This window comes from Solirubrobacter ginsenosidimutans, assembly GCF_027587205.1.
Map to the genome: position 1 here is coordinate 1 of NZ_JAPDOD010000018.1, position 162,853 is coordinate 162,853.

Below are 162,853 nucleotides of genomic sequence, written 5' to 3' on the forward strand. Positions count from 1 at the left end.
GGCCGCACCTGAGGGCCGCGGGGGCGCGGCGCGGCTCGTCCCGGCGGCGCGGCTCGTCCCGGCGCGGCTCATCCCGGCGCGGCGCGGCTTTGTCCCGGCGCGGCTCGTCCCGGCGCGGCGCGGTGTGGCACCCTGGGCCAGGCCGGGCGCAGAGCGGCCCGCCCCGACCCGGCGAGGCGCGGTGCGCCATGACGCGGCTCGTTCCGGGCGCGGCGGTGCGCGGTTCACGGCGCCAGTCCCGCGTGGGCGAGCGTCGCGAGGACGGAGTCCGGCTCCAGCACGATCTCGTCGGCGTCGATGTGCACGACGCGCCAGCCCGCGGCGGTGAGGAGGCGGTCGCGGCGGGCGTCTTTGCGTTTGACGTTCGGTCTTCGGTGCCCGGCGCCGTCGACCTCGACGATCAGCCGGCGGTCCGGCCAGTGCGCGTCGGCCTCCTCGCCCTCGATGACCACGTTGACCCGCGGTCTCGCGATCCCGGCGGCCTTGAGCAGCTTCAGAAACGCGGATTCCTTGCGGCTCTTCGACCCCTTGCTGCCGTCGAGGTACTCGGCGATCGCCTCCTCGAGCACGTGCAGGCGATGGCGGCCGTTGGCTCGGTCCATCGCTCGGCGGGTGGCGTCGAGGCTGAAGCGATTGTGGAACGCCGCCTCCCCGATCGCGTACGTGAGCTCGTCCGCGGTCCAGGTCTCGGAAAGGTCGACGAGCGTGCGCGCGACGTTCGTCATCGGGATGCCGCGGTAGACGATGAGGTCGAGTGGGTGGAGGGTGGCGCGGTGCACCCGGACGCCCGGCACGGTGCGCCGCTTCGGCACGACGACGTGAATCTCGGGCGAGGGTCCTCGCTGCAACTCGAACAATTCGGCGACGGAGTCGTGGCCGAGCGCGGCTCCGTCCCTCGCGGCGAGGACCGCCGCGAACATCTCACCCTCGCGAGAGAGCGCGGCATGCCCGACCGAGTACACGCCGCGATGGTGGCGGTGCAGGACGCCGGGCTTCACCCGATCGCTCAGCGCGCTCGTGCTCAGACCCGCGGCGACGATCTGCGCCTTGGTCACAAGCCCGTGCTGCCCGCCGGCGAGGGCCGCGAGGGCGATATCGACAGGGGGTCCGTACTCCTGTTCCGGTCTGACCGGACTTTCCGTACTCACCCCCCGAACCCTGAACGGGAGCGCGTTACGGATCTACACGCAAACGTGAATTCTCTGTGCCGAAAGCGTCACGATTCTTCGGCGAGGGCGCGAATCGTCTCCAACCGCTCGTCCCACGACGCCGCGAGGCGCGCCATCCACGCCGCGGTTTCCTGCAGCGGCGCGGAGCACACGACGTAGCGCACCTCGCGGCCATGACGCCGCGCGGCGACGAGGCCCGCGCGGTCCAGCACCGCGAGGTGCTTGATCACTGCCGGGCGGCTCACGGGCAGTTCGGCGGCGAGCGATGTCGCCGTGCCGTGCCCGTGCTCCGCCAGCAGGTCCAGGACCCGCCGGCGGGTCGGGTCCGCAAGTGCGGTGAAGACGTCCTCGGTCACACCGCCACGTTGTGCGCGTAGCGCTCCAAGTCGGCCATCTCGTGCTCCCACCCGCCGACGTTGCCCTCGCGCAGGCGGGTCTGCTCCTCCGCGCTGGTGCGCAGCTTGGTCCAGCCGGATTCGACGACGGTCACGCGGGTGCGATCGCCCTCGGTGGAGAGCGTGAATTCGACGAGCGTGTCACCGATGCCGGCGACGTTCGCGTCCCAGCGGTAGGCGAAGTCGGTCGGCGCGTCGCTGCGCACGACGCGCAGCTCAGCCTCGCCGTGCTCCTCCCAGCGCATCTTGATGACGTCTCCCTCGCGCTCGGCGCCGGCGTCGCCGAACCAGCGACCGATGTGCTCCGGCGTCGTGACGATGTCCCACACGCGCTCGATCGGCGCGGCGATGAGGATGGTGCGTTCGATGGAATCGTTCATGTCACCCGCAGGTTACACGTAACTCACGGGTTACGCAAGGTCAACAGGTAGACCTCGGGCGGTGCGAGGAAGCGGATCGGCAGCCCGGAGGTCCCGATTCCGCTGGTCACGAGCAGGTGGCGCCCGTGCTCGACGATGTGCCCACGCGCGTACCGTTCGCCGTAGTAGGACGGGAGCATCGGGCGGCGCAGGAGCGGGATCGCGATCTGCCCGCCGTGCATGTGGCCCGCGAGCGTCAGCGAGACCCGGTTCGGCACACCCGGGAACAGATCGGGGTCGTGCGAGAGCATCAGCGTCGGCGCGTCGGCCGGGACGTCGCGCAGCGCGCCGCCGATGTCCGGCCGGCGATGCCGGAGATCCGCCAGCCCGGCGACCCAGAACGGCCCACCCGGTGCGTGCAGCTCGACCGCGCGGTCCTCGAGCACCGTGATCCCGACCGCGCTCAGCGCGCGCCACATCCGATCACCCGAGTTGCGCCAGTCATGGTTGCCGATCACCGCGATCGTGCCCAGCGGTGAGCGCAGCCGCGCGAGCGCCTCCGCGACCTGCTCAGGCGCCAGATCCCGACGCCACTTCTGGCTCGCGTCGAGATAGTCGCCGAGCAGGAGGTGCACGTCGGGCTCGCGGGCGTTGAGCGCGTCGACGGCACGTCCGATCGCGTCGAGCCCCGCATGCGGAACCCCCGCGTGCAGGTCCGACATCACGCCCGCCCGAAGCCCGTCGAGCCGCGCCGGCCAGTGGGGAAGCGCGAGCTCGAGCTCACGGACGACGAGCCGCCGCGGCTCGACCCACCCGGCGTACGCCGCGAGCCCGGCGACGACCCCGGCCGCGGCGAATGAGGCGGAGAGGCGCGGCACGTCAGGCAGTGCCGCGCGAGTGGGGCGGCGACGCGGTGGCGGGTGGCGAAGTGGCGGCGGCGGGCGGCGACGCGGTGGTGGGTGGCGAAGTGGCGGCGGCGGGACGCGGCGTGGTGGCGGGTGGCGAAGCGGCGGCGGCGGGACGCGCCGTGGTCGTGGGCGGCGAAGTGGCGGCGGGCGGCAACGAGACGACGCGGGTCATCGTGGGCGTGGCGAGGGTGGTCACGTGGTGGCCTCGACCGCGGCCCGGGTCGGCATGCCGCCGCGGGCGCCCTCGGCGGTGGTGGAGAGCGCGGCCGCGCGCAGGGCGAACGTCGCCGCGTCGGGCAGTGGGCGGCCCGCGGCGAGCTCGGCGGCGAGGGCGCCGTTGACGGTGTCGCCGGCGCCGGTCGTGTCCACGACGTCGACCTTCGATGCCGGAAGGCGCAGCGGTTCGCCGCCGGGTTCGAACAACAACGCGCCCTCGCCGCCGAGGGTGATGAGCACCGCCGCGCCGGACTTCGAGGCGAGTGCGCGGGCGGCGTCCGACGGGTCGTCGCGGCCCGTCAGCTCGGCCGCCTCGGATGCGTTCGGCGTGAGCACCGCGATCGCGACGTCGGGGAGCTCGCGCGCGGGTGCCGGATTGAGCACGACCGGCCAGCCGGCGTCCGCGGCGGCGCCGGCGGCGGCGGAGACGACCGCCTCCGACACCTCGTGGCCGAGGAGGACGACGCCGGCCGGAGGCGACGCAGACGGCGAGGCCGCGGGGGCGGGCGGCGACACCGCGGCGGCGGACGGGGACACCGCGGCGGCGGACGGGGACACCGCGGCGGCGGACGGCGAGGCCGTCGAGAGCCCCGGCGCGGGCGAAGCGGCCGCCGAAGTGGAGAGCGTGGCCGCCGGCGCGAGAAGCGTCTTGAGGGCGGTGGTCACGTGGGCGGGGTCGAGGGCTGCGTTGGCGCCGGAGGCGACCGCGATCTGGTTCTCGCCCGACGCGTCGACCACGATCAGGGCGACGCCCGTCGGCGCACCCACCCGCGCGACGCAGGACACGTCGATGCCCTCGCTCGCGAGCTCGGCGACGGCCTCGGCGCCCATCTCGTCCGACCCCACCGCGCCCACGAAGGACACCAGGGCCCCAAGGCGCGCGGCCGCGACGGCCTGGTTGGCCGACTTCCCGCCGCCGTAGCGCCCGAAGACTCCCCCCGCCACCGTCTCGCCGGCGACTGGCAGCCGCGAAACCGCGACGACGAGGTCGACGTTGATCGACCCCACGACGACCACACGAGGCGAAGGCACGGATGATCAGCCTACGCGGCTGATCAGCGCCTCGACGCCGTCGAGCACCCGCTCGAGCCCGAACACGAAGTCGTCCTCCGGGGTCGTGCCGTCCTCGAAGATCCCGCCGGACACAGCACGGGCGAGCGACGGGTACGCCGCCATGTCGAAGTCGGGCGGGATGACGTCGGGCCCTTCCTCCGGGACTTGGAAGCGCAGCCGCGCGGCCCAGAACACGTAGCCGTTGAGCAGCAGGACGATCTCCGCCTTCGAGCCGTCGTCCAGCGTCGTCCCGGCCATCGCCTCCAACCCGCGGTCCAGCCAGGACAGCTGCGCGTGGGTGCCGAGCATGCCGGTGATCGGAACGTCGATCCCCCAGGGGTGCTCGTCGAGGATCGCGAGCATCGCGCGCGACCACTGGTCGAGCCCCGCGCGCCAGTCCGAAGAGACGAGCGCCGGTGCGGTCCCCAGCGCGACGTCGAGCATCCGCCGCACCAGCTCGTCCTTGCTCGCCACGTGGCGATAGAGCGACATCGTCGTGAACCCGCAGCGCTTCGCGACCGCGGCCATCGTCACCGCGCTCAGGCCGGACTCGTCCGCGAGCTCGATCGCCGACTGCACCACCAACTCCACCGACAAACCTCTTGGCATGCGGCAAGTGTATGTGGTACACATTGTGTATGCCATACACAATCGAGGCGCAGGGCCTCACCAAGGCGTTCGGGAGCACGCGCGTGCTCGAAGGGCTCGACCTCCAGATCGAGGCCGGCGAGGTGTTCGCCCTGCTCGGCCCCAATGGCGCCGGCAAGACCACGACGGTCCGCATCCTCAGCACCCTGCTCGCCCCCGACACGGGCGCGGCGCGCGTCGCCGGCCACGACGTCGTCAAGGACCGCATCGCCGTGCGCAGGGCCATCAGCCTCACCGCGCAGGAGGCGGCCGTGGACGGCGTCCTCACGGGCGCGGAGAACCTGCGGATGATGGCCCGCCTGCGCAAGGTCCCCAACGGCACGATGCGCACCCGCGAGTTGCTCGAGCGCTTCGATCTCAGCGACGCCGCCGACCGCCGCGTCGCAACCTACAGCGGCGGGATGCGGAGACGGCTGGACCTCGCGATGAGCCTCGTGAGCCGCCCCGAGGTGATCTTCCTCGACGAGCCGAGCACCGGGCTGGACCCGCGCAGCCGCCTCGCGGTGTGGGAGGCGGTGCAGGCGCTCGCGAGTGACGGCGCCACGATCCTCTTGACCACCCAGTACCTCGACGAGGCCGACCGCCTGGCCGACCGGATCGCGGTCGTCGACCACGGCCGGATCGCCGCGCTCGGCACCGCACACGAGCTCAAGGCGCGCGTGGGGGAGGAGACGCTCGAGCTCTTCTTCGCCGACGGCGAGACCCTCGAGGCCGCGCGACAAATCCTCGACGGCCACGTCACCGACGAGAGCCTGCGCGTCCCCGCGGCCGGTGCCGAGGACGTGCACCGCGCCCTCGACACGCTCGCGACCAACGGCCTGCACGCACAGCGCCTCGAAGTCCACCGCCCGACGCTCGACGAAGTCTTCCTGGCCCTGACCGACTCGACCTCGACCGGAGCACGCGCATGACCGATCAAGTCACCTTCATCCAGCGCAGCCTGCGCCACAGCGTCCGGAGCATCGACGCGCTGGTGACCGCGATCATGCTCCCGGTCGCGATCATGCTGATGTTCGTCTACGTCTTCGGCGGGGCGATCGATACAGGCGGGCGCTACGTGGACTACGTCGTGCCCGGGATCATCGTGCTGTGCGCGGGCTTCGGCTCGGCCGGCACGGCCGTCGCCGTCGCGCTGGACATGACCACCGGCGTCGTCGATCGCTTCCGGACGCTGCCGATCTCCGCCGCGGCCGTGCTGACCGGGCATGTCACCGCGAGCGTGATCCGCAACGTCGCCTCGACATTGCTCGTGCTCGGCGTCGCGCTGATCGCCGGCTTCCGCCCGGTCGCGGACCCGCTCAACTGGCTCGCGGCCGCCGGCCTGCTGCTCGCGCTGATGACCGCGATCTCGTGGCTGGCCGCGTGCTTCGGCCTGATCGCCCGCAGCGTCGAAGCCGCCAACGCGATCACGTTCGTCGCCGCGTTCGCGCCCTACCTCTCCAGCGCGTTCGTCCCGGCCGACACGATGCCCGCCGGCCTGCAGTGGATCGCCGAGCACCAGCCGGTCACGCCGGTCGCCGACACGCTGCGCGAGCTGATGTTCGACCTGCCCGTCGGCAACGAGGCGATCGTGGCCATCGCGTGGTGCGTCGCCGGGATCGCCGTCGGCCGGCTCGGTGCGGCGTACCTCTTCGCCCGCCGGTAATACCCTCACGCGGTGCACAAGGTCGACCCAGCCGCTATCCGCCGGCTCGCGATCCGCAACCAGCGGCTCGACGGGCCGGCCCCTCGCAAGCAGGCCACCGCGGACGACCTGCTCGAGACGGTCAAAGCGCTCCGCTGCCTGCAGCTGGACCCGACCGCGATCGTCGCCCGCAACCACCTGCTGGTGCTCTTCTCCCGCCACGGCGCGTTCGACGAGGCCACGTTCGAACAGATCGCCTACCAGCGGCGCGACCTCTTCGAGTACTGGGCGCACGAGGCCAGCTACGTGCTCAGCGACGACCTCCCGATCCACCGCTACGCGATGAAGGCGCCCGAGGGCGGCGCCTGGCGGGCCAAGCAGAACCGGTGGTGGGACACCGAGGCCGACTTCCGCACGCACATCGTGGAGCGCCTCGAACAGGAAGGGCCGCTGCGCGCCCGCGACATCGAGGACCGGGCGCAGGTCGGGTGGGAGTCCACCGGCTGGACGCACGCGCGCAACGTCGCCCGCATGCTCGACCTGATGTGGGTGCGCGGGCACGTCGGGATCAGCCGCCGCGAGGGCGCGCAGCGCGTCTGGGACCTGATGGCGCGCTGTCTCGCCCCGGCCGCCCCGCGCGAGGAGCTGAGCGACGAGGAAGTGACGTACCGCGCGGCCCCGTACGCGATCAAGGCGCTCGGCGCCGGCCGGATCCCGCACATCCGCGCCCACTTCACCCGCAATCGCTACCCGCACCTCGCAAGGGTGCTCGCGCGGCTGGAGAGCGAGGGCACGCTCACACGCATCGAGGTCGACGGCCTCGGCGACGACTGGTGGATTCACAGCGAGGATCTGGAGACGCTCGAGTCGGCGGACTTCAAGCCGCGGACCGCGCTGCTGAGCCCGTTCGACAACCTGCTCTGCGACCGCGCGCGCACCGAAGCCCTCTTCGGCTTCACCCACCGGCTCGAGATCTACGTCCCCAAACCCAAGCGCCGCTGGGGCTACTTCGTCCTCCCCGTGCTCGACGGCGACCGCCTGGTCGCCCGGATCGACCTCGCGATGGATCGCAAGCGCGGCGTGCTGCAGGCGATCGAGGTCCATAAGGAGCCGCGAACGCCGCGCGGGAAGCGCCTCCCGCAGGCGATTCGACGAGAGTTGGAGCGCCTGGCCGCCTGGCGCGGAGCGACAGGGATCGAGGTCGTCAAGGCCCCGCCCGAATGGCTAGCAACGCTCGCCGCGTAGGCGCGAATTCATCGTTATCTCATCCGACCGATGATCTCTTTCCGGGCCACTGGGTCTCGGGCCACGTGCCCACATGAAGAGGGGTTAGACATGGATGTTGGAAGAGTGCGCGCCGTCGGCGTGTCACTGGTCACGCTGGCTTTGGCGGGGCTTGGTGCCTCGCCGGCGCTTGCGGCAGGCGGTGTCTCCGTATCGGCGGTGAGCTCGCTCCAAGCGGGCGCGAAGGCCGGCACGCTGACCGGCACGGTCGTCAACGACTCCTCGCGCTCCACCACCGCGAAGGTCTCGATCCGGGCCATGCGCCGCGGCACGAAGGCGCCGGTCATCGGCGCCACGACGGTAAACGTCGGGGCGCACGGCTCCGCGGCCTACACCGTCGCCGTCAAGCTGCCGTCAGGCCTGACCAAGGGCAACTACTACCTGTCCGCGTGCACCCCCAAGGGCACGGGCGTCGGTGCGCTCGGCTGCGCGACGGCGGAGCAGGACGTGCTGATCAAGGGCGGCATCCCGGTTCCCGGCGCCCAGCCCGCGGCTCCGACGCGTGCCAAGGCCGCGCAGGCTCCGGTCTGCACCTCGGGCGGGCACTCGCTGCAGCCGGCCGGCTCCAAGCTGTACCCGGAGACGGGCAACACGGGCTACACGAGCGTCCACACCGACGTCAACCTCGTCTATGACGCGCCGTCGAACCTCTTCCTGCCGGGCACGCACGTCGACCTGACGCAGCGCGCGACGCAGTGCCTGTCGGACTTCAGCCTCGACTTCGAACGTTCCAACACGGTCACCAGCACGACGGTGCCGGGCCCGGACCTGACCGTGCAGTCGGTCACGATCAACGGTCAGCCGGCGACCTTCACGTTCAAGCAGCCGACCTACCCCGGCGACCCGAACGGCCAGGACGATCCCAATCCGCTGGCGCACGCGGCGTCGAACTCCAACCCGGTCTCGGCGACCAACCCGAACCCGCCGGCCTGCGCGCCGACGGGCACGAGCGCGGCGCTCCAGGGCCTGCAGTGCCCCGCGACCAAGCTCGTCATCACGCCGTCGGCGCCGATCCCGGCAGGCAGCGACTTCAAGGTCACCGTCAACTACACGGGCCGTCCCGGCGTGCTCGCCGACGGTGACGGTGCCACCGAGGGCTGGTTCCGCAACAACAGCCCGGCCGGCGACGGCGGCTTCGTGACCACCGAGCCCGTCGGGACGATGGCCTGGATGCCGATCAACAACCACCCGACGGTCAAGCCGACGTACGACTTCTCGACGACGACCAACTGGGACGCGGCGACCGGCACCGGCCGCACCGCGATCTCCAACGGCCGCCCGGTCGGCTTCACCAACAACGCCCCGGACGCGAACTTCCCCGGCGGCTCGCGCACCTGGCAGTGGAAGTCGTCGGAGCCGATCGCCAACTACCTCGTCGAGAACAGCGTCGGCAACTACGACCGGGACGAGTACCTGGCGCCCAGCGGCGTCCTCTTCTCCCACTTCCAGGCCTCCGGCATCGCCGCCGCCACCAAGGTCACCAACCTGGCGACGATGAACATGCAGGAAGACATCATGAACTTCCAGACGCAGTTCAACGGGCCGTTCCCGTTCAACGCGGACGGCGTCATCATCGGCCTGCCCACGGTCAGCTTCGCCGAGGAGATGCAGACCAAGATCACGTTCCAGGGCGGCCGGATCAGCCTCGGGACGCTCAACCACGAGAACATGCACCAGTGGTGGGGCGACAACGTCTCCGAGGACAAGTACGAGCGGACCTTCTTCAAGGAGGGCATGGCCGACCTGTCCGAGGGCTACGCTGCCGCGCGCACCGCGGCCAACGCCGCAGGCGGACAAGGCACGCCGGCCGGTGACGCGGCGTTCGACAACAGCCTGATCACCCGCTTCAACTCGACCTACAACAGCACCAGCGCGAGCAACTGGAACGTCGCGCCGTCGGACCCGACGAACGCGAACCTGTTCGGCAGCCAGACCTACACGCGGTCGGGCCGTGCCTACATCGCGCTGCGTCAGATCCTCGGCAAGGACAACTTCAACAAGGCCGGCCAGGAGATCCAGACGATGTACGGCGGCAAGTCGATCACGCAGCCGCAGCAGATCGCGATCTACCACAAGTGGATGCCGAACAAGTCGGCCGAGTGCTCCGCCAAGCTCGACGACTTCTTCAAGCAGTGGTGGGACACGGCCTACGTCGGCTCGCCGGCGGCGGGCAACAAGCCGCAGATCACGGGCCCGGGCCTGGCCGGCCGCGGCTTCTACGACGCCAGCGGCGGGTGCGGCGAGTACGGCGTGCAGCCGGTCGGCGGCACGGTGCCGGCGACCCTGTCGCTGACGCTCGGCACTCCGGCGACGTTCGGCTTCTTCACGCCGGGCGTCGGCAAGACGTACACGGCCGGCACCACCGCCAACGTCATCTCCTCCGCGGGCGATGCGGCGCTGTCGATCTCCGATCCGAGCACGACCGCTCCGGGTCACCTCGTCAACGGCGCGTTCTCGCTGCCGGCGGCGCTGAAGGCCTCGGCCTCCAGCCCGCTCGGCGCTTCGGCTGGGGCGGGCGCCGTCTCCGGCTCGCCGCTGACGCTGCTCACGTACTCCGGCCCGGTCGCCAATGACGCGGTCGCGCTCAACCTCGCGCAGGACATCGCCGCCGGCGACGCCCTGCGCACCGGGTCGTACAGCAAGACGCTGACCTTCACGCTCAGCACCACGACCCCGTAAGGGACCCTTCGCCCGGGTGTGGATTTCGCTCCACACCCGGGCGTTTGTCATTGCGCTTCGTTCCCCGGCTTGGGAGGGTGGGAGCCTGCACAGGGTCTAGGACGTGCCAGTCGCGTCCGCACAAGAGGGGTGTAAGACATGGATCGACGTTCAAGGCGCGCCGGAGGCGCGTCTTTGGTTGCGCTGGCGGTGCTCGCTCTAGCACCGGCCGCGCAGGCAGCAGGCGTGGGGGTCACCTCGCTGAGCTCACTTCCCGCCGGAGCCAAGGCCGGCAACCTGACCGGTCTGGTCACGAATGAGTCCGACAGCGCCACCAACGCCGCCGTCAGCGTGCGCGTGATGCGCCGCGGCACCGGCGGCGCGCTGATCGGCAAGACGTCGGTCGCGGTCGCCGCGCACAGCGCCAAGAGCTTCCTCGTCAACGTGAAGGTGCCGGCGAGCCTGAAGAAGGGCACGTACTACGTCGCCGCCTGCACGCCGCAGGGCGGAGCCGACAAGGGCGCGCTCGGCTGCGCCACCAGCGCCGCCGACCTCAAGATCAAGGGCGGCGACCCGTTGCAGGGCAAGCTCGCCACGCGCGCGTTCGACGTGCAGAACGGGACGGTCGCCGCGTCCGGCAAGGCCCACGCGTCGCAGGCGCCCGCCTGCACCCCCGGTGCTCGCACGCTCTCCGAGCCGGGCAACCGCGTCTGGCCGGAGCTCGGCAACGGCGGCTACAAGTCGTTGCACACCGACGTCTTCACGGTCTACGACGCGGTCACGGACAAGTTCCTGCCCGGCAACCACGTCGAGCTCACGCAGCAGTCGACGCAGTGCCTGTCGGAGTTCAGCCTCGACTTCGACCGCAAGAACAACATCTCCAGCACGGCGACCACGCCCGGCCCGGACATGACGATCTCCTCGATCACGATCGACGGCGTTCCTGCGACGTTCGCCCACAAGCAGCCGACCTACGCCGGCGATCCCAACGGGCTCGACGATCCGGACCCGCTCGCGCACCAGGCCTCCAACACCAATCCGGTCTCGGCCACCAACCCGAACCCGCCGGCCTGCGCCCCGATCAACAACAACGCGTCCTCGCAGGGCGCGGCGTGCGGTGACACCAAGCTCGTGATCACGCCCGCCCAGCCGATCCCGGCCGGCACGACGTTCAAGGTCGTCATCAACTACACGGGCCAGCCCGGCATCCGCTCGAACCCGTCGCTCGGCAACGAGGGCTGGTTCAAGAACAACAGCCCCGCGGGTGAAGGCGCCATGGTCACCAGCGAGCCGTCCGGCACGATGGCCTGGATGCCGCTCAACAACCAGGCGTCCGTCAAGCCGACCTACGACATCCACACCACGATCAACTACGACCCGGCGCTGGTCGTCGGTGGCGTCGACCCCAACCGCGTGGCGATCGCCAACGGCCGCCTCGTCTCGAAGGTCATCAACCCGCCGGACGCGAACTTCCCGTCGGGCGGCTCGCGCACGTTCAACTGGCACTCGGCCGAGCCGGTCGCGTCCTACCTGGTCGAGAACAGCGTCGGCCACTTCGACGAGAGCGAGCGCACGGCGACCGCCGGCGACGTCCTCTACTACGAGTTCCAGAGCTCGAACATCGCCGCGGCCAAGAAGCTGAGCAACAAGGCCATCATGGACCAGCAGGAAGACATCACGCACTTCCAGGAGCAGCAGGTCAACGGCCCGTTCCAGTTCAACGCGAACGGCATCATCGTCGCGACGCCCTCAGCCTCCTTCGAGGAGGAGATGCAGACGAAGATCGTCTTCGTCGGCGGCTCGATCACCGCGCAGACCTTCGCGCACGAGAACATGCACCAGTGGTGGGGCGACGCGGTCTCCTACGCGCAGCCGAAGTACACGTTCTTCAAGGAGGGCTACGCCGACATGTCGGAGTACCTCCACATCGCCAACCTCGCCGGCCTGGCCGCCGGCCCGGCGGGCTCGGACGCGTACAAGGCCGCGTTCGAGGCCTCGATCGTGAGCCGCTTCAACGGCACCGGCAAGTACCTCACCACCAGCACGTCGTTCTGGGGCGTCGCCCCGGCGAACCCCACCTCGGGCAACCTGTTCTCCAACGCGAACACCTACAGCCGCCCGGGCATGTCCTACATCGCGCTGCGCGCCATCCTCGGCCCGGACAACTTCCGCAAGGCCAGCACGGAGCTGCAGACGACGTACCGCTACGGCTCGGTCGTGCCGCAGGACGAGATCGCGGTCTTCCACAAGTACATGCCGAACCAGTCGGCCGCCTGCTCCGCCAAGCTGGACCAGTTCTTCCAGCAGTGGTGGTTCACGTCGTACACGGGCTCGCCGGCGGCGGGCAACCGCCCGCAGCTCACGGGCCCGGGCCTGGCCGGTGGCGGCTTCTATGACGCCAGCTGCCCGGAGATCACGACGGCCAACCTCCCGGCGGGTGGCACGGTCCCGGCGACGCTGTCGCTGACGCTCGGCGTTCCGGCGACGTTCGCCCCGTTCTCCCCGGGCATCGCGAAGACGTACACGGCGTCGACGACGGCCAACGTCATCTCCTCCGCGGGCGACGCGGCGGTGTCGGTCACGGACCCGAGCTCGACCGCCCCGGGTCACCTCGTCAACGGAACGTTCTCGCTGCCGGCGGCCCTGAAGGCCACCGCCACGAGCGCGGCGGGCACGGCCGGCGCCGGTGGCGCCGTCTCGGGCTCGCCGCTGACGCTGCTGACCTACAGCGGCCCGACCGCCAATGACACCGTGACGGTCAACCTGGCGCAGGACATCGCCGCCAACGATGCCCTCCGCACCGGTACCTACAGCAAGACGCTCACCTTCACGCTGAGCACCACCACGCCGTAAGCGCAGCACCTCGCCCCGGTCGCGGACTCCGCGGCCGGGGCGTTTTCGTCTCGAGGGGATGAGAGAGGGGCTAGGACCATGCGAGATCGCCGGGTGCGCGCCATGAGCGCGTCGTTGATCACGGTCGGAATGCTCGGTGTCACCGCCGCCTCGGCGGTGGCCGCACCCACGGTGTCGGTCTCGGCGGTGAGCTCGCTCAAGGCGGGCGCGAGAGCGGGCACGCTCTCGGCCATGGTCGTCAACGAGACCGCCCGGGCCCGCGTCGCGAAGGTCACCGTGCGCCTGATGCGCGGCGGGATGAAGGCGCTCGTGGTCGGCACCGCCACGGCCCGCGTCGACGCCGACAGCTCCGCCACGCGCCGTGTGCGGGTCAAGCTGCCGGCGGGTCTGCACAAGGGCAACTACTACCTCTCCGCCTGCACCCCGCTGGGCGTGGCGGACGCGGGCAAGCTCGGCTGCGCCACCGCGCGCAAGGACGTGCTGATCGGCGGCGGCATCCCGGTCCGCGGGCCGGAGGCGATGAAGCCGTTCCTGAAGGCCAAGGCCACCGCGCACGCGGCGCAGGCGCCGGTCTGCAGCTCCGGCGCGCACACCCTGTCCAAGCCGGGCACGCGTGTGTACCCGGAGGTGGGCAACGGCGGCTACCTGAGCCTGCACACCGACATCTTCACCGTCTACGACGCCAACACGAACCTCTTCCTGCCGGGCAACCACGTCGACCTGCTGCAACGCTCGACGCAGTGCCTGAGCGACTTCAGCCTAGACTTCGACCGCAAGAACTCGGTCACGAGCACGACGACCCCGGGCCCGGACATGACCGTCGACTCGATCACGGTCAACGGGCAGCCGGCGACGTTCAAGTTCGTCCAGCCCACCTACCCGGGCGATCCCAACGGGCAGGACGATCCCGACCCGCTCGCTCACGTCGCCGCCCTGACCAACCCGGTCAGCGCCACCAACCCGAACCCGCCGGCGTGCGCGCCGACCGGCACGGGCGCCGCCGCGCAGGGCGTCCAGTGCCCGGCGACCAAGCTCGTGATCACACCGAGCGCGCCGATCCCGAGCGGCACCGACTTCAAGGTCACGGTCAACTACACCGGCCGCCCCGGAATCCGCCCGCAGGGCTCCGGCTCCGCCGAGGGCTGGTTCCGCAACAACAGCCCGGCCGGCGACGGCGCGATGGTCACGTCGGAGCCGCTGGGCTCGATGACCTGGATGCCGCTCAACGACTACACCGCGAGCAAGCCGACCTACGACATCCACTCGACGGTCAACTACGACCCGACGCTGACCGCCGACCAGAACCGCGTGTTCATCGGCAACGGCCGCCTGGTCTCGACGACCGTCAACCCGCCCGACGCCAACTACCCGACCGGCGGCTCACGGACCTTCTACTGGAAGTCGGCCGAGCCGATCGCGGCCTACCTGGTCGAGAACAGCGTCGGCCACTTCAGCCTCGCCGAGCGCGTGGCGACCTCCGGCGACGTCCTCTACTACGAGGCCCAAGCGGCCAACATCACCGACACCCGCAAGGCGTCCAACAAGGTGATCATGGACCAGCAGGAGGACATCACCCACTTCCAGGAGCAGTTCAACGGGCCGTTCCCGTTCAACGCCAACGGCATCCTGATCGCGCTGCCGAGCGCGAGCTTCGAGGAGGAGATGCAGACGAAGATCGTCTTCGTCGGCGGCTCCATCGGCAACAACGCGAGCACGTTCAGCCACGAGAACATGCACCAGTGGTGGGGCGACAACGTCTCCTACTCCGAGCACCGGTTCACGTTCTTCAAGGAGGGCTACGCGACGACGGCGGAGCACTACTTCGCGGGCAACACGGCCGGTCTGGCCGCGGGCCCGGTGGGCAGCGCCGCGTACAACACGGCGTTCGAGGCGACGCTCGTCACCCGCTTCAACGCGCAGTACAACACGACCAGCACCAGTTACTGGACCGTGGCGCCCTCGAATCCGACCTCGGGCAACCTGTTCGGCCAGTCGAACACCTACGCCCGCCCGGGCGCGTCCTACCTGGCGCTGCGGGCGATCATGGGCAAGGACAACTTCAACGCCGCGAGCAAGCAGATCCAGCACGACTTCGGCGGCGGCTCGGTCTCCGAGGCGCAGCTGATCGCCGTGTTCCACAAGTACATGCCGAACCAGTCGATCGGCTGCGCGAACAAGCTCGACGCGTTCTTCAAGCAGTGGTGGGACACGGCGTACAGCGGCACCCCGGCGGCCGGCAACCGGCCGTCGATCACGGGTCCGGGCCTGGCCGGCGGCGGGTTCTATGACGTAAGCGGCGGCTGCTCGGACTACGGCACGGACGTGACGGCTCCGGCCGGTGGGAGCGTTCCGGCGACGCTGTCGCTGACGATCGGCGCTCCGGCGACGTTCGGCCCGTTCACGCCGGGCGTCGCCAAGGACTACACGGCGTCCACGACGGCGAACGTGATCTCCTCGGCGGGCGACGCGGCGCTGACGTCCTCCGATCCGGGACACCTGATGAACGGCACGTTCGCGCTGCCCTCGCCGCTGGAGGTGTCCTTCTCGAAGTCGGCCTGGACCGGGCCGACGGCCAACGAGTCGGTGAGCATCAACTTCAAGCAGCACATCGGCGCGACCGACGCCCTACGCACCGGTGCGTACAGCAAGACGCTGACGTTCACGCTGTCGACAACCACTCCGTAGCTGCGCTTTAGGCCCCGTCCTCTACTCTCGCGGGATATGAGTGAGGACGGGGCCGCCGCGCCGCGAAATTCGGCGCAGCTGCCCTGGGGAGAGGGAAAGCCCGAACGGCCCGACCTCTTCATCATGGGCGCGATCACGCTCAGCGGGCTCTACCTGCTGATCCTGATCCCGCTGACACCCGCGCTGGTCGCCGACCATCCCGTCTGGCTCGAGCTGCTCAAGGGCTCGATGTCGGGGATGATCACGATGGGCGCCAAGGCCCGGATCGGCGACGCGTCGCTGGTCGTCGCGGTCCTCGCCGCGATCCCCGGCCTGATGCTCTTCGACTGGATCTACTGGTGGGCCGGGCGGCGCTGGGGCCGCAACGCGATCGAGCTCTTCGTGGGCAACCACCCCAAGGCCGCGGTCCGCATCGCGCGCCTGGAGAAGATCATCCACCGCTTCGGCTGGCTGGCGATCGTGATCGCCTACTTCCAGCCGGTCCCCAACATCCTCATCTACGCCGCCGCCGGATGGACGCGGATGCGGCTGCGCACCTTCCTGCTCCTGGACCTGATCGGGTCGCTGCTGTGGGTCGCGCTGTGCGTGGGCCTCGGCTACGCGATCGGCCAGCGGGCGGTGGACGTCGCCAAGGGCGTCTCGCGCTACGCGCTGTACGTGACGATCGCGCTGATCGCGGTCGTGGTCTTCCGGCAGTGGCTCGTCGCCCGCCGGCGCCCGGCCGTTTAGCCGACGATCGTCCCGCGCACCTCGCCGAAGGAGACGCTACCCGCCGACCCGGTGATCGCCACGGTGTCCCCGTCGGCGAGGAACGGGCGGGCAAGTTCGATCAATGACCCCTCGCTGCCCGGCGTGGCGCCGGAGATGGTGCCGCTCGCGAACAGGTCGCCGGCACGCACCGCCGCGCCGTTGACGGTCGCATGAGCGAGCTGCTGGGGGAACGTCCAGTACAGCCCCCGGGCGTTCATTTGACTGACGACCTCGTCGTTGACAGCCAGCTGCAATTCCAGGTCGAGGGCCCAGTTCCCCGTCGTACGCAGGTAGGGCAACGGCTCCGGGTCCTGCTCGCGGGCTTGGACCAGGTACGGCTCCAGCGCGCCGAGCGGGACGATCCACGGCGAGATCGAGGTCGCGAACGACTTCGCGAGGAACGGGCCGAGCGGCTGGTACTCCCAGCGCTGGAGGTCGCGGGCGCTCCAGTCGTTGACCAGCACGAACCCGAAGACGTGGTCGCGGACCTCGTGGGTGGCGATCGGTGCGCCCAGCGGCTTGCCCGCGCCGGTCACGAAGCCGAGCTCGACCTCGACGTCGAGCTTCTGCGTCGGGCCGAAGTCCGGCCGCTGGCCGTGGGGGCGGACGATCGGCGTGCCCGAGACCACGATCGAGCCCGCGCGGCCGTGGTAGCCGATCGGCAGGTGCCGGTAGTTGGGCAGCAGCGGTTCCTCGGGGCGGAACATGCGGCCGATGTTCGTCGCGTGCTCGATCGACGAGTAGAAGTCGACGTAGTCGCCGATCGCGATCGGCATCTGCGGCGCGGTGGTGAGCGGTTCGAGGTCCGCGACGCCCGCCTCCAGCAGCCCGACGATCCGCTCGCGTACCGCCTCCCACTTGGGGCGCCCCGCCGCGAGGAACGGGTTCAGCGTCGGTGCGTCGAAGACCGGGTCGAGGCGCGCGAGCGGCAGGACCTGGTCACCGAAACGCACGACGCAGCGCCCGTCCACGACCCCGTACGGGAGGTTGTCGAGGCCGAAGCCGCTCATGCGTGGCGCCCCCTGACGCGTCCGGCCGCGGCCTCGCGCAGCGTGTGCTCGAGCGTCGGCAGCTCGACCGGCAGCTCGACGTCGATCTCCAGCGTCGGGCCGTCCCGGCGGGTGACGCTGACGGCCCCGAGGCGGTCGAAGAGCGTCAGCATCGCGTCATTGGACGCCAGCAGCGAGGCCGTGAAGACCTTGATGCGGTTCTCGGTGGCGCGGGCGGTGAGGCGCCGCAGCAACTTGCTTCCGAGCCCGCGGTGCTGCCAGGCGTCGACGACCGTGACCGCGGCCTCGGCGACGTGCGGGCGCTCGAGCTCACGCACGTAGCGCGCCACGCCGACGCCTTCGCCCGACGCCGTGTCCATCGCGCCGATCGCCTCATGGTCGACGTGGTCGATCTCGGTGAAGAACGCGAGCTCGTCCACCGTCAGCCCCGGCCGCGAGGCCAGGAAGCGCCGGTAGACCGACGCGTCGGAGAGGTGCGACCAGCCGGCGACGAAGAGCGGCTTGTCCTCCGGCCGGACGGCTCGCACGATCACCTCGGCGCCGTCCCTGAGCACCACGTACTCGCCGACGTCGCGGCGCTCGAGACCGCGCTGGTAGGCCGCGGCGGCGGCCTCCGCCTCCTCCTCGGTGTCATGGCGCGACAGCGGCGCGGCCTCGCCGCGCAGGCGCACGAAGTATCCGCCCGCGGGGCTCGGCTCGACGTAGCAACGCACGCGAACATGATGCCCACCCGCACGCGAAGCGCCGTTCGGCGACCCCGTCCACGCGTCCAGGGCGACTTGACAGGGACACACCGACTGCAAGACCATCGCGGTGGTTTGCGCACACGAGGCGGCATCCAGGTTCGATTGGCGGCCGCTCTTGCGGGTCTCGCCCTGCTCGCGACGCCCACGGGCGCCCAGGCTCAGGGCGGCCTGATGATGGACGGCACGCCGCTACATGTCTTCGCGGACGGCCTCGGCGCGATCCAGGTCCGCGTCGACGGCGTCGCCGCCGGGCTGTTTTATGACCCCGCGGCGAACCCGGGACACGCCGGGTTGGAGATCAAGGAGGGCGACTCCGTCTATCCGCTCCAGGACGGCTTCTCGACCGCGCCGGGCCGCGTCCCCGCCGAACCCCTGACCATCGTCGACAACGGCGCGGGAACCCGCACGCTGCACACCGCCTACCTGATCGGGCCGAACCTGCGCGTCAGCGAGGACCACGTCTACACCGACGGCACGACCCAGATCAACGTCCACTACGGGATCACGAACGTCTCTGCCGCGCCGACGTCGCTGCGGGTGGGCGCGCTCGCCGACCTCTACGTGGGCAACAACGACAGCGGCACCGGGGTCATCGCGCCGGGCACGCCGCTCTTCGTGGGCGGGCGCGACGAGGCGAGCGGGCTCGTCTACGGCCTCCAGGAGGTCACGCCCTGGAGCGGCTACCAGGAGAGCGACTTCGAGCAGGTGTTCGACAACTTCGCGGGCGACGGGCTCAACGGCACGGTCGACTCCACGGCGCCCGACAACGGTGTCGGCGCCACCTGGCAGCTCGACAACCTCGCCCCGGGCGAGACCCGCGGCATCGACGTGCGCTGGCTGCTGGCCGCCGCCGCCCCGCCCGGGACGATCGTCCCGCCTCCGCCGACCCCCGTCGCGGACGAGCTCGGCGTCATCCACGCCGGCCCCGACGGCGTCCTACCGCCGCCCGTGACCGGCAAGTCCGTCAACATCAAGCTCCTGCGCGGCACGGTCTGTTACACGCCTCCGAAGAGCAAGAAGTGCATCCCGCTCACCGGCCCGGTCCAGATCCCGGTCGGCAGCCTGATCGACACCACCAAGGGCCGGATCGCACTCGAGTCGACCTCCGACGCCGCCGGCGGCACGCAGAGCGCGTGGTTCTACAGCGGGATCTTCAAGATCGGCCAGACCAAGGGTTCCAAGCCGGTCACCGAACTCGCGCTGGCGGGGCCGAAACTCAGCTGCCCGAAGGGCAAGAAGGCGAAGGTCTCGGCGGCCAAGCCGAAGACGAAGCGGCTGTGGGGCGACGGCAAGGGCACGTTCCGCACCAAGGGCCAATACAGCTCCGCCACGGTGCGCGGGACGAAGTGGGTCGTCATCGATCGCTGCGATGGGACGCTCACCCAGGTCAAACAGGGCTCCGTCCTCGTGCGCGACGTCAAGCGCAAGAAGAACGTGATCGTCCGAGCCGGTAAGCAGTACCTCGCGCGCAAGAAGTGAGCTGGGTCTCCGTCTTCGCAGGCTTCCTCGTCGCCCATATGGTGGGGGATTACCTGTTCCAGACCGACTGGCAGGCGCTCAACAAGCGCGGCGGGCTGACGGCCGGCGGGGTCTCGCGCCGGGCGCTCGTCTCCCACGTGACGACCTACACGCTCGCGTTCCTGCCCGCCTTCATCTGGATCGGGTCCGAGCTTGATGCCGTGTGGGCGATCGTGGCCGCCGTCCTCGTCTTCGTCCCGCACCTGATCATCGACGACGGGCGCCTCGTCGCGCTCTACCTTGCCCGTGTGAAGGGGGTTGAAGGACTCAATCTCGGGCTCGCCGCGTCGGTCGACCAGACGTTCCACGTGCTCTCGCTGTTCCTCGTCGCCCTCCTGCTGGGCACGGCATGAAGCACCGGCGCCGGATGCTCATGGTGTTGGCGGCGGCGATCGTCGCCATCGGCGCCGGAGCGCTGGCGAAGGCCGGCCACGTCTGGAGCGGCCTCGAGCGCTCGACGGTCGACGCCCGCTTCAGCATCCGCGGCGACCGGGTCCCGGACGACGTCGTCCTGGTCGGGATCGACAAGCGGACCGTCGGCAACGAGACGTGGCCGATCAGTCGCTCGCACTACGCGCGGGGCATCGAGCAGCTCAGCCGGGCGGGAGCGAAGGTCGTCGTGCTGGACGTCCAGATCACCGAGCCCGGCGACGACAAGAAGGCCGACAGCGCCCTGATCGACGCCGTCCGCCAGTCCAAGTCACCGGTCGTCATGACGACCACCGAGGTCGCCAGTGACGGCACCACGAGCATCTTCGGCGGCGGGCCGGAGCTCAAGGACTCCCGCGCGATCCCGGCGAGCTCGAACTTCCGCGCCGACAAGGACGGCGCGCTACGTCATGTCGCGTACGAGGTCGAAGGCCTGCAGACCGCGGCGATGGCCGCGGCGCGCGCGAAGCTCGGGCGACCGGCCGGCACTCCCGGCGGCACCCAGGCGCTGGTGGACTATCCCGGGCCCTCCGGGAGCGTTCCGGAGGTCAGCCTCGCCGACGTCGAGTCGGGCAAGTTCAAGGCCGACGCCGTTCGTGGCAAGGTCGCCGTCATCGGCCTCACCGGCTCGGTCGCGCGCGAGAACGGCGACACCCACGTCACGCCGGTGGACAAGGCGATGCCGGGACCGGAGGTCCAGGCCGCGGCGATCACCAGCGCGCTGCACGACTTCCCGCTCCGCACCGCCCCGGCCTGGGTCACCTGGCTCGCCATCGTGCTGCTCGCGTGCGCGCCGCTGGCGCTCGCACTGCGGTTCGGGCCGTTCATCGGCGTTCCGCTGGGCCTGGCGGTGGGCGGCCTGTACCTCGTCGTGGCCCAGTTGGCGTTCGGCACCGGGACGGTCCTGGCGATCGTCCCGCCGATGGTCGCCCTCGTCGTCGGGATGGTCGGCGCCGCCGTCGTCGTGCACGCGAGCCGTCCGGCGTGGCTCGACGGCTTCCTCGACCGCCTCAGCCCCGCTCGCGGCTCCAACGCCCGCACACACCGCCTGCGCACGCTGCTGCTGGTCAGCGCGGCGATCTCCGTCGTGACCGTCTCGGTCGTGCTGGAGGCGACGCACGCCCTCCAGCGCGTCGAGCTGTCCACCGTCGACACCCGCTTCAGCGTCCGCGGCAGCACCGGCCCGCCGCCCGACGTCGTCCTGGTCGGCTTCGACGACAAGACGTTCGGCGACCTCGAGCAGCAGTGGCCGTTCGATCGCAAGTACCACGCCAAGGCGATCCGGGAGCTCAAGAAGGCGGGCGCGAAGGTGATCGCGTACGACGTGCAGTTCACGGAGCCGAGCGAGAACGAGGAGTCCGACAACAAGCTGATCGAGGCCGTGCGCGGCGCGGGCAACGTCGTGCTCTCGACGACCGAGGTCGGCGCGGGCGGCACGACAGGGATCTTCGGCGGGTCCGAGGGCCTGAAGTACAGCCGCGGCACGCCCGCAACCACCAACTACGCCGCCGACGCCGACGGGCGCCTGCGGCGGATGCGCTTCGACATCGAGGGGCTGCAGACGTTCCCGCTGGCCGCGGTCCAGGTCGCGCGCGGCAAGCGGGTCACGCCGCCCTCCGGCAGCAGCGCCTGGATCGACTTCGCCGGCGGCGGGCGCACGGTGCGGACCTACAGCTTCAGCGACGTCATCAACGAGAAGTTGCCGCCCGACACGTTCAAAGGGAAGATCGTGGTCGTCGGCTCGATTGCCACCTCGCTGCAGGACTATCACCGCACCGCCACCTCGGGTGACGCGCTTATGCCCGGCGCCGAGATCCAGGCCAACGCGATCCAGACCGTCCTCGACGGCTTCCCGCTGCGGTCCTCGAGCACCTGGCTGAACCTCCTGCTGCTGTTCGTCCTTGGCGCGACGGCGCCGATCGCGGCCCTGCGGCTGCGCATGCTGCTGGCGATCGGCGGCGGGGTGGTGGTGCTCGCCGCGTTCATCGTCGGTGCCCAGATCGCGTTCCAGAACGGCACGATCGTGACCGTCGTCTATCCGATCCTCGCGTCGCTGGCGGGAATCCTCTTCACCGGGGCGATTCACGGCGTGACCGTCGCGTTCGAGCGCGAGCAAGCGCGCGACGCGTTCGCGCGGTTCGTCCCCGAGGCCGTCGTCGACCAGGTGCTCGCCGACGCCGACGGCGTGCGGCTCGGCGGCGTGCGCGGCGAGGCGACGGTCATGTTCAGCGACCTGCGCGGGTTCACGAGCTTCTCGGAGACGCTCGAGCCGGAGCGGGTGATCGAGTCGCTCAATCGCTATCTGACCGAGATGAGCGAGGCGATCCTCGACCACGGCGGCACGCTGGTGGCCTACATGGGCGACGGCATCATGGCCGTCTTCGGTGCACCGCTGAAGCAGGAGGACCACGCCGATCGCGCGCTGGAGGCCGCCCGCGACATGCTCAGCCGGATGGACGGGTTCAACGGCTGGCTGCGCGAGCAGTCGTTGCACGACGGCTTCAAGATGGGCATCGGCCTCAACAGCGGGCCCGTGATGTCCGGCAACGTCGGCTCCGAGCGTCGCCTCGAGTACACGGCGCTGGGCGATACGACGAACACCGCGGCGCGCCTGGAGGGGATGACCAAGGGCACGCCGCACCAGCTCTACATCTCAGACACCACCAAGCAGACGCTCACGCGGCCCGCCGACGACCTCGTCGCCGTGGGGGAGGCCGAGGTGCGTGGCCGGAAGGCCAAGGTCCTGCTGTGGTCACTGAAGGACGCGCCGCCCGCGCCCGGCGAGCAGCCCGCTCCGGAGGCCACGATCGAGGCCTGAAGGTCGAGGTGTGCAGGCATCTCGACGAACGTCTCGTTGACCTCCACAGCGGCTTCTGGAAGTCTCGCCTTCTTGGAGCTCCGGGTCAGAGGGAGCTCCTGACGTCCATTGGGTCTGCGTCAGGAGAGGGGAACTACTACATGCGAGCAATGACTCGCGCGGCGGTGTTCGTTGCCACCGCTGTGTTGTTGGGGTCGGCTACGGCCTCTGCGGCTGAGTTGCCGCGAGGGCCGGTGACGGCCGCTACGGTCGCGTCCGCCCAGGCGGAAGCCACGACCGCGAAGGCCGCGTCCACCGAAGCCGCGCGCCAGGCCGCTGAAGCCGGCGTCGCGCTCGACGCCGCCAAGGCCGCCGCAACTGCCGCGGCCGCCGCGTCCGCCGCGAACCCGACGCCTGAGAACCTGGCTGCGGCTGCCGCTGCCTCCGCCGCGCAGGCGACGGCCCAGCAGGCGTTCGACGCAAAGACCACCGCCGCCGCCACGGCGCTGAAGGCGTCGACCGACGCCCAGGACAACGCCACTCGCGAGGCGGCGTCGTTCGCCGGCCTCAACGGCGGCACGTCGACCGAGGGCACGACGGAGATCCCCGAGCCCGACGTGCAGCCGGACAACTTCCTGCACAGCGACAACGTGTCGCTGGTCGGCCACGTCCGCGGCCTCTACAGCACGTCCACGGCCGGCAAGTCCTGCCCCGCGTTCAACCCGACCAAGTGCCCCGGGTACTCGTCGCTGAACTTCCTGCACTTCGACAACCTCGGCTACGACGTCATGGTCGCCAACGGCACGGCCGGCCTCTCGATCTGGTCGCTGAAGAACCCGGCCAGCCCGAAGTGGATCGGCCAGGTCACGCTCGACGACCTCAAGAACGGCACCAAGGCGGACCCCAACGATCCGACCAAGACCGTGCCGATCATCCCGGACGGCGCCACCGCTCTGGCCCAGTTCTGGGAGGGCGAGAACATGACGGTCGACAGCCGCCGCAAGCTCGTCTTCATGTCGCGTGACAGCGGCCAGAAGGGCCAGATCATCATCGACGTCAAGGACCCGTGGCACCCGAAGCTCATCAACTTCTCGAAGAACTACCAGGGCCACACGTCCACCTGCCTCAACGACTGCCGCTTCATGTGGTCGGTGGGCGGCACGCAGAGCCCGCCGCCGTCGACGCCGGCCAAGGCCTCGGCGGTCTCCGTGACCGACATGCGTGATCCGATGCACCCGTACGTGTACCCGTCGCTCTTCGGCGCCGACGTCCAGCGCACCGGCACCAACTCCGGCTCGACGCACTCCGTCGACGTCGACTTCGACGGCGTCGCCTGGGTCTCCGCCCAGAACGGCGTGCGCGGCTACTGGACCGAGGGCCTGCACAAGGACCCGAAGACCGGCCTGGACCGCTACGCGACCCCGTATGACCCGATCGGCTACGCCGGCGGCCGCATCGGCGGCGGCAGCGACAGCTCGTTCATGCACAACGCGTACCACGTGCCGACCTCGATCGGGGGCCGCCCGGCGGGCGACGTCCTGCTCGTCACCAACGAGAGCAACAACACGAACTGCGCCAGCGCCGGCCAGTTCCTGATCGCGTCGCTGGCCGGGAGCTACGACGCCACCGACAACCCGACCTCGGCCACGCGCATGACGCGCCTCGCCGCGTACCGCACGGCGGGCAAGCCGGGCGAGTTCCACGGGACCGTCACGACCACCAACCCGACGACCGGCGCTCCCGTCACCACCACGGTCGGCGACTGCTCGGCCCACTGGTTCACGGTCAAGGGCAGCATCGTCGCGCTCGGCAACTACGAGCAGGGCACGCGCTTCGTCGACATCTCCGACCCGACGAACCCGCAGCAGGTCGGCTGGTTCCGCGTCCCGGCCCGTGCCGCGGCCGGCGACTCGCCCGAGATCCTCTCGAGCGACACGGCGGGCTCCTACTGGCACGGCAAGTACGTCTACATCGCCGACTACCAGCGCGGCATCGACATCATCAAGCTCGACGACTCCGCCAACCGCGGCAAGATCCTGCCGACGGCGTGCTGGAACTCGTGCGAGCGGGCCGGCCAGACGGTCGATCCGATGACGACGAGCACCGACGGCGGCGCCGGCGGCACCGTGGCGGCGACGCTGGCCCTGACGCTGGGCACGCCGGCCACGTTCGGCGCGTTCACGCCGGGCGTCGCGAAGGACTACACGTCCTCGATGACCGCCAACGTGATCTCGAGCGCGGGTGACGGCACGCTGAGCGTCGCCGATGCGTCCGCGACGGCGACCGGCCACCTCGTCAACGGCACGTTCACGCTGCCGTCGGCGCTGCAGGCTAAGGCCACGAGCGCCGCGGGAGTGGGTGCGGCCGCGCTCGCGAACGTCGGCTCGTCCGCCGCTCCGACGTCGCTTGTCACCTACTCGGGCCCGACGTCCAACGACGCCGTGACCGTCGGGTTCTCGCAGCACATCGGTGCCGGCGACGCGCTCCGCACGGGTGCGTACAGCAAAACGCTCACGTTCACGCTGTCGACGACGGCGCCATAAAGGGGCCAAGCGCGCTACACCGTGTGTGAGTGATGGTGAAGTTGAAGTCATGCATCGAGGGCGCCGGCGTTGCCGGCGCCCTCGTGGTTCTCACGTTGACCGGCTGTGGTGGCGGGTCGGACTCGCCGAAGCCGTCGGCGACGCCGAGCAAGGCCGTCGGCGCCATCTACCAGCCCGGCGACGTCTCGTTCGGCGTGCTCGCCCCGACCTCGGGGGAGCAGGAGCAGCGGGGGCAGGATCTCATCGACGGCGCGCAGTTGGCGATCGCCGATCTCAACGTCCGCGGCGGCGTGAACGGGCATAAGGCCGCGCTCGTCACCTACGACGATGGGTGTGACGCCAAGACCGCGCGCGAGCGCGCCGTCGCGCTCAAAGCGTCCGAGGTCGCGGGAGCGCTCGGCGGCATCTGCACGAGCGCGGCGGGCGCAGCGGCGCGCACGCTCGGCTCCGAGCTGCCGTTCCTGGTCACGTCCGCGAACGCGCCGAGCATCGTGTCGGCGAGGCGCACGCCGACGGCGTTCCTGACCAACGGCACGCCGTATCAAGCGGCGCTGGCCACGGCGCATTGGCTCGCCTTCCAGCGGGCACAGCGGATCTCGGTGGTGACCGAGGACGACCGGGCGTCGAAGTTCCTCGGCGCGCAACTGGTCAAGCTCGCGTCACCGGTGCCGAAGCCGCTGTCGCAGCAGACCGTACCGGCGGGCGTGACGGATTGGGATGCGTACGTGAAGACCGCTCTGGCTGGGGGTCCCGACGTCGTCTACTGGGCCGGCTCGGCGGCCGGCGGTGGAGCGCTGGCAGCCGCGCTGAAGGCCGCCGGCTATGACGGCAAGTTCGTGGCCTCGGCGGAGTCCGCGAGCCCGGAGTTCCTGTCCGCGGCCGGCGCCGGCGCCGACGGCGCGTTCGTGATCGCTCCGGCGAGCCCGCAGTACCTCCCGGCGGCGACCGCGTGGGCGAAGCGGTTCGAGGCCCGCTTCAAGCGCGCACCAGGCTTCGACGCGCTGCAGGCCTACGAAGGCGTGCGCGCGCTCGCGCAGGCGGTGACGCAGAGCGGCAAGGTCGATCGTGCGCGCAACAGCCGGCAACTCGCCATCCTCGACGGGTCCTACAAGACGCTGCTGGGCGACGACGGCCTTTCGTTCGCACCCGACCACACGATCAAGTTCGACAACAACATCGCGCTGAAGATCAACGGCGGGAAGTTCGTCGTCGACAACATGCTGCGCTCGGGCGCGGAAGGCTGAGATGCGCGTCGTCGCCCTCGTGTGTGCGCTCGCCGCGGTCCTGGCCGGGTGCGGCTCGGAGGGCAAGTCGACCTACACGAGTGCCGACATCACGGCCGCGTACTTCAAGGCGTCCGACGAGAGCGCGACGGCGCGCCCGCGCGTCGAGGGCTACTGGGCCGACCCCGACGACCACCAGCACACCAACTACGTGCCGCGTGAGGGGATAGAAACGTGCCCGCAGGCGCAGCGCGCGAACGCGAGCACCCCGGTCGACGGCAACAGCGTCACGCCTGACGCCGGGGAGCCGGTCAACCAGTTCGTCGTCGGCCCGAAGGACGTGGACGACATCCGCACGCCGCAGATCACGCAGGGCGCGCTGGTCTTCGGGACGAGCGCGATCGCCGGCGCGGGCATGAAGGCGGTCGCCGGCGCGCTGGCCAAGTGCCCGGGGAATTACGAGGTCCGCGGCGGGCCATCCCCGATCCTCGGCACCTACAGCGTCTCCAGCCGGGAGATCGAGTCCGGCGGCTGGAAGGGCTACGTCCAGCAGATCGCGCACACCAACCCCGCCGACGACGTCTACTACGAGGACGCGGCTCACGTCGTCGTTCAGCGGGCGAACGTCATCCTGTATCTCGACGTGACCCACAGCAAGATCATCGGGGAACGGTCGGACTCGTCGGTCAAGGCCGAGTCCGTCCTGCGCACGGTGCTGACGCGCCTCGGATGAAGACGCTCGCGCGCGGCCTGATCGCCGCGCTGCTCTGCTCCCTGGTGTGGGCGCCGATCGCGTGGGGGCACGCGACGATCGTCCGCACCTCACCCGCGGACGGGGCCGTGGTCAAGACCCAGCCCGCGTCGGTGAAGCTGCGCTGGAGCGAGGCGGTCGATCTCGGGCCCGGCTCGGTCCGGCTGCTCGACGCCTCGGGCAAGCTCCTCAAGACGGAGAAGGCCCGCCACGACGGGGGCGACCAGACGACCGCGGTGATGGCGCTCCCGAGTGGGCTGGCCAACGGCACCTACGTGGTCGCGTGGCGGGTGACGTCGGCCGACTCGCATCCGGTCTCGGGTGCGTTCTCCTTCTCCGTCGGCGCGCCGAGCGCGCTGGTCACCGCGGGCGAGTCGGGCTCCTCGGGCACGGCGGTCAAGCTCGCCGACGGCATCTTCCGCGCGGTGGCCTTCATCGGCTTCGCGCTGGCGGTCGGTGGCGCGTTCGTGCTGCTGTTCCTGTGGCCCCAAGGGCGCTCGAGCGCGCGCGGGCGAACGTTCCTGGGCGCCGGGCTCGGGGCGCTCCTGCTGGGGACCGTCGCGGTCCTGCTCCTGCAGGGCCCGTATGCGACCGGCGGGTCGCTGGTGGACACCTTCAAGCCGTCGCTGCTGTCCTTCAGCGTCTCGACGCACTTCGGGCAGGCGCTGATCGCGCGCATCCTGCTGGCGCTCGCGTTCACCTGGCTGATCGAGCGCGCGCTGCGTCCGGGCGGCGCGGTCAACCGGCTCGGGCTGGCGGCGTGCGTCGTCGGGCTCGTCCTGACGTGGACTTTGACGGACCACTCGCGCACGGGCGTGCAGGTCTGGCTGGGCATCCCCGCGGCGAGCGCGCACCTGCTCGCCATGTCGCTCTGGCTCGGCGGGCTCGCGCTCCTGTTGTTCTGCGTGCTGGTGCGCGAGGTGTCGCTGCTCCCGGTGGTCCCGCGGTTCTCGCGGATGGCGCTGCTCTGCTTCGGCGTGCTCGGCGTCACCGGCGTCTATCTCAGCTGGCGGCAGTCGGGCGAGCTGGCGGCGCTCCCGGCGACGGAGTTCGGGCGGCTCTTGTTGATCAAGAGCGGCATCGTGCTCGTGATCATCGGGCTCGCCGCGCTGTCGCGTCGTGCCGTGCAGCGCGGTGGCGAGGACCTCGGGAGGCGGCTGCGCCGGACGGTCGCGGTCGAGGCGGTGCTGGGAGTGGTCGTGCTGGGCGTGACCGCGACGCTCGTCAACGCCGCGCCCGCCCGCGTCAAGTACGCCCCGCCGTACGACATCACCGTGCGGGGTCCGGAGGGCGGGAAGGTGCAGGTGCACGTCGTGCCGGCCAAGCAGGGTCAGAACGTCACCGACGTCTACCTCGTCCAGCGCGACGGCCGCCTCCTCGTCCCGCCGGAGATCACGGGACGCCTGAAGCCACCGAGCGGCACGAAGGATCTCGGGCCGCTGCCTGTCGATCTCACCGCGGCGGAGCCCGGGCACTACGTCGCCACGGCCATGAGCGTGCCGAATCCCGGCCACTGGACACTGGAGTTGAGCGTGCGGACCTCAGACATCGACGAGAGCGTGATCGACGTGCCGGTGCGCATCCGATGAGGCTCGCGCTGGCGCTCGTCTTCCTCGCGCTGTTCCCGGCGAGCGCGCTCGCGCACGTCACGATCCTGCCCGAGACCTCGCGGCCGGGGCAGACCGGCGACTTCACGTTCCGGACGCCGAACGAGCGCGAGGACTCCGCGACCGTTCGCCTGGAGGTCTACCTCCCCGCGGGTGTGAGCGCGGAGATCCTGTCGCACGACGGCTGGACTGCGGGGCGGATCGCGGGCGGAGTGCGCTGGACGGCGGACGGTGAGAACTCGATCAAGCCCGGGCGCACGGAGGACTTCAAGCTTGCGCTCGGCCCGTTGCCGGACCAGCCGCGCCTCATCTTCAAGGCGCTGCAGTACTACGCCGACGGGCAGGTCGTGCGCTGGATCCAGGAGCCGACCGCGGACGCTGAGCGGCCCGCCGCGGTGCTCGACCTCGGCGGTGGCGCCGTCGTCGGCACGGATGCCACGGTCGACGACCAGACCGGTGGCCCACCGTGGGCGCTGATCGTCGCCGGCGCGATTCTGCTGCTGATCGTCGGGCTGCTCGTGGCGCTGCGGCGCGTGCGCCTGTAACGCGACGGCGCTCTCGCATCATCTGATGGGCGTGAGAAGCGACGCCGCACTGCTCGCCGCCGCCCGGAGCGATCCGGGCGCGTTCCGCGAGCTCTACGACCGCTACGCCGAGCGCGTACTGGCCTACCACCATCGCCGCTGCCGCGACGAGGACGCCGCCCACGACCTGACCGCCGAGACGTTCGCGCAGGTCTGGCTCGTCCGGGCGCGCTTCCGTGACGAATGCGACGGCTCGGCCGCGCCGTGGGTGTTCGGGATCGCCCGCAACGTGCTGCTCGTCTCGGTGCGCCGGCGAGCGTTGGAAGCCCGCGCCCGCGAACGGCTGGGCGTGCTGGTTTCGCCCGTCTCCGTCTCGCCTCAGGACGCGTGGCTCGAAGGCCTCGACGACGAGCTGGTGCCGGAGGCCGTGCGGATGCGCGTGGTCGACGAGAAGGACTACGACGAGATCGCGCGCGAGCTCGGCACCACCCCGGGCGCCGCGCGCGTCCGTGTTCACCGCGGCCTGGCCGCCCTGCGCAAGGAGAGGACCCGATGACCGCCCGCCTGTCTTCAATCGGCGACGAGCTCGAGCGCGCCGCGCGTGGCGACCTGCGGTCCCGCCGGGTCCGCCGCCGCCGGATCATCGGCGGCGCGGCCGCGCTCGCGGTCCTGCTGCCGGGCGGGGCGCTCGCGGCGAACCTGCTCAGCACCGAGGACGTCGCGCGCTCGATGCCCGCCGGCACGAGGTTCCTCGTCGGCACGACGCCGACCTGCGAGGTCGTGCGTGACGGGGTGGAGTACACGTGCACGATCAAGGGTGACTTCAAGTCCGAGATCGACGGCTCCTTGAAGGGCACGGTCGAGCCGACGGTGGACGCGTCCAAGCACGTCAACGGCGGGTGCCGCTCGGAGAGCGCGGACGGCCGGACGTGGACGTGTTACGTGGGTGAGGAGGCGGTGCGGCAGAAGATCGTCGGGCCCGACTTCCTCGGCGAGTACGCACCCTCGCCGGGCGTGGGCTGATCTCAACGCCCACCGGTCGAGACGGCTTCGACCGGTGGGCGGTTTCGGGGTCGTGGCAAAGCCGGTTGGATGACGCTCGTCATGTCACGACTTCTCGTCCGGGCGGTCGCGGTTGCGGCCGTGACGACCTCGGTTGGCCTGGTTGCGGCCGGCACGGGGTCCGCGTTCAACTACGTCTCCGACAGCAACGGCACGTTCTGGGGTTTCCAGGACGTCGCGCCGCCGCGCGTCGACACCGGGAGCATCCGCGCCACGCAGGTCGGCGCGGGGCAGAATCCCGCCTACAGCACCACGATCAACGGCTACGGCGGGATCAAGGTGTGGGTGTCGAGCACCCCCGCGCCGCGGTTCAACGGCGAGTTGATGCGGGGGTTCGGGCTGACGTTCGACGGGACGGATCGCTTCACGACCACGCAGGCGGTGCCGCTCGGCGGCGTCGCGATCACGCGCAGCGTGTACGTGAAGAAGGACGTGCCGGCCGGGCAGGCGAGCTGGTCGCGCTGGCTGGACACGTTCCGCAACACGACGGGCGCGCCGATCACGGTTAAGGTCGCGTTCGGCGGACAGACGGGCTACTCGGCCTCGGGGGCCAACTCGAGCGCGATGGTCAAGAGCTCCTCCGGCGACGCGACGGTGAGCGCCACCGACGCGTGGGCGGAGGTCGCGACGCCGCTCTCGGGCACCACGTTGGTCGGCGGCCCGCAGGCGACGGTCACCGGCACGCCGGCACCGTTCGGCGGGGCGATGACCTTCACCGGCAACTGGCTCTACAACACGTTCGACAACCCGCTCGCCTACGGCGGCCACGAGGGCAACTTCCAGGCCTACATCAACACGCTCACGCTGGCGCCGGGCGAGGTGAAGTCGCTGCTGCACTACGTGGTCCTCGGCCAGCGGGTGATGGCGACGACGTCGGACGCCGAGCGCCTGAAGGTCGAGGCCACGGCGTCGACGCTGGCGACGACGCCGGACCTCGCCGGGCTCAGCCCCGCCGAGGTCTGCAGCGTCCAGAACTTCAGCGGGCTGACGTGCACCGGATCGGCGACGATCCCGCCGGTCGCCACGCCCGAGCCCGTGAAGCCGGTGACGACCTCGGGCTACGACGTGGTCGAGAAGACGATCGGGCAGATGCGGGCCGACATGGAGTCCGGCCTGACCACCTCGCAGGCGATCACCCAGGCGTACCTGGACCGGATCAAGGTCTACGACCAGGGCCAGTTCGGCTTCAACGCCTACGAGATCGTCGCCTCGGACGCCATGGCGCAGGCCAAGGCCGCCGACGTGGCGCGGGCGGCGGGCAAGAAGTCGCCCGTCCTCGGCATCCCGATCGCGATCAAGAACCTCTACGACACCAAGGACATGGCGACGACGAACGGCAGCCTGACGTTCGCCGGCTTCCGCCCGAAGGCCGACGCCTTCCAGGTCGCCAAGCTGCGCGAGGCGGGCGCGGTGATCATCGGCAAGGCCGCGCTCGAGGAGTACGCGACCTCGGGCAACTACTCCAACGATCCGTGGGGTCAGGTGTGGAACGCGTTCGCGCCGTCGAAGTCGGCGATCGCGTCGAGCGGTGGGTCGGCGACGGCGGTGGCCGCGTCGTTGGCAGGTGGAGCCTTGGGCTCGCAGACGGGTGACTCGCTCTACGGCCCCGCGTCCGGCGCTTCGCTGGTCACGCTGCGCGGAACGGACGGCCTGGAGAGCGGGAGCGGGATCATGCCGCTGTCGTGGTTGACGGACTTCGGCGGCGTCATGACCCGCTCCGTCAGCGATCTCGCTGACATGCTCAACGTCGTCACGGGCACCGATCCGGCCGATCCGACGACGGCGCCCGCGGACGCCGAGCGGCCCGCCGACTGGCGCTCGACGCTCGACCCGAACGCGCTGCGCGGCAAGCGGATCGGCTACATCCCGTCGGTGTGGGAGGACCCGTTCGGCACCACCGGAACGACTGATGCGTCGAAGGCGGCGCTGAAGTACCTGACCGACGCGGGCGCCACGATCGTCGAGATGGGCTCGACGGTGGGCGGGGCGAACACGCCGACCGCGCCGTCGGTCAACCCGAGCGGCAACACGTCGCAGGAAGGTTGGATGCAGTACATCGACGCGCACCCGGAGCTGGCAGAGCAGGGCTTTGCCATCCGCAACGCGGTCGACGTCAGCTGCTCGCAGAAGAAGGTCTGGTACACGCGGCAGGACGCTTCGGCGTGCGCCGTCGCGCCCGCTCCGCGGATGACGGCCGACGAGCTCACCGCCCGCCGCAACTACCGCCTCCAGTACAAGGCGAACTCGAAGACCTGGCTGGACACCGCCGGCGCCGATCACCTCGGGGTCGACGCGGTCGTGTACCCGGGCCTGCTTTCGGACATCACGCTCAACGACGGCGGTGGCGGCAAGGCGAGCTTCGGCCGCCGCGACACGCCGGGGGCCGGCCCGGGCATCCCGACGGTCGTCTTCCCGGCGGGGGTCAACGATCACGGGCAGCCGATCAACCTGCAGCTGCTCGGGCGGGCGTGGGACGACGACAAGCTCGTGGGGATGGCGTACGCGTTCGAGCAGCTGGCGACCAAGGACGGCAAGGGCCATCAGGCGCCGACGACGGCGCCGCCGTTGAAGGTCGTCACGGAGGCCGGTGGCACGGTCGGCGGGTCGGTGCCGGCGACGCTCTCTCTGACGTTGGGCGCTCCGGCCTCGTTCGGCGCGTTCACGCCGGGAGTGGCGAAGGACTACACGGGGCAGACCTCCGCGAACGTCATCTCGACCGCCGGTGATGCCGCGCTGACGGTGAGCGATCCCGGCCACCTGACGAACGGCACGTTCGCGTTGCCGTCGCCGCTGGAGGTGTCGTTCTCGAAGGCGGCATGGACGGCGCCGGTGTCGAATGACCCGGTGACGATCGCGTTCAAGCAGCACGTGGGGGCGACGGACGCGCTGCGCACGGGGGCGTACGCGAAGACGTTGACGTTCACGCTGTCAACCACGACGCCGTAGAGCATCGGGGGCCGCTAGTGTAAAGGCGCCTTTACATCAACCGCCCCTGTCATTTGACAGGGGCGGGGTGACCTTTGAAAGGCAAGGCCCCCTCTTGCGCGTCCAGGCATTCCTCGCCGCGGTGGCGAGCTCGCTGCTCCTCGCGGCTCCCGCGTTCGCGGACCCGACCGCCACCGGCCCATCCGGCGCCTACCCCGCCGGGGACGCGCAGATCAACCTGCCGAGCGCCCCGACGAGCAAGACGTGGACGCTGAGGAACACGGGCACCGATCCGGTCTGGGTGGTGTCGAGCGTGCTGAGCGGCGCGGACGCGTCGCAGTTCGCGGTCAGCGGGACGTGCGCGACCCGCGGGCAGGCCAACCCGCTTGCCCTCAACGAGACGTGCACCGTGGTGACCGGGTTCCGGCCGACCTCCACGGGCGCGAAGTCAGCCGTGTTGACGACCGTCACGAACGGGCCGGCGTTCACGACCGGCGCGATCACCGGCTTCGGGCGCAACCTGACGGGCGCGCTGACGGACTTCGGCGACATCCACGTCGGCGCGACCCCGGTCAAGCGCACGCTGCATCTGACCAACGCGGGTGCGGAGGAATTCCCGCTGGGCGCGATCTCGGCCCCGGCGGGCTTCGTCAAGGGCACCGACGGGTGCGGCACCAAGACGCTCGCCGCCGGCGCGTCGTGCGACGTCGACTTCACGTTCACGCCGACCGTTGCGGGGCCGAAGACGGGTGTCATGACGATCGCGGGCTTCACGCCGACCGGTCTCTTCGGGCTGGCCGGCATGGGCACCGAGGCCGCCGCCGCGCTCTCGCCCGTGGTCGCCGACACGAGCGACGGGCAGGCGACGTTCACGCTGCGCAACCCGGGCAACGAGGCGCTGCGCCTGGGCGCGGCGCGCCTGGTCGGCGCCGGGTTCGCGATCGTGGCCGACGGCTGCTCGCGCGCGACGGTCGCTCCGTCGGCGACGTGCACGGTGGGTGTGCGGTTCGCGGCCGATGAGCTCGGTTGGCGCAACGCGCGCCTGGAGCTGCCGGTGACCAACGTCCCCGGCCCGCCCGTCGTGGCCCGTGTCACCGGTCGCGGCCCGGGCCTGGGCGGCACGGACACCGACCCGTTCGCCTCGCCGTTCGCGCTCGAGGAGCAGCCGCTCGCCCGCCTCGTCGGCGATGGCGGCGACGCCCTCGGCGGCGCCCTCACCAACGGTGCCGCGTGCGACCTCAACGGCGACGGGTACGACGACGTCATCGCGGGCGCCTCGCAGTGGTCGGTGACGCCGGCCACGCTCTCGTGGGAGGGCGCGGCGTACGTGACCTTCGGCGGCCCGCGCTTCGGTTCGTCCGACCTGGCGGCGCCCGTGTCCGGCAAGACGATCCGGATCGAGGGCGAGAAGGAAGGGGCCCAGACGGGCACCGGCGTGGCGTGCGGGGGCGACGTCAACGGCGACGGCATCGACGACCTGGTGGTCGGCGCCTGGGCGTATGAGTACGACGGCCGGCCGTCCGGCACCGCGGCGGTGCGCGGCGACGCCTACGTGGTCTTCGGCGCGAAGGACCTGCCGGCCGCCGGCCCGCTCGACCTCGGCCTGCTCGGCACGCGCGGGTACCGGATCGTCGCGCCGAACGGGGTGGAGTACGACCACTTCGGCTACCAGGTGGCGGGGCTCGGCGACGTCAACGGCGACGGCTACGACGACGTCGCGGTGATGTCCAACGTCGCGGACAGCCCGGAGACCGTCCCGCCGCGGACGAACAACGGGCGGATCTACGTGCTCCCCGGCAAGGCGACGACCAGCGCGCAGGACGCGAGCACCGCCACGCTGACGACGATCCTGGGCCCGGCGCCCGGGCAGTTGTCGATCGTGACCCCGGCGGGTGACGTCAACGGCGACGGCACGCCGGACGTCGCCGTCGGCGTGTACACGGCGGTCTACGCGGGGCGCTCGACGGCCTCGGGCGAGGTCTTCGCGGTGAGCGGCAGCACGCGCGGCGTCGTCGACCTCGCGACGCCGTCCTCGTCGCTGTTCGCGGTCGGTGGCGCGTTCGCCGGGCATCGCCTCGGCATCGGCGTCGCGAGCGCGGGCGACGTCAACGGCGACGGCGCGGACGACCTGGTGATCGGCGCGGACTCGACGGCGGCGGCCAACAGCGACGCGGCGTACGTCGTGTACGGCGCGAAAGCCGATCCCGCGGGAACCGCGCGCGACACGGCCGGCGCCGGGGCGCCGCGCGAGACGGCGCCCGACGCGGCGGACACGGTGCTCGACACGGCCGCGCTGGGCACGCGCGGCTACCGCATCCTCGGCGCGCCGGGCTCCTCGACGGGCTACGGCGTGGCGCCCGCGGGCGACGTGAACCGCGACGGCGTCGGCGACGTCCTCGTCGGCGGCTACGCGCTCGGGAACGGTCGCTCGTGGGTCGTGTTCGGCGTCAAGGACCCGACGACGCTCCCGGCCAACAACGACGGCGGCGTGTCGGCACTCGTGCCGGCGAACCTCTCCGACACGACGCGCTACGTGTCGCTCGCGACGCTCACCGCCGCCCAGGGCACGTCGCTGTCGGGCGTGAGCGCGGGCGAGCGCTTCGGCCGCCAGATCGCCAATGTCGGCGACGTCGACGGCAACGGCACCGACGATCTCGCGATCGGCGCCGACTTCGCGTTCCGCTACGGGCGCACGAAGACCGGTGAGGTGACGGTGGCGCTGGTGCCAGGCCCGGTCCCGGCGGCGCCGACGCCGACGCCCACTCCGACCGCCACGGCCACGCCGACCCCGACCGCCACGGCGATCCCCGAGCCGACCGCCACCCCGGCGCCGTTCGCCTCGCCCGCTCCGACCCCGGCTCCCCCGGCGGCCAAGCCGGTCCCGGCGCTCGCATCCCGCAGGCTCGCGGCCGACGCCCACGGCCGCGTGGCGCTGACGGTCCGCTGCGCCGGCATCGCTGTCGCGTGCCCGGGCCGGGTGACCTTCACGCTGGCCGGCGTCCGCCGCACCGCGTCGTTCACCGCCGCGCCGGGCAAGACCGCCGCGCTGCGCGTGACGCTCACAGCGGCCCAGCGCCGCTCCCTCACCCGCCACACCCGCCTGCAGGCAAGGCTCACCCTCGCCGTGACGATCGACGGCACCACGACCACCCGCGCCCTGCTCGTCACCGTCCGAGAACCGAAGCGATGACCCCTTGCATCCAAGTCGTACACACCGCGTATACCGGGGTCAGACCCCGGTATACGCGTGGTATGCATGCGGGCGGCGGCGACACCTCGTCGTCATCGAGCCCGGCGAGAGCAAGGTTGATCGTGTACAGCACGATCAACTTGACGTTCGCGCCGCAGGTCGGCGCGATTCGTCGCGCGCGCCGCACGGGCCTCGCGCTCGTGGCGCTCGTTCTGGCGGGCTTCTTCGCGCCCGGCGCCGCGCTCGCCGCGCGCGAAACCGCGTGCCGGACGACCACGGTCAGCGTCGTGGCCGGGGCGAGCGCGACGCTGAAGCTGGACTGCCGCGTCGGTTCGCGCGACCGGGTCGCCGGCAGCCGCGGGCGCAAGGCGACGACGATCGCGGTGAAGCCGGCGCGCGGGTCGCTGGGCAAGCTCACGGCGAAGACCGGGCGGGTGGTCTACACGGCGAAGACGGTGGGGCGGGACGTGGTCCGCTACGGGCTGACCGCTCGCGACGGGGGGCGCTACCGCGGGGCGATCGTGATCCGCGTGACGGGCAGGCCGGTCGTGCCCGCGCCGTTCCCGGCTCCCGCACCGTTCGCCACGCCTGAGCCCACCGCGACACCGACACCGACCCCGACGCCGACGGTCACGCCCGGCGACGGCCTGCCGGAGGTGCTGCCGCCCGTACCCGCCTCGGTCGCCTCGACCACCCGAGCCTGGGTTCCCACCGCCTATGACACGTGCCCCGCCGCGCTGCACGATCGCTTCAGCGTCATCGGCCCGGACGGCAAGCGCTACCCCACCTGGCACCCGCCCACGATCACCAACCCGGCGACGGGCAAGCCCTGCACGTTCGGCCACGAGCACGGCGACGATCCGCGCACCTCCGACATCGCGCAATGGACGAGCGAGCACCTGGCCGCCGCCGGCTACGAGCCGTTCGCAGGGATCCCGTTCGGGCTCGCCGCGGAGGCCCTGAACGCGTGGGCCGACCAGCACCCCGGGACGGCGAAGCGCAGCGAGGACCACGTCGGCTACAAGGTCGACGTCGCCAACGACGTCCAGTTGCTCGGGGAGGACGGCGGCGCGCTCGGCGTCACGTGCGACTACCTCACGGTCGTCCATCAGGGCAGCCACTCACCCGACGCGCTGTCCAACAACGCGCACGAGCTGCTGTACGCGACGCGCTGCACAGACGGCACAGAGCTGATCTCGACCACGCTCAGCCGCTTCGGCGACCCGGGCCAATACGAGCGCTCGTGCGACCCCGCCACCCGCATCCAGACAACGGACAACGGCTATCCGGACGGCGACGGCGAGCGGCTGATCCCGGACCGGACCTGCGTCGAGCGCAACGTGCTCGTCCCCGCCGGACGCACGACCTCGGTCTGGGCGCTGTACGAGAAGTGGACGTCGGCCAACACGCTCACGACCGCGCAGGGCGACACGCTGGCCCGCTTCGACTCCGGGTTCGGCGTCTTCAACCCAAGCCGCTACGCCAACGCCGACAACTCGATCTCGCGCACGCTGCCGCTGTGCCGCGAGACGGCCGCCGACGGCGACCGGGCGGACGGCGTCGACTGCACGAACGCGAACCTGCTCGGCGTCACCGCCTTCGACGACCCGCGCTCGCCGTTCGACGGCACCCGCCGGGACCTCTATCTCGCGGGCACGACGGTGACCAACACGGGCGGGAACCGGCGCTACTGGACCGATCCGTACGGCGGCAACGCTTCCACGACGCCGTTTGCCGGAGGGGTCTGCCAGCTCGTCTCCAGCACCGGGAACCCGGGCCAGAAGACGAGCGGGCAGGTGTTCGGACGCAACAAGAGCTTCGACGCGGACGGGGTCCACGCGCCGAACTGACGCTCAGCGACGGAGGCTGCGGCGGCGGCGCTCGGCGTCGATGGCTTGGGCGAGGTGGACGGTCAGGAGGGAAGTCATGGCGCCGAGCTTGCGCGGCACCGCTGACAGCGCGCTTTCACCGTCCTGACACCCGCCTGCCGGATAGGCTGACAGGGGAGCGGTGGCGGTCGAATTCCTCATCCTGGGGCGTCTTGAGATCCGCCATGACGGACGCTCGCTGGCCGTGTCCGGCGCGCGCCGGCGGGCCCTGCTCGCCGCGCTGCTGCTGCGTGCCGGCGCGCCGCTGAGCTCGGACTGGCTGATCGAGGCGCTCCGTGGCGACGGTCCGCCCCTCAGCCCCAACGCCCTGCAGGTGACCGTCTCGCGGGCGCGCCGCGACCTCGGCCCGCTCGCGGATCGCCTCAAGACGGAGGCGCGGGGCTACCGGCTCGTGGTGGAGCCCGGGGAGCTCGACGCGGAGTGCTTCGCCCACGGCGCGGAGGAGGCGCGGGAGCTGCTCGGCGCCGGACAGGCGGCCGAGGCTTCCAAGCTGCTGGAACACGTGCTCGCCCTCTGGCGCGGGCCGGCGCTCGCCGACATCGGCGACGAGTCGTTCGCGCAGCCTGAGGTCCGCCGTCTGGAGGAGATGCGGGTCCAGGCGCTCGAGGACCGCGTCGAGGCCGAGCTCGAGCTCGGGCATCACGCGGACGTCGCGAGCGAGCTCGAAGCGCTCGTCGCCGAGCACCCGCTCCGCGAGCGCCTGCGCGGCCAGCAGATGCTCGCGCTCTACCGGCTCGGCCGCCACACCGAGGCGCTCGCGACCTACCGCGACCTGCGCGAGCGCCTCGCGGACGAGCTGGGCCTGGAGCCCGGCGGCGAGCTGCGCGAGCTCGAGCAGGCGATCCTCACCCACCAGGTCCCGAGCCGCAGCCAGGCGCTTCCCGCCTCGCCGACGCCGACCTTCGGACGCGAGCTCGACCTGCGCCGGATCGCGGAGCTGTTGCACACCGACGGCATCCGCCTGCTCACGCTCACCGGCCCGGGCGGGGTGGGCAAGACGCGGCTCGCGGTCGAGCTCGCGCGGGCGCTGGACGCCCGCTTCGTCTCGCTCGCGTCCGTCGGCGGCGCACAGCAGGTCGCGCCCGCCATCGCCGACGCGCTCGACATCGCCCGCGTCCCCGGCGAGCCGGCCGAGGAGGCGCTGCACCGCGCGCTCGCCGCGTCCGAGACACGCGTCGTCCTCGACAATCTCGAGCACCTCCCGGACGCTGCGCCGGTCATCGCCGGCCTGCTGGAGCGCGCGCCGCGGCTGACCATCCTCGCCACGAGCCGCCAGCCGCTCGGCCTCAGCGCGGAGCATCGCTTCCCGGTCGGCGCGCTCGAGCTGCCCGCCGCGATCCGGCTGTTCGAGAGCCGTGCCCGCGCGCGCGGCATCGCCCTCACCGAGGCCGACGACGCGGCGGTCGCCGATCTCTGCGCGCGCCTCGGCGGCCTCCCCCTGGCGATCGAGCTCGCCGCCGGGCGCCTCGGCGTCCTCGACCCGGCCGGCCTGGTGGCGCGGTTGGGCGACGCGCTCTCCCTGCTCGGCCCCGGCCCGTCGGACGCGCCCGCCCGCCAGCGCACCGTCCGCGCCACGCTGGATTGGAGCTATGACCTGCTCTCGGCGCAGGAGCGCGACGCCTTCACGGCGCTGGGCGCGGTCGCGGGGAGCTGCGACCTGGCCGCCGCCGAGGCGATCACCCTCGCCGACCTCCCGGTCCTCGACGCGCTCGTCGACAAGAGCCTCCTCACCGCGTCTCGCGGGCGGCTGGCGATGCTCGAACCGGTGCGGCAATACGCGGCGGCGCGGCTCGACAGCCGCGACGACGCGGGAGCCGTCCGCAAACGGCATTTCGAGCACTACGTCGCCCTGCTCGAACGCACGCGCCGCGAGCTGTGGGGGCGCGGACGAGCCTCGGACTCCTTCGACGAGGTCCACCGTGAGCGCGACAACTTCCGGCTCGCTCTCGCGGCGGCCGGCGCGAGCGCGGACGGCGTCAGACTGGCCGGCGCGCTGGACACCTACTGGTGGGTGGTGAGCGCCGAAGCCGAGGCGCGCGCAGCGTACGAGTGGGTGCTGGCGGCGCCGCCACACGGCACCCCCGAGGACATCGCGCGGGCGCGGCTCGGGTGGGCGCGGCGGATGCATCCCGACGCGCCGGAGGCGCTCGCCGAGGCGACACTGGCGCTGCAGACCTACCGCGCGCTCGGCGACGAGGAGGGCATCGCCCAGGCGCTGCTGCGCCTCAGCAACTCGCACGGCATGGCGGACGATCGCGACGCCGCCTTCGCGGATGCCCGCGAGGCGCTCGAGCACGCGCGGGCAGCCGGCGACGAGACGCTCGCGGGCTTCGCGCTGACCCACATGGCGATCGCCACCGTGCGGATCGAGGACGCCCTGCCGCTGCTCGACGAGGGCGTCGCGGCGCTCCGTCGCGGCGGCGCCATCAGCCGGATTCCCGGCGCCCTCTCGACGGTCGGGTTCTACGCGACCCTGTCGGGGGAGCACCAGCACGCGCGCCGCCTGTTCGCCGAGGCGCTGACGGCCGCGCACGAGGTCCGCAGCCCGTACCTGGAAGCGCTCGTCCAGGGCAACGCCGCGCTCAACGCGCTGGTCAGCGACCGCTACGACGAGGCTCGTGAGGCGTTCAGCGCGCAGCTGCACGTCGCCTCGGCGAACGCCTTCGTGACGTTCTACTTCGAGAGCTTCCTCGGCTTCTCCGCGCTCGCCGCGCTGGAAGGCCGGCCCGAGCTCGCCGCCGCGCTCGACGCGGCGGCGTGGGAGCACACCGACCGCCCGGTCGCCCCGAGCGAGCAGCCGATCTACGACGCCATCGACGCGAAGTACCTCGCACCGCTGCGGGAACGGGTCGGCGCGCCGGAGTGGGAGCGCCTCGCCTCCCGCGGGCGCGGGCTGACCGTCGCCGAGGCGATCGAGCTGGCCGCGCCTGAAGCGTTCACACCTGTGGCGATCCCGTAAAGCGGGGTTGTGGGCGGCGGCGGCCGCGTCCAGAGTGCCGATCCGGCCGGTCCATGTGCGGCGGGCCAGCCTCTGCCTCGGTCGGAAGGACCCGTCGTCATGCGTCTCGTCGCACTCTGGATCGCCTGCTTCTTCGCCCTCGCGGTGCCCGCGGCCGCGGCGCCCGACCCCGGGCGCTGGGAGCGCGTCGGGTTCCTAGAGCGCCCCGCCGAGATCGAGGGCGGCTCGAGCTTCGTGCCCGAGATCGTGGACACGAGCCCCGACGGCAACACGCTCGTGACCACGTTCGGCGAGGCCGGGTTCGCGTGGATCGACATCACCGACCCGACGAAGCCGAAGCTGACCGAACGCGAGACGCCCGGCGGCTACATCACCTCCGTCAACGTCACGCCGGACGCCAAGTACCTGCTGGTGACCGCCAAGCGCGCGGGCTCGACGGGCTCCTTCCTCGCGGTCTACGACATGGCGACGCACGCGCGCATCCGCGCCTTCACGCTGCCGGAAGGACCCGACGGCGTCGCCATCTCCCCGGACGGCCACTACGCCGTCGTGGCGATCGAGAACGAGAGCGACCGCGCGACGCCCGGCTCGCTGGTGATCTTCACGCTCTCCGGCGCGCCGGCCACGTGGACGCAGGAGAACGTGCCGGTCGTGCTCGACGCGACGTTCGCCACCAACACCGACCCGCAGCCGGAGTTCGTCGACATCGCGGCGGACAACACCGCGATCGTGAGCCTGCAGGAGAACAACGGCTACGCGGTGCTCGACATCCCGCACGCGCGCATCACCCGCACGTTCGGCGCCGGCGACACCGACCAGCTGACGCTCGGCAGCGGGACCGACACCGCGTTCGACGTGCCCTTCAGCGCGCCGCGCGAGCCCGACGAGGTCGCGTGGACGCGCGACGGCCGGCACTTCCTCGCCGCCAACGAGGGCGAGGGCGGCGACGGCGGTCGTTCGGTCACCGTGTACGACCGCGACGGCAACGTCACGTGGGACTCGGGCAACGGCTTCGACAAGGGCCTCGCCGAGCGCGGGCAGTACCCGAGCTTCCGCAGCAAGGGCTCCGAGCCCGAGGGCGTCGACATCGCCACGATCGACGGGGTCGACTGGGCGATCGTCGGCTCCGAGCGCGGGTTCGCCGTCCAGTTCTACGACATCACCGACCCGGCGGCCCCGGTGCTGCGCCAGTCCGTGACCTCCGGCGGCCCGGAGCCCGAAGGCGTCATCCTGGTGCCGCAGCGGCGCCTGGCGATCTCGCCTGACGCCAACGCCGGCCCCGGCGGCTGGTCGATCTACCAGCTGCGCCCGCGCGACTCGGCTCCGGGCCCGCATCGCCAGGTGCGCGTCCCCGGCGCGTACTTCCACGGCACGCAGGCGCTCGGCACCGGCCCCGACGGCAGCTTCACGATCGCGACCGCCGACGAGACGGTTCGCCTCGCGTCGGTCGATCCGACAGCGGGCGCGGACCTCGGCGAGGCACGCGGCACCACGATGCGCTCCGTCACGCTCAACGGCGACCCGGTCTTCGCCGACGGCTTCTCGCTCGACGCGACGTACGACGCGCTGACCGGCGGATCGTGGGTCGTGAAGGGCGGCCAGCCGAGCCAGCTCTGGCGCGTCAGCCGCAGCGGTGCGGCGAAGCCGGTCGCGCTTCCCGATCCCGCCGGCCCCTGGGCGATCTATGCCGGCGTCGTGGCGAGCCCGGACGGCAGGACGGTCTATGTCTCCGCCTGGGACCAGGACCGCGACACGACCCGGCCGACCGGCACCGGCCGCATCTACGCGCTCGACGTCACCAGCGGCGCGGTCCGCACGCTCACGCGCGACGTGGGCGAGGACATGCCGGCCGACGTGGCGCTGACGCCGGACGGCGATCTGCTGTTCCTCGACATCGCGGCCGGCAATGTGGGCCGGTTGCGGCTCGCCAAGGTCGCGGGCGTGCCGGACGGCACGAAGGTCGCGACGATCGACGCCGGCCAGCTGGCGCGCCTCGCGGGGGACGGCGTCGACCCGCGGCTGTCCGTCGACGGCGTCGGCCGCGTGTGGACGCTGAACCGCTGGGGCGAGCTGTCTGACTCCGGGCGGCGCTTCCCGCGCACGCAGGTCGAGCCGGGAGCGGCGACCGGGCTGCCCGCGCCGGCGCCGATCCACGAGCTCGACGGCCTCGTGCCCGTCTTCCGCCCAGACGTCGGCGTGCGTGACGGCGACCGGCTCTACGTGACCGGGCTCGACGCGTTCGGCGGCCGCGCGGTCTGGGCGCGGGCATCCCGCGGCGCCGCGCTGTTCACTACAGGGACCGGGGTGCCGGTGGGTCAGGCGCCCGCGGTCGAGGGAACGGTCAGCGAGGCCGTGCCGGACGGCTCCGGCGGCTTCTTTCTCGGCGGTGAGAACCTCGCGCATCTGCGCGCCGACGGGACGGTCGATCCGGCCTTCGCCCCGGCGCTCGACGGGCCGGTCACCGCGCTCGCGGTGGACGGTGGGCGGGTGTTTGTCGCCGGCGCGTTCGGCTTGACCGCCCTGGACGCGTCGACCGGGGCGCCCGTGGCGGCCTGGGCCGGCGCGGCCCAGCCCGATGGGCCGGTGACCGCCCTGGTCGCCGGCGGCGGCTTCGTCTATGCCGCGGGCAGCTTTGCGACGCTCGGAGCGGGCGCGCACGCCGGCGTCGGGCGGGTGAGCGCCGCGAGCGGCGAGGTCGATGCCGGCTGGACGCCGCAACTCACCGGCTCGGCCGCGGCGGGCGACGTGCTCGCGCTCGGTTCCGACGGCCTCTACCTCGGCGGGCGCTTCACCGCGGTCTCCGGCACCGCGCGCCAGGGCCTCGCTCTGCTGCACACCGATGGCAGCGTCGACACGGCGTTCGTCCCGGCGTTCCGCGGCAACAACCCGACGCGCATCGGCGGCATCGCGTTGGGCGGCGGGCGGCTCTACGTCGCCAGCCAGAACGTGCTGCTCGGCCAGCCGGACAACAGCATGCGCCTCGGCGCCGTCGATGCGGCCACCGGCGCGTTGGACACGGGCTTCGCCGCGCCGACCGGCTTCGTGAGCGCGCCCTCGCCCGGTGGAACACCGATGGCGTATTCCGACGGTCAGATCTATGCCCGCACGACCGGCGGCGATCTCGAGGTCTCGCGCTTCGACGGTGCGACGGGCGCGTTCGACTCGCGCTGGCGGCCGGCGGTGCAGGGCTTCTACGGCGAGGGCGCGGACGTGACCGCGCTCGCCGTGGGCGACGGCGCCGCGTTCGTCGGCGGCGTCTTCGAGATCGCCGGGGTCGAGCGGGCGATCGGCGCGATCGACCTCACCACCGGCAAGCTCGATCCGGACTTCAACGCGGGCGCGGCCCGCGGCACGAAGCTGGCGGCGGCCGCCGGGTGGCTCTACTACCTCGACGAGACCGCCGGCCGGCTGCGCCGCGTCGACGGCCGCACCGGCGCTCCGGACGGCAGCTACTCGCTGCAGGTCGTGGGCGGCGTGTCCGGCCTGACCGCGGTCGGGGACCGGATCTACGTCGCGGGGACCCTGAGCTTCATCGGCGGCGAGCCCGCCGACGGCGTCGCGGCGCTGGATGCCGCGACCGGTGCGGTCGACCCCGCGTTCAAGCCCACCATCTCCGGCGGTGTGAGCGCCGTCGTCGCGCGCGGCGACTCGGTCTGGCTCGCGGGTGCGTTCACCAGGGTCGGCGGGGTTGATCGGCCCGGGCTCGCGCAGGTGTCCGCAGCGACCGGCGCCGTGCGCGCGGCCTTCAACGCGCCGAGCGCAGGAGCCGGCGTCAGCTCCCTGGTCCTGGCCGGCAACCGGCTCTACGCCGGCGGGGACTTCACGACCGTCGCCGGCACCCCGCACGCGGTTGTCGCCGCCTTCGACGCGACGACCGGTTCGCTCGACCCGCGGTTCGCGCCGAAGCTGCGCACCGGCTACGGGCTGCTCGTCCACGGCGGGCGGCTGATCGTCGCCGGCGCCACGGTCGAGGGCGACGCGACGGTCGACGGGCTCGCGGCGCTGGACCTCGTCACCGGCGCCGTCGATCCCGCGTTCCTCCCCGACCTGCCGCAGTTCGCCGAGCCGACCGCCCTCGCGAGCTACGGGACCAAGCTCCTGACGGTCGGCGCGTCGGGCGCGTTCGAGATCGGTTCGCTGGCCGTGCTCACGTTCGACGTCGCCGCACCGGCGAACATCAGTGCGCCGAAGATCACCGGCACGGCGGTCGCGGGGCAGACGGTCACGTGCGAGCCGGGCGTCTGGCGCAACTCGCCGACCGCCTTCGCGGTGCGCTGGCTGCGCGACGGCGTCGCGGCCGGCGCGGGCGAGCAGCGCACGCTGACGGCCGGCGACGCGACCCACACGCTCGTGTGCGAGGTCGTGGCGAGCAATGCCGCGGGCGCGAGCACGGCGGTGGTGAGCGCGGGCGTGGGGGTCGCGGCCGCGCCGGCGGACGTCGCCGACGACGATCCGCTCCCGCAGCACGAGCCGGTCCCGGCCGCGACACCGACGCCGATGCCCGCGCCACTCGTCGTGCTCGACGGAGGTCGCGGGAAGCCCGCGCCGCGCGGGGTCACGTCGATCCGCTCGGCGCGGCGCAAGGGTGCTCAGCTGACCGTCGCGCTGCGCTGCGCGGCGGGTGGGTGCGCCGGCCGGCTCACCGTCAGCTGGCGGGTGCACGGACGCACGACCCGGATCGCCGCGAACGTCAAGTCGGCGCAGGTCACGCTGCGGCTCTCACGCGCGCAGTCGCGCGCTTTGACGGGGGTGAAGAAGGTGACGGTGACGGTGGGCCGGGTCCACCGCACCGTCGCCGTGGGGCGGTAGCTCGGGTCGCACGTCGCTCGATCAGGTTCGCGCTCGCGACGCGAGCGTCGAGTTTCTCGCGCTCTGCCCACGAAAGTCAGCTCCCGGTCACCGACCGCGCCGCCTGAGCTCCGCCAGGTGGCGCAGGCCGGTCATCGACGGCTGGAAGAGGTAGTCGCCGCCGCGCAGCGTGACGAAGCGTGGCTGGGGTTTGAGGAAGAAGGGCGGGCGGCCTTGGATCGTCATCTTGCCCTGCGTGCCGTGCGGCTCGCCGACCAGGAAGTCCTTGTCGCGCCCGAGGCCGAACGGGTCGCCGTCGTCGATCCAGAGCGCCTGGATCGTCTCGAACTGGCGCCAGAGGTCGGCCTGGAAGCAGACGAAGATCAGGCCGCGCTCGACCCCGTCGTCCTCCAGCACGCCGGGCGGGAGCGGTGGGCCGTAGGGGCGGCCGCGCCGGACGATCCGGTGGCGGTTGGTGAGCCGGCCACCGAAGAAGCCTTCCGCGTCGCGTGGGTTCGCGCGGCGAATGTGGGCGCCGAGCGGGCAGCGCTCACCGAGCGGGTCGTCCGCGTAGCCGAAGTCGTTGATCCGCCGCTGGTCGGAGGCGACGGCGGCGTCTGGATGGTCGGGGGAGACCGCGAGCGGGGTGCCGTCCGGCCAGCGGCCGACGATCTTCGCCGCGAGCTGGAGCGGGCCGCCCGGATACCCGGCGCCGGCGACATAGCGGCGAAACGCGGCGGTGTCCATCGCCAGCTTGCGGTAGACGACGAACGTGCCGTTGCGGTCGAACGGGGGAGCCGGGGCGGCGGGCACGCGGCCGTCCTCGTCGACGTAGCCGAGCACGATCTCGCCGGTGGCCAGCTCGCGCCACCCGCCGGCGCCGTCGGGCTGACCGTCGCCCGGCCGCGGCTCGACGCCCGCGCCGGCGACCGCCGGCTGCGCGATGCCGTCGAAGAAGCCGAAGTGGTCGGTGCCGCCGAGCAGCGACTCGGCGCGCTGCAGGTGCACCAGTTCGACGCCGTTCTCGACGTCCGCCGCCAGGATCGAGGCCAGCGCCGCCCGCAGCCGGTCGGCGTCGACGGCGTGCACGGTCACGAGCACGTGCGCGTCGGAGAACTCCCACTGCGAGGGCGCGCTCGGCCCGCGGTCGCCCAACCGTTCGGCGCGCGCCGCCATCCCTTCGCGGAACGCCTCCGGAAAGGACGCCAGCACCGGGTCGGAGAGCCCCAGCGCGGACAATCCGGCGAACGTGAACGCGACGTTCATCGCCGCTTCCGGCCGCGACGTCCAGGGCTGCGCGGTCATCACCTGCGGCAGCATCCGCGTCATCAGCGCGCACGCGCGCTCGACGTCCACGATGCGCAGCCACAGGTAGGCGGCGGCCGGCATCGTGTACCCGCGCAGGACGTTGCCCTGGATGTCCGCAAGATCGATGCGCGCCGCCTGACCCGCTCGGCGGGGGACGTTCGTTGGCCGCCGCGGCATCAGAAGGTCGAGCGGAACCGGGCCTGCAGCGCGGCGGCGTCGAGACCCTGCGCCTCGACGGCGAAGTCGATCACGCGCTCGCGCAGCTCGACCGCGGAGCGCACGTCGGCGACCGTGGCCTCCGGGATCGCCGACTGAAAGAGCCCGGGTCGCGCTTGGAGCGAACGCACGTAGGCGCGGAACGCCGCGGTGTCCGCCCGCCCGGGGTAGCCGGCGCAGCGCCCCCACCACTCGTCGCACTCCGGCACCACCGACGCCAGCGCGTCGAGGTACGGATCCAGCGGGCCGTCGATCGTGCTCGTGAACACCAGATGAGCATTTTGCAGCACGTCGGTGTGCCGCTGCTCCGGTCCCTGGTGGACGAGCTGCCGGAAGAGCTGCACGCGGGCGGTGTGCAATGTCGGCAGGCGGGCGAACGGGCTCTCGGCGCCGCGCGGCAGCGCCGCCAGATACGCCTCCAGCTCATCGGCGCAGCCGGGCAGCACGCGCGCGAACGTCGTCAGCGCGTAGGCGCCGCCGACGCGATGCCCGCGCTCAGAGATGCGCCTGCGCATCCGACAGGAACGCCTCCCACGCGGCCTTGAAGGCCTCCGGGCTCAGGTGCTCGGCGTCGCGCCGCAGCGCCTCGATGCGCTCGCGGACCGCCAGCGCGTTCAACACGTCGCGTGTGGACACGTCGGAATGCGCGCAGTAGTAGGTCCCGCCCTCCATCGAATTGCAGGCGATCCACGCCTTCAACGGCTCCGACGGCGGCGGCGCCGGAAAGCCCGGCCCGCGCCCCCACGTGAGGCGGATGTCGTGCGGGATCACGTACGCGAAGGCGTCGATGTAGTCCTGCCACGGCCCGTCGAAGTTGCTCTCGAAGAACAGGTACGGGTAGTGCAGCGACTCGCCGTCGAGGCGTCCGACGACCGTCCAGCGCACGAACTTGATGAAGTCGAACTGCAGGATGTGGCGCCGCATGAACGGCAGATGGCGCGTGACGGGGAGCCCGATCCTCAGCAGCCACAGCCACTGACGGCGGATCGGGGTGAACAGGGTGAGCCCGGTCATGCGACCGAGCTCATTGCCTGCGGGCGGAGCTATTTGCGGTCCCAGATCTCCCGGCCTTCGGCCTGGCGCTTGATGTGGCGCTCGGACGCGTACTGCTCGTAGTACTCGATCTCCGGGTGCGAGAACTGCACCCAGATGCCGGGCAGGTGGAAGGCGTCGGTGTGCGCGGGGAAGCGCCCGTAGGTCTCCACCAGGTAGCGGCAGATCTCCTTCGTGTACTCGATCGCCTCGGCCGGCGGGTGGCCGGCGTGCTTCATGTACGTCTGCGCGGTCGCCTCGTCCTTGTAGGCCTGCGCGAACACCTTCGCGTCCGCGTAGGTCCCGCCCGGGCCGAACTTCTCCTCGAGCACCTGGTCGACGGCCGCGTCCATGTCGGTCACGTAGGGCGGGCACAGACCCTCGAGCACGCCGTCGATGCCGACGTAGTTCGGCTGCGACGCCGGCACCGGCGGCCAGCGCTTCCAGCGCGAGTCGAAGGTCTTGGCGCTGTACTGCCGGAACCCGAGGCCGAGGATGCCCTTGGCGGGATCGCGCTCCCACACGTGCGGGATCATCGGCGCGCCGTGCACCCACCCGCCGAGCCGCAGCGCCTCGCCGGTGAGCATCAGGTTCTGGAAGAGGAAGTGCGCCTCGTAGTCGGTGCGCACGGTCGTGATCGAGCCCATCGGGGCGGGCGTGTCGACGCTCGCGAAGCCGCCCCGCGCGCGCTTGAGGCCGCCGATCGGCTGATACGGGATCGGATCGACGAGGCCGATCTTCGCCGCCGCCCACGCGGCCCACTCCATCGCGTTCGACGGCCGGAACGGCTGCCAGTCGTCGATGAACAGCGGGACCTTGCCGTGCGGCTCCGACAGCAGGATCAGCATCACGTTGATGTACTGGCGCGTGTTGTCGACCACCGGCAGGAAGCACGTGGTGCCCGGCGCGTTGGTCATCTGGCCGTTCCAGCCCAGGAAGTACGGCCACTGCTTCTCCGGGAACGCGAAGCGCCCGTCGTAGACCTTGCGCTTGACGGCGTTCGCGAAGGAGAGCCAGTCGTCCTCCGTCCGGTCCTCCCAGCGCGGCGGGATCTGCGTGAAGAGATCCACCGCCGCCTGGCCGCGCGGGCGCTCGATCAGCCACACGCCCTCGTCGTTGATCATGAAGAACGACGTCGCCTGCGCGTTGTCGGCGCTGGAGGCGGCGCGGCCGGCGACCTCGAGGAACATCGTGCCGAGCTCGGCGGAGCCGTCGGGCTTCTGGGTCGGACCGTCGTGCATGACCGCGCCGGTGACGCTGGTCGAGGCGATCAGGATCGCCTCCTCCAGCGGCGTCAGCGGCGACGGCTGGTTCGAGCTCTTGTAGGGCTGTGCACCGTGCTCGAGGGACACGCCCTGGGCCACGCGGCGGGTGCGCCGGTCCTGCAGGGCCGAGGTCAGCGGGTAGCTGAAGAGGTCCTGCAGGCCCTTGTGGCCCGTGCCCGCGGCGGGGGAGTCGTCGGCGGTCGTGCTCATCTAGTTGTGCTTCTCCAGCTCGGCGAGGGCGGTCGGCCACACGTCGCGTTCGGCATTGGTGCCCAGCCACAGGTCCAGGTGGGCGTAGTCGGAGATGACGTGCTGCGTGTAGTTCCCCGGGCCATGGGCACGCCGCAACGTGTCATAGGTGCGCTGCAAGCCCTTCGGGACGAACATCTTGTTGTGCTCGCCGGTGATGAAGTTGATCGGGAACTTGAAGTTGTCGAGGTTCGCGAGGTAGGCGTCGCGGCCGCGGGCGTCGCGGGCGGCGCCGGCGCGGATCATCAGTGAGATGTGCTCGAAGAACGTGATGTTGCCGTTGCCGAAGAAGCTCGGCACGGCCTGCTCCATCGTCGGCTGGTTGATGTTCTCGTAGTCGAACACGTCGCCGTAGATGAAGTAGATCCGCCGCGCGACCGGGTTGTCGTAGACGTGGCGGAACGGGACCACCTTCATGACCCGCTCGATCAGCTTGCCGTCCCACGCCGTCGGGTCGTAGTCGGTGTTGAGGCCCTTGATCCCCAGCGTCTTGAAGATCGTGGCCATGCGGGCCCAGGCGCGCGCCTGGTTGCCCGGCGTGGGGATCGGGTGGCCAGCGAGCGAGCTGAACGTCGCCGAGCGCAGGCCCTGCATCCCGCCGCCGACCGCCATGAAGAGCGAGAGCCCGCCCACGCAGTGCCCCATCGCCTGGACCTCGTCCTGCCCCGTCTCGCGGCGGACGGTGTCGACCGCGGCCGGCCAGTCGCGCATGGCGATGTCGTCGACCGTGAACTGCGTGAAGCTCGACGGCAGGTCCGGGCTGGCGCGGTAATCCAGGAGCCAGACGTCATAGCCGTGCTCGCCGAGGTACTGGACCCAGTTCTTCGGGACAGTGTCGATGGCGAACGCCCGGGCGGCGTTCCCATACCCGGGCGCGAGGATCAATGGACCCTTGGTCCCGAACTTGTAACGGGTGAGCCGAACCGCCGTGCCGTCGGAGGTGGGCACGGAGTGCACCTCGGCCGGGGGCAGCGGGGCCGCAACGGTCGCGGACTGCATCTCAGGTTCCTTCGCTCGCGTGCAGAGATGCGTGTTCTACCGGCCGTTCGTTCAGAAATGCAAGCCCGAAGGGTCAGGAGGGGTGTACAACACGCACATGCAAGCCGCCATGGACCGGCTCGAGCGCCTCGTGGCTCGCCGCCGGCGTCTCGTCCTCGGCATCTGGATCGGCCTCCTCGTCGTCGCCGTGCCGTTCGCCTCCCAGCAGACGAAGAACCTCACGGGTGGTGGTTTCGAGAACAAGGGCTCGGGTTCGCAGCTGGCCGCGGAGGAGCTCAAGGACATCCCGGGTGCGCAGTCCGAGACGCTGGCGGTGGTGTTCGACAACCGCAAGCTGCAGGCCGGCGAGCTCGCCGTCGCGCTGGCTGAGGTGCGGCGCGAGGCGTTCAAGGACGTCGAGGGCGTCAAGCTCGACTACCCGGCCTATCTGAAGGCGCGGGGCGAGCAGGATCAGCCGATCGTCGTGATGCCCCTCAAGGTCACCGCCTCGCGTGACCAGGCCGTCGACGACGCGGCCCAGATACGGCTCAACCTGGGCATCGACGACCAGAAGGACGCGACGGTGCCGCTGCACCTCGTCGGCCAGGGCGCGCTCTGGGCGGGCATGCAGGAGCTCTCCAAGCAGGACCTCGAGCAGGCCGAGTTCATCGGCCTGCCGATCGTCCTGATCGTGTTGCTGGTCGTGTTCGGCTCGCTGGCGGCCGCCGCGCTCCCGCTGGCGCTCGGCGTCGTCTCGGTGACGCTCACCGGCGCGGTCGTCTACTTCCTCTCGCAGACGATGGAGATGTCGATCTTCGTCACCAACATGGCTTCGATGCTCGGCATCGGGGTGGCGGTCGACTACTCCCTGTTCATCCTGGCGCGCTACCGCGAGGAGCTGAAGGCCGGGCTGACCCACGAGGCCGCGCGCGAGACGGCGATGCGCACCTCCGGCATGGCCGTCGTCTTCTCCGGCGTGACCGTGATCGTCGCGCTCTCGGGCCTGTTCCTGATCGACGCCAAGGTCGTGCGCTCGATGGCGATCGGCGCGATCGTCGTGGTCGCGATCGCCGTGCTGGCCGCGGTGTCGTTGCTCCCGGCGCTGATCACGATCCTCGGCCGGCGGGTGAGCGAGCCGGGCAAGATCGTCGGCAAGCTGCGGCGCAACCGGGTCGCCAAGACCGGCCCGGGCTTCTGGGAGCGCTGGACGGCGACGCTGATGAAGCGCCCGCTGCCATTCGCGATCGGCGCGACCGTGCTGATGTTGCTGATCGCCTCTCCGGCGCTCTCGCTCAAGCTCGACAACGCCGCGATCGCGCAGTTCCCGAAGGACTTCGAGACCCGGGTCGGCTTCGACCTCGCCGCGCAGGCGACCAGCGCGGGTGCGATGGGCCCGATCCAGTACGTGGTCACCGGCGCGAGCCCGGCCGAGCTGGCGCAGATCGGCGCGACGCTCAAGCAGCAGCGGGACGTCGCCCAGGTCTTGGCGCCGCTGTCCTCCAAGGACGGCCGCAGGACGCTCTTCACGATCGTGCCGGCCAAGGCGCCGGAGAGCGCCGAGACCTACGCCCTCGTCGATCGGCTGCGCGACGCGCCGCTGCCGGCGGGCGCCACCGCCGTGGTCGGCGGTGCGGCGGCGCAGAACCAGGACTTCTCCGCGCTCGTGAACGGCTCGCTGTGGAAGGTCGCCGTGTTCGTCATGGTCCTCTCGTTCGTCGTGCTCTTGCTCGTCCTGCGGTCGGTGATCCTCCCGATCAAGGCCGTGCTGATGAACGTGCTCTCGGTCGCCGCGGCGTACGGCGTGCTGGTGATGGTCTTCCAGTGGGGCTGGTTCGACTGGACCGGCTTCGAACACCTCGGCTACGTGCAGGCGATCACGCCCGCGCTGCTGCTGGCGATCGTCTTCGGGCTCTCGATGGACTACGAGGTCTTCATGCTCAGCCGCATCAAGGAGCGCTACCAGGCCACCGGCGACAATCGCCAAGCGGTGGCGCAGGGCCTGTCCGCGAGCGCGAAGACGATCTCCAGCGCCGCGCTGATCATGGTCGCCGTGTTCGCGATCTTCGCGGGCACGGGCGTTCCGCAGATCAAGGAGATCGGCGTCGGCCTCGCCGTTGCGATCGCCCTCGACGCGACGGTCGTGCGCCTGATCCTCGTGCCCACGACGATGGAGCTGATGGGCAACTGGAACTGGTGGCTGCCGAAGTGGCTGGACCGGATCCTCCCGGACATGGACTTCGAGTCCTCCGGCTCCGGCGCCGCGCCCGAGGAGGCGCAGGAGGAGCCCGCCCTGGCCGCGCGGTAGCCTCGCGGGGTGGACCCCGTCGTCATCGCCGGTGGTGCCCGCTCGCCGATCGGGCGCTTCAACGGCGCGCTCTCGAAGGTCGATGCGGTGACGCTCGGCGCGCACGCCGTGCGTGCCGCGCTGGAGCGGACGGGGATGGAGCCCGACTACGTCGCGGTCGGGAACGTGCTGCAGGCCGCCAACGGGCAGAACCCCGGGCGGCGGGCGGCGCTGGAGGGCGGGGTGGAGCGCACCGTGCCCGGGATCACGCTCAACGATGTGTGCCTGGCGAGCATGAGCGCCGTCGGCCTCGCCGCCGCGATGCTTCGCGCCGAGGAGGCGACGACCGTGCTGGTGGGCGGCTTTGACTCGATGACCCGCGCGCCGCACGCGCTGCGGACCCGCCCGCCGCTGCGCATGGGCGACGCGCCGATGATCGACGTGATGGTCCACGACGGCCTCTACTGCTCGATCGCCGACGCCGGGATGGGCGCGATGTCGGACGCCGAGAACGCGCGGCTCGGGATCAGCCGTGAGGCCCAGGACGACCTCGCGGCGCGGTCGCATGCCAACGCCGCGGCCGGCGCGGAGCGGCTGGCGGAGGAGATCGCGCCGCTCGGCGACTTCGCGCTGGACGAGGGCGTGCGCCCGGAGACCACCGTCGACGTGCTCGCGCGCCTCGCGCCCGCCTTCACGCGCGAGGGGACGATCACCGCGGGCAACGCCTCGCAGGTCTCCGACGGCGCCGCCGCGGCGATCGTCACCACGAAGGACCGCGCGACCGACCCGCTCGCCGAGGTTCTCGGCCGCGCCGTCGTCGCCGGCCCGGACTCGACGCTGCACCTGCGGCCGGCCGAGGCATCCAACAAGTTGCTGGCCAAGCACGGCCTCAAGCCGAAGGACATCGCCGTGTGGGAGATCAACGAGGCCTTCGCGGGCGTCGTGCTGGCGTCCGCGCAGGCGCTCGAGATCGACCTCGACCGCATCAACGTCAACGGCGGCGCGGTCGCCCTCGGCCATCCGCTCGCCGGCTCCGGCCTGCGGCTGATCCTCACGCTGGCCTACGAGCTGCGCCGCCGCGGGGGCGGACTCGGCGTCGCGACGCTGTGCGGCGGTGGGGGCCAGGGCGAGGCCGTCCTGATCCGCGTTGCTTGACGTGCTCGTCATCGGCGCCGGGCCCTACGGCCTCGCCGCCGCCAAGGCCGCCCGCGACAAAGGGCTCGAGACCCGCGTCCTCGGCCGTCACATGTCCTTCTGGCGCGAGCACATGCCCGCGGACATGTTCCTGCGCTCCGGCCCCGACTGGCACCTCGACCCCGCGTACGAGCTGACATTGGAGCGCTTCCTGCAGCTTCACGGCGAGACGCCTGACCCGCTGCCGGTGGGCCTCTTCCTTCAGTACGCCGACTGGTTCACGCAGCAGGCCCAGATCACCGTCGAGGACGAGCGAGTGACCACGCTCAAGACCGGCTTCGAGGCCGAGCTCGAAAGCGGCGAGACGATCCGCGCCCGCCACGTGATCGCCGCTCCCGGCATCGCGCACTTCAGGCACACGCCCGCGTGGGCCGGTCCCGACGACGTGCACACCTGCGACCTGGTCGACCTCGGCGAGCTCGCCGGCGCCGACGTCCTGATCGTCGGCGGCCGCCAGAGCGCCTACGAGTGGGCCGCGCTGCTCGGCGAGCACGGCGCGCGGCGCATCGACGTCGTCCACCGCCACGCCGCGCCGCGCTTCGAGCGCGTGAGCTGGCGCTTCGTCGACCCGCTGATCGACCAGACGCTCGCCACCGACGGCTGGTGGCGCACGCTCGAGCAGGCCGAGCGCGACGCGATCGCCCGGCGCTTCTGGGAGGTCGGCAGGCTGACCCTCGAGCACTGGCTCACCCCGCGGCTCGAGCGCGCGCCGCTGCACGTGCACGAGCACACCGACGTCGTCGACCGCACCCGGCTGTCCGACGGCACAGTGATCAGCCCCGACCGAGTGGTGCTCGCGACGGGCTACAAGGCGGAGCTGGCGAAGGTCCCGTACCTCGCCGGCCTCGCGATCGAGACCCGCGACGGTTTCCCGGTCCTCGACGCGCACATGCAGACGAGCGTCCCCGGTCTCTACATCCCCGGCTTCGCCGCGACGCAGGACTTCGGACCGTTCTTCGGCTTCGTCAAGGGCGCCCCGGCCGCCGCCGAACTGATCGCTGGGAATATCGGCTGACGTTTCGACGTCACCCGCTTCATGCCCAGCGAATCTCATTCCGTCCTCATCACCGGCTGCTCTTCCGGAATCGGTCGCGAGACCGCGAAGCTCCTGGCGAGCACTGGGCGGCCCGTCTACGCCACCGCCCGAAACCGGGACTCGATCGCGGACCTCGAAGCACTCGGCTGCCGTCTGCTGGAGCTCGATGTCACCGACGAGACCTCGGCACGACGCGCTGTAGACCACGTGATCGCGAAGGAGGGCGCCGTCGGGGTCCTCGTCAACAACGCCGGCATCAACGACCTGGGCGCGATCGAGACGCTGCCGCTGGACCGCGTGCGCGCGATGTTCGAGACCAACCTGTTCGGGATGATGCGGATGTGCCAGCTCGTGCTGCCGGCCATGCGCGAGCAGGGGTGGGGACGGATCGTCAACGTCGGCTCGATGAACGGGCGCCTGACGTTCCCGGGCATGGGCAGCTACTGCGCGACCAAGCACGCGATCGAGGCCACGAGCGACGCGCTGCGCCACGAGCTCCGGCCGTTCGGCGTGCACGTGGCGCTGATCCAGCCCGGGATGGTCAAGACGGGCCTCGGCCGAACGGCGGTCGAGCGGCGCGCCGATGACCACGATGGTCCGTACACCGACTACATGGACGCCGTCGTGGAGACGACGATGACCTACCAGGACGGTCCGATGGCGCGGCTTGCGTGCGAGGCGTCCGACGTCGCCGAGACGATCGCGAGAGTGCTCGACGCCGGCGACCGCCCGCGCGCCCGCTACCGCGTCGCCGCTTCGGCCCCGCTCATGCTCGCCACACGCAAGTTGCTGCCCGATGCGGCCTTCGACGCCTTTCTGCGCACCCAGTTCCCGTCGCCCAGCCCCTCGACAATGGGCTAGCGCACGCCTTGGGGACGAGGTTATGCTCGCGCTCTGAGTTCCCCTAGACAGACAGTCGTGCGCCCAGGAGGCCTAGCGTGCAATCCGCGATGAATCGACTTTCCGGCTTCGTCCGGACGCGTCGAAAGCTCGTCTTCGGGATCTGGATCGCCTTGCTGGTGGTTTCCGTGCCGTTCGCGTCCCAGCAGACCAAGCACCTCAGCGGCGGCGGGTTCGAGGTCCCGGGCTCCGGCTCGGACAAGGTCGACAAGGAGATCGCCCGCTTCAAGGGCCTGAGCACGGAGCCGCTCGGCATCGTGTTGCAAGCGAAGGGCGACGGCGACCTCGACGCGGCCATCGGTCGCGTCCAGCAGGCCGCGGCGGGCATCGATCACGTCGAGCTGACCCCGCAGGACGTCGAACAGGCCAAGCAGATCGCTGCCCAGGCCAAGCCGACGGCGAGCGACGGAACGGTCATCGTCTTCCCACTGACCGTCACCGGCACCCGCGACGAGGTCCTCAAGGCTGCCGTCGACCTGCGCGACAACATCAAGGTCGGCGAGGTCACCGACGGCGTGCAGCCCTTTGTGGTCGGCCAGCAGGCGCTGTGGGCGGGCATGCAGAAGCTCCAGCAGGAGGACCTCGCCAAGGCCGAGAGCACCGGCTTCCCGGCGATCCTGATCGTCCTGCTCGCGGTCTTCGGCTCCGTGCTCGCGGCGCTGCTGCCGGTCGGCCTCGGGGTCGCCGCGGTGATCATCACGGGCGCCGCGGTGTTCTTCCTCTCGCTGGTGCTCACGATGTCGGTGTTCGTGACCAACGTCGCCTCGCTCCTCGGCATCGGCGTCGCGGTCGACTATTCGCTCTTCGTCCTCTCGCGCTACCGGGAGGAGTTGCACGCCGGAAAGTCAGAAGCCCAGGCGCTCGATGTCGCCATGCGGACTTCCGGTGCGACGGTCGTCTTCTCGGGGATCACCGTCATCGTCTCGCTCGCGGGCCTGTTCCTGATCAACTCGACGGTCATGCGCTCGCTGGCGATCGGCGCGATCACCGTCGTCGCGATCGCGATCGTCGGTGCCGTCACGCTGCTGCCCGCGCTGATCGCCATGCTCGGCCGGCGCGCTGACGAGCGCGGCAAGATCGTCACCTCCATCGCGAGGCAGTACCGGCGCGTCCGGCCCGAGAAGCCCAAGCCGGCGGGCGCCCCGACGTTCTGGGAGCGCTGGTCGAACGCGGTGATGAAGCGCTCGGCGCTCTCGGCGGCGCTCGCCGCCGCCGTCCTGCTCGCGCTGGCGATCCCGGCGCTCTCGCTGGCGTTCGGCAACGGCGCGCTGAAGCAGTTCCCGCAGGACAACGAGACCCGTGTGGGTGTGACGTTGGCCTCCCAGCAGGTCAAGCCGGGCGAATCGGCACCGACACTGATCGTCGCCAACTTCAAGGGGCCGGTCTCCGACCCGGCGAACCAGGCGGCGCTGGAGAGCTACATCACCGGCCTCAAGGCCACCGCGGGCGTCGCCGACGTCCGTGAGCCGGTCACGTCCGACGACGGCAAGGCCGCGCTGATCACGGTGGTCTCGGCGACCGACCCGGAGGCGGACTCGACCTTGAACCTGATCGAGCGCCTGCGCGCCGAGGGCGGACGGGCGTCGGGCATCGACAAGCTCGCCGTCGTCGAGGTCGGCGGCCCGTCGGCGCAGACGCGTGACTTCACGCACCAGATCTCCGGCGGGATGTGGAAGATCTTCGTCTTCGTGCTGATCTGCAGCTACCTCGTGCTGCTGGTGGTGCTGCGCTCGGTCCTGCTGCCGCTGAAGGCCGTCCTGATGAACCTGCTCACGGTCGGCGCCGCGTACGGCGTGCTCGTGATGGTCTTCCAGTACGGCTGGTTCGACGGCATCACCGGCTACAACTCGCTCGGCTACGTCAACGCGATCACCCCACCGCTGCTGCTGGCGATCGTGTTCGGCCTCTCGATGGACTACGAGGTCTTCCTGCTGAGCCGGATCAAGGAGCGCTACCACGCCACCGGCGACAACCGCCAGGCCGTGGCCGAGGGGTTGCAGGGCTCCGCCAAGGTGATCTCGAGCGCGGCGATCATCATGGTCGTCGTCTTCGCCGTGTTCGCACTCACCGGCGTCCCGCAGATCAAAGAGATCGGTCTCGGCCTCTCGGTCGCGATCGCGCTCGACGCCACGCTCGTCCGGCTCGTCCTCGTGCCGGCGACGATGGAGCTGATGGGCGACGCCAACTGGTGGCTGCCCAAGGCTCTGGACCGCGTCCTGCCCAACATGGACTTCGAGTCCGACACCGCACACGACGAAGACCGCGCCGCGGCCGCGGTCGTCTGAGAAAGGAACCCTGGTGACCAGCCCGACGTCCCCCGAGACGACCCCGGACAGCCGGAAGCAAGAGCAACTTGCCTTCCTGAAGACCTATTGGGACTGCCTGATGGTGGGCGACATGGAGAACTTCGCGCCGATCGTCGGCGAGAACTGCATCGTGCACTACCCGGGCAACCACTTCCTCTCCGGCGACCACGTCGGTCGCGAGGCGATCGTGCGGCTCTACTCGAACCTCTACAAGCTGGGGATCGAGCAGGGCACGTTCATCGGCGAGTTCCATGATGCGACCACCTCCGACGATCACGCCTGCGCGCTGATCAAGTACCGGATCGTGGTCGGCAAGGGCATGGAGATCCCCGGCGAGGCGATCGGCGTGTTCCACATCGAGAACGGCCAGATGGTCGAGTACTGGCTGCTCGAGCGCGACCAGAAGATGATCAACGACATCATGAAGATCTCGGGCAAGGCCTCGCTGGCCGGCGGCTCGAAGGCGCAGATGGCGCTCGGCGCGCTCAAGCAGCCCGCCCCGCTCGCGCGGACCATCCGTCGTGTCCTGCGCGTCAAGCGCGGCAATACGAACAAGATGCTCTAGCGGGTGGCCACTCAGAAACTGGCGGACCTGGCGCGCAGCGCGCCCGGGGCCGCGCGCGGCCTGCGCCCGATCACGACCTGGCGCGAGGACATGACGACGATGGCGATCGGCGTCTGGCCGATCACCGCGATGTTCTTCGACGGCCGCGGCCACAACAACAAGACCGGGCAGGAGTCGTTCTTCTCGATCGCCCACCTGTTCCTGTACGCGGGGCTGACCGTGCTCGGTATCTGGGTGGGCGTGCTCGTCACCCGCTACCAGGGCCTGGAGCACCGCAAGACCCTGATGCCGGACCTGTCGCTGATCCCGGTCGGCTACGGCGTCGCGATCCTCGGCCTGATCACGCTGGCGATCGGCGGCCCGACCGACTTCATCTGGCACAGCGCGTACGGCTTCGAGGTCGGCGTCGACGCGATCTACTCGCCACCGCATCTCGCGCTGTTCTTCGGCGGCCTGCTGTTGTGCTCGACGGGCATCCGCTCGATGTGGGCCAAGCAGGACATCGCGCTGGACTTCAAGCGCTTCCTGCCCGTGTCGGTCTCGACGACGCTGTTCATCGGCGTCGCGGGCTTCATCACGATGTACCTGTCGGCGTTCATGACCAACGTCACGCCGACGAGTGACTTCGTCCACGACTACCAGACGCACTTCAAGGACGACTTCAGCGACCAGACGATCAGCCTCAACGGCGGGCTGACCGGCTACGGCGACGACCAGTGGCCGTACTACTACTACTCAGCCAGCCACGGCATGGCGTCGATGATCATCACGACGCTCGTCCTGTTCGGGCCGATCCTGCTGAACATGCGGCGCTGGCGCGTGCCGTTCGGCGCCACGACGATGATCTTCACCGGCTACGGCCTGCTGGTGAACATCATGACCGAGTACCGCGACATCGTCCTGATCATCCCGCTGATCGTCACCGGGCTCGCGATCGACGTGATGGCGCGCCGTCTCGGTGGCGCGCGTGAGGACGGACGGGTCTCACTCGGCGGCATCCGCACGATCGGCCCGGTCGCGGCGCTGATCCTCTGGGTCACCTATTACGCGGTGCTGGCGCTGGACAAGGGCATCGGCTGGGAGCCCACGCTGTGGGTCGGCGCGCTGATCATCGGCACGATGACCGGCTTCGCCGTCGCCTTCCTGGTCGCGCCGCCGTCCTACGGCCCGCGTCTGGTCGAAGCCGACAACTAGAGGTTGTGGTCGAAGAACGCGACGACGTCTTCGGCGCGTTCTGAGATGTACTGGTAGCCCGAGTAGCGCTCGGTCGAGGGGTAGCTGATCACGGGGCCCGCGGTATGGGGCGTCGCCGCCGCGAACTCCTCGACCACCGCCAGCTCGCCCCACTGGTCGCCCGTGCCCTGCACGTACTGGACGACGGTGCCGTTGAGCCCGCGGGCGGGGATCGCGGGGTCCTGCCGGCTCGGCAGCGGCGCGCGCATCAGCCGGTAGAGCAGGTCGACCGGCTTGATCAGCGCCGGGCCGAGCGGCCCGAGCTCGGTGCGGGCGAAGTTGGTGTTGAAGCTGATGAGGCGCGTCGGCTGGACAGCCAGCACGGCCTTGATCGGCTGCGCCGCGTCGACGCCGTAGAGGACGATGTTGCCGCCGGCGGACATCCCGATCGCGCCGATCCGCTCGCCGTCGACGTCCGCTCGCGTCCGCAGGTATTGCACCGCGCCGACGAAGTCCCGCGACTCCATCGGGCCATAGGTCTGCGGGCCCTTGCCCGCTTCGCTCTCACCGTGCCCGCGCACGTCGAACAGCAGCACGTGGTAGCCGGCGTCGTGCAGGGCCTTCACCGCGGGCAGGAAGTCGACGTCCTTGTCGGGCACCGGCGTCTGACCGGCGACGTTGCCCAGGCGGTTCCACATCCAGCCGTGGACGAAGACGATCGCCGGCCCGGGCGAAGCGCCACCCGGGACGAACCAGCCCTTGAGCCCGACCCCGTCGGTCGCCGCGAAGGCGACGTCCTCGAAGCCCAGGCCCACCGCCCCCGGCGTGCGCGTCAGCGGCGCTCGGTGCGAGCGCAGCATCAGCTTGGTCATCAGGAACGGATGAAAGGCCATTGCGTCGACCATATGCGCCGACGCGTGTGAAACGAATGAGGGATTTCCCTAAAGGTGCGCGCGGAAGAACGCAACCACGTCGTCGGCGTGCTCCGAGATGTAGCCGTAACCCTCGTAGCGGCCGGTCGACGGGTACTTGGTCACCGGGCCGGCGTTGCCCGGCGTGACCGACGCGAATTCCTCGACGATGGCCATCTCGCCCCACGGATCGCCGGTGCCCTGGACGTACTGGACGACCGTGTCGCCGAGCTTGCGGGCCGGCACCGCGGGGTCGTGCTTGCCCGGTCGCGGCGTCCGCAGGGCGGCGTAGACGAGCTCCATCGGCTTTGCCATCGGCGGGCCGAGCGGCCCCATCTCGGTCCGCATGAAGTTCGCGTTGAAGACCGCCAGCCGCGTCGGCTGGATCGCCATGAGCGCCTTGATCGGCTGCACCTCCGGCGTGCCGTACATGACGATGTTGCCGCCCATCGACGTGCCGATGGCGCCGATCCGCTCGCCGTCGACCTCCGGCCGCGTGCGCAGGTAGCGCACCGCGCCGATGTAGTCCTGCGCCTCCAGCGGGCCATAGGACAGCGGCTTGGAGCCGCGCTCGCTCTCTCCGTGCCAGCGGACGTCGAAGAGCAGCACGTTGAAGCCGGCGTCGTGCAGGCCCTTGGCGGCGGGCAGGAAATCGACGTCGGCGTCCTTGAGGCCTTTGACCTGGTGGGCGATGTTGCCGTGCCGGTTCCACATCCAGCCGTGGACGAACACGATCGCCGGGCTCGGCTCCGCCGCACCGCTGGAGATGAACCAGCCCTTCAGCCCGACGCCGTCGGCGGCCGCGAACGACACGCTCTCGAACTCGAGCCCCACGTCCGACGGCGTGCGCGTCAGCGGCGAGCGCCGGGCGTTGACCATCAGCTTGGTCATCACGAACGGGTTCAGCACTAGGCCACCTCCGCCTCCGCGTCTTCGACCGCCGGCAGCGCCGGCGGGAACATGATCAGCGAGATCCCGTAGCCGACGCCCATCGACGTCGTGAGCACGCCGGTCCACATCGTGGGATGCCAGCCGAGGCCGCCGTCGCCGAACAGCGCCACCGCGAGCTCCCATGGGCCCCAGACCAGCAGCGGGACGAGCAGGGCGAACCCGCGGATGCGCACCCGCGAGGCCGGGTCCTCGACGATCAGCACGCGCGCCGCGATGTCGACCAGCAGGCCGACGATGATCAGCGTGGGGATGAACTCGAGGTTCGTGAAGCGGGTGAAGAACGGGAACAGCACCGACAGCAGCGTGCACATCAACGTGACCGCGCCGAACGGCAGCACCCAGCGCCGCCGCACGTAGAGCACGGTGGCCACGAACGCGGCGGTCCAGATCAGCACGCCGCCGATCGAGGCCATGTTCCCGAACAGGTAGTAGGGGAACACGTCGCCGCTGTAGTTGATCGAGGCGTTGTAGAGGCCCTCGACGTGCTTGACCGAGTCGCCGGAGCCCGGGGCGTAGGCGTCCTTGAACGTCAGCAGGTTGTCCTGGAAGGCCCCGGTCGGGACCATCGTCCAGAACCACGGCAGCAGGTTCATGAAGGTGAACGAGACCATCGCCAGCACGGCGGTGGCCGAGAGCACGGCGGGCCAGAGCTGGCTCAGCGGCAGGACGCGGCCGGGCCGGTGCCAGGTCGAGGCGAGGCCGATCCCCCCGAGCAGCCCGCCGGCGAGGAAGAGCATCTGGTGCGTCGGGCTGAACGGCGCGTCGATCTGGTTCTCGAAGCCGTAGGCCGCGTGCCAGGCGAAGTCGCCGGGGCCGCCGAGCGCGGCGAGTGGCAGCGCCACCAGGGCGAGCCCGTAGCCGTACGGCACGGCCTCCATGCTGAGGTTCAGCTTGGTGCCCTTGCCCCTGGGCTGGCGCTTGACGAAGACGACGCCGATCCACGCGCCGAGCGTCGTCAGCCCCGCGTACATCGCGATGTGGGCGTCCGACCAGAAGCTGTCGAGCGTGGTCGAGTTGTTGTGCAGCCAGCCGTCCCAGAAGACGGCGAACAGCGTCGCGACGGCGAGGCCGACCGTGACTCTGTCCTCCCACGGCTCCGTCTGCGGGCGGTTCTTCGCCTGGAGGATCTGCCGGGCGGTGAGCCTGAAGTCCGCCGAGCGGAGCGTCTTTGCCATTTCAGAATCCCTTCTGTCTTACAAGCCGATGCCCGGAACTCCGCCGGAGCTCATCTGGAGGTCGTCCCATGCCTTGGCCGCGAGTTCCCAGTCGGTCTCGGAGTCCTGCGCCCCGCCTTGGCGCAGCATGCGGATCAGGTACGCCATGGCGGAGAGCATCGCGATCGCCGCGAACGCGATCTGGACGCTGAGCACGCCTTCCTCGGTCCAATAGACGTCGTCGAGCTCGAGCAGCAGCGCCGTCTCGTCCAACACGAGCGCGACGCCGACGCCGAACGGGAACGCGAGGTACTTGTCCAGCTTCTCGCCCTTGGTGCCGATCGCCACCCCGCCGGCCGCCAGGGCGAGGATGCCGCCGGGGAGGAAGTGGTGGATGTGGCGGTCGCCGACCTTGACGTCCTTGATCGGGCCGATGCCGCCGTGCTCGCGGATCGTCCACGTGATCGCGCGGGTGATCCCGAACGCGACCGTGAACGAGGCGAGCATGTTGAACAGCGAGTTCTCACGCGTACGGCTGACGCCGTAGCCCTCTTTGAGGGTCATGACCGCTTCGATCGGCTTGGCGCGCCGATCGTCCTCGGACGTGATCTGGCGGCTGCGCGGGAGCGTCCCGAGCTTCCAGACCCGCGCGACCTCCGCGCCGAACACGGTGATCACGGCACCGCCGGCGAGGACGCCGAGCAGGTGCGTGCGATTGGAGGTCGAACTGCTGCGCGCCGCCTCGGCGGCGGCGAGGCGCCTCGCCTTACGCGCGGACGCCATCTCGACCTCCCCGGCGACCCTTGCGCAGGTAGGCCTCGGCGAGCTGCTGCACGAAGATCACGCCGAACTTCGTCAGCGCGCCGAGCTGGTTGGGAACGCTCGGCCCGCCCGCCCGGAAGGTCGTCAGCTGCTTGGCGAAGTCGCGCGCCCGGATGATGATGATCCCGGACGCGATGACGGTCGCCGTGGCGTCGTCGCCCTCCTCGACGTGTCCTTGTAGGACGCGCGTGAACAGCGTCGTGGTGTCCTTCCAGACGTCGAAGCCCGCGTCGTCCTTGACCAGCTTGAAGCCGGTCATGGTCAGCGGGTGGCCGACGCCGTCGCGGAACCAGAGCCGGTAGAGCATGTGCTTGACGCCCGGCTCGACGTCCACGAAGAGGTTGAACCAGCCGCGCTCGACCGGCAGCTTGCCGCCGAACGCGTCGCTCTCGATCCACCCGACGGCGGTCGCGGGCCGCAGCGGGTCGTTGCCGAAGGCCTCGATGTCTTCGACCTCGATGGTCAGGTGGAACTTGAACGCTCCTGACCCGTCGCGGTTCGGCTGGGCGCCACGGGCGAAGTCGAGCTCGCCGAACGTGACGTGCCCGAGCATCTCCTCGGTGAAGCGAACGCTTGAGGTCATGAGGCCGCCGCCTCCGCGGCGCGTCGGTCGGGATCGATGATCTGGTCGGCGAAGCGGTCCGCCAGCGCCGCGATCGTGAAGCTTGGGTTCGGCCCGGTCGGACCGGGCATGACCGAGCCGTCGGCGATGTGCAGGCCGGGGTGACCGAAGACGTTGCCATACGCGTCCACGACGCCCTCGCCGGCGTGGCGGCCCATCGGCGCGCCGCCGAGCGGGTGGACGGTGATCACGCGCTTGAGGAACCACAGCGGGTTGTCCGCAAAGCGACCACCGAGCGCCGTGGCGAAGTCGCGCGACGTGTTGCGCAGGCGGTTGAAGTACTCGTCCGAGCCCGACGCCTTGCGCCAGTCGATGTCGAGGTGGCCGTTGCGGAGGTACATCCGCCCGTCGGGGACGTCGCGGCCCATGCCGAGCAACGGCAGCCCGCCGGAGGAGAGCTCCGACGGCAGCATCAGGTCAGCGATGTGACCGGTGACCTCGGAGTCCGGCGTCCCCTGGATCCAGTTCTTGAGCAGGTACGTCGCGCCCTCACGCCAGCGCCACAGCTGCTTGGGCGCGCTGATCACGTGCAGGATCCAGGCCAGGTGCTGCGGGAAGCCCGCGTCCTGGAGGTAGAAGCCGCGCCCGGAGCCGCCGGGATCGGACGCGTCGGGCATGCGGGCCGTGGAGGTGATGACCGGCCCGTAGCCCGGGTCGACGATCCGCGGCTCACGCACGCCGTCGGTCACCTTGGTCGTGTTCAGCGCGAGCGTCAGCAGGTCGCCGTTGCCGCAGAACCGGCTCCCCAGCTTGCGCGAGAGCCCCGGGAACGCGCTGCGGTTCTTCAGCAGCAGGTTCGTCGTGCCGAGCGTGCCGGCGCTCAGGATCAGGTGGTCGCAGGTCAGCTCGAACGTCGTCGGCTGCTCAGGGTGCTCGCCCAGGTCGGCGTACACCACCTCGTAGCCGTTGCCGGTCGCACGCGGGCCGATCCGGCGCACGTCGGCGAGCGTCCGGATCTCCGCTCCGTGGTGCTTGGCGTGGGTCAGGTAGTTGTAATCGAGCGTGTTCTTGGCGCCGTAGTTGCAGCCGACGTCGCACTCCCCGCACAGCTGGCAGGTCGTCCGCGTACGTCCGTGGAGGTTGACCAGGTCCTCCTGGATCACCTCGCCCGGCACCGGCGGCCGGTCCTTGTTGGCGAAGGTCACGGCCAGTTGGGGAAGGAACCACTCGAGGCCGTTGGCCTCCGCGGCCTCCTTGAAGGCGATCGTCTTCGGCGTCGAGGCGTACGGCTCGTGGTCGAACGGATAGCGCTGCAGATTGAGCATCTGCTCGACGCGGTCGTAGTGCGGGTCCAGGTCCTCGCGGTTGACCGGCCAGTACTCGTAGCCGCCGTCGGACATGTCCTCGTGGACGAACCAGTTCTCGTCTTTGCGGATGAACACGTTCGCGTAGATCAGCGAGCCGCCGCCCAGGCCCGCGGAGACCAGGGCGTCGATGCCCTTGAACGACCAGTAGTGGTACATCCCCACGAGCCCTCGGGGCGGGTCCCAGAAGCTCTCGCGCGCCCGGTACGGGCTGCGGGTGAAAGAACCCGGGGGATAGGGGCGCCCGCGCTCGAGCACGAGCACGCGCTTGCCGGCCTCGGCCAGCCGGTAGGCCGTCACCGAGCCGCCGAACCCCGACCCGACGATGATGGCGTCGTAGTGGCTGTCCAAGCTCATCAGGCGCAACCTAACGCGGTGCTCACGCTGTGAGCAAGTACGGATGGTCCAGGACTCGGTGAATCCGAGCGGCGCCCGCTACGCCAGGAGCGTGCGGCCGCCGGTGCTGGACAGCGGGAACGTGTCCAGATCGAGCGCCACGACGGCCAGATCCGCGAACAGCGCGACCTTGCCGAGATCCTCACGCAGGTACGGCCCGCCGTCGCGGCGATCCAGCACCGAGAGCACGCCGATCGTCTTGCCGTCACGGATCAGCGGCGCGACGACCATCGTGTACGGCACGTAGCCGGTCCCCGCGGCGACCTGGCGGGCGAAGCGCGGGTCCTTGCGGCACTCGGGGACGAAGACGCCGTCGCCGGAGGCCACGACCGCGCCCGCGAGGCCGACGCCCGGCGGCAGCCGCATCCCCACGACCTCGGACGCGCCCGCGCCCCACGCCGCCTCGTAGACCAGTTCGCCGTTCTTGGGATCGGTGAGCGCGATCGAGCAGGCCGCGGCCTCGAACATGCCGGCGGCGGTGCGGACGATCGCCTCCATGACCCGCCGGCGCGTGGTCGGGCGGCCCAGCGACTGCGCGAGCGAGTGGCCGCGATCGCCGGTGAGCGGGACGCCGACGGCCTCGGCGAACGCCGACGCGCTGGAGATCCGCTGCTCGGGCAGCATCTCCAGGCCGCCGGCGAGCGCGGTCTGCAGCTCCGGCGGCAGGCCGGGCGCCAGCTTGTCGAGCTTGAGCACGTCGCCGTAGCGCGGCGGCGAGCCGACGAGCAGCGTCCAGAGCGTCGCGGCGAGGCTGAAGATGTCGCTCGCGGCGCTGACCGTGCCGCCGGCGAACACCTCGGGCGCCATGTAGCGCGGGGTGCCGACCGCGATCGTGCCCTGGTCCTCCTCCGCGCCGAGCGCGCGGGCGACGCCGAAGTCCACGAGGATCACGCCGTCCTCGCCCAGGATCATGTTCTGCGGCTTGACGTCGCGGTGCACGATCTGCTGGCTGTGCACGTAGGACAGCGCCTCGCAGCCGTGGCGCACGTACTCGATCGCGTCGCCGAGCGTGAGCCCCGGATCGCCGGCGCGCTTGAGGATCGCGCCCAGGTCCACGCCGTGGACGAGGTCCATGACGATGTAGAGGCCCTGATCGTCGCTCGAGTGGTCGAGCACCTTCACCACGCGCGGGTGACTGAGGCTGGCGAGCAGGCGCGCCTCGATCTCGAAGCGGGCGGCGTGCCGGACGTCGAGCAGGCGCTTGACCGCGACCTCGACCCCGCTCTGGCGGTCGAAGGCACGGTAAACCGCACCCATCGCCCCGCTGGAGATGGGCGCGACTATTTCGTAGCGCCCGTTGAGCGCCTCCCCCCCGACGGCAGTCGCCTGCTGATCCGGTCGCGTCAAGTGCTCGGTTCTTCCTCCACGTGGACGCCTCCACCAGTACGCCGCATTCCGGCGGGCCCCGCCCGCCGCTGCCGGGCGGCGGCCGCCGCCCACGTACCACCAGTATGCAGCCGGCGACCGCCGCGGGCAGCGACGACCGGTGATCTGGCCGGGCGATGCGCCGTACTCGCGGACACGTCCACTACGCCGCTTCTGCCAGGCAGGAAGGAGCCGGCATGCCCATCGCTTCGAGCATCTCGACGACGAGGCCTCCCGCAGAGGCCTGCCGGTCGTCCGGGTCCTTGGCCATGCCGGTGGCCAGCACGTCGTCGAGCGCCTTGGGCAGCTCGGGCCGGCGCTCGGAGACGCTCGGCGGGGGTTCGACGATGTGGGCGTACATGGTGGCGGCGTCAGTGTCTCGCAGATAGGGGACGGTACCGGTCAGCGTCTCCACTGCCAGGCAGGCCAGGCCGTAGATGTCGGTCGCCGCTCCCACGCGCTCGCCGTCTAGCAGCTCCGGCGCCATGTAGTCGATCGTCCCCAGCACCTGCCCCGGCATCGTCAACGCCTCGCCCTCGGGGTCACGCGCGAGGCCGAAGTCGCCGAGGAAGACGTCGCCCGGACCGGGGTCCACGAGCACGTTGGCGGGCTTGACGTCGCGGTGCACGACCCCGATCGCGTGCGCGGCGTCCAGCGCGCTGGCGACGCACGCCAGCACGTTCATGGCCTTGTCCACCGGGATCTCGCCGCTGACGATCGAGTTGCGCAGCGTCGAGGAGACGAGCCGGCTGGCGATGTAGAGCTCGCCGTCGACCTCGCCCATCCCGTGGATCGGGATGATGTGCGGGTGGCTGAGCGCGGTCAGCAGTCCGCCCTCGCGCCGGAAGCGCTCCCGGTAGACGGGATCCATGCTGATGTCCTCACGCAGGACCTTCAACGCGACAGCGCGTCCCGTGATGCGGTCGATCGCGAGATATACGACGCCCATGCGCCCCACACCTACGATCCCCTCGATCCTGTAGTCACCGAGCATTGGCTTGTCCATGCGAGATCGGCACCTAGTGTCTCGGCTTGAAGGTGATGGCGCAAGTATCGGCTGACCAGAAGTCGGGTACCTGCGCTGGACTCCAGGGCGGAGCCGTTATGCTTCCGACGCTCGTATGCCTGAGATCGCACTGGAGCCCCGGCCCGGCGATTCGGTGGGCCCCTACCGAATCACCAGGACCATTGGGCGTGGCCGGATGGGAGTCGTCTTTGAGGGCGTCGCTGATGGCGGCGACCCCGTGGCGATCAAGGTCGTCACCACCGAGCTGTCCCAGGACGAGGTCTTCGTCCGGCGCTTCCAGCGTGAGGTCGCCGCTGCGCAGAAGATCTCGCACCCGAACGTCGTGCCGGTGCTCGGCGCGGGTGAGGAGGGCGGCCTGCCCTACCTCGTACAGGCGCTGATCGCCGGCGGGTCGCTGCACGACCGGCTCGTCAAGGACGGCTCGCTCGACCTGGCGACGACGATCCGCCTCCTGCGGGGCCCGGCCGAGGGCATCGACGCGCTGCACGCGTCGGGTCTTGTCCACCGCGACATCAAGCCCGGCAACATCCTGCTCGACGGCGAGACGGCCTACGTCACGGACTTCGGGCTGGCCAAGGACAGCCAGGCCTCGAACCTGACCCGCCCGGGTCAGGCGCTGGGTTCGCTTGATTACATGGCGCCCGAGCAGATCCGCGGCGAAGAGGTCAGCGCGGCGACCGACATCTACGCCCTCGGGTGCATGATCCACGAGTGCATCACCGGCACGCCGCCGTTCGGCGGGCGCCCCAGCATGCGCGTGCTCTTCGCCCACCTCCAGGAGGATCCGCCGGACCTCTCGGAGGCCAACAAGAACATCACGCCCGCCGTGGCGAAGGCGATCAACAAGGCGATGGAGAAGGAGGCGGAGGACCGTCCCGCCTCCGCCGCCGGTTACATCGCGTCGATCGCCCGCGCCGCTGGTCTCTAACCGAGGATCTGCTTGATCCACTTGGTGGCGTCGGTTGACGGCTTCTTGGCCGTCACCGCGCCCGCGTGGTTGACGCCGGCGTAGGTCTTGTAGGTCACCTTCGCCTTGAGCTCGGTGCTGAGCGCGGTCGTGAAGTTCGGGAGCACCGTGGTGTCGGCCTTGCCCTGCTCGATCAGGACCGGGCCGGCGATCTTGAGCTTGTCCGGGTCGTCGAGCTTGGCCAGCGCGGCGGTGACCGGGGCCACGTCGGCGCCTTCGCGCACGAGGCCCGCGGGCGAGATGCTGCCGAACGAGTCGGGCTGCGACAGGCCGTCGAGGCACTTCTCGTCGATCTGCGGGTACAGGGCCTTGGCGGCGTCGGACAGGTAGCCCTGGACATTGAGGCTCGGGTCGCCGATGTCGACCCCGCGCAGGATCATCGCCGCGAGCGGGGCCAGGCCGCCCGGCTGCGTCAGCGCGCCGAGCAGCGTGGACTGCTGGCTGAGGTGGCTGACCGGGGCGAACGCGACCGTGCCGTTGAGCTTGAGCTCCGGCGTCCACTTTTTCGCCAGCGACGCGGCGAAGAGCGCGGCCTGGCCGCCCTGGGAGTGGCCGGCGATCACGAGCCGGGAGCCGATGTCGGGATTGAGCTTGCGGGCGGCGCGGACCATGTCCAGCGTGCTCCGGCCCTCGGAGGAGCCGATCAGGTACGGATGCGGCCCGGGCGTGCCGAGGCCCTCGTAGTCGGTGCGCACGACCGCGTAACCGGCCTTCAGCCAGCTGTTGAGCATCGGGCTGTCGTAGTTGGCCTGGGTCCCGATCTTGCTCGGCGCGCAGGCGTCGGCGATGCCGACCGTGCCGTGCGCCCAGCTGATCACCGGCCAGCCGCCCTTGGGCGCCTTGCCCTTCGGGATCGCGACGTCGCCGGAGACCGCGACCGGCTTGTTGTCGAGCCCGCTCGACGTGTACAGGAGGAGCGTGTTGGACTTCGCGCTCTTCAGGACCGGCGCGCCGGTCAGCTTGCGCTGCCAGATCGGCGTGCCGTGCGCGCCGCTCGGTAGGGCGGACGGCGGCGTGTAGAACGCGTCGCCGGCCGGGCCCTGCTTTACGGCGGCGTTGGCGGGCGAGACGGCGAGGACGGGTGCGGCGAGGATCGTCAGGATCCCGGCGACAAGGGTGCGCTGCATTTGTCAGACGCTAACGATTTGTAAATGAGAGCACTGCACTTTCGACGGGTTCTGCACCGGAAAGCAGTTCGAAGGTGCCGTGCACGGTGTTCTCGGCGAAGAGGCACTGGTAGAGGACCAGCGCGACGTCGTCGCGGGGGATGTTGCCCCAGCGGCCGAGGACCGGCGCCAGCTCGACCATCCCCGACCCCGGCTCGTTCGTCAGTGGGCCGGGGCGCACGATCGTCCAGCGCAGCCCGGAGTCCGTCAGCGCGAGGTCGGCATCGCGCTTGGCCTCGAGGTAGGGCTTCATCGGCCCGTCGTCGGGGATGTCGCGCGTCCCCATCGAGGAGACCATCAGGAAGCGGTCGACGCCGAGCTCCTGCGCGGCCTCGATGCACTTGACGGCGCCGCCGAGGTCCAGCGTCCGCTTGCGCGCGTCGCCGCTGCCCGGGCCCGCGCCGGCGGCGAACACCAGCGCGTCCGCTCCGCGCACGTGCGGGCGCACGTCGTCGCGCTCGAGATCGCACAGCACCGGCAGCGCGCCGTCGGCCTCGAGGTCCTTGGCGTGGTCGGGGTTGCGGATCAGGCCACGCGCGGTGTGTCCGTGCTGGACCAGCAATCTCTCAAGGCGACGGGCGATCTGTCCGTGGCCTCCGGCGACGAGGACATCCATTCCCCGAGGCTAAGGGATCAGCGTGCCGATGGGCGAAACGTACCCGAGTCCGGGCCTCATCCTCGGCCCATTGTGGCGAGGTGCTGCTAGAACCGGACAGGTGAGTGACCCGGTCAGTGTGCTCGAAGTCGATCCCGCACTGGCTGAGCTCATCCCGCTCGACCAGCGCGCGCAGGCGCGCCAGGCGACCGGCGCGGCCACGCTGGAGCTCGACGTCGGCTCCTGGCAGACGCCGATCGACTCCGACTCTTTCCGCGGTGGCTTCGGCCTGCTCGTCTACGAGGGCCTGCTGTTGCGGCGGGCGGGAATCGAAGGCCGTCACGCGGCCGAGCTGCTCGGCCCGGGCGACCTGCTGCGGCCGTGGCAGCACGACGGCGGTGACGCGACGCTCGAGGTCGAGTGGGCGTTCCGCGTCGTCGCGAACACGCGCGTCGCCGTGCTCGACCCGCGCTGGACCGCCCGCGCCGCGGCCTGGCCGCAGCTCGGCGCCGAGCTCGCCGGCCGCGCGCTCGGCCGCTCCGTCCGGCTCGTGGTGGCGATGGCGATCGCGCAGCAGCCGCGCTTGGACGAGCGGCTGTGGATGCTCTTCTGGGACCTCGCGGATCGCTTCGGCAAGGTCCACCCCGACGGCGTGCACCTCGACCTGCCGCTCACCCACGAGGTGCTCAGCCACCTGGCGGGCGCGCGCCGCCCGTCCGTCTCCGGCGCCCTCACCCGCCTGTCGGAGGAAGGCCGGCTGCGCCGCTCCGGCCGCCACTGGATCCTCTCCGGCGACCCGCCGGTCCTGGATCACCACCGCAACGGCTCACCCGTTTAGCACCGGCTCGCCCTTCTGGAGGCGGTCGAGGGTCTCCTCGAGCGCGGCCATCAGGTCGGGGACGGGCGCGGCCGCCTGCGTGTCCTCCTTGGGCGCGGTGATCTCGCCGCCCTTTCGCTTCTTGCGGACGATCGCCTGGAGGCGCTTGCGGTATTCGTCCTCGTAGCCGGCCGGGTCCCACTCGACGGTCATCGCGTCGATCATCTTCAGCGCGCGCTCCACCTCGGCCTTCTTGGTGCGCCCGCCGGCGCCGGGAATGCCGTCGGTGGGGCGGACCTCGTCGTGGAAGCGCATGGTCGAGAGCGTCAGCGCCTGCTCGCGGGCGCGGATCGCGACCAGGTACTCCTTGGTGCGCAGGACGAAGCGGCCCAGCGCGACCCGGTCGGTGCGGCCCATCACCTCGGCCAGGAGCCGGTAGGCGCGGACGGTGCCGTCGGTTTCGCCCGCCGGCACGAGGAAGTACGGGTGATCGAAGTAGATCGGGTCGATCTCCTCGAGCTTGACAAAGGCCTCGATCTCGATCGTCTTGGTCTTCTTGGGGTCGGCGGCGGACAGTTCCGCGTCGGTGAGGATGACGCCGTCGTACTCGTTGCCGATGTCCTCGTAGGCGACCTCGACGTCCTCCTCGCTGCACATCCGCCGCGTCTCGACCGGCGTGTCGTCCTTGGCATGGAGCTGGCGAAAGTGCAGATCGAGGTCGCGGGTCGCGCTCAGCAACCGCACAGGGACGTTGACGAGGCCGAAGTTCAGCGAGCCGGACCAGATCGGGCGGGGCATCGCCTACAGGCTCGCTTCCAGCGCCGCCATCAGGTCGTCGGTGTCCTGCTGCTTGGTCTCCTCGGGCTCCTCCACGATCTCCTCGCCCTTGGCCTTGCGCTTGATCACGGCGAGGACGGCCTCGCGGTAGGTGTCCTCGTAGGTCTCCGGCTCGAACTTGGCGGCCAGCGACTTGACCAGCTTGCCCGCCATCTCGATCTCGCGGTCGGCGGGGTTGCGCTGCGGGCTCGGCAGGTCGAGGTCGTCGACCTCCACGACCTCGTCGTGGAAGTTCATGGTCTGCAGCGAGAGGATCTTGCCGAGCGGGCGGACGGCGACGAGCCGCTCGCGGTCGTGGAACGTCCAGCGGGCGATCGCGACCTTGCCGGACGTCTCTAGCGCCTTGCGCAGCAGGCGGTAGGCGTCCTCGCCGTCGTCGCCGGCGCCGAGGTAGTAGGTCTTGTCGTAGAACGCCGGATCGATCGCCTCGCCCTCGACGAAGTGCTCGACGTCGATCAGCTTCGAGCGCTCGCCGGCGGCGGCGGCGATCTCGTCCTTTGCAAGTTCTACGAACGAGCCGTTGGACAGTTCGTAGCCCTTGACAATCTCATCGCGGGGGACCTCCTTGTCCTCCTTGGGGCAGACGAGGCGATGCTCGATCCGCGCGCCGTCGGACAGGTGGACCTGATGGAAGTGGATGCTCTTGGACTCGGTCGCCGAGTAGACCTTGACCGGGACGTTGACCAGCCCGAAGACGATCGTGCCGTTCCAGATCGAGCGCGGGGCCATGCGCCAAGGGCTACCCAATCATTCGAGGAAGAACGCGATCTCGCTCACCGGTGCGCGGTCGGGGATGCGCTGCTCCTGGCGCGGGTCGCCGAGGTGCAGCAGCCCGATCGGCAGCTCGTCGCCGGGCAGGCTGAGCGCGGCGCGGCCCTCCGCGCTCTCCATCACCGGCACGGTGCGCCAGTAGCCGGCGAGGCCCCGGGCGTGGGCGCCCATCAGCACGATGTAGGCGGCGACGGCGGTGGCGAGCACGTCCTCCTGGTCCTGGGCGGCGTCGCCGGTCTGCTTGGCGCTGACGGCGATCAGCGTGGGGGCGCGATCGAGCTTTGACCCGCTCCCCGGTTTCGCCGCCTCGGCGACCCGTTTGAGGCTCTCGCGAGCGTTCGGGCCGAGCACCCGGAAGCGCCACGGATCCGTCAGATGGTGGTTCGGCGCCCAGCGCGCCAGCTCGAAGAGCTCGAGCAGCACGTCGCTTGGAACCGGGTCGGGGCCGAACGCCTTGTGCGTGCGGCGGGTGCGGATCAGGTCGTCGAAGGCGGTCGTGTTCACCCGGGCGATGCTACGAGCCGCCGGACCGCGGCCAGCGCCTTGCGGTCGCCCTGGTCCTGGACGTCGTGCCCGGCGCCCTTGACGATCATCAATGTGCCCCCCGGTGCGTGCTTGACCGCCTGCTGCGCCCACTCGTACGGCGTCGAGAGGTCGCGGTCGCCGTTGAGCAGCAGCGTCGGCACGTCCGGGAGGTCTCGCGGGCCGTCGGGCTTGGGCACGGCGACCGGTGGCCAGTACAGGCATTGCAGCGCGAAGCCGTTCTTGGTCGCGGTCTCGCGGTCGTACGGGTAGAGGTCGGCGTCGGTGAGCTTGGCGGCGGCGTCGTCGAGCGCCTTCTGGCGGCCTTCCAGCGGCGTGGCGGCGTCTCCCCACGGCCCGGGCGAGTCCGCGCACAGCGTGCTCGCGTGCAGCCCCTGGCTGAGCTGCTTCGCCGTCCACCCGTGGACGTACTTGCCGACGCCGGCGATCCAGCGCTTCAGCGAGGCGTCGTCGCCTTTGCTCGCCGCGTCGATCGCCTTCAGGTAGCCGTCGTCGCGGGGCTTGCCGACCGAGAGCGACGTCAGCAGGTCGAGCAGCTCCGGGCCGTTGCCCTGGTCCTTGACGACCTTGGCCAGCGCCTTGGTGCGCTCCGGGCCGAGCACCCGCCGCGTCGCCTGCATCTGGGTCAGCGTCAGCAGGCTCACGCCCTCCGCCGGGACGACGCTGTCGAGCACGAGCGCCTTGACCCGCTGCGGGTACGCGAGTGCGTAGCGCTGCGCGACGTAGGTGCCGTAGGAGATGCCGTCGAGCATGAGCTTGTCGGCGCCCAGCGCGACCCGCAGCGCCTCGAGGTCGTCGACGGTGTCGGCGGTCGTGAAGAACTGCCGCTTCTCGCCGACCTTGGACGCGCAGGACGTGACCGCGTCCTGCGTCGGCGGCGACAGATCGGACGCGCCCATCTCCCGCTGCAGCGCCGGGCAGTCGAGCGCGTCCGCGCCCGTGCCGCGCTGGTCGACGGCGACGATCCGGACCCGCTTCGCCACCGGACCGAGCCACTTGCGGGCGCGCGCCAGAAACGGCACGCCCGGCTCGCCCGGGCCACCGCTGAGGAACACGAACACCGGCGCATCCGTCGGGCCTTCGACCGCGACCTTCAGCGCGAGCATCTCGCCATCAGGACGCGCCCGGTCGAGCGGGACCCGCAACGTTGAGCACGTCGCCTCCCCGCACTTCGCCGCCCCGGTCAGCACAGGTGTGGCGGTGGGGGCCGCCGTGGCGCGCGGATTCACCGGCGCCGCGACTTTTGACCCGCCGCACCCGGCGACCAGCACGACCAGCACGAGAAGGCGGCGCACACCCCTTCATGTCCGCTGCGCCCGTCTTCCGTCGCCCTCCCGAAACCTAAAGAGGGTCTGACCCCATTTATGTAAAGGGGGTCAGACCCCCTTTATGTTCAAGCGGCGGCGGGGACTGCGGTGGGACCGCAGGCAAGGAGGTCGGCGGCCAGTTTGTCGACGCGTTCCTCGAGCCAGCGGCCGCTCGCGAGCAGGTGCTCGGCGAGGTCGCCCATGTCGCGCAGCGCTTCTCGAACCTCGTCGAGGTCGCTGGCGAAGATGAGGATGTCGGCGGCGTCGCGAATGCGAGCCTGCTCGGCGGGCAGGAGCTTGGTAGCCCCGATCTCGTCGAGTGTCTGTACAACGCGCCCGTAGGCCTGTGTGCGTTCGTTGGTCATGACACGTGGTCCCTGGCCGGAGTCTTCGTCACATGAGGAACGAAACTGAAGGGCTGAACTGGCCCGTATAAAGCCGGACTCCACAAGTGTTCGAGGGCGGTTCGACGGGTACGCAAAAGTTCAGGTTGCTCGAATCGCGCATTGGGAGCCGAATTCCTGAACTGGCGGTGATCGATCCGGCAAGCGGCGAGCCGATCGGCCACATCCCCGCCGGCGGAGTGCCCGAGGCCAACCACGCGGTCCTCTCGGCTCGTGCCGCGCAGGGCGCGTGGGGGCGGACCACGCCGGAGGCGCGCGGCTCGCTGCTGAAGGCCGCGGCGCGGCGCCTGCGCGAGCACGCCCGCGAGCTCGCGGCGATGCAGACGCTCGAGGCCGGGACGCCGCTGGCGGACTCGCTGGGCGGCGTCGAGGCGGGGATCGGCGCGCTCGAGACCTACGCCGAGCTCGGGCCGCTGGAGCGCGGGCGCCCGCCTCGCGGAGACCTCGTGCTCCGCGACCCGCGCGGCGTCGTGGCGATCCTGATGCCCTGGTGCGACCCGCTCGCGGCCGCCTGCGGCGTGATCGGCGCCGCGCTGGTGATGGGCAACGCGGTCGTCCTGAAGCCCTCGGCGAAGGCGCCGCTGGCAGCCGAGCGGATGATCGAGCTGCTCGACCTCGGCCCGATCCTGCAGCTCCTGCACGGCGACGAGCGCGCCGCGCGGCCCCTCAGCACCCACATCGGCGTCGATCTCGTGATGCGCCCGGGCGAGGAGGCCGCGGGCAGCCATCTCGCGATCGTCGACGCGGGCGTCAACGCCGGCTGGGCGGCCGAGCAGGTCGCCACGAGCGCCTTCGCCGGCGCGGGCCAGTCCTGCGGCTCGGTCGAGCGGGTGTACGTCCACCGCTCGCTCGCCGAGCCCTTCCTCGCCTCGCTGACCCTGCGGGCGAGTCACCTCCGGCTCGGCCCGGGCATCGACCCCGAGACCGAGCTCGGGCCGCTGATCGACGGCGACCACCGCCAGTGGGTGCACCGCCAGGTCCAGGACGCGGTCTACGCCGGGGCGGAGCTGCACGCGGGCGGCGAGCCGCTGAACCGCGTGGGCTTCTTCTATCCGCCGACCGTTCTCTCCGGCGCCCCCGACGACGCGCTGGTGCACTGCGGGGAGACCCGCGGACCGGTGGTCACGATCCGGGTCGCCGACGAGTTCGACGCGATGCTCGGCGCGCAGCGGCTCGGCCTCGTGAGCGTGCTGACGCCGCTCCAGACCCACGCCCGCCGCGCCTGGCGCGAGCTGACCGCCCGCACAGTGTCGATCAACACGGTCTTCCGCGCGGGTCGAGCGGCGGCCGAGCCGGAGCTGCTCGACGCCGTCACGCGCACCAAGGTCGTCCACCTCGCGTAGAGCGCGGGCGTGGGCTGGCCAGTGTTTCCCGCGCTCGCGCTGTCCCGGGTCGCCGTGGTTGACCGTGCGCGTTTGACAGACAGATCGCGGGTTTCGATCAGGTTCGCACTGGTCGAGTTGGCGCGCTGGTGGGGTGCGTCCGGAATGTTTCCCCACAGGCAACATTCCGGACGCACCCCCTTCGCGCATGACTTCGTTGCTCGCCGAAACCGATCACCGCAAGGCCCGGCGCGGATCGGGGTGTCAGCACCACGCCCGTAACTGTCGGTATCCCAGCACGGCGATTCGAGCCAACAGAGCCGCGCACCGAGCGGGTCCACGGCGAGTCAGACCCGGAGGGCGCGCCACTCCCCCTCCCCCACCCGGCGCAGTTGACGTTCGTCCCTAGGGCGATTCCTTAGGGTCACCTAGGGTGATCCCCAATGGTGGGATCGACCCGCGACCGGCAGCCTGTGGACCATGCCCGCCACAGGTGACCCCGAGCCCCAGATGGTCCCGCAGGACCCGCTTCCCGGCCCCGAAGACTTCGTCGAGCGCAAGCTGACCCGGTCGACGACCGACAAGCACGTGTGGGGCGTCGCCGGCGGTCTCGGCCGCTACTTCGGGATCGATCCGGTGATCTTCCGCGTCGCGTTCGCCGCCGCGACCCTGGTGAGCGGCATCGGCATCCTCGCCTACATCGCCCTGCGGCTGTTGCTGCCGACCGACACGGGCGAGCCGGCCTGGATGGCAGGCCGTTCGCGCGTGACGACGATCGTCGTCACCGCCGTCCTGGCCATCGCCGCGGTCTCGACGCTGAAGCCGTCGGCCTTCCTCTTCGGCCCCGGCCTGTTCGGGGTCGCCGCGTGCACCGTCCTCATCCTGCTCGTCTACCGCGGGTGGGGCAGCAGCATCAAGGACGACCCCGCGAAGGCGATCGCGCGCGCCACGCTGGCCCTGATCGCCACCGCCGCCGCCTTGGGCGCGGCGACCGGCGTGGGGCTGATCGCGGCCATCGGCGGCGGCACGGCGATGGCGATCATCGCGATCGTCGCCGGCTTCGGCCTGATCGCCGCCGGCCTGTTGGGCGGGCCGCGATGGCTCATCCTTCCGGTCGTGGTGCTGATCATGCCGCTCGCCGTCGTCTCCGCCGCCGACATCGACCTGCGCGGCGGCGTGGGTGAGCGCAAGTACGCCCCGCGCACCGTCGCCGACCTGCGCCCGGAGTACAAGCTCGGCGTCGGGCAGATGGACCTCGACCTGCGCCGGATGGACCTGTCCGATCAGACGGCGCAGGTCAACGTCCGGCTGGGCATCGGCGAGGCGCGGCTGCGCGTTCCGAGCGGCACCTGCGTCACCACGGACGCGCAGATCGGCGTCGGCGCCGCGGATATCCCGCACCGCGCCGGACAGGGCTTTGACGTCGTCGTCGATTCCGCCGCTCCCGCCTCGCGTGCCCGCCTGCACGTCAACGCGGACATCGGCGTCGGCCACCTCCAGATCGACAACGCGGCGGTCTGCGCGTGAAACGGCGGCGTGCCGACCGCACCCTGATCGTCGCCGGCCTGGTGACGATCGCCCTCGGCACGCTCCTGTTGCTCGACCGCACAGGAACGATCGATGTCCGCTTCGACTACATGGCGCCGGCGGTGCTCGCCGCGATCGGCGCCGTCCTCGTGGCGGCGGGATTCAGCGGATGAGCGCCGCGCCCGTCCCTCTGCGGCGCGACCCGACCCACGGCTACATCGCCGGCGTGTGTTCCGGCTTCGCCGCCCGCCTCGGCATCGATCCGATGCTGATCCGGATCGGGTTCGTGCTCACGCTCGCCGCCGGCGGCGTGGGCATCCCGCTGTACATCATCGGCTGGGCGCTGATCCCCGCCGAAGGGCCCGAGCGGCCCGTCGTGTCGCGCCTGCTCAACCGGCGCGACACCTGGTTGGTGGCCGCGGGCATGGGCTGCCTGACGCTCGCGGCGGTCCTCGTGCTGCGCAACTGGGGTCTGTGGTTCGGCGACAAGATCATCTGGCCCGCGGTGATCGCGGCGGCCGGCGGCGCGCTGATCTGGCGCCAGTCGCAGCTCGCGCCCGAGGCCAAGGCGCAACGGTCCGCCCTCCCGCGCGAGGCGGTCAACCGGGCCGGTGCCGGCGCCGCGCTGGTGATCGGCGGCGCGCTGCTGTTCCTCTCGCTCAACGACTCGCTCGCCACCGCCCGCGACGTGGTCCTGCCGGTCGCGGTCGTCCTGGTCGCGGTGACGATCATCCTCGCGCCGTGGTGGATCCGCCTCGTGCGCGGCCTGGCGGCCGAGCGCGCCGCCCGGATCCGCTCGCAGGAGCGCGCCGAGGTCGCCGCCCACCTGCACGATTCCGTGCTGCAGACGCTCGCGCTGGTGCAGAAGCGCGCCGACGACCCGCGCGAGGTCGCCGCGCTCGCCCGCCGCCAGGAGCGCGAGCTGCGAGCGTGGCTGAACAACACCCGCCCCGCCGGCACCGCGACGCTGGCCGGCGCGCTGGAGGCCGCCGCGGCCGAGGTCGAGGGCGATCACCACGTGCCGATCGAGGTCGTGACCGTCGGCGACGGCCCGCTCGACGAGCGTTCCGCCGCGCTCGTGGCCGCCGCCCGCGAGGCGCTCGTGAACGCGTCGAAGTTCGCGGGCCCGGAGCCGATCTCGCTCTACGCCGAGGTCGAGGACGGCCGTGTCGAGGTCTTCATCCGCGATCGCGGCCCGGGATTCGACCCCGAGACGTCGCCCGGCGACCGCCGCGGCGTGCGGGACTCGATAATCGGTCGCATGGAACGCCACGGCGGTCGCGCGACGGTGCATTCGAACCCCGGCAACGGGACCGAGGTCGAGCTGGTGCTGGAGCCATGACCAGCGTCGTGATCGTCGACGACCACTCGCTCTTCCGCGCCGGCGTGCGCGCCGAGCTCGACGGCCTCGTCGACGTGCTCGGCGACGCCCCGACCGTCGAGGACGCGGTCACCCGGATCCTCGAGCTCGAGCCCGACGTCGTCCTGCTCGACGTCCACATGCCGGGCGGCGGCGGCCTGGAGGTGATCCGGCAGGTGGGCGAGAAGCGGCCCGCCCAGCGGTTCCTCGCCCTGAGCGTCTCCGATGCGCCCGAGGACGTGATCGCGATCATCCGGGCGGGTGCGCGCGGGTACGTGACCAAGACGATCTCCGGCACCGAGCTCGCCGACGCCGTCAAGCGCATCGCCGACGGCGACGCGGTCTTCTCGCCGCGCCTGGCGGGCTTCGTGCTCGACGCCTTTGCCACGCTCTCCCCGGCCGAGGTCGACCCGGAGCTGGACCAGCTCACCGCCCGCGAGCGCGAGGTGCTCAGGCACATCGCCCGCGGCTACCTCTACAAAGAGATCGCGGCCCGCCTGGGCATCTCGACCAAGACCGTCGAGGCCCACGTTTCGGCCGTGCTGCGCAAGTTGCAGCTCTCCTCGCGGCACGAGCTCTCGCGCTGGGCGGTCCAGCGCCGCCTCGTCGACTGAGTACTCCGGCTCTCATCTTCTTGACATCTTTGGGACTTCTGGGGGATAGTGCTCCGGAAGAAGTTCTCATCTGGTTCTAACGGTGCGCGCTTAGGACCAGGTACAGACCAAAGGGGGAGAAGTCCTAGATGGGTCGTAAAACCTGGCGGCGTGCCGGGCTGGCAGCGGCATGCGCCGTCCTGCCACTCGTCGCCTCAGTCGACGCTGCGTCCGCGAAGGCCGCGGACCCCTACAGCGTCCTCGTCTTCACCAAGAACGCGACTGTAGGGGCCACTGAGGGTGTGGCCGCCCTGCAGGCTTCGGCTCCGCCCGAGGCGACGTTCGACGTGTCGGCCGACGCGAGCAAGTTCACCGATGCGGGCCTGGCCCCGTACAAGGCCGTCGTGTTCCTGAACACGACCGGCGACGTGCTCGACGCCTCCCAGGAGGCGGCGTTCGAGAAGTACTTCCGCGCCGGGGGCGGCTTCCTCGGCATCGGCTCGGCGATCACCACCGAGCCCGGCTCCGCGTTCTTCACGAACATCCTCGGCACCCGCGCCAGCGGCGAGCCGACGAACGCGCAGCTCGCGACCGTCAAGGTCGCCGACCGCGGACACGCCGCCGGCGGCAAGGCGCTGCCGGAGCGCTACCAGCGCACCGACCGCTGGTACAACTTCGCCGACAACGTGCGCGGCATCTCGCACGTGATCGCGACCGTGGACGAGAACACGTACACGGGCGGCAACACGATGGCGCTCACCACGCCGCTGACCAACGACCACCCGGTCGTCTGGTGCAAGGACTACCAGGGCGGCCGCTCGTTCTACACGGCGCTGGGCAACACCGCCGAGGGCTTCGCCGACGCCGACTTCCGCAAGCACCTCAGCGGTGCCGTGCAGTGGGCCGCCGGCAAGGCCGACGCGGTCTACAGCGACTGCGGCGCGACCGTGCTCGCCAATTATCAGCAGACCAAGATCTCGGCCCCGCCGAACCTGCAGGAGCCGATCGGCTTCGATCAGCTGCCCGACGGCCGGATCATCCAGACCGCTCGCGCGGGCACGGTGCGCCTGCACGACCCGGCGACCCAGACGACCAAGGTGATCGCGACGATCCCGGTCTACACCAACTCCGAGGACGGCCTCTACGGCCCGGCGGTCGACAACGACTTCGCCACCAACAAGTGGGTGTACCTGTACTACGCGCCGCCGACCGTCCGCATCAAGAAGTGCGACGGCACGATGGCCGACGTGACGACGCCCACGGGCTCGGCCCCGACGACCGCGGCCGACCCCTGCGTCTGGACCGACACCTGGGCGGGCTACTTCCAGCTCTCGCGCTTCAAGTTCGTCGACGGTGAGAACCCGTCGTTGGACCTCGCGTCCGAGCAGAAGATCCTCCAGGTCGCCAACAACCGCGGCGCGTGCTGCCACGTCGCCGGCGACATCGACTTCGACAAGAACAACAACCTCTGGTTCGTCACGGGCGACGACACGCCCGCCGGCGGCGGCAACTCGGGCGGCTTCTCGCCGCACAACGACATGAAGACGTCCGAGACCCAGACGGTCCGCGTCAACAACGCCACGGGCGGCACCTTCACGCTGACCTTCAACGGCCAGACCACGGCGCCGATCCCCTACAACGCGACCGCCGCGCAGACCCGCGCCGCGCTCGAGGCGCTGAGCAACATCGGCGATCAGGACATCAACGTCACCGGCAACGCCATCAACACGGCGAACCAGACCGTCATCTTCGACGGCGTCTTCGCCCAGCAGGACGTGGCGCTACTGACGGCCGACATCAGCGGCCTGACCGGCACCGGCGCGGCCGTGGCGGTCGCCACCGCGCAGCTGCCGAACCTCTACCAGGCGCCGTTCGTCGACGCCCGCCGCACCTCGCAGAACACCAACGACCTGCGCGGCAAGATCAACCGCATCAAGGTCAACGCGGATGGCTCGTACTCGATCCCCGCGGGCAACATGTTCCCGGTCGGCACGCCCAAGACCCGTCCCGAGATCTACGCGATGGGCTTCCGCAACCCGTACCGGATCCAGGTCGACGAGAACGACGTCGCCTACATCACGGACTACTCGCCGGACTCCAACGTCCCCGAGAACTTCCGCGGCCCGGCCGGCACCGGCCGTGTGGAGATCGTGACCAAGCCGTCCAACTACGGCTGGCCGCTCTGCTACAGCCCGAACCTGCCGTACTACCGCTGGAACTTCAACACCTCGCGTCCGCTCGACGCGACCCCGCAGGCCTACGAGTGCGGCAACCCGGCACAGGGCCCGCAGAACACGTCGCGCTGGGTGCGCGACGGCGGCCCGACGGTCGAGCCCGGCCTCGAGTACGCCCCGCCGATCGTGCAGCCGGACCTCTGGTACTCCTACCGCGACAACACGGTCGGCTCGCTGCTCGGCACGCCGTGCCTGGCGTACTACAACGGCTCCGGGACCACCCAGTGCCCGCGGCTGTTCCCCGAGCTGTTCACCGGCGGCGTCGCGCCGCACGGCGCGGCGAAGTACCACTTCAACGCCGCCAACACCAACCCGAAGAAGTTCCCGCCCTACTACGACAACTCGATGTTCCTGGGCGAGTTCGGCCAGGACACGCTGCGCGAGGTCAAGCTCGACTCGCAGGGCAAGGTCTTCAAGATCAACCAGCTGCTCAACTGCGGCGCGGTGCAGGCCAATCGCACCCAGCCGTTCGAGTGCGACAACCCCAACGACATGCAGTTCGGTGCCGACGGGGCGTTCTACCTGCTGACCTACGGTGACGGCTTCTTCGCCGCCAACCCGGACGCGGGCATGTACAAGTGGGAGTACGTCAAGGGCCAGCGCGCGCCGAGCGCCGTGCTGACCGCGGACAAGACCGACGGCCCCGCTCCGCTGACGGTGCAGTTCTCCTCGGCCGGGACGACGGACGCCGACCCCGGCGACGCGCTCACCTACGCGTGGGACTTCGACGGCAACGGCACCACCGACGCCACGACGCCGAACGCCACCCACACCTACACCGCCACGGGCGTCTACACCGCCAAGCTGACCGTGAAGGACTCAAGCGGCGCACAGGACGTCAAGACGACGGTGATCACGGTCGGCAACACGTCGCCGGTGATCACGATCCAGATCCCGACCGACGGTGACTTCTTCGAGTGGGGTCAGCGGATCCCGTACCGCGTCACGGTCACCGACGCCGAGGATGCCTCGATCGACTGCTCCAAGGTCAAGACCACGTTCGTCCTGATCCACGACCAGCACGGTCACGGCGAGGACGAGAAGCTCGGCTGCTCGGGCTGGCTGGACACGCTCGCCGAGGACGCCTCGCACGGCGGCTACATCGCCGGCGGCGTGAGCGTCGAGTACACCGACAAGGGCGGCGCGGGCTCGACTCCGCCGCTGACGACGGTCAAGCAGCACGTCGTGCAGATCAAGCGCCAGCAGGCCGAGTACGTCCAGCAGGAGTCCGGCACCACGGTGGCCGCGGTTCCGGCGGGCGAGGCGGACCCGGGTGGCGGACAGGTGCGCTCGAGCCTCGATCCGGGTGACTGGATCGCGCTCAACCGCTCCTACAACCTGCAGAACGTCGACAAGAAGATCACCTTCCGCTTCGGCGGCGGGTCGGCCACCAACCCGGCCGGCGCGGACCGCGCGGCGGTCGAGATCCGCACGGGCAGCCAGACCGGCCCGATCGTGCAGACGGTGACGCTGAAGTCCACGGGCAACGTCAACAACAACACCTACACGAGCCAGACCTTCGACCTCAACTACTCGGGGACGCAGCGGCTGTTCTTCGTGTTCCGCGCCGTGGCCGGGGCGGGCGCTCCGGCGAACGGCTTCGGCAACCTGAGCTGGATCGAGTTCAGCGGCGCGGGTGTCGGCATCGACCCGGGCTTCTTCCCGACGGTGCCGGGGACGGTCGGCGGCAATGTGCCGGCGACGCTGGCGCTGACGCTGGGTGTGCCGGCGACGTTCGGGGCCTTCACGCCGGGCCTGGCGAAGGAGTACACGGCGTCGACGACCGCCAACGTCATCTCGACGGCGGGTGACGCGGCGCTGACGGTCGCGCCGGCCCCGGCGTACCTGACCAACGGGACGTTCTCGCTGCCCGAGCCGCTCCAGGTGGCGTTCTCGAAGTCGAGCTGGTCGGCACCGGTGTCCAACGAGGCCGTGGCGATCACGTTCAAGCAGCAGATCAAGGCGACCGACGCGCTGAGAACGGGGGCGTACTCGAAGACGCTCACGTTCACGCTGAGCACGACGACGCCGTAGCGATGGCTAAGGTCGGCCTCCTTCGTGGAGGCCGACCTGCTCATCCTGCGTGACGAGATCCTCGCCCATCGTGGGTGCGGCTTCGAGCCGTGCGAGACGGCGGCGCGGATGGTCCCCGGAGAAGGGAACCCCGCGGCGCCGCTGATGTTCGTGGGCGAGGCTCCCGGCGCCACCGAGGACTCGCTGGGGCGCCCGTTCGTGGGGCGCGCGGGTCGTCTGCTGGACGAGTTGATCGGCGAGGCGGGGCTGGTGCGGGAGGACGTCTGGATCACCAATGTGGTCAAGGCGCGCCCGCCCAAGAACCGTGACCCGAAGGCGCCCGAGGTCGCGCACTGCATGCCCTGGCTCGAGCGCGAGCTCGCGATCATCCGGCCGCGGCTGGTCGTCCCGCTGGGGCGCCACGCGTTGAAGCACTTCGCGCCGGAGGCGAAGATCGGCGAGGTGCACGGGCGCGTCCTTGAGGCCGGCGGCCGCCGGCTCTTCCCGCTCTACCACCCGGCCGCCGCCATGTACAACCAGACGCTGAAGGCGACCCTGTTCGAGGACGCCCGCGCGCTCGGCGCGAGGCTGCTAGACCCCGAGTTCGTCGAGTGAGCTCTTGAGCTCGGCGGCGTCGCGGTAGACGCGGTAGGCGCCGGCGCCCATGAGCTCGTCGGCGCCGTAGCCGCCGGAGAGCAGGCCGATGCTGAGCATCTTCGCGCGGCGGGCGGCGAGCAGGTCCCAGACCGCGTCGCCGATCACGTAGCACTCCTCCGGCTCGACCCCGAGCTGGCGGGCGCATTCGATGAACAGGTCGGGCTCCGGCTTGGCGCGGGCGACGTCACCGCGCTGGACGACGACCATGTCGTCGGGCACGCCCAGGGCCGCGAGGCTCGGCTCGATCCCGGGGCGGCGGCCGGAGGTGGCGATGCCGTGCGTCACTCCGCGCTTGCGCAGGGTCTGGAGGATCTCCACGGCGCCTGGGAGCGGGCGGCGCTCCTCGGGCGGCAGCAGCTCGCGGAAGAGCCGGTCGTGGACGTCCTGCAGCTCGCTCGCCTGCTCGTCTGAGAGGTCGTGGCCGATCTCGCGGCTCGCGGCGCGCGTGAACAGCCCGCCGCTCATCCCGATCTTGCGGTGGATGCGCCACCCGTCGATCGCCAGACCGCCCTCCTGGAACGCCTTCTGCCAAGCGAAGACGTGGGCGTACACGGTGTCCACGAGGGTGCCGTCGAGGTCGAAGATCAGTGCCGGCATCAGGCCTGCCACGCTAGCGGGTGATGAATGCGGCGATGCGGGCCTACTACGAGAAGCGGGCGGCGGAGTACGACGACTGGTGGTTGGGAGCGGGGCGCTTCGAAGAGCGCGAGCGGCCCGGGTGGTACGAGGACATGTCGGCGCTGATCGACATGGTTCTGGCGCTGACGCCGGCGCGGACGCTCGACCTGGCGTGCGGCACGGGGTTCCTCACGCGTCATCTGCCGGGAGAGGTGTCCGGTGTCGATCAGAGCCCGTCGATGATCGAGATCGCCGCGGCGCGTCGCAAGGACGGCGCCTTCGAGGTGGGTGACGCGCTGGCGCCGCGACCGGGCTTCGAGCGCATCTTCTCGTCGCACTTCTACGGGCATCTCGATGCTGACCAGCGTGAGGCCTTCCTGGCGCTGCCCCGTGACGAGTTGGTGATCGTGGACTCGGCGCTCCGGCCCGAGAGCGTGGCCGAGGACTGGCAGGAGCGGGTGCTCGACGACGGCTCCACGCACTCCGTCTACAAGCGCTGGTTCACCGCCGCCGGGCTGCTGGACGAGATCGGGGGCGGCGAGGTGCTGCACGACGGGCCGTGGTTCGTGGCCGTCAGAAGTTCGATCCCGCGCTTCTGAACGAGGTGCCCTTGGCGCGCTCGCCGAGGGCGAAGTGGGCGGGGAGCTCGGCCTTGCCGCTCCAGGCGCCGGCGATGCGCTCGGCCAGCGCCGGGCCGTGCTTGAAGCCGTGCCCGGACCCGCCGCCCACCAGCCAGACCGACGGGTGCTCGGGGTGGGGCGCGACGATGAAGTGGCTGTCGACGGTCAGCTCGTAGCGGCAGGTCCGGCTCCCGACGAGCGGCGCCTGCGCGAGGCCAGGGAAGCGCGCGGCCATGTAGCCGCGTGCGAGCGTTTCGGTCTCCTCGGTGGCGGGCGGGAGGTCGGCGTCGGGCTCGATCGGCGGGCCCTCGTGGTCCCAGGCGATCTTCACCCCGCCCTCGTCGATGTCGGGCGTGCCGTAGGTCGCGCGGTCGTAGTCGACCCACGCGGGCGCGTTACGCCAGCCCGCCCCGCCGTCGTAGAAGAACAGCTCCTGCAGCGTCACCTTCAGCTGCACGAGCGCGGGGAAGAGCTGGCGCAGCCAGGGACCGCAGCTCCAGACGACGCGGTCGCCCTCGAGCGCCGCGCCGTTGACCACGGCGTACTCGCCCTCGGGGATCGCCCGGCCCTGGACGAGCTGCGCGCCGCGCGCCTGCGCCTGCGCGACCAGCGTCCGGATCGACTTCTGCGCGCGCAGCACACCCGCCTCGGGCTCGTGCAGCACCCACGCCAGGTCGCTGCCGTCGAAGCTCGTGAAGCGCCTTGACGCCTCCTCGACCGACCAGCGCTCGGTGGGGATGTCGAGCGCCTTGAGCGTGCGCTCGGACTCGGCCTCCCAGCCGTCCTCGCCGTGCGCGAACCAGCTCACGCCGGTCTCCTGGAGCAGCTCGACGCCGGACTCGCCCTCGAGCTGCTTCCACAGCGTCCGCGCGCGCCGGGCCATCCCGGCGTAGTCGGGATCCGCCCCGTGCGCGGACCGGATCAGCCGCGTCTCCCCGCCCGACGTCGCCCGCCGATCCCCCGGCTCGAACTGATCCACCAACACGACCTCGTCGCCGCGGCCGGCGAGCCACCACGCCAGCGAAGCCCCGAACGTCCCCGCTCCCACGATCACGACGCGTTCCATCGGCGGGACGCTACAACCCGCTCGTGCTCGCCGTCGCCGCCCTCGCCTCGCTCGTGATCGGGCACTCCGTCCAGGGGCGTGAGATCCGGGCGACGCGGGTCGGGGATGAGGGCGCGGCGGTGAACGTGCTCGTGGTCGGTGATGTCCATGGGAACGAGCCGGCGGGTGAGGCGATCGTCGCCGCGCTGCGCAAGCAAGACGTCGACGGCGTCACGTTCTGGCTCGTGCGGACGGCGAACCCGGACGGGCGGGCGGCGGGGACGCGGCAGAACGCGCGCGGGGTCGATCTCAACCGCAACTTCCCGTGGCGGTGGCGCCCCGGGGCCGAAGGCACCTACTTCCCGGGACGCAAGGCCGGGTCGGAGCCGGAGACGCGGGCGATCATGCGGCTGGTGCGGCGGGTGCGGCCGCAGCTGGCGATCTACTACCACCAGCACCTGGGGATCACCGTCCGGGCGCGTGGGGCCGACCCGGCGGTGCAGCGCGAGTACGCGCGCCGGACCGGGTTGCCGCTGCGCTCGCTGCCCGACTACCGGGGGACGGCGATCGGCTGGGAGAACCACCTGGTGCGCGACGGCAGCGCGTTCGTGGTGGAGCTGAAAGCGGGCGCCGCGCCGGTGCGCAAGCATGTCGCCGCGGTGTTGGCTCTCGCGCGGAGGTATCGATGATCGTCCTGGCTCGTCACGGCGAGACCGAGTGGAGCGCCTCCGGGCAGCACACGTCGCGCACCGACCTGCCGCTCACGGAGCGTGGGCGGGAGGCGGCGACCCGTCTGGGCGGGGGGATGAAGGGGCGCGAGTTCGCGCTCGTGCTCGCCTCGCCCCGCCGGCGGGCGATCGAGACCGCCGAGCTGGCCGGCTTCACGCCCGAGATCGATCCCGACCTCGCCGAGATCGACTACGGCTCCTACGAGGGCCGCACGACCAAGGACATCCGCGCCGAGCGGCCGGGCTGGTCGCTGTGGGTCGACGGCTCGCCGGGCGGCGAGACGCTCGCGCAGGCGGGCGCGCGCGCCGACCGCGCGATCAAGCGGGCGCTGGCCGCCGACGGCGACGTCGCGCTGTTCGCCCACGGCCACATCCTGCGCATCCTCGCGGCCCGCTGGGTCGGCCTGCCCCCCGAGTACGGCGCCAGCTTCGCGCTCGACACCGCCTCGCTCTCAGAGCTCGGCTTCGAGCGCGAGAACCGCGTCCTGCTTCATTGGAACTCGGCGATCAGCGGGGCGTGATCGGAGGGCTTGGGGCCCTTGCGGAAGTTGCGGTCGATCCCGCACTCCGTCAGCCGCCCCGCGAGCGCCTGAGACGCGAGGATCGCGTCGATCCGCAGCCCCAGCTTCTTGTGGAAGTGCCCGGCGCGGTAGTCCCACCACGTGAAGCCCGGCTCGTCGGTGTGCAGCTCGCGGAAGCTGTCGACGGTGCCTGCGTCGAGCAGCGCCTGGAAGCGCTCGCGCTCGGCGGGGGTGACGTGGGTCTCGCCCACGAAGGCCGCCGGGTCGTACACATCGAGGTCGCTCGGACAGACGTTGAAGTCGCCGGCGACCACCAGCTCGCCGGCTGAGAGGGCGCGGACGCGCTCGGCCGCGGCGTCGAGGAAACGCAGCTTGCCCTCGTAGAACGGTGTGTCGACGGCGCGGCCGTTGGGGACGTAGGTGGTGATGACCCGAACCGTTCCCGCCGTCGCCTCCAGCCAGCGCGCCTCGTCGGCGTCCGGCTCGCCGTCGAGCCCGGTGCGGACGTCGGTGAGCTCGGTCGCCGCCGGCGCGGCGATGGCGACGCCCGCCCAGCGGCCGGCGGAGTGGTGGACGGCGTGATAGCCCGCCTCGGCGAACGCGAGGTCGGGGAACTTGTCGGGGTCGACCTTGGTCTCCTGCATCAACAGCAGGTCCGGGGCGTGCAGGTCGAGGAACTCGAGCACGCGCGGCATCCGCACGTTGAGCGAGTTGACGTTCCAGGTGGCGATCTTCATGGAGATCCACAGAGTTTCCACAATCGGCGCGACGAGGCTCCTCCACCTGCGCCACGTCGTGTTCGAGACCACGGCTAACGCGCGGACAACATCACCCTCACCGGATCCCAAAGCATCGTGGCGACGATGGAATCGAACGATCCCTGTCTGGAGGGGGTTTCATGATTTCACGTTCCATGGCGGCCTCAGGCTGCCTCGTAGTCATGCTCGGAACCGGTGTCGCAGCCTGTGGCAGCGATTCGAGCGACAAGAGCGGCGCCCCTGCGGGAACCGCCGCGGCTCCCAAGTCGGTGACCATCTATTCGTCGTATCCGCTGCAGGGCGCAGGACGCGCGCCGTCGGTGGCCGCGGTCAACGGCGCCAAACTCGCGCTCGAGCAGGCCGGTGGCAAGGCCGGGAACATCTCGGTCACCTACAAGCCATTGGACGACTCGACCGCCCAGGCCGGCACCTGGACGCCGGAGCAGACCTCGGCGAACGCTCGCACCGCCGCGCAGGACAAGTCGACCGCCGTCTACCTCGGTGAGTTCAACTCGGGCGGCAGCGCCGTCTCGATCCCGATCCTCAACGAGGCCGGGATCGCACAGATCAGCCCGTCGAACACCGCCGTCGGTCTGACGACCAACGAGCCGGGCGCGACCCCCGGCGAGCCGGACAAGTACTACCCGACGGGCCAGCGGACGTTCGCCCGCATCGTGCCCAAGGACACGATCCAGGGCGCGGCGCTGGCGACGCTGATGAAGCAGGACGGCTGCACCAAGGTCCAACTGCTCAACGACAAGGAGGTCTACGGCGCGGGCCTGGCCAGCAACATCGAGTCCTCGGCGAAGGCGCAGGGCCTGACGATCTCCTCCAACGAGGCGATCGACAAGAACGCGCCCAACTACCGCTCGCTCGCGCAGAACGCCAAGTCCGCGGGCGACGACTGCATGGTCTTCGCCGGGATCACGGCCAACAACGCGGCGCAGGTGTTCAAGGACTTCGCGGCGGCGCTGCCCACCGCGAAGCTCTATGGGCCCGACGGCGTCGCCGACACGACGTTCGCCAGCACGAAGGACGGCCTGCCGACGGCCGTGGCCAATCGCACCAAGGTCACGATCGCCACGCTCTCGCCCGACGAGTATCCGGCGCAGGGGCAGGAGTTCTTCAAGGCCTACACCGAGAAGTACAACGAGGCCAACCCGGATCCGTACGCGATCTACGGCTACGAGGCGATGGAGCTCGCGCTGGACTCGATCAAGCGCTCCAAGACCGGGGATCGCGCCGACGTGATCAAGGCGCTGTTCGCCACCAAGGACCGCAACTCAGTGCTCGGGACCTACTCGATCGACAAGAACGGCGACACCTCGCTGTCCGACTACGGCGTCTACTCGATCAAGAACGGCAACCTGCAGTTCGACAAGACGATCAAGGCCCAGGCCGGCTGAGCCTGCGGCACAATGCGCGGGTGAAGGTCTCCGCCAAGGCTGACTATGCGGTGCGTGCCGCTGCCGAACTCGCCGCCGCCCAGGACACGGGCGCGCCGGTCCGCGCCGAATCGATCGCGACTGCCCAGGGGATCCCGCAGCGGTTCCTCGAGAACATCCTCTCCGACCTGCGCCACGCCGGACTCGTCCAGAGCGTGCGCGGGGCGGAGGGCGGGCACAAGCTGAACCGCCCCGCGAGCGAGATCACCGTCGCCGACGTGATCCGTGCCGTGGACGGCCCGCTCGCCGCCGTGCGCGGCGAGCGACCAGAGGGCGTGAGCTACGCCGGGCCCGCCGAGCCGCTGCAGCGGGTGTGGATCGCGGTGCGCAAGAACCTGCGCGACGTCGTCGAGCACGTCACGCTCGCGGATCTCGCGCATGGGGCGCTCCCAGAGAGCGTCGACGCGCTCGCGGACGATCCCGACGCCTGGCACACGCGCTGAACATGATCTAATAGATAGAAATCCCATCGGGTTAGTGGTCTTCGTCTAATATGGCGAACCCTTGTCGGGTTTTGCCATATTCGAAGGAGCTCTTTCGTGAAGACCCCTACCACCCTGGCGGTCCTCCTCCTCGCCCTGGTAGTGGCGGCGTGCGGCGGTGCCAGCGATGAGGCCGGGACCAGCAGCGACGCTCCCAAGGCCGCCGGCGGCGGCGCGTCGGCGAAGCTCTCGCTCGTCGCCTACTCGGTGCCCAAGCCGGGCTTCGACAAGGTGATCCCGCTGTTCGAGAAGACTCCCGCGGGCAAGGGCGTCACGTTCAGCGCGTCCTACGGCGCCTCCGGGGACCAGTCGCGCAAGGTCGAGAGCGGCCTGCCCACGGACGTCGTCAGCTTCTCGCTGGAGCCCGACGTCACCCGCCTCGTGAAGTCCGGCCAGGTCGACGACAACTGGAACCAGAACGAGCACAAGGGCATCCCGTTCTGGTCGGTCGTGACGATCGTGACCCGCAAGGGCAACCCGAAGCACATCACGACGTGGGACGACCTGCTCAAGCCCGGCGTCGAGGTCGTCACCCCGAACCCGTTCTCCTCGGGCAGCGCCAAGTGGAACCTGCTGGCGCCCTACGCGGACAAGTCCGACGGCGGCAAGAACCCGCAGGCCGGCCTCGACTACCTCTCCAAGCTGATCGGCGACCACATCAAGGTCCAGCCCAAGTCCGGCCGCGAGGCGACCGAGACGTTCCTGCAAGGCACCGGCGACGTGCTGCTCTCCTACGAGAACGAGGCGCTGTTCAACGAGCGCGCCGGCGAGGACATCGAGCACCACACGCCCGCCCACACGTTCAAGATCGAGAACCCGGTCGCCGTGGTCAACACGAGCAAGCACAAGGCGCAGGCGCAGGCCTTCCTGGACTTCATGTACTCGCCCGAGGGTCAGACCGCGTGGGCCGAGGCGGGCTTCCGCCCGGTCGACACGACGGTGTTCGACAAGTTCACCGCGGACTTCCCGGCGCCGGAGAAGCTCTGGACGATCGACGACCTGGGCGGCTGGAGCAAGGTCAACGACGAGCTCTTCGACCCGGACAACGGCTCCGTGGCCAAGATCTACAACAAGGCGACGAGCTAGCCCGATGGCGGCGCTCGCGCTCCCACGGCGCAGGGCGAAGTCGACGACCGGCGGCGGCGTCGGGCCCATCGGGCTCGGCGTCGCGTCGTTGTGGTTGAGCCTGATCGTCCTGCTGCCGCTCGCGGCGGTGCTGACGAAGGCCTTCAGCGACGGGCCGGGCGCGTTCATCGACGCCATCACCGCTCCCGCCGCGCTCGCGGCGCTGATCATCACCGTCGTGATCTCGGCGATCGTCGCCCTGATCAACGTCGTCACCGGCACGCTGATCGCGTGGGTGCTGGTGCGCGACGACTTCCGCGGCAAGAGCTTCGTCAACGCGATCATCGACCTGCCGTTCGCGCTGCCGACGATCGTGGCGAGCATCGTGCTGCTCAGCCTCTACGGGCCGCGCAGCCCGATCGGCCTGGATCTCTACGCCACCCGCCCGGCGCTGATCATCGCGCTGGCGTTCGTGACGCTGCCGTTCGTCGTGCGCTCGGTGCAGCCGGTGCTGATCGAGGTCGACCGCGAGGCCGAGGAGGCCGCCGCCTCGCTCGGCGCCGGCGGCTGGACGATCTTCCGCCAGATCATCCTGCCCGCGCTCTACCCGGCGCTGCTCGGCGGCGCCGGCCTGGCGTTCGCCCGCGCGGTCGGCGAGTTCGGGTCGGTCGTGCTGATCGGCGGCGGCATCCCGAAGCAGACCGAGGTCGCGTCGCAGTACATCGCCCAGCAGATCGAGATCGACCGCCCCGCGAGCGCCGCGGCGGTGTCGGTCGTGCTGCTGCTGATCTCGTTCGCCGTGCTCTTCTCGCTGCGGCTCCTGACGACGCGGAGGAACGTGACATGAAGTACGTCCTGCGCTACAGCGCGCTCGCATACCTCGGCGCGCTGGTCCTCGTCCCGCTGGCGATGATCTTCTACCGCACGTTCGAGCACGGCTTCGCCGCGTTCTGGGAGTCGGTCTCGACCCCGGCGAGCATCTCGGCGATCAGCCTGTCGTTGACGATCGTGGCGATCGTCGTGCCGCTCAACGTGGTCTTCGGCCTGGTGACGGCGCTGGCACTGGCGCGCGGGAACTTCCCCGGCAAGGGCCTGCTGCAGGCGGTCGTCGACCTGCCGTTCGCGGTCTCGCCGGTGATCGTCGGCGTCGCGCTGATCCTCTTCTGGGGCAACGACGGCTGGCTCGGGGGCGCGATCCCGGTGATCTTCTCGCTCCCCGGCATGGTGCTCGCGACGACCTTCGTGACGCTGCCCTTCGTCGTACGCGAGGTCGAGCCGGTGCTGCACGAGATCGGCACCGAGCAGGAGGAGGCCGCGGCCACGCTCGGCGCCTCGAAGTGGCAGACGTTCTGGCGGATCACGCTGCCCGCGATCCGCGTCGGCGTCGCCTACGGCGTCGTCCTGACGGTGGCGCGCTCGCTCGGCGAGTTCGGCGCGCTGACGGTGGTCGCCGGCGGCGTGGCCGGCGAGTCGCAGACGCTGACCCTGCTCGTGCACGCGCGCTACATCGACGATCACAACGCCTTCGGCGCCTACTCGGCCTCGACGGTCCTGATGTTCCTGGCGGTCCTGACCTTAATCTTGATGACCACGCTTCAGAGGAGGCGAGCATGATCACCGTGTCCAATGTGACGAAGCGCTTCGGTGACTTCGTCGCCCTCGACGACGTGTCGCTGGAGATCCCCGACGGGTCGCTGACGGCGCTGCTCGGCCCGTCGGGCTCGGGCAAGTCGACGCTGCTGCGGATCATCGGCGGGCTCGAGCACGCCGACACCGGGACGGTCACGATCCACGGCGACGACGTCACCAACCTCGCCCCGCAGAAGCGCGGCATCGGCTTCGTCTTCCAGCACTATGCCGCGTTCAAGCACATGACCGTGCAGGACAACGTCGCGTTCGGGCTGAAGATCCGCAAGACGCCGAAGGAGCGCGTGGATTCGCGCGTGGACGAGCTGCTGAAGATCGTCGGTCTCGCCGGCTTCGCCACGCGCTACCCGCAGCAGCTCTCCGGCGGCCAGCGGCAGCGCATGGCGCTGGCGCGGGCGCTCGCGGTGGAGCCGAAGGTGCTCTTGCTCGACGAGCCGTTCGGCGCATTGGACGCGAAGGTCCGCGCCGAGCTGCGCGAGTGGCTGCGCCGTCTGCACGACGAGGTCCACGTGACGACGCTCCTGGTCACCCACGACCAGGAGGAGGCGATGTCGATCGCCGACAACATCGCGGTCATGGACAACGCCCACATCGAGCAGGTCGGCGGGCCGCGCGAGCTCTACGACCGCCCCGCGAACCAGTTCGTCATGGGCTTCCTCGGGCCGGTCGCGCGCTTCGACCGCACGCTCGTGCGCCCGCACGACATCGCGATCGACGCCGACCCGGACAGCGGCGGCCGCGAGGCCCAGGTGCGCCGCGTGAGCTATCTCGGATTCGAGGTCCGCGTGGAGCTGGTCCTGCCCGAAGGCGAGCCGGTGTTCGCGCAGCTCACCCGCACCGAGGCCGAGGAGCTGGACCTCACCGCGGGCGACATCGTCTGGCTGCGGACCGCCGGAGGCACGGCGCTGGCGGCCTAGCGGATAGGTCAGGGTTTCTCCATAAAAGTCAGATAACCTTGCCGGCCATGGGGTTGTTTGACGGATCGAGCGTACGTATGTGCCTGCAGTGCCGCGGGCTGGGAAAGGTCATCGTCCACCACAGCAAGACGTACCGGGAGACGTCGCACTGCTACGTGTGCGACGGTGCCGGCCGCGTCAAGCTGATGAAGGACGGGCGGCCAGAGCCCGGCTTCGGCTGGGGCGTCGGGACGTCCGTCGCGCCCCCCGGGCGAGGCGAGTCGGCCAAGGTGGCTTAGCTCTTGCCGGGGACCGCGATCCCGGACTCGTAAGCCAGCACCACGGCCTGGACGCGGTCGCGGATCCCGAGCTTCATCAGCAGCCGTGCCACGTGGGTCTTGACGGTGGTCTCGGAGACGATGAGCTCCGCTGCGATCTCGGCGTTGGAGAGCCCGCGCGCGACGCAGCGAAAGACCTCCAGCTCGCGCGCGGTCAGCTCGCTCAGCCCAGGCGGCGGCGTGGGCGGCGTGGGGGAGGCGGCGGCGAACTCCTGGATCAGCCGGCGGGTGATCGACGGCGCGAGCAGCGCCTCGCCCTGCGCGACGACGCGGATTCCCGCGGCGAGCTGCTCCGGCGGCACGTCCTTGAGCAGGAAGCCGCTGGCGCCGGCGCGCAGTGCCTCGTAGACGTATTCGTTGAGGTCGAAGGTCGTGAGCATCAGGACCCGCACCTGGTGCTCGCCGGCCTCGGCGAGCAGGCGGCGCGTGGCCTCGATCCCGTCCAGCTCGGGCATGCGGATGTCCATCAGGACGACGTCGGGCTTCAGGCGGCGGACCTGCTCGACGGCGTCGAGCCCGTCGGTCGCCTCGCCCACCACCTCCAGGTCGTCCTCGGCGTCGAGGATCATCCGGAAGCCGGCGCGCACGAGCGCCTGGTCGTCGGCGATCAGGAGGCGGATGCTCAAGCTGGGCTCAGTTCTCTCATCGTCATGGGAAAGGTCGCGCGGACGCGCCAGCCGCCGCCGTCGGCGGGGCCGGTGTCGAGTTCGCCACCGTAGAGCTTCACGCGCTCACGCATGCCGACGAGGCCGTGGCCGGCGCCGTTCTTGGGTTGCGGCGTGCCGCCGTGGTCGCGGATCTCGAGCGTCAGCGCCTGCTCGTCCGACCAGTCGACGATCACGGTCGTGGGCGCTCGGCCGGCGTGCTTGAGCGCGTTGGTCAGGGCCTCCTGGACGATCCGGAACGCGGCGAGGTCGAGGCCGGCGGGCAGCTCGCGGCGCTCCCCGCGGAACTCCAGGACCGTGGGCAGCCCGGCCGCGCGGGCGTGACCGACGAGCTCACCGATCTCGGCCAGCTTCGGCTGCGGCGCGAGCGCCGGCGGCTGGTCGGTGCCGTTGAGCACGCCGAGCAGGTGGCGCATCTCACCGAGTGCCTCGCGGCCGGCGCGCTCGATGCGGGTGGCGGCCTCCAGCGCGCGGGCCGGATCGCGGTCCAGGATGCGCCGCGCGCCGCCGGCCTGCACGACCATCACGCTCATCGAGTGAGCGACGAGGTCGTGCATCTCGCGCGCGATCCGCCGCCGCTCCTCGGCCGCCGCCTCGCGCTGCGCGTCCTCGTTGGCCTCCGCGAGCCGCGCGGCGGTCTCGTGCAACTGCGCGCTGAGCCGCGTCCGCGAGCGCACGACGCGACCGGCGAGCCAGGCGAGAACGCCGATCAGCGGCGGAAAGAGGTAATCGCCGGCGGTGTGTTCGTCGAACGTGGCGACGATCGCCGGCATCGCCGCGACGATCAGCACCAGCGCCGCGTAGGCCTCGAGGCCGTCGCGGTAGGCCGCGGCGGCGTAGACGAGCGAGAGCGCGACGAGGAACGGTGCGAAGAGGTGATTGACGGGCGTCAGCGCGACCGACATCGTCAGCACCGCGGCGATCGTGACCGCGACGGCGGGGATCGGCGCGCGCCGCCGCCACGCGAGCGGCAGCGTGTAGCCGAGCGCGAGCACGACGTTCGCGAGCAGCGACCCCTCGCGATGCGGCGCGATCACGACCTCGACGACGCCGACCAGGGCGACCATGGCCGCCGCGGTCGCGTCGAAGAGATCCGCGCGGGAGAGGCGGCGCAAGAAGCGTGAGGAGAAGACGACGCGCGGTGTTGCCGTGCGCAGGCCGCGGAGTGCGCGGTCGCGGCGCTGGGACAGCTCGCAGGACGGTTCGGACGGCTCGTCGGCCTGCGGCACCGTGCCGCCGTCAAGCGGGAGCGTCGCGCGGACGACGTGGCCCCACGTCGTGCGGCGGGCGCCGGAGGAGAAGCGGCCGCCGTGGAGGGTGACCCGCTCGCGGATGCCGATCAGCTCGCGGCCCGCGGCGGCCGGCCCGTCGTCGCGGACGGTGATCTCCAGCGTGCCCGGCATGAAGCGCAGGCGGACCTCCGCCCGGCCCGCGCCGCCGACCTCCAGCGCCGCGGCCAGCGCGTCCTGCACGACGCGGTAGGCGGTGACGTCGATGCCCGCGGGCAGCTCGCGCTCCTCGCCCTCGACGTTGAGGGACACGGGGAGGCCCGCGGCGGCCGTCCGGCGCACGAGCGAGTGGACGTGCCGGAGCGACGGCTGCGGCGCGAGTGACCGCTCGCCATCCTCCTGACGTAGGACGCCAAGCAGGCGGCGGAGCTCGTCCAGCGCCTCGCGGCCGGCGCTCTCGATCGCGCTGAACGCCGCGCGGGCGAGCTCCGGCCGCGTCAACGCCAGGCGGCGCGCGCCGGTGGCCTGCACGGTCATCGCGCTCAGCGCGTGGGCGACGACGTCGTGCAGCTCACCCGCGATCCGCGTGCGCTCGTCCAGGACCGCGCGGCCGGCGGCGTCCTCGCTGTGGCGCTCGAGCAGCGCGGCCTTCTCGCGCAGCGCGCGGTTGAGCGCCGCGCGCGAGCGCAGCAGCCGGCCGACCACGATCGGCGCGACGAGCGAGATCGCGACGGTGAAGAGTCCGCCGGTGAGGGTCGCGTCATCGTCGTAGGGCAGCGTCCCGGCCAGGCACAGGGCGGTGCACGGGGCCAGCGCGAGCGTGACGGCGCGGCGCGAGCCGTGCGCGCCCAACCAGTAGGCCGCGACGAACGGGCTCGCGAACGGCAGGAACATCTCCTCGTAGTAGGTGGGCGAGAGCACCGGGAGCAGCGCGAGCGCGCCGAACGTCACCAGCGCGCCCGCGAGCGGCGCGCGGCGGCCGCCGACCAACGCCAGCGCGAGCGCACCCAGCAGCAGCGCGGCGAGCCCGCGGTACGGCGTGCCGGCGGGCACTGCGAAGGCGAGCTCGGCCCAGAACTCGAGCGCCAGCGCCACCCCGATCACGACCGGGAGGCGCGATCGAAGGCGGGCGAGCATCCGGGGAAGTCTGACGTGCGGCTACCCGTATGTCCTCGTCAAACGGGACGATCTCCGCGTCATCCCTGAGGATGACCCGCCGTCGTCCTCGTGCGGATCGACAATCCTCACTGGGGCCGACGACGCGAGACCTTCGGCCTGGGAGCTTTCTCGTCAATGACCGCTCTCGCCTTCCTCCCCGAAACTGAGCTCGCCGCCGTCTCCGCCACCGCCCTCACCCGGACGTACGGTGAAGGCGGCAGCGCGGTTCGCGCGCTGCGGGGCGTTTCGATCGAGGTGCCGCAGGGCCAGTTCGCCGCCGTCATGGGTCCGTCGGGTTCGGGCAAGTCCACGCTGATGCACCTGCTCGCGGGGCTCGACACGCCGGACGCCGGCGCCGTCCACATCGCCGGCGAGGACATCACCCGCATGTCCGACCGCGAGCTCACCCGCCTGCGCCGCAAGCACATCGGCTTCGTCTTTCAGTCCTTCAACCTGCTCCCGACGCTCTCCGCGGAGGAGAACGTGCTGCTGCCGCTGGCGATCGCCGGCCGCAAGCCCGAGCGTGACGTCGTCGACGAGCTGATGGAGAAGATGGGGCTCGCCGAGCGCCGCGACCACAAGCCCGCGCAGCTGTCCGGCGGCCAGCAGCAGCGCGTCGCCGTCGCCCGCGCGCTGATCTGCACCCCGACCGTGCTCTTCGCCGACGAGCCGACCGGCAACCTGGACTCCGCGGCGGGCGCGGGTGTGCTCGAGCTGCTGCGCAGCGCGTCCGACGTCGACGGCCAGACCACCGTCATGGTCACGCACGACGCCCGCGCCGCCGCGACCGCCGACCGCGTCCTGTTCCTCGCCGACGGCCGCGTCGTGGCCGATCTCTCCGGCCCGACCGAGGAGCAGATCCTCGACGCGATGAAAGATGCCGCGCGCGCATGATCCGCGTCGCACTGAAGGGACTGGCCGCTCGCCCGGTGCGAACGGCGCTGACCACGCTCGCCATCGTCGTGGGCGTCGCGTTCGTCTGCGCGGCCTACACGCTGACCGACACGATGAGCGGCGCGGCGGATTCGCTCACCCACGCCGCCTACGACGGCACCGACGCTGTCGTGGTCACCAAGACCGCCTTCCGGGGGTCCCAGACCGCCGACGTGCGCGCGCAGGCGCCGACGATCTCCGCCGGCGCACTGGAGCAGGTTCGCCACGCGCAGGGCGTCGCCCTCGCGGTCGGTGACATCACCGACACCGCCCAGATCATCGGGACCGACGGCAAGCCCGTGGGCACCGGGCCGTACTTCGGCGTCGGGTTCGACGCCAAGACCCCGGGGGCGGAGCGGTTGACGCCGTTCCGCCTGTACGACGGCGCGTGGGCGACCGGGCCCGGCCAGGTCGTGATCGATCGCGCGACCGCGTCGTCGGAGCACTATGCGGTCGGCGACCGCATCAAGGTCGCGGCCCGCGGCGACGCGGAGACGGTGACCGTCACCGGCATCGCGAACTTCGCCGACGTCAAGTCGCTCGGCAAGGCGAGCGCGGCGATCTTCGACCTCGAGACCGCGCGGACGCTGTTCGTCAAGGACGGCTACGACCGCATCCTCGTCGGTGCGCACAAGCGCTCGGACATCCGCGCGTCGATCCACGCCGCCGTTCCGACCGCGGAGCTCCGCAGCGCGGCCGACGACGACCGCTTCACCTTCGACTCGCTCGAGCTGTTCGTGGACATCATCCGGACGGTGCTGCTGGCGTTCGCGGGTGTGGCCGTGCTGGTCGGAGCGTTCACGATCTTCAACTCGCTCTCGATCACCGTCGCGCAGCGCACGAAGGAGTTCGGGCTGCTGCGGATGGTCGGCGCGACCCGTCGCCAGGTGCGCTTCGGCGTGTTGCTGGAAGCGCTGCTCGTGGGCCTGCTCGCTTCAGCTTTGGGGATCGGCGTGGGCCTCGGGCTCGCCGCCGGCCTGAACCAGATCTTCGTCGCGCTCGGCATGGACCTGCCCGCGGAAGGCCTCGAGCTCGCGACGCGCACGATCGTCGTGTCGTTGCTCGTGGGCACGCTCACGACGATCCTCGCCGCCGCCATTCCCGCACGGCGCGCCACGCGGATCGCCCCGGTCGCCGCGCTGCGCGACAGCACGGCGCCCGTCCGGGTCCGCCTCTTCGCCCGCGCCGTGCGCGGCGTGGCGGGCGTCGTGGGTCGTCCCGCCGCCGGTCTCGGCGGGGCGGCCGGCCGGCTCGCCCGCGACAACGCCATGCGCAACCCCGGCCGCACCGCCGTCACCGCCAGTGCGCTGATGATCGGCGTCGCGCTCGTGACCGCGGTCACCATCGTCGCCCAGGGCCTGCAGGACCAGGGCCGCGGCCAGCTCGCGGACACGGTCCAGGCCCGCTCGATCGTCACCGCGTCCGACGGCTGGTCGCCGATCGATCCCAAGGTCGAGCAGGCCGTCAAAGCGGCGCCCGGTGTGGAAAGTGTCAGCTCGCTGCGCCAGGACGGCGCACTCGTGTTCGGCAAACAGGAAGGCATCAACGCCGTCGATCCGGCATCGATCGCACGGCTGTTCAACTACGACTGGAAGGAGGGAGGCCCAGAGGCACTCTCAACTCTCGGAGGTGACGGGGCGATCGTGAACGACGGCTTCGCCAAGGAGCATGGCCTCGGCGTCGGCTCGTCGTTCGCGATCACCTCTATGCGCGGGAAGCAGCTGCAGCTGACCGTGCGCGCGATCGAGCAGTCCCCGGCGTTCGACGTGCTCAGCCTCGGGCCGATCACGATCTCGCACGCCGCGTACGACACGGCGTTCGACCAGCAGCGCAACCGCCTCACGTTCGTCGACGGGCCGCCGGATGCGGTCGCCAAGGCGCTCGCGGCCTTCCCGAACGCCAAGGTCGAGGGCAAGGACGCCTTCATCGACTCCCAGACCGCGTGGATCGGGCAGATCCTGGCGGTGCTGTGGGTGCTGCTGGCGCTCGCCGTGATCGTCTCGCTGTTCGGCATCGTCAACACCCTCGTGCTGTCGACGTTCGAGCGCACGCGGGAACTCGGCACCCTGCGCGCGCTGGGCTTCAGCCGCCGCCAGGTGCGCCGGATGGTGCGCCACGAGAGCGTCATCACGGCCCTGATCGGCGCGGTGCTCGGGATCGCCGCGGGCCTCGTGCTCGCCGCCGGCGTCGTGGCCTGGCTCGGCCAGTACGGCCTCAGCTACGCGGTCCCCGCCCCGAGCCTCGTCGCCGTGGCGATCATCGCCGCCCTCGCGGGTGTGATCGCTGCCGCCCTACCCGCCCGCCGGGCCGCACGGATCGACATCCTCAAGGCCCTGGCCTACGAATGACAACTTAAACCCCACCTAAGGGGTCTGGCCCCATATCTCGCGCTTAGGTTTCAAACGGCCCGTGTAGAGCCGTTTCGACCTAAAGGCAACCTAAGGGGTCTGACCCCTTAGGGGCCCTTTAGGCGCTGCGGGTGCGGGCGCCGTCGAGCGTGGAGCGGACGGCGCGGAGGAGGTCGTCGCCGTCGAAGGGCTTCGCCAGGAACGCGGTGGCCGGGTCGTCGGAGCCGGCGATCGTCGTGTCTCCCGTGTAGCCGGAGACGAAGACCACGGGTAGGTCGGGGCGGCGCTCGCGGGCGGCCACGGCCAGCTCGACGCCGCTCATCCCCGGCATCACGACGTCGGTGACGAGCACGTCGGCGGCGTCCAGGCGTTCCAGCGCCACCGCGCCGGACTCGACCGACACCACCTGATAGCCGGCGGCGTAGAGCAGCCGGCCCGTCAGCACCCGCACGGCGTCGGCGTCCTCGACCACCAGCACGGTTTCGCCGCTCCCGCGCGGGGCGGAGGACGAAGGCTCGTCGTCGCTCGCCCGCCGCACCGCGGGCAGCAGCACGGTGACGGTCGTCCCCTCGCCCGGCTCGGACGCGAGCTCGATCCGCCCGCGGGCGTTGGTGACGATGCCGTAGACCGTCGCGAGCCCGAGCCCGACGCCGTGGCCGGAGACCGCCTTGGTCGTGAAGAACGGCTCGAAGGCGTGGGCGGTCACCTCGCGCGCCATCCCGCGGCCCGTGTCCTGCACGGTCAGCCGAACCGCGCGCGAGGACGGGCTGGTCTGGTCGCGCATGACGGCGTTCTCGGCCTTGATGATCAACTGCCCGCCGTCGGGCATGGCCTCGCGGGAGTTCAGCGACAGGCTCATCAGCACCTGTTCGAGCTGGCTGCGGTCGGCCTCGACGTCCCACAGCCGGTCGTCGCACTCGACGGTGAGGTCGATCTCGTCGCCCAGCGTGCGCTGCAGCAGCAACTCGACGCCCTCGATCACCCGCCGCAGGGAGAGCACCTCGGGCGTCCCGGACTGGCGACGGCTGAAGAGCAGCAGCCGCCGCGTCAGCTCGCTCGCGCGCCGCGACGCGGTGATGATCTGGTCCATGTCACCCGCGGGGCGCGAGCCGTCGGTGAGCTCCTTGCGGACGAACTGCGCGTAGTTGGCGATCACCGCGAGCAGGTTGTTGAAGTCGTGCGCGACGCCACCCGCGAGCTGCCCGACCGCCTCTAGGCGCTGCGCTTCCCGCAGGCGCGCCTCCAGGCGGCTGTGGTGGGTGATGTCGGTGGCGACGCCGCCGATGCCGTAGAGGTCGCCCGTGTCGTCGTCGATCAGCGGGAACTTGACCGAGAGGAACGTCCGGGTCGTGTCGCCGTGGCGGACCTCCTCCTGCAGCTCGATCGGCCGCCGGTCGGACATCACGCGCAGGTCGTCGACGCGCATGCGCTCGGAGATGTCCGGCGGCAGCACGTCGCGGTCCAGCCGGCCGACGAGCTCCACCGCCGGGCGGCCGTGGAGCATCTCGAACGCGCGGTTGACGAGCAGGTAGCGCCCGTCGGGGTCCTTGAGGAAGATCGCTGCCGGCGTGTTGTCGAGCACCGCGCGCAGCGCCCGCGGGTCGGCGTGGCGCAGGACGACCAGCTCGTAGTCGCCCATCGGGTGCGTCGTCACGTCGAGGCCGGCGGGGAGCTCGCCGAGCGGCTCACCCACCGGGTCGCGACCGAGGATCGCCCGTGCCCGTTCGTTCGCGAACACGGCAACGCCAGAGGCATCCGTCCCCACCATGGCGTCGGGAGCAGCCTCGAGCAAGTCCTCGAACTTCGGGGGGCCGATGGGCATCTGTGCCAGTTGCGGCCCTAGTGTAGGCGGGGAATCACGCCCTGAGACGACGGGCTTCCCGGACACGCTCGACCTGTTCCAGCACGACCTTGCGCATTCGTACGGAATGCGGCGTGACTTCGACGCACTCGTCCTCGCGGACGAACTCCAGCGCCTGGTCGAGCGAGAGCTTGCGGGCGGGGACCAACCGGATCAGGACGTCGGACGTCGAGGAGCGCACGTTGGTGAGGTGCTTCTCCTTGATGGCGTTGACGTCGAGGTCCTCCTGGCGCGCGTTCTCGCCGACGATCATGCCCTCGTAGACGTCCTCGCCGGGTTCGACGAACAGCGACCCGCGCTCCTGCAGGTTGAACAGCGCGAAGCTCGCGGTCTTGCCGGTGCGGTCGGCGACCAGCGAGCCCGTCGGGCGCAGGCGCATGTCGCCCGCCCACGGCTCCCACGCCTCGAAGACGTGGTGCAGCAGGCCCGTGCCGCGCGTGTCGGTGAGGAACTCGGTGCGGAAGCCGATCAGCCCGCGCGCGGGGACGAGGTAGTCCATCCGGACCCAGCCGGTGCCGTGGTTGATCATCTGCTCCATGCGGCCCTTGCGCAGGGCGAGCATCTGCGTGATCACGCCCACGTACTCCTCGGGCACGTCGATCGTCATGCGCTCGACGGGCTCGTGGCGCTTGCCGTCGATGTCGCGGATGACGACCTGCGGCTTGCCGACGGTGAGCTCGAAGCCCTCGCGGCGCATGATCTCGACCAGGATCGCCAGCTGCAGCTCGCCGCGGCCCTGGACCTCCCAGACATCCGGGCGTTCGGTGTCGAGCACGCGGATGGAGACGTTGCCGATCGTCTCGGCGGTGAGCCGGTCCTGGATCTGGCGGGCGGTGAGCTTGGTGCCGTCCTTGCCGGCCAGCGGGGAGAGGTTGATGCCGATGGTGACGCTGATCGACGGCTCGTCGACCGTGATGACCGGCAGCGGCCTCGGGTCGGTGAGGTCGGCCAGCGTCTCGCCGATGGTGATGTCGGCCATGCCGGCGACGGCGATGATCTCGCCCGGACCGGCTTCGGCGGCGTCGACGCGATCCAGCGCCTCGGTGATGTAGAGCTCGGAGATGCGCGACGAGGTGATCGTCCCGTCGGCCTTGCACCAGGCGACCTGGGAGCCCTTCTTGATCGTGCCGTTGCGGACGCGGCAGATCGCGAGGCGGCCGACGTACGCCGAGGCGTCGAGGTTCGTGACGTGGGCCTGCAGCGGGTGGCCCTCTTCGTACTCCGGCGCCGGGATCGTGTCCAGCAGCGTGTCCATCAGCGGCTTCAGGCTCGTCCCGGGATCGGTCGTGACGAGCGAGGCGCAACCGGCCTTGGCGTTCGTGTAGACGATCGGGAACTCGATCTGGCTCTCGGACGCGCCGAGGTCGATGAACAGCTCGTAGACCTCGTCGACGACCTCGGAGATGCGGGCGTCGGGGCGGTCGACCTTGTTGACCACGAGGATCACCGGCAGCTTGTCCTCGAGCGCCTTGCGCAGGACGAAGCGGGTCTGCGGCAGCGGGCCCTCGGAGGCGTCGACGAGCAACAGCACGCCGTCGACCATCTTCAGCCCGCGCTCGACCTCGCCGCCGAAGTCGGCGTGGCCAGGCGTGTCGATGATGTTGAGCTTCACGCCCTCGTAACGGACCGCCGTGTTCTTGGCGAGGATCGTGATGCCCTTCTCGCGCTCGAGATCCATCGAGTCCATCACGCGGTCGTTGACGTCCTGGTTGTCGCGGAAGGCGCCGGACTGCCAGAGCATGGCGTCCACCAGGGTGGTCTTGCCGTGATCGACGTGGGCGATGATCGCGACGTTTCTGAGGTCTGAGCGGAGAGCCATGAGCGGCGAAGGAAGATAGAAGAGTCACGAGTATGCGCTGTGCGTATACGTCGTGTGTATAGTTGGTCTTCATGGGCATCGGATCGACCTTCCTGGGGCTGCTCGAGGGCGGCCCGCGCCACGGCTACGACCTCAAGCGGGCCTACGACGAGCGGTTCGGGGCGGACCGTCCTTTGAGCTACGGGCAGGTGTACGCGACGCTCGCCCGGCTGTTGAAGAACGGGCTGGTGGAGGTCGACGGGGTCGAGCCGGGGGCCGGGCCGGAGCGCAAGCGCTACGCGATCACGGACGCCGGCGTGACCGACGTCGAGCAGTGGCTGAGCGAGCCTGAGAAGCCCGAGCCGTACCTGCAGAGCGTGCTCTATTCGAAGGTCGTATTGGCGCTGCTGACGGGGCGCAGCGCCACGGAGTTGCTCGACGCGCAGAGTTCTGAGCACCTGCGATTGATGCGCGAGTTGACGGCGCGCAAGCGCGGTGGGGACATCGCGGATCAGCTGATCTGCGACCACGCGCTCTTTCACCTGGAGGCCGATCTGCGCTGGCTGGAGCTGACCGCGGCGCGGCTGGACGCGCTGGCGGGGGAGGTGGCGGCATGAGCCTGTTGAGCGCGCGGGGATTGTCGAAGACCTATGGCGCGACGCCGGCGCTCGTGGGCGCGGAGTTCTCGATCGACGCCGGCGAGGTCGTCGCCGTGATGGGCCCGAGCGGGTCGGGCAAGTCGACGCTGCTGCACGTGGTGGCGGGGATCGTGCCGCCCGACGCCGGCACCGTGATGTACGACGGACGCGAGCTGTCGGCGATGTCCGACGTCGAGCGGTCGGCGCTGCGGCGCTCCGAGTTCGGGTTCGTGTTCCAGTTCGGGCAGCTGGTGCCTGAGCTGTCCTGTCGCGAGAACGTCGCGCTGCCGCTGCGGCTCGACGGGGTGTCGCGGCGCTCGGCGGAGGCGCGGGCGGACGAGTTGCTGGCGTCTTTGGAGGTGTCGGGCGTGGCCGGGCAGCGGCCCGGGACGGTGTCCGGCGGCGAGGGCCAGCGGGTGGCGGTGGCGCGGGCGCTGGCGACCGACCCGCGGGTGCTGTTCGCCGACGAGCCGACGGGCGCGCTGGACTCGTTGAACGGCGAGCGGGTGATGGATCTGCTGACGGGCGCCGCGCGAGAGCGCGGAACCGCCGTCGTCCTCGTCACCCATGAGGCGCGCGTGGCCGCGTACTCGGATCGCGAGATCGTCGTCCGCGACGGGCGCACGCTCGGCGTCGAGCGCGTCTCGTCATGAGGGACCTCGCCCTCGGCGCCCGCCTGACCCTCGCGGGCGGGCGAACGGGCCTGCTGCGCACCGCGATCACCGCACTTGGCGTCGCGCTGGGCGTCGCCGTCCTGCTCGTCGCCGCCTCGATCCCCTCGATCCACGACGGCCGCCAGGCCCGCGGGGCGGCGCGAAGTGATGTGGGGTACGACGCGGCCACGGACGCGGGGCTGGGCGGTGGCGCTGCGGCGGGCGGTGGCGCTGCGGCGGGCGGTGGCGCTGCGGCGGGCGGTGGCGCTGCGGTGGGCGGCGGCGTGGCGGGCGGCGCGACCGGCTCCGCCGGCTCCGGGGTGCTTGTCGCCGAGGCCAATACGCGGTTCCGCTCGCGCGACATTCGCGGGCGGCTGCTTCAGGGCGACGGAGACCGTCCGCCCGTCCCGCCCGGGCTCTCGCGGCTGCCGCGCGTGGGCGAGGTGTTCGTCTCGCCCGCACTGCGCGACCTGCTCGCCACCCCCGACGGGCGGCGGCTGCTCGCGCCGCGCATCCCCGGGCGGGTCGTCGGCGAGATCGCGGACGTCGGGTTGATCGGGCCGACGGACCTCGCGTACTACGCGGGCGCGAGTGACCTGGTCGCGGGCGGCAGCGTGCGCCGGCTCACCCACTTCGGCGCGGCCGCCCCGAGCCAAGGGCTCGATCCGATCCTCACGCTGCTCGTGGTGATCGTGCTGGTCGCGCTGCTGCTGCCCGTCGCGGTGCTCGTCGGCGCCGCGGTGCGGACCGGCGGGGAGGACCGCGATCGGCGGCTCGCCGCGCTGCGGCTGATCGGCGCCGATCAGCACATGGCGCGCCGGATCGCCGCGGGCGAGGCGCTCATCAGTGCGGTCGCGGGGCTGCTTCTCGGCGCGCTGGCGTTCCTCGTCCTGCGCGCGTTCGCGGATCGGATCTCGATCTGGGACACGAGCGTCTACACGACCGATGTCCACCCGAGCCTGCTGCTCGGCGCGACGGTCGTCGTCGGCGTCCCGGCCGCGGCGGTGCTCGTCTCGCTGCTCGCGCTGCGGCGGGTGGTGGCGGAGCCGCTCGGTGTGGTCCGGCGCGCGGAATCGACCCGCCGCCGGCGGCTGTGGTGGCGGTTGCTGCTGCCCGCGCTCGGCCTGGTCGCGCTCGTGCCCGCGGCCCGCAACGGCGACGCCGGGATCAGCGAGCTGCGCGTCGGGATCGGCGTGATCGCGCTGCTCGTGGGCGTCGCCGCGCTGCTGCCGTGGGTGGTCGAGCGCGCCGTCGGCCGGCTCGGCGCGGGCAAGGTCGCGTGGCAGCTCGCCGTCCGCCGCCTGCAGCTCGACCCCGGCGGCCCGGCCCGCGCGGTGAGCGGGATCACGGTCGCGGTCGCGGGCGCGATCGCGCTGCAGATGGTGTTCACCGGCATCCAGGAGGACTACAAGAAGGACACGGGCGCCGACCTCTCGCGGGCGACGCTGTACGCCGAGTTCGGTGCCGCGAAGCCGGGCGCGGCGACGGGCGGCGGCGCCGCCCAGGGCGCCGCGGTCACGCCCCGCGCCCCGGTCACCGCGGCGACGCTCATCGACACGTTGCGCGGCGCGGAAGGCGTCCGCTCGGTCCAAGCGCTCTCGCAGTACGACCTCGGCCGCGACCCACAGATGCCCGACTCGCGCCTCACCGTCGCCCCGTGCGCGACGCTGCGCGAGGTGGCCGGCATCACGACCTGCCACGACGGCGACGTGTTCTTCGCCAACGAGCCGCCGCGCACGCAGCTCGAGTTCGGCGCGCAGACGTGGACGCTCCCCAGGCCCGGGAAGCAGGTCCCGACCCGCGCCGACCCGACCGGCCTCGAGCGCGGCGGCGTCTTCGCCACCCCGGGCGCGGTCAGCGGCGCCAAGCTCCCCAGCGCCTACGTCGTCGCCTTCGTCCGCACCGCACCCGCTGACGCGGACGCCGACGAGAACGTCCGCAACGCCGCCGCCACCCTCAACCCGCAGATCGCCGTGAGAGAGCTGCACCGCACCCGCACCGACGGTCAGTTCGACCAGTTGCGGCGGGCGATGCTGATCGGCGCGTCGATCGTCGTCGGCCTGATCGGCCTCAGCCTCCTGCTGACCGCGCTCGAGGAGCTGCGCGAGCGGCGGCGCCTACTCGCCGTACTGGTCGCTTTCGGGACACGCCGCAGCACCCTCAGTTGGTCCGTCTTGTGGCAGTCGGCGGTGCCGATCGGGCTGGGGATCACGATGGCGGTGGCGACCGGGATCGCGCTCGGCTCCGTGCTCCTGCGGATCTTCGGGTCGGTGATCAAGGTCTCCTGGAGCGACGTCGCGGCGATGGCCGGCGCCGGCGTGATCGTGGTCCTGCTCGTGACCGCGGCCAGTCTTCCTGTTTTGTGGCGCACTATGCGACCGGAGGGTCTGCGGACGGAGTAGGGTCCCGCGCCAGTCAGTCGCACGTCATGGGAGAGGGTCTATGAAGCGTGTCCTCCTGCTCGTCGCAGTCGTCCTGTCGTTCTCCGCCGCACCCGCGCTCGCGGCGCCGTCCCCAGGAGCCGCCGGTCTCGGCGACCGGCTCTTCCCACAACTCGGAAACGGGGGCTACGACGTCCAGCACTACGACCTCGACCTCCGGTACGCGACGAGCGCGCCGACCCAATCGATTGACGGCACGGTCACGATCCTGGCCAAGGCCACGCAGGACCTGAGCCGCTTCGACCTCGACTGGGCCGGGCAGAGCATCGGCCGCGTGTCCGTCAACGGCCTGCCCGCCAAGTTCGTCCAGGACGGCCAGGACATCGTCATCACGCCGAAGGTGCCGCTGCGCAACGGCGCGCTGTTCCTCGTGACGGTGTCGCACTTCGTCGCCGCGCCGACGCTCGCGAACTCCGACGACTTCTCGACGACCGCGTTCTTCTTCCACCCGCAGGGCTCCGCGACCGCGCCGCAGCCCAACTGGGCACACCTGTTCCTGCCGTCCAACGACCACCCGCGCGACAAGGCGAGCTGGGACATCCGCTTCGACGTGCCCGCCGGCCAGACCGCCGTGTCCAACGGCGTCAAGCTCCTGCAGTGGACGGACCGCGGGCGCACCCACGTCGTCTACGTCCAGCGTCAGCCGATGGCGACCGAGCTCCTGCAGCTCGCCGTCGGCCAGTACGACGTCACCAATGTCGGCTTCCACTCCGGCGTGTACCTGCGCGACGTGACGTCGAAGAACATCACGGGCGAGATCCAGCCGCTGCTCGGCGTCACCCCGTCGCAGATCGACTACATGCAGGCGGCGGTCGGCAAGTACCCGTTCGACCTCTACGGCTCGCTCGTGGTCGAGGCCGACCTCGGCTTCGCGCTGGAGACGCAGACGCTGGAGCTGATGGACACCAGCTGGTTCCACGACTTCACCCAGGACACCTGGGACCCGACGCTGCTGCACGAGATGTCGCACATGTGGTTCGGCGACAGCGTGTCCCCGTACTCGTGGAGCGACCTGTGGCTCAACGAGGGCCACGCCAGCTGGTACGAGTTCCTCTACGCCGAGAGCAAGGGCTTCCTCGAAGGCGACACCGAGTTCTATCCCGACCCCACCGGCTACGCCGACTTCGACGACCTGATGAAGGCCGTCTACGCCCACGGTGACGAGTGGCGCGCCGAGTCCGGCCCGGTTGCGCTGCCCACCAGCGAGGACACGCTGTTCGACCTGCAGCGCTACCACGGCGGCGCGCTCGTGCTCTACGCCCTGCGCCAGAAGATCGGCGACGCGGCGTTCCAGCGCATCGAGCGCGCGTACGTGGACCGCTTCAAGGATCAGTCGGTCTCCACCGACCAGTACATCGCGCTCGCCGCGCAGGTCTCCGGCCGCGCGGATGTCGTCCCCTTCCTGCGCGACTGGCTCTACGGCACCAAGACGCCGAAGATGCCGGGCCACCCGGACTGGACCGTCAATCCGGTCGGGCAGGCGAAGACGCCGCAGTCGCTGTCCGCGCCGGACGCGCGCGCCAAGCAGAAGCGCCGCTGACACCCGCTTCATGCCCACGGCAGGTACTCTTCCTGCCGTGGGCATGAGCGTCACGCACCGCTTCCTCTAGTCACCGGCCAACCGCCGCCACCCCGCCGCGCACCCGCGCGGCACGACTCGAGGATGCGCCATGCCCCGCCGTACCCAGCGCCGCCGCGCGCTGTCGCAGAACTTCCTGCACGACCAATCCGTGATCGCCGAAGTGATCGGCACGCTGCACCCGCCGCCTGGGACGCTCGTCGTCGACCTGGGCGCGGGTGCCGGCGCGCTGACGAGACGGCTCGCGCGCACCAACCGCGTGCTCGCGGTCGAGCTCGACCCGCGCTGGGCCGACCACCTGCGCACCCACGCCAGGGCGTGGGGCGACGTCACCGTGCAGCGCGCTGACGCGCTCACCGTCGGCTTCCCGCGCGAGCGCTTCCACCTCGTCTCCAACGCGCCGTACCACGTCGGCACCCAGCTCGTGCGCCGTGTGCTCACTGACGCGCACGGCCTCGAACGCGGCGTGTTCGTCCTTCAGCTCGAGACCGCCCGCCGGCTCGCCGGTGACGGCCGCTTCGCCGCCACCTGGGCGCCGTGGTTCGAGCTGCGCGTGCACGGCCGCATCCCACCGCGCGCGTTCCGGCCCGCGCCCAGCGTCGACTCGGCGGTGCTGACCGTCGTCCCGCGCCCCGTCCCGCTGCTCTCGCCGGCGGCGTTCGCGGACTATGACGCGTTCCTGGCCCGCGTCTTCAACGGCCGGGGGAACACGCTGGCCCAGCGGGTGGGAGACGCGCGCGCACTCAAGCGGGCGGCGATCCCCCGCGACGCCACGCCCGGCAGCGTCCCGCCGGAGGCCTTCGCGCGCCTCTATGGCGCATGATCAGGCCGCCGGCGGCTAGAGCGAGTTCACCCACTGTGGGCCGGCGAGGCGTAGTGTGCCCACGTGGGTACCAGGACGCTCACCGGCCTCGCGTGTGTCGTACTGTTGGCGCCCGGCTGCGGCGGTTCCGAGAAGAAGCAGCCGCCCGCACCCGCGCCGCGGACGTCGGCGACCGTCTCACAAACGCTCGACAAGATCCTCGCCAAAGAGCTGGAGACCAGCGCCGTGCCCGGGATCTCGGCCGCGATCGTGTTCCCGGACGGCCACGAGTGGACGGGTGCCGTCGGCGTCGCGGTCGTCGAGCCGCGGCAGCCGATGACGCCCCAGACCGCGATGGTCTTCGACAGCGTGACCAAGGTGGCGACCGCGTCGCTCGCGCTCAAGCTCGCCGAGGAGGGCAAGCTGCGCCTCGATGACCCGATCGTGGATTCCTACCGCGCCTGGAAGGGCGACCCGAAGGCCACGCTACGCGACCTGCTCGGGCACACGTCAGGCGCGCGGGAGCCTCCCGGTTCGTTCGTGGACGCGATCCTCGAGCACCCGAAACGAGCCGTCACCCCCCGCCAGGCGGCGGCCGCCTCGGCCGAGCCCGGGCCGCGCACCGACGACGCCCAGTACTCCAACGCGGGCTTCCTGATCGCCGGCCTGATCCTCGAGAAAGCCGCGGGAGAACCGCTGGGCAAGGCCATGCGCGAGCTGATCTTCGATCACCCCGGAGGTGACGGGCTCGTGCTGCAGCCGACGGAGGCGACGCACCCGCCACGCGCGCACCAGTACTGGCACCCGCGTGGCGGCGCCGACGCCGACGATGCCAGCGACGGCGGCGCGATCATGCCGTTCCGCGCCTGGTCGAACTTCGCATGGTCGGCCGGGTCGCTCGCCGGCGACGTCCCGAACCTCGCCCGCTGGGGCCACGAGTTGCTCGGCGGTCGCGTGCTGGCGCCTGCGTCCCTAAAGCAGATGACCCGCTTCCACGCCTTCCACCCGTGGACCGGCTACGGGCTCGGGCTCGGTCGCGACGACTCATCCGGTCTCGAGATGTGGGGCCATTCGGGTGACGGCCTCGGCAGCCACACGGAGCTCTGGCATGCCCCGCAAAAGAACCTGACGGTGGCGTTCAGCTGGAACGACGACGACTTCGACAGCGACCCGGTGTTCATGCGCGCCCTGGTTCGCGCGGCCCTCTCCTAGGTGCCCCACCGCTCCCGCAGGCGGGGCAGGACGTCGCGGGTGAAGCCGTCGAGGAAGTTCGGCCTGCCCGTCGCGGCGCTGCTGGTGATCCCGTTCGGGGCCGACGGTCAGTTGCTCGCGGCCGGCGGGTCCGACGCGGGCGCGCTGATCGGCCTCGCGCTCGTCCCGGGCCTGATCGCGCTGCTGCTGTACTACCACGGGTTGCGTGCTGCACCCGCCACCGCGGCGACGATCGCCGAGTTGAGCTTCCCGCTGACGGCGCTGATCGTCAACGCGATCGCGTTCGGCGACCGGCTCTCCGGCACCCAGCTCGCGGGCGCGGCGCTGCTGGCCGCGACCGTCGCCTCGTTCGGCATCGCCAGCCGCCGCGGCCCGCAGGCGATCGGCGTGCGCGCGCGTCCACTGCCGGCCACCGGGCTCGCCGGGAGCTGAAACGGGTGCTGGAGCCGTTCGCGGCGCTGCTCGGACGCGGCCGGGTCGGGGCGTTCGGGTGCTACGACACGGCGATGGCGGTGGGCGTGCTGCGGGCGCTCGATGCGCGCGGCGGCGTGATCCTCGTCCCAGCGGCGACGCTGCGGTCGGAGCCGGTCGTGGCGGGGTTGCGGGCGGTCGCCGAGACGGCGCGGGTCCCGGTCTGCCTGCAGGCCGACCACGTGCACGACCTCGAGACGATCGAGCGGGCGTGCCGGTGGGGCGTGCAGGCCGTGATGGCGGACGGCTCGCCGCTGGATTTCGAGGACAACGTCGCCTTCGTCCGCGAGGCCGCCGCGATCGCCCGCCGCCACGGCGTCGCGGTCGAGGGCGAGCTCGGGCGCCTGCCGGGCGGGGCGGACGCCGACGCGCCGATCGGCGCTGGGCTCGCCACCGACCCCGAGCAGGCCGCGGAGTTCGTCGCCCGCACCGGCGTCGACTGTCTCGCGATCGCGCTCGGCAACGTGCACGGCGCGCTCCTGCCGGCGCCTCGGGACCTGGACTGGGGCCGTCTGGAGGCGATCCGGCGGGCGGTCGGCGTGCCGCTCGCGCTGCACGGCGGCACGGGTCTGGCGCCGGAGGTCGTCGCCCGAGCGGTGCGCGGCGGGATCGCGAAGGTCAACTTCAACACGGGCCTGCGGCGCGCGTATCTGGCGGCCACGGCGGCCGCGCTGCCGGTCGCGGAGCCCGCGGCCGACCTCGTCGCGCTGCACGCCCGGCAAGCGGATGCGGTCGAGGCCGCGGCACGGGAGGCACTGGTCGGGATCGCCCTCGCGGGCAACTCCGACCTCGTTGGTAGGCTTTAGCGGCGATGATCTTCACCACCAAGGCCGAGTACGGGGTGCGACTGCTGATCCAGCTCGGACGCCACGGCAACGGACATCCGGTCTCCCTCAAGGCGATCGCCGAGGCAGAGAACCTGCCGCTGGCGTACTGCGAGCGGATCGCGGCGCTGCTCAAGAAGGCCGACCTGGTGACCTCCACGCGCGGCGCGCACGGCGGCTACGTGCTCGCGCGCCCGGCGGAGGAGATCACGATGGACCAGGCGGTGCTCGCGCTCGAGGGCGCGATCGCGCCGATGGACTGCTTCCTCGACGACCATGACGGGCGCGTGCAGTGCTCGCACCTGGGCGAGGCCGCGGGGACCTGCTCGACCAAGCTGCTGTGGACGCGCGTCCAGATGGGCGTCATCCGTTCGCTGCAGCGCACGACGCTCGCTGAGCTCGTCGAGTTCGAGGCGGGCGTCGTCGAGCCTGCGGCCGCTACGACTTCTTCCTAGAACAGAGACCAAGGACACATGGGCGAGCTCCAGATCAAGAACCTCCACGTCAGCGCCGGCGAGAAGCAGATCCTCAAGGGGGTCGACCTGCATGTGCGCGCGGGCGAATTCCACGCGCTGATGGGGCCCAACGGCTCCGGCAAGTCCACGCTGGCCAACGCGATCATGGGTCACCCGAACCTCGAGGTGACCGAAGGCCAGATCATCTTCGACGGCACCGACATCACCGAGGCCGCCCCGGACGACCGCGCCCGCGCCGGCCTGTTCATGGCCTTCCAGTACCCGGTCGCGATCCCGGGCGTGACCGTCGCCAAGTACCTGCGCATGGTCATCAACGCCCACCGCGAGGGTCGCGGCGAGGATGCCATCTCGCTCAAGGACTTCCGCAAGACCGTCGAGGCCGCGATGGCGCTGACGAAGGTCCCGAAGGAGTTCTCGAGCCGCTACCTCAACGACGGGTTCTCCGGCGGCGAGAAGAAGCGCATGGAGATCCTGCAGCTCGCGCTGACCAAGCCGAAGCTCGCCGTCCTCGACGAGACCGACTCGGGCCTGGACATCGACGCGCTCAACACGGTCGCCGCGGGCGTGAACACGGTCTCCGAGGGGACCGACATGGGCGTGCTGATCATCACCCACTACCAGCGCATCCTGCACATCATCCAGCCGCAGTTCGTGCACATCATGTTCGAGGGCCGGATCGTCAAGGAAGGCGGCCCCGAGCTCGTCACCGTGCTCGAGGAGAAGGGCTACGGCTGGATCCGCGACGAGGTCGCAGCGGCGGCCTAGCGCATGTCCCTCGCGATCCCCACCTCCTCCGAGTTCCCGACCCTCTCCCGCGAGGGTCTGGTCTACCTCGACACCGCTGCGACCTCGCAGACCGTGCGCCCCGCGCTGGAGGCGATGGATCGCTACTACGAGACCTACCGCGCCTCGATCCACCGCGGCATCTACGACATCGCGTCGGAAGCCACGGACGCCTATGAGGCGGCGCGCGACAAGGTCGCGGGCTTCACGAACTCCACGCCGGGCGAGACGATCTTCACCAAGAACGTGACCGAGGCGATCAACCTCGTCGCGTACACGTGGGGCCGCGCCAACGTGGGGGCCGACGATCTCGTCGTCACCACGCAGATGGAGCACCACTCGAACATCGTGCCGTGGCAGATCCTCGGGTCGCGGCTGGCCTACGTGCCGGTCACCGACGAGGGCCTGCTGGACCTCGACGCGCTCGACGCGCTGCTGGCGCAGGGTCCGAAGCTCGTCGCCGTGGGCCACATCTCCAACGTGCTCGGGACGATCAACCCGATCGCCGAGATCGTCGCGCGCGCCCACGCCGCCGGCGCGCTGGTGCTGGTCGACGGCGCCCAGGCGGTCCCGTCGATGCCGGTCGACGTGCGCGAGCTCGGCGCCGACTTCTACGCCTGGACCGGCCACAAGGCCTACGGGCCGACGGGCATCGGCGTCCTGCACGGGCGCCGCGAGCTGCTGGAGACGATGCCGCCGTTCCTCGGCGGCGGGCACATGATCGCCCGCGTGGGCGAGTTCGAGTCCACCTGGGCCGAGCCGCCCGCCAAGTTCGAGGCGGGGACGATGCCGATCGCCGAGGCGATCGGGCTCGGCGCCGCCGTCGACTGGCTGACCGAGGTCGGGATGGACGCGGTGCGCGAGCACGGCCGTGACGTCACGGCGTACGCGCTCGAACGGCTCAGTGAGGTCGAGGGTCTCTCGATCCACGGCACGACCGACACGGACCGGCGCGGCTCGCTGGTCAGCTTCGCGATCGAGGGCATCCACCCGCACGACGTGGCCGAGATCCTCGGCCGCGGCGGCGTGTGCGTGCGCGCGGGGCACCACTGCGCGCAGCCGCTGATGCGCCGCCTCGGCTCACCCGCCTCGACGCGCGCATCGGTCGCGATCCACAACACGACCGAGGACATCGACGCGCTGATCGCGGGTCTCGGCAAGGTGCAGGAGGTGTTCGCCTAAGTCATGGACGATCTGTATCGCGAGAACATCCTGGAGCACTACAAGCGCCCGCGGAACTGGGGCGAAATGGATGATCCGGACCTCGAGTTCTTCGACACCAACCCCTTGTGCGGGGACGAGCTGAAGGTCCAACTCAAGGTCTCAGACGACGGCAAGGTCGCCGAGGTCCGCTTCTCCGGCCACGGCTGCGCGATCTCGCAGGCGTCGGCGTCGATGGCGTCCGAGGAGCTGGTCGGGATGCCGGTCGAGGACCTGCTGAAGCTCGAGCGCGACTTCGTGCTCGACCTGCTCGGGATCGAGATCTCCGCCACCCGGCTGAAGTGCGCGATGCTCAGCCTGAAGGTCATCAAGTCCGCCAGCCTCGGCCACCAGGCCAGCTGGGCGGCCGCGGAGACTGCCGCCTAGTACGCGCGAACGAGCGCGTCGAGGGTCTCGACCGCGCGCTCGTCCGCCTTGCTGCGCAGGGCGTCCTTCGCCCCTTCGACGGCCTCACCGAAGCTGTCGAACGGGCCGGACTCGTTGACCTTCCCGACTTCGGTGTCGAAGAGGTCGATGGCCCATTTCCCGAGGCCCAGGTCGGTGAGCTCGAGCCACAGCCGCCCGCTCAGCACCGCTTTCACGGGGCCGCGCTCGCCGCGCATGATCGAGGCGTCGCCGACCATCCAGCGACCCTCCGGAGGAGGATCGAGCACGGGCGCCGGCGCCCGCTCGCCGAGCAGCTTGGTGCGCTCGAGCATCGTCGCGTGATCGGGGACCGGCGTGCCGTCGCGCTCGGCCTCGACGCGGAACGTCTCCTCCAGCAGCTCCCAGAGCGACATGGTCCGACCGCTGGAGGTCGGCAGGATCCGCTCCGCGCGGATCGCGCGGACGATCTTGTCGCGCGTCGCGTCGAGCCGCTCGCCCGCCGCCAGCGCGTTGAGCGCGCGCTCCCACAGCGGGCCGTCCGGCGCGGCGCCCGGCTCGCGCCCGAGCAGGTAGCGCAGCTCCGCCGCGCGCACGGACGGCTCGTCGCCGAGCTCCTCGAGGGCGCGCTCGTACTCCGCGCGCGCCGCGTCCTCCTCGCCGGCGTTGCGCAGCAGGTTGCCGTACTCCGTCCAGCCCATCGCGTTGTTGGACCGGCCGCGGTCGAGCACGCGCTCCTTCATCGCGACCGCGCCACCGCGGTAGGCCTCACGGGCGCCGGCCTCGTCGTCGAGCCAGCGCAGCGCGTGCCCCAGTTCCTGGTTGGCGATCTTGTTCGGCCGTTCGGCCACCGCCTCGGCGGCCCGGTCGCGCTCGGCTTCGAGTGCGGCCCGGGTGAACGTCCACGCCATCGGCTAGGGCCGCTGGACGTCGATGATGTCCAGGTTCTCCACCTGGCCGCCCGCCTTGATCGCCTTCACGGAGTCGTCCACGCCCTCACGGTAACCGCCCTTGCCCTTCGGGCGGCTCATGATCACCATCGCGTCATAGGGCGCGTCCTCGGTGATCACCTCGTCGATCAGCCGCGCCGCCTCCTGCTGCTTGGGGTCGCCGGAACGCTTCAGGGCGTCCAGGTAGCGCTTGCCGGCGTCCCGCGTGACCCACTCCGACGAGGTCTCGGGCAGCTTCTTGCCGCTGACCTCGCTCCCGAGCCAGAAGCTGCCGAGCTTGGACCGGCCGTTGGAGGTGCCCTTGGCCTCGACGATGATCAGCTTGCCCGTGTTGCGGTCCACGGCGATGATGTCGGGGCCGTGCCCGGCGCGGTTGGCGATCGGGCGGCCGTCGAGCAGGATGTCGACGCCCGGCGTGTTCTCGAGGTGCTTGATCGCGGTCTCCACGCCGAGCGCCTCGCCGAGCGAGCGGTTCCCCCACACGCTCTTGTCCTTGGCCTTGTTCCAGATGGCGGTCGCGTCGGCGTCGGAGAGGACCTTCTCCGAGATGCGCGCGTTGTCGGCCACGACGCGCAGGTCGTTGGCCTTGCCGAGGTCTTTGACGGCGTCGTCGGAGAGCCCGGTCTTCTTCAACGCCGTGTAGGCGCCGTCGGTGGCGGCGTCGAGCGCCTCGTCGGTGAGGCTCTCGGGCACCAGCTTCGGGATCAGCGCCAGCAGCTCCGCCCGGCGGCCGGGGAAGCGCTTGATCAGGTCGCGGACCTTCTTGCCGATCTTCGCCGCGTCGCCGGCGACGGGGACGATCCCGGCGGCCGACCAGGCGGCGTCGCCCCACTTGCCGTGGGAGATCGCGGCCAGCAGGTCGCGGACGTCGCCGACGGCGAACAGCCCGACCAGGACCTGGCCGCTGAAGTACTCGATGCTGGCGCGGACCGGATCGTCCTCGTCCGGGCACTTCCAGAAGTCGCTGTCGCCGCAGATGGCGCCCGCCGCGACGTCGTCGACCCCCGCGTTGTAGGCGGTCGGATCGTCGTCCTTCCCGTCGGTGAGCCCGTCGCCGTCGGAGTCCTTGTCGAACGGGTCGGTGCCCTTGTCGAGCTCGGCGCCGTCGGTGAGGCCGTCGCCGTCGGTGTCGGCCAGGCGCGGGTTGGTTCCGCGCTCGATCTCCTCCTGGTCGTCGATCCCGTCGCCGTCGCTGTCGGCCTCGCGGGGGTTGGTCCCCGCGGCGATCTCCTCGCTGTCGAGGACGCCGTCGCCGTCGGTGTCCGGGTTGGCGGGGTCGCTCCCGTGCTTGGCCTCTTCGCCGTCGGAGACCCCGTCGCCGTCGCTGTCGGCGTTCTTGGGGTCGGTGCCGTTGCGCTGCTCGACGTCGTCGGGGACGCCGTCGCCGTCGGTGTCGCGCGAGGCGGGTGCGGCCTGCGCGTCGCCGCATGCGTCGTCGCCGCCGGTGACCTGGGCGACCGCGCCCTGGAGCGAGCAGCTGAGCTTCCCCGCGAGCCCGACCTGCGTGACCGCGAGGATGATCGCTGCGACGAGCAGCAGGATGCCCATGTACTCGGCGGCGGTCTGGCCACGCTGTTGGCGCACGAAGGGCATCGCGCGGTGAAGCGTCGATGAGCGGTGGCTCGCACGCATGAGCCGCGGGTCCTGTCTTTGCGTCTGGGACCGGTCCTGGGACCTGTTCAGCGCGGGGGACGCGTCGTACGGTGGCGGTCATGCGCGTCGTCTTCGCGGCCATCCTGCTGGTGCTCGGACTCTCGGCCTGCGGCGCCGAGGCGGAGCAACAGGCTGCTGCGCCGCCGAAGCCGGCGATGAGCGCCGACGAGCGCGCGATCCGCGACACGCTCGAGCGCTACGTGGCCGTGACGCGCGCGAACGATCCTCACGGCGTGTGCGCGGTGACGGCCCGCGAGGTGATCGACCAGATCGAGGCCCTGGGCTCCACCTGCGAGAGCTTCGTCGCGGAGCCAACCCGCAAGGGCGGCCCGCACTACTCGATCACGACGACCTCGGTGGTGATCACCGGCGACCGGGCGATGACCCGCGGGAAGGCGGTCGAGAGCGACGGGCCGCGCTCCGGCGACCAGCCGCTGGTGCGCGAGAACGGCCGCTGGCTGCTCACCACCAAGGCGGGCTGAACCGCGACGCCCGTTTTGGGCGCCGCGGCTCGACGTGCGTCTAGCGCCCGCCGCGGTGCTGCTTGTGCATCACCCGCGGTTGCGGCTTCAGCGCAGGGCGGCTCAGCTTGGGCGGCAGCGTCGGACGTTTCTTCGCGGCCGGCCGGCTCTGGCGATTTCGATGCATCGGTCGCTCCTTCAAGACGAAGAGGGAGGCGGTGATACGGCCGAACGCGCTCACCGCGGCAACCAACGCGGGCGGCGACGAGCATGATCGATTGCGGACGACCGGGAGCACGCGGGGCGTGCGGGAGGGGGCGTCTCAGCGGATCGTCATGACGCGCTTGAAGGTACATCGGGGCGGGAGGGATGAGAGTGCGGCTGGCCGTACTTCTGCCGATGTCACATCTCGTCGGGCCGCCCCGTCCACGGGGTATGACTATCGGCGGCGTGAGTGAAACCGATCTGGTCGAGCGTTTCGAGGCGCAGCGACCGCGGCTGGTGCGGCTCGCCTACGGGCAGCTTGGGTCACTGGCCGAGGCCGAGGACGTGGTGCAGGACGCCTGGCTGCGGCTGGAGCGCGTGGATGCGGACGAGATCCGCGACCTGCACGGGTGGCTGACGACCGTCGTCTCGCGGCTGGCGCTGGACGCGCTGCGCTCGGCCCGGGTGCGGCGCGAGGCGTACGTCGGGCCGTGGCTGCCCGAGCCGGTCGTGCAGGAGCCCGGGCCGGAAGGGCGCGCCGAGCGGGCCGAGGACGTGTCGCTCGCGCTGCTCGTCGTGATGGAGAGCTTGAGCGCTTCGGAGCGGATCGCGTTCGTCCTGCACGACGTGTTCGGGTACTCGTTCGACGAGGTCTCGGCGGCCCTGGGGACCTCCTCGGCTTCGGCGCGTCAGCACGCGTCGCGGGCGCGCAAGGCGGTCGAGGCGCGGCGCCCGCGCTTCCCGGCGACGCCCGAGCAGCAGCGCGAGGTGGTGCTCGCGTTCGGCAAGGCCGCAGACGACGGCGACCTCGACACGCTGCTCGAGCTCCTGCACCCGGACGTCGTCTTCACCGCCGACGGCGGCGGGCGTGTGACCGCGGCGCGCAGGCCGATCACGGGCGCCGACCACGTCGCGCGGGTGAGCGCGCTGCTGGCGGCCAGGCGCAACTGGGTGCTCAACCTCGTTGACGTCAACGGCATGCCGGGGTTGTTCGGCGTCGCCCCCGACGGCACCAAGACCGTGATGAGCTTCACGGTCGACGGTGGGCGGATCGTGGCGATCGACGTGCAGCGCAACCCCGAGAAGATGCACGGGGTCACGCGCGACGATGTGACAGATTTGGAGGCGTGAACCCGGGGCCGGAGGAGCGCATCGCGGAGCTCGAGCGCGACCTCTCCGAGGCGCTCGAGCGCCAGTCCGCGGCGGCGCACGTCCTCGAGGTGCTCGGCGGGTCGACGTTCGAGCTCGACCCCGTCTTCGAGACGGTGCTCCAGCAGGCGGTGCGGCTCTGCCGCGCGGACGCCGGCCTGATCTACGTGCTCGACGGCGACGTCTATCGCGTCGAGACGACGCTGGGCGCTTCGCAGGCGTACCGCGAGTACATCACCGGCGTGCCGCTCGCCGCCGGGTCGGGGGGCGTCGTCGACCTCGTCCAGGCCGAGCGCCGCACCGTCCAGTTCAAGGACGCCGCCTCCGACCCGCGCTACACGATGTCGCGCGCGCTCGAGCTCGGCGGCTTCCACACGATGCTCGGCGTGCCGATGCTGGCCGAGGACCGCGTGCTGGGCGTGATCGTGCTCTGGCGCAAGGAGATCGCGCCGTTCGACGATCGCACGATCGCGCTGGTCGAGGGCTTCGCGACGCAGGGCGTGATCGCGATCCAGAACGTGATGACCGCGCGGGCGCTGGAGATCGCCTCTGGGCACAAGTCCGAGTTCCTCGCGTCGATGTCGCACGAGCTGCGGACGCCGTTGAACGCGGTCATCGGGTTCTCCGACGTGCTGCTGGAGCGGATGTTCGGGGAGCTCAACGAGCGCCAGGAGGAGTACGTCCGCGACATCCGCGACTCCGGCCAGCACCTGCTCGAGCTGATCAACGAGATCCTCGACCTGTCCAAGGTCGAGGCGGGGAGGATGGAGCTCGAGCCCGCGCTGCTGTCGCTGCCGGCGCTGCTGGATCAGGGCCTGGCGCTGGTGCGCGAGCGGGCGGCGCGGCAGCGGTTGACGGTGGCGTTGACCGTCGCTTCCGAAGTGGGCGAGGTGTGGGCGGACGAGATCAAGCTCAAGCAGGTCGTCGTGAATCTGGTGACGAACGCGGTCAAGTTCACGCCGGTGGGTGGGTCGGTGGCGGTCGACGCGCGGGTGGTGGGCGAGGAGGCGATCGTGACCGTGCGCGACACGGGGATCGGGATCGCTTCGGAGGACCAGGAGCGGATCTTCGAGGCCTTCCAGCGTGGCGACCGGCGGGCGTCGACGGAGGGCACGGGGCTGGGGCTCACCTTGTCGCGGCGGTTCGTCGAGCTGCACGGCGGGCGGATGTGGGTGGAGAGCGCGGTGGGTCTGGGCAGCACGTTCGGCTTCGCGATCCCGGTGGGTGCGCGGTGAGCGACCCTGGCAACCCGCACGCGAGGGCCCACACGCACGGCCCAGGGACCCACGAAGCGTGGGCTGCCCTATGAGCGTCGTGCTGATCGTCGAGGACAACGAGCGCAACCTGAAGCTCGTGCGTGACGTGCTCGGGCATGCCGGCTTCATGTGCCTGGAGGCGCGTGACGCGGAGTCGGGGATCGAGCTCGCGCGCGCTCAGCGGCCCGACGTCGTGCTGATGGACATCAACCTGCCGGGGATGACGGGGTTCGAGGCGCTGGCGGCGCTGCGCGCGGACGCTTTGACGGCCTCGATCCCGGTGCTCGCCGTGACCGCGTACGCGATGAAGGACGACCGTGCGCGGATCCTGGCCGCGGGCTTCGACGGCTACCTCGAGAAGCCGGTGGACGTGCGGGCGCTGCCCGGGCAGGTCGAGGCGCTGATCGCCCGGTGATCCTCGTCGTCGACGACCTGCAGCAGAACGTGCGGCTGCTGCGTGCCGTGCTGGAGCCGCGTGGGTATGCGATCGCCGAGGCGTCGTCGGGCCCTGCGGCGTTGTCGCGGCTCGCGGAGGGCGACATCGACCTCGTCCTGCTCGACGTGATGATGCCGCTGATGGACGGCTACGAGGTCTGCCGGCGGATCCGGGCGGACCCCGCGACCGCCTTCCTGCCCGTCGTGATGATCACGGCGTCGGGGGAGGCGGAGAAGCGGCGCGGGCTCGACGCGGGCGCCGACGACTTCGTCGCCAAGCCGTTCGACCAGGCGGAACTGCTCGCCCGCGTGCGCTCGCTGCTGCGGGTCAAGGCCTACCACGACGAGATCGAGGCGTTCAACCGCGGGCTGCGGCGCTTCCTGCCCGCGCAGGTGGTCGAGCTGGTCAAGGGCGACCCGGCGGTGCTCGACGTCCACCGGCGCGAGATCGCTGTGGTGGCGTGCGCGTTGGCGGGGTTCGCGGCGTTCGCCGAGGGCGCCGAACCCGAGGACGTCATGGCGGTCCTGAACTCCTATCACGCCGCTTTGGGCGAGCTCGTGGATGAGGCCGAGGCGACGCTGGTGCGTTTGAGCGGCGACGAGCTCACGATCGTCTTCAACGACCCGCTCCCGTGCCCGGACCCGGCGGGTGCCTCCGTCCGCCTCGCGGTCGCGCTGCGCGACCGCGTCTGGGAGCTCGCCGAAGGCTGGAACCGCCTCGGCTTCGACCTCCAACTCGCCGCGGGCATCGCCCTCGGCCACGCGACGATCGGCCGCATCGGCTTCGAGCACCGCTGGGAGTACGCCCCCGTCGGCACCGTCCCGACCCTCGCCTCCCGCCTCTGCGAGTCCGCCGCCCCGGGCCAGATCCTCATCAGCCGCCGCGTCTTCGCCGCCACCGAGCCCCTCGCGATCACCCAACCGGCCGGCGACCTCGCCCTCCGCGGCCTCGCCAAGCCCACACCCACCTGGGACCTCCTCGGCCTCGAAACCTAAAGGGACTGTCCCTTTATCTTCGACCCGCCCCGCGAGCACGGTCGTGGGGCTCGGACCGAACCTAAAGGGACTGTCCCTTTAGGTTCAGCCGCCTCCGCCGCAGCCTCCGCCGCCGCACCCACCGCCGCCTCCGCAGCCGCTGTGGCCGCCGCCGCAACCGCTGTGCCCGCCGCCGTGGTGGCCGCTGCCGCCGTCGCCGCCGGCCGCGTAGCCGCCCGCAGACGCGGAGCCGCCGGCGGCGCGGCGGCGCCGGCGGCGCTCCGCGGCTTGGGCGGTGATCGTGTCGCGCATGCGGTGCAGGTCGGTGGAGGACCAGGCGTAGCCGTGGGCGAGGCCCGCGTCCTGGTCGGCGGTGAAGAGGGTCATCGGGAGGTCGTGGGCGTCGACGACCGCGAGCGTCTCGGTGAGGATCGAGTCCATCGAGACCGAGAGGGTCGAGTCCGGGTTGTGGTGCAGGTAGCCGCCGAAGGCGCGCTCGCAGAAGTACGTGTACTGGCGGGTCATCAGGATCATCTCGTGCCACGCCTCGTCGACGGCGCGGGAGGGCATCCCGATCAGCTCGCCGTCGGCGTAGAGGCAGGCGAGGTACCAGCCGCGCAGGCCGTCGAGGGCGACGTCGGCGGCGCGCTCGTCCCCGAGCTCTTCGACGAGCTTCACACGCAGGGCGGGCGGGAACTCGTAGGTCTCGATGAACCGGCGCCGTCCCTTGCGGCGCATCCTGTCCGTGATGGTCGTCATGGGGCGGATGGTCGGGCCACGCCGCGCCCACGGGTAGCCGCCCTAGGTGGCGGATTCCCCACCTGCGCGATCGAGCCGCTCGGCGATCGTCTCGATCTCGTCCTGGAGCGAAGCGAGCCGTTCACCTGCTGTCGTGTCGTCCGCGAGCACCCGCCCGCGCACCGTCTCCAACTCGAGCAGGATGCGCTCCGTGTCGGCGTCGAACCCCGCCAGCGCGGTCTGCATCTTGCGCTGCACGGCGAGATGCTGCGCGAGCGCGGCGACGAGCTTCGCCTTGCCCGGGTCGTGCCCCGCCCGGACGTCGGCGAGCCGCCGCTCCACCCGCTCCGGCGGCGTGTCGGCGAGCGCCTCGCGCAGGAGCGCGGCCCGCACGGCCGCGTGCTCGAACGCCGCCACCAGCTCCACCGCCTGCCCCGCCAGCTCCGGCGCCGCCGCGCGAATGCCCCGCTCGCAGCGCCGGGCGGCGTCGAGCAGGAGCGGGGACGGCCGCGACCCACCCGCCGCGGCGATCGCCGCCACCCCCAGCGCGGCGCCGCTCTCGTAGCGCGCCAAAGGGTCCTTGGCCATCGCGCGGGCGATCACAGAATCGAACGCGGAGCCGACGGTCGGCGGCGGCTCGGACAGGTGCGCCCACAGCTTGCGCTCGGTGCCCTCGAGCGGGAACGGGACCGCGCCCGTGAGCGTGTAGTAGAGGACGCAGCCGAGCGAGTAGAGGTCCGAGGCCGGCCCATCGCCCTCGCCGCGGATGCGCTCGGGCGCGACGTAGTCGAGCGTGCCGACGAGGTTGCCCGTGCGCGTCTGGCCCGTGGTCTCGTCCAGCGCCTTCACGAGGCCGAAGTCGGTCAGGTAGGCATGGTCGCCCGCGGCGATCAGGACGTTGGCGGGCTTGACGTCGCGATGCACGAGCCGGCGGGCATGGGCGGCATCCAGCGCGGCGCCGATCTGCGCGACGATGTGCGCCGCCCGCATCGGATCGAGCGGCGCGGCCGAGCGCAGGTCGGCGCCGTCGACGAACCGCATCGCGAGATACAGCAGCCCGTCCTCCTCACCCGCCTTGAACACCGGCAGGACGTTCGGGTGATCGATCGACGCCGCCAGCCGCGACTCGGCGATGAACCGCTCGCGAAACCCCGGCTCACCGGCCCGTTCGGGCGCCACGAGCTTCAACGCGACGGTGCGCCCGAGCGACTCCTCGACCGCCTCATAGACCACGCCCATCCCGCCCCGGCCGACGAGCCGCAGGATGCGGTGCCCCGCGACAACGGACCCGACCTCGATCAACGGCCACCTACCGCGCGAGCAGCCGCCGCCGCGCCGACGCGCTCGGCCTCGGCGGAGAACGCCTCCTCCATCCGCGGGATGGTCCCGGACGTCGCGCGGTCCAGCAGCGAGTTGTCGAGCAGGCCGCGGACCGCCATCAGCCCGCGCAGGAACGGCGGGTGGACGACCGAGCGCGAGCGCTTCTCGATCGACGTCACCGTGCGCGCGATCGCCGGCTCCAAGGGCCAGGTCTTCGCGATCGGGTTCGGCAGCTTGGCCTTCGTCGCCCCGAAGATCGGCGAGTCCTCACCCGCCGCGACCATCGGCGTCGCCAGGAAGAGGTAGTAGCCGACGCTGACCGTGACCCCGTGCGGCCGCAGCTCCACCCGCATCGACCGGCCGAGCGCCTCGACCCCCGCCTTCGAGGCCGAGTACGCGCCCAACCCCGCCGCGGGGAGGACCGCGGCGGCGGAAGCGACGAGCAGCATGTGACCGCGCCGGGCGAGCACGTGGGGCATCGCCGCGCGGGCGGTGCGCCAGACGCCGAGGAGGTTGACGTCGATCGTCTCCTCGACGGTCTCAGGCGCGACCAGCCGCAGGGGCCCGCCGCTGGCGATCCCCGCGTTGGCGACCGCCACGTCGATCCCGCCGAGGCGGCGGGCGAGGTTGTCGATCGCCGCGGTCAGCGCCTCGGCGTCGCGCACGTCGGCGACCGCCGTCTCCGCCCCCGGGACGATGCCGTCGAGGCCGTCGGCGTCGATGTCGATCAGCCCGAGGCGCATGCCCCGGGCAGAGAGCTGGCGGGCGAGTTCGGCGCCGATGCCGGACGCGCCGCCGGTGATGAGCGCAACGCGCCCGTCGAGATTCCAGGCCATCGTCGCGGAACGCTAAACGGTCGGGTACGGTTCTCGCGGAACATGAGCCTGCCAGGAGACGAGAATCCGAACCCGCAGTGGCAGCGCCCGAAAGGCGGGTGGGAGCAGCCGCAGTGGCAGTCCGGCTCGCCCCTGGGCGACGATGCGGAGGCGCCGGCCGAGCAGCCGGAGCAGCAGTGGCAACACGCGCCCCAATGGCAACAGGCGCCGCAGTCGCAGCAGCCGCCGGGCGCGGGACCCGTCCCCGGCTGGGTCGCGCCGCCGCGCACGCCCGGCCAGGCCTATGCGGCGCTGATCCTCGGCATCGTCGGGCTGGTCGTCTGCCCGCTGCTTCCCTCGATCGCGGCGCTCATCCTCGGCTATCAGGCCAAGGGCGAGATCGACGGCGCCGGCGGGCAACTCGGCGGCCGCGGCATCGCGATCGCCGGCATCGTGCTCGGCTGGGCCGCGGTGGTCGTCTACGGACTGCTCACGGTCCTGATCATCATCGGCGCGTCGGCGTCCTGATCAGGTGACGATCGCGCCGCGGTGCGCGAGCGCGTAGATCCACGCGAGCGCCCCGACGACCACCACCAGCGCCACCGGCGGCACCCGGGGCCGCCACCGCGTGAGCAACACGACCAACCCCGCGACGATCAGCAGCGCCGCGACGACCACCCACACGGCGTTGTAACGCGTGAACCCGAAGTCACCCCGCGCGGCCAGCGCGAAGGCCCGCGTGGCGCCGCACAGCGGGCACGGCAGCCCGGTCAGCTCACGGAACGGGCAGAACAGCCCCGTGTCCCCGTCGGCGGGCACGATCGCCCCCGCGACGAACGGCGCGCAACCCAGTCCCAGCAGCGTCCAGCCGTCGCGCATCGCACCTGAGTCTGCCATGGACGAATGACGGGTGGCACGGCGCCCGCCGCTCACTGTAGGTTTGCCCACCGATGAGCTGGGAGAACGCGTATCAGCCGCGGCAGGAATCGAGCGGCAAAGCCGTGGCGTCGCTCGTCCTCGGGATCTGCGGCCTCCTCGTCTGCCCGTTCATCCTGTCGGTCATCGCGGTCGTGGTGGCCACGCAGGCGCGCGCCGAGATCCGTGAGTCGCGAGGTCGGATCGGCGGATCGGGTCTGGCGCAGGCCGGGCTGATCCTCGGGTGGGTCGGCGCCACGCTCTACGGCACGTTCTTCCTGATGGTCGTGGTCGTCTTCTACGGGAGCTGATCCACGTGGCGCTGGAGCCACAGCTCCAGCAGGCCGAGTTGCCATAACGACGAGCCGTCGAGGTTCGTGCGGTCCGCGTTCGGGTCGGCGAGCATCGCGTCGACGGCCTCACGCCGGAAGAGGCCGCGGTCTGACGAGCGCAGCGCATCCGTCACCATCGCCAGGACCGGGCCTTCGAGGTGCGTCAAGGCGGGCACGGGGAAGTAGCCCTTGGGGCGGTCGATGACCGCGTCAGGAACCACGCCGCGCGCCGCGTCCTTCAGCACGCCCTTGCCGCCGTCGGCGAGCTTGAGCTCGGGCGGGCAGGCGGCGGCGAGCTCGACGAGTTCGTGATCGAGGAACGGTGTGCGCGCCTCCAGCCCGTGCGCCATGGTCATGTTGTCCACCCGCTTGACCGGGTCGTCGACGAGCATCACCTCGGTGTCGAGCCGCAGCGCCCGGTCGACCGGGGTGGTCGCGCCGCCGCGCGAGAACCACGAGCGTGCGAACGCGAGCGAGACGTCCTCGTCCGGCGCGTCGGCCAGTAGCGCGCGCACACCCGCATCGTCGCGATCGAAGAAGGACGCCGCGTAGGTCGAAAGCCCGTCGCCGGGCGCGTCCAGGAGCGGCGGGTACCAGTCGTAGCCGCCGAGCACCTCGTCGGCGCCTTGGCCGGACTGCACCACCTTGCGCTCGCGCCGCACCGCTTCGCTCAGCAGCCAGAACGCGACGCAGTCGTGCGAGACCATCGGTTCGCTCATCGCCTCGATCGCCTGCGGCAGCGCTTCCACCAGCCGCCGCCGATCGATCCGCAACTGGTGATGGTCGGTGCCGAACTCGCGCGCGACGAGGTCTGAGAACGCGAACTCGTCGCCGGACAGCTCACCCACGTCCTCGAACCCGATCGAGAAGGTGGCGAGCCCCGTCTGGCCCGCCCGCGCGAGCAGCGCCACGATCAGGGAGGAGTCCAGACCGCCGCTCAAGAGGATCCCGACCGGCACGTCGGCCACCATGCGCCGCCGCACCGCGAGCTGGAGCGCCTCGCGCATCGCGCCCGGCCAGTCGTCGACGTCGAGCCGCCGTTCGAACGGCGGGTCCCAGTAGACGGTCGACGAGCGGCGCCCGTCCGCTTCGATGACCAGCACCGTCGCCGGTGGCACCTTCGTGACCCCGCGCAGGATCGTGCGCGGCGCCGGGACGACCGAATGCCAGGAGAGGTAGTGGTGCAGCGCGACCGGGTCGACGCGGGTATCGACGCCGCCGCCCGCGAGCAGCGCCGGCAGCGTCGACGCCGCCCGCAGCGCGCCCGGCACGTCGGCCAGGTAGAGCGGCTTCACGCCGAGCCGGTCGCGGACCAAGAACGTGCGCGCCCCGTCGTGCAGCGCGAACGCGAACATCCCGTGCAACCGGCGCGGAAGCTCGGAGCCCCACTCGCGCCACCCCTTCAGCAGCACCTCGGTGTCGCTCAACGACGCGAACGAGTGCCCGAGCGCGCGCAATTCGGCGCGCAGCTCGTGGTGGTTGTAGATGCAGCCGTTGAAGACGATCGTCAGCTCGCCGTCGCGCATCGGCTGCGCGCCCAGTTCGCTGAGCTCGATGATCGCCAGGCGCCGGTGGACCATCCCGACGCCGCGATCCACCCACACGCCGGAGCCATCCGGCCCGCGCGCAGCCATCGACGCGCCCATGCGCTCCAGCGCATCGCGATCCGCCCGGCCGTCCCGGCGAACCTCGATGCCGAACCCGCACACGAGCCGCTAGGCGGCCAGGTCGAGCCGCCCACCTGAGGCGGCGGCGACCAGCGCCTCGAACAACCGCGGGTGGACAGGCCCCCGGTCGAGGGTCTCCGCGTGCCACTGCACGCCCACCACGAACCGGTCGCCCGGGTCCTCGATCCCTTCGACCGTCCCGTCCGGCGCCCACGCCACGGCGCGCAGCGAGCGGCCGAGCTGATCCACGGCCTGGTGATGGAAGGAATTCGCCCACAACTCGTCGAGCCCGAGGACGATCGCGAGCCGCGACCCGTCCGCGACGTGCACCGGGTGCGTCTCCACCCACCCGGGCTCGGTCTGGCGGTGGCCGATGCTGTGATCGGTGATCGCGGGCAGGTGCTGGTGCAGCGTCCCGCCACGCGCCACGTTCAAGGCCTGAGCGCCGCGGCAGATCCCGAGGATCGGCAGCCCGGCGGCGTCGGCGACCCGTGCCACGGCGAGCTCGAACTCGTCCAGCGCCGGCTCGGTCGGCCCGAGATCGGGCGAGGGCGGGGCGCCGTACTTGGCCGGGTCCAGATCCGGGCCGCCGGACAGGCAGACGCCGCTCAAGCTGGACAGCAGCGCGGGAACATCCTCCACGCGCAGGGGTGGGAGCACGATCGGGATCGCTCCCGCGCGCGCCAGGGCACGCGCGTACGGCATCCCGAGCGCCATCTCGTGCTGGGGCGGCTCGCCCTCCGGAGTCGGGTCCGTGCGCTCTGCGCGCCGCACCTCGGAGGTCGTCACCCCGATCAGAGGCCTACTCGACATCGGCCACCACGCTAGCGTCCCGGCCCGACAGGGCCCGTCGATAGAATCCATACCTCCGGAATCGGATTTTGTCTGCCGTGAGTCCTCTGATCGACATCTGCCCCCTCGAAGAGCTGCCGCCTGGCGAGAAGCGCCTCGTCACGTGGGAGGACTTGGAGATCGGTGTTGTCAACTGCCGAGGCGAGATCTTCGCCATCGAGGACCGCTGTTCGCATGACGACGGCGAGCTCGTCGAAGGCGAGCTGGATGAGGACGATTGCGCGATTGAATGTCCGCGTCACGGGTCGCGCTTCGACCTGCGGACCGGAAAGCCCCTGAACCTGCCTGCGTACGTGCCCGTCGACACCTTCTCGGTGCTCGTCGAGGACGGCGTGATTCGAGTGGAGGTCGACTAAGACCATGGCTACTCCCGAGGTGATCGCCGAGCAGCAGGCGCTGGTCGGCATCAACAGTGATTACGAGACGAAGTTCGGGTTCCACGACCCGGAGACGGGCTACGCGTTCAAGGCTCCCAAGGGGCTCTCGAAGGCGCTCGTCGAGCAGATCTCGGAGTTCAAGAACGAGCCGCAGTGGATGCGGGAGTTCCGTCTGAAGGCGCTCGAGCACTTCCTCTCGCGCCCGCAGCCGACGTGGGGCTCACCGATGCTGGCTGATGTCGACTACGACAACATCCACTACTTCGTCCGCGCGTCCGAGAAGTCGTCGAAGACCTGGGACGACGTCCCGGACGACATCAAGAACACGTTCGACAAGCTGGGCATCCCGGAGGCCGAGCGCAAGTTCCTCTCCGGCGTCGGCGCCCAGTACGAGTCCGAGGTCGTGTACCACCAGGTTCGCGAGGACCTGGAGAAGCAGGGCGTCATCTTCATGGACATGGACTCGGGGCTCCGTGAGCACGAGGACCTCGTCCGCGAGTACTTCGCGCAGATCATCCCCGCCAACGACAACAAGCTCGCGGCGCTGAACTCCGCGGTCTGGTCGGGCGGCTCGTTCGTCTACGTCCCGCCGGGCGTGCACGTCGAGATGCCGCTGCAGGCCTACTTCCGGATCAACACCGAGAACATGGGCCAGTTCGAGCGGACGCTGATCATCGCCGACGAGGGCTCCTACGTGCACTACGTCGAGGGCTGCACCGCCCCGGTGTGGAGCACGGACTCGCTGCACTCCGCCGTCGTCGAGCTGATCGCCAAGCCGGGCGCGCGCATTCGCTACACGACCGTGCAGAACTGGTCGCAGAACGTCTACAACCTCGTCACCAAGCGCGCGATCGCCGAGACCGACGCGACGGTCGAGTGGGTCGACTGCAACCTCGGCTCCAAGCTGACCATGAAGTACCCGAGCGTCTACCTGACGGGCGAGCGGGCGCACGGCGAGGTCTTGAGCATCGCCTTCGCCGGCAAGGGCCAGCACCAGGACGCGGGCGCCAAGATCGTCCACGCGGCGCCGAACACGACGTCGAACATCTTCGCCAAGTCGATCTCCAAGGACGGCGGCCGGTCGAGTTACCGCGGTCTGCTCGAGGTCGCCAAGGGCGCGCACGGCTCGAAGTCCAAGGTCGTCTGCGACGCGCTGCTGCTCGACGAGCACTCGCGCTCGGACACCTACCCGACGATCCGCATCGGCGAGGACGATGTCGACGTCGGACACGAGGCCTCCGTCTCCAAGATCGGCGAGGAGCAGCTCTTCTACCTGATGAGCCGCGGCATCCCCGAGGACGAGGCGGGCAAGTTGATCGTCAACGGCTTCATCGAGCCGATCGTCAAGGAGCTCCCGATGGAGTACGCGGTGGAGATGAACCGCCTCATCGAGCTCCAGATGGAGGGTTCCATTGGCTGAGTTGGCCGCTGTCCGTGAGCCCGAGTGGCTGAAGGAGCGCCGCGGCGACGCGGCGCGCCGCGCCGCCGAGCTCGACGTTCCCCGCTTCAAGGGCAAGGCCGGGTGGGAGTTCACGGACATCACGAAGCTCGACCTGGCGACGTTCGCCGCCGCCGCGCCCGGCGAGGGTGATGCGAGCGCTGCCGATCGCGTCGAGACACTGCTCGAGGCGCCCGAGGGCGCGCACCATCTCGGGCAGGTCGACGGCCGCGTGATCGACGGCGGGGACACCCCCGACGATCTGCTGGTGCTGCCGCTCACGCTGGCGTGCGAGACGCACGCCGACCTGGTGCATGAGCACCTCGGCACGATCGTCGACCCCGAGCTGAACGTCTTCACGGCGCTCAACGACGCCGGCTGGACCGGCGGCGCGTTCGTGTACGTCCCGCGCGGTGTGCGCGTGGAGCAGCCGATCGTGCTGTCGGCGATCTCCGACGCCGCGGGCACCGCGCTGCACCGGCGCGTGCTGATCGTGCTCGAAGAGGGCGCCGAGGCCGAGGTCTGGGAGCAGCACCTCTCCGGCACCACGGACAACGAGACGCTGCTGAACTCCGTCGTCGAGCTGCGCGTGGGCCAGAACGCCCGCCTGCGCTTCGTCGGCGCTCAGGACATGAACGAGAAGTCGTGGGTGTTCGGCGCTCAGCGCGCCGAGGTCGCCCGCGACGGTCATCTCGACTGGGTCACCGCCGGCTTCGGAAGCGGCAACGGCAAGGTGTTCACCGAGACCCTGCTGGCGGGCGAGGGCTCGCACGCCAAGGTCACCGGCGCCTACGCTCCGCACGCCCGCCAGCACGTGGACTTCCACACGCTGCAGGAGCACGGCGCGGCCAACACGACGTCCGACCTCGCCTTCCGCGGCATCCTCGCCGACCGCTCCAGCGCCGTCTGGCGCGGGATGATCAAGGTCGACGAGGGCGCCCAGCAGACCGACGCGTTCCAGGAGTGCCGCAACCTGCTGCTCTCCAAGAAGGCCCACGTCGACGCGATCCCGGGCCTCGAGATCCTGGCCAACGACGTCCGCTGCACCCACGCGGCGGCGATCGCCCAGATCGACCCGGAGCAGGTCTTCTACCTCAACTCCCGTGGGCTCGACGACGCGGCGTCCAAGCGCCTCGTGATCGAGGGCTTCATGGCCGAGCTGATCGAGCGCTTCGAACCGGGCCCGATCCGCGAGGCGATGGCCGGCGCCATCGAGCGCCGCCTCTCCGTCCTGCTGGACTAAGCCGGGCATCCCTCACACGCAACGTCGCTGACATCCGATGTCAGCGACGTCGAATGTCGGTAAGGTTCCGCGCGTGGTCGAGTTCGTCAATCGCGTCGACGAGCTGGCTGCGCTCGAGCGCTGGGTCTCGACGCCGGGTGGCCTGGCCTTGGTGTGGGGGCGCAGGCGCGTCGGCAAGACCGCGCTCTTGCAGCGCTTCGCGGCCGGTCGACGCACGGTCTTTCACACCGGCGCGGCACGGCCGGTCGCCGACGAGCTCCGGATGCTGGCTCGGGAGGCGGAGCCGCTGACCGCGGCCGGGTTTCGCGATCTCGCCGCCCGCCCGTATTCGGACTGGGACGACGCGCTCGAGTCGCTCGCGGCGGATGCGGCGACCGCGCCGCTCCTGCTGGTTCTCGACGAGTTTCCGGAGCTCGTGCGCGCCGTGCCGGAGCTGCCGAGCGTCCTGCGCGCATTCTGGGACCGCGCCCGAGGACAGACGCAGCTGCAGATCGTCATCTGCGGATCCGCGGTCCGCACGATGGAGGCGCTGCAGGAGGAGCGCGCCCCGCTCTACGGGCGCTTCGATCTCGCCCTCCAGCTGCACCCGTTCCGCCCGCATGAAGCTGCCGCGTTGCTCAGCGATCTCGCTCCGGCGGAACGTGCGCTCGTATGGGGGCTGCTCGGCGGTGTCCCGCTCTACCTCGGCTGGTGGGACCAGGGCGCGAGCGTCGAGGACAACCTGCGGCGGCTCGCCGGTGCGCCCGGCGCGCCGCTGCTGACGGAGGGCCAGCTCGTGCTGGCGACCGAGGCCGAGGGCGGTGACCTGGCTGCGCTCGTCCTCCACGCCATCGCCGCCGGGCGGACCAAGCACAACGAGATCCGAGACGCCGTCAAGGCCGAGCCCGCGCGCGTGCTCGATCGCCTCGTCCAGTTGCGTCTCGTCGAGCGCGTCGTCCCGGTCACCGAGCGCGACGTCGCCACCCGCCGCCGGCGCTATCGGATCGCCGACAACTTCCTGGCGTTCTGGCTCCAGGTGCTCGATCGTCATCGAACGGCGATCGACCGTGGCCTGGGCGAGACCGTTCTGCCGGTCCTCCGCGCCGAGCTCGACGATTTCATGGGCGAGCGCTGGGAGGTTGCCTTTCGCGACCACCTGGCCCGGCTGGCCGCGGCCGGGGATCTGGGTCACGAGATCGTGGATATCGGGCGCTGGTGGCGGGACACGCCATCCGTCGAGATCGACGCCGTGGCACTCGCCGGTCGCGAGCGCCGCCCGGTGCTGGTCGGTGAAGCGAAGTGGGCGCGCCGTGTCGACGGGCCGCGCTTGCTGCGTGCGTTGGAGGCCAAGGCCGGAGCACTGAGTGACGAACCCGGTGCGCTTCGCTACGTCTTGGCCGCGCGCGACGCGGTCGACGGTGACGCGAACGTTCTCGCCGTCACCGCCGCTGACATCTTCGGGACTTGATCCTGGGCGATTCGGAACAAGCGATCACCGCGAGGCGTTAGACCCCGTGTCAAGCGTCCGACACGGAGGTCCCAGATGGCCAAGCGGGCAGCAGTGGGTGCGGCGATGGTCGCGAGCGCGGTGCTCGCGGCCGCGCCGGGTGCCTCGGCCGCCGAGCCCGATTTGGACCCCCTGGCCGGGCAGGTAGAAGCCGTACGCCGCCTGCTGCCTCGGGCCCGACGCTCCGACGCCGCAGACGCGGGTCTTCCAATCCGTCTGGGGCGCAACCGGGCGGAAGGTCGGGATCTTCGTCGTTCGCCGCACGGGCGGCAGCAGGACCGTGCTCGGCGTCCGGCAGCCGACGATCAAGGTCGTCGGCCGCGTGCCGCTCGGCGCCACGAAGCACGGCCGCAACCGCTTCGCCTGGGACGGCAAGGTCGCGGGGAAGCGGTTGCCGCCCGGCAAGTACCTCCTGACCTACCGCCTGCTGCGGGGCGCGGCGGTCACGAGCGTCTCGAACTCGATCCCGTTCAGCGTCACGCGCTGACGTGCGCCGGCGCAAGGACCTCGCGGATCGCTTCCGCGAGGTCCGCGTGCAGCCTGCGCGCTCCGTCGGCGATCCCCTGCATCCAATAGAAGCCGTGGATCATCCCGTCGTACTCGACGTACGTCACCGGTACGCCCGCGTCGTGGAGCTTGGCGTGGTAGGCGCGGCCGTCGTCGCGCAGCGGGTCGAACTCCGCGGTGGCGATGAAGGCGGGTGGCAGGCCGGAGTGGTCGCCGGCCTTCAGCGGTGACACGCGCGGGTCGTCGGCGAGCGCCTCGTCCTGCACGTAGTGGTTCCAGAACCAGCGCATCGACTCGCGCTGGAGCAGGTAGCCCTCGGCGTTCTCGTGCGCCGAGGCCGAGTCCCAGTTGTGCTCCACCGCGGGGTAGATCAGCGCCTGGAAGGCGATCGTGGGCGCGCCCACGTCGCGCGCCTTCAACGCGACGGCGGCGGCGAGGTTGCCGCCGGCGGAGTCGCCGATGACGCCGATCCGGGCGGCGTCGAGGTTCAGCTTCTCGGCGTTCTCGAAGATCCAGTTCGTCGCCGCCCAGCAATCGTCGAACGGGATCGGGAACGGATGCTCGGGCGCCTTCTGGTAGTTGACCGCGACCACCTTGCAGCCCGTGCTGTTGGCGAGCGCGCGCATCGTCGTGTCGCAGACGGCGATGTTGAGCACCACCCACCCGCTGCCGTGGTAGTACACGAGTCCTGGGTATGGACCGTCACCCGTCGCGGGCGTGTAGATGCGGACGGGCAGCTCGGCGGTCGGGCCGGGGATGAACGTGTGCTCGATCGACGCCACCTCCTCCGGCTTGCCCTGCAGCGGGCCGAACGACCACGCGGCCGCGCGCGCCTCCGGCACGCTGAGCTCCTCGAAGGGCTTGGCCCCGGCCTCTCGCATCTCGTCGAGCAGCTTCTGGATCTGCGGGTCCACAGGCATCGGCGTTCTCCTCCTTACGACACGAACGGGAACTGCGCGGTCACGGTCGTTCCTACCCCGGCGGGGCTGGTCACCGACAAGCGGCCGTCGAGCGCCTCGACGCGGTCGCGGAGACCGCGCAGCCCGGAGCCGTTCGCGGGGTCGGCGCCGCCGATGCCGTCGTCGGCGATCTCGATGTGGACGGCGCCCTCGCTCACCCACACCCGCAGCGCGACCGCGCTCGCCTGGGCGTACTTGGCGACGTTGGCGAGCGCCTCGGACGCGACGAAGTACGCCGCGAGCGCGATGTCGGGCGGGATCGGCTCGAGCGTCTCGTAGTCGACCGTCGCGGGGAGATGGCAGCGCAGCGCGAGCGAGTCCAGGGCCGCGTCGAGCCCATGCTCGAGGATCGCGGGGTGGATGCCGCGGGCGAGCTCGCGCAGCTCCTCGAGCGAGTTGGCGAGCTCGGCGCTCGCGGTCGTCACGAGCTGCTCGGCGGACGCGTCCCCGCGCACCCGCGACTGCAGCAGCCGCAGCTGGAGCGCGATCGCCACCAGGCGCTGCTGCGCGCCGTCGTGCAGGTTGCGCTCGAGCCGCCGGCGCTCCGCGTCACCCGCCGCGACGAGGCGCTCGCGGGAGGCGCGCAGCTCGGCCACGCGCGCCTCGGACTCCGCGTGCAGGTGCTGGTTCTCCAGCGCGATGCCGGTCGCGGCGCGCACGGCCTCCACGAGCTCGGGGTCGTCGTCGAGCGAGGCGTCGTAGACGATCGCGGCGACCTCGGTGCCACGCCGCTCGATCCGCGCCACGGCGCGCTCGCCGCCCGGCTCGGGAAGCGCGACCGGCTCGCCCGTCACGCCGACGTAGGCGTCGCTCTCGGGCAGCCGCTGCGCCACCACCAGCCGCGGGTCGCCCAAGGTGCGCGCGAGCGCGGCCTGCAGCTCGCCGCTGCGCTTGGACTGCAACCCGAGCAACAGCTCCGCGAGGCCGCCGCGCGCGAGCCGCGAGCGCAGCAGCCCGAACAGGAACGCGGCCGGCACCGCGACGAGCGAGGCGATCGCGATCCACAGCAGCGCCTCCGAGCGCGAGCCCGTGATCAGGTCGTTGACCAGCACGAGCGCGAACAGGAGCAGGGCGGTCCCGCCGGCGAGGCTCGGCAGCAGCGCGCGGCGGCGCGGCGGCGAGGCGGCGCGGAAGCGCAGGGCGATCACCGCGAACGCGGTCACGCACGCGCAGAACGTGATCGAGCGCTGGAGCTTGTCGAGTACCTCGGCGACGTCGGCGTTCGCGAACACGCCGAGCACGTTCGCGTCGTCCTCGTAGAAGAGCAGCCACACGAACTGCCCGACCAGGAGCGGGAGCACGAAGGCCGCCATCAGCAGCCGCTCGCCGTTGGAGGTGAACCGCCCGCCGGTCAGGAGCGTCAGGATCAGCGCCACGAGGCCGAACGCGTAGACCTCCGAGAGCAGCATGCCCGCGGTCTGCGCGGCCGGCGCGTCGAGCTGGCTCAACAGCGGTGTGATGAAGAACGCGAAGCCGGTCGCGGTCATCAGCAGGCCGCTGCGGCTGTCGGGCCGGCGGTGCCACGCGATCAGGCCGCAGGCGGCGAACGACCCGCCGATCAGGCGGTAGAGGACGTCCCAGCCCTGCACGGGGTCGCCGCCGCTGGAGAGCACGGGCCACAGCGCGAGGAACTCGCAGACGATCGCCGCCGCCCACAGGGCGGCCCAGAACAGCAGGCCGTGCGTTCGGCTCGAGCCTTGCATGATGGCTGCCGAGCGAGTGTCTCAGGTGGCGTCCACGATGCGCTGGGCGATGGCGCGTAGGCGCTCGACGAGCTCCGGCGGCTCGTGCACGGTGTACGGCGAGGAGAGCATCGCGATCCGCATCGCCAGCCAGTCCAGGTTGTCGTCGCTCGTGCGCACCTCGCAGCGCTGCGCGCCGAGCGGGGTGATGTCGCCGCCGAGCCAGCGCCGGCCCTGCAGCTCCTCGGCCGGGCATTCGACGGTGACGCGGGCTTCGTAGCGCGACGGGTAGGACTGCAGCGACTGCGAGACGTACGCCGCGGCGTCCTTGGCGGGCAGCTCACGCGGGTGGAAGCGCACGCCGCTGGACGCGGGCTTCTCGATCCGGTCGACGCGGAACGTGCGCCAGTCCTCGCGCCCGCAGTCGAACGCGACGAGGTACCAGCGGCGGCCGGCGTTGACGAGCGAGTGCGGCTCGGTCTCGCGGCTGGTGCCCGCGCGGTCTCGCGCGGTGTAGGCGAAGCGCACCCGCTCGTGGTCGCGGACCGCCGCGGCGAGCACGGTCAGCGTCTGCGGGTCGACGGTCGGGCCGCCGTAGACGTTGAGCGTCTGCGTCGCCGCGCCCAGCGCCTGCACGCGCCGGCGCAGGTGCGAAGGGAGGACCTGCTCGAGCTTGACCAGCGCGCGCACCGCGGTCTCCTCGATCCCGCTCACCGACCCGCCCGCGGCGGTCCGCAGGCCGACCGCGATCGCGATCGCCTCGTCGTCGTCGAGCAGCAGCGGCGGCATCGCGGCGCCGGCGCGCAGTTGGTAGCCGCCCGCGGGGCCGGTCATCGACTCGACGGGATAGCCGAGCGAGCGCAGCCGCTCGACGTCGCGCCGGACGGTGCGCCCGGAGACCTCGAGCCGGTCCGCGAGCTCGGAGCCCGGCCAGTCGCGCCGGCCCTGCAGCAGCGAGAGCAGGGTCAGCAGGCGGCTGGAGGTCGTCTCGCTCACGTCCGCCATGATCGCGGGTATTGAGGACAGAACTCGACCTAATCGCGCGAGACACTGGACGGATGAAGATCGAGGTGACGCTCACGCATCCCGCCGCCGCCTTTGCCGCGATGATCGCGCTCGAAGATATGAGCGACCAGCCGCCGCACGCTGATGGGGCACGGGTGTGGCTGCCCGTGGCCGACCGCAGCGGCGCGGTCATGGAGGCGGCGCGAAGGCTGTTCCGCGCGGGGGTCGGCGCGGAGGACATCGTGATCTCTTAGGGGGAAGTCTCGGGGGGCTCCCCGACGTGGGCGAGCGTTGTGTCCGGGATCGTCATCGCTTCCAACCGATGACCCAAGGAGACCCTGACATGTACGCCCAACTCGTCGAAGGCGGCACCACTCCCGAACTGCGTGAAGCGATGGACCGGATCGTGCGCGAGGAGATGCTCCCCGCGCTCGAGCAGGAGGCCGGGTTCGCCGGCACGCTGAACCTGGTCGACCGGGCGACCGGCAAGGCGCTGATGCTGATGCTGTGGGAGACGCGCGAGCACGCGGAGCTGCCGCTGCGCGAGCGCGGGCCCGAGTTCCTGAAGGCGCTCGGCTCGGTGATGGCGATCTCGACGGGCGCGCGCGCCCCGATCTCGCTCTGGGAGGTCAACGCGGTGGCTTGGCCAGATACCGCTTTCCAGCCCGCAGCGTGATCTTCTTCTTCCCGGCCTGCACGGTCACCACGCCCACCGTGACCCGCGTGAGTGTGCCCGCGCAGGAGTCCTGAACGAGCCATTTGGTGCCGCGGACCGTGGCCGCGCTGTACTGCCCCTTGGTCCGGAACTTGCCCTTCCCGTCGCCCCAGAGCTTGCGGGACTTGGGCTTCTTCGCGGAGCTGCTCGCCTTGCCCTTCGGGCACGGGGCGAGCGGCTCGTTGAGGGTCAGGTCCGTGGTCTGCGCGGTCTGGGAGACCTTGAACATCCCGTCGTAGAACTTCGCGGTCTCCAGCTTGCCGTCGGCGCCGACCGAGGTGAGGACGACGACGCCCTTGCGCGCGTCGATCGTCTGGCCCAGCGGAACCGCCTCGCCGGCCGCGAGGGTGTGGCACTTGACGCCGGGCTTCTCGCAGACCTGGATGGTCCCGCTCGCCGGCGCGGCCACGACGTCCTGCTTGAACTCCGGCTGCGGCGTCGCCGTCGGGACCGGCGTCGCGGTCGGAACGGCGGTCGGAACGGTCGTCGGGACGGTCGTCGCCCCGACGTTGAACGTCCGCGTGGCGGGCGCCGGGTCCGGGTTGCCGGTGGCGTCGATCGCGCGGACCGAGAACGTGTGCTGGCCGGGCGGCAGATCGGGGAGCGTGTACGGCGAGCTGCAGCCCTGATAGGAGCCGCCGTCGAGGCTGCACTCGAACCGGGCGAGCGGATCGCCCGACGAGAACATGAACGTCGCGATCGCGCCCTCGATCGCTTCGGCCTCGATCGTGGTGTCGGGCGGCACCGCTTCGCCTTGCGAGTAGTTCGGCGACGTCACGGGTGCCGGATCCGACGTGGTGGCTGCCGTCAGCCGATACGGACCGGCGCTCGCGGGGTTGGTGATGTTGTCGAACGTGACCCGGAGCGTGTCCCCTGCTTTGATCGTGGCGTTGGTGGTCAGCCAGCAGGTGACGGTGATCCCGCTCGGGCCGTAGCACCCGCCGATGTTCGCGCCCGTGGTGTCGTTGTGGACGACCCCTCCGGTCCAGCCGGGGAAGGTCGTCCCGGCGGGGAAGCCGAAGATCAGCTGGCTGTTGGCGGCTTCGGCGAGCGCCCCGGTGCTGGAGGTGGTGAAGCGCACCACGTAGCGCGCGCGGGCCGCGGGTGCGAGCGAGGAGACCGCGGCGGTCAGGCCGGTGATGGTGTGGTTGGCGACGATGGTCGCGGGTGTGGTCTGTGCGGTGGGGTCTGAGGTGGTGGAGGCGCTGAAGGTGCCGGAGGCGCTCGGGTTGGTGACGCCGTCGAAGGTGACGGTGATGGCGGTGTTGGCGTTGATGGTGCCGTTGGTGGTCAGCCAGCAGGTGACCGAGGTGCCGTTGGGGCCGTAGCAGCCGCCGGCGGTGGCGCCGCCGACGGTGATCGTTCCGCCGCCCCAGCCGGGGAAGGTCGTGCCGGCGGGGAAGGTGAAGATGAGCTGGCTGTTGGCGGCTTCGGCGAGCGCGCCGGTGCTGGAGGTGGTGAAGGTGGCGACGTAGCGGGTGCGTGCGCCGGCGGCGTTGCTGGGGGAGGCGTTGGTGACCGTCAGGCCGGTGATCGTGTGGTTGGCGACGATGGTCGCGGGTGTGGTCTGGACGGTGGGGTCTGAGGTGGTGGAGGCGCTGAAGGTGCCGGAGGCGCCCGGGTTGGTGACGCCGTCGAAGGTGACGGTGACGGGCGTGTTGGCGTTGATGGTGCCGTTGGTCGTCAGCCAGCAGGTGACCGAGGTGCCACTGGGGCCGTAGCAGCCGCCCGCGGTCGTGCCGCCGACGGTGATCGTCCCGCCGCCCCAGCCGGGGAAGGTCGTACCGGTCGGGAAATCGAAGCGCAGCTCGCTGTTGGCGGCTTCGGCGAGCGCGCCGGTGCTGGAGGTCGTGAAGCTGGCGACGTAGCGGGTGCGTGCGCCGGCGGCGTTGCTGGGGGAGGCGTTGGTGACCGTCAGGCCCGTGATCGTGTGGTTGGCGACGACGGTCGCGGGTGTGGTCTGGACGGCGGGGTCTGAGGTGGTGGAGGCGCTGAAGGTGCCGGAAGCGCCCGGGTTGGTCACGCCGTCGAAGGTCACCGTGATCCTGGTGCCCGCGGCGATCGTGCTGTTGGTGTTCAGCCAGCAGGTGACCGAGGTGCCGTTGGGGCCGTAGCAGCCGCCGGCGGTGGCGCCTCCGACGGTGATCGTGCCGCCGCCCCAGCCGGGGAAGGTCGTGCCGGTCGGGAAGTTGAAGATGAGCTGGCTGTTCGCGGATTCCGAGAGGGCGCCCGTGCCCGAGGTGGTGAAGCTGGCGACGTAGCGCGTGCGCGCGCCGGCGGCGTTGCTCGGGACGGTGTTGTCGACCGTCAGCCCGGTGATCGTGCCCGCGGTCACGACGCTAAAGAGCGGCGACGTGACGAGGTCCACGTCAGCCGTCGTGGACAGCGTGAGCGAGCGATCACCCGCCGTCGGCGGGTTCGTCACGCCCTCGAGGGTCAGCGACACCGCGGTGGACGCACCGATCGAGGCCCCGGTATTGAGCCAGCAGTCCACGTTCACGCCGCTCGGCCCGAAGCACCCACCCACGGTCGTGCCACCGACCGACAGGATGCCGCCGCCCCACCCCGGGAACGTCGTCCCGGTGGGAAACGCGACGTGGATGCGCGCGTTCGCCCCGGTCAGCGTCCCCGTGGCCGAGGTCGTCAGCTGGACGACGTAGTTGGTCTGCCCGCCGGCGGCGTTGGTCGGCGCGGCGTTGGTGACCGAGACATTGGAGACGCCGCTGGCGAAGGCGGGTGAGGCGAAGGCGAGAACGGCGAACAGCGTCACGACGAACAGGCGCATCGCCACGACCCTATTCCTGATGAGAAGCCCGTGGGTGCGGCTGCCTCCCCTTTCAGGTAGTCAGCATCCCGCCGTCAACCGGAAGGACGATCCCGGTTACATAGGAAGCAGCATCGCTCGCGAGAAAGACCAGCGCCGCGACCAGTTCCTCCGGATCGCCCGCCCGCCCCGCCGGCACGCGGATCATCATCGCGTCCAGGTAGCCGTCGGGGTACTGCTCCGTCATCTCGCTCGGGAAGAAGCCGGGCGCGAGCGCGTTGACGCGGATGCCCTTGCGGCCGGTCCATTGCGCGGCGAGATCGCGCGTGAGCCCGATGATCGCGGCCTTGCTCGACGCGTACGCCGCCTGCGGGAGCGCGCCGGTGGTCTGGCCGAGGACGGAGCCGATGTTGACGATGCTCGAACCCGGCTTCATCACCCGCCCGCACGCCTGCGCCATCCAGTAGGAGCCGTTGAGGTTGACGTCGATCACGCGGCGGAACTCGTCCGGCGTCTCGCGCGTGGCCGGGACGGCGGTGCCGACGCCCGCGTTGTTGACCAGGATGTCCACCTTGCCGAGCCCGTCGACGGCCTCCGCGACGACGCGCGTGCAGTCGTCCGGGAGCGAGACGTCCGCGGTGACCGCGACGCAGCGGCGGCCGAGCGCTTCGACCTGGGATGCGGTGCCTTTGAGGCGGTCGGCGCGGCGGGCGGCGATGACGACGTCGGCGCCGGCCTCGGCCAGGCCGACGGCGAACGCCGCCCCGAGGCCGGAGGAGGCGCCGGTGACGACGGCGACCTTGCCGTCGAGACGGAAGCGGTCGAGCACGGGCATCTCCGGCACGCTACCGGCCGTCGCGGCAACGAACGCCGGCGGGTCGCCTTGGACTTTCCACGAAGGCGCGCCGGGTGCGGCGGGAATAGGTTCCCGGCCGTGGACGACCTTCTCACGCTCTTCCCACCGGGCGCAGGCCGCGACGCCGACGGGATGCTGCGCGTCGGGGGCTGCCGGGCGGACGCGCTCGCCGAGCAGTTCGGGACGCCGGCGCTGATCGTCGCCGAGCCCGCGCTGCGTGAGCGGGCGCGCGAGTACCTCGCGGAGCTGGCGGCGCGCTGGCCGCGCTCGCGGGTCGTGTTCGCCTCCAAGGCGTTCCCCGCCACCGCGGTCCAGCGGGTGATGGTCGAGGAGGGGTTGGGGCTCGACGTCGCGGGCGGGGGCGAGATCGTCACGGCTTTGAAGGCCGGCGTCGATCCGGCGCTGATCGTGCACCACGGCAACGCCAAGGGCGACGAGGAGATCGCCATGGCCGTCGAGCACGGCATCGGGCTCGTCGTGGTCGACAACGCCGACGACGTCGACCGGCTCGAGGCGACGGTGCCCGCCGGCCGCACGCAGGACGTCCTGGTGCGGGTGATCCCGGGCGTCACCGCCGACACCCACGCCCACGTCCTCACCGGTCACGAAGGCTCGAAGTTCGGGCTGATGCCCGCGGACGCCGCGCGGCTGATCACCCGTATCGAGCGCAGCACCAAGCTGCGGATGCGCGGCGTGCACGTCCACGTCGGTTCGCAGATCCTCGACGTCGGGCCGTTCGCGGATTCCGTCGCGCCGGTCGCCGCGCTCGGTGAGTTCGACATCTACGACCTCGGCGGCGGGTTGGGCGCGCGCTACTCGTACGCCGATCACCCGCCGACGGTCGCGGCATACCTCGACGCGTTGATCGGAGCCGCGCGCGAGCATCTGCCGCCCGCCGCCGAGATCATCATCGAGCCGGGCCGCAGCATGGTCGCCGCGGCCGCGTTCACGCTCTATCGCGTCGTCACGGTCAAGCGCGGCGCGATCACGTTCGTGGCGGTCGACGGCGGCATGGGCGACAACCTCGAGGTCGCGCTGTTCGACCAGCGCTTCGAGGCCGCGATCGCCGACCGCTTCGGAGGCGAGGAGCTTGTGACGGTCGTCGGCCGGCACTGCGAGAGCGGTGACGTGCTCGTCGACGGCGTCCGCCTGGACGCCCCAAAGGTCGGCGACCTGCTCGCCGTCCCGGCCACCGGTGCCTACTGCCACACGATGGCCAACAACTACAACGGCAACCGCCGGATCCCGGTGGTCTTCGCCGGCGCGGGCACGGCCCGCGCTGTGGTGCGGCGCGAGAGCTGGCAGGACCTGCTCGCGCGCGACGTCGAGTAGCTCGACCCAGAGGAGAGAGATGGCAACGGTCAAGCAGCCCCTGCTTCAGCAGGTCCTGCGTCGTAAGCCCGTACCCGCGATGACCGCGGAGGCGGGGACGGACACCGAGCACGGCGAGCTGGCACGCTCGATCGGGCTCTTCCAGCTGTCGATGTTCGGGATCGGCGCCACGATCGGCACCGGCATTTTCATCGTGCTCACGCAGGCGGTGCCGGTCGCGGGGCCCGCCGTGATCTGGTCGTTCGTGCTCGCGGGCACGGTCGCCGGGCTGACCGCGATCTGTTACGCGGAGCTCGCGAGCGCGGTGCCGGTCTCGGGCTCTTCGTACTCGTACGCGTACGCGACTCTGGGCGAGGGCGTGGCGATGGTCGTCGCCGCCTGCCTGCTGCTCGAGTACGGCGTCAGCGCCGCCGCGGTCGCGGTCGGGTGGTCGCAATATCTGAACGAGCTGCTGGACAACCTGTTCGGCTTCACGATCCCCGAGAACCTGTCGCAGGCGCCGGAGGCGGGCGGGATCTTCAACCTGCCCGCCGTGATCCTGGTCGGGCTGTGCGCGCTGCTGCTGATCCGCGGCGCGAGCGAGTCCGCGAAGGTCAACGCGGCGATGGTGATGATCAAGCTCGGCGTGCTCGTCCTGTTCGTCGTGCTCGGCCTGCAGGGCTGGAGCTCGGACAACCTGTCGGACTTCACGCCGTTCGGTCTCAACGGGATCACGTCGGCGGCCGGGATCATCTTCTTCTCCTACATCGGGCTCGACGCGGTGTCGACCGCCGGCGAGGAGGTCAAGAACCCGCGGCGCACGATGCCGCTGGCGATCATCATCTCGCTCGTCGTGGTGACCGCGGTGTACGTCGCCGTGGCGATCGTCGCCGTGGCCGCGCAGCCGGTCAGCGCGTTCGACGGTCAGGAGGCGGGGCTCGCCGCGATCCTGGAGGACGTCACCGGGTCGACCTGGCCGGCCACGGTTCTGGCCGCGGGCGCGGTCGTGTCGATCTTCAGCGTCACGCTCGTCGTGATCTACGGCCAGACGCGGATCCTGTTCGCGATGGGGCGCGACGGCATGATCCCGCCGCTGTTTCACCGCGTGAACCCGAAGACGATGACGCCCGTGCCCGCGACGATCATCGTCGCCGTCGTGGTGTCGCTGCTGGCGGGTGTGCTGCCGATCAACTTCCTCGCGGAGATGACGAGCATCGGCACGCTGGTGGCGTTCCTGGTCGTCTCGGTCGGTGTGATGGTGCTGCGGCGCACCGCGCCGGACCTGCCGCGCGGGTTCAAGGTGCCGGGCTATCCGGTGACGCCGATCCTCTCGATCGCGGGCTGCTTCTGGATCATCAAGGACCTGCGGGCGGTGACGATCTACGTCTTCCTGATCTGGGCGTCGGTGGCGCTTGCCTGGTACTTCGTCTACGGCATCAGGCATTCCGAGCTGGGGAAGGCGAAGTGACCTTCGTCGTCGGCTTCGCGCCGGACGGCCGCGGGCGGGCGGTGCTGGAGCTCGCCGGGATGCTCGCCCGCTCGGCCGGGGAGGACCTGCTCGTCGCCGCCGTCGTTCCGAGTCCCTGGTCGCCCGGGCCGGCGCGCGTCGACGCCGAGTACCAGGCGGAGCTGGGGGAGACCGCGGAGGCGGCGCTCTCCGAGGCACGGTTGCGGCTCCCGTCCGACGCGCGCTTCGTGGTCCACCACGCGCGCTCGACCCCGGCCGGGTTGATCGAGGTCGCCGAGGAGGCCGACGCGCGGCTGATCGTGCTCGGCTCGGCGTCGCACGGCGCGCTGGGCCATGTGTCCTTGGGCAGCGTCTCGGACCGGCTCGTGCACAGCTCGCCGGTTCCCTTGGCGCTGGCGCCGCGTGGGTTCCGCTGCCGGGGCGGGTGCCCGGTGCGGCGCGTGACGGCGGCCTTCGGCGGTGGTGACGACTCGCTGGTCGTCGCCGCCGGGAAGGTGGCGGCGGACGTTGGCGCCGCGCTGCGGGTGACGTCGCTCGCGGTGCGGCCGCGGGCGCCGATCGAGGCGGGTGTGGGGCGTGAGGGCGAGGACGCGATCGTGACGCAGTGGGAGCGCGACGTCGCGGCGGCGCTCGGCGACGGCTACGACCTCGTCATCGGGCGCGGGGAATCGTGGGAGGAGGCGCTCGAGGACGTCGACTGGGCCGACGGCGACGTGCTCGTCGTGGGCTCGAGCTCGCTCGGCCCGGTCGCGCGGGTGTTCCTCGGGTCGCGCTCGGCGAAGATCGTGCGCCACTCGCCGGTGCCGGTCGTCGTCGTCCCGCGCTGAACGGGGGGGTCAGACCCCTCAACATTGCGAACCCAGCTGCAGAGCCAAAACAAATGTTAAGGGGTCTGACCCCCTAGTCGTTGGGGGTGCTGCCCGACCCGGCCGTCGCGGCCAAGCGGCGATCGCTACGTCGGGTCGGTCTGCAGTGCCTGGGCGAGCTGGGTGCGGGAGGCGATGCCGAGCTTGCGATAGGCGGCGCCGAGGTGGCCTTCGATCGTCTTCTCGGTGACGAACAGCCGCTCGGCGATCTCGCGGTTGGACTGCCCGCCCGCCGCGAGGCGGGCGACGCGCTCCTGCGTGGCGGTGAGCGCGGCGGCGCCCGTGAGCGCCGCTCGGCGGGGCTTGGCGCCCGTCGCGACCAGCGCGTCTCTCGCCCGCGATCCGAGCGCGGTCGCGCCGCAGCGCTCGGCGAGTTCGAGCGCTTGACGGAGCGACTCGCGGTCTCCGAGTTCGACGAGGGCGTGGGCGTACTCGAGGCGGGCGGGTGAGGCGGCGAGCGTCTCGACCGCGGCGCGGAGCGTCTCCGCATCGCCCGTGATCCGCGCCTTGGCGAGCAGCCCCATCCCGTGCTCGCGCGGCACGCCGAACGCCGCGGCGAGGTCGATCTGCTCGTCGGCGGCGTCGAGCGCCTCCTCGACGCGGCCGGTGGCGAACGCGGCGGCGGCGAGGGTCGAGTCCCATGCCAAGAAGCCCGGGTTGCGGATGCCCCACGCGCGCTGGCGGCGGCCGCACTCCCGTGCGAGGTTCAGCGCCTCGGGCGCACGACCCTGCGCCAGCCGTAGGCGGGCGAGGGAGTCGAGCAGGAACGTGAAGCCGAAGACCTCCGGCCAGTCGCCGTCGAGGCCGGTGACGTTGACCCACTGTTGTGCCTCGTCGACGTGGCCGCGTTCGAGCAGCGCGTCGACGAGTGGGGAGATCACCCACGGCAGCGCCATCCGGTAGTCGCCGAACGGCAGTGCGAGCTCACCCACCCACCCGAGCAGCACGCGGAGATCGGCCTCGGCCTCCACGACCCGCCCCTGCCGCACCCGCACGATCGCCCGCAGCGCGATCGCGAGTCGCAGCACCTCGAGCTCCCCGCCGGCCCGTGCGCGGTCGGCCACCGCGGTCCACGCCGCATCCGCCCGCTCGAGCCGCCCGGCGGCCATCAACGCGACGAGCGCGCCCGCGACCGACGACGGCTTGGCGTCCGGGAGGGCCAGCTCGGCGTGATCGGCGCCCGTCTCCGCGGGGGGACGGCGGGCGACCTCGATCCACGCGCCGACCGCCGACGCGCCCGCGGGGAGCTGCGCCGCCAGCGCGTCGAGCCCGCCGGCGCGCCGGACCAGGGCGAGGTCGAGCACGCTCACCGTTGCGAGCTCGGTGCGCGCCTCTTCGCCCGCGCCGCGCGCGAACGCCTCGGCGGCATCGGTGAAATAGCCCTGGACCATCAGCGCGCGGCCGAGCTCGAGGACGATCGCCTCGCGCTCGCCGGCGGGTGCCAGCGCGAGCGCCTCGCGCAGCGCCGGCAGGCCACCGGGCCCGTCGGTCGCGACGAGCGCGCGGGCGAGCTCGCGCAGGAGCGGGACGAGCTCCGCGCGCGGCAGTTGCTCCTCGCTCGCGCGGCGCAGGTAGCTGACCGCGGTGTCGGGCGCGCCGCGCGCCCACGCCGCGGCGGCCGCGGCCCGCAGCGCCCGCGCGGCCTTCACGCCGCCGCCCGGCCCTGAGGCCAGGACGTGGGCGGCAACGCGCTCGGGCCCGTTGACGAGTTGCGCGGCGAACGCGTGCATCTCTCCCCGCTGCGCCGCCGGGATGGCCGCGTAGACGGCCTGCTGGACGAGCGGGTGGGCGAAGCCGTCGCCGTTGAGGATGTCCGCGCGGCCCAGGGCCTCGGCCGCCTCGACGGCGGTGCGCACGTCCAATCCGGCCAGGCGCGCGGCGATCGTCCCGCCGCTCCCGGCGACCGCCACACCGCGGGCGAGCGCGAGGCAGGCGGGTGGGAGCGCGTCCAGGCGCAAGGCGATCGACTCGATCACCGGGCGCGGCACCTCGTCCGCGGAGGCGACCAGTGCGTGGACGTAGAACGGGATCCCGCCGCTGGCCTCGTGGATCGCGTCCGCGCGGTCTGGACCCGCGAGGGTGGCAACCGCGGCGGGCGAGAGCGGCTTGGGCTCGATGACCCGCGTCGACGCGTGCAGCGCGATCCGCGACAGCAACTCGTCACGTTCGTCGTTGCGGGCGGCGAGGATCAGCGCGAGCGGCAGGTCCGCGATGCGGTTGACCATGTACGCGAGCCAGCGCAGGGTCGGGCGGTCCAGCCAGTGGGCGTCGTCGACGACGATCGCCAGCGGGCCGAGCCCGGCGGTGAGCCAGTAGAGGCCGTGCAGCACGGCGTGGTCGGGCTCGCCGCCGACCGAGAACGCCGCGGCGGCGTGGGCGGCGGCGCCCTCGTCCGGCACCCGCACACCCGCGAACAACTGCTGCACGCCGCCGAAGGCGAACGAGCGCTCGAGCTCCGACCCGCGGGCGGTCAGGACCCGCGGGGCGAGCCCGCGGGTCTCCTCGAGCAGCGCGGTCTTGCCGATCCCCGCCGGGCCGCTGACGAGCACGCACCCACCGGGACCGCTCAGCGTCGCCGCGAGCGCGGCGCGCTCGTCCTCGCGTTCGAGCAGCGCAAAAGTCAGGGGAGTTCTCCAGGGGAGCTCGGGTGCATGCTGTGACGGGTGAGCACCTACACCGTCGTCGTCGCAGCGCACATCATCGCGGTCGTCGCGGCGTACGGGCTCCCGCTCAGCGCGCCGCTGCTCGTCCCGTACGTCCGCCGCCACCATCCTGAGGCGCTCAACGGGCTCCACTCCGCCCAGTACCGGCTCAACAACGTCCTCACCGGGCCGTTCACCGTGCTCGTGCTGGCGTTCGGGATCTACCTCGCGAGCGACGGGCACCGGTGGGGCGATCCGTTCGTCTCGATCGGAGTCGGCGCGATCGCGATCATCGCCGTGGTGGGCGGCGCGGTCGTCGTCCCCGCGGTCAAGCGGCTGGCGGCGCTGGACCCGTCGACCGCCGAGTACGCCGCGGTCTACCGGCGCTACCTGGCGAGCGAGAGCTTTCTCGGCGCGCTCGTGCTGGTGACGATCTTCGCGATGGCGGCCAAACCGTTCTCATGACGGTAGGGTCGCGCTCATGTCCACCAGCCTCGCCCAGCTGCTGACGGCGACCGCGGCGGAGCACGGCGACCGGCCGGCGCTCAAGCTCGACGACTCCGTCCTCAACTACGCCTTCCTCAACGAGGCGGCCTCGCGGGTCGCGGGCCTGCTGAAGGAGAAGGGCATCGCCCCCGGCGACCGCGTCGGGATCATGCTGCCCAACGTCCCGTACTTCGGTGCCGCCTACTACGGCATCCTGCGGGCGGGTGGCGTGGTCGTGCCGATGAACGTACTGCTCAAGGGCCGCGAGGTCGCGTTCTACCTCAAGGACTCGGGCGCGAAGGCGGTGTTCGCGTGGCACGGCTTCGCCGAGGCCGCGGAGACGGGCGCCGCGGAGGCCGGCGCGGAGGTCATCCCGGTCATGCCCGGGGAGTTCGAGCAGCTCCTGATGGCCGCGCCGCGCGCGCCGGAGGACGAGCCGCGCACGGGCGACGACACGGCCGTGATCCTCTACACGAGCGGGACGACGGGCACCCCGAAGGGCGCCGAGCTCACCCACGACAACCTGCGCCAGAACTGCACGGTCACGGCGCGAACGCTGATCGGCGTCAGCGAGGAGGACGTGATCCTCGGCGCGCTGCCGCTGTTTCACTCCTTCGGCCAGACGTGCGGCCTCAACGCCGCAATTGCCCACGGGGCGTGCCTGACGCTGATCCCGCGCTTCGATCCGGCCAAGGCGCTGGAGATCATCGCCCGCGACCGGGTGACGGTGCTCGAGGGCGTCCCGACGATGTACCACGCGATGCTCAACGCGCCCGGCCACGAGGACGCCGACACGTCGTCGCTGCGGGTGTGCGTGACCGGCGGCTCCGCGATGCCGGGCGAGATCATGAAGCAGTTCGAGCAGGCGTTCGACTGCATGATCCTCGAGGGCTACGGGCTGTCGGAGACGTCCCCGGTGGCGTCCTTCAACCACCCCGACGCCGAGCGCAAGGCGGGCTCGATCGGCACCCCGATCGCGGGCGTCGAGATGAAGGTCGTCGACGACGATGGCGCTGACGTCGAGCAGGGCGGCGTGGGCGAGATCGTCATCCGCGGCCACAACGTGATGAAGGGCTACTGGGGCCGCCCGGACGCGACCGCCGACGTCATGCGCGACGGCTGGTTCGCCACCGGCGATATGGCGACGGTCGACGAGGACGGCTACTTCTTCATCGTCGACCGCAAGAAGGACATGATCATCCGCGGCGGCTACAACGTCTACCCGCGCGAGATCGAGGAGGTGCTCTACGAGCATCCGGCGGTCTCGGAGGTCGCCGTCGTCGGTGTGCCGGACGACTCGCTGGGCGAGGAGGTCGCGGCCGCTGTCGTATTGAAGACAGGTGCCGAGGCATCCGCCGACGACCTTCGTGCGTATGCCCGAGAGCGTGTCGCCGCATACAAGTATCCGCGCCAGATCTGGTTTTCCGAAGCGCTCCCCAAGGGCCCGACCGGCAAGATCCTCAAGCGCGAGATCAAGGCTCCCGAAGCGCTGGAGTAGTAACGCGCCAGTTCCCCGTGCAGGCCTGCTGCGATCCCGTTACGCTGAACACCTGACTGTTAGAGCACGGACGTTTCTGGCGATCGTAGGGCTGCTCGTAGCGCTGCCCATGGCGTCCCCCGCTTGGGCGCAGGACGCGACGTCCACGCCGTCCCCGAAGGAGCTCTGGAACGCGTACCCGCTCGCGCCTGAGGACGCGCCGGCGACGGCGACCCCCTCCGAGGCGGCGACCGAGGGCGCGGCCACCCCGACTCCACGCCAGGCGGGTGCCGCGCCGCCGGTCAAGGACGACGGCGGCACCGGCTGGGTGATTCCCGTCATCGTCGCCGCGCTGCTGGCGTTCGGGCTCGGCCTGAGCATCGGGCGGCGCCGCCGGCGCGAGCGTCTCGAAGCCGCCGAGGCCGCGGGTGACTCACCCGCCGTCGAGCCGCCCGCGCCGAAGCGCTTCCAGTGGCGCGACTACCCGGAACCGGCGCGCCCGGCTCCGCCTCCGCCCCCGCCGCCGAACGGCGCTCCGACCTTCAAGGCCGCGCTCAGGGAACAGCGCGCGGCCGCCTCGAAGCGGGCCAAGCAGGAGGAACCACATTGATCTCGCGACGCACGATGCTGGAAGCGGGAGCGGTTGCGCTGGGCGCGGTCGCCGTCGGCGGAGTCGTACTGGGCGAACACGCCGAGCCGGCGGTCTCCGCACCGTCGGCGAAGCAGGACGCGGAAATCCTGAACTTCGCACTGCTGCTCGAGTACGTCCAGCAGGGCTTTCACACCGAAGCGCTTTCGCGGGCCAACCTCACCGGCGATCTGAAGACGTTCGCCGCGACGGTCGCCGCGCAGGAGCAGGAGCACATCGCGTTCTTGAAGTCGGCGCTCGGCTCGGCCGCGCGCAAGCCGCCGAAGCTCGATTTCGGCGAGGACACCAGCGATGAGGAGAAGTACTCGCTGGCCGCCTTCAAGCTCGAGGACCTCGGCGTCGCCGCCTACACCGCGCAGGCGCCGAACCTGACCAAGCCGTCGCTGGCCGCGGCGGCGAAGCTCGTGTCCGTCGAGTCCCGCCACGCCGCGTGGATCAGGGACCTACGTGGCATGAACCCGGCGCCGGACGCGGCCGAGCCGTCCATCCCCGCAGAGCGCGTCGTCGAGACCTTGAAGGGCAGCGGGTACGTCCAATGATCCTCTCCGAGATCGACCGTGACGACGCCATCGCCGAGGCGCTGGATGCGCTGCACGGCACGACGCGCGCGGGGTTCTTCCGGCGAGCGGCGCTGGGCAGCGCGGCGCTGCTGGCCGCCTCGACGACACCCGCCTCCGCCGCGATCGGCAAGCGCGACGAGGCGATCCTCAACTACGCGCTGACCCTGGAGTACGTCCAGGACTCGTTCTACAGCGAGGTCGAGCGGCTGGGGACGCTGAGCGGCGCGCTGGAGACGCAGGCCAAGACCGTGGCCGCCCACGAGCGCGCGCACGTCAAGGCGTTCCGCGAGGTGCTCGGCTCCCGCGCGGTCAAGCGACCGAAGTTCGACTTCCGCGGCGCGACCGAGGACGCCGACAGCTTCCGCAAGACCGCGGTCGCGTTCGAAGATCTGGCGGTCGCGGCCTACAAGGGCCAGGCGCCGCTGATCCAGAGCCGCGCGTATCTGGTTCCCGCGCTGGCGATCCACTCCGTCGAGGCGCGCCATGCCGCGTGGATCCGGCGCCTCGCGGGTGAGGTGCCGGCGGCGGACGCGTTCGACGAGCCGCGCTCGATGAGGAGCACACTGGCGATCGTGGCCGACACCCACTTCGTGGTCAACACCCGCAGCCGCCGCAAGCCGAAGTTCACGGGGTGAGCGGGGAGAGCCGGCGTCCACCCCCCACGACGCTCGCCGCCGGTCCGCGTCGGCCGCGGGCCTCCGGGGCCGCACGGTGACGCTCGTCGCCGGTCGGCGCCGGCCGCGCTCGCGCCTCCTGCTCGTCGCTGCCGGCCTCTTCGCCGTCGCGGCGATCCTCGCGGTCGCCGCGCTCGTCCCGCGGGGGTCATCGTCGCCGGCGCGCGTGTCGCCGGGCGACCCGGATGCGCAGGCCGCGCAGTTGCCGCCCGCGCCGAAGGCGGCGTTCAAGATCGGCGCGCCCGTCCCGCTCGCCCGCCATCGCGACGAGACGACGTGGGCCGCGGTGCGCGACGACGTCGTCGCTCGCGCCGCGCCGTCACGGAGCGCCCGCGCGGTCGGGACGCTTCGCGCACTGACGCCCGAGGCGACGACGAACATCGTCCTGCCGCTCGCCCGCCGCCACCTGTGGGTCAAGGTCCGGCTGCCCGCACTGCCGAACGGCACGACCGGGTGGGTGCCGCGGGCCGCGCTCGGCGCCTACGGGACCGTGCGCACGCGGGTGATCGTCGACGTCGCCAAGCGGCGGCTGACGCTGCTCAAGGACGGGCGGGCCGTGCTGCGCGTGCCGGTGGGCGTGGGGGCGCCGGACGCGCCGACGCCGCGCGGGCAGTTCGTCGTGCGCAACATCCTCACCCGCTTCTCGAGCAAGTTCTACGGGCCGATCGCGCTCGGCACCAGCGCCCGATCGGAGACGCTGACGGACTGGCCGGGCGGCGGGTACGTCGGCATCCACGGGACCGACGAGCCGGGCCTGATCCCGGGCGCGGTCTCCCACGGGTGCATCCGCCTGCGCAACGCGGACATCGTCCGGCTGGCGCGCGAGCTGCCGATCGGGACGCCGCTGACGATCCGCTGATTCAGCGTTTGCGAACGATCGTCATGCCGTCGGCCAGTCCGATCAGCACCGAATCGACGGCGGGGTCGTTCGCGATGCGGGTGTTGAGCTCGGCCATCGTGCGGGTGCGGTCGTCGCCGGCCTCGATCACGCGGCCGCCCAACAGCGTGTTGTCGAGCACCATCATCCCGCCGCTGCGCAGCTTCGGCAGCAGCGCGTCGTAGTAGCCCGGGTAGCCCGGCTTGTCGGCGTCGACGTAGGCGAAGTCGATCTCCTCGGTGAAGGTCGCGAGGCCCTCGATCGCCGGGCCGACCACGATCGTCGTGCGGTCGCCGACGCCCGCCGAGTCGAGGTTGCCGCGCGCGATCTCGGCGTACTCGGGGTCGTACTCGAAGCACGTCAGGCGACCGCCGTCCGCGAGCCCACGGGCGATGCAGATCGCCCCGTAGCCGGTGAACGTGCCGACCTCGACCGCCGTCCGCGTGCCGACCGTCTTGGCGAGGATCGTCAGCAGCGCGCCCTGATCGGGCCGCGACTGCATGCCCCCGTGCGGCAGCTCGCCCGTCTCGCGGTTGACGCGGGCGAGCGTGTCGTCCTGCCCCGCGAGCCGGGTCAGGTAGTCCGTCAGGCCGGGGATATCCGAGGTGCGCGACATGCCTCCACGCTAGCCGTCGCCCTCGAAGCTGAACTCGCCGCCGGTGGAGGAACTCGCCTTCGCCGCGCCGCCACCGCCGCCACTCGAGCTGGAGTGCGAGCTCGAACCGCCGCCCGCACTCGCCGCGGATGCCACAGGCGGCGACGGCGTCGCCGCTGCCGACCCGCCCTTGCCCTCGAAGCCGAACTCGCCGCCCGCCCCGCGCTTGGCGATCGGCGTGATGTGCTTCGTGACCTTCGTCCGCACCGTCTTCGTCTTCACCCGCTGCGGCTTCACCGTGACCGTCGGCGCGGGCGTCGCGTACGCGTACGGGGTCGGCGTCGTCTGCGCGACCCGCGCGGCCGGCGGCTTGCGCTTCGCCACAACCCGCTTGACCACCGGCGCGCGAGTCTCCGGCTTGCTCTGCAGGTGCGCGATCAGCGGCGGCGCCGGGAGCGCGCCCGACATCACGCACGCCGCGCCCGCACCCACACTGCTCAGGCAGATCCCGAGCACCGCCGCCGCGGGCCCGAACCGCCCGCCGCCGTTGGTCGCGTACAGCGCCACGTCCGAGCGGGAGACCAGGCGCGTGAGCCACCCGAGCGGGAGCAGCAGCGCCAGGCGCCGCGTGCGCGAGAAGCGCATGTCGCGGACGGCCGCGCGGCACGTCGCGCAATGGCGCAGGTGCGGGCGGATCGAGACGACCTGCGCGCTCGTCGCGCTCCCCGCCGCCAGAGCGGACAGCGCTTCCGCGTGCGTCTCGCACTCCTCGCCCTCTTCGAGCCGGGTGAAGACCTTCAGGAACCGTGCGCGGCCCTCGGTGATCGACCGGTTGACCTTGGTGTAGGTCCAGCCGAAGTGCTTGCCGATCTCCTGGTAGGACAGACCTTCGGCCTTGAGCAGCAGCGCCCGGGCCTCGTCCGGCTTCAAAGCGCGCAGCGCCTCGACGGAACGGTCGATGCGCTCGCCGCCCGCGACCTCGTCGTCGACCTCGCGCAGCCCGCCGTGCACGCTGGAGTCCAGGTCGACGTCCTCGCGGTCGACGGAGTCCAGCCGCCCGCGGCGGATCGCCATCGCCTCGTGCTTGACGACCACGCGGAGCCACGCGCCCTCGGTCGCGGGATCGACGGTGTCGAGCTTGCGCAGGTAGATCTCGAACGCGCGCTGGTAGGCGTCGAGCGCGTCGTCGTGGCAGAGGGAGAACTGGTTCGCGACGCGCAGGACGGCGGCGCCATGGCGCGTCACCATCGCCTCGACCCTCCGTGCGCTGTGTCCGTGCCCAGCGGACTCGCGCTCGCCCAATGCCGCCACTTCGTGAATCCTTTCCGTCGCCCTCTTGCTGGTATTGAGGCGGATCGAGCGGTTTCTCGCTCCCATCCACTCCGTGAAACGTGTGCAAATAGCGACATTTTTCGCGCCTCGATACCCTCACGCGCCGTTGGCGGCGGAAGGGAACTTGAGTTGAGCGATTTCATTGGTGATCTGCGACGGGACCTTGAGCAGCGGCTCAAGGAGGTCGAACGCGAGTTGGCGAACGTGGATCCGCTGCTGCGCGAACGCGATCGGCTGCGCTCCGCGCTGGCCACGCCGCCGTTCGCGACGACTGCGACGACGGCCGCGTCGGCACGCGTGACGACCAAGAGCGCGAGCCCGCGCAAGGTCAAGCCCCGCGCACCGCGGGGAGCGAACCGGGAGGCGATCGTGCGCGTCGTCGGCGAGCGTCCCGGCGTGAGCGCGGCGGAGATCTCCGACGTCACGAAGATCTCGCGCGCCGTGACTTACAACACGCTCGCGAAGCTGATCGAGCAGGGCCAGATCGCCAAGACCGAATTGCCCGGCGGCCAGACTGGTTACAAGCCTGGGGACGGCGCACCGTCCGAGGGATGAGACGCGGCCTATAGTCGCTTCCATGACCCCGACGGCCACGTCAGCAGAGATCAAGGACTCCATCCTCGACACAGTCGGCGAGACCCCTCTCGTCCGCCTGAGCCGGATCGGCCACGGGTGCGCACCCCAGATCGTGGCCAAGGTCGAGTACTTCAACCCGGGCGGCTCCATCAAGGACCGCGTCGCGATGCGCATGGTCGAGGCGGCCGAGCGCGACGGCCGGCTGCGGCCGGGCGGCACGATCATCGAGCCGACCTCGGGCAACACCGGCACCGGCCTGGCGATCGCCGCTCGACTCAAGGGCTACCGCGTGATCGCGGTGATGCCGGACAAGATGTCGCGCGAGAAGATCGACCTTCTCCGCGCGTATGGGGCGGAGGTCGTCGTCACGCCGACCGATGTATCGCCGGACTCGCCACAGGCCTACTACCGCGTAGCGGACCGCTTGACGAGCGAGATCCCGGGCGCCTTCCAGCCCAACCAGTACGCCAACCCGGCCAACCCGGAGACGCACTACGTCACGACCGGGCCGGAGCTGTGGCGCCAGTCGGGCGGGCAGATCACGCACCTCGTCGCCGGCGTCGGGACGGGCGGGACGATCACCGGCCTGGCGAAGTACTTGAAGGAGCAGAACCCGAAGATCGAAGTGATCGGCGCTGACCCGGTCGGGTCGATCTACTCCAACGAGGAAGTCCACCCGTACCTCGTCGAGGGCGTGGGGGAGGACTTCTGGCCGGCCACGTATGACCCGTCGCTGGTCGATCGCTACGTGACGGTCTCCGACAAGGACGCCTTCCTGACGACGCGCCGCCTGGCCGAGACCGAGGGCCTGCTGGTCGGCGGCTCGTGCGGGCTGGCGATGCACGCCGCGCTCGAGGTCGCGCGCGGGATCACAGACCCGAGCGCGATGGTCGCGGTGATCCTCCCGGACGGCGGTCGCGGCTACCTGTCGAAGATCTTCAACGACGAGTGGATGACGCAGTACGGCTTCCTGGAGCGCGGCGCGGATCGCACCGTCGGCGACGTCCTGCGCGACAAGACGCGCGCGGGAGAGATCCCGCCGTTCGTCGTCGTCCAGACCCACCAGCACGTGCGCGACGCGATCACGCTCCTGCACGAGCACCGTGTCTCGCAGCTGCCCGTGGTCAGCGCCGACGATCCTTACACGGTCGTGGGCTCGGTCGGCGAGCGCGGGTTGCTGAAGGCCGCGATGGGCGACCCGGCGGTGATGTCCTCGGAGATCAGCGCCGTGATGGAGGCGCCGTTCTCCGGTGTCTCGACCGTCGATCCGGTGCGCGAGGCGGTCGAGCTGCTGACGGGCGAGTCGCAGGCGCTGATCGTCTCCGAGCACGGCCGGCCGGTGGGCATCGTGACCCGCACCGACCTCCTCGAGTCCCTGGTGACCACATGACGCGCTTCGCGACCCGCGCGGTCCACGCCGGCCTGGAGCCCGACCCGGGCTTCGGCGACGTGATCCCCGCGATCCATCAGTCCACGACCTACGTGCAGACCGCACCGGGCGAGTTCCGCGACCAGTTCGACTACTCGCGCTCGGCGAACCCGACGCGGGACGCACTCGAGCGGGGACTCGGCGACCTCGAGGGCGGGCTCGCGAGCGCCTTCTCCTCCGGGATGGCCGCCGAGCACGCCCTGATCACGGCGGTCTGCGACGCCGGTTCGCACATCGTCATCCCCGACGACCTCTATGGCGGCACGTACCGCCTGGTGGACAAGGTGCTCTCGCGCTGGGGCCTCGAGTACACGATGGTCGATCAGACCGACCTCGACGCGGTCGAGCGCGCCGTCCGCGACGACACCCGGCTGGTCTGGGTCGAGACCCCGACGAACCCGACGCTCAAAGTGGTCGACATCCCCGCGATCGTCGCCCGTGCGCAGGGCGCGTTCGTCGCCGTCGACAACACGTTCGCGACGCCGGTCTACCAGCGTCCGCTGGAGCTCGGCGCGGACGCCGCCGTGCACTCGATGACGAAGTACCTCGGCGGCCACTCGGACGCGATCGGCGGCGCGGTCATCGTTCGCGACGAGGCCCGGCACGCGTCGGTGCGGTTCGTGCAGAACTCGATCGGAGCGGTCCCCGGGCCGCTCGACTGCTTCCTCGTTCACCGCGGGCTGCGCACGCTGCACCTGCGGATGGCGGCGCACACGGAGAACGCTCGCGTCGTGAGCGAGTGGTTGCAGGACGTCGACGGCGTGTATGACATCCGCTGGCCCGGGCTGTCCGGGATGGTCTCGTTCCGGCATCCCGAGGCGAAGAAGATCGTCGCCGCGACGCGGATCTTCGCGCTCGCCGAGTCGCTGGGCGGCGTGGAGTCGCTGATCGAGCTGCCGCAGGCGATGACGCACCAGTCCGTCGAGGGCTCCGGCGCGGCCGTGCCGGCCGACCTCGTGCGGCTCTCGTGCGGGATCGAAGCGGCGGAGGATCTCGTCGAGGATCTCGCCCAGGCGATCGGTTAAGTCGTGCGCCGTTCGCGCCGATGTGTTGCGTGGTGGGAATCTTTACGTCCAATCGACGCAAACGCGGGCATTCTTCCTGGATGCGTCGGATCGCTCTGATGGCCACCGCGGCCGGCCTCGCCACGCTCGGCGGTGGCTGGTACGCGCTGGGCGCCTCCGGCCAGGACCAGCCGGCGCCCGCCGCCGTGGCGGCCGCCAAGACGCCGCTGGTGGCGCCTCAGTCCGACGACGCCGTCTCGCTCCCGCCGCTTCCTGGCTCGCGGGCGAAGGCGGTGCAGCCGGTCGCCGGCGGCACACCGTCCGCCGCCGAGGAGGCCGCGGCCGACCCCGGCCTGGGCGGCAACGACAAGGCGCCCTCGCGCGCGGCGTCGTCCGCCGTGCGCGGGAAGAACCCCGCGAGCGGAGGCAGCAACGCGGTCGACCATGCGATCGCGCTGGGCAACGGCGTCGCACTTCCCCCGCTGGAAGCGCCCGAGGCCGTCAAGCAGATCATCGAGGCCGGTAACGGCATCGCGCGCACGCCCTACATCTGGGGCGGCGGCCATGGCAAGTGGCAGGACACGGGCTATGACTGCTCGGGGTCGGTGTCGTTCGCGCTGGCGGCCGCGGGCCTCTTGAGCGAGCCGATGGCGTCGGGGCCCCTGATGTCGTGGGGCGAGGCCGGCAAGGGCAAGTGGGTCACGATCTACGCCAACGCGGGCCACGTCTTCCTCGAGGTGGCGGGCATCCGCTTCGACACCTCCGCCCAGCGGGTCACCGGTTCTCGGTGGATCAACGAGGGGCGCTCGACGGCCGGTTTCGTGGCGCGGCACCCCGCGGGCCTTTAGGACATTTTCAGGCGCCTTGGGGTTTGCACCCCATGCGTGTGGCCCTGGGTGGGTCGATCAATCGGAGTGCAAGCGATTGGACCACTTGGAGGACCCCCTGATGCACCGCTTCACGCACGCCCACGACCCCCTTCTCAGCCCGCCTGACCATGTGCTGGCCGAGGTGGACGCTGCGTGGGAGCGGTCTCAGGACCTCGTGGCGGGGGAGCTCGAACTCCACTTCACGCGGGCGCTCATGGGCGGCCGCGTCACCGGGGAGCTGCGCCTGCCGGACGGCGGCGAGCTCGTCGAGCGGTTGTCGGCGAGCGAGGCCCTGGCGCTGGCCTGCGGCGACGCGTCGCTCGCCCTCGCCGCTTAGCCGTTCGGAGGCCGGGGCAGACTAGCTCCGATGTCTCTCCAGAAGAAGCTGCTCGATACCGCCGTGGAAGCCGCACGCAAGGCCGTCGAGGTCGGCGCGGGGCTCCTGAACCGCGAAGACGACACGACCGTCCCGCCGCCCGTTTCCACCTCGCCCTCACCGTCGCCGTCGGGTGTGGGCGCTCCGAAGCCGGGCGCCCCGGCCGCCCCGAAGTCGGGCACCGCGAAGCGCAGGCCGGCCGCCCGCGCCGCCACGGTCAAGCCCTCCGGCCGTGCGTCGACCGCCAAGGCCGGTCCTGCCGACAAGCCGCCCAAGCCCGTCGCGAAGGGGAGGGCCAAGCCGAAGCCCACGCCGCCCGCGGCCACGGTCCCGCCGGTCGCGGCGAAGCCGAGGCCGGTCGCGAAGACCGCGGCGACGAAGCCCAAGCCGGCCGCCGCCGCGAAGCCGAAGCCGGCCGTCAAGGCGGCGCCGGCGGCCAAGCCGACGGCGGTCGCCGCCGCGAAGCCGAAGCCGGCAGCCAAGCCGGCCGCCGCCGCCAAGCCGGAGGCCGCCGCCAAGCCGAAGCCGGCCGTCGCCGCCAAGCCGAAGCCGGCCG

At 71.2% G+C, this 162,853-nt stretch carries 143 protein-coding genes and 1 pseudogene; 91 read left to right on the forward strand and 53 right to left on the reverse strand.

All coding sequences use genetic code 11. The features are described 5' to 3' along the window. Positions 1-224: 224 nt before the first annotated feature. The 7 genes from OM076_RS46180 to OM076_RS18860 form a co-directional block, all read right to left on the reverse strand. Positions 225-1,148: a DUF559 domain-containing protein gene (locus OM076_RS46180; RefSeq protein ID WP_270041592.1), complete on the reverse strand. Its 924-nt coding sequence runs from the start codon at positions 1,146-1,148 to the stop codon at positions 225-227. A 68-nt stretch (positions 1,149-1,216) separates the two neighbouring features. After that, complete coding sequence (locus tag OM076_RS18835; protein ID WP_270041593.1) at positions 1,217-1,525, reverse strand: ArsR/SmtB family transcription factor; 309 nt, start codon at positions 1,523-1,525, stop codon at positions 1,217-1,219. Further along, on the reverse strand, positions 1,522-1,944 hold the full coding sequence (locus tag OM076_RS18840; protein WP_270041594.1) for an SRPBCC domain-containing protein: 423 nt from the start codon (positions 1,942-1,944) through the stop codon (positions 1,522-1,524). The genes OM076_RS18835 and OM076_RS18840 overlap by 4 nt, the downstream gene beginning before the upstream one ends. Positions 1,945-1,967: 23 nt before the next feature. After that, entirely contained in the window at positions 1,968-2,801 is an 834-nt protein-coding gene (locus tag OM076_RS18845) for a metallophosphoesterase (RefSeq protein WP_270041595.1), read from the reverse strand. 1 nt (position 2,802) lies between these two features. Continuing rightward, positions 2,803-3,027: a hypothetical protein gene (locus OM076_RS18850; RefSeq protein ID WP_270041596.1), complete on the reverse strand. Its 225-nt coding sequence runs from the start codon at positions 3,025-3,027 to the stop codon at positions 2,803-2,805. After that, complete coding sequence (locus OM076_RS18855; RefSeq protein WP_270041597.1) at positions 3,024-4,079, reverse strand: PfkB family carbohydrate kinase; 1,056 nt, start codon at positions 4,077-4,079, stop codon at positions 3,024-3,026. The genes OM076_RS18850 and OM076_RS18855 overlap by 4 nt, the downstream gene beginning before the upstream one ends. Positions 4,080-4,085: 6 nt before the next feature. Then, a complete protein-coding gene (locus OM076_RS18860) occupies positions 4,086-4,709 on the reverse strand; it encodes a TetR/AcrR family transcriptional regulator (protein ID WP_270041598.1) in 624 nt (207 codons plus the stop codon). A 29-nt stretch (positions 4,710-4,738) separates the two neighbouring features. Here OM076_RS18860 and OM076_RS18865 point away from each other — a divergent pair, with 29 nt between their 5' ends. The 7 genes from OM076_RS18865 to OM076_RS18895 all read left to right on the forward strand — a co-directional run bounded on the left by OM076_RS18865 (position 4,739) and on the right by OM076_RS18895 (position 16,581). Further along, positions 4,739-5,659, forward strand: coding sequence for an ATP-binding cassette domain-containing protein (locus OM076_RS18865; RefSeq protein WP_270041599.1), 921 nt, complete (start codon positions 4,739-4,741; stop codon positions 5,657-5,659). Then, positions 5,656-6,393, forward strand: a complete 738-nt coding sequence (locus OM076_RS18870; RefSeq protein ID WP_270041600.1) for an ABC transporter permease — start codon at positions 5,656-5,658, stop codon at positions 6,391-6,393. The genes OM076_RS18865 and OM076_RS18870 overlap by 4 nt, the downstream gene beginning before the upstream one ends. Positions 6,394-6,405: 12 nt before the next feature. Then, positions 6,406-7,617, forward strand: a complete 1,212-nt coding sequence (locus OM076_RS18875; RefSeq protein ID WP_270041601.1) for a winged helix-turn-helix domain-containing protein — start codon at positions 6,406-6,408, stop codon at positions 7,615-7,617. Between the two features lie 90 nt (positions 7,618-7,707). Further along, positions 7,708-10,335: a M1 family aminopeptidase gene (locus OM076_RS18880; protein WP_270041602.1), complete on the forward strand. Its 2,628-nt coding sequence runs from the start codon at positions 7,708-7,710 to the stop codon at positions 10,333-10,335. Between the two features lie 138 nt (positions 10,336-10,473). Continuing rightward, on the forward strand, positions 10,474-13,167 hold the full coding sequence (locus OM076_RS18885; RefSeq protein ID WP_270041603.1) for a M1 family aminopeptidase: 2,694 nt from the start codon (positions 10,474-10,476) through the stop codon (positions 13,165-13,167). Between the two features lie 78 nt (positions 13,168-13,245). Further along, positions 13,246-15,852: a M1 family aminopeptidase gene (locus OM076_RS18890; RefSeq protein ID WP_270041604.1), complete on the forward strand. Its 2,607-nt coding sequence runs from the start codon at positions 13,246-13,248 to the stop codon at positions 15,850-15,852. A gap of 36 nt (positions 15,853-15,888) precedes the next feature. Beyond that, entirely contained in the window at positions 15,889-16,581 is a 693-nt protein-coding gene (locus OM076_RS18895) for a DedA family protein (protein ID WP_270041605.1), read from the forward strand. Here the strand turns inward: OM076_RS18895 and OM076_RS18900 are convergent. Next, a complete protein-coding gene (locus OM076_RS18900) occupies positions 16,578-17,612 on the reverse strand; it encodes a fumarylacetoacetate hydrolase family protein (RefSeq protein ID WP_270041606.1) in 1,035 nt (344 codons plus the stop codon). The genes OM076_RS18895 and OM076_RS18900 overlap by 4 nt on opposite strands. Continuing rightward, on the reverse strand, positions 17,609-18,325 hold the full coding sequence (locus OM076_RS46185; RefSeq protein WP_270041607.1) for a GNAT family N-acetyltransferase: 717 nt from the start codon (positions 18,323-18,325) through the stop codon (positions 17,609-17,611). The genes OM076_RS18900 and OM076_RS46185 overlap by 4 nt, the downstream gene beginning before the upstream one ends. A gap of 105 nt (positions 18,326-18,430) precedes the next feature. Here OM076_RS46185 and OM076_RS18910 point away from each other — a divergent pair, with 105 nt between their 5' ends. The 15 genes from OM076_RS18910 (at position 18,431) to OM076_RS18980 (ending at position 46,584) form a co-directional block, all read left to right on the forward strand. Next, complete coding sequence (locus OM076_RS18910; protein WP_270041608.1) at positions 18,431-19,837, forward strand: hypothetical protein; 1,407 nt, start codon at positions 18,431-18,433, stop codon at positions 19,835-19,837. Further along, positions 19,834-20,229 (forward strand): DUF3307 domain-containing protein, encoded by a 396-nt coding sequence (locus tag OM076_RS18915; RefSeq protein WP_270041609.1) that lies wholly within the window; start codon positions 19,834-19,836, stop codon positions 20,227-20,229. The genes OM076_RS18910 and OM076_RS18915 overlap by 4 nt, the downstream gene beginning before the upstream one ends. After that, positions 20,226-23,123, forward strand: coding sequence for a CHASE2 domain-containing protein (locus tag OM076_RS18920; RefSeq protein WP_270041610.1), 2,898 nt, complete (start codon positions 20,226-20,228; stop codon positions 23,121-23,123). The genes OM076_RS18915 and OM076_RS18920 overlap by 4 nt, the downstream gene beginning before the upstream one ends. Positions 23,124-23,356: 233 nt before the next feature. Beyond that, the gene (locus tag OM076_RS18925) at positions 23,357-25,645 is read left to right on the forward strand and encodes an LVIVD repeat-containing protein (RefSeq protein ID WP_270041611.1); all 2,289 of its coding nucleotides are present in this window, start codon (positions 23,357-23,359) and stop codon (positions 25,643-25,645) included. Positions 25,646-25,677: 32 nt separating this feature from the next. Then, a complete protein-coding gene (locus tag OM076_RS18930) occupies positions 25,678-26,889 on the forward strand; it encodes a branched-chain amino acid ABC transporter substrate-binding protein (protein ID WP_270041612.1) in 1,212 nt (403 codons plus the stop codon). Position 26,890: 1 nt separating this feature from the next. Next, complete coding sequence (locus OM076_RS18935) at positions 26,891-27,601, forward strand: hypothetical protein (RefSeq protein WP_270041613.1); 711 nt, start codon at positions 26,891-26,893, stop codon at positions 27,599-27,601. Beyond that, positions 27,598-29,208: a copper resistance CopC/CopD family protein gene (locus OM076_RS18940; protein WP_270041614.1), complete on the forward strand. Its 1,611-nt coding sequence runs from the start codon at positions 27,598-27,600 to the stop codon at positions 29,206-29,208. Before OM076_RS18935 ends, OM076_RS18940 begins: the two co-directional genes overlap by 4 nt. Further along, on the forward strand, positions 29,205-29,771 hold the full coding sequence (locus OM076_RS18945) for a DUF1775 domain-containing protein (protein WP_270041615.1): 567 nt from the start codon (positions 29,205-29,207) through the stop codon (positions 29,769-29,771). Before OM076_RS18940 ends, OM076_RS18945 begins: the two co-directional genes overlap by 4 nt. A 31-nt stretch (positions 29,772-29,802) precedes the next feature. Then, positions 29,803-30,306 carry an RNA polymerase sigma factor gene (locus OM076_RS18950; RefSeq protein WP_270041616.1) on the forward strand — a complete coding sequence of 168 codons (504 nt, stop codon included), beginning with the start codon at positions 29,803-29,805 and terminating at the stop codon, positions 30,304-30,306. Continuing rightward, positions 30,303-30,773 carry a hypothetical protein gene (locus tag OM076_RS18955; RefSeq protein WP_270041617.1) on the forward strand — a complete coding sequence of 157 codons (471 nt, stop codon included), beginning with the start codon at positions 30,303-30,305 and terminating at the stop codon, positions 30,771-30,773. The genes OM076_RS18950 and OM076_RS18955 overlap by 4 nt, the downstream gene beginning before the upstream one ends. Positions 30,774-30,854: 81 nt before the next feature. After that, positions 30,855-33,758, forward strand: coding sequence for an amidase (locus OM076_RS18960; protein ID WP_270041618.1), 2,904 nt, complete (start codon positions 30,855-30,857; stop codon positions 33,756-33,758). Between the two features lie 94 nt (positions 33,759-33,852). Continuing rightward, the gene (locus tag OM076_RS18965; protein WP_270041619.1) at positions 33,853-36,927 is read left to right on the forward strand and encodes a choice-of-anchor D domain-containing protein; all 3,075 of its coding nucleotides are present in this window, start codon (positions 33,853-33,855) and stop codon (positions 36,925-36,927) included. 122 nt (positions 36,928-37,049) lie between these two features. Then, positions 37,050-38,777, forward strand: coding sequence for a hypothetical protein (locus OM076_RS18970; protein WP_270041620.1), 1,728 nt, complete (start codon positions 37,050-37,052; stop codon positions 38,775-38,777). A 160-nt stretch (positions 38,778-38,937) separates the two neighbouring features. Next, positions 38,938-41,775 carry an ATP-binding protein gene (locus tag OM076_RS18975; RefSeq protein ID WP_270041621.1) on the forward strand — a complete coding sequence of 946 codons (2,838 nt, stop codon included), beginning with the start codon at positions 38,938-38,940 and terminating at the stop codon, positions 41,773-41,775. A 99-nt stretch (positions 41,776-41,874) separates the two neighbouring features. Further along, a complete protein-coding gene (locus tag OM076_RS18980) occupies positions 41,875-46,584 on the forward strand; it encodes a choice-of-anchor I domain-containing protein (RefSeq protein WP_270041622.1) in 4,710 nt (1,569 codons plus the stop codon). 87 nt (positions 46,585-46,671) lie between these two features. Here OM076_RS18980 and OM076_RS18985 read toward each other — a convergent pair whose 3' ends face one another. Genes OM076_RS18985 through OM076_RS19005 form a run of 5 tightly spaced genes read right to left on the reverse strand, consistent with a single transcriptional unit; the run spans position 46,672 to position 51,632 of the window. Next, positions 46,672-48,048 carry a Dyp-type peroxidase gene (locus OM076_RS18985; RefSeq protein ID WP_270041623.1) on the reverse strand — a complete coding sequence of 459 codons (1,377 nt, stop codon included), beginning with the start codon at positions 48,046-48,048 and terminating at the stop codon, positions 46,672-46,674. After that, positions 48,048-48,602 (reverse strand): hypothetical protein, encoded by a 555-nt coding sequence (locus OM076_RS18990; protein ID WP_270041624.1) that lies wholly within the window; start codon positions 48,600-48,602, stop codon positions 48,048-48,050. Before OM076_RS18990 ends, OM076_RS18985 begins: the two co-directional genes overlap by 1 nt. Beyond that, positions 48,583-49,101 (reverse strand): hypothetical protein, encoded by a 519-nt coding sequence (locus OM076_RS18995; protein WP_270041625.1) that lies wholly within the window; start codon positions 49,099-49,101, stop codon positions 48,583-48,585. The genes OM076_RS18990 and OM076_RS18995 overlap by 20 nt, the downstream gene beginning before the upstream one ends. A 29-nt stretch (positions 49,102-49,130) precedes the next feature. Next, positions 49,131-50,594 carry a hypothetical protein gene (locus tag OM076_RS19000; RefSeq protein ID WP_270041626.1) on the reverse strand — a complete coding sequence of 488 codons (1,464 nt, stop codon included), beginning with the start codon at positions 50,592-50,594 and terminating at the stop codon, positions 49,131-49,133. Then, positions 50,595-51,632: an alpha/beta fold hydrolase gene (locus OM076_RS19005; protein WP_270041627.1), complete on the reverse strand. Its 1,038-nt coding sequence runs from the start codon at positions 51,630-51,632 to the stop codon at positions 50,595-50,597. A 97-nt stretch (positions 51,633-51,729) separates the two neighbouring features. On the opposite strand from OM076_RS19005, the gene OM076_RS19010 reads away from it, so the two are divergent. The 7 genes from OM076_RS19010 (at position 51,730) to OM076_RS19040 (ending at position 61,090) form a co-directional block, all read left to right on the forward strand. After that, entirely contained in the window at positions 51,730-53,916 is a 2,187-nt protein-coding gene (locus tag OM076_RS19010; protein WP_270041628.1) for an MMPL family transporter, read from the forward strand. A gap of 9 nt (positions 53,917-53,925) precedes the next feature. Further along, complete coding sequence (locus OM076_RS19015) at positions 53,926-55,050, forward strand: acetyl-CoA C-acyltransferase (RefSeq protein ID WP_270041629.1); 1,125 nt, start codon at positions 53,926-53,928, stop codon at positions 55,048-55,050. 1 nt (position 55,051) lies between these two features. Continuing rightward, positions 55,052-56,104, forward strand: coding sequence for an NAD(P)-binding domain-containing protein (locus OM076_RS19020; RefSeq protein ID WP_270041732.1), 1,053 nt, complete (start codon positions 55,052-55,054; stop codon positions 56,102-56,104). 21 nt (positions 56,105-56,125) lie between these two features. Continuing rightward, a complete protein-coding gene (locus OM076_RS19025; protein ID WP_270041630.1) occupies positions 56,126-56,986 on the forward strand; it encodes an SDR family NAD(P)-dependent oxidoreductase in 861 nt (286 codons plus the stop codon). A gap of 89 nt (positions 56,987-57,075) precedes the next feature. Further along, the gene (locus tag OM076_RS19030) at positions 57,076-59,310 is read left to right on the forward strand and encodes an MMPL family transporter (protein ID WP_270041631.1); all 2,235 of its coding nucleotides are present in this window, start codon (positions 57,076-57,078) and stop codon (positions 59,308-59,310) included. Positions 59,311-59,323: 13 nt separating this feature from the next. Then, positions 59,324-59,896: a nuclear transport factor 2 family protein gene (locus OM076_RS19035; protein WP_270041632.1), complete on the forward strand. Its 573-nt coding sequence runs from the start codon at positions 59,324-59,326 to the stop codon at positions 59,894-59,896. 3 nt (positions 59,897-59,899) lie between these two features. Beyond that, the gene (locus OM076_RS19040) at positions 59,900-61,090 is read left to right on the forward strand and encodes a hypothetical protein (RefSeq protein ID WP_270041633.1); all 1,191 of its coding nucleotides are present in this window, start codon (positions 59,900-59,902) and stop codon (positions 61,088-61,090) included. Here OM076_RS19040 and OM076_RS19045 read toward each other — a convergent pair. The 8 genes from OM076_RS19045 to OM076_RS19080 all read right to left on the reverse strand — a co-directional run bounded on the left by OM076_RS19045 (position 61,087) and on the right by OM076_RS19080 (position 69,600). Then, the gene (locus tag OM076_RS19045; protein WP_270041634.1) at positions 61,087-61,962 is read right to left on the reverse strand and encodes an alpha/beta hydrolase; all 876 of its coding nucleotides are present in this window, start codon (positions 61,960-61,962) and stop codon (positions 61,087-61,089) included. The two genes, OM076_RS19040 and OM076_RS19045, sit on opposite strands and share 4 nt — an antisense overlap. Before the next feature lie 48 nt (positions 61,963-62,010). After that, positions 62,011-62,889: an alpha/beta hydrolase gene (locus OM076_RS19050; protein ID WP_270041635.1), complete on the reverse strand. Its 879-nt coding sequence runs from the start codon at positions 62,887-62,889 to the stop codon at positions 62,011-62,013. Further along, a complete protein-coding gene (locus OM076_RS19055; protein WP_270041636.1) occupies positions 62,889-64,106 on the reverse strand; it encodes a hypothetical protein in 1,218 nt (405 codons plus the stop codon). The genes OM076_RS19050 and OM076_RS19055 overlap by 1 nt, the downstream gene beginning before the upstream one ends. A gap of 18 nt (positions 64,107-64,124) precedes the next feature. Beyond that, positions 64,125-64,868: a hypothetical protein gene (locus OM076_RS19060; protein ID WP_270041637.1), complete on the reverse strand. Its 744-nt coding sequence runs from the start codon at positions 64,866-64,868 to the stop codon at positions 64,125-64,127. Next, entirely contained in the window at positions 64,852-65,490 is a 639-nt protein-coding gene (locus tag OM076_RS19065) for a hypothetical protein (RefSeq protein WP_270041638.1), read from the reverse strand. Before OM076_RS19065 ends, OM076_RS19060 begins: the two co-directional genes overlap by 17 nt. Further along, a complete protein-coding gene (locus OM076_RS19070; protein ID WP_270041639.1) occupies positions 65,487-67,190 on the reverse strand; it encodes a GMC oxidoreductase in 1,704 nt (567 codons plus the stop codon). Before OM076_RS19070 ends, OM076_RS19065 begins: the two co-directional genes overlap by 4 nt. A 78-nt stretch (positions 67,191-67,268) precedes the next feature. Continuing rightward, entirely contained in the window at positions 67,269-68,669 is a 1,401-nt protein-coding gene (locus OM076_RS19075) for a protein kinase domain-containing protein (RefSeq protein ID WP_270041640.1), read from the reverse strand. An 88-nt stretch (positions 68,670-68,757) separates the two neighbouring features. Then, positions 68,758-69,600 carry a serine/threonine-protein kinase gene (locus OM076_RS19080; protein ID WP_308214349.1) on the reverse strand — a complete coding sequence of 281 codons (843 nt, stop codon included), beginning with the start codon at positions 69,598-69,600 and terminating at the stop codon, positions 68,758-68,760. A 115-nt stretch (positions 69,601-69,715) separates the two neighbouring features. Between OM076_RS19080 and OM076_RS19085 the strand changes: the two genes are divergently transcribed. Beyond that, a complete protein-coding gene (locus OM076_RS19085; protein WP_270041641.1) occupies positions 69,716-70,549 on the forward strand; it encodes a serine/threonine-protein kinase in 834 nt (277 codons plus the stop codon). Here OM076_RS19085 and OM076_RS19090 read toward each other — a convergent pair. Both OM076_RS19090 and OM076_RS19095 read right to left on the reverse strand, forming a co-directional pair. Beyond that, positions 70,546-71,715, reverse strand: a complete 1,170-nt coding sequence (locus OM076_RS19090; RefSeq protein ID WP_270041642.1) for an alpha/beta fold hydrolase — start codon at positions 71,713-71,715, stop codon at positions 70,546-70,548. The two genes, OM076_RS19085 and OM076_RS19090, sit on opposite strands and share 4 nt — an antisense overlap. 10 nt (positions 71,716-71,725) lie before the next feature. Further along, complete coding sequence (locus OM076_RS19095) at positions 71,726-72,370, reverse strand: SDR family oxidoreductase (RefSeq protein ID WP_270041643.1); 645 nt, start codon at positions 72,368-72,370, stop codon at positions 71,726-71,728. A gap of 100 nt (positions 72,371-72,470) precedes the next feature. On the opposite strand from OM076_RS19095, the gene OM076_RS46190 reads away from it, so the two are divergent. Continuing rightward, entirely contained in the window at positions 72,471-73,187 is a 717-nt protein-coding gene (locus OM076_RS46190; RefSeq protein WP_270041644.1) for a helix-turn-helix domain-containing protein, read from the forward strand. On the opposite strand, the gene ku (OM076_RS19105) is transcribed toward OM076_RS46190, so the two are convergent. The 5 genes from ku (OM076_RS19105) to OM076_RS19125 form a co-directional block, all read right to left on the reverse strand. Continuing rightward, positions 73,176-73,964 carry a non-homologous end joining protein Ku gene (gene ku / locus OM076_RS19105; RefSeq protein WP_270041645.1) on the reverse strand — a complete coding sequence of 263 codons (789 nt, stop codon included), beginning with the start codon at positions 73,962-73,964 and terminating at the stop codon, positions 73,176-73,178. The genes OM076_RS46190 and ku (OM076_RS19105) overlap by 12 nt on opposite strands. Positions 73,965-73,967: 3 nt before the next feature. Then, positions 73,968-74,732, reverse strand: coding sequence for a non-homologous end joining protein Ku (gene ku, locus OM076_RS19110; protein ID WP_270041646.1), 765 nt, complete (start codon positions 74,730-74,732; stop codon positions 73,968-73,970). Positions 74,733-74,750: 18 nt separating this feature from the next. Continuing rightward, a complete protein-coding gene (locus OM076_RS19115; protein ID WP_270041647.1) occupies positions 74,751-75,278 on the reverse strand; it encodes a nitroreductase family protein in 528 nt (175 codons plus the stop codon). Further along, entirely contained in the window at positions 75,275-76,612 is a 1,338-nt protein-coding gene (locus OM076_RS19120) for an alpha/beta hydrolase (protein WP_270041648.1), read from the reverse strand. Before OM076_RS19120 ends, OM076_RS19115 begins: the two co-directional genes overlap by 4 nt. Before the next feature lie 98 nt (positions 76,613-76,710). Continuing rightward, complete coding sequence (locus OM076_RS19125) at positions 76,711-76,989, reverse strand: hypothetical protein (RefSeq protein ID WP_270041649.1); 279 nt, start codon at positions 76,987-76,989, stop codon at positions 76,711-76,713. A gap of 167 nt (positions 76,990-77,156) precedes the next feature. Between OM076_RS19125 and OM076_RS19130 the strand changes: the two genes are divergently transcribed. From OM076_RS19130 to OM076_RS19160, 7 genes are all read left to right on the forward strand, one after another. Next, a complete protein-coding gene (locus tag OM076_RS19130) occupies positions 77,157-78,371 on the forward strand; it encodes an aldehyde dehydrogenase family protein (RefSeq protein WP_270041650.1) in 1,215 nt (404 codons plus the stop codon). Between the two features lie 459 nt (positions 78,372-78,830). Further along, entirely contained in the window at positions 78,831-79,877 is a 1,047-nt protein-coding gene (locus OM076_RS19135) for a PspC domain-containing protein (protein WP_270041651.1), read from the forward strand. Then, positions 79,874-80,050 carry a LiaI-LiaF-like domain-containing protein gene (locus OM076_RS19140; RefSeq protein ID WP_270041652.1) on the forward strand — a complete coding sequence of 59 codons (177 nt, stop codon included), beginning with the start codon at positions 79,874-79,876 and terminating at the stop codon, positions 80,048-80,050. Before OM076_RS19135 ends, OM076_RS19140 begins: the two co-directional genes overlap by 4 nt. After that, positions 80,047-81,219: an ATP-binding protein gene (locus tag OM076_RS19145; protein WP_270041653.1), complete on the forward strand. Its 1,173-nt coding sequence runs from the start codon at positions 80,047-80,049 to the stop codon at positions 81,217-81,219. The genes OM076_RS19140 and OM076_RS19145 overlap by 4 nt, the downstream gene beginning before the upstream one ends. Continuing rightward, positions 81,216-81,851 carry a response regulator gene (locus OM076_RS19150; protein ID WP_270041654.1) on the forward strand — a complete coding sequence of 212 codons (636 nt, stop codon included), beginning with the start codon at positions 81,216-81,218 and terminating at the stop codon, positions 81,849-81,851. Before OM076_RS19145 ends, OM076_RS19150 begins: the two co-directional genes overlap by 4 nt. A gap of 128 nt (positions 81,852-81,979) precedes the next feature. Continuing rightward, on the forward strand, positions 81,980-86,098 hold the full coding sequence (locus OM076_RS19155; protein WP_270041655.1) for a ThuA domain-containing protein: 4,119 nt from the start codon (positions 81,980-81,982) through the stop codon (positions 86,096-86,098). Between the two features lie 24 nt (positions 86,099-86,122). Then, positions 86,123-86,692, forward strand: coding sequence for a uracil-DNA glycosylase (locus OM076_RS19160; RefSeq protein ID WP_270041656.1), 570 nt, complete (start codon positions 86,123-86,125; stop codon positions 86,690-86,692). Here the strand turns inward: OM076_RS19160 and OM076_RS19165 are convergent. Continuing rightward, positions 86,669-87,331 (reverse strand): HAD family hydrolase, encoded by a 663-nt coding sequence (locus OM076_RS19165; RefSeq protein WP_270041657.1) that lies wholly within the window; start codon positions 87,329-87,331, stop codon positions 86,669-86,671. The two genes, OM076_RS19160 and OM076_RS19165, sit on opposite strands and share 24 nt — an antisense overlap. 23 nt (positions 87,332-87,354) lie before the next feature. On the opposite strand from OM076_RS19165, the gene OM076_RS19170 reads away from it, so the two are divergent. Then, positions 87,355-87,951 (forward strand): class I SAM-dependent methyltransferase, encoded by a 597-nt coding sequence (locus OM076_RS19170; protein WP_270041658.1) that lies wholly within the window; start codon positions 87,355-87,357, stop codon positions 87,949-87,951. On the opposite strand, the gene OM076_RS19175 is transcribed toward OM076_RS19170, so the two are convergent. Then, positions 87,926-89,038, reverse strand: coding sequence for an FAD-dependent oxidoreductase (locus tag OM076_RS19175; RefSeq protein WP_270041659.1), 1,113 nt, complete (start codon positions 89,036-89,038; stop codon positions 87,926-87,928). The two genes, OM076_RS19170 and OM076_RS19175, sit on opposite strands and share 26 nt — an antisense overlap. A 23-nt stretch (positions 89,039-89,061) precedes the next feature. Between OM076_RS19175 and OM076_RS19180 the strand changes: the two genes are divergently transcribed. Next, positions 89,062-89,706, forward strand: a complete 645-nt coding sequence (locus OM076_RS19180) for a M14 family zinc carboxypeptidase (RefSeq protein WP_270041660.1) — start codon at positions 89,062-89,064, stop codon at positions 89,704-89,706. Next, positions 89,703-90,266: a histidine phosphatase family protein gene (locus OM076_RS19185; protein ID WP_270041661.1), complete on the forward strand. Its 564-nt coding sequence runs from the start codon at positions 89,703-89,705 to the stop codon at positions 90,264-90,266. Before OM076_RS19180 ends, OM076_RS19185 begins: the two co-directional genes overlap by 4 nt. Here OM076_RS19185 and OM076_RS19190 read toward each other — a convergent pair. Then, positions 90,236-91,003 carry an exodeoxyribonuclease III gene (locus OM076_RS19190; RefSeq protein WP_270041662.1) on the reverse strand — a complete coding sequence of 256 codons (768 nt, stop codon included), beginning with the start codon at positions 91,001-91,003 and terminating at the stop codon, positions 90,236-90,238. The genes OM076_RS19185 and OM076_RS19190 overlap by 31 nt on opposite strands. Positions 91,004-91,293: 290 nt before the next feature. Here OM076_RS19190 and OM076_RS19195 point away from each other — a divergent pair, with 290 nt between their 5' ends. The 7 genes from OM076_RS19195 (at position 91,294) to OM076_RS19225 (ending at position 96,858) form a co-directional block, all read left to right on the forward strand. Further along, on the forward strand, positions 91,294-92,430 hold the full coding sequence (locus tag OM076_RS19195; RefSeq protein WP_270041663.1) for a branched-chain amino acid ABC transporter substrate-binding protein: 1,137 nt from the start codon (positions 91,294-91,296) through the stop codon (positions 92,428-92,430). A 20-nt stretch (positions 92,431-92,450) separates the two neighbouring features. Further along, complete coding sequence (locus tag OM076_RS19200) at positions 92,451-92,912, forward strand: RrF2 family transcriptional regulator (RefSeq protein ID WP_270041664.1); 462 nt, start codon at positions 92,451-92,453, stop codon at positions 92,910-92,912. A 96-nt stretch (positions 92,913-93,008) separates the two neighbouring features. Continuing rightward, the gene (locus OM076_RS19205) at positions 93,009-94,037 is read left to right on the forward strand and encodes a sulfate ABC transporter substrate-binding protein (RefSeq protein ID WP_270041665.1); all 1,029 of its coding nucleotides are present in this window, start codon (positions 93,009-93,011) and stop codon (positions 94,035-94,037) included. A gap of 4 nt (positions 94,038-94,041) precedes the next feature. Continuing rightward, on the forward strand, positions 94,042-94,863 hold the full coding sequence (gene cysT, locus OM076_RS19210; RefSeq protein ID WP_270041666.1) for a sulfate ABC transporter permease subunit CysT: 822 nt from the start codon (positions 94,042-94,044) through the stop codon (positions 94,861-94,863). Continuing rightward, positions 94,860-95,630, forward strand: a complete 771-nt coding sequence (locus OM076_RS19215) for a sulfate ABC transporter permease (RefSeq protein WP_270041667.1) — start codon at positions 94,860-94,862, stop codon at positions 95,628-95,630. Before cysT ends, OM076_RS19215 begins: the two co-directional genes overlap by 4 nt. Next, positions 95,627-96,580, forward strand: a complete 954-nt coding sequence (locus OM076_RS19220) for a sulfate/molybdate ABC transporter ATP-binding protein (RefSeq protein ID WP_270041668.1) — start codon at positions 95,627-95,629, stop codon at positions 96,578-96,580. The genes OM076_RS19215 and OM076_RS19220 overlap by 4 nt, the downstream gene beginning before the upstream one ends. Positions 96,581-96,627: 47 nt before the next feature. Then, complete coding sequence (locus tag OM076_RS19225) at positions 96,628-96,858, forward strand: hypothetical protein (RefSeq protein WP_270041669.1); 231 nt, start codon at positions 96,628-96,630, stop codon at positions 96,856-96,858. Here the strand turns inward: OM076_RS19225 and OM076_RS19230 are convergent. Continuing rightward, positions 96,855-97,523, reverse strand: coding sequence for a response regulator (locus tag OM076_RS19230; protein WP_270041670.1), 669 nt, complete (start codon positions 97,521-97,523; stop codon positions 96,855-96,857). The two genes, OM076_RS19225 and OM076_RS19230, sit on opposite strands and share 4 nt — an antisense overlap. Continuing rightward, on the reverse strand, positions 97,520-99,928 hold the full coding sequence (locus tag OM076_RS19235) for a sensor histidine kinase (RefSeq protein ID WP_270041671.1): 2,409 nt from the start codon (positions 99,926-99,928) through the stop codon (positions 97,520-97,522). The genes OM076_RS19230 and OM076_RS19235 overlap by 4 nt, the downstream gene beginning before the upstream one ends. Before the next feature lie 156 nt (positions 99,929-100,084). Between OM076_RS19235 and OM076_RS19240 the strand changes: the two genes are divergently transcribed. Further along, on the forward strand, positions 100,085-100,843 hold the full coding sequence (locus OM076_RS19240; protein WP_270041672.1) for an ABC transporter ATP-binding protein: 759 nt from the start codon (positions 100,085-100,087) through the stop codon (positions 100,841-100,843). After that, positions 100,840-103,230: an FtsX-like permease family protein gene (locus OM076_RS19245; RefSeq protein WP_270041673.1), complete on the forward strand. Its 2,391-nt coding sequence runs from the start codon at positions 100,840-100,842 to the stop codon at positions 103,228-103,230. Before OM076_RS19240 ends, OM076_RS19245 begins: the two co-directional genes overlap by 4 nt. A gap of 118 nt (positions 103,231-103,348) precedes the next feature. Here OM076_RS19245 and OM076_RS19250 read toward each other — a convergent pair whose 3' ends face one another. Further along, complete coding sequence (locus OM076_RS19250; RefSeq protein WP_270041674.1) at positions 103,349-105,052, reverse strand: PAS domain-containing protein; 1,704 nt, start codon at positions 105,050-105,052, stop codon at positions 103,349-103,351. Between the two features lie 34 nt (positions 105,053-105,086). Then, positions 105,087-106,910, reverse strand: coding sequence for a translational GTPase TypA (gene typA, locus OM076_RS19255; RefSeq protein ID WP_270041675.1), 1,824 nt, complete (start codon positions 106,908-106,910; stop codon positions 105,087-105,089). Positions 106,911-106,981: 71 nt separating this feature from the next. Between typA and OM076_RS19260 the strand changes: the two genes are divergently transcribed. The 12 genes from OM076_RS19260 (at position 106,982) to OM076_RS19315 (ending at position 118,355) form a co-directional block, all read left to right on the forward strand. Continuing rightward, a complete protein-coding gene (locus OM076_RS19260) occupies positions 106,982-107,506 on the forward strand; it encodes a PadR family transcriptional regulator (protein WP_270041676.1) in 525 nt (174 codons plus the stop codon). Next, on the forward strand, positions 107,503-108,180 hold the full coding sequence (locus OM076_RS19265; RefSeq protein WP_270041677.1) for an ABC transporter ATP-binding protein: 678 nt from the start codon (positions 107,503-107,505) through the stop codon (positions 108,178-108,180). The genes OM076_RS19260 and OM076_RS19265 overlap by 4 nt, the downstream gene beginning before the upstream one ends. Then, the gene (locus OM076_RS19270; protein ID WP_270041678.1) at positions 108,177-110,582 is read left to right on the forward strand and encodes an FtsX-like permease family protein; all 2,406 of its coding nucleotides are present in this window, start codon (positions 108,177-108,179) and stop codon (positions 110,580-110,582) included. Before OM076_RS19265 ends, OM076_RS19270 begins: the two co-directional genes overlap by 4 nt. Positions 110,583-110,622: 40 nt before the next feature. Beyond that, positions 110,623-112,161 carry a M1 family metallopeptidase gene (locus OM076_RS19275; RefSeq protein ID WP_270041679.1) on the forward strand — a complete coding sequence of 513 codons (1,539 nt, stop codon included), beginning with the start codon at positions 110,623-110,625 and terminating at the stop codon, positions 112,159-112,161. A 130-nt stretch (positions 112,162-112,291) separates the two neighbouring features. After that, complete coding sequence (locus OM076_RS19280; protein ID WP_270041680.1) at positions 112,292-113,023, forward strand: ribosomal RNA small subunit methyltransferase A; 732 nt, start codon at positions 112,292-112,294, stop codon at positions 113,021-113,023. Between the two features lie 63 nt (positions 113,024-113,086). Next, positions 113,087-114,214 carry a serine hydrolase domain-containing protein gene (locus tag OM076_RS19285; RefSeq protein ID WP_270041681.1) on the forward strand — a complete coding sequence of 376 codons (1,128 nt, stop codon included), beginning with the start codon at positions 113,087-113,089 and terminating at the stop codon, positions 114,212-114,214. Positions 114,215-114,253: 39 nt separating this feature from the next. Next, positions 114,254-114,646, forward strand: a complete 393-nt coding sequence (locus tag OM076_RS19290; RefSeq protein WP_270041682.1) for an EamA family transporter — start codon at positions 114,254-114,256, stop codon at positions 114,644-114,646. Between the two features lie 5 nt (positions 114,647-114,651). Beyond that, the gene (locus tag OM076_RS19295; protein ID WP_270041683.1) at positions 114,652-115,491 is read left to right on the forward strand and encodes a class II fructose-bisphosphate aldolase; all 840 of its coding nucleotides are present in this window, start codon (positions 114,652-114,654) and stop codon (positions 115,489-115,491) included. 5 nt (positions 115,492-115,496) lie between these two features. Next, positions 115,497-115,964, forward strand: coding sequence for an RrF2 family transcriptional regulator (locus OM076_RS19300; protein WP_270041684.1), 468 nt, complete (start codon positions 115,497-115,499; stop codon positions 115,962-115,964). An 18-nt stretch (positions 115,965-115,982) separates the two neighbouring features. Further along, positions 115,983-116,750, forward strand: coding sequence for a Fe-S cluster assembly ATPase SufC (sufC, locus tag OM076_RS19305; RefSeq protein ID WP_270041685.1), 768 nt, complete (start codon positions 115,983-115,985; stop codon positions 116,748-116,750). A gap of 3 nt (positions 116,751-116,753) precedes the next feature. Continuing rightward, entirely contained in the window at positions 116,754-117,950 is a 1,197-nt protein-coding gene (locus tag OM076_RS19310) for a SufS family cysteine desulfurase (RefSeq protein WP_270041686.1), read from the forward strand. 3 nt (positions 117,951-117,953) lie between these two features. Beyond that, entirely contained in the window at positions 117,954-118,355 is a 402-nt protein-coding gene (locus OM076_RS19315) for an iron-sulfur cluster assembly scaffold protein (RefSeq protein WP_270041687.1), read from the forward strand. Here the strand turns inward: OM076_RS19315 and OM076_RS19320 are convergent. Both OM076_RS19320 and OM076_RS19325 read right to left on the reverse strand, forming a co-directional pair. Next, entirely contained in the window at positions 118,352-119,263 is a 912-nt protein-coding gene (locus OM076_RS19320; protein WP_270041688.1) for a tetratricopeptide repeat protein, read from the reverse strand. The two genes, OM076_RS19315 and OM076_RS19320, sit on opposite strands and share 4 nt — an antisense overlap. 3 nt (positions 119,264-119,266) lie before the next feature. Continuing rightward, positions 119,267-120,895, reverse strand: coding sequence for a hypothetical protein (locus tag OM076_RS19325; RefSeq protein WP_270041689.1), 1,629 nt, complete (start codon positions 120,893-120,895; stop codon positions 119,267-119,269). A 119-nt stretch (positions 120,896-121,014) separates the two neighbouring features. Here OM076_RS19325 and OM076_RS19330 point away from each other — a divergent pair, with 119 nt between their 5' ends. Continuing rightward, positions 121,015-121,437, forward strand: a complete 423-nt coding sequence (locus OM076_RS19330; protein WP_270041690.1) for a Cif family virulence factor — start codon at positions 121,015-121,017, stop codon at positions 121,435-121,437. Between the two features lie 40 nt (positions 121,438-121,477). On the opposite strand, the gene OM076_RS19335 is transcribed toward OM076_RS19330, so the two are convergent. Next, on the reverse strand, positions 121,478-121,657 hold the full coding sequence (locus tag OM076_RS19335) for a hypothetical protein (protein ID WP_270041691.1): 180 nt from the start codon (positions 121,655-121,657) through the stop codon (positions 121,478-121,480). A 194-nt stretch (positions 121,658-121,851) separates the two neighbouring features. Between OM076_RS19335 and sigJ the strand changes: the two genes are divergently transcribed. From sigJ to OM076_RS46200, 4 genes are all read left to right on the forward strand, one after another. Continuing rightward, positions 121,852-122,751 carry an RNA polymerase sigma factor SigJ gene (gene sigJ, locus OM076_RS19340; protein ID WP_372518058.1) on the forward strand — a complete coding sequence of 300 codons (900 nt, stop codon included), beginning with the start codon at positions 121,852-121,854 and terminating at the stop codon, positions 122,749-122,751. Next, a complete protein-coding gene (locus OM076_RS46195) occupies positions 122,748-124,004 on the forward strand; it encodes a GAF domain-containing sensor histidine kinase (RefSeq protein ID WP_270041693.1) in 1,257 nt (418 codons plus the stop codon). The genes sigJ and OM076_RS46195 overlap by 4 nt, the downstream gene beginning before the upstream one ends. Positions 124,005-124,074: 70 nt before the next feature. Further along, on the forward strand, positions 124,075-124,440 hold the full coding sequence (locus OM076_RS19350) for a response regulator (RefSeq protein WP_270041694.1): 366 nt from the start codon (positions 124,075-124,077) through the stop codon (positions 124,438-124,440). Then, positions 124,437-125,456 (forward strand): response regulator, encoded by a 1,020-nt coding sequence (locus OM076_RS46200; RefSeq protein ID WP_270041695.1) that lies wholly within the window; start codon positions 124,437-124,439, stop codon positions 125,454-125,456. The genes OM076_RS19350 and OM076_RS46200 overlap by 4 nt, the downstream gene beginning before the upstream one ends. An 84-nt stretch (positions 125,457-125,540) precedes the next feature. Here the strand turns inward: OM076_RS46200 and OM076_RS19360 are convergent, their stop codons facing one another. The 3 genes from OM076_RS19360 to OM076_RS19370 are packed head-to-tail and all read right to left on the reverse strand — an operon-like array spanning position 125,541 to position 128,329. Next, positions 125,541-126,194 (reverse strand): UCP032817 domain-containing protein, encoded by a 654-nt coding sequence (locus tag OM076_RS19360; RefSeq protein ID WP_270041696.1) that lies wholly within the window; start codon positions 126,192-126,194, stop codon positions 125,541-125,543. Positions 126,195-126,236: 42 nt separating this feature from the next. Then, positions 126,237-127,475, reverse strand: coding sequence for a serine/threonine-protein kinase (locus OM076_RS19365; protein WP_270041697.1), 1,239 nt, complete (start codon positions 127,473-127,475; stop codon positions 126,237-126,239). Beyond that, the gene (locus tag OM076_RS19370; protein ID WP_270041698.1) at positions 127,472-128,329 is read right to left on the reverse strand and encodes an SDR family NAD(P)-dependent oxidoreductase; all 858 of its coding nucleotides are present in this window, start codon (positions 128,327-128,329) and stop codon (positions 127,472-127,474) included. Before OM076_RS19370 ends, OM076_RS19365 begins: the two co-directional genes overlap by 4 nt. A gap of 42 nt (positions 128,330-128,371) precedes the next feature. On the opposite strand from OM076_RS19370, the gene OM076_RS19375 reads away from it, so the two are divergent. Continuing rightward, positions 128,372-128,836, forward strand: coding sequence for a DUF4190 domain-containing protein (locus OM076_RS19375; protein ID WP_270041699.1), 465 nt, complete (start codon positions 128,372-128,374; stop codon positions 128,834-128,836). On the opposite strand, the gene OM076_RS19380 is transcribed toward OM076_RS19375, so the two are convergent. Then, a complete protein-coding gene (locus OM076_RS19380) occupies positions 128,837-129,205 on the reverse strand; it encodes a DUF2752 domain-containing protein (protein ID WP_270041700.1) in 369 nt (122 codons plus the stop codon). 53 nt (positions 129,206-129,258) lie between these two features. On the opposite strand from OM076_RS19380, the gene OM076_RS19385 reads away from it, so the two are divergent. Further along, positions 129,259-129,534 carry a DUF4190 domain-containing protein gene (locus OM076_RS19385; RefSeq protein WP_270041701.1) on the forward strand — a complete coding sequence of 92 codons (276 nt, stop codon included), beginning with the start codon at positions 129,259-129,261 and terminating at the stop codon, positions 129,532-129,534. On the opposite strand, the gene OM076_RS19390 is transcribed toward OM076_RS19385, so the two are convergent. Beyond that, positions 129,522-131,264, reverse strand: a complete 1,743-nt coding sequence (locus tag OM076_RS19390) for an N-acetylglutaminylglutamine amidotransferase (protein WP_270041702.1) — start codon at positions 131,262-131,264, stop codon at positions 129,522-129,524. The two genes, OM076_RS19385 and OM076_RS19390, sit on opposite strands and share 13 nt — an antisense overlap. A 6-nt stretch (positions 131,265-131,270) precedes the next feature. Then, positions 131,271-132,035, reverse strand: coding sequence for a gamma-glutamyl-gamma-aminobutyrate hydrolase family protein (locus tag OM076_RS19395; protein ID WP_270041703.1), 765 nt, complete (start codon positions 132,033-132,035; stop codon positions 131,271-131,273). Positions 132,036-132,112: 77 nt separating this feature from the next. Here OM076_RS19395 and OM076_RS19400 point away from each other — a divergent pair, with 77 nt between their 5' ends. The 5 genes from OM076_RS19400 to OM076_RS19420 all read left to right on the forward strand — a co-directional run bounded on the left by OM076_RS19400 (position 132,113) and on the right by OM076_RS19420 (position 137,105). Further along, on the forward strand, positions 132,113-132,430 hold the full coding sequence (locus OM076_RS19400; RefSeq protein WP_270041734.1) for a Rieske (2Fe-2S) protein: 318 nt from the start codon (positions 132,113-132,115) through the stop codon (positions 132,428-132,430). Positions 132,431-132,434: 4 nt separating this feature from the next. Then, a complete protein-coding gene (gene sufB / locus OM076_RS19405) occupies positions 132,435-133,871 on the forward strand; it encodes a Fe-S cluster assembly protein SufB (RefSeq protein ID WP_270041704.1) in 1,437 nt (478 codons plus the stop codon). 1 nt (position 133,872) lies between these two features. After that, a complete protein-coding gene (sufD, locus tag OM076_RS19410; protein ID WP_270041705.1) occupies positions 133,873-135,132 on the forward strand; it encodes a Fe-S cluster assembly protein SufD in 1,260 nt (419 codons plus the stop codon). A 73-nt stretch (positions 135,133-135,205) separates the two neighbouring features. After that, positions 135,206-136,579, forward strand: a complete 1,374-nt coding sequence (locus OM076_RS19415) for an ATP-binding protein (RefSeq protein WP_270041706.1) — start codon at positions 135,206-135,208, stop codon at positions 136,577-136,579. Positions 136,580-136,898: 319 nt separating this feature from the next. After that, positions 136,899-137,105, forward strand: a complete 207-nt coding sequence (locus tag OM076_RS19420; RefSeq protein ID WP_270041707.1) for a FlgD immunoglobulin-like domain containing protein — start codon at positions 136,899-136,901, stop codon at positions 137,103-137,105. Here OM076_RS19420 and lipP1 read toward each other — a convergent pair. The 3 genes from lipP1 to OM076_RS19435 are packed head-to-tail and all read right to left on the reverse strand — an operon-like array spanning position 137,095 to position 140,762. Further along, positions 137,095-138,045: a LipP1 family hormone-sensitive lipase gene (gene lipP1, locus OM076_RS19425; RefSeq protein WP_270041708.1), complete on the reverse strand. Its 951-nt coding sequence runs from the start codon at positions 138,043-138,045 to the stop codon at positions 137,095-137,097. The genes OM076_RS19420 and lipP1 overlap by 11 nt on opposite strands. A 14-nt stretch (positions 138,046-138,059) precedes the next feature. Further along, entirely contained in the window at positions 138,060-139,787 is a 1,728-nt protein-coding gene (locus OM076_RS19430; protein WP_270041709.1) for a sensor histidine kinase, read from the reverse strand. 21 nt (positions 139,788-139,808) lie between these two features. Then, positions 139,809-140,762: a helix-turn-helix transcriptional regulator gene (locus tag OM076_RS19435; protein ID WP_270041710.1), complete on the reverse strand. Its 954-nt coding sequence runs from the start codon at positions 140,760-140,762 to the stop codon at positions 139,809-139,811. Positions 140,763-140,824: 62 nt separating this feature from the next. On the opposite strand from OM076_RS19435, the gene OM076_RS19440 reads away from it, so the two are divergent. Together OM076_RS19440 and OM076_RS19445 are read left to right on the forward strand one after the other, a co-directional pair. Next, complete coding sequence (locus tag OM076_RS19440; protein WP_270041711.1) at positions 140,825-141,025, forward strand: hypothetical protein; 201 nt, start codon at positions 140,825-140,827, stop codon at positions 141,023-141,025. 89 nt (positions 141,026-141,114) lie between these two features. After that, a complete protein-coding gene (locus OM076_RS19445; RefSeq protein ID WP_270041712.1) occupies positions 141,115-141,447 on the forward strand; it encodes a hypothetical protein in 333 nt (110 codons plus the stop codon). Here OM076_RS19445 and OM076_RS19450 read toward each other — a convergent pair. Next, positions 141,401-144,271, reverse strand: coding sequence for a beta strand repeat-containing protein (locus tag OM076_RS19450; protein ID WP_270041713.1), 2,871 nt, complete (start codon positions 144,269-144,271; stop codon positions 141,401-141,403). The genes OM076_RS19445 and OM076_RS19450 overlap by 47 nt on opposite strands. Positions 144,272-144,323: 52 nt before the next feature. Next, positions 144,324-145,085: an SDR family NAD(P)-dependent oxidoreductase gene (locus OM076_RS19455; RefSeq protein ID WP_270041714.1), complete on the reverse strand. Its 762-nt coding sequence runs from the start codon at positions 145,083-145,085 to the stop codon at positions 144,324-144,326. A 153-nt stretch (positions 145,086-145,238) separates the two neighbouring features. Between OM076_RS19455 and lysA the strand changes: the two genes are divergently transcribed. From lysA to OM076_RS19470, 3 genes are read left to right on the forward strand one after another with little or no spacing between them, the layout of a single operon-like run. Next, positions 145,239-146,438 (forward strand): diaminopimelate decarboxylase, encoded by a 1,200-nt coding sequence (gene lysA, locus OM076_RS19460; protein WP_272598204.1) that lies wholly within the window; start codon positions 145,239-145,241, stop codon positions 146,436-146,438. Positions 146,439-146,457: 19 nt separating this feature from the next. Further along, positions 146,458-147,885, forward strand: coding sequence for an amino acid permease (locus OM076_RS19465; RefSeq protein ID WP_270041716.1), 1,428 nt, complete (start codon positions 146,458-146,460; stop codon positions 147,883-147,885). Beyond that, positions 147,882-148,712 carry a universal stress protein gene (locus OM076_RS19470; protein ID WP_270041717.1) on the forward strand — a complete coding sequence of 277 codons (831 nt, stop codon included), beginning with the start codon at positions 147,882-147,884 and terminating at the stop codon, positions 148,710-148,712. The genes OM076_RS19465 and OM076_RS19470 overlap by 4 nt, the downstream gene beginning before the upstream one ends. Before the next feature lie 125 nt (positions 148,713-148,837). Here OM076_RS19470 and OM076_RS19475 read toward each other — a convergent pair whose 3' ends face one another. Further along, on the reverse strand, positions 148,838-151,522 hold the full coding sequence (locus tag OM076_RS19475) for a helix-turn-helix transcriptional regulator (RefSeq protein ID WP_270041718.1): 2,685 nt from the start codon (positions 151,520-151,522) through the stop codon (positions 148,838-148,840). Here OM076_RS19475 and OM076_RS19480 point away from each other — a divergent pair. The 6 genes from OM076_RS19480 to OM076_RS19505 all read left to right on the forward strand — a co-directional run bounded on the left by OM076_RS19480 (position 151,415) and on the right by OM076_RS19505 (position 156,098). After that, the gene (locus tag OM076_RS19480) at positions 151,415-151,858 is read left to right on the forward strand and encodes a hypothetical protein (protein ID WP_270041719.1); all 444 of its coding nucleotides are present in this window, start codon (positions 151,415-151,417) and stop codon (positions 151,856-151,858) included. The two genes, OM076_RS19475 and OM076_RS19480, sit on opposite strands and share 108 nt — an antisense overlap. A gap of 16 nt (positions 151,859-151,874) precedes the next feature. Further along, complete coding sequence (locus tag OM076_RS19485; RefSeq protein WP_270041720.1) at positions 151,875-153,377, forward strand: long-chain-fatty-acid--CoA ligase; 1,503 nt, start codon at positions 151,875-151,877, stop codon at positions 153,375-153,377. 109 nt (positions 153,378-153,486) lie between these two features. Continuing rightward, entirely contained in the window at positions 153,487-153,966 is a 480-nt protein-coding gene (locus OM076_RS19490; RefSeq protein WP_270041721.1) for a hypothetical protein, read from the forward strand. Next, entirely contained in the window at positions 153,963-154,544 is a 582-nt protein-coding gene (locus OM076_RS19495) for a ferritin-like domain-containing protein (RefSeq protein ID WP_270041722.1), read from the forward strand. Before OM076_RS19490 ends, OM076_RS19495 begins: the two co-directional genes overlap by 4 nt. Further along, positions 154,541-155,200 (forward strand): ferritin-like domain-containing protein, encoded by a 660-nt coding sequence (locus tag OM076_RS19500; RefSeq protein ID WP_270041723.1) that lies wholly within the window; start codon positions 154,541-154,543, stop codon positions 155,198-155,200. The genes OM076_RS19495 and OM076_RS19500 overlap by 4 nt, the downstream gene beginning before the upstream one ends. Before the next feature lie 76 nt (positions 155,201-155,276). Beyond that, entirely contained in the window at positions 155,277-156,098 is an 822-nt protein-coding gene (locus tag OM076_RS19505) for a L,D-transpeptidase family protein (protein WP_270041724.1), read from the forward strand. Position 156,099: 1 nt separating this feature from the next. On the opposite strand, the gene OM076_RS19510 is transcribed toward OM076_RS19505, so the two are convergent. Together OM076_RS19510 and OM076_RS19515 are read right to left on the reverse strand one after the other, a co-directional pair. Continuing rightward, complete coding sequence (locus OM076_RS19510; RefSeq protein ID WP_270041725.1) at positions 156,100-156,732, reverse strand: O-methyltransferase; 633 nt, start codon at positions 156,730-156,732, stop codon at positions 156,100-156,102. Positions 156,733-156,741: 9 nt separating this feature from the next. Beyond that, entirely contained in the window at positions 156,742-157,959 is a 1,218-nt protein-coding gene (locus OM076_RS19515; protein ID WP_270041726.1) for a sigma-70 family RNA polymerase sigma factor, read from the reverse strand. A gap of 213 nt (positions 157,960-158,172) precedes the next feature. Between OM076_RS19515 and OM076_RS19520 the strand changes: the two genes are divergently transcribed. From OM076_RS19520 to OM076_RS19545, 6 genes and pseudogenes are all read left to right on the forward strand, one after another. After that, positions 158,173-158,598: a hypothetical protein gene (locus tag OM076_RS19520; RefSeq protein WP_270041727.1), complete on the forward strand. Its 426-nt coding sequence runs from the start codon at positions 158,173-158,175 to the stop codon at positions 158,596-158,598. Between the two features lie 22 nt (positions 158,599-158,620). Continuing rightward, positions 158,621-160,009, forward strand: coding sequence for a cystathionine beta-synthase (locus OM076_RS19525; RefSeq protein WP_270041728.1), 1,389 nt, complete (start codon positions 158,621-158,623; stop codon positions 160,007-160,009). Beyond that, complete coding sequence (locus OM076_RS19530; protein WP_270041729.1) at positions 160,006-161,073, forward strand: trans-sulfuration enzyme family protein; 1,068 nt, start codon at positions 160,006-160,008, stop codon at positions 161,071-161,073. The genes OM076_RS19525 and OM076_RS19530 overlap by 4 nt, the downstream gene beginning before the upstream one ends. An 80-nt stretch (positions 161,074-161,153) precedes the next feature. Then, complete coding sequence (locus OM076_RS19535; protein WP_270041730.1) at positions 161,154-161,900, forward strand: NlpC/P60 family protein; 747 nt, start codon at positions 161,154-161,156, stop codon at positions 161,898-161,900. Between the two features lie 100 nt (positions 161,901-162,000). Next, positions 162,001-162,258, forward strand: a complete 258-nt coding sequence (locus OM076_RS19540; RefSeq protein WP_270041731.1) for a hypothetical protein — start codon at positions 162,001-162,003, stop codon at positions 162,256-162,258. A gap of 30 nt (positions 162,259-162,288) precedes the next feature. Continuing rightward, positions 162,289-162,853 (forward strand): annotated as a pseudogene (locus OM076_RS19545) (AlgP family protein); the annotation flags it as partial.

Bases quoted from the DNA above. Each gene is read 5' to 3' on its own strand.
- OM076_RS18840 (WP_270041594.1), bottom strand. From the start codon at position 1,944: ATGAACGATTCCATCGAACGCACCATCCTCATCGCCGCGCCGATCGAG.
- OM076_RS18860 (WP_270041598.1), bottom strand. From the start codon at position 4,709: ATGCCAAGAGGTTTGTCGGTGGAGTTGGTGGTGCAGTCGGCGATCGAG.
- OM076_RS18865 (WP_270041599.1), top strand. From the start codon at position 4,739: ATGCCATACACAATCGAGGCGCAGGGCCTCACCAAGGCGTTCGGGAGC.
- OM076_RS18870 (WP_270041600.1), top strand. From the start codon at position 5,656: ATGACCGATCAAGTCACCTTCATCCAGCGCAGCCTGCGCCACAGCGTC.
- OM076_RS18880 (WP_270041602.1), top strand. From the start codon at position 7,708: ATGGATGTTGGAAGAGTGCGCGCCGTCGGCGTGTCACTGGTCACGCTG.
- OM076_RS18885 (WP_270041603.1), top strand. From the start codon at position 10,474: ATGGATCGACGTTCAAGGCGCGCCGGAGGCGCGTCTTTGGTTGCGCTG.
- OM076_RS18890 (WP_270041604.1), top strand. From the start codon at position 13,246: ATGCGAGATCGCCGGGTGCGCGCCATGAGCGCGTCGTTGATCACGGTC.
- OM076_RS18895 (WP_270041605.1), top strand. From the start codon at position 15,889: ATGAGTGAGGACGGGGCCGCCGCGCCGCGAAATTCGGCGCAGCTGCCC.
- OM076_RS18900 (WP_270041606.1), bottom strand. From the start codon at position 17,612: ATGAGCGGCTTCGGCCTCGACAACCTCCCGTACGGGGTCGTGGACGGG.
- OM076_RS18920 (WP_270041610.1), top strand. From the start codon at position 20,226: ATGAAGCACCGGCGCCGGATGCTCATGGTGTTGGCGGCGGCGATCGTC.
- OM076_RS18930 (WP_270041612.1), top strand. From the start codon at position 25,678: ATGGTGAAGTTGAAGTCATGCATCGAGGGCGCCGGCGTTGCCGGCGCC.
- OM076_RS18935 (WP_270041613.1), top strand. From the start codon at position 26,891: ATGCGCGTCGTCGCCCTCGTGTGTGCGCTCGCCGCGGTCCTGGCCGGG.
- OM076_RS18940 (WP_270041614.1), top strand. From the start codon at position 27,598: ATGAAGACGCTCGCGCGCGGCCTGATCGCCGCGCTGCTCTGCTCCCTG.
- OM076_RS18945 (WP_270041615.1), top strand. From the start codon at position 29,205: ATGAGGCTCGCGCTGGCGCTCGTCTTCCTCGCGCTGTTCCCGGCGAGC.
- OM076_RS18955 (WP_270041617.1), top strand. From the start codon at position 30,303: ATGACCGCCCGCCTGTCTTCAATCGGCGACGAGCTCGAGCGCGCCGCG.
- OM076_RS18960 (WP_270041618.1), top strand. From the start codon at position 30,855: ATGTCACGACTTCTCGTCCGGGCGGTCGCGGTTGCGGCCGTGACGACC.
- OM076_RS18980 (WP_270041622.1), top strand. From the start codon at position 41,875: ATGCGTCTCGTCGCACTCTGGATCGCCTGCTTCTTCGCCCTCGCGGTG.
- OM076_RS18985 (WP_270041623.1), bottom strand. From the start codon at position 48,048: ATGCCGCGGCGGCCAACGAACGTCCCCCGCCGAGCGGGTCAGGCGGCG.
- OM076_RS18990 (WP_270041624.1), bottom strand. From the start codon at position 48,602: ATGCGCAGGCGCATCTCTGAGCGCGGGCATCGCGTCGGCGGCGCCTAC.
- OM076_RS18995 (WP_270041625.1), bottom strand. From the start codon at position 49,101: ATGACCGGGCTCACCCTGTTCACCCCGATCCGCCGTCAGTGGCTGTGG.
- OM076_RS19000 (WP_270041626.1), bottom strand. From the start codon at position 50,594: ATGAGCACGACCGCCGACGACTCCCCCGCCGCGGGCACGGGCCACAAG.
- OM076_RS19005 (WP_270041627.1), bottom strand. From the start codon at position 51,632: ATGCAGTCCGCGACCGTTGCGGCCCCGCTGCCCCCGGCCGAGGTGCAC.
- OM076_RS19010 (WP_270041628.1), top strand. From the start codon at position 51,730: ATGCAAGCCGCCATGGACCGGCTCGAGCGCCTCGTGGCTCGCCGCCGG.
- OM076_RS19025 (WP_270041630.1), top strand. From the start codon at position 56,126: ATGCCCAGCGAATCTCATTCCGTCCTCATCACCGGCTGCTCTTCCGGA.
- OM076_RS19030 (WP_270041631.1), top strand. From the start codon at position 57,076: ATGAATCGACTTTCCGGCTTCGTCCGGACGCGTCGAAAGCTCGTCTTC.
- OM076_RS19045 (WP_270041634.1), bottom strand. From the start codon at position 61,962: ATGGCCTTTCATCCGTTCCTGATGACCAAGCTGATGCTGCGCTCGCAC.
- OM076_RS19055 (WP_270041636.1), bottom strand. From the start codon at position 64,106: ATGGCAAAGACGCTCCGCTCGGCGGACTTCAGGCTCACCGCCCGGCAG.
- OM076_RS19060 (WP_270041637.1), bottom strand. From the start codon at position 64,868: ATGGCGTCCGCGCGTAAGGCGAGGCGCCTCGCCGCCGCCGAGGCGGCG.
- OM076_RS19065 (WP_270041638.1), bottom strand. From the start codon at position 65,490: ATGACCTCAAGCGTTCGCTTCACCGAGGAGATGCTCGGGCACGTCACG.
- OM076_RS19070 (WP_270041639.1), bottom strand. From the start codon at position 67,190: ATGAGCTTGGACAGCCACTACGACGCCATCATCGTCGGGTCGGGGTTC.
- OM076_RS19080 (WP_308214349.1), bottom strand. From the start codon at position 69,600: ATGGACAAGCCAATGCTCGGTGACTACAGGATCGAGGGGATCGTAGGT.
- OM076_RS19085 (WP_270041641.1), top strand. From the start codon at position 69,716: ATGCCTGAGATCGCACTGGAGCCCCGGCCCGGCGATTCGGTGGGCCCC.
- OM076_RS19090 (WP_270041642.1), bottom strand. From the start codon at position 71,715: ATGCAGCGCACCCTTGTCGCCGGGATCCTGACGATCCTCGCCGCACCC.
- OM076_RS19095 (WP_270041643.1), bottom strand. From the start codon at position 72,370: ATGGATGTCCTCGTCGCCGGAGGCCACGGACAGATCGCCCGTCGCCTT.
- ku (WP_270041645.1), bottom strand. From the start codon at position 73,964: ATGCCCCGCCCGATCTGGTCCGGCTCGCTGAACTTCGGCCTCGTCAAC.
- ku (WP_270041646.1), bottom strand. From the start codon at position 74,732: ATGGCCCCGCGCTCGATCTGGAACGGCACGATCGTCTTCGGGCTGGTC.
- OM076_RS19125 (WP_270041649.1), bottom strand. From the start codon at position 76,989: ATGACCAACGAACGCACACAGGCCTACGGGCGCGTTGTACAGACACTC.
- OM076_RS19135 (WP_270041651.1), top strand. From the start codon at position 78,831: ATGCCCGCCACAGGTGACCCCGAGCCCCAGATGGTCCCGCAGGACCCG.
- OM076_RS19145 (WP_270041653.1), top strand. From the start codon at position 80,047: ATGAGCGCCGCGCCCGTCCCTCTGCGGCGCGACCCGACCCACGGCTAC.
- OM076_RS19150 (WP_270041654.1), top strand. From the start codon at position 81,216: ATGACCAGCGTCGTGATCGTCGACGACCACTCGCTCTTCCGCGCCGGC.
- OM076_RS19155 (WP_270041655.1), top strand. From the start codon at position 81,980: ATGGGTCGTAAAACCTGGCGGCGTGCCGGGCTGGCAGCGGCATGCGCC.
- OM076_RS19165 (WP_270041657.1), bottom strand. From the start codon at position 87,331: ATGCCGGCACTGATCTTCGACCTCGACGGCACCCTCGTGGACACCGTG.
- OM076_RS19170 (WP_270041658.1), top strand. From the start codon at position 87,355: ATGAATGCGGCGATGCGGGCCTACTACGAGAAGCGGGCGGCGGAGTAC.
- OM076_RS19175 (WP_270041659.1), bottom strand. From the start codon at position 89,038: ATGGAACGCGTCGTGATCGTGGGAGCGGGGACGTTCGGGGCTTCGCTG.
- OM076_RS19185 (WP_270041661.1), top strand. From the start codon at position 89,703: ATGATCGTCCTGGCTCGTCACGGCGAGACCGAGTGGAGCGCCTCCGGG.
- OM076_RS19190 (WP_270041662.1), bottom strand. From the start codon at position 91,003: ATGAAGATCGCCACCTGGAACGTCAACTCGCTCAACGTGCGGATGCCG.
- cysT (WP_270041666.1), top strand. From the start codon at position 94,042: ATGGCGGCGCTCGCGCTCCCACGGCGCAGGGCGAAGTCGACGACCGGC.
- OM076_RS19215 (WP_270041667.1), top strand. From the start codon at position 94,860: ATGAAGTACGTCCTGCGCTACAGCGCGCTCGCATACCTCGGCGCGCTG.
- OM076_RS19220 (WP_270041668.1), top strand. From the start codon at position 95,627: ATGATCACCGTGTCCAATGTGACGAAGCGCTTCGGTGACTTCGTCGCC.
- OM076_RS19225 (WP_270041669.1), top strand. From the start codon at position 96,628: ATGGGGTTGTTTGACGGATCGAGCGTACGTATGTGCCTGCAGTGCCGC.
- OM076_RS19235 (WP_270041671.1), bottom strand. From the start codon at position 99,928: ATGCTCGCCCGCCTTCGATCGCGCCTCCCGGTCGTGATCGGGGTGGCG.
- OM076_RS19240 (WP_270041672.1), top strand. From the start codon at position 100,085: ATGACCGCTCTCGCCTTCCTCCCCGAAACTGAGCTCGCCGCCGTCTCC.
- OM076_RS19245 (WP_270041673.1), top strand. From the start codon at position 100,840: ATGATCCGCGTCGCACTGAAGGGACTGGCCGCTCGCCCGGTGCGAACG.
- OM076_RS19250 (WP_270041674.1), bottom strand. From the start codon at position 105,052: ATGCCCATCGGCCCCCCGAAGTTCGAGGACTTGCTCGAGGCTGCTCCC.
- typA (WP_270041675.1), bottom strand. From the start codon at position 106,910: ATGGCTCTCCGCTCAGACCTCAGAAACGTCGCGATCATCGCCCACGTC.
- OM076_RS19260 (WP_270041676.1), top strand. From the start codon at position 106,982: ATGGGCATCGGATCGACCTTCCTGGGGCTGCTCGAGGGCGGCCCGCGC.
- OM076_RS19265 (WP_270041677.1), top strand. From the start codon at position 107,503: ATGAGCCTGTTGAGCGCGCGGGGATTGTCGAAGACCTATGGCGCGACG.
- OM076_RS19270 (WP_270041678.1), top strand. From the start codon at position 108,177: ATGAGGGACCTCGCCCTCGGCGCCCGCCTGACCCTCGCGGGCGGGCGA.
- OM076_RS19275 (WP_270041679.1), top strand. From the start codon at position 110,623: ATGAAGCGTGTCCTCCTGCTCGTCGCAGTCGTCCTGTCGTTCTCCGCC.
- OM076_RS19280 (WP_270041680.1), top strand. From the start codon at position 112,292: ATGCCCCGCCGTACCCAGCGCCGCCGCGCGCTGTCGCAGAACTTCCTG.
- OM076_RS19300 (WP_270041684.1), top strand. From the start codon at position 115,497: ATGATCTTCACCACCAAGGCCGAGTACGGGGTGCGACTGCTGATCCAG.
- sufC (WP_270041685.1), top strand. From the start codon at position 115,983: ATGGGCGAGCTCCAGATCAAGAACCTCCACGTCAGCGCCGGCGAGAAG.
- OM076_RS19310 (WP_270041686.1), top strand. From the start codon at position 116,754: ATGTCCCTCGCGATCCCCACCTCCTCCGAGTTCCCGACCCTCTCCCGC.
- OM076_RS19315 (WP_270041687.1), top strand. From the start codon at position 117,954: ATGGACGATCTGTATCGCGAGAACATCCTGGAGCACTACAAGCGCCCG.
- OM076_RS19320 (WP_270041688.1), bottom strand. From the start codon at position 119,263: ATGGCGTGGACGTTCACCCGGGCCGCACTCGAAGCCGAGCGCGACCGG.
- OM076_RS19325 (WP_270041689.1), bottom strand. From the start codon at position 120,895: ATGCCCTTCGTGCGCCAACAGCGTGGCCAGACCGCCGCCGAGTACATG.
- OM076_RS19330 (WP_270041690.1), top strand. From the start codon at position 121,015: ATGCGCGTCGTCTTCGCGGCCATCCTGCTGGTGCTCGGACTCTCGGCC.
- sigJ (WP_372518058.1), top strand. From the start codon at position 121,852: ATGACTATCGGCGGCGTGAGTGAAACCGATCTGGTCGAGCGTTTCGAG.
- OM076_RS19350 (WP_270041694.1), top strand. From the start codon at position 124,075: ATGAGCGTCGTGCTGATCGTCGAGGACAACGAGCGCAACCTGAAGCTC.
- OM076_RS19360 (WP_270041696.1), bottom strand. From the start codon at position 126,194: ATGACGACCATCACGGACAGGATGCGCCGCAAGGGACGGCGCCGGTTC.
- OM076_RS19370 (WP_270041698.1), bottom strand. From the start codon at position 128,329: ATGGCCTGGAATCTCGACGGGCGCGTTGCGCTCATCACCGGCGGCGCG.
- OM076_RS19375 (WP_270041699.1), top strand. From the start codon at position 128,372: ATGAGCCTGCCAGGAGACGAGAATCCGAACCCGCAGTGGCAGCGCCCG.
- OM076_RS19380 (WP_270041700.1), bottom strand. From the start codon at position 129,205: ATGGCAGACTCAGGTGCGATGCGCGACGGCTGGACGCTGCTGGGACTG.
- OM076_RS19385 (WP_270041701.1), top strand. From the start codon at position 129,259: ATGAGCTGGGAGAACGCGTATCAGCCGCGGCAGGAATCGAGCGGCAAA.
- OM076_RS19395 (WP_270041703.1), bottom strand. From the start codon at position 132,035: ATGTCGAGTAGGCCTCTGATCGGGGTGACGACCTCCGAGGTGCGGCGC.
- sufB (WP_270041704.1), top strand. From the start codon at position 132,435: ATGGCTACTCCCGAGGTGATCGCCGAGCAGCAGGCGCTGGTCGGCATC.
- lipP1 (WP_270041708.1), bottom strand. From the start codon at position 138,045: ATGCCTGTGGACCCGCAGATCCAGAAGCTGCTCGACGAGATGCGAGAG.
- OM076_RS19430 (WP_270041709.1), bottom strand. From the start codon at position 139,787: ATGCAAGGCTCGAGCCGAACGCACGGCCTGCTGTTCTGGGCCGCCCTG.
- OM076_RS19440 (WP_270041711.1), top strand. From the start codon at position 140,825: ATGAAGATCGAGGTGACGCTCACGCATCCCGCCGCCGCCTTTGCCGCG.
- OM076_RS19445 (WP_270041712.1), top strand. From the start codon at position 141,115: ATGTACGCCCAACTCGTCGAAGGCGGCACCACTCCCGAACTGCGTGAA.
- OM076_RS19450 (WP_270041713.1), bottom strand. From the start codon at position 144,271: ATGCGCCTGTTCGTCGTGACGCTGTTCGCCGTTCTCGCCTTCGCCTCA.
- OM076_RS19455 (WP_270041714.1), bottom strand. From the start codon at position 145,085: ATGCCCGTGCTCGACCGCTTCCGTCTCGACGGCAAGGTCGCCGTCGTC.
- lysA (WP_272598204.1), top strand. From the start codon at position 145,239: ATGCTGCGCGTCGGGGGCTGCCGGGCGGACGCGCTCGCCGAGCAGTTC.
- OM076_RS19465 (WP_270041716.1), top strand. From the start codon at position 146,458: ATGGCAACGGTCAAGCAGCCCCTGCTTCAGCAGGTCCTGCGTCGTAAG.
- OM076_RS19475 (WP_270041718.1), bottom strand. From the start codon at position 151,522: ATGGTGGCGGCGGACGTACGGGACGAGCAGCGGCGCGCTGAGCGGGAG.
- OM076_RS19485 (WP_270041720.1), top strand. From the start codon at position 151,875: ATGTCCACCAGCCTCGCCCAGCTGCTGACGGCGACCGCGGCGGAGCAC.
- OM076_RS19490 (WP_270041721.1), top strand. From the start codon at position 153,487: ATGGCGTCCCCCGCTTGGGCGCAGGACGCGACGTCCACGCCGTCCCCG.
- OM076_RS19500 (WP_270041723.1), top strand. From the start codon at position 154,541: ATGATCCTCTCCGAGATCGACCGTGACGACGCCATCGCCGAGGCGCTG.
- OM076_RS19510 (WP_270041725.1), bottom strand. From the start codon at position 156,732: ATGTCGCGCACCTCGGATATCCCCGGCCTGACGGACTACCTGACCCGG.
- OM076_RS19515 (WP_270041726.1), bottom strand. From the start codon at position 157,959: ATGGTGACGCGCCATGGCGCCGCCGTCCTGCGCGTCGCGAACCAGTTC.
- OM076_RS19525 (WP_270041728.1), top strand. From the start codon at position 158,621: ATGACCCCGACGGCCACGTCAGCAGAGATCAAGGACTCCATCCTCGAC.
- OM076_RS19530 (WP_270041729.1), top strand. From the start codon at position 160,006: ATGACGCGCTTCGCGACCCGCGCGGTCCACGCCGGCCTGGAGCCCGAC.
- OM076_RS19535 (WP_270041730.1), top strand. From the start codon at position 161,154: ATGCGTCGGATCGCTCTGATGGCCACCGCGGCCGGCCTCGCCACGCTC.
- OM076_RS19540 (WP_270041731.1), top strand. From the start codon at position 162,001: ATGCACCGCTTCACGCACGCCCACGACCCCCTTCTCAGCCCGCCTGAC.